Below are 226,127 nucleotides of genomic sequence, written 5' to 3'. Positions count from 1 at the left end.
ACGCCAGCAGTACGGTGATTAGGAATGTTAGGACGACCCCTGTTAATTCTGTATTCATTTTATTCAATCAGTTTGTAGGGTTAAAATTTTTCTGGTTTCAATAGCACGTATACGAGGTATACAAATACCAGGATGGATACGGCGAAGAGTAAATTCATCATAGCTGACTATTTAGGTATTAGCTTTTAGGCGTTGGCGATTAATCTGTGGCTACGGGTTTAGACTTTTTCAAAGAAGTCAACGCATTTGAAAAAGAGGACAAAACTGACAAGGCCTGCGATCAATAAGATAACTGTAAGCATAACTTCTATTTAATTAATAAGGGATGAAATCAAAAGGGCTACTAAAACAGCTACATAAATAGCAGGCACCAGGATGTGGAGTTTCAACCGCTCACCAAATGCCTTTTTATATATTCTCATGATTGTTTATTTGCCGGAAGAAAGGCAAAGGGCATACCGGAGGGGAGACCACTGGCAGGTGAAGCGGTCTGAAGGCTTGATAATAAAAAGGTTGCGTGAGTTTTGGGCAATAGCAGCAAAAGGGGTAAGGAAATAAAAACCCTTCCGTTTTGAAAGGGGGATATTTTCAAAATGAAAATAGAAGGGGCTGGGTACTGATAATTTGAAAGATTAACAGCAGGCAGGTGCAAGGTCAGTCTTAGACAGGATGAGTAAACTTACCCGGTCAAAAGGCAGACAGCAGGTTTAGTTGATATATGTATAGGGATCAATTATTTGCCCTATCTTGACGGCATGATCCCCAAACGAAGTAAAAAGTTTTATAAGAGTCTTTATTTTCAGGTAATTATAGCGATTGTAACCGGCATATTGCTGGGTCATTATTATCCTTCATTTGCGGTACAGCTAAAACCATTGGGGGATGGTTTTATCCGGTTGGTGAAAATGTTGATAGGCCCGGTTATCTTCTGTACGATCGTGAGTGGTATGGCGGGGATGGATGACATGAAGAAGGCCGGCAGGGTTGGCGTTAAGGCCTTGCTGTATTTTGAAGTATTAACGACGATTGCGCTGCTGATCGGACTGGCAGCTATCAACCTGCTCAAGCCGGGTGTAGGTATGAATAAAGATGTTGCCAACATTGACGCAACTGCCTTAAAGGACATTGCAGCAACTCCTAAACCTCAAACGACGGTTGAATTCTGATCAATATCATACCACAAACGATTGTAGATGCATTTGCGAAAGGTGATCTGTTGCAGATCCTGTTGTTTTCGGTCTTGTTTGGAACGGCTGCTTTAAAGTTGGGGCCAAAGGTTCAGCCGGTAATGGGCTTCATTAAAGGTTTTTCGGATATTCTATTTGGCATCATTCACCTCATCATGAAGGTAGCACCGCTGGGGCGTTGGGAGCCATGTCGTTTACGATTGGCAAATATGGAGCAGAGAGTCTGAAACAACTGGCTGCATTGATGGGTACTTTCTATCTTACCTGCCTGGTATTTATTATTGTGGTCCTTGGTAGCATTTTGTATTCGATACGGCTTAATATTTTCAAGTTATTGGCCTACCTGAAAGAGGAGTTGTTGATCGTACTGGGCACTTCGTCCAGCGAATCGGCCTTACCCAGCCTGATAGAGAAGCTGGAAAAAGCTGGTTGTTCCAAATCGGTGGTAGGGCTGGTAGTACCTACGGGGTATTCTTTCAACCTGGATGGGACCTCAATATATCTTACGATGGCTGCTATTTTTGTAGCGCAGGCAACGAATACACCCATGGACCTTTCGCAGCAGCTGACCTTACTGGTAGTACTGATGGTTACTTCCAAAGGAGCTGCGGGGGTAACGGGCAGTGGTTTTATTACGCTGGCGGCCACTTTACCGGCAGTGGGTCATATTCCGGCAGCCGGGCTGGCACTGATATTGGGTATTGACCGGTTTATGAGTGAAGCGAGGGCACTGACGAATATCATCGGTAATGCGGTAGCTACTCTATTTGTATCCAAGTGGGAGAAGGAGCTGGATATGGAAAAGGCGAAGGAAGTGTTGGGTTGAGTAGTCAGTTGTGCATGTGGATCAAGGTCAGCCGCCCGGAAAGGGCGACCCACCTTAAGGGTAATTTATACTTCGCGGGCGAGGCCGTATTCTTCGATCTTTCTGTACAGGGTGGTAAGTCCTATGTCGAGTAGCCGGGCGGTCTCTGTTTTATTTCCTTTGGTATGGTTCAATACGCGCTGGATATGTAATTTTTCCATGCTGGCCAGGGAAAAGGCAGAGAGGGTATTATTGGTAGTGCCAGCCGGATTGGACAGTTGTTGGAATTCTACAGGCAGGTTAGTGACGGTCAATTCGGGGCCATCGGCCAGGATCACGGTTCGTTCTATCACATTCTTTAATTCCCGGATATTACCTTTCCACTCATGGCGCTGTAGGTGTTCTAAAAATTCCGGGCTCATGGCATCAATGCGCTGGTTGGCTTTTGGCAAAGAGTTGGAGATAGTATTGGGCCAAAGCAGGAATATCTTTCTTCCTGTCGCGCAAAGCGGGCAAGGCTATTTCAAATACATTCAGCCGATAGTAGAGGTCTTCGCGGAACTTGCCTTCGGATACTTCCTGTTGCAATTGGCGGTTGGTAGCGGCAATGATCCTCACATTTACGCGGGTAGGTTTTGTATCGCCGATCTTTATGAACTCACTTGTTTCCAATACACGCAGCAATTTGCTTTGAAGATCGATGTGCATTTCACCAATTTCATCCAGGAAGAGGGTGCCGTTATTGGCTTCTTCTATCAATCCTTTTTGTCTTTAACGGCACTGGTAAAGGAACCTGCCTTGTAACCAAACAATTCGCTTTCCAATAACTCCTTGCTAAAAGCGCTGCAGTTGAGGGCTATAAATGTTTTACCGGCTCGTTTACTGCCGGCATGGATGGCTTGTGCAAAAACTTCTTTGCCCGTACCGGTTTCGCCCAGTAAGAGTACGGTAGCTTCGGAAGGAGCTACTTTTTTGCCAGGGCAATGGCTTCTTTGATGAGGGGGAACTGCCCAGGATATTTTCAAAGTTGTATTTTTGCCTACTTGTTGTTCCAGTTGCTCAATGCGCTTTTGAGATGCACTTTTTCAATGGCCCGCATGAGGAGAGGGATGATCTTATCGTTGTCGTCGCCCTTGGTGATATAGTCAAAGGCGCCATTTTTCATGGCCTGGATACCATCGGGTATATTGCCATAGGCGGTTAGGAGGATGATCTCGGTGGTGGGATATTTGGTTTTGACCTCCTTAACAAAATCAACGCCGCTTCCATCGGGTAGCTTTACATCACATAAGACTACATCAATGGGTTCTTTATCCAGCCATTTAGTGCCGGCTTTGAGATCGGGGGCTTCGTAAATGGTAAAACCTTCGAGGGTGATGATCCGTTTGAGTAAGCCACGTAATTTCTCTTCGTCATCAATAAGAAGTATGGTACCGGGCATAAGTTGACATTGTGGGGGCAAAACTAAAGAAAAGCTACGAGGTACGAGCTTTGAGCTGCGAGCAGGGGGCAGCAATCGTCAATCGTGAATCGGCAATCTTTTGTTTCGAGGGGAGTCAATAAGGTAAAGCCGTCGATCAAGAGCGGCTTTACCTGGAATATTATCGTGCAATAATGAACTTGCGTATTTCTTCGGATTTCTCTGTTTTAAAACGGCAATAGTACACGCCATTGGCCAATTGCTGTACGGGCAAGGGTACCACATGGGTTCCAGTTGTAAACGAACGACCTGCAATGGCAGTGGTTATAAGCTTGCCTTCGACGTTATAGATGGTTGCTTTCACTTTGGCGTTGCCCCGTATAGTAAAAGTGAGGGATGCGGCTGTTGAGGCCGGGTTGGGATAAATGTTAATTGCAAATTCAGTATTAGCTGGTGGAGGCTTGGGTTTATCATCAATGGGCAGTATATCGAAATGCTCTGACAAGAGGATGGGTGTACTGGTTAAAGGAATGCTGCTAGCGTTGACAATAGTAGTAGCGGCGCTGGAACTCCAATCCCAAGTTCTTCTTTCCAACTGGGGTGTTACATTGGCTGCAGCGGGAAATGAATAAGTGCCTGAAGCGCTTTCATCGCCATCGCGTGTGGTTTTGGCCCAAAGGAGGTAGATGTACCTGCCAATGGAATCTTTAAAAGCTGCTCCGTCCAGGGTAGATGGAATATTCATGGCGGTGGTGCGTGCAGCATCGTAGCGCGTATATAATAATAGATTGGAAAGGGTTTTATAAGCATAACCGGAATTTTTGAACCGGTGATGATAGCCGGGTCCTCCATTAACGGGTCCATTATCGGTAAGGCATTCATAAAGGCCCATCAATTCAAAGCCATCAACGGCTGAAGCCAGTGGTTTGCTATCGCCCAATACAAAGGGATAGGTTTGCAGGACACCGTATTTCTGGCTAAGGATAAGTGATTTTAAAATATAGTTTACCTGAGCCTGATCGGAACCGATCATGGTACCAAAGGCTTTGGAAGGAATATTGGTTTCTGTACAGACGTATAGTTTCTTTGGCTTTTGAATACCATCATATCCATAGATCTTCAATACGCTATCGAACTCATTTTTGAGGCCAATAAACTTCTGGGCGGCTTTATCGGAGTGGCGTTCATATACAAAACCATTGGCGGCATTGCTCCATTGGCCCAATGCATATTGAGGATAGCTGTGAAAGCTAAGAACATCAAAATAGGCAGAACCAGGCTTGGGGTAATCGGGTGTAACGCTACCATCGACAGGGTTATCGGTATAACGGCATAAAATATCAGCAAAAGCGATATAACCCAATCCGCCGGGCGCTACATAAGCTGAGGGGTCGAGTGTTTTAATGATATCATAAGCAATACGTAACCAGCGGATGTAATGAAACACGGGGGCGCGTATATTGGACAGGCTACAAGGGAAAGGAAGGTTTTCCCACCAATTGCCGGTTTGTCCGCGTGGTTTCCATGCCTGTTGGGAGCCATCAAAGTCGGGTTCATTCACTACTTCCCAGAATTTGGTGTAGGGCTTATATCTTGAGACCACTTCATATATATATCGTGCGCAGTAGTTGGTATCATTGTACGGCGTTCCATTCAAACCCCCATCCCAGATAGGGGTATACATGTTCCTGAACATGTAGGAATGTTGGTTGCAATCATTGGAAGTGCTGGGTGAGCCATCTCTTTGGTACCAGGTACTGTCAATTTCTTTATCGGCAGGCGAGTTCAAGATCACGGTAAGATCGCGCACACCCAGGGTACGGTAATAATTAAATTCAGCAATGCGGACGTTGTAGGAATAATAGTCTACAAACCATGCAGGGATGGGTGGTCTGAAGGTTTTACTATCCAGTCCTTTAATGTTTTTAGAACGATTGCCAGCGGCAATATCTGCAAGGCTTTTATCATCCCAGGTCCAATACCAACCTCCGTTGGTACCGTAATAGAAATAACCATTGTAGGGTGGAACAGTGTTATCGGCAGTGTAATTGACCTGGGCCAACAGGTGTGTCATATTGCATATATATGCAACGACACAAAGAATCAGGTTTCTCATAAGGACTTTCTTGAAAAGTGAATTACATAGGTTATTCGCGGAGAATAGTCTACAATTACTCTGCCAAAATGTACCTCACTTTTAAAAACAGGCAGAATTCGATTATTATCAAATTCACATGGAGCTTGCGTTTCATAAATACTGACCGGATACAGGCATGTCAGAAAGACGGTTATTGGCTGTTTATCAGAGGTGTTTGGAACTTATCTAAGTTAGTTGTTGCAATGCCGCGCGTATAAATACGGCTTTAGGCAGGACAGTGATGATTTTCATTTCTTGCAAGAGGGAAGTTTCGTTATCGAGGAACCGGAGTACATCGGTTATTTTATTGTGTTTAAATAATTCTTTGAAAATAAAATCGCCCGGCAGTTTGTTATTAGCAAGTATGTTGAGAAGTGTAGCATCATACCAATGAAAACGTTTTGCAAGGAAGGGCTGTTGTATTTTGGGCTGCTGGTTTTGGAGTAAGGCAGCAACCAACTTTGCTGTTTGTTTTTGAATAAACTGAAAGGTATATCCGCTGGAGGCTTTTGTTTGACCACCCGCTGTGCCCAGCCAGGTGATGGATCGTTGAGTGGTGGGATAACGATAATTGGTCATGGGTATCGCGCCTGTTTCTTCATGGAGGACCTGGTAGTTGGTATTATTGAGTAGGGTGTGAATATATTGCCGAAGGACAATATCATATTGCCCGCTTTGTAATAGCTGAGGAGTAAACAAGGTATACTCAACAAGGGCCTGGTGTTGTGTAAAGGGCATTACGTATACAAAGGCGGTTCCGTGTTGCTGGCTTACGCTGAAATCCATAAGGGTGGCTTCGGCCGGATTAAAAAGGGGTTGTGGTGTTTCAATGACCCATCCTTTGAAATGTTGGAGTAGATGATACTGGCGACTTTTTAAAATGGGTTGATCAAATAGGATGCTGCTAAAGATATGCTCGGCGGAGTAGATGGCTTGTTCAGTTTCAAGAATGGCGCCCTCATGGTGGTTTTGTATGTTTTTTATTACTGCATATTCGATGGTCACATTCGGGTATTTGCGGATAATCTGGAGGCAGTATTGATAAAAATCAATTGCCCTGATCATCTTGTAAGTGTAAGGTTCTATGTTGTAGGTAGCAGAATAACTGGGGTGGAAAAACCTCAATTGTTGCCAGCTTTTGTACACAATTGGATCAAAGAGACCGGGCTCTTGTTCCCAAAAGCACCAGGTGCGGTCGTTGGTAAGCTTAGGCGCTTTATCAATGAGGAGGATCTTTTTATCGTCGTATTGGCCCGATTGAAGGAGGCGAACCAGGAAGCTCAATCCTGCACATCCGGTGCCAGCGATGATATAGTGGAAACGGTTCACTTTTTATTTTCCAGGAGCTTTTATCGCGACGTATTTTATCCCAGTATTTTTATGGACGTATAACATACCAAATGATTCGCCTTCGTGCTTATCAAGGTGCCTGTGGTGCATTTTGTGGGCCCAGCGGATGGCGCGAATGTAGGTATTGTTGGACCTGGAAAACCATTTGAAACGTTGATGGATGATAACATCATGCACCAGGAAATAAGCAAAGCCATAGGCCATGACGCCAAAACCAATGGCTTGTAACCAAAATATATTCTGGAGGGTACCGAAAAGAATGGCGAAAAACTGGGGATGGCGAAAATAACAAAGAAGGCATCATTTTTTTCAAAGAAACCGGGTTGTTTCTGGTGATGATCTTCATGGAGATACCATAGGAAACCATGCATCACAAATTTATGGGTAAGCCAGGTAACGGCTTCCATCATAAAAAAGTACTTAATAAGATGCCAATATATAGTAACCAATGCATTTTTATTCATTTAAAGCATAGCGCAGGCTCATGCAGTTTTACGTACCCAGGCTTCAACACGGGGAATACGATCCGAAACCAAACGGTATATTGCAATGGAACGGCGGCCATGGACTTTTTATTTCATCCATGCTTAGGAAGCAGAAATCATTGACTTCATCGGGTGTAGGCAATACGGGTGCATCCCAGTAGCCGGCAAAAACATGGTCAAGCTCATATTCGGTAAGACCATTGTCGAACGCATGGCGGTAGGTAAAGTTGAACAATTCCTGGAGTCCGGTGGTGAAGCCCATTTCTTCCTGGAGTCTTCTTACGGCGGCATCGGCTGTTTGTTCGCCGGGTGAAGGGTGACCGCAGCAGGCATTGGTCCACAGGCCGCCGCTATGGTATTTGGAAAATGCGCGTTGCTGAAGGAGCATTTCACCTTCGGTATTAAAAATAAATACGCTGAAGGCGCGGTGCAAGACAGCTTTTCGATGGGCTTCTATTTTTCCATAGCGCCCACTTCTTCATCCTGCTCATTCACTAAAATTACCTGGTTCAATGTGGTCATGTAATTTACTTTTTACAAACTCTTTAAAGGCACCGGGGCATTGAGGCAACGAGACATCGAGCCGATAAAGTATTAAGGCATCAAGGCGATGAGAAAATAAAGCACCGACCCAAAAGCTATAATAAATTTAGTTGATTTTTTACACCTGCGCGCACTAGGATCAAAGCTTTCCAGTAATTGGGTATACGGATACGCTGTTGCATGATCTCGGCGGGGTGGGCTTTTTTTATTTTCCTAAACAAGGATAAATAGTATTTATAGGCCACATAAACGCCAAATCGGGCTTTCCAGGGTAATTGGCGTATGCCTGCCTGGGCATGCTGCAAATCTTTTGCAATATCCGCTTCGATGTCCTGTTTCATGGAAGCGGTAAAGTTACCAAAATCTGTTCCTGGAAAATACTGGCGGTTAAGTATTGTATAATCGGCTTTGATATCGCGCAGGAAGTTTATTTTTGAAAAGCGGCGCCCAGGGAACGGGCATGGGCCTGGAGTCTATTGTATACTTGTTGATCGCCCTCACAGAATACAGACAGGCACATGAGGCCTACTACTTCGGCGCTGCCATAGATGTACTGCTCATAGGTGTTCCGGTCGTGGGATTGCTGTACCAGGTCGGTTTGCATGCTTTGAAAGAATACTTCAATGAGGTGGTGTTGGATCTGGTATTGATGAACAGTAAGTTGGAAGCTGTGGAGGATGGGGTTTAAGCTGAAGGATCGCTGGATGGCTTTAAAAGTCTCTGCTTTGAACTGGGCCAGGAGGGCTGGCTGATCCTGATCATGGAAGGTATCTACGATCTCATCAGCCAAACGAACAAATCCATAGATGTTACAGATGGGGTTTCTCATATCGGCATGGAGGAGCCGTATGGCGGAATAGAAGGAGGTGCTATACTCCTGAGCAGTGATTTGGCTACATCGCTGGCTAACCTTATGAAATAAACGCATCATAAACGCAGATTTCGCTGATTGAAACGCTGATTATACTGATTTTAATGGATTTCACTGATTGAGACGGTGATTGGGATTGAAAATACGGTGGATTTTGTTGAGTTTAATGGATAGGAACAAAATCCTTTCATTCGTTTGGTTATTTTATTTGGTTAGGAAAAATGTTTCAACACTTCATTGGCTACGACTTCTCCGCTGATGAGGGAAGGCGGCACACCTGGGCCCGGCACAGTAAGCTGGCCGGTATAAAACAGGTTCCTAACCTTTTTGCTTCGACAGGAGGGCTTCAGGATAGCGGTTTGGCGTAGGGTATTGGCCAGGCCATAGGTATTCCCTTTGAAGGAATTATACTCCTGTACGAAATTGGTGTTGGCAAAAGATTGGCGGAATACAATGGATGATTCGACGGGTTGTCCAATCTGTTGTTCAAACCGGCGGAGGATCTGATCAAAATAGTGATTGCGTAGTGCTTCATCATCGCCAGTCAGGCCAGCTGCCACAGGCACCAGAAAAAAAAAGGTTTTCACCTCCTGGGGGCGCTACGGATGGATCGGTAACAGAGGAAGCGCAAACATAAAATAAGGGATTGGTGGGCCATTCTTTGGTGGTATAAATCTCCTGTGCATGTTGTTCAAAAGGAGTATCAAAGAACAGCATGTGATGGCGGATATTATTGAGGCGTTTATGGAGGCCCACGTAATATAATAAGGATGAAGGGGCCAGTAAGCGGCTTTCCCAATATTGTTGTGAGTAAGAACGGTAGTTGGGAGGGAGCAAGTTATTTTCGATAAAGTGATAATCTGCTCCACCAATGACCACATCGGCTTTCCATTGATGGTTTCCGGCAATTACTGTTCGGGCAGTGGCGGCATCTACTTCAATATGGGTTACGTTTTGATTGAACTGGAACTGAACGCCCAGGCTGGTTGCCAGTTTGTACATGGCTTGCACAATGGCGTGCATGCCACCCTGGGGATACCAGGTACCGCCTACAATGTCGGCATAGTTCATCAGGCTGTAGAGTGCGGGTGTATTTTCGGGAAGGGCGCCGAGAAACAGGATGGGAAATTCCAGCAATTGGCGGATATGGGGATGTTTAAAATATTTATGGATATGCTTTTTTACTGAGGTGAATATATCAAGGTGAAAAATACCTTTTATAATATCTATGTCAAGAAATTCGGTGATGGATAGGCCTGGCTTGTATACCAGTTTTTGCATCCCTGTTTTGTATTTATAAGCGGCTTCCTGGAGGAATCTGTCGAGCCTGCCGCCTGCGCCAGGCTCCCATTGGTCGAGCATTTTTTGAAGGAGTATAGTTCAGCAGGTATATCATTATAACCATGTTCGCGGTACACCCGGTAGGAAGGGTCGAGTCGTTGCAGGGTGTAATAGTCTTGTACTTTTTTCCGAAGGAAGAGAAATAGTGTTCAAACACATCGGGCATCCAGTACCAGCTGGGGCCCATATCGAAGGTAAACCCCTGTTGTTGTAATTGGCGTGCGCGGCCTCCGGGGTAGGGTGTTTTTCCAATACAATGACTTCCCATCCTGCTTTGGCCATAAAAGAGGCTGCCGACATACCGGCGAATCCGCTTCCAATAACGATTGCTTTTTTCCCACGCGGTTAATTTAAGCAAAAGGGTGGGTCATCCTGCAATGGATGCCCACCCTTTGAACAATTTCTGGTTGCTGTTAGAACCGATGCATTTGCGTTTTCAACAATTTACGCGCAAAGTGTATCCGGCTTTTAATGGTGCCGAGTGGTTCATCAAGCATTTCAGCAATTTCGTGGTACTTGAACCCGTCGAAGTATAACAGGAAAGGGTTCCTGAATATTTCGGGCAGGTTGTGTATAGCATGCTGAATGTCTTTTAACCTTAAAGTGCTTTCCGCTTCATTGGCAGTTACTGCCTGGTTGTGATTAAGCAGGAAATCATTGGGGTACTATCAAAGATAGTATTCTGCTTAGCCTTCCTGCGGTAATTATTGATAAAGATATTACGCATGATGGTATACAACCACGCTTTGATGTTGGTACCAACATTGTACTTATCCTTATTGGCTAAGGCCCTGAATAAAGTTTCCTGAAACAAATCTTTGGCAGCTTCTGTATCACGTGTAAGCGTAATAGCGAAGGGTTTTAAAAACTCTGCATTGTTCACCAGCATTTGGTTAAATTCTATCGTCGACATGGCTTCAATATTTACTTCCTAAAAATAAATCCACCCCAAATTTAAACATTTGTTTAATTCCGGAGGGTATCATTGTTGATTAAGATATGTTAAATATCCTAACATGTAATAAATCAATTAGTTAGGTGATGCCTAATTTTGCTCTACACTACAGATCAGGATGCCGAAACATACTCCAATACCTCGGTCAGGGACCTTTTCAGGTGCATTCCCGGGGGTATTTTTTTGAACCTGGTTTGGGCCATTTGCCCTGAAATCACGACGGGCATTTGTGGCATTTTGTGGTGTACCTGGTGAAAGAATTTCTCGAAATGGAAATTACCAGCCATGGAAGTGAGGTGGGTATAGAGGTAGTCGGGTTTCTTAAGATTGGTTATGAACTCAAGGTCACGTAAAGGCACATTTGCACCGAGGTAAATAACCTGTACGCCGCGATTCTTTAATAAATAGTACATGTAAAGCAGGCCCAGTTCATGGTGTTCGCCTTCGGGCAGGAAGAGGATCACCGTTTTATCCAATACCATGTGTGAGGTGGTACTTTCGATGCCAACGATGAGTTTTTGCCTGATCACATTTGATACGAGGTGTTCCTGGGCGGGGTTGATATGGTTGGTAAGCCACAGTATACCGATCTTATCCAGGAAGGGGAAAATGAGATAACTGATGGTTCGGTCAATGCCCCGGGCTTTAATATAATCGTTGAGGATGTCTTCAAATTTATCAATATTCAGGTCGACCATGCATTGGAGCATATCATTTACGAGTCGTTCCTGTTGTGCTTCGACATGGGAAAGGGAAACTATTTTCTGTCTCACCTCGTCGGCGTTCATTTTGTCGATATGGGAGATCTTGTATCCGTATTTATTCAGGAGGGCGATGTTTAGGATGGCTTTGAGCTCATCGTTGTTGTAGTAGCGGATATTGGTCTGGGTGCGTCGTGGTTTTAGAAAGGAGTATCGCTGTTCCCAAATTCGGATCGTGTGGGCTTTGATGCCAGACAGATTTTCTAAATCTTTAATGGTAAACGCATTCATAGTAATTCGGTAAAGTGTTTAAGCTTTGATACGCTAATCTTAAACCTGTAATCAAATATAATAAAAATTAAGTCAAAAACGACTATTAACCAATTGTTTACAAATACACCTTTTGTGCTAGTCTTTTGGGGATTGAGTAGCCTGGCGGCAAATGAACAGTTGGAAATCAACATTATGCGGCCTTATATGAATGTACGGGATAACTACCCCTGCTGGTTTTAGGGTATGCACGAAAATATAAAGTCGTACAAGTTTAGGTACAAAAGTGCTATTGAAGGATGACTGATTAATTGATTGCTGATTACTGATTATTGGGCTGAGGAGGGATTATTGATTACTGATTATTGGGGCAGGGAACCACTCTTTCAAATGGCTCACAGCCTGTTGGGGGTATATTGGTGGTTAGGCCGGTTTATTGGAAAAAAAGTTGAATCATTTCCTGGGATCGCCATTCGGAATCGGCTGTATCGAGCATGTCGTGTAATTCTTTTTAATTCACGTTGGCTGAGGAAAAGTTTCAGTCCATCGCAAGGGGTAGGAATGATGATGGATTTGATGCTGGGATCGGTAGCGCTATAATCGTCGATCCGGCAATCTTTGATCCATTGTACAAAATCGCAAAAATCGGGTGTATATAGGTTGATCAGCACGTTACCATATCCCACCTGGAAGTTTTCACAATGGAGGCACCGGATGACATAGCCTACTTTATCGTCATAAAACAAGGTCTGGTACTGGCACATATAATATGGATTTAATTGTTATGACTATTATAAGGTGTTAATAAAATGGGTCCATTCGGGTAATTCAGGGGATCCTGGTTTGCGCTTTCAAAGAACTGAACAATGAGTTCACCTGCGGCATCAAATACTTCAAGGGAATGTACAGGTCCATCGGTGGTGGGCTTTTTGACGGCCCAGGTTTCGGCTATGTGATCAAGGCGCAGGTGAAGGTTGAAGGCAGGGTCCATGACGTTGATCCAACCGGGTATTTCTACGATCTTATTGACGGGGCCGGTATGGATCTGAATATTTCCGTGATTGGCTACAAATACCATGATCTCCAGGCTGGTATTGGAAGCGTGTTCCAGTAATCGTTTTACGCTATCGTTGGTTACCTGCCGGGTAAACTCGCCAGCCACTTGCACGGCATAATGGCGGGAAATATTGTAATTGCGCAGGAGGGGAAAGAAATCGTGGGTATCCTTGAGTTCGCCCCAGGCTTTCACAAAGGCCGGGATATCGGCCTTTTCGTTGGCATATACAGGTGGCTCGGGGGCAGGTAATATATTTAAACTGGTTGGTTGAAGGGCTTGTTGGAAATCACGAACGAGGTGATCGAAAGCTGTTTCATCGCTATTGGGCTGGAGGTAAATTTTGATGATGGCTACGCCCTGGTGGTCGAATACCTGGAGGGATCTTTTGAAGCCTGCGGCTTCATTATCAAATACAGCAAAGGCGAAAGCCCAACAATGGAAAAGCATGCGGAGGTCGATGTCCTTCCCTACCACTACGCCTACGTGTTTGCTGTTGACGCTTACTTCTTCAAATATACCCTTGCGCTCATGGACGCAGGATTCGTTGCGGGTAAGCACCATCAAATAACCCAATTGGGGTAAGCGTTTCCAAAGTTCGGCAAATTGTGTATTGAGGTGGATGACGCTGCTACCGGCAAATGAAGCGAGTATTCCGGCTTCGGTTGTTTCGAGTTGCCTGGCTGCATCGCGGATACGCACGCGGGGATTTTCTTTGTGAAAATGTATCCATTTATCTCTTAAGGAAATATTGGTTGTAGTACTCATGTCTTTATTGGTTTACAGATCTTACTAAAACAGGTTTGATTTTATGTGTAGCGGGAACGAGGATAGGGAAATCATACTCGTCATATTCCAGCACATTTACTTCGATGTCGTAGGCTTCGGCAATAAAGGAGGGTTGTAATACCTGGCGAACGGAGCCTGTAGTTACCAACCTCCCCTGTTTCAGGAGGAGGATGGAATCGGCAAACTGGGCTGCCAGGTTAAGGTCATGGAGGATGACCAATATGGTAAGGCCTTTGCGGGCCAGTTCCTTTGCTTTGGCTAAACACAATTGCTGGTAGAGACAATCCATACTGGCGGTAGGCTCGTCGAGCAAGAGTGCCTTATTATTGTTGTGCGGACTTTTATCTGTCAACTGGGCCAGCACACGGGCCATTTGTACGCGTTGCTGTTCGCCCCCGGAAAGGGTTTGGTAGGCACGGATGGCCAGGGAGGCTACCTGCATTTCTTCCATGGATTGGTGAACAATTACTTTATCAAGGGCTGTGGGTTTATTGGTAAAATGGGGATAGCGGCCCATCATCACAATCTCTTCGCAAGAGAAAGGCAGGTTGGCAGGATATTGTTGTGACAGGACAGCACGCTTATGGGCCAGTTGTCGGAAGGATTGTTGGTGCAGATCATCCTGGTTGATCAGGATTTTTCCTGCAGATGGTTTTTGTTCGCCCGACAGTATTTTTAATAAGGTGGATTTGCCGGCGCCATTTTGTCCCAACACCACGGTAAGCTCACCGGGGCGAAGGGTAAAGGAGAGTTTGTGCAGGATATTTTTCTGCGCCACCTTGTATGATATGTTCTGTACGGTGATCATGATATGATGTGACGCAATTGTTTTTTTGTTTCAGGAGGAGGGCAATGAAAACGGGTGTTCCCAATATAGCGGTAACGATGCCGATGGGTAATTCGGCGGGCGCTATCAGGGTTCTGCTGACCACATCGGCCACGGTAAGTAAGGTAGCGCCCAGCAATGCGCAATTGGGCAATAGGGTGCGATGGTCGCTGCCAGCCACGCTGCGCAGCATGTGGGGCACGATGAGGCCCACAAAACCAATGATACCAGCCACGGCTACGGATGCGCCAACGGATAGGGTAACCAATATAATGATGCCATTTTTCAACTTCTTTACGTTGATACCCAGGTAAGCGGCTTCGCTTTCGCCCAGTGCATAGGCATTTAATGATTTGCCCAATACGGGCAATATGGCCAGGGGTAAGATGATAAAGGGTAATAAGGATAGTACGGTTGTCCAACTGGCGCCGCCGAGGCTTCCCATGGTCCAGAAGGTAGCGGTGCGGAGTTGTTCATCATTGGCTACATAAGTAACGAGATCGGTCAATGCACGGCAAAGAGCACCAATGGCTAAACCAGCGAGCAATAAAGTGATGATGGATGATTTGCCACCTACCCTGGACAAACGAAATACGAAGAAGGAAGTGAGGCAAGCGCCCACAAAGGTCATGGTATTGAGTAAATAATATCTTGGAATGAGGGCGTCTATGTGCAGCATAGGCTGTGCAGACAGCAATACGATGACGGCTACGGCGGTAAGGGAAGCGCCCCAGGAAATACCTATGAGGGCGGGATCGGCCATGGGATTGCGGAACAAGCCCTGTAAAGCGGCACCAGCAACAGCGAGGCCTGCTCCTATGAGTACGGCCATTACGACGCGGGGCAACCTGATTTGCCAGAGTACATTGGCCATGCCTTCATCATAAGGAACGGAGAGATGGATACCCACTTTGTCCAACAGGATGGCCACTACCTGCTGGGAAGTGATGGACATAGCGCCGATGCCGGCCGCTGTAATAACAGCCGCCAGGAGCAGTATGATCAATGACATGGTGAGCCACTTAGGGTTCATTGTATTTTTTATGGAGTTCGGCAATAGCTGCGGGCAGGCGTAAGCCAAAGCCGCTGAGGAACTGTCCATCCATGGAAATGATCTTTTATTTTTACCTGCGTTCGTAGCTGTTATGCCTTGTACGGTCTGTAAGCCATCGGGGCCGCCCACGCTTTGCAGACCGCTATCGAACAAGAGGATGACATCGGGATTGGCTGCCACGAGTGATTCAGCAGAAAGGGGTTTGAATTGGGCAAAGCCGGTAATGGCATTTTGTGCACCGGCCAGTTGTATCATGTGGTCGAGGGCGGTACCGGTACCAGATACGGTCATGGAGCCCGTGCCACGGGCATAGATGAACAGTACTTTTTTTCTTGAGGGGTGTAATTTTCAACGCAGCCAGTTGCTTATCAAAGGTAGCTCTTAGGACTGCGGCCTGAGTGGTAGTGCCGGTAGCTTGGGCAATATCTTGTAATAGCTGGCGGGTACCATCGGCGCTGTAGGCAGCTGTTAAGAGTTGCACTTTTATTTTGGCCGCGGTTAGTTGTTCGATCACTTCCTGCTTCATTTCGTTCTGGATACCCAATACGAGTGTAGGTCGCAATGCCAGGATGCCTTCGGCAGAGATGGTCCTGTTATGGCCTACTTTGGGCTTTTGTTGTAGGGAAGCGGGGTAATTGCTGGTTACATCCACACCTACAATTTGTGGTTCGAGTGACAGGGCGCAGAGCATTTCGCTAATAGCGCCGCTTAGAGAGACTATGCGTTGCTGGGCACAAAGAGACGATGAGCTAAGAGATGAAAAGAGGAAAAGGAGAAAAAGAGGAAGAAGGTATCGTTTTTTATTGGGCATTGGCTGTGCTTGATGAATGGTCAATAGTGGATCGTTTGCCTGGATGTGTTGTGAGGGGGCACAACTCACGGTTGACAACTGACAATTATGCTTTCTTTACGAGTTTGTATTCAATTTTAGGGTTACCTCTTACGCCGCCATCGGAAGGATGGAAGGAGATGAAGCGCAGTTTGTATACATTGCCAGCCGCATCTTTAATGGCATAGAAACGATCGGTTTTTACGCCAATGGGGGCTGTGTATTACGCCAGTTGCCACCAATAACCACTTTATTGCCGCTAAAGGAGGTAGCTGGTATATTAGCTTCGGCATAGGCATCGAAAGACACGGTACTGGTCAGCACTTCTGCCGCCTGTACACCTCCGAGATAATTGATGTATACATAATCAGAATAGGCATAAGGAATGGTGGGGCTTGCCTTGTAGGTAGTAACAGTCCAAACGATATCCCAATTGGCTTTTACGGGTTCCACATTTACCAGGGCATTGCTTTCGAGGGATGCGTATTTAAAGTTATAGTTGCCATCCTTGGTAATGTCGATGGTTTTGATGGTGGTCTCGGACAGTTTAGCATATTGGAGCTTGTAATTAGCCCCATTGCGGGTAATGCGGACCTTGTACCAATCGCGGGGGCAGCCACCATTCCATTAGAAGGCTTCAGGATGTATATTTTATTGTCGGCATCGGTAGCAGATACAGCGGGGATTACGGTTTTTGTCAAATCGCCATCCACGTCATCAATGATACTGAATGTACCGGCTCCCTGTCCCAGGGCAAGGGCATCGGCAAAACCGGTGGTATCGGCTACGGTAACCAGGGAAAGGTCGGTTTTATTAATGGCCTTCGCAGTGGCTGCGGTGGTATTGTTGATGATGACGCGAAAATCGGTACCGCTGTAGAAGCCAAGGTCCCAGGAGGTGCGTTTGGCGGAATCCTGTTTATCGGTACTCATATCAAGGTATACTGAATTAGCTGCATTGGCGCCACCAGCCCCACCGTTGAGGGTTTCGGTTTTACCATCGGATGGCGGCGGTATGGTGATCTTATCATCTTTACTACAGGAAGCCAGGGCAATGGAGAAGGCTGTGCAAAGTAACAGATGGGAAAGTTTCAATTTAGTAGACATTCATTATTGGTTTTAGTAGATATATCGTATTAATGTTTTGACCATTGGAAGTTGATGCCCGCAAAAAGGAAGTGCCATAACCGGTAAGTACGGGACCTCCTGTACTGTGGGCGCCCCTGAGGGCGCGGTATTTTGCAAACGCTTTACATCAAATAGGTTCTTAGCCCCTGCCTGTACGGTGATGTATTTCCAAACTTTTTGGGTAATGGTAATATCGGCCCAGTGGTAGGATTCCAGTTTGGATAAGAGGATATCGCCACTGACGTTCAGTACGTAGGAAGGAAGGGCCCCATTGAACTTATAGAACAGACCTACCTGTGTACCCAGGCGTGGAAGGCGGTAGGTAATATTGGAGTTGACTTCGGGCGCCCAGGAAAACTCTGTATGATCGCCCTTGCGCGATTGATCGCCTGCATAGGCATTGTAGTAACCAATATAAGAAAGACCGAGTGTAGCAGTCAGGTTTTCCCATTGCAGGGTATTTTCCAGGGTACCGCCCACAGTTTTGTAGCGGGTGTTGTTGAAGTAAGTGGTCACCTGGCGGGCTGGATCAAAGGCCATGTCGATGAAATCGTGGTAATCGTTGTAGAAGCCTGTTAATGCGGAGGTAATGTTTACGCTGGCCGTTTTCGACTGTTGCCAGGTGATGGACCCAATGAAGCTATTGGAGTATTCTGCTTTCAGGTTGGGATTGCCTTCAATGCTGTGGCTGGCATCATGAAAGTTGAAATAGAGTTCGCGCAGGATGGGTGCGCGGAAACCGCGAGCATAAGATAAGCGCAGGTCGAGGTTTTTATTCAGGATGAATTTGGTATTGAGTGATGGTATCAGTGGTGGTGCATCATAGATGGAATTGTTGCTGAAGCGCACGCCGGGCCTGATCAATAGACGGGCGGTTGGTTTCAATTCGGCAGAGGCAAACAGGGAGAAGTCGGTAATGGAAGGGGTACCGCTGATGCGTTGTCCACTTGTTTTATCGGTCTTTAGTTCAACACCCGGCTGAACGGAAATAGCCGGTGATAAACGCCATTGGGCAGTAGTGCGTGCAAAGAAGGTGTTGAATTTAGAAACATCCCAAAAGCCATCGCCCTGGGCAACGGTTTTGGTACCGGCGCGATAGTCGATGGAATAGGATTCGGTATTGCGTTTGTAATGCTGGTAAGAAACAGCGGTATTGATGTTGAGCTTTCCATTGACGGTCCAATCGGCCTGTGCCTGGTGGGTGTAGCGATTGGTAATATAATATTTATCGAGGCCGGAGTAGCTGGTGGTAAACATGGGGCCGGCAGCAAAGAGTTCTTCGTTGAGGTAATCGAGGCGGTACCAGGCATGGAGTTTTTTGAAACGGTAGCCAATGGTAGCACCGGTCATCCATTGTTTTTGGGTTTCCAGGTTTTGGCGGGATAAGGGGCGGTATCATTCCAGCCGCCAAAGTTATTGCGGGTACCCCAGGCCGATAATTGCCAGCCATTGTGTTGCCAGTTAAGGCTTAAGTTTTCATTGTGGATGCCTTCTATGGCAAAGGGGCTATAGCGGCTGCCGGTTGTTTCTTCCTGTAGGCGGACATTGATGGTAAAGTTATCGGTGCTTTTACCTTTTTGGTAATGATGTTGATCACGCCGGCCAGGGCATCGGTGCCATAGATGACGCTCATGGGGCCATCGACTATTTCAATGCGCTCAATGGTATTGATATCAATCTGTCCAAGGCTTTGTTTGGTAGCATCTCTATCGATGAGGGGAACGCCATCCAGGAGGACTTTTACACGCTGGCCACCCAAGCCCATGATCCTGGTATCGCTTTCGCCTAGGGTATAATCGGTTTCGATGCGTATGCCCAATTCGTTGTTCAATACGCCGGCAATATCGGTGGCCCCGCGCAGGGCTATGCGCTCGCGGTTGATGGTGCGGACCCTGTACACGGAATTCTTTACGGACTGAGGGCATACTGACCTGTTACCACCACGTCCTGTAAAGGTTTCCAGGAGAGGGTATCGGGCCGGGTTTGTTGGGCCGATGTGTAGATGCATAGGCATAGCATCACACACACCAATATAGGGTGCTGCCGTAATTTCTTACAGTCATAATAGGTTATTTATTCCCTTGCGTACCGCAAGGAGACATGGCTGTTACTAAGGTAGTACAGCAAATGTAGACCGGAGCCGGGCGGGATGTTTACTCAAACAGGAAAATGGAGTTGCGCGATGGGGAAAAGAATCGTGAATCGGCAATCGGCAATCTTTTGCGTTAATAGCTTCGAGGGATGACAATCGACTAATTATAGCCTAACAAGGCTACTTAATGCAACAGTAACTCACAAGGTTTGAGGCCGGTGTGTTTTTTGAATGCGGTGGAAAAATGGGAGATGGAGGAATAACCCAGCATCATAGATACCTCTGTTACGCTGAGTCCTTTTTCATACAGGAGGTAGCGGGCATGTTCCATACGCTGGCTTTGATAAAAATCAAACACGGTGGTACCGAACAATTCTTTGAAGCCTTTCTTGAGGTAGCATTCGTTGATGGCCACCTTGCGGCTCAATTCTTTAATGGTGATGGGCTCACCGATGTGTTGGAGTAATATTTCCCTGGCGCGTACAATCTTTTCGCGGTCGGCGTCATTGGCCAGGAACTTACACTGGAAGGTTTCAATGGCTTTTTCGCCTTTGTCTTCACCCAGCATGCACTCTAAACTGTACAGGAGGAGCATTTGTACCTGGGCGTTGATGTAGATATTTTCGAGGCTACCGGTATAGGAATGGTTGAGGAGTGCTTCCAATACCATACGGGTGCGGCCACAGAGAGGCAAAATCTTAGAGAAGGAAGAAGGATGGGTAAACTGTAGGATATTGTCATTGATGTTTGCCTCATCGTCCTGGCGCCGGGGCTTCTGGAACTGGGAGAGGTGAACAGGTGCAAAGCGGAAACTAAGTACATCAATGCTATCGACCCTGTCATTGCAATTGCGGGAAGCACCGAGCTTGCACTGATCGCATTCGGTTTCTTTCTCGTGGCAATACACATTACCCGATACGCAGAACCGGAGTTCTACATAATTCTTAGTGGGTTCATTCTTCTTATAATGGTAGACCATCATGCCGGCATCGTCTACCGCCCATTGGGAATGTTTGCGGTAACGGCTGATCACATACTGTACGGAACCAGGAATTTGTTGTTCCTTTTCATACAGGAGGTCTAGCTGTCCCTGCATCATGGGTTGCTTGTACGCAAATGATAATATGTCGGGCGGTTGTAACATGATGGTGTGCAAAATTACAGTTACAACGTTAAAGTTCCTAAAAGGTTTGCGCCTGTTCAAGTCATATTAATGTCATAGTGCATTGGGAGACAAAGAGTCATGGGGAGTGACAGAAATGGAATAGAAGTCTGAAAGACCGAAAGACGGGAAGTCCGGAAGTCCGGAAGTCCGGAAGAAAAACAGCAATACAACACTGTATTTGTATTACTTACTGACTTATGGACTTTACTGACTTTTCGGACTTAATCAAAGCTTTGGTTGCTGGAGGCCGCCAGTTTCAGGAGGCGGTCGTATTGTTCGGGGTCAGGTCGTTGTAGAAAAAGTAAACAGGATCGAGGTGGCGGCCGTTTTTGTTGACCTCGTAATGACAGTGGGGTCCGGTGGATTTACCAGTACTGCCTACCCATCCAATAATTTCGCCTCTTTTTACTCTTTGGCCGGCTTTTACTTTGATGCGGAACATATGGCCATAGAGGGTTTCATAGCCATAACCATGATTGATAACCACGTGGTTACCATAACCTGTACCGGTATTGGCGGCAGTGCGGACCACGCCATTGGCGGTAGCATAAATGGGCGTACCCTGGGGGCGGCAAAATCGAGCCCATTGTGGAGCTTCACGGTTTTGTAAACGGGATCGATGCGGTAGCCGAAACCAGAGGCCACGCGTTTGAGTTCGGAGTTGCTAACTGGTTGAATTGCAGGTGTTGAGGCCAGCAGTTCTTCCTTATTTTTATAAACTCGGCAATTTCATTGTAAGACCTTTCCTGGGCGTTGATGCGATTGGACAGGTTATTGATGGTTTCCACGATGGAATTCTCCAGCTGGAAGTTGGCCATACGCATAACCAATTGGTTTTCTTTCTGTTGGGCTATTTCCTTGGCGCGTACGCTATCGGGGATGGGATCGGCTTCAAAAATGGTGCGGTATACTTCGTTGTCGCGCTTTTCCAGTTCGGTGATCTGTTGTTGGATCTTTTTGGTGCGTTCTTCCAGTACTTCAAATTGTTGTTGGAGTTCCTGGTTATCGGCAATCAACCTTTTTCAGTAGCGGAAGGGAAATAGCGGTAAGCAATGGAAACAATGATGATGGCAGTAACGATGGCAGCTGATATAAAACCTAATACCCGCAGGAGTTTTACCCGCAATGGTGTCTCCAGCTTTTCGTAGCGGAGGGTGTTGGTGTTATAATAATATTTGATCTTTTTCATGCAGCGTGCCCGGGGCGAAAGGGTTTGTTTCCATCATTAAAACAGTCTTAATTCAATTACCTTTGCACCACGTTAATCAGGGCTAAGGCTACAAACCTACACGAAAATGTTGATTTTTGCCGATTACGTAGTGGAAGCTTTAACGTTTCGAGTTCGGGATTTAGTGTTCCAGGTACTGATTGATTAAAAGGGTAAAGTGTAGCGGTTAGTGACGATGCCACGTACCGGCCATTTACTGTCCGTCTTTAATAGTGATTCACGACTTAACAAAGATTGTTCCGAATATATGACAACGATGACGAGTGCCGAAATCAGGCAGCATTTCCTGGATTTTTCCGTTCCAAAGGCCATACTATTGTTCCCTCTGCGCCTATTGTGGTGAAGAATGACCCTACGCTTTTGTTTACGAATGCGGGGATGAACCAATTCAAGGATTATTTTTGGGTAATAAGGAAGCGCCGCATAACCGGGTAGCGGATACGCAAAAATGTTTGCGGGTAAGTGGTAAGCACAATGACCTGGAAGAAGTAGGGGTAGATACGTATCACCATACGATGTTTGAAATGCTGGGCAACTGGAGTTTTGGCGATCCTGCCAATCCCGGGGCCGGTTATTTCAAGAAAGAAGCGATTGCCTGGAGCTGGGAATTGCTGACGGAGGTATTTAAGTTGCCTAAAGACCGCTTGTATGTAACGGTATTTGAGGGGGATAGCAAGGAGCAATTGCCCAAAGATGAGGAAGCGATCAATGAATGGAAGCAATGGATCGCTGAAGACCGGATACTGCTGGGGAATAAGAAGGATAATTTTTGGGAGATGGGCGATACGGGTCCTTGCGGCCCCTGTACGGAAATCCATGTGGATTGCCGGACGAATGAAGAACGTCAACAGCAGGCCGGGAAGGAACTGGTGAATAATGATCACCCTCAGGTGATCGAGATCTGGAATAATGTGTTTATACAGTTTAACCGCCTGAAAGATGGTAAACTGGAAGCGCTGCCCGCTAAACATGTGGATACAGGAATGGGCTTTGAGCGCCTGGTACGGGTATTGCATGGCAAGCAATCGAATTACGATACGGATATTTTCAGTGGCACCATTGAAGCTACGGGGAAGATCGTTCATAAAAAATATGATGCCACAGACAGTAAGGAAGCGATTGCCTTTAGGGTGATCGCAGATCATATCCGGGCAATCAGTTTTACGATTGCTGATGGGCAACTGCCTTCCAATACGGGGGCGGGGTATGTGATCCGCCGGATCTTGCGCCGGGCCGTACGTTATTATTATACTTACCTGGATTATAAGCAGCCTTTGTTGTTCCTACTGGTGCCGGTACTGGCGGAGCAGTTCAAAGGGGTATTTTCCGAACTACAACAACAGGTTGACTTTGTGGGTAAGGTAGTGAAGGAAGAGGAAGAAGCCTTTTTGCGTACGCTTGATAAAGGACTAAAGAAGATAGATGAACTGGTAGCACAGGCGCAAAATAAAACGATCAATGGGGCGGCGGCTTTTGAGTTGTATGATACTTATGGCTTCCCAGTTGACCTGACGCGACTTATAGCCAGTGAGCAACAGCTTTCGGTAGATGAAGCCGGCTTTGAAAAAGAAATGCAGCAGCAAAAAGAAAGAAGCCGGGCTGCTACGACTTTAGATACGGAGGATTGGGTAAATATTTATGAAAGCAAGGGGCAAAAATTTGTGGGTTATGGACAGTTGAAGGTGCAGACGAAGGTGGTGAAGTACCGGAAGATCAAGGCCAAGGGAAAGAATCGTTTCAACTGGTGCTGGAGACCACGCCTTTTTATGCAGAAAGCGGGGGACAGGTAGGTGATACAGGGCAGCTTTATTTTGATGGAGAGATTGTAGGGATCACGGATACGAAGAAAGAAAATGACCTGATCGTTCATTTTACAGATAGATTACCGGTAAACATTACAGCGGTGGTGGATGCACAGGTAGATGCAGAACGGCGCCGTAAGATCATGGTGCACCATTCGGCCACGCATTTGTTGCATGCTGCGCTGCGCAAAGTACTGGGTACGCATGTGGCGCAAAAGGGATCGCTGGTGAATGATGAGTACCTGCGTTTTGACGTTTCGCATTTTGCCAAGATCACAGAAGAGGAATTGAACCAAGTGGAAGGGTTGGTGAATGAGAAAATACGGGAAAACATCCCGGTGGTGATCAAAGAAATGGGTAAGGAAGAAGCGATGCAATCGGGCGCGATGGCGCTGTTTGGTGAAAAATATGGTGATGTGGTAAGGGTAGTGACGATTGATCCCAACTATTCGGTGGAGTTGTGTGGTGGCACGCATGTGGGTGCTACTGGTGAACTGGGTATTTTGAAAATAAAGCTGGAAACAGCGGTAGCTGCCGGGGTGCGCCGGATTGAAGCTGTGTGTGGTGCAGCAGCTGAAGGGTTTATCAATGAGCAGTTTGGATTGCTGCGGGGTGTGCGGGAATCGCTGAAAAACCCCAAGGATATTATTAAAGGGGTGGAAGGGTTGTCGGCTGAGAATGCTGAGTTGAAGAAGAAGCTGGACCACCTGGAAAACAGGATGCTGGTGGGTATCCGGAATGAATTGCTCACGAAAGACGCCATCATCAATGGGGTAACTTATATCGGTGAAATTATAGAGGTGAGCAACCCGGATGCTTTGAAGAAAATATGCTTTGATCTGAAAAATAACCTGCACGATTATGTAGTGGTGTTGGGCGCCAATATTGGTGGTAAACCGTTTGTTGCCATTGGTATTGCCGATACGGTGGTGGCAGCCCGTAACCTGGATGCCGGCAAGATCATTAAAGAGCTGGTGGCTCCCTGATCAAAGGCGGTGGCGGGGGTCAGAAGAACCTGGCTACTGCCGGTGGTCAAGATGCCGGGGGTTGAAGGCGGTGATGGAGAAGGTGAAGTCATTGTTATAGTCGGGAAGACCGAAAGACGGAAAGTCCGGAAGATCAGCAGGTAGGAAAACAGCTGCGAGCTACGAGCTTTGAGCCAATAGCGTGGCCAACAAGATAATTTAAAAGGGTGAGCCGCCTTGGCCAAGGCGACCCGCCCTTTTTCATTGTTGCACCATGCAAATACGCTTGTATCCCGCCTGATTCCTAACAATCTGTTAAAGCCGGTACCACACTTCCGAAATTTTTCGTATTTCAATTATTTCCCTATATTTGAAGTACGAAGGTCAACGTAGTTCTAATCATTAAATAAACAAAACGATGCGCAGATATTTCTTACCCCTCACCGGCCTGGCAGCTTTGCTGCTGATACTGAACCAGCCGGTAGCTGCACAAGATGACAAGAGCGGCGAAAAAGCAAAAACAAGATCAAGCAATATGATGAGATCATCATCCGCAAAAAGAGTGATAAGGATGGCAAGGTAGTGGTTGAGATCAAGGATGGCGAAGTTACTATTAACGGAAAGCCGCTTAGTGATTTTGAGGATGAAAATGTGTCGGTACGCAGAGGCCGATCGGGCTCTGCGCCGGGCAGTTATTCGCCTTTCCGGAGTAATGGCGGCACTTATAGTTTCAATAGTGACAACCTGAATTTTGATTCGTTCATGAAGGATGGCAACAGGGCCTTCCTGGGTGTATCGACGGATGATAGTAAGGAAGGAGCGAAGATCGATGAGGTGACGAAGGGAAGTCCGGCTGAAAAAGCAGGTTTGAAAAAGGGGATGTGATCACCAAGATCGGCGACCAGGGTGTGTTCAGTCAGGATGATGTATCGAAAGAGGTAAAAAAGCATAAAGCGGCTGACAAAGTGGTTATTACTTATAAACGTGAAGGCAAGGAACAGAAAACCACGGCTACGCTGGGTAAAAGATCAGCAGCGGCTGGGCTGGCTTTGGGCAATATGGAAGGTATGGCAGCCCCCAATATAGAGATGCCCAACTTCAATTTTAACTGGGACCAGGAGGGCTCGGGTCCGCGGGTATTGATGAGCCGGGGTCCACGCCTGGGTATCAAAGCACAGGATACAGAGGAAGGCAAGGGGGTGAAAGTATTGGATGTGGATGATGAATCGGCTGCGGCCAAAGCGGGTATCAAAGAAGATGATATCATCACCGAGTTTAATGGTAAAGTGGTTAACAGTGCGGATGAGCTGGCAGAAGCTGCGCGTGAATCGCGGGAAAAGGCTTCTGTAACGGTGAAACTGACGCGTGATGGAAAATCTCAAACGGTGGAGATCAAAACGCCCAGGAAGCTGAGAACGGCCAACCTGTAATCATTCTGCATGACAGCACTATAGGGCCTTCCGGGAAACCGGGAGGCTTTTTTATGAATACAGCATTGAGAATGGCTGGCGCCGCCCGATGGGAGGGACTAAGTTTTTGGGGTCTGTGCATTAGCATCTTAGGGGTGGGGAAAGGGCCATCAGGCAAGAGGGGATTACCTGATTATGAAAGGATGGGAAATCCGCCTTTTATGAGGTATTTTTGTGGGCTTAGCAGACGTTAAAAGACTATGGCTGAATTGCAAGATACCATGTACGAAATAGTAGTAGGGCTGGAGGTGCATGCGCAGTTGCTGACAGAAAGTAAGTTATTCTGTGGTGACAGTGCGGCTTTTGGGGTGCACCCAATACGCATATCAGTGCTATTACGTTGGCGCATCCGGGCACGCTGCCCAAGCTGAACAAAAAAGCGGTTGAATATGCCATCCGGATGGGGCTGGCTTGCCACAGTGAGATCAGCCGGAATAATTATTTCGCGCGTAAGAACTATTTCTACCCTGACCTGCCGAAGGGATACCAATTGTCGCAACACACTACGCCGGTATGCATTGGGGGCCGGGTAACGATCCGTACGGGTGAAGGGGAAAAAGGGATCCGGCTGAACCGTATCCATATGGAGGAAGATGCGGGTAAGAGTATCCATGATGCTGATCCCGAAAGTACTTGTGTAGATTATAACCGGGCGGGGGTACCGCTAGTTGAAATTGTAACAGAGCCAGATATCAGGAGTGGTGATGAGGCTTATGCTTACCTGACGGAGTTGAGGAAGCTGCTGCGCTACCTGGCCATTTGTGATGGCAATATGGAAGAAGGGAGTATGCGTTGTGATGCGAATGTTTCGGTACGAAAAAAGGGGATACAAAGCTGGGTACCAAGGTAGAAGTGAAGAACCTGAACTCAATCCGCAATGTGAAGAAAGCGATCGAGTTTGAAGCGCAAAGGCTGATCGGGTTGCTGGAAACGGGAGAACCTATTATTCAGCAAACGAGAAGTTTTGACGCAAGCAATGGAACTACTTTTGCTTTGCGTACGAAAGAGGATGCGAATGATTACCGGTATTTTGCGGATCCTGACCTTACGCCTTTCCGGGTAACGGAGGATATGCTGGCGGCGATCCGGCAGGATATTCCTGCACTGCCGGAAGAACGGATCGCGCGGTATGTATCTCAATTGCAATTACCGGATTACGATGCGCGGGTGATATGTGATGAAAAGGAAACAGCAGATTATTTTGAAGTGGTAATTGAACATACGAGCAATTATAAAGGGGCTGCGAACTGGATGCTGGGGCCTGTCAAATCGTGGCTGAATGACAACAATGCCTCGATCGATACCTTTCCCCTCCCCGCTCCCACACTGGCTGCTTTGATTGGATTGGTAGATAGTAATCAACTGAACTTCTCAATAGCTTCGACGCGGGTATTACCAGCCTTATTAAAATCGCCAGGTAAAGCACCGCTGGAAGTAGCCAAAGAGCTGAACCTGTTGCAGGATTCGGATGAAGGGAATGTAGCGGCCTGGATAGAAGAGGTATTGAATAAGATGCCAGATAAAGTGGCTGAATACCAGAAAGGCAAAAAGGATTGATGGGGCTTTTTGTGGGGAAGTAAAAAAAAATATCGAAAGGAAAAGCCGACCCCAAACTGACGAACGATATTCTGTTAAAAAAATTACAATCGTAACTAAATATGAAATACCCTTTGCGCTGGCTCGTACTGGCAATCATGGTGACGCTGACGGCCTGCTCGGAAAACGATAAAAATGTACTGGAAGTTAAAGGTTCGATGGAACATGTAGAACAAATAGCGGCCAACTACCCAGGTGTGGTGGATAATGGCAAGGTGAAGCTGTCGCTCTATGAGATTCCCTTTGGTGGCGATAAAGCACAACCAGTATTATTAGATACAATTACGATCCCTGTTACGCAAAAATCATTTCGTTTGAAGGGGGCGGCACTTATCAATGGGGGCTTTATAATATTGCCATTGGGGAAGGGCCTGTACTGCCACTGATCAATGACAGTAAGTCGATTACGGTGGATATTGATTTTGCAAATAAAGCGCGGTTTTATACGGTAAAGGGTTCTCCGGCGAGTGAGCAATTGAAAGATTTTATTTTCACATATAGTGACCAACGGAGTACGGTGGAAAAGCAGATGCAGGCGTTGGACAGCCTGAAGCAGTTTCAAGCCGGGGACAGTTTGATATTGGCTGCTACGAATAAGAAGAACCAGGCGATGAATGAACTGAATGGGTTCCTGAAAAACTTTCTGAACAATGCCAGTCAGTCAACGGTAGCCTCCTTTGCTTTGGGACGCGCGGCTCAGACTTTGCCGATCACAGACTTTGAAGCCTCGCTCAGTCAATTAACGCAGAAGTTTCCGCAGGACAGTAACCTGACTGACCTGAAAAAGAAATATGAATCGTTCAAAGCGCAGCAGGAAGCAAGATCCAGTGCAGGTTCGTGGGTGGGTAAGGCTGCGCCCGAGTTGGTATTGCCTGATGCCAGTGGAAAAACATTGCGTTGTCTTCCTTCAAAGGAAAGTATGTGTTGGTTGATTTCTGGGCCAGCTGGTGTGGCCCTTGCCGGGATGAAAACCCCAATGTGGTGTTTGCGTACAATCAATTCAAGAACAAGAACTTTACGATACTGGGTGTATCGCTCGACAAAACAAAGGACAAGTGGTTGGAGGCGATCAAAAAAGATCAGTTGGACTGGACGCATGTGAGTGACCTGGCTTATTGGGATAGTAAGGCGGTGCATACCTTCGGGTTTCAAGGAATTCCCTTTAATGTGTTGGTAGCTCCTGATGGTAAGGTGATTGCGCAGGGATTGCGGGGTGAAGCGCTGGAGAGTAAACTGCGAGAAGTACTGCAATAGGAATCGCAGATTACGCAGATCAATGGTAGATTTCGCTGATTGAAATGCAGATTGAATCGCGGATTACACTGATTAATCGCTGAATATGCAGATTAGTTGTAGCAGGTAACAGGTTGAAAAGGTAATAAGATTATAGAATAATAGAAACGACTCACTGGAAGGTGGGTCGTTTTTTTGTTCCTGTACCTAAAGCATTGGGAGGGTGAGGAAGGGGTAGATGATGGGGGAGTATGCCCGGAACCTGACCAGAGTACCCTTACAAACAGCCCGGGGACCAAGTCTCTATAAGGTCTCTAAAAACTCTCTGAAAGGTCTCTAAAATGTCTCTGTAAGATCTATCCTCTATTTTATTTCGTAGATAGGTTTAAGTGGAGGGTGGCCCCACAGAAATCCAATTATTGAAACCAAAAGCTTAGGATATGGCAAAGAATATATCTGCTGTTTTTAAGTTCAAGGGAACGCTGGGGAATGTAACTTATGTGGACAGTCCAACATATGGTCCTCATACACGTATGGAGCGTGGTACTTATACGCCTATTTCGCTTAACAAGACGATGAAGTTTTGCAAGGACAAGCTAATGACCTGCAATAAGCAAGCCAAAGGGATCTTTGATGCTTTAAAGGATGAGCAACGGGATGGCAGTTTGTGGTGGCGGTTGTTGTCTGTTTTTTCAAGCAGGCCAAAGCAGGTTTAAAGCCGCATGTGGGCATGCTATCGGGACTGGAATGTGATGCGAAACAACCCTTGGATAGGTTACTGGGAGTTTGTTACCAGGTAGGGGTTGAACGTGGGAGTAAAACACTGGAGATTACGATTGTACTTGATAAAGCCCCAAAGAAAAATGATGTGAAGAAAATGACGCATTACCAGTTGCAGGTGGTTGTGTTGTATCCTTCTTTTGCCAAGGGGGTGTGCGCAAGGAAATCGCTGCTGGTTCGATGACGCCCTTTTCAGAGGAGCCTGGAGCACTGAAGCTGGAAGTACCTGCGCCTTCGGCTACAGCCCCCTATGTAGTGTTGCTGGGGGTTACGGGAGGTACTTATGTAAAGCGGTTTTATGAGGTGGCTAGTTACCGGGGGCTGAAGGTGGTGGGGACTAGCTGAAACGCGGATTATAGGGATTTGAGAGGGATTTCACAGATAGAAACAGGATGGAGTGCAGTTTATTCAGGTAACAAGTACACTTAGTACATTTCCTTTCCCGTGACAAGCAGGTCTTTCGCAATACAGCGCGCTTGCATCAATTAGGTGCTTCTTTCTTGCGCCTGTTATGGGATTTTGCAAGATCAACTGCCTTGAAAATAATAAAGCCATCCGTAAAGGTGGCTTCAGTATTTTTAATACAGGCACAAGATGCCATCACACAAACCCGCCCCTCAATCTTGCGCCAATTTTTTTTTTTGGGGGGCTAAAATGATGTATTCTTCTCGGATAATAGGCTGTCGATAGCTGTGAATGTTATTACTGAAATTAGGTAGGTTAAAAACGTATATTTTGGCTAATAACGTCATAACGAATGATCAAACCTATGAGTGCCATTAAACAAAAGGACTGTACTATAGCATTGGGTCTCCTAAATTTTATAAAAACCGTTCCATTCCTTTTGTAAACTAAATATGATATAACGGGAAAAATGGAACAAAGTGCATTGGCTATGATTATATAAATCAGATAATCATGCGACAATTCTTTTCCTTCAAAAATTATGTTTCCCTGTTTGTTCAAATAAAGTAGCATCATGGATAACCAGAAACCAAGGTTGGCAACAATGAAGCTTATTTCTATTTTTTTCAACCACTTATAATTTTGTATTTATCGAATTCTGGCTGTCTTACTCCAACCTTTATGACTGTCTTTATTTCGGGAACGTTCCCCAAGATATATACCTGCCCCAATACCACCTGTCCTTTGTACACCTATAAGTGGAGCAGTGCTACCTGTTCCTAAAAAGAAACCCGCATCAAGCGACCAGAATGGGACATTCAAGGATTGGCTCTTATTCCTAACCCTCCGTTATAATCTCTAACCCATGTTTTGAGCCCTTTAAAAGCCTGGCTAACTTCAGTAGATGGTTTTTGCATAGGACGTTCTCCTACAGAAAATACGCTATCAGGTTTAGTTTTTCCCATGAGATTTTTGTGCCGTATTCTCCGTACCCCATTTTAGTTTCTGTTTCTACTTTTTTATACATTTCAATTACAGAAGTTGCTGAGATTGTAGATTTATCAATTGTCCAGTTTTGGCCTCCATCTTCCTTCGCCGTCACAGAAATCTGTAACGTTTCTGTTGTGGTTGTAGTGTTTACAGTCTTAATTTCATTACCTTGTTCATCCATTGAGAAATTCGTAATAGTTGTATTGGTTACTAATTGAAATTGATGTGAGTATTTGGAGTGTCCCTCTTTATCATCGCTCACTACTGTATATGTCAGGTATGCAGAGGACTTCACTAGTGACTGCGTACTATCAGGTTCCATGCCTGAAGGATCGTTGAAGTTTATTGGATTGTCAAAGGCATATACATAGGGGCTCCACGAATGAAATTTATCCGCCAACGGATCCACCACATGCCACCTGCCAATCTGCGCATCATACATCCTGGCCCCATAATCATACCATTCCAAACCACTACCATCACTAAACTCCTTTTCTTGCCATTGTATTCGTACTTGTTATCCAGTTTACCAATGGCTTTGGAGGATATCCCTGCCATAGTCAATCCAAACGGATAGTAATGCGTTTCCTCGATGATAGGACCGGTAATATGCTGTATACTCAGGTTATCAAAGAACATCCCGACAGTTACTGTCGGGACAAACTATCCCAATTCTGGGTTTCATTACTGACGTAAATATACAGAAATCCATTTTTAGTCATGGGGATGGCTGACTGGGCCAGGGGAGTACGGCATTGGGATCGCCAACCGGAAGGTAGCCACTGCTGGCCGCTACATAATTCAATTGTTCATCAATTAATATCGCCTTGGGTTTGTTGTTGCCGGCCTGGGAAGGCTGGTGAGTAGTCTGGAAACTGGTTTCGGCACTTGCCAGGGGACCAGGATTGGCGCTGAGCTGGGCCTGGGTGCCCTTGGCCCGACCTGCCGCACCCACGGGAAACTACAGGCCTATTCTCTTAATTGCCGGACTTGCGTAAGAAGATCAATGAGGCTACGTTTTCGCGGTTCTGAACAGCAGGCTACTGCCCACGTCCTAACTATTCAGGCACCACATTCAGACAAAAATAGCCCCGCTCTCACGAACGGGGCCATTGCATAGTAACACCAGGTCAATACAGGTGATGGCATGCATTGCTGTATATACTTACCAAACATTGACATGTTGAAAAACAGGCTATATAACCGTTAGCTCCTAACAGTTCAAGCCAAGGCCCTTGTCCCGGCCAAAACCTGCCTTCCATTCTGCTGTTCCTGGCGCAAGTTTGCAGCCCGGTAACTGTGCCAGGCGTAATTGTGCCGTCGAGCCCTGGTGGCTGGCTCACCAAAGCCTTTCATAGATCACAGCAGCAAAATGAAAACCAGTGGCAATAGCCCTCAGCCGGTAGCCATCAACAAACTGCTAATAGCGAAACCTTAAGGCCAACTGCTAAAACCCAACCGCTAATAGCCCAACCTGGCCGCTAAAAGCCAAGGCTGATAGCTGAAACCTAAAACCTGACTGCTGACTCCTAAGGCTCACAGCTCGTAGCTCGTCGCTCCAAGCTGGTATTCCCAAGTGTTGCACAACACTCCTCGTACATCAACCGTGCTTAGGGGCCCCGTCCACACAGTCGATCAGCTTCTTTATTGATACTCCGCCAAACCACTCAAAAGAGATCCAACGAAGCAAAAGTTCATAATCCGTGTAATCCATTTAATCCTTGCATCTGCGATTCAATCCGCGAAATCCGTTTAATCCCTTAATCAGCGATTAAATCTGCGATTCTATCTGCGATTACAAACATACAACATCCACCTACCCGTTTCCAACACCCCATTGCCGGTTTATGTCGTTTCGGCTATAAATCGACGTCAATTACGTCGATTTATAGCGCTTTCGACATAAAATAGCCGAAACGACAAAAATACATTTGGAAATGGCCTATCCAGTGTCGTACGTTTGCCCTGCAGTGTTACTGAAAAAGAAAAGAAAGGATAAGCATAAGGACCAGAAGCAAAGCACAGAAGACAACAGTAAAGAATTTACAAAGATCAGAGCAATCAATAATCAGTAATCAATAACCCTTCAGAATAGCTTCTCTATAGCTTCAGTATACCTTCCCTATAGATAGAGTATGCTAATAGCACTAAACACAAAAACAGCCCATTTTTGCACAAAGTGGCAGGGAAGCTGGCGCCTCCCACCCAAAGCAACAATGGATGTAGATAGGTTGCACCGCGGGCAACCGTTTATAAAGTTCTTTGATCGGGTGGTCTTTTTGCGCGCAACTGATAACTCACCAGGCTTTGCCGAAGGCGCCTTCCGTAAAGCCTCAAACGTTCAGCAGTGCACAGTGACAGGAAGACTGCCCGACCAAAGAACTTCATTAAAAGAGGGGATTTTTATGGATGTATACCAGGTCGGCAGGAGAGCGCGCCATTAATTCCTGGTTGGTGCAAGTATACAGCGTTGATTATGCGCATGGCGTACTTGTGCCCTTATGTATTGTATTATTTTTATAGCTGCGTCGCTTTATTGAGTAGTTCCATTGCTGTCTGCCCAATTTTTCGGCACGTGTATTATACACGAAAATCAGCTCCCGGAGACTCTCAAAGGAGTATTCCTCCATTTCGCCAAGGGCTTTGAGGACCACAGCATCATCTTCCACCAGTGCGCTCATCCCTTCCGTCCGTAAAAACTTGTACCCTCAACATACCGCCGTCTTTAGATGTGTTTTTCTTGCCTGCTCAGTTTATGGACCTCCCAAAAGACAGTTACTAATCCAGACATAATTATCTTATCCACAAGGCTCAACATTCTTGCATTAATTAAAATAGATGAAAGAGGGGTTCAATTTGCTAATGGGACCATCTCAATAACTTCCGGATCCTGCCATAGTTCTTCCTTGTCATAAATACTAACAATAAACTTTCTGTCATTCTGGTCTCTAAAAAGCAAAATATCGACATACTCTGTTGCATTTTTTTGCTTTCCCATGTTTTTATTTTAGCGATTTCTCCAGTTTTAATTAACTGTGATATGCTTGAATATTCTTCTTGATTAAAATAGGAAGCCACAATAATTTCAAGATCTAATACCTTTAAAATTTCATATTGGTTATTGGCAATGATTGTCGCCTTAATATTTATTAAGTAATTCCCTTCTGTACTTCCCATCTCAGGTGATTTAATAGAAAATATTATCTTTTATCACTACTCCTACCATAATTAAGCAAATTGCAGCAGTAAGCAACGGCATACTTGTTGGATTAACTTTTCCATGTTATTTATATCGGGACAAGCTATCCCAGTTCTGGGTTTTATTGTTGACCTAAATATACAGAAATCCATTTTTAGTCATGGGGATGGCTTACAACAGCACGCCGATAAAATAGGAGTTTCCAAATCCCAGTACATACGCTATGAGACCAAAGATGTGCAGCCGCCGGCCAATATTATGAACAAACTGGCCGATATGCTGGGCACTGCTGTTGATTACCTGATCAGCGGGGATAAAACAGAGAAGGCTAAAGCATCACTGAAAAACTCCGAACTGATACAACGCTTTAAAGAAGTGGATGCCCTGCCCGAAGAAGAACAGGGGGTATTGATAAAAATTATCTCCGCTTACGTCAGAGACTACAAAACCAAACAGGCCTATGCTTCCTGAATATGATAAAGCCACCAGTAATGGTGGCTTCAGTATTTTTATACAGGCACAAGATGCTAACGCTCATGACCTACCCCTCAATCTTGCGCCAGTTAGGGACAGGCACCAGGCGCTATTATGGAAGTCCAGCGTCTTATTCTTGCCGCAGTTATGGAATCAGTTATATCAACTGCCTTAATAATAAAAGCCATCCGTGGTGGATGGCTTTTATTATTAAGGTTGAACGCTATTGTAGATTGACGCTAATACAGGCACAAGTACTCCTCACACGAGGCTCTACTGCATACTCATATCATACCTTTACCATAAAATGACAAGTAGTCGGAGCACCTTTTACTGCATACAAAAACGTCAAAAACGATTTAGGGCGCAAGGGATATCTCCGACTTCTATCTTCTTTCGAGCTTGAACAGTTCCCAAAAGGACAGGTTAAACTTGTCACTTAGCATCTATGAGTAAAAGCCAGGAAGACCGTCATTTCCATAGTTAATATCTAAAACAATGTTCTATGGCTAAGCTACTTAAGTATGCAATTGGCCTGGACATCGCCAAGGACAAGTTTGACGCATGTCTGGCCGTAATTGATGAGACGCAAAAGGTGACTATCAGGTCCAGCAAAGCAGGGATTTCCAACAGCCCCAAAGGTTTTGACGAGTTACTGCATTGGGTAAAAAGCATATTTCTACTCAGGCGCCCATCCTTTTTTGCATGGAAGCGACAGGGATTTATTATGAACAGCTTGTCTGGTTTCTATATCAAAAGAGCATCCCGTAAGTGTTCTGGTCCCTAATAAAGCCAGGCATTATATGCGTTCCCTCGGTATCAAATCAAAAGACGATAAAATAGATGCAAAAGGCCTGGCAATGATGGCAGCTCAACAAACACTGAAATTATGGGTGCCCTTCAGCAATCAGATTTATGAATTAAGACAACTTACCCGGTTCCATCAACAGCTTCAGGATACCAGAACCATGCTTCGCAATCAGTTGCAGACAATGACTTACGCCAGGACGGAAAACGACACCGTCACTTTGGGCTTCAGGACGCTCCTTGCAGAAGTCGAAGTACAAATTAAACAGGTAGCAGCTGCTATCGAAAAACACTTCGTCAGGATGCTGCCTTATGGGAAAAAGTGGAAGCTATTAACTCCATTAAAGGTGTAGGCCTGATCAGTATAGCTACTATTATTGCCGAGACCGATGGCTTTACTTTATTTCAAAACCAGGCGCAACTGGTAAGTTATTGTGGATACGATGTAGTCAAAAATCAATCAGGAAAAAGACAGGGGAACACAAAAATATCAAAAATTGGCAACAGCCGTATAAGACGAATCCTATTCATGCCGGCATTTAGCGTGGTGAGGTACAATATCAAACCATTTACTGATTTATATGTCAGGGTATATATGAGAACACTGGTAAAAATGAAAGCATATGTAGCAGTCCAGCGAAAGCTACTTATTCTCATTTATACAATATGGAAAAAGGGAGAATCATTTAATCAGGACATGCATCCGGAGATGGGGACTCGGTCGCTCTCTTTCCATAAGACATAAAAAAGTAGCTCTGGATAGACCAGAGCTACACTAGATGAACGCATCCGTCGAAATTCGACTTCGGCGCTCTCTTTCCATATCCTAAAGTTCCTATTTTTTTAGAAACAAATAAAATTTGGATGACAGTTCCTTGCGCCAGTTGGGGGTACAATCTAAATGTCAATTTTTCATTTACAAAAATGAGATATCTTTATGGAATAAAATAAAAGGAGAAATAATAAAAAATAATGGGGTAGTGATTATTACCGACTAAGCATTGTTTTAAAAGCCTTTATCAAGAAGCTGTGTTTATGACAATAACCAGCAATAGATCCGTGTATATGTAGTAAATACGAATTACCTAACTGGTAAAACGCAAATCCTTAACCGTGCAGTTTTGGCCTAAAACTATGGTGATGTAAGGCAGCACCGCGTAAGCGAATCCCCAAAAAACAACAAAAGCCCTGTTCTGTTAATGCTGGAACAGGGCTCGAGATATCACGGGGAGTCTTCTCTATTTAGCTCATAATTAATACCCAGATAATGTTCGTTTTTTTGTGAGGGGCATTAACCCGGAAGTCCTTCATTGCATCCTCGTGCTAATTATCTGACTTTAATTGCTAACCCAAGCACAGGTACGCATTGCACTAATGCCAAGTGGCATACCTTTACCTTGTGCCAGTGAAGGTGTATTAATCATGATAGAATGTTAAATACCACTTATGGTTCAACAGTTTAAACGTTCTCTTAATGTGTACCTCCGAGTAGCTAAAAATTAAGATATTATAAAAAGTTTACTTTTGGGCTTATCAAAAATGTAAACGTATGGAACAAAAGCAATCAAGTGGCTTATCGAAGGAGCAAAAATGTTCGCGTTGATAGCTGAACATGAAGCCAGTTCGATGACAGTAAAAGATTTTTGTGAGTTGTATGATCTTTCACCTGGTACATATCACTACTGGCAGAAGAAATATCACGCCCGGTTGGAAGATAAGCCGATGGAGAATCAAAGTAGTTTCACTTTGCTAACAGTGACAGGGCAGCAAGAGGTTTCCATTTCCCAGGATCTCTTTGCGGAATACCGGGGCATCCGTTTTTACCGGGAGCCATCTGTGAGTTTTTTAAAAGCTTTAATCAGTTAACTTATGTTACAGATCAACAACGGCACCCATTACTGGTTGTATCATAAGTGGGCGGATGTAAGGAAGAGTTTTGACGGTTTGAGCGGGCTTGTTACCAACGAACTGGGAATGGAAATTCAGACGGGTGATGTATTTATCTTTTGAACAAACGGCAAACGCACCTGAAGGCGTTAGAATGGGAAGGGGATGGTTTTAGCTTATACTATAAGCGATTAGAGGAAGGTACCTTTGAGTTACCGGCAGGTATTATGGAAGGCACTCACAGTAGTATTACGGCTAAACAATTAAGTATGATCTTACAGGGCGTTTCTTTGAAGAAAGCGTTTTTCGAAAGCGGTACATCGGTACGATGTAATCCTTATGGATCATGGGTTGAATATATTTGACGTTGCCATCGAAAAATGGCAACGTTTTTTATTTTAAGAAAAACAGGCCGGGTTATCCACATTTTTGGTGCTGTTTTTAAAATCATTTTTGAATGCGGGTTTATCCACGCATCGGCTGTATAACTTTCGGTTATACGATATAGCTTAAATGCATAGCCGGGCTATCTTTGTATAATGTCAGCAGCAGCAGAAAATATAGATTACAAAGCGCTCTATGAGCAACTGCTTCCAATGCTGCAACTACAGCAACAAAATAATGGACAATTACTACAAAACAACCAGGAGCTATTACAAAGCAATAAAGAATTACGCGATCAGGTAACGCAGCTTCAATATCAATTGTATCAACTAACGAAGTTACTGGGTGGTTTTAAGACTGAGAAGTTTGTTCCTTCCCCTTTACAGCAACAGCAGGAATTAGGCCTTTCCTTTGAGCAGGGGTATAAAGCAACCAACCTTGCTGATGTTCAAAAGATAAGTTACGTAAAGCAAAAACAGGTTCAACGGGAAAACGGGTTAGCCAATGCCTTTCCGGATCATCTACGGGTGGAAGAGACCGTGATAGAGCCTCCGGAAGATGTGAGCGGATGCGAGAAGGTGGGAGAAGAAGTAAAGGAACAGCTTGGCTGGAAGCCGGGAGAAATATTTCTCCAACGTACTATTATCCCTCAGTATAAATGCTCTGTAGCAGAACGGCCTGATCAGCATCGTATAGTGCAGGCGCATCTTCCAGAGCAAGCCTTGTCTAAGAGCATTGCCACGCCGGAGTTGTTAGCACAGATCATTATAGATAAGTTTATAGATCATAAACCGCTGAATCGTCAGTTGGACTGCTTCAAGAGAAGTAATGTCACCATTGCTTATTCAACCATTACCGATTGGGTACGGCAGGTTGCGAACGTGGTAGCGCCACTGGGCCATCTGCACCTGCATGAGATGTACCAATATGATTATTGGCATGGTGATGAAACAACCATACAGGTTCTGGACAGGAATAAGAAGAAAGATACCCACCAGGGGTATTACTGGACGTACTTAACGCATAACGGGCAACTGATCTACTTTGATTATCATCGGGGAGGGATACATTGGCAGCCAAGCATATCTTACAACATTTTAAGGGTCACTTGCAGGTAGATGGTTATGATGTCTATGAAGAGTTGGACATCAAAGGAATACATGTGTTCTTTTGTATGGCCCATGCCCGCCGTCATTTTTATGAGGCGAAAGGCAATGATAAAGTTCGGGCAGAATATGCTTTGACCGAGATAGCGAAGCTTTATAAGATCGAGGAGCAATGTAGAGAAGAGCAGCTCAACCCGGACCAGATCAAAGTGCGGCGGACAGAACAATCTGTGCCTATTTTAAAAGAACTGGGAGAGTGGATGAAGCAGGTGTATGTAAAGCTAAAACCGAAAAGCCCTATAGCACAGGCTATAGCTTACAGCATCAAACGCTGGGACGGCTTAAGTCTCTATGCCTCTACTAATCATTTGCATATTGACAATAATCCCATAGAGCGCTGTATGAAAAACCTGGCTGTCGGACGCAAAAACTACCTGTTCTGTGGCTCGCATGAAGCGGCCAAAAGAGCAGGCCTCTTATACTCGCTGCTGGTTACCTGCAAACTTAATACCGTAAACCCTTATGAGTGGCTCCGCGAAGTGCTTAGTCATAACATCAACGAGATGACTACCGCGCAACTCAGGAAACTCTTACCCCACCAGTGGAAAAAAACACAAGCCATCACTACGGCTTAAAGCAAAATTAGGCAACTAAACAATACGATTTTTTTAGGCTACTCGGAGACACACCTCTTAATCATGATGTCCGAATCAGGTATGAAAATCATTTCTTCCACAGTCGAATCTGTAGCAACCCTTTTCATCTTAAAGGTAGAAGTGTCTTGTAGTAAGTGGTGAGTTTTCCAATTTTTTTTTCTCCCATTTGATATTAACCTTATTTTCTGCAATCAACGTGGTATCGTTCGATCCAATTGAGGCTTCGTGTAATTCACTACTAAATCCATCAAGAGGAAATTGAACCCTCGCTATTTGGAATATACTATCATTATGAAAGTGATTATAAAAATCATCAAATTCCTCATCTTGTACCCTACTTTGTCTAGCCTCGTTAGTTCCGCAAGAATAGAGTAGGCAAAACAGTAACCAACTCTGAAATGATCTCATATTTTTTTAATTATTAGTGTTGGGTTTAGGAGGGTCATTAAAAGGATTGGTGCATCCAATACACTGCATGCTGTCAAATAATTTCCTTACTTCTTCACTCAATTCTAAGCGCCCACTCTGGTAATTCTTATTTAATTTATCAGAAGCTATTTCGAACCACTGTTTCGGAGAAAAGTATTCAGTTTTTTCCTTCTTTCGTTTATTTTTATCATTCTTGTTCTGACCATCGTTATTCTGATCCTCAGGCGACTTTTCAGTTTGTGCTGAATTGTCGCTCGATCCATTGTCGAGAAAATTTTCCAGGTCTCCAACCTCTTGAGGATCCATTTTATTTTTTTATCAAAAACTCCAGCAAAGGAGTTAGCTTTTACCAATTCCAGATGCAGGTGAGGGCCTGTACTTCCTCCTGTGTTTCCAGAAGACGCTATGTTTTCTCCATCTGCTACTTTATCCCCAACTTTCACTTTAACGCCATTTTTCTCTAAATGTCCGTATATAGTATAGTAACCATTTCTGTGTTGTATAACAACATATCTTCCAAATCCATTTCCATCCCATGCAACTCTTACAACTTTACCACTGGCCATAGCATGAACATCTGTTCCTGTAGGTGCTGCTAAATCAGTCCTCCATGATATTTTCTTGTTCCATGAATAGGATGAATTCTCCATCCCTGCTGACTTGAAACTCTTGTGTAGTTTACGACTTTAGGCCATGGAATCATGCCATCCAAATCGATAAACCTTATCGGATTGTTAAAAGCATAGCTAAAAGGGGAATGCCTGCGCAGTTGGTCTGCCAATGGATCCACCACATGCCACCTCCCGATTTGCGCATCATACATCCTTGCGCCATAATCATACCATTCCAAACCACTGCCATCACTAAACTCCTTTTCCTGCTTTTCCTTGCCGTTGTATTCATATTTATTATCCAATTTGCCGATGGCTTTGGAGCTAATCCCCGCCATGGTAAGCCCAAAAGGGTAGTAGTGGGTTTCCTCGGTAATGGGGCCGGTAGTATGCTGTACCACCAGGTTATCAAAGAACATCCCGACAGTTACTGTCGGGACAAGCTATCCCAGTTCTGGGTCTCATTACTCACGTAAATATACAAATATCCGTTCTTAGTCATATTGACTGTTCCGGGGAGAGTGTTCTTATATCATCCGCACCCTGCAGGGCTCAGCTCCGCTGCTGGCTGCCACATAGTTGAACTGTTCATCCAGTAATATCCAATTGAGGTAGGCTTTAGGTTTGGTAGTCTGGCTGGGATTGTTTACAGAACGGAAACTGCCCAATGCACCCAATAAGGGGCTGTTGGCGCCATTGCTCAGAGATGCCAGTGTTCCCTTGCTTTCTCCCGCTACGCCGATGATGCCGGTGGCCAGGGAGAATATCCGTCCGGCGATGTCTTTTGAATGAATGGCTCTCATCATGTAAGTGCAACTTATCACGGTACCCGATAGATATGATCTAGTCAGTAAGTTTATAGTGATCTATTAGTTTATGAAAGATATCATCAACGATCTCCACCTTTGATATACTGAAGGAATTATAGAAGATATCAATCCTGACGGAGAGTTTAGTTTGAGGATTTAAAATTGATATAGCCGTTTTTATCTATCATCACACTAACGCCAATGCCAACATCTGTAAGCGGTATAGATATACTGTAATTTACTTTGACAGAACTATCCGTTATTGCAAATTCGGGGTATAGGAGAACTCCATAATTACGCAAATTAACGTCCAGGTAATTTTCAAAATCCGATTTTGTAATGTTTCTTTCGGTAACCTTTACTCCATTTTTTTAATAGTAAGTCTAGTGTTAAAATTGTGGGTAGTGAAGCCGTTAAGATTGTAAATTTCAACATACTTTTTAGGGACTGTTATTGCGCTGTCTCTTAAACAATAATGCTCCAATGTCATCCTGAAGGTGTCTTTTGAAAACATATAGGAGGAGTCGATATGTGTAGGTTTGTCATACATTAGTGTATACCCATGAATAATATCATTGATTTCATGGTCCTCGTGTGATGTGTCAATTACATTTTTACAGGCAAAGTACTATCATTGTTTTTATGGAATCAAGGAGCCACCCGAAGCTTGGTTTGGTTCATTTCCACATCCAATAAAAAGTAGAGCAAATACTAAAAGATTAAAATACTTCATTACAATTAATGATTTAATATTTAGACATATTCGTTTACTTATTTTTTACCTTCTCTGCTTCTTTTCTTAGATAAGCAGCAGCATTTTTTAATCCTTTTCCCTCAGCATAATTTGCCATTCGAAGCAAGCGTGCAGATTCCTCATTTTGCTTTCCACTTGGTTTGGCATCTGCTTTTGAATCCCACTTATAAAAACCATTTACTCCTTCCCCTAATTTCCCTTCCCCATGGTGACTTTTTCTTGTTTGGTCCGACTCCGCCAGACGAATGTATCATTGTAAAACTAGTGACATTCCCATCCTTGTCTTTAGAAACATCAGTTACCATTCCTGTATGATACGGATACCCTGTACTAAAATGAAATGTTACGATATTGCCGGCAGTTACATCTTTTTCCTCAACTTTTGTGGCATTGCTTTCAATATTTAACACGCCTGAAGTTTTGTCTCCACTGTTTGGGTTTGACTCACCGCCTGCTAAAACGCATCCAGATACCAGACCTGAGCAATCAACTTTTTCTCCAGGTTTTCCCTTGGCGCCCATGACATATTGATTACCATCTTCTTTTTATCAACGTATTCTTGTGCTTTTCTTGTGGCGTTATTGCGCTGTGCGGTGTCTTTCCCATCCGGGTCATTAAACCTTACAGGATCATTATATACATAAGCGTATGGCGTATAATTATGATGTCCGTTTTCAATCGCAGGATCAATCACATGCCACCTCCCGATCTGTGCATCATACATCCTGGCACCGTAATCATACCATTCCAGGCCACTACCATCACTAAACTCTTTCTCCTGTTTTTCTTTGCCATTGTATTCATACTTATTATCCAGTTTGCCAACGGCTTTGGAACTAATCCCTGCCATCGTAAGTCCAAAAGGGTAGTAGTGGGTTTCTTCCATGATGGGGCCGGTAATATGCTGTACGCTCAGGTTATCAAAGAACACGTCCCAGTTCTGGGTTTCATTGCTGACGTAAATATACAGAAACCCATTTTTAGTCACGGGGATAGATGACTGGGCAAGGGGAAGAACGGCATTGGCGCCGCCTACGGGCAGGGCGCCACTGCTGGTTGCCACATATTTCAATTGTTCATCAAGTAATATCCAGTTGAGGTAGGCCTTGGGTTTGCTGTTGCCAGCCTGGGAAGGCTGGTGAGCAGTCTGGAAACTGGTCACGGCGCTTGCCAGGGGGCCGGGATTGGCGCTGAGCTGGGCCAGGGTGCCCTTGGCCTGTCCTGCTGCGCCTACAATACCACCGGCCAGGGAAGACAGGATGGTGGGCACCATGCTGGCGCCATCGTTGTAGGTGCCGCCACTGCGGTAAAAATGGCTTACCCCAATATCGACCTTATCGCCACTCATGACCTTCAGTACAATGGCCGGGCCGATTTTATTACCACTGGCATTTACTGCCGCCACTATATCATTAGGGCTTGTAACGGGATTGGGATTGGTTGGATAACCGCCCGGTACGCTGGTTTTGGCAATAGCGGTCTGAGCAATATTGGAAAAGAGTTGCTCCTCCTTTGTACGGTAAGCCGTTTCCATGGAAGCCAGGTACTGGGCGGTATCGGCTTGTTCGGTAAGTACCATGCGCACATTGCCCAGGTGGTCTTTGAGGAAATAATCGTACACGAGGTTCCAGGTGCTATCGCCATTGACGAACTTTCTTTTCACATAACGCAGGCGCCCTTCTTCATGACCGATGAGTTGGAGTGTGTCGTCCTGGAAAACGGCTCCACCCAGGTACAAGGTATTGGTGACCTTACCCGGGGATTGGGTCAAATCGATTACCTGTTTTTTTAGCTTGCCCCCAAAGGCGTCATACACATATTCTATACTTCCTTTACCACTAACTTGCATTATTTGTGGCAGATTGAGGTGATTATAGGTTATGGAACTGATGTTCTTGTTAGCATCGGATACGAGATTGCCATTGGGATCGTATGTATAATCTACCGTTGAATCGGTTTTAGTACCAGTATAATGAAAATCGCCCAGTTTGGTATCGGGAACATTCCATTCATCCAATACCTGTTCAAGCTGATTGCTGCTGTAGTTTTCCTTGTATTTATAACGTAAGGCATCCAGGTAGAAATCAGCACTGCCCGGTTTAATGCCATGTTGTATCATGGAGAGGATATTGCCATTGGCATCGTACTTCATCATATACCCATTGTCGGCATCAAAACCACCGACACTGAAATTGGCTTCACTGTAGTTCCAGTTCCCCCGGTGCCGGGTGTGGAATTCTGGTAGAAACCTGCTTTGCCCAACCTGTTGGCAGCATCGTACTGGAAATTGAACTTACGGCGTACCTGGTCGCCTTTGCTTTTCCAAACGCTGGTGGAAATATTACCATTGTATTGATACACGCCATCGGCACAGGAGCCGGGACTCTGGGTACAATTGTCGTAACCCAGCTCAAACCCAAAATATTTATCGGTATAACTGGCAGTTCCTTGATTTAGGAGGTAACCACGGTTGGCGCCCAGCAGCCAGCCTCGGATATTGTAGTCGTAGGTGAGCGTTTCCAGCGGCCCGCCGCCTGGACCTCCGGCTGGTGATATTTTTTGTTTTTAACTGACCGAGCGGGTCATATTCGTTGCTTGCAATGACTTGCTCGGGTTTGCTAAGAACTTGCCCATTAATATTGCTAATGACAGTTTTTGTAGTAGTGAGCAGGCGTCCCAGGTCATCATAATTCAGTTTGGTAATGATGGTATGTGTTTGCGGATTGGTGCCTTTTTATCCAGGTGGTTTACAATGACCAGGGGTTGACCACTAAAACTATACTGGGTAGTGGTAATATCGCGGCCTTCGGTAATATTAAAGTTTTTCGTTTGTATTACCCTTTCTTTGTTATCATATACATAGCTAACCAATAAACCCGGAGCAGAATTGGGTTGCCAAACACCCGTTACAAGACCCCTGGTATTGACAGATTGGATAACCGGTTCGGCATAAGGGAAAAGAGTGGTACTGGCCGTGAGTAAATAGTTGTCGAAGCTATTGTCTTTATTGTTCCAATCTGGTCCATGCCAGCCACTCCAGCTATAATCATCATAGAAGTTCATCGACAGGACATTGGCCAGGGTATTTACCGGAAAAGAATTTGTAAAAGTGTACCGTTCTACCGTACCGGGTGTATAGGTTTCAAAGCGGGCCAGGTTTTGGGTATTGAGGTAACCCTGCATGGCAGTTAAAGAAGTTTGAGTAGAATTGGTATAAAAACCGGTCATGATGGGCCGGTTAAGTTGGTCATACTTGGTAAATAGCCACTTTTGGTTTGGCCGTTGATTGGCATCTTGTGTGAGCACGAGCCGATCCCATTTATCATAGACCATCCATACCTCCCCTGCGCCGGGTACTTTTTCATTGTCATGCGGCGGCGGGCATCGTATTCATAACGAAAGGACTGTTCTTTGAGGATGACGCTGTTGTTCCAGGTGGTGTTCCAGCTATTCTGGATCAGTAATTCCACACCCCTGGGTTGTACAACAAGGCGGAGATTGGTTGAAATCATCATAGATATAGTAGGTGCAAAGCCAGCCATCATAATTGCTTCCGCTGCCATTATCGGCGGTGGCAGCAAATTGTATTTTTTGAGGATCATCTGGCCTTGATCGTCTTTGAACTCAATGACCTGTTTACCCTGTTCATCAAGGAATATGGTTTTATTGAGTTGGTTGGCGGTATATACACCGGTAACTGCATAGGTCCCCATCCATTGGCCACATCGGTAATGGACCAGATCTTCACGTCATCGGTGGCAGTATTGAAATAATGCTTGATTTTAGTAGAGCGACGGTTGGCTTCATTGACCTGTGCATTAGTACCCACCCAATTGGCGCCTGGTGCAAAGCTTTCCTGTACGCGGTTAAGGGAGAGGCTTCAAAGATGGTCTGACCATAAGCCCAGTTGAGGCTGTTGGACCCCACGCTGGTCTCGCCAGGCTGTCCTGTGAGCTGGTTATTGTAAAACTGTGCCTGCTGTTGAAAGGGATTGGCTTTAAAGAGGCCATCGTTGACAGAAGGATTGCTGCCTGCATTGTTGGCGCTGAAAGGCAGGTACTTGTATTGTTCACGGCCAAATTCATCATAGACTACGGCGTTCACCATATCCACCGGGCTGCTGCCGGTGGTGAGGGAACCTTGTTTGACCACGGTTTGCAGGGGCGCCCGAGGCCATCAAAATAAGCGGTGGTTTGTTGTACATCGCGCAGAGGCCGGGTGATGAGGGTAGCCGGGTTTTGCTCCGGCGCTTTGGCATCCCAGGTGCGGATGAAGTTGACTTTGGTATTGCTGCTATAGGGGTCTTTTAATGGAACAGGGGTTTGTGCCTGGACCAGGGTTTGCAGGACCAGGAAAACCAGTAGCAGGCAGGGGCCCAACTCATATTGACGGTTAGTGGTATGCTGATTCATGATTGCAGGGATAAGGTGGGTTATTGGTTTTGGTTTTTCTGGTACTGGTAGTCGATGGTTTTGAGCACATTTTTGTTCTCATCGCGGATGGTCTTTAAGCGACCGAAGGCATCGTACTCATAGTAGGTAATGCGGTTATTGACATCGCATTGACTGGTCATACCTACCAAGGGTTCGTAAGTATAGGTGGCCATTTGGGCGTTGGAAGGATAAAGGCGAGCTTCATCCACCAGACCCCCGCCGAAAATATTGATGGTGGTTACACCGGTGAATTTCTTTTCGCGGTAAGTCCAGCCGTTAATGGTAGGTCCGGCGGTCCAGGCATTATTATCGGCAATCACCTGGGTAGTACCATTAAAGCCATTGTAGTTGGGAATACCATTTTTTGTCCAGATGGAGACTGTGTAGGTTTGAGCAGGATCGAGGCCATAACGAGCCAGGGCACCATTGATGGCATAGGACCTGGTGCCGGTAAGGCCATCGGAGCTGGTGATCATGCCAGGCTGATCCAAGTACCAGTTACCGGTACCATCGGCTTCGAAGGAAGAATAAGCGATAACACCGCCCTTTCCAGAAAGAACTTTGGCGATTGGAAGTGAAAGATTGTAATCCCAAATTACCTGGGTAACCATATCGCTCTCCTTATAAAACTTATTTAGATTTCCAGCAATATCATACTCCTCAAATATTAGTTTTTCTGTTGCTCCTGACAGTTCGTTTTTGTTGATAATTGTGTCGGGGAGTATAAAGTTACCGTTGGTCAAGAATTTGAACTTTTTGGTAGTAGACAAAAGAGGTATTCCGTTCTTTTCTTTTCTGCTTGAGACAACTTCCTGGGTCATGTTCCGATCAACCATCAATTGGTAGATATTCCCCGGAGCAGTTAATTCGTTAGAATACCCGAATACATTGCTAATCAAGTCTTTTTACTGTTTCTTATATTGACTTTGGTGGGCGAAAGGCTAACCAGGTTATTATACTCATAGGAAGTTTTATTGATCATAGAATCATTTCCTTCATATGATACAACAACGCTGCTATCAATATGGGTCCAAAAATGATTAATAAAATATCTATTTACGTCATAATCGGCATTGTACCTCCATCTCAAATCATAACTGTTGCGGGTGATCATTTTTCTAACAGCATACGCTGTATCCTGAGTAAACAACCGGTTGTCTTTGCTGAAATAATTGTATGCCTTTTGTGAGAATTTCCTAACACCGTTATTCATGGTGAAGGTTCCGGTATAAACTTCAGAACCGTTATTAAAGTCGTCGTTATCGCTAGGTGTTCCAGGAATCAAAACCGGCGAATTATCCCAAACATTTGTCATCCAAGTATTACCCAACGGGTGTGCCTGGCTTTTTGGCATACTCAAATATTGATGTTCAATGCCTCCAACCACTGCCTCGTTTTCGAACACTTCAATAACATCGGTATAAGAAACAGTATTATAGTCGTTCAAATATAGGTTGGAAGTACCACTAGAACTTATTGAATAAAAAGCACACATATAGTCGCCAACATTGGGCATTTGAGTAAAATGTCTGCCCACTCCAACAAAATTGGTTTCCGGTATCCCAGGGTAGAATAATTGTCCGCTGCTGTGATTGGGCGTATTCCACTTATGGTATAGGTACTTCTTCTTTTTGATTACATTAGTAACGCCATCCTGGTCGAATATTGATTTAACGCGAACCCCGGCTAAAGGTTGGTCTATGTTGTTAATCAACAAAGCATCTTTCCGGATAATGCTTACGTAAGCTGTAATGCCAGGAAAAGTAGCTGTAATTCTAGTATAGAATTTGCTGTTTTCATAAATATTGTTTAATACTTTTAATTCAATAATGGTGTCTGCCTTAATTGGAATATTATTGATTATAGCGACATTTGTAGCTGAATCAAAAACCGATAAAGTAATTCCCTCATCTCCTCTAATAGCTTCAGGTGGGGGTGGTGTACCTGCCCACATTACTTCGGCTTTTATGTAGAACATCCTTGGTCTTGTCCACATGGGCGAGTTTACCACTTGGCCACGTGCTATACTATTTATGAGACTCATATACATCGTATCCCTGGTAATTATTCTTTTATTATACCCAAATATTAGATGCGGTTCATAAGTAATGGAAGTTGAACCGCCGGTTGGGTAGGTAATCTTTTTAAAGTGCCCTTCACTGCAGCATTGAAATCGTATGAGCGGTCACCTCCTACTTCTTCGAAGTATATATCATCTACATATGTATTATTTGGAATAAATCGTTCGTTCCTCTTTTCGTTAGAAAACCAAATAAATCCTGGGAATAACTTAGCCTTGGAGGCAATTGATTCATTTCATTGTACTCGAAATTATGCTTTTGTCCAACAGTTCCTTTATTCCCCCTTCTTCAATAGTAGTGAGAAATAATCTTTTTCTTAACGCGGGGTATAATGCCTGAATAGTTGTATTGGTATATTTAGTATCATATGCTGTTGATGGGTTAGCTGCGTATATATAGGAAAACCTAAAAATATTGCTCAGTTCACCGGCCTTGTTGCTGATCCTGATGCTATCCAATCTACCTATCCCTTCGTCTTCCCTTGGTGAATAATAGAATTTCAGCTTTCCATTCTTAAAAGGATTTCATTCAATAACCAGCCGACCCCACTAGACATATGGAATGAATTTTGGAACTCTGATCCTGACACACAGTTCATAAGAGTTGGCACTTCTATATTTCCAGTATAAAAATTATAATAGTTAATATTGCCAATCCCCGAACCAAGAATGGGAGTATAATATTCAGAAACCCCAGTAAAGAAGGATCCACTACCTGAAATACTTGAATAATTAAAACCCAAAGTATCATTGGTTGTGCTAATAATTCTAGTAAGCAACCAAGCAGTTTTTGATTTGTTGAAAATTGTGGGACGTTCTAATTCATTGTATTTTTAGACTCTGATTCTTCGTAAGCCATGTTCTCTCCAAAGTAATACTGAAATCCATTGGGAGTCGTAATACGGAATACATCAGCAGTTGGACGTTCAATTTTTATTGCAGCATGCTTTTCCTGCTTAATTTGACCGTCAACAATTATAAACTTTCCATTATATCCGTCGAATGAAAAATTATACACATCGGGTTGTGGATCTGCCGGCTCGACATTATTGACTAGGAAATGATACATTTCCAAGCTATTATTTTCATGTGAAGCTGGTTTATTTCTGAATACGCTTCCAACATCATCGGGTAATCCCAAAGTCGTTTTGGTGATAACTCCGCCAGCCTTAAGGGACCAACTGGAACCAACGCTGCCAGGTATTTCATCAATCTTGATACCATTTGTAGAATAATCAACTGAAACAGCATGACTGATCTTTCCCGAGGTAATATTATATAATGGGATGTTGAATTGTGCCGTTCCGGTAAATAAGCCAATAGGAAGGTCTCCATATTTAGTCATCGAAAATGCCTGCGGTGACGGCGCTATTATTTCCGGAAATTTTGATGTCTCATAGCCTAGCTGTGCATTTATGGTAGTTTGAAAAAAAAAGCATGGCAGTTAATACGTAAATAGATTGGGAGAGTTTCATAAGCGTTATATACAAGTGTAGGCAATTCATATTTTTTTATCTACAGCCATATGCCTAAGCATCTTAGCGATAGGGTGTCTTCACAAAAGTCTATTCGTGATTCCAGGAATTTTTGAAGATGCTGAACGTAAGGAGTAACTATAGTAAATATTTTAAGAAAACATCACCTCTGAAGAAGGTTGTTAAAGTATGATGTCTGAATTCGAATAATATTCGATGAGTTTGGTCCCAGAGGCCAATAAGCAGTTCTATTTCTCATGGACATTCAGGTTTTAGGTTGTTAATAAAATAATAGACGGTAGTACTGATTAGTCAGCTGAAGGTAGGTACTATCTATTGAACCGGCAAGTACAAACCCATAATCGTGCAGTTTAGGGGTATAATCGTGCAGATTCGATGCATAAGTGTGAAACAAAGGAGAGTCACAATGTCTCAAATTAGAAGAGGCAGTCTTCTATGTTGAATTCCAAGCCTCGAGTGTTAAAATTTCAATATTGCACCAGCTTTCGGGTTGGTGCAATTCTTTTCAAGTCCTATAAAAACAACCTTCTCTTGGCAGACATTGATAGTTCAAGCTGCAATTTCCAGTATTATTTTTTACAGGTTGCCAAATGCAAACTCAAAAGAGTGGTCTTGCGAGCAAGCCACAGACGGCCTCCTGCATTTATTGGCGCACCTGAGTTTTTATAAGACTATATTATATCCTGACCCTATAAAACTGAAAAAAATAAATCCTCGCTAACTAATTACGCCTGTAACATATTTCTTTTGGCTTAAAAGCACATATCTTATTCTGTTAAGTAATTTTCTGCTAACTTTTACAATTGCCTTATTTGCATTCATTCTAGGCAACAATTGTTTATAATAAAGTAGCAATGCTGGATCTTTTCGAATAGCCATCCAGGCACATTCTATCAAAATAACTTTAATAAAGGGATTGCCTCTTCGGCTGAGTCCACCAATTCGTTCTGTTTCTCAGCTGCTATGGCTATTGGGAGTCAGGCCACAATAGCTACAAAGATGATCCAGCTTCCTAAATCGCGTTATGTCTCCTATCTCTGTCAGTATCGTCATTGCTGATACCAAGCCTATGGATGGTATGCTAAGAAGCAGTTTTATATTGGATGCATATCTTTCGCTTACAGATAAATCTCCGATAGCTACTCGTAACTGCTTTTCACGATCAATTAAAAAAATTGCTTCCCTATATATACGTCAAATGATGCTTTCCATGCGACTTCTGCAAATTTTAATGACTGCAACCATGTAATGAATGACTTGGTCCAATTGCCATTTTTGTGACTGTCTGGTACAGAGATGCCCTTTATTTTCAAAAAGGCCTTTATTCTATTTTTGACCATGGTAACATCACGAACTATGTTTGCGCGCGCCCTTAATAACAACCTGTCGGCCTCCTGACGTTCATTAGGGATATAGATGGCATTAAGCTGCCTATTCTTTAGGCCTTTAGCTATCTTTCTACTATCAACTTTATCAGTTTTACGTTTGTTTTCCTTATCGCTGGTTGGCACATCGGCAGGATGAATTACATCACATCGAATGCCCTTCTTTGCGAATGAACGTTGAATCCAGAACCCACTAAACCCAGCTTCCTATGCCAGGTAATAATTGGCACCTGGATAATTCTTTTTCAAATATCTTTCCAGCTGATCTACATCTGGTTGTTGGCTAAATGTCTTTAATTCAAATTCATCACTATAAAGACTAACCATCCAGCTTTTGTGGTGAGTATCTATACCTGCATAGATATTCTGACCGGTAAAATCTTTACCTTTAATTGAGTTTAAAATCATGACTTTGAGTTTTGTAATTAAACTTACACTTCCTCGAAGTCATGATTTTTTTCAAACATAGGAACTAAAAAGTAATTGAGGCAGCTTCTTTGTTTTAGGGTTTTGGCTTATCTATATATTTGTATAAAACGACGTGATTGTAGATATTGTTTAGGATTGTTTTTGTGGAGTTATTGGGCATGGCCAGAGGTAAAACACTACAAGTAGTCTTTAAGCAAAACTTCCGGAATCAAGGAATGTTATTGCCACCAGACCTAAATGATATGATTGCTCAAAACCATCCGATGCGGGTTGTGCATGCAGTGCTTGAAAAGGTGGATATCAGCCAGCTAGTGCAACAGTATAAGCATGGCGGCACCAGTAGCTATCATCCGCAGATGCTCCTTAAAGTGCTGGTGTACGCTTATATCAACAACCTCTACAGTAGTCGTAAAATCGAAGAAGCCGTTTCCCAGAATATTAACTTCATGTAGTTGGCAGGTATGAGCAGACCTGACCACAATACCATCAACCGTTTCCGTGGCCAGCGTTTGCAAAAGAGCCTTCAACCGATCTTTACCCAGGTAGTTATGCTGCTGTGTGAACAAGGATTGTTAAGTATCAAGGACCTCTATACAGATGGAACTATAATAGAAGCGAATGCCAACAGCTACAGCTTTGTCTGGGGCAACTCATCAAAACCAACAGGGAGAAGATGAAGCAGCAACTGGGTGAGCTATGGCAATATGCTCAATCGGTAGCAGCGTCAGAGTTGGACGATACTGACCCAACCACCTTTGAGAAGATAGACAGTGAGAAGCTGACGGAGTCCATCAACACTATTAATGCAGCACTGAAGGATAAAAAGGTAGATAAAGGCATTAAACAAAAACTCAATTACGCAAGGAAGAACTGGCCTGCGGCACTTGACAAATACGAACAACAGGAAAAGGTATTAAGCGAAAACAGAAGCAGTTACAGCAAGACAGATACTGATGCCACTTTTATGCGAATGAAGAAAGACCACGACTTGTCTCGATTCTGTCGGGATGAAGAACGGGCAATTAAAACCTGCTTCTAATGTACAGATCACCACCAATAACCAATATATAGTCTCTTACAGCCTCCACCAGAACACGACCGATACCAATACCCTGACAGGTCACATCAGTCGTCATATTGAACAGTTTAAACAAAAGCCCAACAATATAGCTGCCGATGCCGGTTATGGCAGTGAACAGAACTACCAGTGGCTGGAGAAAAAAAGGATCACTGCTTATATTAAGTATAACCAGTTCGACCGGATGCAGAATGAGAACATCCGCAATAAGAAACCTTTTGCCGTTGACCGGCTTGAGTATGATGCCCAAAAGAACCAGTACCTGTGTCCGATAGGTGAGCCAATGAAGCACAAGGGTTGTAAAATTGAAGAAACCAAAGGCGGCTATCCGCAGATCATTGATAAGTTCCAAGCCAAAGACTGTAAAAGCTGCCTGTTAAATGGAATTTGCAATACACAGAAGGGCGACCGGGTAATAGAAGTTTTTCTGAATAACGTCCGGCTGAAAGAGGCGGCAGAAAGGAGGTTAAAGAACAGCCGGGGCATACAGAAGAGAAAACAGCGTTGCTTTGATACCGAACCGGTATTTGGCAATATCAAACACAACCACCACTTCAAAAGATTTATGCCGCGTGGTATTGAAAAAGTAACAGTAGAAACCGGTTTACTGGCACTGGCACACAAACTAAGAAAGAAAGCAGCCTGAAAAACAAGCAAAAGCCTGCTTCAAAATCTTCATCGGTTAATTTAACCCATCTTTTTACTTATCCCACAAGACGCTATTCTATTACACGCCATATAGCGCTATAAAATGAAAAAGGCCGTCCCTTTCTTTTGAAGACAGCCTTTTTTTTATGTCTATAAAGCGATTAAATTAAGGCTTTATGGTATAGGTTACAATCCGTGTGGATGTTGTAAGGCTGATACCAGTTACAGCTGTCACATCCAGTACAAGGGTTTTCTGTGCTGCTACGGGATTGATGTCCAGGATCACCAATGCATCTGCTGATCTGGCTGGAACGGTAGCAACGCCTTTTACGCTTACAAATGCATAGTCAGTGCCTTCAACTGCTGTGGAAGCTGCTCTAACTGTATAGTTCAAAGTCATTGGCTGGCTGAACCTAGCTGCCGTTGCATTTAAACGAACCCTTACGGTATCACGTATAGTAGCTGTGCTACCAGCAAAAGTAATTGCTTTAGTATTTGGCGTAAAAATAACAGGCGTTGGTGCAATCGTTAAAGTATGCGTCTTATAGTTTTCGCTCACTTTTACATTGTCACCACCCGATAAAGTAAAGATCAGCTTTTTGCTTGCTGTTGCAGGTGATAAATTATACTTGATGAAAGCAAAGCTGGTGTTAGCAGGAACTGCTGTTTCACCCGTAGTACCAGTGATTTGATAATCAGTAGCAGCTACTGCTGTGCTATTGGTTGCATCAATGCCATAAGTTACCTTGGCATCATTGACGCGCTGTGGAGCAACAAATTGAATTTTTGCACTATCGGGATACACAAACGTAGGTGTATAAACCGTTCTTGCTACTGGATAAAACTCAATGGCATCTGGCCCATCATATGTAATGATTCTCTCTTTTTCGCAAGAGATAATGGTAATCAGGGTGCCAAAGGCTATAGCTGATATTAATAGTTTCTTCATCTTCTTTCAGTTTAAATAGATTAATACCCGGGGTTGTTTGGCTTTAAGTTAGGATTGGTATCCAATTCTGTTGTTGGAATAGGAGCTATCAACTTATAATCATCCCAGTTGATAGTAGTAGTTCCCTTCACCAGATTTTTCCCAGTTCTTAACAAATCATATAAACGATGTCCTTCAAAAGCAAACTCCAGTCTTCTTTCTCTCCAGATGGCGTCTACCAGGCTTTGGCCTGTTAATACGGCAAGTGGAGCCAGTCCAGCCCTTACGTGAATTTTGTTCAAATCGTCCATGGCCCCAACTTCATCAGCAGCTGCTTTACGCGCTCTTGCTTCGGCCCTGTTGAGGTACAATTCGGAAATACGGAGCAACATGATATCATCGGTTCCAAAAACCTTTTTCTCATTGGGGTACTTTAAGGTGTAGTTTACTGTCTGGGTACCTTTAGTCTGGATAGCAATCAGGTTTTTCCTACGACGATCATTAGTATAATAGTCATTCAGCAATTCTGCACGGGCAGTGATATCGCCATAACCAGTAATACCGTTGTAGCGGAAGAAGATACCTTGAATACAGTCTGTACCCAATGATTCATAACTTTCATAACCCAGACCGAGGATCATTTCGGGATATCCATTACCCCATTTAGTTAAATAAGAAGAGCTATCAGCAGCGAATGTTGCCACTTTGGTAGCTAAAGCATCTGTAGCATATTTCTCAGCATCGTCCCAATTGCCATTATAAAGGCTCACCCTTGACAGTAAAGCCTGTGAAGATGTTTTAGACGCTCTTTTGGGCGCCTCAGCATCATCCAACAGAGTGATAGCCTGTTTTAGATCATTAATAATTTGCGTGTATACGGCTCCTACTTTTGCCCTGGAAGGGTATTCAATTTTATAAACATCCAGGATGGCATCTGTTACAATTGGAACACCCAGGTCGAAACCATTTACTATGAATGCGGGGTTGCGAGCATAGTTTTTAACGAGGTCGAAATAACACAGGCCACGGAGGAAATAGGCATTCCCTTTAAGTCTTGCTCTATCGGCATCGCTAGCTTCGGTTCCATCTACATATTTCAGTACAAAGTTGGCTCGGAAGATGTTGGAATAAGCGGCGTTAAAAATACCTACGTGGCTACCGGGCGTATTACGTCCCTGGGCAACAAAACGGTTTGAGTTGCTGGTAGTGATCTCACCATTATCGGTAAGCACTTCTGTTGCAGCAATGTAATCGCGTCCATAATAACCAGTAGCCTGCAAGCCATTGTAAATGGCTGTGATAGTGGCTTTCATAGCCTCTACGCTTTTAAGAGCGGGGTCGAGTTCGATAGATTCTTTAGGTTGTGTATCCAGAATTTTGTTGCAACTGGATGTTATCACAAACACAGATAATACACTATATATTAAATGCTTTTTCATGATCAGTCTTTTTTAGAGTGTTACTTGAATACCTACAGTCATTTGTCTTCCCTGGGGATATACACCGAAATCACCAGCACTGTTATCCACAAACTCGGGATCGTAACCCGTATAGGCTGTTTTGGTCCATAAGTTAACCCCAGACACATAGAAACGGCCACCTTGTATACCCACTCGTTGAGCAATACGCTTAGTAAAGTTGTAAGCAATTACTACTTCTTTCAAACGGATATAGTCGGCTCTTTCAAAGAAACGGTCACTGCCGAATGCATTCGCGTTAGCATCAGGTTGGGTACCGCCGTTATAGGGTCTTGGTACATCTGTAATGTCACCAGGTTTTTGCCACCTTCTTAACTGATCGCGGTATTGGTTACGATCGTAGGTGCTGCCTGAACGGGAAGCAAAAATCCTGTCCTGGTTGTAGGCAAAGTTGCCGCCAGAGAACTGGAAGAATGCGCGCAGTTCCCAATCGCCATAGTTAAAGGTATTGGTAATACCCCCGTAGAAATTGGCATCAAATGTTTTATCCAAGTAATAGCGATCACGCAATACAGGAATATAAGTAATATTCCCTAATGTATCATAATACATGGGGCGTCCGTCAGCGGGATTCACACCTGCATACTTATAAGTAAAGATAGAGTTCAATGGTCTGCCAACGAGTGTTGCAGTAGTAAGCCTGTCCTGACCATTCAACAGTTTAATTACCTTATTCTTAATAAATGAAATATTAAAGCTGGTAGTCCATTTGAATTCACCTACCAGGTTACGGGTAGTTATTTCGAGCTCAATACCTCTGTTCCTCAGGGTTCCCACATTTTCATTGATGCTGGTGAATCCACTGGTGCTGGGTATTGGTCTGTTGAGCAACAATTTTTTGCGGTCGTTCTGGAATACTTCAACAGCACCCGCGATACGTCCGTTCAAGAAGCTATAATCCAATCCGATATTGGCACTTACGTTTTCTTCCCAGCTAAGGTTAGGAGAAGCCAATTGAGAAGGAGTGGCACCTGGTAAACCACCATATTCACCTGAAAGGCCCAACAGGGCTCTGTTACCGTAATTAGATAATGCGCTGTTACCGGTAACACCATAAGAAACTCTCAGTTTCAATTCATCTACAAAATCGACATTGTTCATGAAGTTTTCCTTGTTAATTCTCCAGGCAACGGCACCGCCGGGGAACCAACCATAACGGTTGTTGCTACCAAAGCGGGAGCTGCCATCACGACGGATGGTACCGGTTACGATGTACTTTTCATCAAAAGTATAAGATGCTTTGGCAAATGTTCCAAACAGTTTCCAGTTGGAGAAACCAGCACCTACAGCAGCGGGGATACCAGTTGCACTTAAAGTAGTGAAGCGATAAGTTGGAACACCAGTGCCTGTAGCATTGAAGCCATTGAATACATTGGAGCGGTATTGAATACCTACCAGACCAGATACGCTGTGCAGGCCACCAAAAACTTTGGTATAGTTCAGGGTTTGGTCAGTTTGCCAGTCAACAAATTCAGAGTTGAATTTACTTACACGTCCATTTACAGAGTTGCCATCAGGGGTTCTGGGATCCTGGTATTGATTTTCCTTAATATCAGTAAATTCCATGTTGAATGCACTGCGGAAACTTAATTCAGGCAAAATCTTATAGGTCAAAGACACATTACCAATGGCCTTGAGTGTGCGGGAGTTGTAGATATTGTAGTCTCCGTTTTGCAGTGGGTTGATGTAATAGCTACCAAAGAAATTGGTATTATAGGTACCATCTGCATTATAGGGATTATTCCCAGGCCACATGAGGATACCTGAGCGCATGGGATTGGCGAAAGCACCGGCGCTACTTACTCCATTTTGCTTGTAAGAACTTACATTCAATGAGGTAGCAAAGCTCAGTTTCTCGTTCAGCTTATGGTCCAGGTTAAGTTTCATGGTACCTCTTTCGAAGTCGGAGAAAACTACATGGCCTTTGAACTTATTATAGGAACCGGAGAGGTAAAAAGTAGTTTTTTCATTACCGCCATTCGCGCCCAATTCATAATTCTGGATGAATCCTGTCCGGAAAACCAGGTCCTGCCAATCATAGGTAGGCAGGGAATCAAACTTGGATGTACCGAAATTATCCTGTACAAATTTATCAGCAGCAGCTTTACCACTGGCATTGGTTACTGCCTCATAGGCCAGTTGGACCAACTCGGGGTAGTTAATACAGGTGTTTTATTAGTGACTTCGGAGAAACCAGTATAGGTATTGAAGTTTACTTTGGTTCTTCCTGCTTTACCTCTTTTGGTAGTAACAATCACAACTCCATTAGCAGCCTGGGCACCATAGATAGCGGCGGTTGCAGGATCCTTCAATACTTCGATAGATTCAATATCATCAGGATTGAGTGCGCTCAATGCGTTGGAGGAAGGGAAGTTACGTGTTTGGTCGCCGGAAGAAACCTGTACACCATCTATAATATATAATGGTGCAGTACCAGCGCTAATTGAACCAATACCCCGTATACGAACCTGAACGGCACCACCGGGGATACCATTTACACCAGTAACCTGCACACCTGCCATTTTGCCCTGGATGGCTCGATCGAAGCTTTGTACAGGCAATTGTTCAATATCTTTTGCCTTAACAGAAGACACCGAACCGGCTATTTCTCTTTTCTTTTTTCTTTCAAAACCCACAACCACGACCTCTTCGAGGTCATTTTCTTTTGTTTAAGGCCTATTATACCCAGATCGTTATTGGCACCAATAGCCACATCCTTTCTGTCGAAGCCAAGGGAAGAAATTTGAAGAATCCTTGCATTAGCAGGAGTAGTGAGGGAGAAAGTTCCATCTGATTTGGTAGTAGTTCCTACAGAGGAACCGCGAACGATAACAGATGCATTGGCAACGGGATTTCCTTTATCATCTGTAACCTTACCGGAAATAGTTTTGTTTTGAGCCAGCAATTGTCCGGTAAACAATAGCATGACCATGGCCATAACCAAGATTTTTCTCATGACAGTTTAGTTGGTTTAAAAATAATATTAAACACGTTCAAAAAAAAGAGACCGCAAAAGTATGGGATTGGCTGATTAAAAAACACTTTTTTGAAAACATTGGTTTTCGATTAAAAATGTATTTCTTCTGAAATGCAGTACCAGCACGGTTTAGCAACACCTCTTATAAAATGTGATCGCTCATTTTTTAATACGCCTCGATGAATTATGATGTGCTGTTAATAAAAATATTCCTCTAACTCTTAATCAAGATAATTATAGAAATAGGCTGGAGATTTAAACTTTTCAAGTTCATACGCGAAAAATTCTTTTCATGATCGCATTCCTGACTCTTTTATTTCCATGAGTAACATGAAATGACATTTTGTACAGCCGAACCAACCAAATTGCTGACTGAACAATAGGTTGTGGTAGGCACATAAAAAAACATTGCAGGAAAATCCTGCAATGTTTTTTTGTTTGCCGAAAATCGGACGAATCCCTTTATTTGGTCAATATGGTATACATTTTTCCGAAGGTACCAGCCGAAACAGTTACTTCATAATCAAACCTAAACTTATTATCGCAACTGGAGAAAGTACCTTTTCCGTTAGATTTAATAGTAGTTTGACCATAAGTAGAATGCACAAACCAGGGTTGTGAAGGAACCTCGGTAGTAAAAGCTGCCGGGTTGTCCCAGTTAAGATTAACTGTAAATGGAACAGCATACCCTCTCATCCCCATAACGGTTATTTTACCTGAATTGCCGGTAGTAGTACCCGGTGTGATCGTTAAGGTATAGGCACTTCCACCGACACCTGCCTCGTTAAAATCCTGGGCATTGTATGTACCTGTAAAATCATTGATATTAACAGGGCAATATTTCTGCAGGATCACTTTGAATTCATTAAAACCAGGCATCGCCACCACATCACCACCGGTAATTGTGAAAACAAGGGTATCCTTTCTTCCCGTAGGATAACCACTGAATTTTCCTTTCAGGTAAATGGTATCCACTGCTTTACCTGCAGGAATCGTTACTGTTTTCTTATCCAGGGTGTACTGCTGTCCTTCGGCTGCGCCGGTAGGAGAAGCAATGGTGAATTGGATGGTCCTGTCCTGATCGGACGTGGTGGTCATCCCTACAGGTATTTTATATACTGTACCAGCATCCTGGGTAACAAAATAGGATCCTGAAGTTTTATAGTTGAAATGCGCTTCAGCGGGAGGGATGGTTGTTTTTCTTTTTTACAACCCGCCAACCCGTACCCCAGGCCTGCTATGAGTAGTAAAGCAACTATTTTTTTGTGTCATAAAGTAAAATTGACTGGGTGAATGAATGGAATATATTATGTACTACCTGTACGTAGGATTCTGGACCATGTTTTCATTGGCCTGAATCTCGGTACCAGGTATTGGGTAATAATATTCCTTGTCTGTTGGGTTGAGCGTTGTTTTATTAGCAGCATTCACAGCATCCTGTGGAAGTCTGACAACGGGTAATAATTTCCTGCGCAGGTCATGCATACGCTGAGCTTCAAAAGCCAACTCTTTAAAGCGCTCTTGTATGATAGCGTTAATCAGGGATTCTTTGGTAGCAAAGGTTTCGTCGACATAACCTGTAATCCTTTGTTTGCGTAAAGCATTCAGATCGGCAGCACCCAGTGCTACCTGGTTTTTCGGCATAAGCTTCGGCCCTGATGAGGTACATTTCGGCTGTGCGGAACACTTTAATGTCGGCACGGCCTGCCTCTGAAGGAGTACCGCCAATGTATTTCCCTACGGAATAGCGGCCGCCGCCCCGGTCGAATACTGTACTGGCTTTGCGAATATCATTAGCTGCAAAAGTATTGTACAGTTTGTAGGACACCGCATACATAATTTTTGAAGAGGTACGATCGTAATAAGAATCACCTAACCTAGCCTGACCGGACATTCTTTTGTGTTTCCAGATCACCTCAGCTTCAACCTGATCAGTCCAAATACCGGGATACTGGGCAGGTGTTGCCAATGGCACAGCATTGATGGCTGCAGTAGCTGCCGTAATAGCTGCGTCCCAATCTTTCTGGTAGAGGGCTACCCTGGCCTGAATGGCACGGATGACATTTGCTGTAATACGCGTATTATCAGTAAAAGAAGCAGGCATCAATCCTGCAGCTGCAGTGAGGTCAGCATTCACTTTGAGAGTACTTCACCTACGGTAAGGCGTGCCGGTTTTTGAATTTTTGATTCGGCACTATAGGGAACACCCAGGGAGCCTGATTGGAGGTTCTCTGCAAAGTTGATGAGCACCTGAAATTCACAAAAGGCTCTTATCGCAATGGCTTCGGCTTTGATCCTATCCCTGGTGGCAGCATCAACGGCAGAGAGGCCCGTGAGCTTATCAGCGGCGGCAATTACCCGATTGGCACGATCAACACCAAAAGCATAGCGGCCCCAGGCGGCAGTCACCTCACCATTGCCTGGGTCGGTTTGCCAACGATGGGCAATTACGCCCCGGCCGGTATTGTTCTCAGTAGGCAGGTTGGCCTCATCTGAATACAGGCTGGTTGCATAAATCTCCGCATCATATGATCCATTAATATTAATGTAAACACCTACCATACCTTTTTCAAGGAATGGAACGGTGGTCATGGCGGTTTCTTCTATAATTTGATCCGAAGGCAGTAGCTCCAGTTGTTTTTTGCAGGAAACACCTATTAAGGCCAAACCTGCTATCCATAAAATTCTATTCATCTTCATATACTGAATTTTTCTTAGAAGGTTAAGTTGATACCGAAGGTAAATGTGCGGGCATTGGGGTACTCGAACGTACTGATGTTGTTGTTGTCTTCAGGATCGAAGCCTCTCCAGTTGGTCCATGTATAGAGGTTTTGAGCCTGTGCGAAGACAGTAGCAGCAGAGAATATGTTGAGCTGCTGTAGGTACTTGCGAGGGATATTGTATCCCACATTAAGGTTCCTGAAACGTACATAAGAGGCGTCCTGCACATCTTTGGAAGAGAAGGATCTTGGGCTACCAAATCGTTGTACTTTGGCAACATCGCCGGGCTTTCTCCAACGTTTGAACCATTCGGTAGACTGGTTGCTGGTAGCAAAGGTGTAATTTTCATTGAAGAAATCTTCGTTGTTGAACCGTTTGTTACCGGCTGCAAAAGAGAAGAAGGCTTCTACATAAACCCCTTTGTAGTTGAGGCTACCGTTGAAACCTCCGGTTACCTTGGGCAACCAACTGCCAAATTCAGCTACACTTTGAGTAGAGCTATTGTAGGCGGTAGTGAGGGTACCATCTTTATTATAATAAAGGGGATTACCGGTAGCAGCATCAACTCCGCCCCATTTAGGTGTAAAATGGGAACCATAGGGCAATCCTACCCGTATGATGGAAGTTCCGAGGGGGAACTCATTTACCTGGCCTAGGCTGGTGATCTCGTTTTTATTAATACCCATATTTCCACCAATTGTTACGCGGAAATCGTTTTTAGCAATTACATCACCCGACAATGCCAGTTCCACACCACGGTTGCGCATTTCGCCAGCATTTACATTCAATGAAGTGGCTCCTGACCAGGCAGACAGACGCTGAGAAATGAACAGGTTGTGGGAGGCTTTATTATACCATTCTATGGTACCACGGATGCGGGAATTCAATAAACTGAAATCTACTCCGATATTGGTGGTATTGGTGTATTCCCAATCATAATCGTCATTACGTAACTGAGTTACTACATAGCCAGGCTGGCCATTGTAGGGAGCAGTAGAGTTGCCATACAATGACAAGTATCCAAAGGCATTGTTGAAGGGGCTAGCTGAAGTACCATAGCTGGCGCGCAACTGCAGGTCGGAAACAAAATCAACCTTAGACATGAAGTCTTCCTTCAAGATATTCCATGAACCACCCACACCAAAATAAGAAATGGAGCGATTTTTTTTTGGGTACTGCCGAAGAAGCATCCAAGCGGTAGCTACCATTGAAGGAGTATTTTCCGTCATAAGTATAGCGCAGGATACCAATCAGGGACTGGGTGACGCCAACGAGGTTAGTAGCACTGCCATCACGGCCCCCGCCTATTGTTGGAATGAAGCCTCCTGGCGAACCCGGAGTAATAGCAGCGGGGGTATTGAGCAAAATGGGGTTTATGCCATAGCCAACATACGAGAATGCACGGTTGGTAGCTTTTATATTTTCTACCAAGGCAGAGGCATCTACCTGGTGCTTGCCAACAAAGGTTTTATTATAATTCAACCCGGCGTTACCAAATAGTTGCATGTAGCGGTTTGTTCCTTCAGAGAAAGAGCCCTGTGCGCCAATGGTTACCTGGCTTCCGGCAAAGGTTCTGGGATCAATGAAACGTTCGGTCATCAGCTCGCGAAAATCCATGCCGAAAGTACCTATGGCAGAAAGGCCATCATATATTTTGTACCTGATGGTGCCTCCCAATACTGCTTTAATTTCATTGCGCTTGCTGGTGGTAGCGTTCTGGCGCTCGAGAGCTGCGGATCCTTCGCGCTGATCATAAACGAGCGCACCATCCGGATCAGCAGGCACTAGCGGATCGTAAGTAGCGTCACTTAAATCGGGGCCAGAGGTGTTTCCACCATGCAGCAATACACCATTTCTATAGGGCAGCTCATAAGGCAATGCATAATATGCCGCAGAAAATGGGTTTACGATGGAAGTACCGTTTTCGCCTTCAATGAAGCTGCTGGATGCATAGTTCAACGTAGTACTAAGCCCAATGGTTAATCTATCGGTTTTAAAGTCCACATTGGTTCTGAAGGAGATGCGCTCCAGTTGTGAACGATTGGCTATACCTTCTTGCTTAAAGTAGTTGAGCGAAGAATAAAATCCTGTACGGTCACCACCACCGGATGCATTGACCTCATATTCCTGGGTTTTACCACGACGGAAAAAGACATCACTCCAGTCGGTTGTATTTTTGCGCAAGCTGTCCAGGATCTGATCATATCTGGCGAGCCTCGTTTCGGGTAATCCTATGTTTTTGGGATTTTTCTTGACAAATACCAGCCTGGTCCGATGTTGTATCCACCTTCCACTCCTACTTCCTCTTCAAATTGAAGGTGTTCGGCTGAATTCATCATATCAAATTTGGGCCTGGTGCGGTCGGAGAAACCGTATTGAGATTTTACGCCGAAAGTGACCTTTCCGCTCTTTCCTCTTTTGGTGGTGATAACGATCACGCCATTGGAACCACGGGAGCCATAAAGTGCTGTAGCAACGGCATCTTTCAATACATCCACCGAGGCTATATCGCCCGGTGTTAAAGCAGCAAAGGCGGCCGCCTGCACGGGAATACCATCCATCACATATAAGGGAGCACTGGTACCATTAATGGTACCTACACCACGGATGATGACATTGGCAGCAGAACCGGGCTGACCAGAACCGGCTGTTACATATAAGCCTGGTGCACGGCCTTGCAAAATCTGATCAAGGCTACCGTTGGGCACCTGGTTGATGGCTTTGGCCTCTACTTTGGAAGCAGCGCCAACATATGTAGATCGTTTTTGGTTACCATAACCAGTTACGATGACCTCTTCAAGGCCCTTGCCTTCTACGGCCAATGATACGGAGAAGGCGCTTTTACTGCCGATGGAAAGGTCCTGGGCAGCATACCCAACAGCAGTAATGGTGATTGCTTTTGCAGCGGCAGGAATATTTAAAGTAAAAGTTCCGTCTGCACGGGTAGTAGTACCCAATGAAGTTCCTTTAACTGTAACAGAAGCACCTGTAACAGGGGCGCCAGCGGCATCTCGTACGGTTCCGGAAATCGTTCTTTCCTGTGCCTGTACTCCCAACTGACTAAGCGTCAGCAGGGCGCAAAGAAACGCGCATAAAATTTTCCTCATGAACGTTGATTTTGAATTTATATAAGTAAAAGCGATAAATGCCTATTAAAAGGGACAAGGTATGGGTATTGAAAGCTGCATAACTCCTAATGAATTCAGCGATGCGTTGTATCAACGGTTCATTCAGGTATATCAACGGAGTAACTGTGGCCAATATTTACACTGACTGAACAACGCTGTTTAATTACTATTAAATGGCAAACTGCAGGAACATGATAAGAAAGAAATCTCCGTTGTGGGTATGCTGAAGAAGGGGTGGGTTAGTATGGATTTCTTCATAACTATATGGTTTAAAATTGGGCAACTGTCTTTAAACAGCCGGGATGTCATTCGTAAAGATATTGTTAAGCCTTGTTCTAATTGGTATTTTCCACATTAAAAATCAAGATTTACGACAAAATACCCGGAAATGGGTATTATCTATATCAGTACTTGCTTTCTATTGACCTTTGTTCAACACATTCATGACAAGTATACGGCTCCTTATTTCTTTCGCTCTTTCTTCACAAAGCTCATCAGCAGGGTAGGCAGAAAAATGAGGTTGGTAAGTGTGGCTAATACCAGGGTAAGTGAAGTAAGCCAACCCAGGGCCTGGGTACCGCCAAAGCCACTGAAACAAAAAATAATAAATCCTGCAATCAATACAAGTGAGGTATAAATAATGCTGATCCCCGTTTTATGTATGGTATCAATTACTGTTTCTTGTGCAGACTTATTATTACGTTGTAATTCCTGCTTATAATTGACCAAAAACGAATGGTAATGTCAACAGCAATACCCAGTGCCACAGAAAACACCAATACGGTGGAAGGCTTAATGGCTACGCCTGTCCATCCCATCACGCCGGCGGTAATGATAAGGGGGATAATATTGGGCACCAGGGAGCACAAAAGAATTTTAAAGGACCTAAACAGGTAAAGCATACAAAGTGCAATGAGCAGGAAGGCCCACGCTATACTTTCTTTAAGACCATTGATGATAAACGCGCTGCCTTCCAGGAAGGTAACGGTAGTGCCGGTAAATTCAATTTTATAACGGGCTGTATCAAAAGCTGGTCGCTTTTCATTTCAATGGACTGGATCAATTCGGGCAGTTTTTTACTGCCTACATCGGCCATGTTAACGCTGATGCGGGTACGCTGGCGGGTACTATCCATGAAAGAACGCACTACCCTGGTGAAGTTATTCTGCTTGCCCGTACTGTCGTCGCCTTTACTACTTAAGTATTGAGCCAGGAAACCAATGTCGAAGCTGGTGGGCAGGCCATATTGCACGCTATCGCCTTCATAGTAGGCCTGCCTGGCAAACTTTAAACCCTCAACAATAGAAAGCGGCCTTGCCATTTCGGGCTGTGCTGCAATATAACCGGATAAGGAGTCGATCTTAGCAAAGGTTTGGAGCATATTGGCGCGCAGTCCATTCTTTCTTTTGGTATCCACTACTATTTCCAAAGGCATGATGCCTTTGAAGTTTTTTTCAAAGAATTTGAGGTCGGTATAGATCTTATCAGTCTTGGGCAGGTCATCGACCATGAATCCTTCAGAACGGAGGCGAAAAATGCCGACTACTGATAATATGAGGATAATACCGGTAAGGGCATAGATCATTTTCCGATGGCTTACAGACCATATTTCCAGCCTGTCCAATATAGAAAGGAGCCATTTGTTATCCAGGTAACGGGTGTGGCGGGGTTTGGGCGCTGGCAGAAAACTCAACACTACGGGGATAATGATGATGGAAATGAAGAACAGGGCCATGATATTGATACCTGCAACAAAACCAAATTCTTTCAACACGGCGCTTTTTGTTAACGCAAACACACCAAAGCCAATAGCAGCTGCAATATTACAGAACAAGGTTACCACGCCCATCCGGCTAATCATTTCAGTCAGGGCGGTACGCTTTCTCAATACGGGATCGGGAATGGTGGCTGTATCGTTCCAGGCCGTATGGAATTTATTTAAGAAATAGATACAGTTGGGTATTCCTATTACTACCACCAATGGGGGATGAGGGCGTTGAGGATGGTGATCTTATAGCCCATTAATACCATGGTGCCCAGGCTCCACAATACGCCAATGATCACAACGGCCAGTGATAGTCCCATGGCGCTAAAGCTGCGAAAAGAGATCAGCAGGAGGATAGCCGATAATACAATTGATCCCAACAGGAACCATTGCATTTCGCGGGCAACTTTGGTTGCTATATTGGTACGAATAAGTGGCAAGCCGCTGTAATGCATATCGAGCCCCTGCTTTTTCCGAAGTCATCGCCGATCTCTACAATTTTGGCCACCACATCATTCCTTTTCTTTGAATTGAGCACATCCTTGTTAATACGGATGGCCATCAACCAGGTATTGGTAGCGGGGTTGTACAATAATCCCTGGTAAAAAGGTAAACTGCGAAATACGGCGGCACAGGAGTCGATTGTGGTCTGCGACAAATTGCCGGCAGGAAATATGGGGAAGCATTGAGCTTTTCGGCTGCTGCATCTCTCAACAGATTGGTGGCAGCGGGAACGCTTAGTACATCTTCAACAGCCTCCACCTTTTTCATATCGGCAGCTAACTGAATATAGGCATTGAATAGTTTTTCGGTAAAAAGCTGATCGGTTTGCACACCAATGACGAGGAGGTTACCATCTTCTCCAAATTGCTGCCGGAATGCCTGGTAAGCCTGGTATTTGGGATTATCGGTAGGAATGGCCCTGGTAAATTCATAACTCAGCTGGACTTTGATGGCATGCCAGGTCATAAACCCGGTCACGGCGAGGAGGAGACAAAGTAATAACCAGCGGAATTGTAGAATAAAGCGTGCAAGGGGTCCCCACATGAGTAATCAACAATTTAATGAAGAATAATAACGAGAAAAGCCGCCTGGAAGTATGCTTCAGGGTGCACGCTTCTACGCCAAAGGCTTCGGCAGGCGAGGCAAAGAAACTTAATTTGAAGGGATTAATGAAGTTTTCGTGGTTTTAATTGGTTGGTTTCATTCAATTAACTTTGATTAATATGCCAATACGCGTTTTTTTCTGTATTATCTCGTCTTTGCTCTACCAGTAGGCCTACGATCGCAAACACCGCCACTGGGACAATGGCGGGACCATCTGTCTTATCACCAGGCGCTGCAAGTAGCCGGCTCTGTGGATCAAATATGGTGCGCCACACGCTGGAGCATTTTCTCGATAGATATGGCAGATCATAATATTGACCGTTACAGTAAGGTAAACGGGCTCAGTGAAGCAGGCATCAGTGCCATGGGCCTCAATGAAACAGGGGACCAATTGGTGATTGGCTACAACAATAGTTTGATCGATGTATTGGAGAATAAAATGGTGCATCGAATCGATGCCATCAAGAACTCCCCAATTACTGGCGATAAAAGGATCAACCATATTCTTAGCTATGGACAACAGGCTTATTTGAGTACAGGCCTGGGGATTATGGTTATTAACCTGGCGAAATATGAAGTAAAAGACACGTATATTATTGGGAATACGGGCAATAAAGTAAGGGTGAATGGAATGGCAGTTGGAGGGGCTTTCTTTTATGCCGCAACGGATGAAGGCTTGAAAAAGGCTGGAGTGAATGGTAATAACCTGGCGGATTTCCGTAGCTGGCAAAATATCTCGGGCATCAATGGGTTAACGGCTGGCGCTGTAACGGCCACAGTAGCCTGGCGGGATCAGCTGGTGGTATTAAAAATGATTCTTTATTCCTCGCTGTTAACAACCAATGGCAATTCCTGTATGGCAATGAGTGGACGATTAGTGGTATCAATATTTCCGCGGATAAATTAATGGTTAGTGAGGGGCTGGCTGACGCCGGCAGGGTAACGGTACTATCAGCAGGCGGAATTGTGGATGAACTTATTCAAAACGCTTTGCTTACGCGGCGCCCGCGGCAAGCTATTTTTGCAGGTGGTCGCTATTGGATTGCAGACAGTTTATCGGGTTTATCCAGCTATGCCGCTGGCCAATTTGAAAGCTTTATTCCCAATTCACCCTACTCGCTTGCTACGGGTCGGTTACAGGTGATCAATAGCAAGCTTTGGGCGGCTGCGGGGTCGGTAACTGCCACCTGGGCTCCCGCCGGAAATAAGGATGGATTGTATTCATTTAGTGAGGACAGCTGGCGTAATTTTAATAGGGGCAACCTTCCTTTCATGGATAGTTTTCCGGATATTGTATCACTGGCTGTAGACGCTGTTGATGAATCGGTATGGGCCGGGTCATTTGGTGGCGGGTTATTGCAACTGAACCAAAACGGTTCGACGCAGCTCTATAAACAAAACTCCCCTTGCAGCCTGCCTACTTTGCACCCGGCAGTTACCGGGTAAGTGGATTGGCGTTTGATGCGGAAAATAATCTATGGATAGCCAACTATGGAGGGCTACAAAATGTGTTGGTGAGAAAACAAGATGGCAGCTGGCGCACTTTCTTTATTCCCTATTCGATCCCGGAAAACGGGGTAGCACAAATAGTAATTGATGATGTAAATCAGAAATGGATCATTGCTCCCAATGGCAATGGGCTGTTTTGTTTTAATCATGGTCAAACGATTGACAATCCCGCCGATGACCGATGGAAATGGTACCGGGCCGGCAGGGGTAATGGTAATTTGCCCGATAACCAGGTGTTGAGTGTGGCCAGGGATAAAAGTGGATTTATCTGGATCGGTACCCGGCAGGGTATTGGCATCATCCAATGTCCGCAGGAAGTGTTTACTTCCAGTGGGTGTGAGGCATTATTACCGGTGGTACAGCAGGACAATTTTGCCGGTTATCTTTTTAGTGATGAGCAGGTACAATGTATTGCGGTAGATGGGGCCGACCGGAAATGGATCGGCACGAAAATGGGGTGTGGCTGATCAACGCCGACGGATCCAAAACGATCGCGCGTTTCACAACAGCCAATAGCCCGCTGTTGAGTGATGATGTGCAACAAATTGCAGTAGATGGGAATAGTGGAGAGGTTTATTTTTCTACGAATAAGGGCATTTGTTCGTACCGGGGTGAAAGTACTGATGGCAGCACTGCTAATAATAATGTGTTGGTGTTTCCGAATCCGGTTCCACCTGGGTATAATGGCAGGATCGCTATCCGGGGTTTGGCAAACAATGGGCTTGTAAAAATTGCAGAAATGGATGGCCGGCTGGTGTACCAGACAAGGGCCTTGGGGGGCAAGCGGTGTGGAACGGCAAGGATTACCGGGGAAGAACGATCTCAACAGGCATTTACCTGGTATTGGTAAGTGATGATAATAAACAGGAAAAACAGTTACTAAAATCGTTTTTGTAGGCAAATGATCCATTCAACCAAAGGAGTTGTATTAAAAACAGTGAAGTATGGCGAAACCAGCGTCATCGTCACCATCTATACGGAACTGTTTGGCATACAATCCTACCTGGTAAATGGAGTTAGGACTTCTACCAAAAAGGGCCGGGCAAGGCCAATTTATTCCAGCCATCGGCCATCCTGGACCTGGTTGTTTATCACAATGACCTGAAGAATCTGCAACGGCTCAAGGAATTCAAATGGGGACATATATACCAACACCTGTTTTTCAATGTGGTTAAAAACTCCGTAGCGCTGTTCATGGTTGAGCTGCTACAGAAAACATTGAAGCAACCAGAGGCTAATGCAGACCTCTTTCATTTTATTGAAGACGCCTTTATTCACCTGGATGAAGCAGACGAAGGGGTGACAGCCAATTTTTCACTTTTCTTCGCCTTGCACCTGACCAGCTTTTATGGGTTCCGGTTTAGTGACGATTATTCGGCGGAACATCCATTCCTTGATCTGCAGGAAGGTGAATTTGTAACTGAACATCCTATTCACCCTTATTTCCTGCAGGGGCAGTATAGTTTTATCACTTCGCAGTTGCTGAAAGTAATGCAGCCACATGAATTGAAACAGGTTCAACTGAACCAGGACATGAGGAGGGTATTACTGAAAGCCTATGAAACCTTCTATGCGCTGCATGTAGCCGATTTTGGCGCCTTGAAAACCTTGCCCATCCTTCAGGAAGTATTGAGCTAGCAGTTGGTTGCCTGGTTACCGATGAATGTATTTTAGTTTATATACAGGGTCATAAAACAGCAAGTAGCGTCACCTACGGCGCCACATTGAGCACGCAGTTGGTTTTTACAAAGCTGTGCACCTAACGGCGCAAAACGACCGTTAAAGGGGATCCTCCCTAACTAAATGACATTGAGTTGCCGATTGTCGTGACGGGTAATCAAAAGAACCGCTGTATTCCTGATAAATCAGGATGCAAGAGCACCACGCCCGGTGTTTTCCCTTTTTCAAAACTGCCAAAAACATGCTGGATGCCCAATGCTTTGGCGCCATTGAGGGTAGCCCATTGTAACAGCTCTTCCAGGGGCACGCCGGGATAGTGAGACTGGAGGGTCTTTATTTCGGCCAAAACGGATAATTGTTCGTTGGATGCCAGGCTGTCGGTACCAATTACAATGGACACTCCATGGCTGCGTAACATATCAAGATCGGGTAATCCATTGCCAATATACAGGTTGGCATTGGGGCATAGGCAGAAATGGCAATCCGGCAGGGCAACGCTTTTGTTGATAAATCGCAAGTCATCCTCACTGGTTAGTACGTTGTGAACCAAAATAAGGGATTGGCCATTATGGAACCGGGGAAGGCAGGTTTGCAAGCTGCTTTTTCCCTCTGGCTTGTAAAATGATATGTCCAGGCCCAGCGCTTCATACAAGCGGTTAAAATCGCCTTTGCCGGTTCTGAAGAAAGCTTCCTCGTCCTTACTTTCCTGGTTGTGCAGGGTGAGCAGGGTATTGGCTTCCCAACTGGTTATGAGCTCAAACAAAGCAGGAGAAACGGAATAGGGGGCATGGGGAACGATGGTATTATTTTTTGCCGCCGGGCCTCCGGCCTGCTGGAACCGCTCCCACAGTTCGCGGCTTGTTTGAAACCGGGCAGGTGCGGTGGCTGGTACAAAACCGGTTGTTTCTATGAAATTGTGGTAGTACAACCGTCGCAGTGCTTTTTGAGGGAGGGTATGAGGGGTATTGCAAATGTCGCCTACGGCCACAATACCGTTTTGCCACATGGCTGTTTCGGCATCGGCAATGGCCTGCAATATATTTTCTTCCGGCACAAAGCGCTGGCTCATGACCCCCAGCAGGAAGTCGATCATGCCTTTACGGGGCTCCAGGACGCCTTTCAGGTGGCTGAGTTCCAGGTGGCAATGGGCATTGACAAATCCGGGCACCAGTATGCCTGCCAGGGTTTGTACCTCGCTGCCGGCTTCGGAAGTGGGAATGACAGCTTCTATGAACCCTTTCTCATCAGTAACCAGCACCTGATTCTCCAATAATCGGCTACCGGTAAATAAATGGTCGGCGGTGAATTTTCTATACTCCATGTAAACGTTGAAACGATTAACTTTGCAAGCCTTTTGAAAAGACCGGAAGACCGGAAAGATTGACCCCTTAACAGGTTCACTTTCGGACTTACCGACTTTTCCGACTTTCTGACTACATAAAAATACAGCAAACATGTTAGACAAATTGGAAGCGATCAGGGCTCGATTTGAGGACCTGGGGGTAGCATTGACCAATCCTGCTATTGTTAGTGATAACAAGAAATTCACGGAGTTAAGTAAGGAATACCGTAGTCTGGAAAAGATCGTGACGGCCCATACTCAATATAAGGAAGTGTTGAATGACCTGGAAAGTTACCGGGATGCCATGAAGGGGGATGATGAGGAGCTGCGTGAATTGGCCAAGGAGGAGTTGCCTTTGCTGGAAGAGAAAAAGGAAAAACTGGAAGCGGAGATCCGGCAATTGCTAATACCCAAAGATCCACAGGACCAGAAAAACGTTATATTGGAGATCAGGGGCGGTACAGGTGGTGATGAAGCCAGTTTATTTGCCGGCAACCTGCTGCGTATGTACCTTCGTTATTGTGAACGGAAAGGCTGGAAAACGGCCATTCTTAGTGAAACGGAAGGAACGGTAGGCGGCTACAAAGAAGTTCAATTGGAAGTAACGGGTGATGATGTATATGGCACGCTGAAATTTGAGAGTGGTGTTCACCGTGTACAGCGGGTACCGGATACAGAAGCTTCTGGCCGGGTACATACTTCGGCTGCAACGGTAGCTGTGATGCCGGAAGCAGAAGAGGTGGATTTTGAACTGAACCCGGCGGATGTGAAAATGGAGACGGCCCGAAGTGGCGGTGCCGGGGGACAAAACGTAAACAAGGTAGAAACAAAAGTATTGCTTACGCATATACCCACCGGCACGGTGGTAGTTTGCCAAACAGAACGGTCGCAGTTGGGTAACCGGGAGAAGGCCATGCAGATGCTTCGTACCAAGTTATATGAAGAACAGGTACGCAAACAGGAAGATGAGATAGCCCGGCACCGGAAAAGTCTGGTGAGTACGGGCGACCGTAGCGCCAAGATCCGTACTTACAACTACCCGCAAGGTCGGGTAACTGATCACCGTATTGGTTTAACTGTTTATAACCTGGATGATGTTATGAACGGAAATATTCAGGAATTTTTAGATGCCTTACAGTTTGCAGAAAATGCAGAGAAAATAGCGAAGCAAAACTAAGAAGGCCCCTTTATAGCATGTTGTAATCCCTGGCTCTACGTAACGTTTTACTTCATCACTTTAAATACAACGTTTATGCTAGACAATTTAATCAACCTGGTACGCGAACAGGCAGGGGATGCTATTATTAATAATCCCACAGTACCGAATGAGCGCAATGAAGAGGTCATTGCAGAAACCGGTCAATCGATTGCAGGCGGGTTGCAAAATGTCCTGTCTTCAGGCGGCCTTAAAGATGTATTGAAATTGTTTGGCGGACAAGATGCGCCTACCAATGCCAATCCTGTCGTACAAAACCTTTCGGGGAATGTTATTCAGCAGCTCATGAACAAGTTTGGTTTTGACCAACAGTCGGCTAATGGAATCGCCGGCAACCTGGTGCCCAATGTGTTGCAGCAACTGGTCAGCAAAACCAATGATCCGGGTGATAATAGTTTTGATATACAAGGGATATTCAATCAGCTTTCGGGAGGCAAATCACAAAACATAAACATTCAGGGTATCCTAAGTAAGGTTACGCAAGGGGGTTGGATATAGATGGTGATGGTGATACGGACCTGCAAGATGTAATGGCTATGTTCTCAGGCGGACAAGGAGGAGGCAATATATTGGATTCGGTAAAGGCCTTTTGGCCGATAATACAGGCCAATACATATAAGTTTAATATTCTTTTAATAGAAACCTATTTTTTTACTTGTTGAAATAACCTATTGAACCCTGTTTTTGCTGCTTGGGAATGTTAACATTTTGAAAAAATCCATTAAGAGAATGGAAAATATGTGCAGGGGTCGTTCCTTTGTGATGTCAAACAATTGAGCTCTTTCTTTCGATCTTTTTCAGCAAATCCCAGGACTGGTTTTAAACCTTCTTTAACGGCGGGGATCATACTAATGGCACTGGATTTGCGTTACTATATTTTAGAAGTTCTTTTTAAAGACTCACATAAAGCAGTCAATTTTCTCATAAGCAGTTAGTTTTGGTTACGGCCCTTGTTTCCACAAGGGCCATTTTTTTGCAATAAACTGTATATCAGTCCTTAACCCATCTTCCAGGATAGCGAAAAAGCAAGTAAAGCATAGCTGCGAGGGCGCCTGAAGCATCCGCCACAATATCAAACCTGTCAAAACTGCGTTGGGGAATAAAGTAAAATTGTACATATTCAAGGACAATTCCGAGTCCGGTACTCAAAACAGCCAATAAAATAACCAGGTTTTGCCAACGCTGGCCCAGGCGGGGCCTGAGGGTATAATAAAGGCCCCAAAAAGCACGATCCCACCAAATAATACTACATGCACTATTTTATCAAGATGGGGAATTTCCTGCGTTAAACCATCGCCTGGAATGGAGTAGCCGGGAAGGCATAGGAGCCCAATTGTAATAAGGGTCCAAATAATGGGAAACAACTTCTTTGCGCAAAGTTTTTGAAATAGGGATCTCATACTGGGGGAAAGATAAATCAAAATAGCAGGCTACAAGAGAAAAGGTCTTGCCATGCTACCTGGGGTAGTATGTTGCAAGACCTTTGAGCAGGGATTAAACTGCTATAAATGTTTTACAGTGGCGCTTTTGTCCGGCCAGAGGATTGCATTTTTTCAAGGGTAGGAGATGGATTACCTCCTTTCTTTTCGATGGTAATGGCAAAGGCATCAGCTTTCTTGGTGTTGTCCATTTTCAGCACCACATTGTTTTGCAGGGAGTCGAATACGCCGAGGCTTTTGGGTTTGCCTTCAATGAGGGCCCATAGCTGGTATTGCTGATCGGAAGGCAGGCGGGGCATGTTCTTCACCATCAGGAATACAGAAGCGGAAGCGGTGTCCCAGAAAACATTGGCAGAAGATTGGGGAGCAGTGGTAGATCCCACCATGTTAACAACGGTTACATTGGGATCTTTGATGAGTTTTTGTTCATCAGAGATCTTTTGCAGGGTGTTTTCAGCGGTATCAACCCTGGCCTGAGATCTTTGTTGATTCTCGCAGTGTAGTTGCCTGGTTATAAAAATCATAGGCAAACCAGGCGCTGACCAGCAGTAATACCACAGAAGCAGCGGCCATGAAACGTAATCCGCCATTCTTTCGAGCAGGTGTGTTTGAGTGTTGTTCCATTGTGATGACTTTAGATTGATTTATAGAAGGGTTCTGAATAGCTTCTAAAAATCCGTCCTTAACCTGTCGCGGTGGTACAACCGCATTTTGCAAAAGCAAATTTTCGAGGGCTTCCTCGAATGCTTTGCGTTCGGCAACAAGCTCTGGGTATTGGGCGCAGTGTTTTTCAAACTCTGCGCGCTCGGCTGCATCTGCCTGATCCAATACATAGCTTTGAACTATGCCACTTGATATGTAATCTTTTATATTCACTTTAAAAATCCCCTTAATTGAGTCAATGCACTTCTGATGCGCGTTTTTACAGTGCCCAATGGAATATTTTCCATTTCTGCAATTTCCTCATGTGTATATCCTTTGAAATAAGCCAGGTCAATTAATAAACGTTGCTCTTCCCGCAATTGTGTTAATACTTTCCTAAAGCCTATATTGTCTACATTCACTTGGGTAACAAGTGCCACCAGGTGTCCTACACCCTGGTCATCCATAGATTGGTTTTTCCGGTCGTTTTGGTAGGTTTTGGAACGTAGCGTATCAATAGAAGCATTACGGGCTATATTCAACATCCATGTAAATAGCCTTCCTTTTGTGGAGTCATAGCTTTCTATCTTTCGCCAGATATTGACAAAAACATCTTGTAATACGTCATTGGCAAGCTCCGTATCACCCAATATCTGCAATATAATACTGTATAAAGCGCCTGAATAATGATCGTAGAGATAACCAAAAGCCTTATTATCCCTGTTTTTAAGCAGGGAGACCAGTTCCTGTTCCGTATATGTAGGAATGGCGCTCAAAAATGTGTTTTACCCAAAGCGAAGCTCAATATAACCAAAAAAAGAGTGGAATTACCCACTCTTTATAAACGTAATTTAAATATTGTTGGATTTCTAAGCCCCTACTAATTTTCCATAAGCCGCTGCATCCAGCAACCCATCTACATCTGCGGGGTTATTAACAGTAACTTTTACCATCCAACCCTCTCCATAAGGATCTGAATTGACCAGTTCGGGCTGGCCATCTAATTCGGGGTTAACAGTAGTAACGGTACCTGCTAAGGGCAAAAACAGGTCGGAAACGGTTTTTACGGCCTCTACGGTTCCAAACACTTCTTCCGCAGCCAGTGGTTTACCCAAGCCACTAATATCCACGTATACAATATCTCCCAATTCGCCTTGTGCAAAATCTGTAATGCCTATTGTTGCTGTATTGCCTTCCAATAACACCCACTCGTGGTCTTTGGTATAACGTAGATTAGCTGGAATATTCATGCTGTTGAATTTTGTGCTGCAATATTACAGGAAAAGTCGGAAAGACAAGAAGTCGGAAAGACATTTAGACTGAAAGTCCGGCGTTATAAATCCGACCTACCCGGGATCTCATTGCCCGGATTGCCAGTCGCCCCCACCTTTCAGCTATCTTCTCTTAACCAGCCTGGCTTTAATGATATGTACATCCTGCAAGGGCCTGTCGCCCCCTCCCGGCCACTGGTTGGCACTGCCGCGATACTGTCTATTACTGCCAGCCCTTTGATCACCTCCCCAAAAATGGTGTAATTCTGGTCGAGGTGCGGTACACCTCCAATGGTCTTATATACTTCGCGGTGGGCAATAGGCAATTTGCGGCCTTTGAGCCTGAATTGCTCCACTGAATCCAAGGCTTTATCATTGAATATTTTGCCCTGTACCAGGTAAAATTGAGCACCGCTGCTGGCCCGCTGGGGGTTGATATTGTCGCCGGTACGGGCTGCTGCTACCATCCCTTTCTTATGGAACATGGTGGTCCTGAATTCGGCCGGTATGGTATATTCCGGCCCCCATCACCCAATGACTCGCCCGGCTTTGCCTTTTTGCTATTGGGATCACCTGCCTGCACCATAAAATTCCTGATCACTCTATGAAACAAGATGCTGTCATAAAAGCCCTGTCTTACCAGCTTGAGAAAATTATCGCGGTGCAGGGGGGTACTATCCGACAAACGGATCACGAGGGTGCCTTTATCGGTAACCATTTCCACATCCCTGCGCCGGTCGTTTTTACGTAAGCCGTTTCCCAACCAGGGGTTGCAGGAGGCAGCAATGAACAACATTCCTGTGAGGAGAAGTATAAAAGAGTAACCCGTTCCTTTTTCATGATTAATATACTGGGCTAGGGGTAAAAAGCGAGTGGTCTGTTTTCCTATTGGAATCCGTTCTGTTGAAAATATAATAAAATATGGTCTTTCAGAAAGTTTTCCTGGTCAATCATATTGAATTCTGGCAAGACTTTTAATTGTTTAAAATGGGGCCATCCATCCTCATCTACTGCTGTCAGTTCATAATACCCGCTTTGTGAAAGCAGTGAACATACAGCAACATGTATGAGGTCCTGTTTTTGTTCCTTGGTAAATTTTGGACGTATTTCTCCAAACTCCTGGACCCCAATCAGAAATAGTATGGTTTCCATATCCGGTTTTTTTCCAAACCGCTCTACTAAGCTGGCTTCCAGATTCCACCAGCGACTCTGCAGATCATCCTGTATTTGCATGGCGCAAAGATAAGGAAACAGCGGCGAGCTTCGAGCTGCCAGCCATTGCCTTTGAGCAGTGAGGGTAAAGCCCGCACTCTATTCACTGAAACTCGTGGCACATAGCTCACAGCCAATTTTCAATACTTATTTTTGCTGAAACGGTTCCAGCCATGACAGTTACAAAAGATGGTTATACGATTTCGACAGACAAACATATATTAAACATTCCCTACATTCATGCCTTCCTCACCACCTCTTACTGGGCCGAAGGGATCCCTGTTAATACGGTTCAGCGCTCGGTAGATGGCGCTCTTTGTTTTGGGGTTTATAAGGATGGAGTGCAGGTGGGGTTTGCCCGGATGATATCGGACCTGGCTACTTATGCTTACCTGGCCGATGTATTTATTGATGAATCGCAACGGGGCAAAGGGCTGGGTAAATGGCTGGTGGAAGTTATTTTACAACATCCCGAACTGCAGGGGTTAAGACGTATCGAATTGGCAACCCGGGATGCACATAGTTTGTATGCTCAATTGGGATTTACACCACTACCCCAGCCCGATCGTTTTATGCAGATCCGCAACCCGGATGTCTATAAAAACCTCCCTTGATACGCAGTAATGTTCTGAATCAACTTATTAAGCGGTAAAATATCGGCGTAATCCCCAAAATCCATCAATCCCCAATTATCTTTGCCACAAATTTGAATTGCGATGTTACAGGTACCATTTATTCGCCAGCATACAGCGCTGGTAAAGGAACGACTGACGATCAAGAATTTTAAGGATCTACAACTGGTGGATGAAATTATTTCGCTGGATGATGAACGTAAAAAAACTGCAGCTTGAATCGGAAAATGCGCAATCCAAACTAAACAGCTCGGCCAAAGAGATTGGGCAGTTAATGGCAAAAGGACAAAAAGCGGAAGCCGATGTCAAAAAGCAGGAAGTAGCTTCTTTAAAGGCCTCTCAGCAGCCGATTGCCGACCGCCTGGCGTTGGTAGAAAAACAATTGCAGGATAGCATCGTAAGGTTGCCCAACATGCCATCGGCCAAAGTGCCCCAGGTAAAACACCCGAAGAGAATGTGATCGTACGGGAAGGCGGTCAAAAACCCACGCTGCATAACAATGCGGTACCGCACTGGGACCTGGCTAAAAATACAACCTCATTGACTTTGAACTGGGCAATAAAATTACGGGCAGTGGCTTCCCGGTCTATATAGGCAAAGGGGCCAAGTTGCAGCGTGCGCTGATCCAGTATTTCCTGGATTATAATACAGCGGCAGGGTATACGGAATTTATGCCCCCGCTCATGGTGAATGAAGCATCTGCCTTTGGCACCGGCCAGTTGCCCGATAAGGAAGGTCAGATGTATCATGTAACGGAGGATAATTTTTACCTGATCCCAACAGCCGAAGTGCCGGTAACGAATATTTACCGCGATGAATTGTTGAAAGAATCGGACCTGCCGGTTAAAATGACTGCCTATACGCCCTGCTTTCGCCGGGAAGCTGGCAGTTATGGTAAAGATGTACGTGGATTGAACCGGCTGCACCAGTTTGACAAAGTAGAGGTGGTGCAATTGGTACATCCCGATAAAAGTTATGATGTGTTGGAAGAAATGGTGAGCCATGTAGAAAAGCTGTTGCAGAACCTGGGTCTTCAGTACCGCATATTAAACCTCTGTGGTGGTGATATGGGTTTTACGTCGGCTCAGACGTATGACTTTGAAGTGTACAGTGCTGCGCAGGAAAAATGGCTGGAAGTTAGTTCTGTTTCTAATTTCGAAGCTTACCAAACCAATCGCCTGAAAGTACGCTTTAAGGATAGCAATGGTAAAAACCAATTGGTACATTCCTTGAATGGGAGTTCGCTGGCGCTTCCCCGTATCCTGGCTTGCCTGCTGGAAAACAACCAGGCCGAAACAGGCATACAATTGCCGCCTGTACTTCATAGTTATATGGGCTATGGATCCATCAGTTAAGGGCTGTTAACATTCTAATTTGCTTAACATAAATCTGTGTGAAAGGAAGTAAGGACTATTCTTTACTTCCTTTTTACTTTTCATATTTGTGGCACACTAAAACACTTTTATGAAAAGACAAATTTTACTATTGCTTGTTATTACAATTTCTTTTACTACAACACTAACTGCCCAGGTACAAAAGGGTGATTGGTTATTGGGCGCTACCATGGGTGTTTATTATGGTAGCAGCAGCAACCTCAATGGGTCTTCAACCAATAGCAATCTTTCTCCCCGTATAAGCTATGCCATCGGTAATAACTCGGTATTGGGTCTTAAGGTCGGCTTTGGATACCAAACTTCTAAATCTGAAACCAACTCTGACAAAAGTAACAACACCAGTATCGGCACGACTATATATTGGAGGCATTACATGACCATCAAAAAGCAACTTGGCTGGTACCTGGAACCCAGTGCTGGTTTTTCGACTGGCAGAAACGTGCAAACATACCCTAGTGGAAAGGTTAAGAACACCTATACAGGGTACACTGTCAATGTAACCCCTGGCTTATATTATCAGGCATTACCCAAATTGCTGGTCAATGTAGATTTCGGTGGACTGGGTTATGTGCACAACCGGAACAAAAGCGGGGAACTCCCATCAGCAAATCATCCAATGTAAATTTCCACTTGCTAAGCTCATTTACGTTTGGCGTGGATTTCATATTGGGGAAGGGTTAGTGAGGGGGAGAGCTGTCAAGTATCTCACACGGGAAAACATTTCGTGCGCCCCCTTTAGATCGGCTAAGCCGGTTGCGACGGGCTCAACCTGACAGCGGGGTTCGACAGGCAATGTGAAACTTTAATTCAGCTTAAACTTTTTTAATATTATCTAGTCTGACTTACGAATTTGCCTTTCTACTTATGTGCTTACCTCTCTTACCACTTTACCGGACTAGCATAAATGTACCTTTTTGCTCATGCAGTTGGCCGGTAAAGTCTTTTCCTTTTACCATCCATACATAAGTTCCGGTAGCCTGCGGCTGCCCCTTGATGGTGCCGTCCCATCCTTCTTTTGAGTTGTTGGAGTTATAGACCAGTTGGCCATAACGGTTAAAAATGCGGAAGAAATAAATATCAGAGATGCCTACTGCTGTCATGCGGAAACGATCATTGCGTTGATCGCCATTGGGCGAAAACACATTGGGTACATAAATGGCCGGCCCTTTGAATACTTTGATCCGGATGGTATCCTTCGTTTCACATCCCATGGGTGTGTATGCTGTCAGTACATAACTCATACTGCTTTTGATGAAGGCGATGGGATTGGCAATGTCAGGATCACTTAAGCCATCAGGTGGCGACCAGTTGTATAATTCGCCGCCTGATCCATGAAGTGGCAGGGGATGATTATCGGTAACCACGGTATCATTGCCGGCAAATGCATGGGTTTCATAGATGCGGATTGGCTTTTCAACGGTATCGGCATAACAACCATTTTCAGCTACGGCATAGAGTTTAACGGTGTACTGTCCGCCCTTAGTATATACATGTTCAATACTTATTGAACTATCCCGGGAGCCATCGCCCGGCAACCAATACCATTGTTTGACAGGAATGGTTGGAGTAAGGTTACTACTGGTAAACAAAACAGGCGTGCGGAAACAGGTATCAGAAAAACGCATATCTACTACAGGTGCGGGCGACATGGTTAATGTACGTGTTATTGGATCCGATACACAGCCTTCCTTTGTTTTTACCAGCAGGCTCATGGTATGTGGTCCATAAGTAAATGCCTGCTCATAACCCGGGCTGGTTTTAACCACTGGCTGGCCATCAATTTGCCATTCCCAGGTATTAATGGAGCCAAATTGTACTTTGGAGGAATCGGTAAAAGGCACTACTGCTTCATTACAATAGGGAGGGAGTGGAGGTCCGAAATTGGCGACAGGTTTGGAGCCTACCACCACGGTGGTTTTAAAGGTATCGGACAGGCACCCATCATTCCCAAATATATTCAGCTTTACCTGGTAAATACCTGGTGAAGGATATACATGTGGAGGTGGTGTTTGTACATCGGCCTTAGTGCCATCTCCAAAATCCCAATACCAATTTAAGATGGTGCCGAAGGAAAGGGAATTATCATGAAACTGAATAGAAGCGGGGAAACAGGTAAGTTGATTGGGGGCCAATGAAAATCCCGGATTGAGCGAGGTACAAAAACGCTGGCGATTATAAGATCCGCCGGTTCCAGCTGTAAACCCCCAATAAACGATGGGGTTATTATTAAATACCTGCGCTACGAGATCAATGGTTGCCTGCACACGTTCTACTCCATCAATTTGGGCGGATATTGATTTGGTAACGGCATTCCAGCTAATGCGAAGGGTATGCCATTGGCCATCTTCAATATTGTCTTTACCAGCAAGAGCGGTTACGGGCCCAGCCAGGTTATTGGAAGAAGTGTGGTTCACATCGCCATCGCGGTTGATGGAAATATGATCAAAGGCCGGATCATTCTGATTTCCATTTTGCCAGGTATCAATGGGAATACCAATTGAAGGGGTTACGCCACCAAATCCCATTCCTTCGCCGGTGGAGCCAATGCTAAGGCTAATATTTTGCAGCACAAATACCATCCCATCGGCCCCATCGGCATCGCGATTACCGAGGTTGATGTTGAATTTATAATCAAAAGATTGGGTAAGATCGATCTTGATCTTATTCCAAACAGAGCCTGATTGGGTACTCTGTTCGTTGGTGAGGGTATAGCAATTGCAATTTTCGCGGAAGGCAGAGCCGTTGGGGAAATAATTATCGTTGGTTTGTGCAGGCAGGGAAACGCTGGCCAACAGCAATAGCAGCATGTATAGCAGGCAAGGTCTCATGTGCAGTAGTTTCCCGAAAACAGATTAGTGTTAAATTATATTTATTACCCCCTATAAAGAAAACACGGCCGGACCAGTAACGATCAGACCGTGTTTCAATCACCGGCCGTTAATAAACGGCCTTTTGACAATAGTACAGTAAAGCTTTTATGCTATAGATGGATAATTCAGCCTGGTGCTGATGTTACCGCTCCTGGTTATTCCCAGCCTTGTTTTGCCACGCCAGCTTTAATAGCTGCCAGGGCTTTTTCTTCGCCCAACAGGGTAGTGAGCTTATTCCCCTTACCATCATGCCCTTGTGCCATATAAGCTCCTTTGGCGGTTTTAGTAATCACTGCATCCTGCATAGGTACTCCTTTCTCCTTGGTCTTTACATTGTATGCAGTCAATTGTACATCTGCCATAATAAATTCTTTTAAGGTTAGTAAAATAAAGCATCTCCTTCAAAAATGTTACCGGAAAGCTTTAAATGATAAATAAATATACAGCTTTTTGTAATACAGGCCCATTGGCACTGGTTTTCAATGAAATGTACCAATTAATAAATTTAATGATATGCAAATGCCGCTTTCATATTTAAAATATGAATAGCGGCATTTGCATAATTTTTTATCCTCTTCGCCAATAAGCACATTTCCAAATTGCTACATTACCAAATTATCTCAAGGCACTGGTGTCAACGCGTGAAGGGGTATCCTTCCCTGCTACAATGGAAGTAGAGCTCAGGGCAATCGCTTTGATGATCTCTGTCATATTCTTCATATCCAGTGTTTCAATTTCATCGTCCAGTGTATGGTAATACTTTTCGCTGTCCATTTTGGAAGTAGAAATGGTATGGGCCGGCACACCGAGCTTGGCCAGGGTAGCATTATCGGAACGATAAAACAACTGTTGCTGGGGATAAGGATCAGGATAGAATTTGAAGTCGGTTCCTTCCAGGTTTTTCTCCAGGATCTTTCCCATATCGGTTTTTTCATAGCCTGTTATATAAGCCGAATTAGTGCCCCACTTACTTTCGGTGCCAATCATTTCAATATTGAACATGGCCATTACTTTTTCAGGTTCAAACTGACGTGAAAAATGGCCCGAACCAAAACCTCCCGATTCCTCGGCGGTAAAGGCCGCAAATACAATGGTACGTTCATTATTTTTTTGCTGGGCAAAGTAATGCGCCAGCATAATAACAGCGGTAGTACCCGCGGCATCATCATTGGCGCCATTATAAATAGAATCGCCCGCTGCATTGGGTTTACCAATACCCAGGTGATCATAGTGACCAGAAAAGATCACATATTCTTTCTTCTTGCTTTTGCCGGGCAATATACCCACCACATTGGCCAATGGCATGGTAGTTACTTCCTGGTTAAACTCTATGCTGTAGGTAGCAGGGTCTTCGGTAGTAAGCACGGCAATGATATTGGAGGCGGGAGGAAAAGAAGTACCACGACGCTTTATTCCATTAAACAGGTTACGGGCGCCAGTATCTACCGCCAGCAGGTAATTACCGGGCGTTTTGGTTAGGCGTGCATACACCGGGTACAGGCTGTCCTTTGCTACGTTTAGCTTTTTATATTTGGACGATTCGGTAATCGTGAGGGCTGTTTTTGCCGTTACCCCCAGGATATCTTTCTCCTCTAATGGTTTCCCATTCAAGGTGCCTTTTGCTGAGACAAATTTGGTACGGATCATATCAAAAGACTGCAGGTATGATCCTTTGTTTACGGGCTTCAGGCCGGCCTTTTGAAACTCAGCCGCAATAAAGGCAGCTGCTTTTTCTATGCCTGGCGTAAATGGTTTACGGCCTTGCATATCATCGGCCGAAAGTATGCGCTCTACGCGCTCCACTTCGGTAACATTAATGATCTGGTCAATTGACTGTGAAAAGCCAAGGTTACTGATGACAACCAGGGCTACAGGGAAAATTACTTTTTCATCATGGGATAAATATAGCAGTTAAGGGTTAATAACACAGGGAATTTAGAAAAATACAGCCGCCGATAACGGTTAGCTATACTATATCGGGAATACAGCATCCGAAATAGTTACAGGCTCATCATTTCTTTGAACTTCACGGTTTGACGACGGCTGACCTCAATTTTTTCACCACCCTTTAACTCCAACAGTAAGCCACCATTGAAATAAGGCTCAATTTTATCGATCAGTCGGAGGTTGACAATATGCTTGCGGTTGGCCCGGAAAAAAAGTCTTCTCATCCAACCTTTCTTCCAGGGCGTTGAGTGATTTTAAGATGAGTGGCTTATTGGGACCAAAATACACTTTGGCATAATTACCCACGCTTTCAAACAAACGGATATCGGATAGTTTCACAAACCAGCATCGCTCACCATCTTTTACAAACACCTGGTCATTTTCACTAAGTATGGAGCGGTTCACATTCAGGGGCAAGGGATTGGTTTCTCCCCGCTCATCCTGCATGTGCAGTTTTTGATTGCATCTGCCAGCCGCTTGGGTTCTACTGGCTTCAACAGGTAATCCAGGGCATTTACTTCAAATGCTTTCAGTGCATATTCATCATACGCTGTAGTGAATATTACGTTGGGGGTTCTGTCCAGTTCGGACAACATATCAAAACCTGTTTTACCTGGCATTTGTATATCCAGGAATACCAGGTCGGGATTTATATGCTCTATTTTCTCAATTCCTTCGCCTGCATTGGCAGCCTCGGCCACCACTTCAATTTCAGGAAATTCCATCAGCAGTTTCTTCAGTTCATTCCTGGCAAGTCTTTCATCATCAATAATAATCGCTTTGATCATAGATCCTTTATTTTATTTCAACAGGAATTAAGATCCTTGCTTCTACCAATCCTGCGTCTACCTGTTTGATTTCAAAGTTAGCTTTTTCACCAAACAATAATTGCAGCCGGTTTTTGGTGCTGGAAAGCCCAAACCCATCCCCATTATAGTGGCCATTGAGGGAGCCTGAATTTAATACGACCAGTTCGTGGAAATCATTCTTAAAATCGGAGATCACTTTCACAATGCCCCCGCTGACCTGTTTGCCAATGCCATGTTTAATGGCATTTTCTACCAGGGTTTGCAGCATCATGGGCGGCACAGGCTGGTCCAGGGTATCCTCATCTATCTGGTATTCAATACTGAGGCGGTCTTCAAAACGAATGTATTCCAGTGCCAGGTAGTCTTTTACAATATTCAGCTCTTTTTCAAATGGCACTGTTTCCAATTTCTCGGCCTGCATACTACTACGCAGAATATTACTCAATTCGGTGATCGCATTGCGTGCACGATTGGGATTTTCATCGATCAATGCCCGGATGCTATTCAGTGCATTAAAGATAAAATGGGGGTTGATATGCGATTTGATGGTCTTTAGCTCCAATTCTTTCACCAAGGATTCCAACTTTAAGGTATCTACCTGTTGGCGACGGCTTTTCTCAATGTAATGATAGAAGTAATACAATAAGATCCAGGGGATCATGAAAATACCAATGTTGAGTACATTGGCAAACAGGCGGGTGGAAAAATCCAGTTTGTTCTTGTTCTCAAATTTGAACACTTCATAAGCGCCCAATACCAACAACCCATAAAGGATACTGGTAATGATTACGGCTGCCCCCAACCTGGTCACCATCTTTTCGATGGGCAATAAAAGCCAATTGGTTCGTTTAAGAAACTCCCGTAGAATATGGGTACTTACAATTCCTGAAACAACATAGATAAGTATCCTGTACAGGTAGGCATTTGATATTTCCTCTTTGAAGGTAAAAGCATAGAACAGCATGGAAAGGCCAACCAGGCCCCAGCCACCTATCTGGCAAAGCCAGTAATATGAATTTCTTTTCGCCATTTCAGAATTTGGGTCTTAGCAAAACTATACATTTGGATAGCCCTCCTACTGTATTTTGGATATATGGCTTAAAAGCCGGGCTATCGGCAGGTGTATAGCACCTTTTTACTGTCGATTGGACATCATTCTATTAAAAATCAATCGAATATATCAAATTGGGACTTATTATCCAACCTTGTTTTTAACTGCTTCGCCTTGCCAATCGTCCATTGGGCCTCTAAATGCCCCAATCCCTGAATTTCAACCGATAAAATAGTATTTTTGACCCATAAATTTTCTCCTAATGGAAATTGCTCCTGGCCCTTTACTCAAAATGATTGAATCACCGGCAGATGTTAAGCAGCTTAGCCGGGAACAGCTGCATCAGTTGTGTGATGAATTACGTCAGTACATCATTGACGTAGTGAGTGTTCATGGCGGTCACTTTGGTGCCAGCCTTGGCGTTGTAGAGCTTTCTGTTGCACTTCATTATGCTTACAATACACCCTTTGACCAATTGGTATGGGATGTAGGGCATCAGGCTTATGGACACAAAATATTGACGGGCCGCAGGGACAATTTCAGTAGTAACCGCAAGTACAATGGCCTTAGCGGCTTTCCCAAACGCAGTGAAAGTGAATTCGACACTTTTGGTGTAGGACATTCTTCTACTTCCATTTCTGCCGCCCTCGGTATGGCCATCGCTGCCAAACACAAGGGAGAGAACCGCAAGTCGGTAGCCATCATAGGTGATGGCGCTATGACAGCCGGACTGGCCTTTGAAGGGATGAACCATGCAGGGGTAACGGATGCGGACATGCTCATCATTCTCAATGACAACAATATGAGCATTGACCCCAATGTGGGTGCGCTCAAAGAATACCTTACTGATATCTCCACCTCGCATACTTACAACCGCCTGAAAGATGATATCTGGAAGGCGCTGGGCAAATTGCCGGTAGGTAAAAAATTTACCCGTGAAATGGCCAGTAAGCTGGAGCACAGTGTAAAAGGATTTGTAAACAAAAGCAGTAACCTGTTTGAGGCTTTGAAGCTCCGTTATTTTGGACCTATTGACGGCCACAATATTACTAAACTGGTAGATACGCTGCAAGACCTGAAAAAGATCCCTGGTCCTAAGCTGCTGCACATTATTACGGTGAAGGGCAAAGGTTATTCACTGGCCGAAAAAGACCAAACCAAATGGCATGCACCCGGTCTCTTTGATAAGATCACGGGCGAAATCTATAAAAGACCTTTGAAACCAAACAACCTCCTAAATACCAGGATGTGTTTGGACATAGCATTATAGAATTGGCGGAAAAGAACAAGAACATTTTTGGTATTACGCCTGCCATGCCATCGGGTTCCTCCCTCAAATTCATGATGGAGCAAATGCCCGATCGTGCCATTGATGTGGGTATCTGTGAGCAACATGCTGTAACACTTAGTGCCGGTATGGCTACGCAGGGCCTTAGGGTATTTTGTAATATCTATTCCTCTTTTATGCAGCGTGCTTATGACCAGGTGGTGCATGATGTAGCCATACAAAAGCTGCCTGTGATCTTTTGCCTCGACCGTGCCGGATTGGTTGGAGAAGATGGCCCTACGCACCATGGCGCCTATGACATTCCTTATTTCCGTTGTATTCCTCATATGGTGATCAGTGCGCCCATGAATGAAAGCGAACTTCGCAACCTCATGTATACGGCCCAGCTGGAAAGCAATCAACTTCCCTTTGTGATCCGCTATCCCCGTGGCGAAGGAATGATGCCCGATTGGAAAACACCTTTTGAGGAAATCGCTATCGGCAAGGGTCGTAAACTGAAGGATGGGGATGATATTGCCATCCTGACCTTAGGGCATCCCGGCAATTTTGCCACGGCGGCTATCCGCGAACTGAAAACTGAAGGCCTTAACCCGGCCCATTATGATATGCGCTTTGCCAAACCGCTGGATGAGGCACTCTTACACGAAGTGTTCAGCAAATTTGACCGGGTAATTACGGTTGAAGATGGTACTGTTATTGGAGGATTTGGCAGTGCTGTATTGGAGTTTATGGCGCAACACAATTACCGTGCTACTGTGAAAATGCTGGGTATTCCTGATCGTTTGGTAGAACATGGCACGCCCAAAGAATTACACCGCGAGTGTGGTTATGATGCGGCGGGCATTGCACAAACGGTGCGGGAGATGATGAAAGATAAAGTGACAGTGGGAACGTTATTGCAATAATAACAGCGAGCTATGAGCTACAAGCGGCGAGCTTAAAACCGAATTATATTATAAGAGGTGACACCTTTTGCTTTCGCGGCAAAGAAAAGGTATCACCTCTTTTTATTAAGGTGAGTCACCCTGCCGCGCTGCTATGCCGGGCAGCAGGGTGGCCCACCTTTGTCTATCCTGCAAAGAAAAGGTGTCACCTCTCTTTTTCTTCAAGATTTCTATCCCAATAGCTATCATGATCTTCTTTTCAGGAATCTTTAACAGCAGTTTGTAAATACTATTTTATGGAGAGGCGTTCTTATGGCATCTGATCTCTACGCCATAACCCCCATTTATGAAACGCATATTGCTAGTGGCCCTGGCCACCCTTCTGTTGTTTGTGTTAGGCAGCGCCGCCTGGTATTATTCCAAAATGAGGCCATCGGCTGCATCTCCTCATCGCATGATAATGGCCGACATAAACAAAAAGATACTGCTCAAATTAGAAAACCGGGCTGCCACTGCCAGGAATATACCAGCAAGAATAAATACAATACAGAAATTTGCATCCTGGTAGATATGAGTATTGAATCGGGTAAGAATAGGCTCTTCCTATACAACCTGAAAAATGACTCAATTACTGATGCCGGTCTGGTTACTCATGGCCGGTGTAATGAGGATTGGCTCAAAGGCCGTCGTTATGGCAATGAAGTGGGTTGTGGCTGTACCTCATTGGGAAAATACAAAGTAGGCGCTGCTTACCAGGGAAAGTTTGGATTGGCTTATAAGCTACACGGACAGGATACCACCAACAGTAATGCCTTCAAAAGGTTTGTGGTATTACATTCCCACGAATGTGTACCAGCCGCCGAAGTAGACCCCTATCCCATTTGCCAAAGCGATGGCTGCCCCACGGTATCACCCTCCTTTCTAAAGAAGATGGCCGCAACGATCGATGGATCGTCACGGCCAATATTGTTATGGATCTTTGAGTAATTTGGAAATGTGCTAATTTGAAAATTTGATAATGGAATACACCAATGCCTCTATTGCTAAAAAGCTAATTGAATATTATTGATCTGATCAATGCTTAATGCCTTTGCATTCTCAAATTTTCAAATTGCCATATTATCAAATTAGTAATCCAATACACCCATTTTGCCAATCTCATATTTCCTGATCGCCTCTTGTATCTCTTCAAAACTATTCATTACAAAAGGGCCATAACTTACTACTTTCTCTTTGATGGGCTGTCCGCCAAAAACAATGAAATCAACATCACTGGTTGCTGTAAATACCAATTGATCACCATCGATGTGGAAGTCGGCCAACTGTCCGCCTTTCACTTCTTCTCCCAGTAATTTTATCTTCCCATCCAATACATACAAAGCCGAAGAGTATGAAGGATCAATGGGCAGGGCAAATAAAGATCCGGCTTTCAATCGCACATGGTGCAGGAACATGGGCGTATGCGTAGCAATGGGTGATTCTTGCCCATTGTAACTGCCTATCAGTGTTTTTACCCATACCCCCTCCCGATTTTGTTCGGGCAGGGTAGCCGAAGTATAATGCCTGAATGAGGCATCCAGTGTTTTTTTATCGGCCGGCAAGTTGATCCACAGTTGTAATAATTGTACTGTTCCGCCTTGCCCTAAAAAAGGATCTGTAGGACCTTCTGAGTGCACAACACCATTGCCTGCTGTCATCCAGTTAATATCACCACTTCTTGCCACCTGGTCGTGCCCCTTGCTATCGCGATGAAAAAATTCACCATCCAATAAATAAGAGACCACTTCAAAACCAGCATGGGGATGCGGCGGAATCCTAACCTCCGAACCCGGTTGCAGTACATTGGGTTTCATGTGGTGGATCAGCAGGAAGGGGTCTACTTGCTTCAAAGTACGCGTAGGCAATACGTTCTTAATTTTGAATGGCCCTACGCTTTCATTGGTAGCATCGATTATTTGTGACACAGTCCTGGTAGTCATAAATACTCCTTTTTGATAACAGGTAATAAATAATAGATTCGGCGTTTAAACACCAACTATTATACCCATTGCATCCTGGCAGTATTAAGGGAGTTATTTACGCCGTTTCGTCAGCGGGTGGCTCATCAGCCGACGGTTCGTCAGCAGGAGAAGCCTCACCAAATAATCCGCCGATAGGCGCTTCATTATCAGGAGGTTCTAAGCCCAGCGTCCGGGCGTCTAATATGGGGTCTTCTTCGCGGTTTTCGTTGAATTCGAGAATGAAATTATTGCGGCCTTCCCCTACCATGAGGGTCATGTATTTCATTTGTACCAGTTCCAGCATAGAGAGGAAAAGGAAGATAGCATGGATACGATCTTCGCAGACCTCAAAGATCTTTTCAAAAGACATTACCTTTTCGCGCTTTACCGAGTTCAGCATGTGTTCCCGGCTTCCATCCATGGTGTAGTTGTACCGTACTACCGTATGCACCGGCTTGATGTTGCGCTGTTCCAGCCTTTTCATTACCTTTTCAAAGGTCTTCATCAGCTTGAATAGCGTAATGGTCTGTATTTCAGTTCCTTCACCAGTTTCTTCGCCGATGGTGGAGAGCTCTTTTGCAGGTTACCGCGTCTTACCATCAACATACGGATGGCCTCCATTTCGGCCATTTTCACAGCAGCTTCCTTATAGCGCTTGTACTCCAGGATCTTATCAATCAATTCCTGCCGGGGTCAATTTCATTACCCTGTGCATCTATTTCTTTGCGGGGTAAAAGCATTTTCGCCTTAATGCGCATCAAGGTCGAAACAAATAGAATAAACTCACTCGACAACTCAATATTCAAACCATCGCCACCATGGATATAATCCATGAAATCCTTGATGATCTTGGTAATAGGTATATTATAAATATCCAGTTCATCCCGCTCAATAAAGAATAACAGGAGGTCAAAAGGCCCTTCAAACTGCGGTAACTTGATCTGGTAACTGGATTGATTCACTGGGTATATTTTAGTAATACAAGTCAGGAAGACGGATAGACCGAAAGTCCGTAAGAAGTACACCCTTGTAGCTTCTTACGGACTTTCCGACTCGCGGTCTTTCGGACCCTTTGTGAACGACAAATGTAAGGAAATCCCTGATTAGAATTTAGCAGAAAAACCCACACCCAATAATGACCTTAACTGCACACCGGCAGCATTTTCATTGGGACCAAATTGGCGCACATCATCGTCATATATCAGATCAAAGTTATAAGTAACATTCAGGAACTTATTCACTTTCATCACAATGGCGTTTGTCCAGAACACATCCACATTTTGTGGCTTTGCGCTCACTTCGGTGATTTGTAATTGGTCGGGCCCTGTGGGGTAAAACGGTATGTTTTCAGGTAATTGGAATACAGGTCGAGACGGCTTTTAAAGGTTACATTTTTCAGTATTTCCTTATTAAAGTTGACGGATGCGTAGGCGCCTGCTTCTACCTTCACTTCACGGGCGGGATCTACGCCATAAAAGGTAGAAAGGGGTGCTTCAAAGCCACCACCATCAGGTCCCGGGTCACCGGCAGGGTAATAGTAACTCTTGGGCTGATTGGTTACAAATACCCAACGGGCGGAAATGGGAGAAAAGAAAATGCTGAAATAATCAGTAGGATGCCAGTCCAAACCGGGCGCTACCACCAGGTAGGCCGGAGCAAAAAAACCAGAGATCCTGCGTTTGTAACCTTTACCACGATAATCATAATCAAACCCGTCAGTGAATTGACTCCTGAAGTTAACTACACCGGCAACACTGACTGTTTTGGAAAGATCATAACCTGCCTTGCTGTACAGATCGATCTTATCATCGGTTTTGCGTACGCCTTGCGAGGTGGTATTGACCATGGCATAACCAAGGTCCAATGTATTATTCCAAGTGAACCGCCCGGCTCTTTTGTTCGCATACACACTTAGGTAAGCGGCTGTTGTAAAAGAGAATTTTTCGGCACCTGCTGCCCAGTTCTTACTTCCGCCCTGACCTACGTTGAGGGAAAAGACGCCGCCCTTCTTCCAGCCGGATTTATGCGAAGTGTCGGCTGCTACCTTTTCTCGGACTGGGCTTTCATATCTTTTATACTCCCATCCTGTGCCAGGGTGAACAAACAGGACACACTGAATACCGTGAGTAAAAGCGATTTTCTCATATAATTTAGTAGTTTGGTTTGCTATAAGACGCTTCTGAAGTTACTCAAAATGCCCGAGATATATAGGCATTTAAGCCTTTTTCTTTAACTCGTCGCGTATCTCGGCCAGCAATTGTTCGGTTGCGGTAGGGGTGTGGGAGCGGCGGGTGCTGCTTCCTGTTTGCGCTTCATACCATTAATAGCTTTTACCATCAGAAATATCACAAGCGCCAATAGCAGAAAATTGATGGCTACCGTAATAAAGCTTCCATAAGCAAATACAGGCCCTAACTTCTGCGCCTCGGCCAATGCCAGCCCTTTGGGAATGTCGGCCTTTAACGGCAGGTAGGCATTAGTGAAATCCGGTGCACCAATGATAGAGGCAACAATGGGCATCACAAGATCTTTAATAACCGAATCAATGATCTTTCCGAAAGCGCCGCCGATGATCACACCCACAGCCAGATCAATTACATTTCCTTTTATTGCAAACTCTTTAAACTCTTTAATGAATCCCATGGTTAGCTGTTTTAACGGTTAGAAAATTCAAAAACTATAGTAAATTAAATAATATATAATAAATAGCAATGGCAATTACTTATCTATGACAAAATTAATTTGTCGGCTTGTTGCACACTGCTCATTGAATACCTGATAAAACAGGTACACTTCTACGTATGGGGTTGTATGGTTTTAAAATCCCTGGTTGCTTTTCTTCAGCCCGGGAAATTGCATGTCCAGTTTCTTCATAGTGGCTAAGAGCATAGCAGCAATAAGGTATTCCTTGTACCAGTTCTGATCGGCAGGTACAATGGTCCAGGGAATATCATTACAGTATTCAAAGCAGTCTTCGTAAGCACTCCTGTACTCTTTCAGCAACTTTGCTTCGGCAAAGTCGTTTTCATTGTATTTCCATTGCTTGGTACGATCCTGAATACGTTCCTGCAACCGCTCCTGCTGCTCCTCTGGCGACACATGCAGGTAAAATTTAAGTATCTGGGTATTGTTGTGTTCCTGTAATAGCTTTTCAAAGTCATTGATGGCTTTCATCCGTTTACGTGCCAGTTCATCATCGATCCATTTATGTACCCGGGTGATCAGGATATCCTCATATTGGGAGCGGTTAAATACCTGCACCATGCCTTTGGCAGGAGTGGCTTCATGCACCCGCCACAGGAAATCATGGCTTAGTTCGGCTGCCGTAGGTGTTTTGAATGATTTGACAGTTGTACCCTGTGGGTTCATAGAGGTGAATACATTCCGGATAACCCCATCTTTTCCACTGGCGTCGGGTCCCTGTAAAATAACCAGTATCGCATGTTTTGATTCGGCATACAGCAGGTTTTGCAGCTCTTCCAACTCGTGTAGTATCTCCTGTGTTTTTGCCTTTGTGGTCTCTTTATCAAATTCTTTAGGTGCCCTTGTGGAAATATCTGCCAGTCTGATCCTGCCCATAGGTGGTTATTTGAGACAATTAAGGTATTATATTTTATGCTTATAAAAAAAGCTGGTATTCACACAAAAAAGCCACCCCGATACCGGGATGGCCAATATGATTTTTACATAGAAGAAAACTATACGGTCATGATCTCCTTTTCTTTTGCGGCAAGGTGTTTATCTACCAGCACAATGTATTTGTCCGTCATTTCCTGGATATTCTTCTCAGAGTCCTTGGCAAGATCCTCACTCAGGCCATTTTTTTGCAGCTTCCTCACTTGTTCAATGGCATCACGGCGGATGTTGCGAATAGACACTTTAGAATGCTCTCCCTCACCTTGTGCCGTTTTTACCAGTTGCCTGCGGCGCTCTTCCGTTAAAGGCGGCATGAACAGGCGAATAATGTTGCCATCGTTCTGGGGGTAATACCAATATTGGAGTTGATGATAGCGCGCTCAATGGGCTGCAGCATATTCTTTTCCCAGGGCTGTATATTCAGTGTACGCGCATCGGCTACCGTTACGTTACCGATCTGGTTGATGGGAGTGGGCGTTCCGTAATAATCTACTACGATCCCATCAACAATATTGGGGTTGGCCTTTCCGGCCCTTACCTTGATCAATTCAGTTTCCAGGTGGTTGATGGCCTTATCCATGCCTTCCAGCACCTGTTCTTCAATTATATTTAACTCGTCTGACATAATGTATGAATGTTGATGCGCTGCAAATGTAGGAAGAATACGGAAAAACAGGATACAGAAGACAGAATAAGAAGGTATTAGCCGTTAGCCTCTGCTTCCCATTCACCACCTGTCCCGCCTCGGGGATTGACAATGCACGATTCTGGTCCTAATTCTTCTGTTCCAGAATAGTATCCTTGGTGAGCGGCACGATCCGGGAATTCTTGTTCTCGGTCTCTACCGTCCGGGCTACAAACAGACGTGGTCTTGGGCGGGTATAGTACAAGGCAGCAATACCTGTAAAAATATGAGCACAATGGCCAATATGATCCAGGTACATCCTGAATTACGCAGGGCATAAGATGCCACAATGGCCAATAGATTGATGGTAACCAGCATTAAGGTAATGCTGCGGTGGGAAAGGCCTTTATCCAGTAATAGGTGATGTACGTGATTGCGATCCGGGCTAAAGGGAGAACGGCGGTTTACGATACGAATAGCGAATACCCTTAATGTATCCAATAAAGGGATCATCAGGATGGCGAAGCCGATAGCTGGTGAAGCAACGATGGGGTAGGGCACATTCACTGCATTGGCCACCTCAATGAACTTAACTACCAGTATGGAGTTAATAAGTCCAATTAGTAAGGAGCCCGTATCACCCATAAAGATCTTGGCAGGGTGAAAATTAAAGATCAGGAAGGCGGCCAGGCTGCCGGCCAGCGCAAAAGCCAGGATGCTATAAGCAGGCATATTTACTTGCAAAAAGTAAAAGCCAAATACAATAGAAGCCATTAAGCCAAGACTACCCGCCAAACCATCAATACCATCAATCAGGTTAAACGAGTTGATGATCACGATAACGGTAAAGTAAGTGAGCAGTAAGCTGAAAGATTCTGGCAGTTCATGAATGCCCATAAAGCCATGCATGCTTCTGATCTGGACATTGCCCTTATAAATGATCAGGAAGGCGGCCAATACCTGGCCAATAAACTTTTTATGGGCGATATAACGAGTATATCATCTTTTAGACCGAGGAAAAAGATCACAAAGCTAGCGGCCAGGAAATACTGGAATTCGGGAGAAGCGTGAAACTGGATGGCAATAAGACATGCCATCACGAAACCAGCAAAGATACCCAGACCACCGAGCGAAGGGATAGGATTCTGGTGAATCTTTCGCTCATTGGGCAAGTCGAAAAGTTTTTCTTTCCGCCACAGTAATAATTACCGGGATTGCCAAAATGTGATCGTAAAAGAAATAGCTATTGATAGTAATACATCAAACATTAGCCTGGTTTTGGTGACCAAATTTATCTACGTGCTGCTAATCAGGGCCGTTGGGGCAAATTTGGTGCCGGGAGCAAAACTACGGCCTATTTCTGAAATAACAACTTCTGTTATAGCTACTTTATTGTAAATAAGAAGGTTTGAGACATAAAAAACAATAAAAAAATGCGTCCCTCCCATGGGTCAAATGCAAATTCCTGTAGTTTTGCTTCCACATTTAAAGTTAGCTTATGCCCCCATTAAAAGACATAGCCACACAGATAAGACGCGATATAGTTAGGATGGTACATGGCGCTGCCAGCGGTCACCCAGGCGGTTCCCTGGGATGTACGGATTACTTTACTGCCCTCTACTTTAAGGTAATGCAGCACAACCCACAATTCAATATGGACGCCACCAACGAAGATGTTTTCTTCTTATCCAATGGCCATATTTCGCCCGTTTTTTATTCCACCTTAGCCAGATCTGGCTACTTTGATATCAAGGAACTGGCTACCTTCCGGAAGCTCAATTCCCGGTTACAAGGCCACCCCGCTACGCATGAGCACCTGCCCGGCATCCGCATAGCCAGTGGCTCCCTGGGGCAGGGTATGAGCGTTGCCATCGGCGCCGCCCTTACCAAAAAGTTGAATGGAGAGAAAAACGTTGTGTATTCCTTACACGGTGACGGAGAACTGGACGAAGGCCAGAACTGGGAAGCCATGATGTTTGCAGCCCACCACATGGTAGATAACCTGATATCCACTGTGGACTGGAATGGTCAACAAATTGATGGCCCTACCAAAAAAGTAATGAACCTGCTCGACCTGGGCGCCAAGTTCGACGCTTTTGGCTGGGAAGTGGTCCGCCTCGAAAAAGGCAATGATGTAGAGGCAGTAGTAGCGGCCCTGGAAAAAGCCAAAACCTTTGTAGGCAAGGGTAAACCCATTGTAATACTCATGACTACCGCCATGGGAGCAGGTGTTGATTTCATGGAAGGTTCGCATGAGTGGCATGGCATCGCCCCCAACGATGAACAACTGGCAAAAGCATTGGCCCAACTGCCTGAAACTTTGGGTGATTATTAGGGGTAGGCATCGTGAATCGGCAATCGTAAGTGTTGCGGCAAATCATAGGTGCCAGGCAAGCTGGTAAAATAAATAGCTCAAAGCTTTTAATAATAAATCCGGAATACAAACATGGTTCGTATTCCGGATTTTACATTATATACGCGTCCTGTATTTCTTCTATATTCAGTCTTCTCTCCCCTACCTGAACTTCGGATTAAACCAGGCCATGGGAATATCGGCTTCAAATCCCCCGTATCGCTAACGATCCTCCTTTCAAAGCGCCCTTCTTTCACAAAACCCAATTGCTCATAAAAATGAAGGGCCCGCTCATTGCTTTCTTTGGCCACCAGCTCAATACGCAGAATATCCGGATGACGATCCTCCACTTCTTTCAATAAGGCCTGGAAAATATTGCGGCCAATGCCATACTGCTGAAATGCCGGATGTACCACCACCGTCAAATCGCTCAGTACGTGACTAAACACCTGGGGCTCCATGCGGGAGGTATGCACTTCTGCCACCAGTTCTCCACTGATGGATTGCTGGGCTACCAGGATAATTCCGTGCGCAAGGCTTTTCTTGATAAAAGAACGAATGTAGTCGTCCGTAACCTCATGTGTTTTACGGGCTATCCCACTGCCCTGCAGGGTAACTGCATGGTACAAAGCGCGAATAGCTTCCAGGTCGTCAATGGTAGCATAGCGGATCTCAACAGGCTGCATAGATCGAATTGTTTAGGATGGATAAAAACTATAAGTCAACTTTTCAGTTCAATAGGCTGCAGCGCTGCCTTACGGGAAGGAAACCAGGAAGCTGTAAAAGCTACAATCAGTACTGTAATGACGATTAGCAGAAAATCGCCGGCCACTATTTTTACGGGGTAATAATTAATGAGGAAAGTGCCTCCTTCCAGGGGAATGAGTTCAAATTTAACCTGTGCCCAACAAAAGATAAGCGCCAGGATAATGCCGGTAAAGGCTCCAATACCCGCCAGTAGCAATCCCTCACTCAGGAATATCTTTTGGATCAACTGGTTATTAGCCCCCATAGCTTTCAATACCTGAATGTCTTTTTTGTTTTTCCAATACCAGCATGGTAAGACCCCCGATCATGGTAAAGGCCGCTACGATCAACATGAGGGTGAGAATACCATAAATAGCCCATTTCTCCAGTGTCATCACACTGTACAAACTCTTATTTTGTTCATAACGGGTTTCTACTACATATCCTTTGCCAAATATTTGCTGAATGCTTTTACCCGCAGCTGCTGCTTTGTTCTCGTCGGTTAGTTTTATTTCAATACGACTGTATTCATTGTCTTTGAACGCCAGCATTCGCCGCATGAAATTGATATTGGTAATAGCATACTTATTATCAATATCGGCCTGGATGAGAAAGGTGCCGCCAGTAATCATATTTTCAGATGCCACTGATTGATACAGGTCGGCCACATTGGCCGATTCCCCCCTGAAAATATAGGCGGTAAGCGGAAACAAGTTCTTGTCCGATTCTATATCCAGGGCGCCTTCTACTCCATTGCCCAGCACAATTACCGGTCTGTCGGCCGTACCCGTATTGTATTCACCACGAATAATATTCCCGGCTACTCCTGTGACCTCCTTATACGCATCATCCACCCCTTTCAGTTCTACCGGCACCTGAATATCGCCATTCAACAACAAGGTTTTTCTTCTATGATACCTGAATAATGCACTACATCCTTTACACCTGTCAACTGCTTTAATTGCTCCGGCGAAACGAAGAGGGTTTTATTGCCTGCCTGGGGAGTGATCAGTACATGCGGGTAAAAAGACGAATAGAGGGATTTCACCAGCCCTTCAAAGCCATTGAATACACTTAGCACCACAATGAATGCAAAGGTGATGCTCATGATAGCTACCATACTGATCCATGCAATGACATTGATGGCATTGGTAGATTTCTTTGCTTTAAAATAACGCCAGGCAAAAAGGAAGTTCATCAGGACTATTTTGAGTTTCGGATTGGCAGTTAGCACAGGCCCCTGCCCCTGCATTTCAAGCTGGCTCCACTTTAACAAGCCATTCACAATAAACCTCCGATCGCTCACAAAGCTGCCGGTTTACAGCTTATCCCATTGTGGGAGTGGTCATTCCCGATTAGTATATCACTGGCTGTCCTGCTCCGGCGGGAGGTTTCCTTCCCCTTTCTTCTCTTCATTGATCTTATTGAACAGATCTTCCATTTTGAACACATGATCCAGGGTATCATCGATATAAAATCTCAATTCGGGCATACGACGTAGTTGCTTGGCTACGCGTGCGGTAAGCTCTTTTTTGATCTCCCAGGCCCTGTCCTCGATCTTCTTCAGGGCAGCCTGCGGATCGCCTACCTGGAACAAACTAAGGTAGATACGGGCTTCCAGCAGGTCGGGCGTAACCTTTACCGTCACAATCGATACCATACCACCATTGATCATGGTGAGGCCCAGCCGTTGAAAAATGGCATTCAATTCCTCATTCAGTAACCCGGCTATTTGCTTTTGGCGTTTCCCTTCTTGCATATCATTAACGATTTTATCGTGGTAAAATTAGTTACTTTGCGCTGTTTATAGCCATTCCCGGCGCAGATTAGCACCAATAACCGATGAATTAAGTGGTGGAAAGGCAGGCAAAGGCTGATATTATTTGATCTATTTTAAAATTCATGAAGCGATTTTCAACAATTCTCTATTATCTCCGGGATCAGAAAGGGCAAATGGCGCTATACCTCTTTACAACCTGATGTCCATCGTTTTTCACTTGTTTCCCTCACCATGCTGGCTCCCTTTCTCCAGATACTCTTCGGATTGGATAAAGATGCTCCTACAACTGCTCCTGATGTTTCTATCACATCCTTCGATGTGTTGGATTACCTGAAATACTTACTGAGAAATCTCATCGATACCTATGGACACTCAAGAGCCCTGGCAGCAGTTTGTATTACCGTAGTACTGGCCATCTTATTCAAGAACCTGTTCTTATACCTCTCCTACCGGGTAATTATCCCCTCCGCAACCGGATTATGACACGTTTCCGGGCAGACCTGTATGATAAGATACTGCGCTTACCCATCGGCTACTTTACCGAGCAGCGCAAAGGCGATATCATGTCACGGATGAGTAATGACATGAACGAAATTGAATGGAGCGTTATTGGCACCATGGAAGGCCTGATCCGTGAGCCATTGACCATCCTCATTTTCCTGGGTGTATTGTTCTATTTAAGTCCATTACTGTCTTTGTTCTTACTGATATTGCTGCCGCTTACCGGCTTTATCATAGGCCGTATCAGTCGAAGCCTCAAAAAACAATCCTCGGTTTCCCAGGAACAGCAGGGGCATCTTCTTTCCATACTCGACGAAACACTGGGCGGCTTACGGGTTATTAAGGCCTTCAATGCCGAAAAGTTATTACGTTCCCGTTTCTTTAGCACCAACACTTTCCTCAATAATATACGGGTGAAAATGTCTTTCCGCCGTGACCTCGCTTCGCCTATGTCGGAATTTATGGGCGTGCTGGTGCTTAGTTGTATATTATGGGTAGGTGGTCAACTGGTATTGGGGGCAAAGGAGGATTGAATCCCGAAGGATTTATCATTTACATCGTATTCTTTACCCAATTGATCAATCCTTCCAAGGCCTTATCTACTGCTTTTTACAACGCCCAGCGTGGTACAGCCGCCATTCAGCGCATTGAGGAGATACTGAAGGCTCCCCTGGCTGTAGAAGAAGCCACTGATCCCAAAACACTCACTACCTTCCACAAGAACATTGAGTTCCGCAATGTAACCTTCAAATACGAAGACGTTACCATCCTCGATAATATCAACCTAACCATAGAAAAAGGCAAGACCATTGCCCTGGTAGGGTCATCCGGCGCCGGTAAATCTACCCTGGCCGACCTGGTTCCCCGATTTCATGACGTAACCAGTGGCGAACTGCTGATTGATGGTATCAATATCAAAGAATATTCCCTGCTTTCCCTGCGGGATCAGATGGGGATCGTAACCCAGGAACCTATTTTGTTCAATGATACCATTGCCAGTAATATTGCCCTGGGCAATCCGGTGGCTACCATTGATGAAATTGAACAGGCAGCCCGCATTGCCAATGCCCATGATTTCATTATGCACAAGGACGAAAATTACCAAACCAATATTGGAGATCGCGGCGGCAAGTTAAGTGGCGGCGAACGTCAGCGTGTTACCATTGCCAGGGCGGTATTGAAAAACCCGCCTATCCTGATCCTGGATGAAGCTACTTCCTCCCTTGATACGGAAAGTGAACGCCTGGTGCAGGATGCTATTAATAAAATGATGGAAAACCGCACCAGTATCGTCATTGCCCACCGCCTGAGTACCATCCGCCATGCCGATGAGATCATTGTACTCCAAAAAGGCAAGATCGTAGAACGCGGTACGCATGACCAATTACTCGAATGTGACGGCTTTTACAGGAAACTGGTGGAGATGCAGGAAGTGAAGTAGGGGGAAATCAGGTAAGAAGTGAATGTGAAACGCGAGACTTATACTTCAAAAAAATTATCCGAAATAGCTTAAAAGAAAAAGCAACACTTCAGGGTATTGCTTTTCTTTAATTAGAAGTCTTTACATTATTTGTGTTCTGCGAAGCAAAAATTGCCGATCCATCCCGTCGCTTGGCAGAACCGATTCACGGTCTCACATTTCATTTCTCACTTCTTAGGCAATGCATACACATTAAAATGCCCCCAATTGGTCATATCCGTACGCTGAATGGGCTTTACTTCTGCCTTGGCGTCAAAATCGGCGAAGTAAAATAGATCGTATCCTTTATCGGCAATCACATCATACAATTCATTCCGCTCTTCTTTGGTAAGTTGAGTAAACACCTCCGAAATAATGATCGGTTTGTATTTGATGATCAATCCGGCAATGGACTTAATGATTTCCTTATCGTACCCTTCGGTATCAATTTTAATGAAAGAAAGCTTATCCAGCCAGCTACTGTAATTTTTCTCCAGGTACTGCTGCAGGTTAACTCCTTTTATTTTTTGCGGCAAGGTAAAATTGCCGTGCTGCCCGGTCGCTTCCGCACTGATCCCTCCATTGCTATAGGATGCTTCTGAAGAACCATAATAAAATTCGCCATCTTCATTAGAAATGGCATAGGGCAGGGCTACTATATTCGTTTTATCCTTGTTCAGGCCGGCATTATTTTCCAGCACTTTAAAAACGTGGGGGTTGGGGTCAAAACCCAATACAAGGCCTTCTTTACCGGCTGCAAGTCCCATGGGCACGGTAGTATCGCCCGTATTGCCACCAATATCTATGGCCAGGCTGCCTTTGGGAATAAAGCGCTTAAAAAAATCAACTTCCGATTGGGTAATTACTTTCTCGCCAAGCAGGGGATTCATCCAGTTGCCAAATTCGATAGTACCTTCATCAGCAAGGTGGTAGGAAGAAACCTGAATAGGATATTCACTAAAAACTCTCCTGGCCTTCTTCCGGGCAAAGGATTTCTTCAGATAACTGAGTATCATGGTTGGGTTGTTGGGGTTTGGAACGAAAATAATGTAAAAACAGGATAAAAGGTAGAAAGGCTCCCAAATAACCACCCCTTTAAGCATCCTCAACCACTTATCAAAACCAATACCCCGGCCCTCCCTAATTCCCCCGTTTTCGTACATTCACCGCTTCAATATTTCATTACATGAGAAAGCTAATTCTATTAGGCACAACCCCTTTGCTGTTATTGACGATTGCATTATCAGCAACAGCCCAAAAAAGAACTTTACGTACGACCAGTTATTTAAAAATGCGGCTTCCAATATTAGCAAGCCCCTCCCTGTTATCCGTGGATGGATAGATGATGAACACTACATTGAATTTCAAAAGGACGCAGATGGCAAGACCAACTTTCTTTCTGTAGAGGTGAAAACCGGCAAATCAAAACCGTATACCGGTGCTGTACCTGCCGAAGCGCGTCAACAGGCCAGTCCTGCCATCGGCATTACTGATGCGCGTAACGTCACTACCTCACCCGATGGCAAATGGGTGGCGTATACCCGTAAGGACAATAACCTCTATGCCATGGAACTGGCTACTAAAAATGTAACGCAGATCTCCAAGGACGGGTCTGAAAACATCAAGAATGGTTATGCTTCCTGGGTGTATTTTGAAGAGATACTGGGCCGCGCCAGCCGCTACAAAGCGTTCTGGTGGAGCCGGATAGCAAGCATGTATGCTATATGCGCTTCGACGATAGCCAGGTACCTGTATTCCCTATCTATGTATTAGATGGGCAGGATGGTTACCTGGAGAATGAGCACTATCCTAAAGCCGGTGAAAAACCCCGAAGTGAAAGTAGGTATTGCCACTATCGAAAATGGCACTACTGTATGGGCCGACTTCAACCCCAAGGATGATCAATATTTTGGCGCCCCCTATTGGACACCTGAAGGGCAGCTTTGGGTACAATGGATGAACCGCGGACAGGATAACCTGGCCATTTACAATATCGACTTTACTACCGGCGTCAAAAAAGAAGTATATACCGAGCAGCAAAAAACATGGATTGACCTGGATGAAGCGAGCCGCATAGAATTTCTTTCAGCCGGCAAAGGTTTTATCCTGAAAAGTGATAAGGATGGTTGGGAAAACCTGTATTACCATGATGCCTCTGGCAAGCTGATCAACCAAGTGACTACAGGCAGTCTTTGGGGCACTTCCATTACCCGGATTGATGAGAAAGCCAAACTGGTGTACTTCAAGGCACGCAAAGAGAATTCGGCCCGCTTCGATTTTTACAAAGTAGGCCTGGACGGAAAAGGATTAACACGCCTAAGCTTTGGCGATTATTCGCATGATCAGATCAACCTGTCGCCCAATGGTAAATATTTTATCACTACTTATTCCAATCTCTCCACTCCTAGCACAATGGCCCTGGCCGATGCCAAAGGCAAACTGATCCGTATATTGGGAGATAGCAAGGGCAATGATTTTGATGCCTATGCCATACCCAAAACAGAAATGGTAAGGGTAAAATCGGGCGATGGCGTATTTGAACTGCCTGTAACGATTACTTACCCCATCAACTTTGATCCCAATAAAAATACCCTGTACTCATCAGCATTTACGGTGGCCCCAATGCCGGTACGGTATACGACCGCTGGCGGCCTGCCGGTGGCGCTACACAATGGTGGGCACAGGAAGGCATGATACAGGTGGCTTTCGATAACCGCAGCAGTGGTCACTTTGGAAAAGTGGGATTAAACTATATCCACCGTCAATTGGGTAAATGGGAAATAGAAGATTATATGACCTGCGGTAAATGGTTGCGCCAACAAACCTGGGTAGATACCAACAAAGTAGCCATGACCGGCGGCAGCTTTGGCGGTTATATGACCTGCATGGCACTTACCTATGGTGCAGACGTATTTACTTATGGTATTGCCAACGCCTCGGTTACCGACTGGCAGTTCTATGATACACACTATACCGAGCGATTTATGGATACACCCAAGGAAAACCCTGAAGGATATAAGAACACCGCGGTGGCTACTTATGCCGATCAATACAAGGGCTTATTGCGCATTGTACATGGTACATCCGACGATAATGTGCACATGCAAAACAGCTTTACCCTTATTGATAAGCTGCAGAACCTGGGTAAACATTTTGAGTTGATGGTATATCCCAGCGAAAGGCATGGTATTGGTGGCAACAATATGAAGAAAGGGCAGCATAACCGCAATGAAGCCTATGCTTTCTGGTACAAAAACCTGCTGGGCAAACCCATGCCCGCCGTATTTACTATCAGCAGCCCCGATACCGGCAGAAGAGGATTCTAAGCCTGTAAATATACTTTGAGCTAAAAAAGGGATTGTCTATTGACAGTCCCTTTTTTATTATGCCCCGATACAAAGGATTCAGAATTGGATGTTGTTTAGTTAAATCTGCCCAGTAAGCTGGGCCGCTCTGCAGTGCTGCATACACCGGGCGGCAGAGCTCCTCACCTTTTCGCCCGGCAAAAACTTACTTAACTACACGGTATTGATTGATGATTGCGCCCGCAATTGAGCGGAACCGATTCACGATTCAACCCCTTAATCCAACAGCTCAATGGAAAAACCATCGCCGCTTGCTGCGCATACATCACTTTTGTAACAGTGACCAACCATAAAAATTATGATGTCTCCAACACCCTATACAATGATCACAGGCGCCAGCGCCGGACTGGGAAAGGAATTTGCTATCCAGTGCGCAAAAGCCGGTATGAACCTCATCCTGATAGCCCTGCCCGGAACCAATACCAGGGACCTGGCAGCCAACCTCATAAGTAATTTTGCCATCCATGTACAGGTCTTTGAATTTGACCTTACCGATGGCCTTAAACTTAAAAAGCAGCTGGAGCATATTGCGGCCCATTACCGGGTCAATTTCCTGATCAATAATGCCGGTATTGGAGGCACTGCCGGCATCATGGAAACATCTGCAGAAAGAATAGACCAGATCATACAATTGAATGTACGTAGTACGGTGATGATCACCCACCTGCTGATCCCCCATTTATTGAACAATGAGCGCAGTTATATCATGAATATTTCCAGTATGGCAGCTTTTACCCCCATAGCCTATAAAACGGTTTATCCCGCTTCCAAAGCATTCATATCCTCTTTTTCGCATGGGTTGCGGGAAGAATTATCAGGCACTGGTCTCTCTATCAGCGTGGTGTACCCTGGCCCCATTATGACCAATTCCAATACCACCCGCCGCGTAATCAGTCAGGGCCTAAAAGGTAAAATGGGCTTACTGCCCACATCGGCCATTGCCCGTATAGCCCTTCGTAAAACCCTGGCCGGCTATCCTACCATCATACCTGGCCTCATGAATAAACTCAACCATGTACTAATGACCCTCCTTCCCCTGGAACTAAAACTAAAGATCGTTTCGCGCGAGGTTAGAAAAGAAATGCAATACCAGGCTCTCTAAATGATCCCTATGAAAAAGGTTCTAATTACAGGCGCCAATGGATTCCTGGGCATTAACCTTGCCCGGGAATTTTTCAAGCTCGGCTATTTTATTAAAATATTCGTGCGGCCCGGCGCCGACCTGCGCGGCCCGGCCCGGCAACCCGTTGAAATAAGCTATGGCCGCATTGACCATCCCGAACAGGTAAGCCAGGCGGTGCAAGGATGCAATATCGTTATTCATGCCGCTTCCATTACCGATCAATGGGGCATTGGTTTTGAAGAATATGAAAGGATCAATTTTAAAGGTACCCGGAATATTGTAGAAGCCTGCCTGCTGCACCGGGTTGAAAAGTTGATCCACGTAAGTACGGCCAATACCATTGAACCAGGTACTAAAAAACAACCAGCTACTGAGCTGAATGGGTTTTCCCTTTTCAAGGCCAATTCGGGCTACATCAATACCAAGTACCTGGCCCAGCAATATGTACTGGAACAGGTACAGGCCCGGCATTTACCTGCCATTGTAGTAAATCCTACCTTTATCATTGGTCCCCATGACCTCAAACCCAGCTCGGGCAAACTATTGTTATATGGATTGAATAAAAAGCTGCTCTTGTACCCGCCGGGTGGTAAGAACTTTGTGTATGTGCAGGATGTTTGTCAGGGTATTATCAATGCCCTGGCCATTGGAAAAACCGGCAGCTGCTATTTGTTAGCAGGGCACAATTTAACCTATGGCGAGTTTTTCAGGCTACTCAACACCATTTCAAAAGCAAGGCCGGTGATGATTCAAATACCCGCCCTGCTGCTGAAATTGGCAGGTATGATGGGTTCACTGAAAGGCATGGTCACCGGCAAAGCAGGTAAGCTCACTTATTCCGGTGCCTGGCTATTATGCCTGGACAATTATTATTCGGGCAAAAATCGGAAACAGAATTGCTGGTTCAATATACCCCTATGAAAACCGCCCTTGCGCAGGCATGGGCCTGGTTTAAAGAAAATAAGTATTGTTGAGTAATGTCTGGTTGAGTTTATCGAAACCGCCTAGGACGTGGCTCAGGTTGATAATCATTAAAAACAGGACATCAACAATGGATTTTAAACACCGCGAACAAGTATTCAATAGCCGGCCGCTCCGCTACCTGTTCCGCATACTGGTACTCTACCTGTTCAGTGTTATCTTCAAATCATTCGACCTCACCTTCATTCGAGACCTGGGCACTTTCAATATCCGCTCACAGGTTTTTAGCTTTTTTTACATCCTCCTTGGCCTCCTGGTATGGGAGGGTGCGGTAGTACTTACAAAATACATTGAAAAACGTACGGTAACCATCCAACTCACCGGCAGGTTATTGATCCTTTGCGGCAGCCTTATCCTGTATGGCTTATTGGCGGCTTTTGCCTTTGGCTTTGTGTATGGCCTTACTGATATACTGTTCTTTAACCGCCACGAAGCCTGGCAAAGCTTTACCAGCATCAGCTACAATATGCTTGCCGGCACTTTCCTGTTCTATATGATGATACTGGCCTTCAACGGCATTGTATTTTATTACAAAGGCCGGAAAGAATACCAGGTACAAACCGAACGGTTGATGCGCGAAAATATCCAGGCCAAATACGATGCCCTTCGCAACCAGATCGACCCCCATTTCTTTTTCAACTCCCTAAGTGTTTTAACCAACCTGGTATATAAAAGTGCCGACCTGTCGGCCGATTATATTACCCAACTGGCCAAGATCTACCGGTATATCCTTGACAAGAAATTTGAGAACCTGGTATCCATACAAACCGAATTGGATTTCCTGGAGTCTTATCTTTTTCTAATCGGCATTCGCCACCAAAACAGCATACAATTCAGTGCCGAGGTAGACGAGCGGGCACGAACCAAAGGCATGATACCTCCTGCCACCCTGCAGATGCTTATCGAAAACGCTATTAAACACAATCGCTTCTCTGTAAATGAACCGCTGGTGATCAGTGTAAAAAGTGAAGCTGGTTTTTTATTGATCAGGAATGCCATGAGGAAGAAATTACATCCTGAAAACTCTTCCGGCATCGGACTGGAGAATATCCGCAAGCGCTATGAACTGTCCAGCGGTCAGGCCATCACCGTTACCCAATCGGAAGAGGTGTTTACGGTTAAAATCCCTATAATTGAGCAACTATGAAAGTAGCCATATTTGAAGATGAAGTGCACAACTCGGAAAGGCTCATACAGCTTTTAAAACAATGTGACCCCACCATTGAAGTGGTGGCGGTTATTGACTCTGTAGAAGGCGGTATAAAATGGATGGAACAACACAATACGGCCGATCTGATGATGATGGACATCCAGCTTTCTGATGGCAATTGCTTTGAAATATTCAAACAGGCCAATGTAAAAACGCCCATCATATTTACCACTGCATACGACAATTTTGCGCTGCAGGCCTTCAAGGTCAATAGCATCGACTATTTAATGAAACCGATAGATGCAAAGGAGTTAAAGAATGCATTGGCCAAATACCAGCAGTTTAAACCTGTGGAGCAGCAAACGATCAATATTGCCTCCATTGCCGAAGAGTTCATGAAGAGAGAGTACCCGCTTTATCGGCCGGCTGAACAATCAGCTTATCTATGTGAAGGCCAGGGATATTGCTTACCTGCAATTTATTAAGGGGTTACCTATGCTACTACCAATAATAACCAGAAGCTGCCTTTGGATTATTCATTAGACCAGGTAGAAAAGTTATTGGACAGGCATTTGTTCTTTCGCATCAACCGCCAGTACATCGTTCATATTGATGCCATCCGCAAGATACTTACGTATTACAACAGCCGGCTTATTTTACAACTGCATCCCGATGCAGGCGCCGATGTGATCATCAGTCGCGAACGCGTAGCCGATTTCAGGGGTTGGCTCGAAGGCCGCCCTGCCAGTTGATATAATCCGAAAAGTCAGCAAAGTCCGAAAGTCGGTAAGTAATACAATAATAGTATTCCTGTTTTTGTTCTGGTCTTTCCGACTTCCGGTCTTCCGGACTCCCGGTCCCGCCTCCCAATCTCATCATCACCTACGGTATATAAACGAAAAAGGTCGCTTTTCAGCAACCTGTTTTGTAGGCTATTTAAGTTAAGAAACTATTATTTATTCATCATCTGCTTGGCCTCGATGCTCAAGGTAGCATGCGGTACTGCCCTCAACCGGGCCTTATCGATCAGCTTACCTGTCACACGGCAAATACCGTATGTCTTATTCTCAATACGCATCATCGCCTTTTCCAAGTGATCAATGTAATTGATCTGGCGACTGGCCATTTGTGCTAACTGCTCCCGTTCCATACTCATGCTACCATCTTCCATGGTCATGTAACGGTTTTCAGTTTCATCTCCACCCATTTCATCTTTGCGGGTGATCAAGCCCTGCAGATAAGAAAGTTCTTTCTTAGCCTGGTCCAGTTTTTTTGAATCAGTTCTCTGAATTCTCCTAATTCGGCATCGCTGTAACGCATGGTTGGTCCTGTTTGAATGTTTTCTGGTTGATCCAATACGGATTTCGTGAAATCAGGTTCGTATTTACGAACTGTTTTTGTTTTGATCTCAGGTATTACCACCTTGACTGGTTTGGCTGGCACAGCCGGCTTTTTAGGCGGCGGTGGAGGCGGAACCGGTTCGGGTTTCTTTACTTCTTCCTTCGGTGGGGCTTCGGGTTTTTCTCCACTTTCACGGGTTCAGGGACAGGTTTTTCACCAATGGCTTGGGTTCGGGTTTCACAACCGCTTTTACAGCAGGTTTAGCGGCCACAACAGCTTTAGAAGCCGGTTTTTCTCCGGAACAGCTTTACCACTCGATTTTGTAGGTTTCGGCGCCGGCTTTGCAGGCTTTACTGCGGCCTTGGGAGCGGGCTTACTAACTTTACCAGCAGGCTTGGCAACAGGCTTTTTAGCCGGCGCTGCCTTCTTAGGTGCAATCGTTTTTTTGCTGGCTTAGCTGCTTTCTTCTTCGTTGCCATACTGTTAGGCTTTTTTGTAACGAACACTTTTAGTGAAATATCGTTGACCTCAATTTCAGTGCCATTGGGCAATTCAGATACCAATTCCAGCGTATCTGCCAAAATTTCGGCGCAAATATAATTATTAAACTGGGCTATAGATTGTTTCAGATCCTGGTTATCGGTTACCTGCACTGCTATTCTGTCAGTCAATTCATAGCCGTTGTCTTTACGAATCTTTTGAATGCGATTAACCAATTCGCGGGCATTGCCTTCGTTGATCAACTCAGGGGTTACGGTTACATCGAGTGCTACGGTCAGAGAGTCTTTATTGGCTACCATCCAGCCGGGTATGTCCTCGCTGGCGATCTCCACTTCATTAACCTGTAATATTAAGGGTTCGTTATCAATAAACAATGAAATAGACCCTTCTTTTTCTAACAGGGCTATATCTTCCTGTGTAAAACCGGCCAAAGCGGCAGCTACCGCCTTCATTTTACCTCCCAGCTTCTTACCCAGGGCTGTATAGTTGGGCTTGATCTTCTTTTTAATGAATCCCGTATCCTCGGTGAGATACTGAATCTCTTTCACATTTACTTCGCTCTTGATCAGGTCTTCAACCCGGCCAATCTGTTCTTTCACGGCTGGATTAAATACCGGTATCATCACTTTTGCAGCGGCTGTCTCACTTTGAACCTGGATGTCTTCCGAAGCGATAAAACGAGTGACGAAATGTCCTGCGCCAGCTGCATCCGCTCCTCCAAACCACTGTCTACAGCCCCTTCATTGGCCTTTGGGAACGATACATGGTGCACCGATTGCTCCTGGTATCGGCCGGTTACCGCATTGAGGTTCCTGAACAACATATCGCTAAAGAAAGGTGAAATAGGCGCCACCAACCGGGCCACGGTTTCCAGGCACTCATACAGCGTTTGGTAAGCGCAGATCTTGTCCTGCTCATACTCCCCTTTCCAGAACCGCCTGCGGCAAAGACGCACGTACCAATTGCTAAGATGCTCATCCACAAACTCTTCAATCAACCTTCCAGCCTGGGTAGGCTCATAATCATCCATGTATTCCCCTACCTTCTTGATCAGCGTATTCAACGAAGAAAGGATCCAGCGATCAATTTCCGGACGTTGCTCCAGCGGTACATAGGCCTCCTTAAAGGCAAAACCGTCCACATTGGAGTATAAGGCAAAGAACTGATATGTATTGTACAGGGTACCAAAGAACTTACGTTGCACCTCCTTGATCCCTTCCAGGTCAAATTTCAGGTTATCCCAGGGCGAAGCATTTGTGATCAGGTACCAACGGGTAGCATCGGCCCCAAACTGCTCGATCGTCTTGAATGGATCGATCACATTACCCAGGCGCTTGCTCATCTTATTGCCATTCTTATCCAATACCAGTCCATTCGATACACAGGTCTTATATGCTACATTTTCGTACAATAAAGACGATATGGCATGTAGGGTATAGAACCAACCGCGGGTTTGGTCAACCCCTCGGCAATGAAATCGGCCGGATAACTTTGGTCAAAAGGCGCCTTGAAAGGGCGTGGATCGCCTGCCGCCAGTTTATCATAATCCAGGCCCCATTGTGCATAAGGCATCGCACCGCTGTCAAACCATACGTCGATCAGATCGGGCACCCGCTTCATCGGCTTACCCGATGCACTTACCAACACAATCTCATCCACATAAGGTTTGTGCAGGTCAAGGATGCCCTCATGCAGGTAGTGCTTATTAACATCTCCACCCAGCACTTCATTGGCCTTCTTGATAGCTGCATTCAGTTCACTGATCGAACCAATACAAACAACCTCCTGACCATCTTCTGTATGCCATATCGGCAAGGTGTACCCCAGAAGCGGCTACGGCTCAGGTTCCAATCCACCATATTCTCCAACCAGTTGCCAAAGCGGCCTTCGCCGGTTGATTTCGGTTTCCAGTTAATCGTTTTATTCAATTCCACCATCCGGTCTTTGAGCGCTGTGGTCTTGATAAACCAGGCATCCAGCGGATAATACAATACCGGCTTATCCGTACGCCAGCAATGCGGATAATTGTGCTCGTATTTTTCTATTTTAAAAGCACGATTCTCTTTCTTCAGCTTTACACAGATGTCTACATTCACATCCACATAAGCCGGATCGTCTTTATAATTCTTCACATACCGGTTGCTGAACTCACCCAGGCCATCCACAAACTTGCCCTGCTTATCAACCAGCACCAACTTATCCCGCTTGCCGTATTCATTAATCCCTGTAAAATAGCCAATGCGATACTTGGTACCTACCCGGTAGTCGTCCGCACCAAAATCGGGCGCCGTATGCACGATACCTGTACCATCTTCCGTAGTCACAAAGTCCCCCACCAATACTTGGAAAGGGTTGACATTGGGCATGCTGAAATTGATAGACTCCAATGAATTCGCTTCAAAAGGCAGCAACTGCTCATAATGAGCCCCTTCTAATTGCGCCCCTTGAACTCTGCCAGTATTTGCCAGGGTAATAATTTATCACCTTCCTTATAAGCGCTGAAATCCGCATTCTCCCCTTCGGGTTTGAAATACTTGCCCACCAGGTCCTTGGCCAGTACCACATTGATGGGCAGGTGCGTATACGGATTGAAAGTTTTTACCAGCACATAATTGATATTGCCACCCACCGTCAACCCCAGGTTGGAAGGCAGCGTCCAGGGAGTGGTCGTCCATGCCATGAAGAACACCTCGGGCTGTTCACCCACAGCTTTAAACAAAAATTCCGCCTTCGCATCCCTTACCGCTTTGAACATAGCCACTGCCGAAGTATCCTTCACCACCTTATAAGTGCCGGGCATATTCAGCTCATGCGAACTTAAACCCGTACCGGCGGCAGGAGAGTAGGGCTGAATGCTGACGCTCTCGTACAACAATCCTTTTTTATACAGGGTGCTCAATATCCACCACAGCGTTTCAACATACTTGTTGTCAAAAGTGATATACGGATCATTGAGGTCAACCCAATAGCCCATCATACGGGTAATATCATCCCATTTATCCTTGTACCGCAATACCGCTTCCCGGCATTTCTGGTTGTATTCCTCTACAGAGATCTTTTTACCAATATCTTCTTTTGTAATGCCAAGTTCCTTTTCCACGCCCAATTCAATAGGAAGACCATGTGTATCCCAGCCACCCTTGCGCTTAACCTGGAAACCCTGCATCGTTTTATAACGGCATACCAGGTCCTTCAGCGTACGGCTAATTACGTGGTGAATGCCAGGCATTCCATTGGCGCTCGGCGGCCCTTCATAAAACACAAAAGGGGTAGCTCCCTCCCTTACTGATACACTCTTTTCAAAAGCCTGCTGCTCATTCCACAAAGCCAGTATTTCCTGCTCCATGGCAGGTAAATTCAAATGCGAAAACTCTCGGTATTTGGACGACATAATAATTATAGCCTAAGCCAGGTAAAAATTGTAGTTAAAAAGTGTGCAAAGTTACAGAAATATACCTATATAGGGTCTCCCTCCCGACGGCAACCTGCCTCCTGACAACAAAACTCTTCAATCCATTTTAAAATAAACACATACAATATCGCTTGAGAGAAGTGCCGCGCTATTTTAGGTCAAGGCAGCATATGAATTCCATAACAGGAAGCTTCTATTTTGTTCTGCCCAAAATCAGGCTAAACAGGGACCAAAGACGGACCAAACAGGGACCAAACTCGGACAAAAGACGGACTAAAGGCAGGTAAGACAGGGACGAAAGAGGGACTGAAAGTCTGTTTAATCCCTCTATGGAGATACTTTATTGATAATTTATTTCGCCTGTTTTTCGGTCAAAACCTGCCCCAGTACCATTTCCGCCAGGAACCGAAACAATTTCCTACTTAATTCGCCCGCATTAACCGCCTTCCGGATTTCCTGCTCACCTTGTAAACCTATCCACCAGTCAACCCACTTCCCATGAGCATCATTTAGCGATGCAATCAGTGTTCTAAAATCTGCGAAATCTGCCTTCGTAACCTGTTTCATCTGCGATGCTAAATCTGCCGCCTCAGCGATTAATCCGGCACTCTTTTGGTATCTTTAAATTGACCAGACTAACATGAAAAAACTGCACCCGTTATACCTGTTGGCAGTCCTAACCTTATCCTGCTTCCACGCCGCCCGGGCTGATACTTTTGTAGTAACCAGCGCCCTGGCTACGGGTGCCGGCAGTTTAAGAGAGGCTATTGAAAAAGGCCAATGCCAACGGCACTGCCGTTACTGACTATATCACCTTCGACCTTCCTACCCGACGGGGCCAGCAACTATCTTACTCAATCCCAACACGCCGCTGCCCACCCTCACTTCCAACATTATCATTAATGGCAGTTCGCAACCCGGCAATAAACTCGGTGTTACCGATGCCAAGGTAGCCGTAGCCATACAAGGCTTTTTTACGGACGATACCAGGTATTACTATATTTTCCAAGCTATTAATGCCACCAACATACAGATCTATGGACTGTTTTTATGGGGACAAGTAGGTAATCGTAGTACGGGCGCCACGCCGCAGCATTTCGATGCCATCCACCTGCGCAACAGCAGTGAAGTGATCATTGGCGCTCCCGGCAAAGGCAACCTCATCAGTGGATGGAAAAAGGCGTCAATGCGGAATATTTCAGGGGAGCGGCTTGTCACCACATCACGGTGCAGTCCAATATCATGGGCTTAAATGTGGACGGTATTTCCACCATCCTATTTCCCGGCCAGCGCCCGGGTGATCCGGATGTACCCGCAACTAATGATCATTGCCTGTATTTTGACAAGGCGACCGACCTATTTATTGGAGGAGAAGATCCTGCCCGGGGTAATATCTTAAATGCCGATAATGAAATATTTTGTGAAGGTCATCCCGACCCTGCCGTCAACGACAGCCTGCTGATCATTAATAATAAATTAGGAATAGATATCAATGATGATATGCTGCCTACGGCCTCCATTACCGGTATTTACATTCAACTTTACAATAAGCAAAATAGCACTACAAGGGCCGATGCAGGCATCATTATCCGGAAGAATTACATTGCCGGCAGATCACGCAATATTGGTATTGGACTCTCGGGTATTGAAAGCTTTTTGCTATTGAACAAAATCTCATTGGCGGAGAAAAGAGGGGTACCATTCCGGAATGCCTCTATTGATTACGGTATCAGTTTAGCAGACTGTGCCATGGGCATTTTAGGCGACAGCGGGCCAGGTAATGAAAACCAAATCCGCTACTGCCGCATAATGGCCGTTTTACTCAACAGCACCTCCGATATTACAGTGCGCCACAACAGCACTTATTGCAATACAAGAGGTCTCTTTATTTATAACTGGCTGGCCGCCAATGGAGCCAGGCCAAGGCCTTTATTACAGTTAACGGACTTAACCAGGCCACGGGTACTATACGGGGTACGGCTCTGCCCAACTCTACCATTGACTTTATGCCGATGATGATTGCCCCAACTGTGAGGGTAAGACCCATCTGGGCCTTGTAACTACTGCGGATGCTACAGGCCAATGGACTTATACCCACGCCGCGCTTACGGGTAAAAGCATTGTAGTTACTGCCACCGATCCAATGGGCGCTACTTCCGAATACTCGACTCCTTTAGCTTATCAAACCAACCTGATCATCAAGCCCGTTACTTGTAATGCGCTGGGCTCCATTTGTGGACTGAAGATCGTTAGTGGCGTCGATTGGGAATGGAGAGATGCAACTGGTGCAGTGGTAGGCCGCGATACTTGTCTTACCAATGTTCCCGCCGGCACCTATACCTTGTGGCTTCCCATTGGATTAGGTACCTGCCAGGAAGAATTCACCTTTACCGTACCACCCAATACCCTCGAAATTGACTCCAGTGCCGGCATTACGATCACTCCGGCACGCTGTAATAAAAACAATGGTGGTATTTGCGGTATCAAAGCCACCGGCGCCCTTAGCTGGTCATGGGAAGATGCAGCCGGTAATACCATCAGTACAGCTGCCTGCCTTTCTAATGTACCACCGGGCACCTATCGTTTTAAAGTGAGTGATGGTTCCTGTGGTAAATACACCCGGTTCTATACCATTGGCAATGTATCGCCGCAAATAGATATTACCGGCCTTCAAACTCAGGCCACTACCTGCAATCAGGCCAATGGTGCTATAACAGGCATTGCACTTAATGATATAAACTTCGCGACTACCCAATGGATCAACGAAAACAGGGATGTGGTAGCTACTACCGCCAACCTGCTGAATGCACCTGCAGGCCGTTATAAATTGATTGTATTAGACAATACAGCGGGTTGCGGCGATTCCACCGCCTGGATTACCGTTGCAGCCACCCCCGCAACGGCCTTAGTTACCACTACCGCCCAGGTAAATCCTGCCTCCTGTGGTCAAGCCAATGGCAGCATATTGAACATTACCACGTCGAATACCACCGGACTGGTAGTAACCTTATGGGTAGATGAAAATGATGTGGTAGTAAGTAATACGCTGAACCTTCAATCAGTAAATGCAGGCAAGTACCGCCTAAAAATAAAAGACAGGAGCAGTTGCGATACAGTAGTATCTGCCGTGTTTGAAATATTTGACAATGGTTCGGTATCACTTGATAGTAGTGCCCTCACCGTTCGTTCCACCGGTTGTACACGGATCAACGGCAGCATCACCGGCATGAAGGTTACCGGCGCCACCAGCTGGCAATGGCATAATGTGAATACCAATCAGGTGGTAGGCAATAGTGAAGAACTAACCAATATGCCGGCAGGCAGCTACCAACTATGGGCTGTTAACAGTACTTTCAATTGCCATGCACAAAGCCATATCTATACAATTGGTATTGCTCTCCCATTGCCCCTGGCAGTAACACAAGCCAATACCAGGGATGCAACCTGCAATCAATCCAATGGCAGTATCCAGATCAACCAGCTAAACAATGACGCGGCTTTATTCAATTTCCGCTGGCTGAAAGATAATATTTCGCCTATTGGTACCAGCCTTTCAATATCCAACCTAAACCCGGCAACTTATTATCTTGTTGCTACCGACACCAACGGATGTGAACAGTCGATCTACAAAAAGCCCTGTTGATGCAACCTTTACCCGCAATGGATGAGCAGGGGGTGGTGACGCAACCCGACAAATGTGGTTTTGGAACCGGTAGTATTTCGGGTATCACAGCTACCAGCGCCGCAGGTTCCCTCCAATTCCAATGGTATAATAATACTGGAGAACAGACGGGCAACCAGGCGGGCCTCACCGGGCAAAAGGCCGGAACCTACCACCTGATTATTACCGACATTAATGGTTGCACATTAAAAAGCAATGATTATGCTATAACACAAGTAGTTAGCCCCCTCCCGCTCCGCGATATGATAATATAACCATCCCCGGCATACAGATGGCACCCTGAAAGTAAAGGATCCCGTGGCTGGTGCTATCTATTCATTGTACCAGGCTACAACCAATACCCTGGTTGAAAAAAAATCAAACAGGCATTTTTACCCTTCCCAAAGTGCCTGAAGATGTGCGTTATTATATTACCTATGAAGCGGGCCCCTGTACCAGCAATCCGGGGCAGGTGAGCATCAAGGTCATAGATATGACCAAATTAGATATCCCTAACACCTTTACACCCAATAATGATGGGATTAATGACGAGTTTCGGATCGGGGTAACCGGGTATTTTAAATTAAATGGCCTGAGGATCTTCAACCGATGGGGACAGTTAGTATTTGAAAGTAAAGACCTCAATTATGTGTGGAATGGGAAAAAAATGGACAATTATTACCAGTGGGTACCTACTATTGGGTAATTGAAGGAATTGATCTGCACGGTAAATTCTTGAGGCAATCGGGCTCTGTTACATTGATTCGTTAAAAATGCATTAAAAGCCTTAACAAACCAGGTGGTATAGAAATAGTTTTTCCCAAAAATTCACGTTTGGCATAATTTATGGAAATATATTCCTCGTTACGATGACGCAGTAATTGCAAATTGATAAGAAGAAATAGGATGGTGATTTTACGGTTCAAAATTTGCAACATATCCTAAGAAATTTTACTGCGACTAATTAAGATATTTGATTTATTTTTATAATGCATTACATGAAAAACCTTTTCTACGGTTTAGGGTTTAGGGGTTAAAAAGGGGAGTATTCCTGCTCCCCTTTCCTTTAAAAACTCTAATGGCGTTGGAAAGGTTTTTCTCATTTATATACCTCCCGGATTTATTTTCCTTACAACTTATTGCTTTTCATTTATTTAATACCCCTTTCATTGGGTATTTTTAATTACTGATACCTTTTATCGACCTGCACAGTAACCTACAACAGGGATCTTATCCCTATTGCGGCCCACCATTTCGCAACTTCCCGACAATGGTGTTGACTTATTTAAACAATACAAGGATCAAATTGAAAGTTGGGTGCGCTAAAATAACATAACTACTTCATTCAGTTTTAGTTACGACCTAATCCCCTGTAGCAAATTCCGGTAACTGTATCGTTATTTTAGTCTGAGAAGTCAGTGGTCAGCGAGGTAAGGTGATAACCTGGCTGATAAAGACATAGGAATGCTCCGTTTGGCTCAAGACCTCTTATCCCGTATGATCTTGTAAATTTTAATGGCACTCATGAGCAGGATCACAAAGAGGATCAATCCTGAAATGCCCCAAACAAAGCTGAGATTTTGTTTTACTACTACCAGCATCACAATGGCTACCAGGAAGATGGTAGCCACCTCATTCCAGATGCGCAGTTGTTGTGAGCTGTATTTAAAAATTCCCTGTTGTTGTTGTTTAAATATTACATGGAGTGAGAAATGATAAGCGTACAACCCAACAACAAAGGCCAGTTTGATCACCAGCCAGGAAGGTGTTACTCCCAATAAATACCAGGTTGTTGAGCCCAGTAATAAGGTCAATATGGCCGATGGCCAGGTAATGCCATACCATAACCGCTTCGTCATCACCCCAAATTGCTCCCGCAAGGCATCCCGCACAGGCTCCGGTTTGGCAGCCGCTTCCGTATTATAAATAAATAACCTTGGTATATAGAACATACCCGCAAACCAGGTAACAATAAAGACAATATGAAGGGCTTTGATGTAGAGATACATATTGTGAGTTGTGCGTAATGCGTTATCAATAGCTATTCACCAAAGAAGAACTGTCCACTTTCTCTATCAACCTTTTGACTGCCTTTATCCATAAAGGATGTGTATTTAAGCATGGCAATAAGGTAAATTCCTCACCGCCGGCATGCAGGAATATTTCCCGGCCTTCTTCGCCCATTTCTTCCAGTGTTTCCAGGCAATCACTTACAAAGGCCGGACAAAGGATCAGCAGCTTTTGATCCCTTCTTTGGGCAATTCGGCCAAACGTACGGCTGTATAGGGTTTCAGCCATTCATCCCTCCCCAAACGGGATTGAAAAGAGAAACTGTATTTGGAAGCCGGGATGTTCAGGGCTTGCGCCACCCGGTTGGTAGTTACAATACACTGATGCCGATAACAGGTTTTATGAGCTTCGGAATCAACAGAACAACAATCTGCCGACTTAAGGCAATGCTGCCCTGTTGCATCACTTTTCTGAACATGCCGCTCAGGAATACCATGATAGCTGAATACTATTTGATCGTATTCTTTATCCAGGTAAGGTTTTATACTTTCGATCAATGCCTCCAGGTAATCGGCATCATCATAAAATGGAGGTACAAATGACAATTTAAATTTGTATTTGCCTTTACGATGGATCTTTTGGCATATTCTACAGCTGTTTCGTAACTCGACATAGCGTAATGGGGATACAGGGGCACCACTACCACCTCTTCCAGGTCGGGCTGCTTTTCCAACAATTCGTCAAAGGCTGTCCAGGGGGCAGGAGTACCATACCGCATGGCCAGTGCCACCGGTTCATCGACCTGTTCCTGCAATGCCTGCTGCAATTGTTTGCTGATCACAATGAGGGGAGAACCTTCCTTGGTCCAGATAGACCGGTAGGCTTTGGCCGATTGAGGAGCCCTGAAAGGAACAATGATCCCCTTTACCAATAAGGCCCTCCATAATAATGGCGTGTCTATCACCCGCCCATCCATCAGGAACTCATCCAGGTATTTACGTAGATCTTTTACTTCGGTAGAATCCGGCGAACCGAGATTCATTAAAACGATACCTCTTTTAGTTGCACTCATACGCATAAAATAGGTTGCAAAAGTAATTCAGTAAGCTGCCCCAACAATTATTTTTTACACTACACAATAACAGCGATATCACATAACATGTTACAAACAATTGTTCACATAAGCTTTATTTTTCACACCCGGAAACGTTTGCACACGGTATTCCCATATGTGAAAACACTGTCCCATGGCCAATTCCGTCAAAAACATCCCAATATGGGTTGATTTAGCTCACCACTTTATGTGATGGGGATCGGGGGTAAAATGACAGTGAAATGACAGATATATTAGGTGATTGACGCTTGCGAAAGTATTTTTGCGGTGTCAATTCTCTGAACCATTTACCTCATGCACGGACATAGTAGTAAAGACATATCGAAGTTTTTTATAGCAGGGATTAACTATAAGAAAACCGATGCAGCGATCAGGGGCCAGTTTGCGATCAGCAATGAACAATATGCCTCCCTCCTTTCCCTCGCACCGACTTATGGTTTACATGAATTATTTGTACTTTCTACCTGTAACCGTACTGAGATCTATGGCTTTGCCGAACAAGCAGGACAACTCATCAGCCTGCTTTGTACCCAAACAGCAGGCGATCAGGATACTTTTTCCCAATTAGCTTATATCAAAAAAGGATCAGCAGCCATTGAGCACCTGTTTTCAGTAGGCGCCGGCCTTGATTCACAGATACTGGGTGATTATGAAATTGTAGGCCAGTTGAAAGTAGCTGTAAAGTTTGCCCGTGAGCTGGGTTTTGTAGGCACCCACCTCGACAGGCTGGTCAATGCCGTACTTCAATCTTCCAAAGCCGTAAAAATCAAACTGCCATTAGCGATGGAACCGTATCAGTTTCCTTTGCAGCAGTACAATACATCAAGCAACAGATCAATAACCTTTCCGGTAAAAAGATCTTGTTGCTGGGCATCGGTAAAATAGGACGCAGTACCTGTAAAAACCTGGTTGATTACCTTGGCACAAAGGATATCACCCTGATCAACCGCACGGCAGATAAAGCAGCTGAGCTAGCCAATGAACTGGGCCTGTATCATGCCTCCATTGATCAATTGCCCCAATACATCGACCAATCTGATATTATACTGGTGGCCACCAATGCGGCACACCCTACCATATTAAAATCGCACCTCGAAGGCAAGACAGACAAACTGATCATCGATCTGTCAATACCCTATAATGTAGAGATAGCTGCTCAGATTTACCCAATGTACATTTGGTAAATGTAGATGAACTGTCAAAACTGAAGGACGAGACACTGCAGAAGCGTGAAGCGGAAGTTCCCAAAGCCAGGCTTATCATTGATGAGCATATGGTTGAGTTCATGGACTGGTTCGAAATGCGTAAGCATGTACCAGTATTGAAGGCCGTAAAAACCAAATTACAGGAAATCCAGGCATTCCCTCCCTACTTACAGGGCCTTTCTCCCGTTTCAACAACCTTCACTATCGACGCTGATGCAAAAATCCAGCGCGTGATCAATGGCATGGCTTCCAAGATGCGCCAGGTAAACCAACGCGGCTGCTATTATATTGAAGCCATCAACGAGTTTATTGCCACGGGTTCTAACTAATTTTGTTGCATGAAACAAGCGATACGCATCGGCACCAGGGAAAGTCAACTGGCCGTGTGGCAGGCTATGCAGGTAAAAGAACTACTGGCCGGTCAAAACATAGCAGCCGAACTGGTTTATATTAAAAGTGAAGGTGATATTGACCTTAAAACACCCCTCTATGAGATGGGGGTACAAGGCATCTTTACCCGCAGCCTGGACATTGCCCTGCTCAATAACCGAATCGATATTGCCGTACATTCCATGAAGGATGTGCCTACCCAATTACCCAAGGGTATTATACCCGCCGCCGCCCTGAAAAGAGCTTCCTGGAAAGACCTCCTGGTATACAAAGGCGAGTGGCAAGCGGTAAGTGCCAAGCTAGGGTATGCTAATGGACAATGGACGGTCTCCGGCTCACCACTCACAATAGCCACTTCCAGTATTCGCCGCAAAGCACAATGGCTTAACCGCTATCCTGGACATACTATTGAAAACCTGCGCGGTAATGTAAATACCCGCCTGGCCAAAGTAGCCAATAGCAACTGGCAGGGAGCCATCTTCGCAGCGGCAGGCCTGGAAAGAATTAACCTCCGCCCCGAACAATCCATTGAATTGATTGGATGTTACCGGCACCCGCCCAAGGCGCCATTATGGTAGTATGCCGGGAAGAAGATCAGGATATGGCAGCCAGTTGCCAGGCCTTTAATGATGAGGATACAGCCATCTGTACCCGGATAGAACGCGATTTCCTGCGTACCCTGCTGGGTGGATGTTCTACCCCAATCAGTGCCCTGGCCGAAATAAAACATGAGCAAATTTACTTCCAGGGGAATATCCTTTCCATAGATGGCCAACAAAAAGTAAGCATAGAAAAACAATAACCCGTGATGCAGCTACGGGTGCAGGAAACACATTTGCCAAAGAATTATTGGCTAATGGCGGGCAGGCTATTGCAAACAGTATTCAGAAAACAGGTACCACGCACTAATATATGACCCGGCACACCATACTCAGCACTAAAATAATTGAACCAGCTCTTAAGATAGAGATGGAACAAAAAGGCGTTGTAGTATTGGAAGAAGCTTTTATTACCATCAAGCCGGTGATTTCCATGAGCAAGTACGAAGAGATATGGCCCTGGCTGATCAAAGCCGGCGATACTGCTGTGGTATTTACCAGCCAGTATGCCGTGAATACCGTAGATAAATACCTGCATGGTGGCGACGCATTTTATAGCCCGGAACAATGGATGGCATTTTGCCTGAACGGCACTACAAAAGAGCAGGTTGTTCAACTGTTGTCTGAAGAACAAATAATTGACACTGCCCCCAACGCAACAGAACTGGCGGCAAAGATCATTGCCAATGGTCAATTCAAACAAGTGGTATTCTTTTGTGGCAACCAACGCATGGGCACCATACCCAACCTGTTAAAAGAAGCTGACATTGAAGTGGTAGAAATAGTAGTATATGAAAACATCGCTACGCCCATTAGGATCAACGATGCTTTCGACGCCGCCTTATTCTTTAGTCCGAGTTCAGTAAAGAGCTTCTTTTCGATCAACACCTTACCTGATAATGCAGCCTGTTTTGCCATTGGTTCCACCACAGCAACAGCCATTAGCAACTATACCGGCAATAAGGTAATAACCAGCGAAGAACCCACGCAGGAAGCTATATTGAATACCGCATGGCGTTACCTTCAACAAATTGATTAATATAAATAGATAGAACAAATAAAATGACATCATCCACACAGAACACAGCCGCCCATACCAGTAGCACAACGCTGCAAAATGACCTCATCTTACGCACGTTGCGTGGAGAACAAACCGAACGTACCCCTGTATGGATGATGCGCCAGGCAGGCCGCTATTTGCCCGACTATATCAAACTGCGTGAAAAGTATTCTTTCTTTGAACGCTGTGAAACACCTGAATTAGCAACAGAGATCACCCTTCAGCCAATTGACCAGGTAGGTGTAGATGCAGCCATTATCTTCTCCGACATCCTGGTAATTCCCAAGGCCATGGGCCTGGAAGTACAGCTGCTGGAAGGCAAAGGCCCTTTTTTACCTGATCCTATCAGGCAGGTCAGTGACCTCAACAGGATACATATCCCCGACGTGCAGAAGTCACTCGGGTATGTTTTTGACGCCCTTCGCCTCACTAAAAAGAACTGAATGGCCGCGTACCTCTTATTGGCTTTGCCGGCGCTCCCTGACCCTTCTCTGCTATATGGTACAAGGCAAAGGCTCCAAAACTTTTGATGATGCCAAGGCATTCTGTTACACCCAGCCTAAAGCCGCCCATCGCCTTTACAAATGATCACCGACACAACAATTGCTTATTTAAAAGAACAAGTAAAAGCCGGTGCCGATGTGATTCAAATATTTGATAGCTGGGGAGGGTTATTGGGCCCTGTTGATTTTGAAAACATCTCTCTTCGTTATATTCGCCAGATCGTAGCAGCGCTTAAGGATGAAGTGCTCACCATCGTATTTGCCAAAGGCGCCTGGCATTCCCTGGAAGGCATGGCGGCCACCGGCGCTCATGGCTTAGGTATCGACTGGTGCATCACGCCTGCAATGGCCAGGCAGCTGGCTGGGAAGAAGGTAGTATTGCAAGGTAATTTTGATCCCGCCAAACTCTTATCCCCCATCCCTGTTATTGAACAGGAGGTTACCCAAATGCTGCAAGCCTTTGGCCCCCATGGGCATATTGCCAACCTGGGACATGGCATTTTACCCAACGTTCCGGTAGAGCATGCAAAAGCGTTTGTGAACACGGTAAAGAATTACCGTCACCAGTCCTGACCAAAAACATCGTCCTATAAAAGTATTGTAATGCGACTGACTGACTTATTCTGGCCCTCTTACAATTTCATTTATCATGAGCACAGAACAGATATCAAGTCCCCTATTAAAGAAAACTGGATCAATTATATCCATGATCTGCAAAACCGCATTTGCAAAGCTGTTGAGCAGGCTGATGGACAAGCCGCCTTTAAAGAAGATAAATGGGATCGTCCGGAAGGTGGGGGTGGAAAACCAGGGTTATTGCAGGTGGTAACGTTTTTGAAAAAGGCGGCGTTAATACCTCCATTGTATATGGACCGGTAACTGATCTCATGCGTACGCAATTAAAAATAGATGGTGATAACTGGTTTGCGTGTGGATTGTCATTGGTACTGCATCCCGGCAATCCCTTTGTCCCCACTGTACATTGTAATTACCGCATGTTTGAATTGTATGATGCCAACCATAAAGTAATTGACCGTTGGTTTGGTGGAGGCACAGATCTAACCCCTTATTATTTATTTGAAGAAGACGCCATAGATTTTCACCGCACGTATAAGGAAGTCTGTGACCAATTTGACGCTGCCCTGTACGGGAAGTTCAAGAAAGAATGCGATGAATATTTTGTAAATAAACACCGCAACAACGAACGCAGGGGCATTGGCGGCATATTCTATGACTATCAGCGTCCGGCAGTAAACCAGGAAACCGATTATTGGATGACCTTTGGTAAGGCCTGTGGTGATGCTTTTATACCCGCCTATGTACCGATTGTGGAAAAGAGAAAACTACCCCCTACACAGCTGACCATAAATACTGGCAGGAGATACGCCGGGGCAGGTATACAGAATTTAACCTGGTACATGACAGAGGCACTATCTTTGGGCTCAAGACCAACGGCCGTATTGAAAGCATCCTGATGAGCCTGCCCCCTACCGTTCGGTTTGATTACAATTACCAACCGGAGCCGGGAACAGAAGAATATAAGTTGCAGCAGGTATGCCTACAACCGGTAAACTGGATATAATAATGGTTGCCTGCGGGAAGCAGCGAGCCTTAAAATTAATCGTATGTATCTACAAAGAAGAAACAGGATATTACGGCAATCACCAGCCATCCGATCACTGGTAGCTGAAACCATATTGACCCCTAATGATTTTATTGTTCCCTTATTCATTGATGAAGGGACCAATGTGAAGCTAGAGATCCCCTCCATGCCGGGCTATTACCGCCAGAGCCTGGATAACACTGTGAAAGAGGTAAAGGAATTGTGGAATATGGGATTGAAAAGTGTATTGCTCTTTATTAAATGCAAGGATGAACTGAAAGACAATAAAGGAACAGAAGCGCTCAACCCCCAGGGATTAATGCAAAGAAGCATCAGGGCTATTAAAGACGCTTGCCCGGAGATGTTGGTGATGACAGATGTAGCCCTGATCCTTTTTTCTTCTTATGGCCATGATGGTATTGTGGAAGGTACAGAGATCGTTAATGACGCCACTGTAGAAGTATTGGCCGCCATGAGTGTAAGCCATGCCCAGGCAGGAGCCGACTTTGTGGCGCCCAGTGATATGATGGATGGTCGTATCAGCGCCATCCGTAGTGCGCTGGAAGAAAACGGCTTTACCCAAACAGGCATTATGAGCTATAGTGCTAAATATGCCTCTTGCTTTTATGGCCCTTTCCGTGATGCATTGATTCAGCCCCAGGATTTGGCGATAAAAAGACCTATCAAATGGATTATGCCAATCGCCTGGAGGCCATTAAAGAAACCCTGATGGACGTTCAAGAAGGCGCTGATATTGTGATGGTAAAGCCTGCACTGGCCTATCTGGATATTATCCGGGAAGTGAAGAACAGCGTTGATGTACCGGTGAGTGCTTATAATATTAGTGGCGAGTATGCCATGATCAAGGCTGCCGCCAAAATGGGTTGGTTGAATGAAGAGAAAGCCATCCTGGAAACACTTACAGCCATTAAACGCGCCGGCGCCGACCTGATAGCTACCTACTTTGCGAAGGACGCGGTGAAGCTCATTTCATAAATAATAAAAGAAAAGGTTGCTGTCCACCAGCGATGTGGCAGTATTAACCATTCACTATTTACAAACAAGGTATGTACGAAACAAGCCAATCTTTATTCCAGCGTGCGCAGCAATCTATTCCCGGCGGTGTTAACTCGCCCGTAAGGGCTTTTAAGAGTGTAGGCGGCACTCCATTATTTATATCAAAAGCAAAAGGCGCTTATCTGTATGATGCAGATGGCAATCAGTATATTGATTATATCGCTTCCTGGGGTCCTATGATCCTGGGGCATGCTTATGAACCAGTTATAAAGGCTATCCAGAAGCAAGCTGTTTATTCTACCTCCTATGGAGCTCCTACTGAACTGGAAATCAAGATGGCTGAACTGATCAAAAGCATGGTACCCAATGTAGACCTGATCCGTATGGTAAGCAGTGGTACGGAAGCCTGCATGAGTGCTATCCGAGTTGCCCGTGGCTATACCGGGCGAAATAAGATCATTAAGTTTGAAGGCTGCTACCATGGCCATGCCGATTCATTCCTGGTAAAAGCAGGCAGTGGAGTAGCCACTTTCAATATTCAAACTGTACCGGGTGTTACGGCTGGCGTAGCAGCAGACACCCTTACCTGCGCTTATAATGACCTGGCAGCCGTTGAAAAACTGGTAGAGGAAAACAAACAACAAGTTGCCGCTATCATTATTGAACCCGTAGCAGGCAATATGGGCTGTATTTTACCAGCGCCTGACTTTCTGAAAGGGCTTAGAAAAATTTGCGATGCCGAAGGTATCCTCTTCATCTTCGACGAAGTGATGACCGGTTTCCGGCTTGCTAAAGGGGGTGCACAGGAAAGATTGGGCATTGATGCCGACCTCGTTACTTATGGAAAGGTAATTGGTGCGGGTATGCCGGTAGGAGCATTTGGCGGGAAGAAACAATTCATGGAAGTCGTTTCTCCCTTAGGCAATGTATACCAGGCAGGAACTTTAAGTGGTAATCCCATAGCAATGATTGCCGGTTACACTTTACTTAGTGTTCTAAATGAACAACCGCAATTATTACAAGAAATTGAAGACAAAACGCTTTATCTCAAAAACGGACTTGATAAAACACTGGCGGATTCCGGCACTCCGTATGTCATCAATCAACTGGGGTCAATGATCAGTATACATTTCAGTGATCATCCGGTAACTGATTTCGCTACTGCAGCAGCTGCCAACAATCAACTATTTAATAAATTCTTTCATGCCATGCTGAAAAGAGGGGTATACCTGCCTCCTTCGGCATATGAAAGTTGGTTCTTAAATAATGCCCTTACCCAGGAAGACCTTGATGCTACAATAAAAGCTACCAAAGAAAGCCTGGACGAGATCTTATAACAATAATTGCTACAGGGAAGCATTTAATATTTTGCCTGAATCAAGAAGGGATTTAACGCCATCCATCAGGGAGGGAGAGGTGCGTAATGCATCCAGATGACGTTCATGGTGCAGATCGGTTCCCAGCAAGTCGATGTATTTCTTTTTAACCAGGTATTGTGCCAGCTCATTAGGTATTTTACCATAATAGCCAGTGAACGATAACAGGTTAAGTTGAAAATAGCAGCCTGCTTCTTTCAATTCATCATACCAACCTTTCTGGGAAACGAGGTAACTGTATCGCTCGGGGTGAGCCAAAATAGGCTTATAGCCTTTTATCTGAAGTTCAAATAACAGTTCTTTAAGGTTCCTGGGTGGGGCTACGAATGAAAATTCCACCAGAACCCAGTTATCTTTCACAGTAAGCAGGGGAATATTTTTGTTTAATAGCCCTTCAAAATGATCATCCAGGAAGTACTCCGCAGCTGCCTTTAAGGGTACATTCAATCCTTCCTGTTGTATTGCCCCTTGTAAAACTCCATGAGCGTTGGAAATGCTGTTTACATCATTCTGATGTACGTCCCACATGATATGGGGAGTAGTAATAAATTGCCGGTAGCCCAATTGCTGCAACCCCTTTATCAACATAAGAGAAGTTGCCTCATCGGGGCTACCGTCATCAATTCCTGGTAACAGGTGCGAATGCATATCTGTTCCCAGGTCACTTAGGTCAACGTTAACAGAACTCTTTTTTTTTTGAAAATAGAGAACATGCTGTGGCAGTGTCTATTTTTATGCCAAACTTATTGCACTACAAGCTCTGCCTTCACAAAATCTTTATATACCTCTTCGATTCCTTCCCGTAATTCTATACTTGCCTTCCAACCCATCTTATTCAGCTTCGTTACATCCATCAATTTGCGAGGTGTGCCATCAGGCTTACTGAGGTCATGTATTATTTCCCCGGAATAGCCAACAATATCTTTAACCATTAGGGCCAGGTCTTTGATTGTTATATCTTCTCCAACGCCAACATTTATCGGCCCTTCCTCATTAAACTGCTGCATCAGAAAATAGCAAGCACTTGCCATGTCATCTGCATGCATAAATTCCCTTCGCGGACTGCCTGTTCCCCACATCACTACTGATGGCTCATTTTTCAACTTCGCCTCATGGAATTTCCGGATCAGGGCTGGCAGAACATGTGAGTTATTCAGGTCGTAATTGTCATTGGGGCCGTATAAATTCGTAGGCATCACCGAAATGAAATTACAGCCGTACTGCGCTCTATAAGCATCACACATTTTAATACCCGCAATTTTTGCAATGGCATAGGGCTCATTGGTCGCTTCCAGTAAACCCGTTAACAGGTACTCTTCTTTTAAAGGCTGAGGAGCCAGCTTAGGATAGATACAGGATGATCCAAGGAACATGAGTTTTTAACCCCCTGCACATAAGATGCATGGATTACATTGTTCTGGACCATTAGGTTACTATAAATAAACTCCGCCCGGTAACTATTATTAGCTTGTATGCCGCCTACCTTAGCTGCTGCAAGAAAAACATAGTCTGGCTTTTCCTGTGCAAAAAAATCGTCGACCGCTTGTTGGTTCCGCAAATCCAATTCTGCTGACGTACGCGATACCAGATTGTTAAACCCCTCTGCCTTCAGTTTTCTTGTAATAGCAGACCCAACCATGCCCCGGTGACCGGCTACATATATCTTATCTGATTTATTCATGAGGTGCAAAAACTTATAATAATTTGTAAAATTAGTTAATTATTATTCAAATTGATTGCGCACATAATAGCCTGAATCCTTCAGCAATACTTCTTTCCGGAATAACTCGACATCATTGGCTACCATTTCCTTAACTAGCCCTGCCAGGTCATATTTAGGCTTCCATCCCAATTGTGTTTGCGATTTGGTAGGATCACCTATCAACAGATCTACTTCCGTAGGACGATAATAGCGGGCATCAACTGCCACCACTTCTTTTCCTATCGCAACCTTAAAATCAGGGTTTTTACAGGCAGTAACGATACCCACTTCCTTTTCATCCTTTCCTTTAAACTCTACTTCAATTCCTACCTCATTAAAGGCCATCCGTACAAATTCACGAACGGGAGTGGTAACACCAGTAGCAATCACATAATCTTCCGGATTAGGCTGCTGCAAGATCAGATACATTGCTTCTACATAATCCTTTGCATGCCCCCAGTCACGTTTTGCATCCAGGTTACCCAGGTAAATCTTGTCTTGCAGTCCCAACGCAATCTTTGATACGCCACGCGTGATCTTACGGGTTACAAAAGTTTCACCGCGCAGTGGCGATTCGTGATTAAACAGGATGCCATTTACCGCATACATTCCGTAAGCTTCGCGATAGTTAACCGTGATCCAGTAAGCATACATCTTAGCTACTGCATAAGGAGAACGGGGGTAAAAAGGCGTTCTTTCAGACTGGGGTATTTCTTGCACTTTCCCATATAATTCAGAAGTAGATGCCTGATAGATCTTGGTCTTCTTGGTCATACCCAGCAAGCGTACAGCCTCCAGGATGCGCAGGGTACCAATACCATCAGCATTGGCAGTATATTCAGGCGTTTCAAAGCTCACAGCCACATGGCTCATGGCCGCCAGGTTATAAATTTCATCCGGTTGTGTTTCCTGGATGATCCGTATTAAATTGGTAGAATCAGTTAGATCACCATAATGCAATTTCAGTTGCACATTCTTCTCGTGCGGATCCTGGTACAGGTGATCAATACGTTCGGTATTGAACAGCGAGCTTCTACGCTTAATACCATGAACGATGTATCCCTTCTTCAATAGCAAATCAGTTAAGTAAGCTCCATCCTGTCCGGTTACGCCGGTAATTAATGCAACTTTTGGCATAGTGTTTATCTGGTTATAAATTGAATAATTTTACGCATGGGTTTGAGCCAGGTCGTAAAAAAATGGTTTGAGATCATTCATGGCCCAGGCCTTTCTATCTTCCCGGTTGGCCCTAAGCCTGTTCTTCAATGATGCATTGCTCATTCCTCCTGAACGCATTTTTACCAGAACATTGGGAATATAGCTTGCACTGGCATTGTTTCGCACCAGAATGCGCAGCATCATTTCATAATCGGCTGCAGATCGTAAATCAGTGTTGAAAAGTCCTACCTCATCATAAATCTTCCGGCGTACGAAGAAAGCAGGATGCGGGGGCATCCAACCATAATAAAAATATCTCCTCTTGTACTGCCCACTCTTCCAATTACGGGTGACAACATAAACGTCATTTTTCTTAACATATTGCAGATCACCGTATACAACATCAACTAAAGGGTCATTAAATGCCGTCATAACCTGGGATATGACCCCTTGATTATCATAAAAGTCGTCCGAGTTCAGGATACCCACTACCTCACCGGTGGCCAACCTTACCCCCTTATTCATCGCATCATAGATACCCATATCCTTTTCTGAAACTACCTGGGCTACATGGGGAAATTCTTTCACAATGTCCAGGGTATTGTCTATTGACAAACCATCCACTATAATATGCTCGATAGGGTGGTAGCCTTGACAGGCAACACTTTCAAGCGTGTCACGTACCGTGGAGGCGCTATTATAAGTGGCCGTAATAATGGTAATTTTCATATTAACCATTCCGGGTAATCACACAATTTTCCAACACCAGCATATCCATATTGGTACGCAGGAAGCATTCAAGGCATTTTCAGGCGAGTTTACAATAGGTTCATTTTCATTGAATGAAGTATTTAGCAAAATGGGCACACCCGTTTTTTGCGGAAAGCCTCAATCAATTCATAATAGCGGGGCGTTACCGCCCGGTCCACAGTTTGTAGCCGCCCTGTGCCATCCACATGGGTAACGGCAGGTATAGCAGCATGCTTTTCTGGCTTGATGGGAAACACTTTCTCCATAAAGGTACATCATCCGATACCTCAAAGTATTCCGAGACATACTCCTTTAATATGGAAGGGGCAAATGGCCTGAAACTTTCCCGGCGTTTGATCTTTGAATTCAAGAGTTCTTTGGCATCCACCCTGCGGGGATCAGCCAGGATTGAACGGGCACCCAATGCCCTCGGCCCAAATTCTGCCCGCCCATTAAACCAGCCCACTACACCGGCATCAATCAGCCGACTGGCTACCTTTTCATACAACTCTTCATCAGTATATCGTGTGTACTGAATATTCCTGGATTGCAGGTAAGCTTCAATACTTTCGTTCGAAAACCTGCTTCCTGTATAAGCCGACCAGATGGGATTTGCCCTTGGCTGGTGCAATAAATGATTATGAACATACAGGGCAGCTCCCATAGATATACCAGCATCATGGCCCGCCGAAGGGATATAGACCTGCTTAAAACTTGTCTTTCGGGTAATCTTGCCATTAGCTACTGAATTTTGAGCTACCCCGCCAGCGATACATACAGCCGGAAGGCCAGTTCGCTTTTTCAAATGTTCTAATAGGTGAAAAATTAACTCTTCAGTAATCCGCTGTATGGAGGCAGCAAGATCCTTATGATATTGAGAGAGTGGTTCCTCTTTTTTACGAACAGCCCCAAACTTTTCCTCCATATAAGGAGAAAACAGTGGCGCCACTACGGGAATATGATCATCACCATAAGACACGATACCCTGTTTAGCCGACCTGAAATATTTCAGGTTCAGCGTAAATAGTCCATTATTATTAAAAAGCAAGACATCTCTTAGCTTGTCTACATACTTAGGTTCACCATAAGGCGCTAATCCCATTACTTTGTATTCATCTCCATAGTGCGGGAAACCAAGTAGTTGGGTAAAAGCTGTATAAAAAGGCCAACAGAATGCGGAAAGTCAATAGAGTCGATAACTTCTATTTTATTGCCTCTACCAACACCAATCATGGTAGTGGTAAAATCGCCTGATCCATCAATCGACAATAAGGCAGCTTCTTCAAAGGGGGAGGCAAAAAGGCTGAAGCCAGGTGACTACGATGGTGTTCTACCTGATGTATTTTGCCTTTTATCACAGATCTATCCAGGCTATTGTCCAGTGTGAGGAATTCATCTTCCAGCGTAGATACCTTACGGGCATTTTTAAGCCTGTCTACAACAGCATTCCAACCACCTCCTGGGTTCTTAAGTAAGAACATTATTTTATTTCGCAGTTTGGCGTAAGGGTCCCGGCCGATAGCTATATGATCTACCTCTGCCAAGGTGATGCCAGCTTCCTGAAGACAAAATTGAACTGCCATGGAAGGAAACCCTGCCCAGTGTTTAATCCGCCGGAAACGTTCTTCTTCTGTAGCTGCAATCATGATCCCATCCTTAAAAATTGCTGCGGAAGAATCCGCATGATAGGCATTAATTCCAAGTATATACATCGCTCAGTTAAATAGCTTTTGATAAATTATTTTTAGTTCCTCATTATTGATCGTCTGCTGAACATGCTGCCAGGCGCCCAACGACCATTGATCATATTCTACCTGCCCAAAATCAGCCGCCACCTGCATGGCCTTAATAAACTGTTGTGGCTCTTGCAATGAAAGATCCCATCCTGCATGACCAGCCTGTAAGTTCCTCCAGGGTGTTTGATCACTAATCAAAGCAGGCTTCCCACTCGCAAGGGCTTCAAAAATAGCATGCCCAAAGTTTTCACCCCGGGTAGGGAGGCCAAAAATATGATGTTCAGCAATAATAGGGGCCAATTTATTATTGGGGATCTCACCTCTGAAATCCACCCGGAGATTTCGGGACAATGCAGCTGCCATTGCCCGGCATCGTGCAGCAAAATCTTTGTCCTCTTCATTCCCTACTACTGTGAGAATAATATTTCCTGTTACTTGCCGGAGACATTCCAATAAGAAATCAAGGTTTTTGATGGGATGCAAGCGACCTATAAAAATGATCCTCAACTCACCAGGCATTTTCGAAAGGCTTCCGGGATAAGGCGGGATATAGCCTGGCCAATTTGGTGCCAATACGTTTTTAGTGGCGCGGCCAAATATGTTACTGATATCTGTAAATTCAGTTAAGTCCGTTGCTTGGAAGTCAATATGTCTTTGGAATCCGAAGAGTTTGAAAGCAATCAGGTATACCTTCTTTTTCAATGATTTAAACTGGAGGGCGCTTTTACGCAACATACCGCGAGGTGCCAGTACCACCTTTGTTTTCCATTTTTTTCGCCTGCTGATCAATAGCGGGTATATCGTAAAATACCTCGAAAACATACTGTTGAGATAAATTACGGCAGGGTTCAGATCACTCAAGACGTTGGAAATGGTTTGTATATTGAGATGGTCGGGTGAGCAGTAAAAGACTTTTACCTTTTCATCATAGGTCAACCATTCATTTACCTGAATACCCTGGTATGCGGAATCAGACCCCAAATCCCTATCGCCAGTAAAAACATATACATCATAATCATGCTGCATATGCCTTACAAAATTCACGGCAGAACGGATTGGCCCGCCCGCCTTATAACCCGGGTCGAACCAGTCTATACATACTACTATGGTTTTTCGCACGATCTTTACTTAAATAACATTATTAGAAGTCATTCTTCTCCATCCAATAGGCCAATACTACAAATAACCACAGTTCCATCCACCGTACTTCCGGATCCCCTTCTTAAAGCGTGCCCAATAATCCATCAGCGCCTTTCCTTGTATAAAATCACGTTCTGCTATCCGCCTCAGACGCTGATCGCAAAAATCATGCAACTCGCCCTTCATCCATACTGCCCAAGGGAATAAAAACCCTTGCTTACGGCGATGTACAATTTCAGGAGGTAAAATCCCTTGCAGCGAATCCACCAACAGGCTCTTAGGAGTGTGCGGGAACTTCAAACCATCAGAAACGCCCAATACATAAGTTACCAGGTCATGGTCGAAGAAAGGCTCCCTTACTTCCAAGGATACCGCCATACTCATTTGGTCGGTATCTTTCAATAATGTATGTTGTGTATACCCGAGGTATTCGGCTATCGAGACCTGACTTAAAGCCGGGAATTTTTCAAAACCTCCATTCAGCGCCAACAGATTACTTTCAAGTGCTGTGGTTCCCTCACCCAGATGAGTTAATTTTGATAATAAGGAAGGAGCAAAAATTCTCCTGAACTCTGGATAGAAAGCGTTTATAGAGCAAGTCGAAGCTCTCAACAATTGCTGAACCCTACCGACCTTGTTGGAACCTTTAAGTGATAAAGCCCCAGCAGCCAACTTCCTTGCCCAGCCCATAGTTCCCCATACTCCGTTATATTTCTTCAACTGTAGGTATTGCCGGAAAAATGGATACCCGGCAAACAATTCATCCCCACCCACTCCCGATAATGCTACCGTAAGCCCGCTTTGCCGGATGGCCTTCGATACTACATACGTATTTACACCATCTCCACTAGGCGTATCCATCGCATCCAAAGCATTGGTAAGTTCATCCAGGAATACCGATGGCTTTAACAAAACCTGGTTATGGTGTGTATTGAATTTTCTGGCTACTTGTGCCGCATACTCCGATTCATCGAATTCTTTTTCACTGAAACCTATGGTAAAAGTATTGGGCCGTGATTTACTTACTTCGGCCATCAATCCTACAACTGCGCTGGAATCTATTCCTCCAGACAAAAAAGCACCTATAGGCACATCACTCACCAGACGTCGCTCCACAGAATTTCTGAGTAATTCCCGAATACGTTTCAATACCTGCTCCCGATCTCCATAGTTTTCTTCGGAGACTACAGCAGTAATGTCCCAATACTTCTTTGTAACAGCTTGTGTATCACGGATGGTAATACAAGAACCGGCATCCAGTTGCTGAATACCATCAATAACAGATAAAGGAAAGCCGACGGACTGATAACTAAGAAATTCCCTTACTGCAGCTGTATTGATCTTTTTAGGAACCAGGCGGCTGGCAAGTAGCCCCCTGATCTCAGATGCAAAAAGAAAAATTCATCGTTGATATAATAGTAAACCGGTTTTACCCCCATGCGGTCTCGAGCTATAAATAACTCCTGCGTTAAAGTATCCCAGATAGCAAAGGCAAACATGCCTTTTAGGTAAGTAAGGCTATCGATACCCCATTTTATATAGGCAGCCAGCAATACTTCGGTATCCCCATTGGTAGTAAATGGATAATCGGTCAGGCGATCTTTGATTTCCTGATAATTATATATCTCTCCATTAAAAACAATCCGATAACGACCAGTATGGTCTGCAAATGGTTGATTAGCTGCGTCTGATAAATCGATAATGGAGAGTCTACGATGCCCCAATGCTAACCGGTCATGGACGTAATCATTATGTGCATCAGGTCCCCTGTGGGCCATAGCATCTGTCATCTTTTTAATCAGGGTCTGATCCGCAACAGGATGCTTAAAATAAAGAATACCGGCAATGCCGCACATACAATAAAAAGAAGTTTAAGAGTAAAAGCTAAAGAAATAAAGAGAAACTATAACTACTCCATGTGACCAATAGCTTAATAATCGATTAATCCAACAATTGGCACGAGTAGTCGGAACGGCAAAAATAAAATGATAGTATTGAGTGGTCAGCTCATTGATTGAACCTGAATGGCAGCCTGATCGACCTGGGAATTCGTTTCCCTTATAGGAATTAGGGCCTTGCGCCTGCCCTTAATAAGCATGTTTATTGAGAACAAAATCACCAGGAAATAAGCACCAAGGGTAATATTGAATAAAACCTTGTATTTGTTTAGGCCCAGACTCCGAAGAGAATAATTATCTGTTTTTCTTTGCCCATTGTCCAATACATAATGTTTTTTATCAAAGGCATCACAACGGGAATCTTATCCCAATTGGTATAACGTGCCCCTTCGTACCTGTAAGCCATGTTATAATTAGCAGGTAGTTGCTGCTGGTAATAACTCCAGTTATTTTTAACGTCATTAAAACCAGCCAGTTGGCCATTGAGCCTTCTAAAATAAACATTACTTAAGGGATCCAGCACAACCCAACCATAGGAAGCTTTTGCTTCAACAATAATGTGCCCCGCACTTTGACCCTTTACCGTCATTTGGGGAATACGCACATCTACATTCATTTCACGTAATAGCCGCGCAAGTACATAAGCATGGCTACCACAGGCTCCTTGAGCAGTCATTAGATCAACACTAACCGGCTGAATATAACTAGCCTTAACTCCATCAACATGATTTTTTCAAATACAGCCAGGCGTCTTTCCCCAGATCATGCACCAGGTGCAAACTTCTTACAAGGATGCTATCTTCGGAATTTACTGATGATGAATTGGCAGAAGTCGTAGGATTATGAATATAGGTAGCTATTGAGGAAAAAGGTTCTTTTCGTATTGCTTTTCTGTATAGAAATAGATCAGCAATGCCAATAAAAACCCATTTAGGAAAACAAGTAAATATTTTACTCTTTGAGTAAAGAATGACTGTGGCCGGATTGTGCGTCGAATTAGATTCATAAGATAGCGACATTGAGCATAAGGGATTCCATGTCGGTATCGGATTCAGAGGGAGCATACCTGCATTCTTGAATATTATCTTATATACTGATTTCCACAATATTATAGATAGAAATATTACAAAAGTAGGTAGCCGTTGCATATTACTAAAAATCAGGAGTATTGGATCAACTTGGAAATTAAAATGCTATTAAATAAGGATTTTACACTTTAAATAAAAGGTTAATTCTTCGCTAGTTTATTATACTGCCCCAAATATTTTTCTGCGATAACTGCTGCTTCATATTGTTTTACATTTTTAAAACCATTTTGAACAAGGTCTTCCCGGTAAGCCCTATCGCTTATCACTTGCTTTATGCCCTTTCTAATCGACCCTACGTCGAAGGGGTCCACTAAACAGGCACCTTGACCGGCCACTTCTTTCATGGGACTTATGTTACTAGTGACTACTACACGTCCTGATTTTTGGGCTTCAATGATCGGCAACCCAAATCCTTCATAAGTAGAGGGGAATAAGACCATATCGGCATTCGCGTAAACATCAGCCAGCACTTGTTCAGATAATCCACTTAATTGTTGAAAAGAAATACCCGCATTAACCAATGAAAGTCTTTTTCATTTCGTCCAATTGACCAATTATAACTAGCTGGCAAGGAATGCCTTGCAGAGCAGCTATAACCTTTTCAAGGTTTTTATTGGGAGTAGATCCAATGAACAGGAGAACTGGTCGAGAAGTATTAAAGTCTCTTTTTAAATAATAAAACTGATCTCCGACAGGATTAGGTACGACTACTACCTTATCAGGAATACATCCGGTGAATTTTATTATCTCGTCCCGTGACTTATCAGAAATGGTAGTAATCAATCGGCAATGCCGCACTGGTAATTTAAGAAAAACCAAGTCAATAACCAGCGTTTGAAGCCGCTAGTATTGTAAAGAAAAACACAATCATGAATGGTGAGGATCGTTTTCTTACCAGGTGTGCACAAAGCAAGATAGTGAACGTCACCTGTTATATGATATACTTCTGAAGTTACTTTTCGGATAACATTGAAGTTCTGCACTATATTCCAAAGAGTTAATCGTGAATGCTTAGCATACACATGATTTATGCTTACTTGCTTATTTAGTATAGAAGCTATTTGCCGGAAAATTTTCTCAATGCTAAAATAGCCTTCTCGCGGTTTTCTGTAAATAAAACTAATTCTCATACTCTCCATTAAATCACCTTACCGATGCAATATGGTTGGGGTACATGGGGTCAAATGCCTTATTGTATTGCAGGTTTAATGAATGATTTTTTGCTATTTTTTTGCTTTTCAATCCCAAACCACCCAGGCAGTAACTTGTACAATAACCATATAAAGAAAGCAGACTTAACCAGCGAATTAAGTATTTGCAATGTATCCGTTTCACCAGAATAAGTAATTTGGTAAAACAGAACAGGGATCCAACAAATCAATAATGGAATTCTTTTACTGATTGTAAATACCAACTTGTAAGACCACCGGATAAAAATTCCTAATAGAAACATAAATAGTATTCCTCCAACAACTCCAAAACTACCATACGCTTCTCCTAAAGGCCCAATATTGGTAGACCATCCTTTGATGGAATAACCAGCATAATATTTCATGTTAAACTTTCCTCCAGCCTCCGGTTTATCTGGCCATAAAAAACGAGGGACAATTGAAGCTGCCATTACCTTAAATAGATTATTTCCATTATCGTAGGGTTGGTAGGACGGTATCCTCCGCATAACAAGCGCAACGTTAAACCCCTGATTAGTTCTAATATAGGTGTTGAATACAGCGCGTTCTTCAAACAGTAAATCACCATTTTTGATCGTCTCCATAAAAATGTCAGTAAAAAGTGCAACCCGATTACCTGTATACACCGATTTCCAAACATACTTCCGATATGATCCTTTAACAGCTTGTAACACTAGCATTAGTCCAACAGCAACTACTAAAATTATTACATTCTTTAGGAAGGACCTTTTTCAGAAACAATAAAAAAAGAATAGAGGGTTATGCTCATGTAAGCCACAATAGTAAACATACCAGAGCCCAGAGCAACACTAATGATATAAAATATAAATCCTATGATAATTATCTTTTTATACCTGAATGATGGGGCAAAATAAACATACAGCAATCCGGCAAAGGATGCAAAAAGAATAAAGTGACAAAGAATTGCAATCCACCAGGCAAAAAAACAGCAACCGTATTCATGACCATTCCAACAGCCATTAAATAGATGCCTAGAGTTTTTTTATTCCCAAGAACCTGCCTGATCTTTTAAACGACTCCTGAAGTATTTTTGCCTTCATCAATCGATTCTTTTATCCCTAGTGGCCATGTTAGTGTCAGACAGAAAAGGGAAATAGCAGGTAGTGTATAACCAAAATAAACTTCTTGTTTAACGGGCATATATTTTGACCATATGCGTGCCAGGTTATTGTCAGAAGTAAAATAAATGTACCCAACCAGGGGCATTACCAAACAAGTAAATACGTATAAAATTGATGTAGACTCTCTGAACACAATTCCCTTGCCAGTTTTATCGATGATCATTATCAATAAAACTACAAAAAGAGCAAGTATCAGATTGCGATACCAATCAGTTACTAGTGAAAGTACACTGATAAGCAGTATAAGAATACTGTAAATATACCGGCTATTGATCTTCATTTTAGGAGAAGTAATAGGTGATTTAGTTACAAGTTACATATTGAATTGTGCTTGATTTTGGGGCAAAAACTAGTCGACAATCTGGTTTACAGGAACATAGCCAATCTTTGCAAACCTTCGATTAAATATAGTCCATCCCCTCAAGTGTACTATGTAATATCCAAGAACTTAGATACCAAGGGCAAAACATGACTCTCAAAATAATAATCATTTTGCTTTGGCAGGTATTGAGGTTTTCGGGCCCCGGGTACAACTTCTGAAAAATTCAATTTTTGAAAATCTACCTTCAGAACCTCTGGATAAGTTTTACAGGTCATATAACTTTCACACCCTTTCATTTCCTTCGGGAACCATACATCCAGCCCTAATGCCAGATATTCAAATACTTTATTGGGAGCATTGTAAACATAATTAAGTATATGCCCTTTATACAAAACAATGCCGATATCGTATTTCGGCAACAATTCTGGTAAAGCATCGTATTCAACACTTCCATGAAAATAAATATTGGGCGCTTTGAAGCTGTCAAAAAAGGTCAATACTTCAGGGGTAAAATTGTCGGAATAAATATCCCAATAATAATCATTGGGCTTCTCTGCAATAAACCTTGCAAATGCTTCTACATACATTGTATCAAGGCTCATCGCTCCAACATATACAAATCTTAATTTATCTTGACTTTGCTTGGCGCTCTTTTCGGATCGCTGACTCCAACTTTGAGGAGGATAATTAGGTATTGCCTGAATTTTTTGAGGTGCAGCTTTACCTATGTCATTCCTAAATAATTCTGCCCGGTAGGTATTTGTATGGGAAACCCAAGTTGCTTTCTTGTATATTGTTTTTCCAGGTAATGTAGCCAACGTCCGACAATCATACCTTGCTTATACTCAATTGGGGAGGTATATTCATGATAATGGATAAATAGCTCACATTTTTTATCATACCAGTTCTTATAGAAACATGGCGCGCCAGCAGACAATGACTCATAATACAATATTTTTTGAGGTTTATGAGCACGCAGTAATGAGAAAGCTTTTGTCTGAAATCTGGTATAAAAAAAAGGCGATCAATCCGATTAAGGCCTTCTTTCATCTTCCCCACTCGATGAATAGTAACGCCCTCAACCTCTAGAAGTTTTTTTCCATTATCAGCTTCTGTAGAAATGACCTGCAATTGCAGGCCATCAATCTGTAACCCAGCAATATAACGAAGCATATTGATCACAGGCGGATACTTTTCTAATGGCTGGAAATGAACAATAGCTAGTTTAATCATGTATTACTTCTTTCAACGCTTCTAACGCCTGCAACGCCCTATCGTGATAACTATACCCTGATTGAACACAGCGAGCTTGCGCATTACTTCTTATTTCCCGCGCTTGTTCCGCTGTTAAAGACAAAAGCTTTTCGATAGTAGTAATACATTCTGAAATTCCTTTATACAGGAATATTTCTTTCCAGGAGCAAAAAAGTCGATGTTCTGGTGTATCAGGTGCCAATTGAATACCTCCAATACCCGGCACTTCAAAACTTCGCATGTTATGGGATTCAAGGTTATGCACCCGCATTATATTTAGTTGAATCCGATAGCGATACAAGACTTTCCAAAAATCATTACTATATACGGGAGGGAAGATAGAAATACCATTGTGCGACACAAACCTCTCCCAATGATTTCCAAATAAATCTATCTCCACACCTCTTTCGGCCAACTCTTGAATCTGAATTGCTCTTTCTTTGTCAGGATTGCCCAATAGACAGCATTTAATTACTTCCTTTTGTTCCTGGCATTGCTCTTTGAATACCAGATGGCAACTCGTATCCGAAGGGTAAATAAGCAACCTTGCTTTGAAAACGTTCTTCTAGCTCTTTCTTTATGGCAAAATTATATGTAAAATGAAGATCATACAGGCCTATAGAATTAGTAACATTGCTATTCCCGCTGCCCTTCCCGGTAAATATGAAAGGATTGTCGGGGTTATAGTTAATCAATTTAATTGATTGCTTCCTGGCCCATTCCAAAGAAGAAGGGAGGATTTCCATTCCCTTAAAAACCCATATTATATCAGGCTTAAACGCTTTTACCTTTTGCTTAAACTGTTGATTAATTTTTTGGGTTATCATAGACAACCCAGACTTAAATAAGACCTTATTAATTATGGAAGATTGGTAATAGGCATAAAAACACTTTGAGCTGGAAATTTCTCTACATGAATATGAGCATTTAGTAAATGTGTTTCATAAAACCTTTCAATGGAATATACCTCATCAGACCCTACAATTAAAACTTTCATACTTTCATTTGTTTTTTACAAAAACAACATCGGCCCAAGCAATATTTCCTTTCCCGTAAATAGGGCTATATATATCCTGCAAAGTATACCCATACTGAAAAAGCAGTTTTGAAACATCATGAAACAAAGGTTGCTTTTCGTATTGCTCAATAAAATATACTTCAGAATAGATCAGTGATATTTTACCTTCTTTTAATAAATTACGCGCTCCATGTAATGCATTAAACTCTCCGCCCTGAATGTCCATTTTAAGGATATCGACTTTATCAATCTTCTTCGACTCACAAAACTCGTCTAATGTCAAAGACTCAACTTCAATTTGATTGAGGTTTTCTACTTGCTTATCGGAAGATAACCCTGTATTCTGTGGCTTTAACAAGGAATTCGTATCCACGTTTTTATTTACATAAAATGTTTTTGTCTTATTATTTTCGGCCACAGCCTTTTGATAACAAGAAATCTTAGAATTTTCACTAAACCTCTGTTGCAATATTAAATAGGAATCTGGGAATGGTTCAAATGCATAAATAGACGCTTCCGGAAATGCCTTACTATATGTTTGTGTAACATCACCCCGGTTGGCACCAACATCAAGAATAACGTTCACATTTGCTCCTAACAATTCCTTTTTGACTGAAAATACATCCTTTTGAATTCATTTTTAGCCAATGCCTGTAAATATCCAGTGCCGTGAATCTCAACACCAAATTTGTGCAAGAATTTATTTAACGTCCGCTTCATATCAAAGTTGTGAATAGTACCCAAAATCGTCAGCGCAGCTAATAATCAACCTTTCGATCTAATTAAGAGGGCAGGTCCTTAATATATTTCACAAGGGATTCATTGCTTTCTTCCAGGGGGCCTTCATAAAAACCATCAGGTCTAAGTTTTAAATTCCTTAGACTTGGATGCACAATCACTGGCACATCAGATAGAAAGCCTGCCCAATAACTAAATGTACTACTAGCTGAAGTTATTATGATTTTACTTCTACTCAAAACCAGCATATCCACTATATCTGGATTGCCTTCCATTATCTTTATATTCTGTAGAGCAAGAAGTCCTTCAAGCTCATGACGGTAACCATCAGTTACAATAGTTACAGGCAATTGAGCACCATTTATCTTCCTGATAAGATTAATCATATCAATAAAATATGATTCAGGTGTTCGTACAGCGCCAACTTTATTAAAATCCTCACCAGCTTTCAATTCCCTAAAATCGCCCATCCGAATGTGGAGACCAATTGCCGGCGAACCCAAATCGTTTAACTTTGAAATAACATGTGGGCTTAACATTAATGATAATTCTCTTTTATTAATGTACGCGCGTCCCGTATATGTTCAAAAAAATCGGACCAATGTGGAATCTCCTTAAACCTAATTACTTTATATCCTTCCAAGGCCGACTTCTCACTTTCAAATGAGGGCTCATCTAAAATTCCCGTACCCGAACCCAGCTTTTCCCTTATACGATACCAGAAATGATCATTACTATTTCGGAAGTACCCAAAATATAATCGTTTTACTCTTTCCCTTCGTATCCAGGGGCCAATAGAGAATTTATCCCACCCTCTAACTACTAAAGGAAAATCATTTTTTTGGGCAAAAGCGCAAGCTCTTGCCCAAACCAGTAACCTGTTTCCTAAACCAGCTCTAGGTAATTCCGCAAGCACATAGTGCTTATACATTTTCAGAGGCCTTTAATAGGTCAGTTAATACTCCAGAGTGAGATTGTTTTTGAAATTGCATAGCTATTTTGTGTGAATACTCACTCATTACTTTCACCATATCAGGGGTCAAACACATTTTTTTAATTGTATCAGCCAATAACCTAATATCTCCAAAAGGATATACAAATCCATTTTTACCATGTTGCACATCATCGGTTTCTCCATAACTTCCGCACCTATTGCTAATAACAACCGGGGACCCCATATAAATAGCCTCACTAATGGCTATTGAATGTGGTTCGATTTCGGCTGGGTGTGTGTAAAAATCAGCCGCTGCGTAATAAGCCGGAAGCTCTTCGATGGTCACAAAGCCTGTAAAATGCACCTTACTATCCTTCAATAAAGCAGCTTTGCTTCGTAACTCATTCTCACAATCTCCCGATCCAATGATAAACAAGTGGAGGCAAATACCCTCTTCCTCCAACATTTGCATAGCTTCAATAATATGAACTTGGTTTTTCCAGGAGACCAGTTTACCTACAACAGCTGTAACAATTTCATTAGTGCCAATATTGTAGCGATGTCTGATTCGCTGCCTCAAAGTCGCCCGTTGACGAAAGCTTGTTTCATAATTATATACGTCAATAGGAAAATGCATTCGTATAATTTTCTTATCGGGTACGCCATAGGAACGGTAAAATCCTTCATTTGCATCGCCTACCGACAAAAAAATGGATCGGAGAAAAATAGAGTCGTATAAAAGGATACTTTAGTAACTCTTTCAGCCAGGTACGCTGTTGCCGCTTTTCGCTATCAGAAATATAAGCCATTTTCACCTTGTTCTTCCTTGCCCAGGAATGAGCTCTCTGTTGCAATTTTTGAAAATACCCATATGTAATGATAATTGCAGGTTGATATGCCTCAAGAGCAGAATCCAATGATGGTGCATCTAGGTTCTTGTCTGGCTGTAACGCCACATCACCATTTAAAAAAATATGATCAAATTCTTCAAGTTGAAGATTTCCCCAGGATATTTCTTTTTTAAAATTCGGATCTACATATTTTTTAAGGCCTAAAGCTGAAGCAAAAAAACTTTACAATGCAAATCTGGATGCCTTGAAAAGCTTACATATTGCGGACAGAAATGCTGAATAGGATGAGATACAACTACTGCTATTCTTATCTTACTTTGCATTAAGGATTGTTTCAATTCTTTCAATTTGCCTTTTATAGGTATTATCCCGTGCGAATGATACTCGTTGTGCTTGCTTAGTGCTGCTATTATATTGTTGTAATCTTTCTATTACTTGCTTGAACAAACCTGGCAAGGTTTGATTATTGTCTCGTTCTGGTATCATCTCTATCAAGCCAGGATACTGCTGGTAAGTTGTAACGTTATTGGAAATAATAACTTTACCAGTACTTAAATATTCAATTATTTTATGATAATTAGTCCCTTTACTCTGATCTTTTTGTACATCATAACAAATCAGAAATGCATCCATGTTGTTAATAGCTTTCGCTAAGAACGCAGGCGGTACAGGTCCGTGTAAAATAATATTCTTCAATTGCTTCAGCGTAGAGATAAATATCTGTGTAGCTTCATTCTCTCCTCCGCCGATATTGGATTGCGCGCTGGTATAACTCCCCAAAATTCAAAGACGACAGACGGATTATCCTGAACGATTTGTATCAATACATCTCTGTCAATATCCCCTCTAAGTAAGTTGCCAGCAAAGCCAACATGGATAGGACAACCCATCTTATCACTTTGATTCACATAATTTATAAAGTCTCCAGATAAACCATGATTAATAAAATGCTTTGGGGCAGGAAATGTTTTATACTTTTCAAGTATTTCATGGGTCACCGAAAAATAACATCAGCCTTTTGTGCGGAATTAATAGCTGTGTTGTTTAAAGGTTCATCTACAGGGTGAAAAATTTTATAAACCTTATTTCCCCAGAGTTGGAATGGATACAAATTACCCAAATCAAATGACCAGATAATATCTATTGCACCAGTCTTTTTAGCAATTTCCGAATATGAAATTTCATAAGCCAATGAAACAATGGCAATGCATGAAATTTAATGCGGTAGGGAAAGCCTAATGTGTGCTGTACAAGTATTAAATTATCAGACAATTTTGAAAATTCTACAATTGTACGACCAAAACTGCCCGCTTTTTCTTCCGGTGGGTTTAGAAAAAAATCTTATTCCCTCGTTTGGCGAGTTCGACAGCGTAATGATGCTTGAAACAAACATTTTTCCCCAAGATTGTGGGGAAATAATAAGAATGGTTTTACCAGTCAATCCTGCTCTACTCTCATTTTGCATTTTTCTTCAAGATAATAGCTGGTTAGTTAGCATAAAAAGACCTAATCATTTCACCTACATAACAGACTGCCTCTTCCGTTAACTCTGGATATATGGGAAGGGAAAGAATTTCCTGCTGTAATTGCGTTGCTACAGGAAAATCGGCAGCTGTATGTCCTAAATATGCATAGGCAGGAAGGAATGGTAAAGGAGTAGGATAATGTAAGGTTGTTTCAATGCCTTTTTCTTTTAGAAACTCCATTAATTCATTCCTCTTTTAGCACGGACCACATACAAATGATATGTATGTTTTGACTCCGGTCTCACAGCAGGCAGTACAATATCTGGAATATCTCTTAAATATTGATTGTATAATGCAGCAACACCAATACGTTGCTCTGTCCAATTAAGGATATAGGGCAACTTTGCGGTAAGAATAGAAGCTTGTAATCCGTCAAGCCTGCTGTTAATGCCTTCCATCTGGTGAAAATGCTTTTTAAGAGCTCCATGACTTGCATACATGCGACATTTTTGGGCCAACGCTGCGTCATTTGTTATCATGCATCCCGCATCACCATAAGCCCCTAGGTTTTTACCTGGATAAAAACTGAAAGAAGCAGCAATTCCCGTGATACCTGCTCTCTTTCCTCGGTATTCCGAGAAATGAGATTGAGCGCAATCTTCAATCAGTGCTATATTATATTGATCACAAATTTGTTTTAAAGCCTCTATATCGCACATTTGCCCGTGGAGATGCACAACAATCAACGCTTTTGTATTTTTCGTTATGGCAACTTCAAATTTTGTTTCATCCAGGCTATAATAACTTGGGTGTACGTCAATAAACACTGGCCGTGCGCCTGTTTGTGAAATTGTTTCAGAGCTCGATATCCAGCTATTGGCCACGGTGATCACTTCATCACCAACACCAATTCCCAACATTTTCATTATTATATACAATGAATCTGTTCCATTTGCGCATGGAATAACATGATCTACACCGTACAGCTCAGCAAATCTTTTTCAAACTCTGCAACGTATTTCCCTCCAATGAATGCAGTTTCGTTGATCACATCAGCGATGGCTTTGTCGATGGCTGGCTGTATGCTTTTATATTGAGCCTTTAGGTCTACAAAAGGAACATGCATAATATTAAAAAGTAGTAAGGTTAAATTGAGCGTAGCTTTTTAGCTGGGTTCCCTGCATAAATACCGGGTTCAGTAATATTTTTTGTCACAACGGCTCCTGCACCAATGACTACTTCATCACAAATAGTAACTGGTAATATTGTAGCATTAGACCCAATAGAAACCTTATTCCCGATAATGGTTGACTTCCACTTTGTCTTATCGCCACCAGCGGGGGCTCCGTTGGCAAATAGATCGTTAACAAACATTACTCCATGGCCTACGAAGCAATCATCACCAATAAAAACCAGCTCACAAATAAAACTATGTGATTGTATTTTTACCCGATTCCCGATTGTCACAAGTTTCTGTATTTCTACAAAAGGACCTATAAAACATGAATCTCCTATAGTACAGCCGTAGAGATTTACAGGTTCAACTACCTTTACCTGTTCCCCAAAAACGACATCCTTTATTTGAGCAGACAACATTATAGGATTATTCATAATCTTATAGCCTCCCGATAGATTTTTTCAATGATCTCAACAGTTTTCAATCCTTCAAATGAACTGGTCGAAATCGCAGCATTATTTTGAAGTACTTCAACAAGGTTATCATACACTTTATCATGGTTGCTCATAGAACCTTGGTAGGTGCCATAATTATTTGCTTTATTTCCTTCCGGCAAGTTTGCAATCGTAAACCCTTCTATTTGTTGGTATTCCAATTCATTCAAATATTGCCCCCAATCTTTACTGTCCCTTTTTCACCAAATATTGTGAGCGACCCTTCCATGTTCTTCTGATAGCTATTGACCGTATAATTAATAGTCCCGATGACGCCATTATAAAACTCCAACATCACAGCCCCTGTATCCTCAAACTCAATTATACCTTGGTGTGCATAATTAGCCATCAAAGCTTTTACTTGCCTTACATCTCCTATCATCCAATAAAGTAAGTCTATAAAATGACTAAACTGAGTATATAAAGTACCGCCATCAAGACTGAGGGTACCTTTCCAGGAATTCTTATAATAGTCAGCATTCCGGTTCCAAAAACAACTAAGTTGTATACTATAGATTTTTCCCAACCTGCCTTCATCAATCGCTCTTTTAACTGCTTCTACCGGGGGTTAAAGCGATTTTGTTTAATTGCAAACAACCTTTTGTTTGACCGCTCAGCCGCTTTGATCATTTCGCCACAATCGACTACACTTAAAGCCATTGGCTTTTCACAAAGCACGTGAAAACCAGCATTTAAAGCGTTAACTGCATGTTGTGCATGTAACCCATTGGGAGAACAAACAGACAAGACGTCAATTGCATCACCGCCTTTCAATAATTCATCTATAGAATAATATGCCTTAGCTCCATATTCAGTTGCAAGTTTATCAGCTTTTTCGGGCACGGTATCACATACAGCTACCAAGGCACCTTTTTTGTTGATATGCTCGGCATGCCGTTGAGCAATTCGCCCACATCCTATAATCCCAAATCTTACTCTTTTTTTCCATACTGGTTACTTTCTTTTTATGATCCTCCTCAGCTTTTCTGTTTTCCTTAAGAGGTTCATATATCCCTCTTTTAGATGAGTATCAGTTTTAAAATCCTCATGCTTTTTTACAGGGGTTTGCAAAATTGCAGTAAATGAAGTTTCATCCAGTCCAAGCTTTTTCAGTACATATTCCTTATCCTGCATAAGATCAAACTCTGTATATAGCGGTTGTTCCATTTCCTTCAAAGCCTGGTCCCTCGTAATCTGTCCAGAACATATCAAGGTTGATAAATGAGCCTTACGCTTATCAATCCTAAATTTTTCAGGCAGAATATAGGCTTGGTAAAACTTTGTAAATATTGATTCATAATGTTTCCCCCATAATCGCGCCATCCAAGTTTGCTTTTTATCAACTCTTTAACCTTCTGCTTATTATAATGCACATAATTCAATATAGTGATAGGTGTCAACTTCAGGACAGCAGAATAGTACACATACTTTTTAAAATCAAAAGTAGGATAGGTCTTTATTTTGCGCCTTCAAACTGTTTATGAATGTCTCTTAGATTTTTAAAATCCATTTTCTTGTACAGCCAGCTCGGAGGCATGATATATTCCGTGACTACATTTGTCCCACTAATTATATAACTGATATTCTTTTCTTTCGCCAGTTTATACATTGTTGCAAATATGGCATGATCCGAAACTACTTCAATATCTACAACAGAAGCTTTCAGATAAGACAATTGAATATCCTTAAATTCTTCCCAATTTACCACCAGGGTATACAGGTCAATATTCAAGCGAGTGATGATATTCTCAATATTCTTGACCGCCAATTCTGAATTCCAGCCGTTATCAAGATGTACAGCTAATGGCCTCAACCCCAACTCCTTTATTAAATAAGCAACATATGTACTATCGACTCCACCACTTAAACCTATCAGGCAATCATAAGGAGAATTTTTTCCAGCTTCCTTTATTTTTCGTACCAAAGCATCTAGCTTTTCTTTGCCTGATTCTCCAGTAAAAACATTCCGGGCTTGTTCCTTTTGGTAGTCATAATAATAGTTACAAACCCCATTTTCATCAAAACTGATGTCAGGATCAGCAATATTATCCATAATTGTTATTGAACATTGTCTGTAGCCAGGATCTTCTTTACTGAGTACCATATCTACTGAAATAATTATGCAATCTTTGAAAATAATTTGTCTTTAAGCTCTTGCCGTGAAGGGTAACTAATAAGTACAGCACGATGAGCTCTTTGAAATACAAACAAACTGCCAGCCGCAACAGCAGAAGCGCCATGCTGTACAGCCTGTCGAAAATCATCAACGGATCCTGCCCCACCGCAAGCAATTAATGGAATGTTTAAAGCTTCACTTACCTGTTTTACCAGTCCATAATCATACCCTTCATAGGTCCCATCCTTATCTACAGAATTAAGAAATATTTCTCCAGCGCCAGCATTCTCCATCCTTTTGCAAATACAATTGGATCTTCATTCAAAGTTTCTGTCGCGTTTCTACCTGTTACTTTGTATTTTCCGAACAAATTCTTTTTACGTCCATAGAAACAACCACGCTTTGACTTCCTACTAGCTTTGCAGCTTCACTAATGAGTTGAGGTTTTTAATAGCGCTATTATTTAAAACAATCTTTTCTACGCCGGTATAAAAAAGCTCCTTAATTTCTTCTATAGTAGAAATCCCTCCACCATAAGCCAATGGAATAAATGCTTCACCCGTTATTTCTTTTATCTTTTGCATATTGGGGCCCCTTCTTTCCTTGCTGGCATCAATATCCAGAATCACAATTTCATCGATTTCCTTTTCGTTGAAAATTTTCACAGCATTAATTGGATCTCCAACATAAGTAAACTTCTTGAACTTGACGGATTTAACCAATCCCCCTTGCAATAGTAAAACAGGTATGACTCTTATTCCATGCATTAGTAATTTTCTGCAAAATTTTTTAATAACTGCATTCCGAAGCGGTGGCTCTTTTCTGGATGAAATTGAACCCCTAGGATGTTATTATATTCCACACCAGCTGTAAATGAATATCCATACTCAGCCTCCACAAGGCTGTCTTCAATACGCTCCAGTTGAATATGAAAAGAATGGGCAAAATAAAAGCGGGCGTCTTGCAATCCTTCCATTAAAGGAGAACTTTTCCTCCACTTTATATCTAACCAACCCATATTGGGGATTTTATGGATTTTCTTCATTAGCTCTGGGTTAAACCGAATCGTTTTTCCAGGAATCCAACCCAAGCCCACTTCACTACCTTCTTCACTTGAACGCATAAACATCTGAAGTCCTACACAAATCCCCAATACGGGAATTTTGTCTATAAAGACCTTTTCTTCAACCAAAGACCTTAAGCCGCTGGCATTGAATTTCTGCATACAATTGTCGAAATGCCCCATACCAGGAAGCAATAATTTGGAAGCAGTAGCAATAACATCCGCGTCCCCGCTAATAATGGCAGATTTACCCCCCTTTTTCAACATATTCTGGATAGAGGTCAAGTTCCCTACACCATAATCAACAATAACAATTGTCATATTTTGAGATACTTCTTGCGATAATCCTCAAATTTGTCTCCCCGAATAAATCCATAGTAATCAATTTTATTTCGGAAAGGAATGCATTTCTCTTTATCTAAGAACTTGATCACTTTACCAGGAACGCCGCCAATAACACAGTACCCTTCAGAAAATGATTTAGTTACTACACACCCTGCTCCCACAATAGTCCAATCACCTAATTCTACCCCAGGCATAATTTTGGCCCCTGCTCCAATCCAACAATATTTGCCAATTTTTACTTTAGCCTCCAGATGTTGCCTGCTATCATAAACATTATGATTTGCGCTTACTATAACCACATTTGGAGCAATTTGGGTATAATCACCAATCTCAATTCCTCCCTTTCCTTGAATATAACATCCGTTCATGATACCTGGATAAGCATCAATTCCAACTAAAATATTCTCCGCATCATAAACCTTGCTTGTATAATGTACTGGCCAGTATGCTTTCTTATTTCCTCCTTTATTCAACACTTTCTGATTGAACCAATTTTCAAATGTAATCCGATTCTGATAATCCTGTGTTTCGTGAATAAAACGAAAAAAAGGAATCTTTGTTATTAAAACGATTGGCAACTGCAGGGGCGTTGAAGAAAATATTTCACCCTTTTAATCATTTGTACAACTGGAGTTTTTTGATAATGGAAATAGCTCCTTGTACCTTCATCGTCAAAATACTTTTTAGAAGAGACTTCCTTAGGGCCAATTTATGTTCCTTTAGTAAAGACCTTGCTACAGAAGATTCTAAAGGGCAATGTCTGTCTTTAAGGTATTTTATCTTTATTGATTCATATACATGTTGGTACGCGTAATAAGAATTCATTTCCTGTTCACTATGTTCTCTATACCACACCAACCCTTGCGGCATCAATACTACACTATATTTTTGCGCCAATCTATGCCACATTTCGTAGTCGCCTGCCATTCTAATTGAAAAAAACCTCCAGCGGCATTGAATACTTCGCGTTTAATAATGGAAGATAATGGTGCTTTATGAAATAAACCAGCCCCTTTATAATGATATACGTAGGCTTCCTTAGGAGTAAGCAGAATTGGAAATGGGGCTTTAATATATTGGTCTAAAGAACATAATCCCCAGCCAGCTTCGGGAAACCGTTCCATCATTAATACCAGCAACTCTATCCCCCCAGGGATAAAGGGTATCATCTGCATCAACATATTTTAAATATTTTCCTGATGCATAACTGGCTGCTTTATTTCGATTTGGGTAATCACCCAAATTTTGTTCGTTTACATATACTTTCACCCTGGCATCATGAGCTTCATAATGTTTGGCTAATTCGACCGTTTTATCTTTTGAGCAGTCGTCTACAACTATTAGTTCGAAATTTTTATACGTTGACTCTAATACACTCTTAATCGCCTCTCCTATATATTGCTGCCGATTGTAGGATGTCATTAAAATGCTTACTAATGGTTGCTCACTCATACAATTCAATAGTTAACCAACTCTAGGCTTTTAATATCTGCAGAATCCTTTTCATTGTATATAATTTCATTCCTCTTATGATTCAAAGTATACTTTGAGTTTGTTTAAAGGCCTTTCAAAATAATACCATGACAGCGAGGATATACCAATTAGCAACAAAAATTGGAGGCTTAAGGTTGCTAAGGTATTTGAGCCAAAGTCTTTTAACAAGGGTGGAATAGGTATTGGATATGCAGATTCAATACCCCTAAAGCAACGCACCAGCCATGGCATAAAATTGTGGTAAACATACAGGCCGTAACTAATCTTACCTAAATATACTGTAATAGGGTTTCTTAATATTGTTGCTACTATTCCACTGAATCCATTAACCGTTTTATGGATCACCAAAATGGTTATAAATGGAAAAATCAATATCCAGGTTGTAAATCCAAAGACATATAGAAGGAGGGTTCCTACAAAAGAGGGAGCGCCCATAGCAAATTCCGAGTATCCAATATGCGAAATGTTCGCTTATAAACATATTTGTAAGCCAATATTGCACCCAATCCAAAAGAGTCAAATGCCCCAATAGGAAGTAGGTCAGGGTAAAATAGAGTTGGACAAAAGGCAGCCATTATCAGCTTATAGGTGATGCTACTTGCAATGGTAATAATAAAGAGACGTAGCATATAGCGAATAGGAACAAACAGTATTACGATTGGCCAAACCAAATAAAATTGCTCCTCGACTGCCAAAGACCAAAAATGTGACAACATTCCTTGCCATGATTGCTTGATAAAGAATAAGATGTTACTACTATAAGTTACAAACCAAATAGTGTTTCCATCAAAAATATTCTTATTAGCTACATAAAGTAAAATAATTACAAGGTAGTAAAGAGGGAAAATCCTCAATGTCCTACGCAGGTAAAAATTAATTAAAGCCTTGCGGGGTGTTGATTTATGTTCCTCATCAATTTGCTTGCGGACCACTAACAAATTATGACTGATAAGGAATCCGCTCAATCCGAAGAAAAATGTAACGCCCATAAACCCATTGGGTAGCTTGTTCATCACGCTATCGGGAACCCAATGTGAAACAATTACTAAAACGACTGCAATAAACCTAAACGTATCCAGCTCTTTAATGAACCCCAACTTTCCAATTGCCATTCCTGTCTTAATTGAAGTTTCTATTGAACACATCCGCCAAATTACGCCCTATCACATTCCAATCATAACGAGCCTTAACTAATTGATAGCCATTTAATGCAATAGTCCTGATTCTTTCTTTATCTTGTATCAGTTCAATTATTTTTTTTTCCGAAAAGCTCTGCTTCATCAGCAATAAGAATGTCACTTTCAGCAGTATAATCTATACCTTCTGCGCCTTTAGTAGTGGATATCACTGGCACTTGTCTGCTCATAGCTTCGAGCACCTTTAAGCGGGTACCACTTCCTGTAAATAAGGGCACTACCGCCACATTAGCCTGTTGATAATATTGATCTACATCCTTTACCTTTCCGTGATAGTTAATATATGATGCGTCGAGAGCGTTTCGTAATTCAACTCCAGGCTCACCTTTCCCAATCACAATGAGCCTAATCAAAGAATTAATTTTCACAAGATTAGGCAGAACTTTTGTACAAAACCATAAAAGCCCTTCCCGATTCGGTCCATAATCAATGATCCACAAAAATTAATTGATGCTGTTGATCATTGGAATGAGCAGGAAGCATAGGCCGAAGCTCGATTCCATTGGGAACAACTACTCCTTTTAAGCGACCGCCATTCAATTTAGCAAACACCTGCAAGTCAATATCACTACAAGCCATTAAGGCATCTATCTGCTTATGAAGAGAAGATTCGACTTTCTCAATATGGTCGTTGGAAGCGATACTGTGACCGTTAAGAGGTATTTCTACTAATCGACTATCGACGTTATGTGCATCATAAATAATTAGTGCAGTTTTGCTTAGCTTACGAATCACAGGTATGGCATTTAGTGTGCTCAAGTTTTCAAGCACTACAAAATCATATTTTTTTCGCTTTAAAGCAAAAGTCAAAACAGGATAATACAATAAGAAACTACTATCCGCAGGACCCTTCAAAGACCTTTTCCAATATCGATAACGGAAACTATTTTTCATGTTATCTGGCAGCAAAGAGAACACATCTTTGGGTTCAGGAAAATTCTTAGTAGAAATGATTTCGCATTCCTTCAATTCAGGGAACTGGCTAAATGCAGTCGTCAGTTCTGGTTTTCCTTGATGCACAATGGCTGTTACTTTAAAATACCTGGAAAGCTGACAAAGTAAATGAAAACATCGTAGCATCCCCCGTTCATTGGAGGATACAATTCGAAATAAGGTATAACAATCAATATATTCTTCATGATCTTACGGCTTCACAGCAACCAGCAATCCGAAAGTATAAGATATCTCAGAAGTAAAAATAACCTCAAATCCCATTTCTTCAATAGCTTTGATCAATAGACCTAGAGTCATACCAGGTTTTGCCCACAAATGATACTCCATAGTAATACTTCTTACCATTTTGAAGAGCTCTTTTTCTTCCAGTAAATCCCATTCAGCGCCTTCGCAGTCCATTTTCAAGACATCAATTTGCCCTCCACTTCGCTTAATTACCTCTGTAAAAGCAGTACCTCTAACATTTCCTTCCTCCGATACCTTAGTCACTGTCTCTAAATCATTCTCAGTGAAGTTTAGAGTAACCATGCAGTTCTTTCTTGTCACAGCCTCATAATAACAGACAGCATTTAAAGCTTCAGTATTATTATCCAAATACTTTCTTAAATTATAGTTAGGCTCATAGCAGCATATCTTCCCTTCTGGAAACGTTTGCCTGGCCGATAACAAGAAGAGCCCCTGGTTACCTCCTATATCTACTATGCTTTTTACGTGGTGGATTCTCTTTTTATCATGCCCAGCTTATAACAATCATCAATACAAATCTGAGAGAACTCGTAAATAAAGGGGGTTGAGAGTGTATTATCGAAAAAAGCCGTTTTCTTGCACCATTAACCTTTATTAGGTCGGGTATTCTAAAACCAGAAGATTTTAAGTAGGTTATTCCATACTGGTAATTTCTCCACCTCTTTTAAATCCATTAATTTTTTGGGCAATAAATTGCATCATGCAGTCTTTAGTTTAGACAAGCTGCCATAAAGAAAGTAACTCAATGCTGCTTGGGGGTCAGTAAACAAGCGATCAATACTGAAATATTTTTGTTTGTCTATAGAACAATAGCTGCAATGACAGGCAATAATAATAAACCATTGAGGCGACCAACCCTATTGCAGCAATAGGATTGTACCTAAACGTATGCTTCACAGATCCTACTTTTAAGAAGGCATACAGTCGATATTTATAACAAATGATAGCCGCTCGAATATCCTTTTCAAATCTCTTATCCTTTTTAATTTTCTCTTCCCATATCATCAGAACCTTGTCACCAGCCTTTTGATTTAATTCTGTGGAATTAGTTATTTGCCCACCATGCTTTCGATAAAAATATAAAGGGGTATCTATATAGATAACATCCCATGTAAGTGCAATCTCTGAAAATAACAAAACCCCATCACCTATATTCCCCTTACCCTTTCCAAATCGCTGATCCCATCCTGAACTTGAGTCATAAGCCTTTCGTCTGATTAGCGTCATTGGCTCGATCATTCTTGTAGCCCAGCAAAAAATAGAAATAAAAGGAGTAAACGGAATATCTTCTCTTAAGGACTTCATCCAAAAGCGTGGGAACCACCCTGGTTCCATAGTTTGGGTTTCCCAACAACTCATTATTGCTATCAATTAACTTATGGTTACAATAGATAGCACCAACACGATCGTTGACAATAATACGGCCATACATTGTCTGCAACATATCTGGGTGTAAGACATCATCAGCATCGTAAAAGAGGAAAAATTGACTAGTCGGTGAAATAAATCCTAATCCATGTAACCTGGCGCTCACATAGCCTCCATTTTCCTTAGCCACAACGCGAATACGTTTTCGGATTGTCCATAGCGTAAAGCAATTTCCCTACTATTGTCAGTACTTCCATCATCCACAATCACCAACTCCCAATCCAGGAAGCTTTGCTGAACAACCGATTCTATTGACTTACCAATGAACTGCCCTGCATTATAGCAAGGCATTACTATACTAATAATTGCCATATCTCAAAAGGCTATCCTGATCACATATAAGATTTGTTGATAGCAATGGTCGTATCACTTATGTCGAAATAGAAAAAATTACTTTGTCTAAAAGCCTCATAAATATTTTCCCTGCAATTAAATTCATCATGAATCTCAATTGCAACACACTTTACCTTAAGCAGGAATTTTTCGCATATTCAATATCAGCAAACAGCTCCTTCTCCGATCCCTCTATATCAATTTTTAATATATCAATATCTCCTTTTGATTAATAATGTCCAGAATAGAAAATGCCTGAATTTCTCCCCCAGAACCGTTGGGCGCTCCAACACTAATTGACCACTCTTTTCCATCTCTGAAATCTCTATTAAGGAATAGTTTTTCATTCCTGTTCCAAACACCACCTTCAATGATCGCTGTCTTACTTATATTATTCACTTCAAAGTTCAATTTCATCATTGAGACATTATCAGCAAACGGCTCAATGGCTAAAAATCGGCTTCAGGGTACTTTTCTTTGAAGTATACCGTAGTAAGTCCAATATTACTGCCACAATCAATAATATTAACAGGTTTGTCTTTGAATATTTGTTCGTAGATACTGATAACGCTTTTGTAGTCTTCATTAACAAAAACCTGGAGATAAACGTCCTTATCGCTTGTATATGGTCTTAAGTATATTAAGCTACTTGTATTGGGCTTCACCTTTATATATTCCCTCTGGGCGATTTTTGTCGACTCATTGGCGGAATAGAATAATGCCCCGTCAATTTTATTTAACCAAGTCTCTTTGAGTTTTTCCAGGATTTCACAATACCAGCGTTAATCCATTTCAAATGAGCCTTGTGCATCAAGTAAAAAATGGCATAGAAAAACCACAACTTCTAGATAAAAAGAGAAATTCTTTAACCGACTTCATTTACGGTATTTTATCACTTTAGCCGGAACACCTGCAATAACCGAGTAAGGTTCCGTTGATTGATTAACTACACTTCCAGCCGCAATAACAGTTCCTTCGCGAATAACCACGCCATCCAGGATGGTACAGCCATGTCCAATCAAACGTCGTTTTCAATAACAATTCCTTTAGCGGTACATCCTTGATCAATGATTGTTTTGTTTTTCTCGCTAAAGTTGTGGTTGTTAGGAATTATCATTACGCCGCCAGCTATTAGTACATTGTTACCAATTTTTAATCCCCCATGTCCATAAATAACAGCATAAGGATTAATACTACAATTGTTGCCAATTTGAATATGCCCACCGTAGCTCAATATAAGAGCACCATCAAATATCTCACACCCCTCTCCAATTTTAATAGACCCACCATTCCTATCCTCAACAACTGCTGAACTGTAAATTCTTGTAGTAGCACCTATCGAAATATTAGGGTTTTGCCTTCCCCAAATAACGACTTTAGTTTTTAATAAAAAACAACCCTTATTTTTAATGCGTTAAGGTGGTCCAGGTGCAATTACAAAGAACATTACCATAGTCTGCATTTTCAAATGCAGCCAATTCAGTTCCATTATCTATCACCCTGAAGGGTAAAATATCGCTTATATACTCATAAGTTGTGACTTTTGAATTGAAGAGCGCCACATCTATGCTATAGGTTCCGGGAGCCAAAAAGGAATCCGGGATTTCACATTCCACGCCAAAAGTATTGACGCCAGGGTTAACTTGAATATTCTTGATTGTAGTAAATATTTTACTCTTAAACTTATCCAAAACAGCGATTCCAACATCAATGCTTCGTTGGCTTACCCCTTGTAGCCGAAGGCTAATCCTTATTGGCTCATTATGTGCAAATTCATTTTTATATCCGCCATCAATCGAATTGAAAAACACTTTATTAAAGCTGGTTGACTGGTTATTATCATTTTGATATCCTTGAGTTTTATCAGCACTATCAAGGTACAAATTGATAGCTTCAGATGCTTTTCCTGTAAAAACAAGGTTCCCGTTTTGCAGCAAATAACCTTTATTGCATAGATTGGCAATTACGCCCATATTATGACTGACGAACAGCACAGTCCTACCTTGGTTTTTACTAACATCTTCCATTTTGCCCAGGCATTTTTTCTGAAACTGAGCATCTCCAACCGCCAATACTTCATCAACAACCAATATCTCTGGCTCCAGGTGTGCCGCCACTGCGAATGCCAAGCGTACATACATACCACTGCTATAACGCTTAACAGGCGTATCCAAGAATTTTTCAATCTCTGCAAAAGATACAATCTCATCAAATTTGCTTCGGATTTCAGTCCTATTCATTCCTAAAATAGCGCCATTGAGGAATATATTCTCTCTGCCCGTTAGTTCCGGATGAAAGCCTGTTCCAACTTCTAACAAGCTGGCTACCCGACCACGAATAGTAATACGTCCGGAAGAAGGTTCCGTAATACGGCTAAGAATTTTAAGCAAAGTACTTTTACCAGCTCCATTCCTGCCAATTATCCCAACCCTATCGCCTTGTTGAATATTAAAATTTATATCATTAAGAGCCAAAAACTCTTCTTTGATGATATTGGTTTTAGTCCTGGAAATTACTTTTTAGCTTTTCTGCTAATAACATCCCTTAACGCAGTATATCTTTCCTGCGTTTCATGAGAAATAATAAACTTTTTGGAGAGGCGTTCAACTTCAATTACAGGTACCGCCATAGAAAGATTTAAATAGTATCAGCAAATGATTTTTCAGTTTTCCGGAAATACCAAATACCAAGGAAACCCAAGATTACAATCATACAAAGAGATAAAAAGAAACCGGGTAAATAAAGAGGTTCACCAACTATGCACCAACGAAAGCCATCAACGACACCAACCATCGGGTTCAGCGAAAACCAAAACCTTACCGATTCTGAATATTTCTCTGCAATCACTGCACTGGTGTAACCAACCGGTGTAATGTAAATACCGAATTGCACAATAAAAGGAATTACATATCTGAAATCACGGTATTTTACATTCAAAGCAGTAACATATAAACCAGCACCCATTGAAATCAGAAAGGCCATTAGAATAAATACAGGCAATAATAATATTTGCAAGGGTGGCAAATATTGATAAAAAACCATAATGATTAAGAGTAACCCAAAAGATATACCAAAATCTACAAGGCTCGTAATTACAGAGGAAGCCGGAATAATCATGCGAGGGAAATATACTTTTGATATCAAGTTGGAATTTCCAATCAAACTATTGCTGGCGTCAGAAAGCGCTGTTGCAAAAAACTGCCAAGGTAGTAGCCCTGCAAATACGATGATAGGATAGGGTATGGTGACATTCTTATCTTCCAGGTTTGCAATCTTTCCAAACACGAATGTAAAAACTATCATCGTCAGAAGAGGTCTGATCACCCCCATGCAGCCCCAATTACCGTTTGTTTATATCTAACCTTAATATCTCGCCAACTCAGTATATAAAAAAGCTCTCTGTAACGCCAGAGGTCTTTCCAATAGTTCTTTTCCGACCTACCAGGTTCAATAATTAATTCTTCAGTTGATGCAGCCATTTTTAAAGGTTGTTATTTCTTTCCTGAAAGGCCAAATATTCTTTTCCATATTGACTTTTTACCATCTCCGCCCTCAAAATAATTGACGCCCTCTTTCCCATACCCATATCCGTATCCATATCCATACCCACCATAACCATATCCACCATAGCCGCCTTTAACATTAATGTCATTAATCACAATGGACAAATGCGGCAACTTCTTTGTTGGTAAATATCGTCAATGAGTTGAATTTGTTTCTTCAATGTATAGTTATGTCTCACAATGTAGGTAGTAGCATCTGCAAAACGACCCAACGTGATGGCATCGCTTACCAGCCCCACTGGCGCAGTATCAATAATTATAGCATCAAATTCATCGCGTAATTCACGGAACAATATTTCTATGCGCTCATTAAGTAACATTTCTGCGGGGTTGGGAGGCACCGGACCACAAGGAATTACAAAAGGTTTTCCACTTCCGGTACAGGATGGATCAGCTCTTTCAATGAAATATTACTTACCAGGTAATTGGTAATACCTTTTCGTTCGCTCAACCCTAGTCCCTTTAATATTTTAGGCTTTCGAATATCAAACTCAAGGATTACTGTGCGTTTACCAGACAAAGCAAGTACTGAGCCCAGATTGGTACTTATAAAAGACTTACCTTCTCCGCTAAAGGAAGATGTTACCAAGATCACAGGTTTTTCAACCTTAGGAAGGATGTATTGGAGATTTGAACGAATAATCCTGAATTGTTCTGCCAAAAACTTCCGGTTATTACGGGTCACTACCAGGGTTCCTGCTTTTCCTGCATGACCTACCTCACCCAAAATTGGGGCAGAAGTCATTTGCTCAACTTCGTTTTTACTGCTAACCTTATCATTTAAATATTCCAGCAGGAATACAATTCCGACAGGTAGAGCAATACCAATAAAAAGCGCTATGATGTACAGCCCCTTTCTATTGGGACTGATAGGCGCGCCCGAGGACATGGCGCTTTCAACTACCTTAATGTTAGAGATAGTTGAAGCGGATGCAATTGCTGTTTCAAGTTTTTTCTGCAATAAATAGGAATATAACTCCTGTAGTATATTTTGTTGACGGGTTACCTCTACCAGCTGCTTTTCTCGGGATGGCATAGAGCCTATCTGCGCAATTACTTCCTTGTTCTTATTTTTTAATTCATTCAAAGCAAGCTCGTGGGCATGTCGAATGTTACCAAGATTCTCTATCATGTCGCTACGCAACCGTGCAATATTAGCATCTATGCTTATTGCCACCGGGTTACCTGAAGGAATATTTTTAGAAGTTTCCCTTTGCAACTGCAATTTGTTAAATTCAGTTACCTGTTGCAGCAACGTAGGTTCTTCGACACCTAACATTGAGGCGCTAATGATATTACGCTCATTGCGGCCATCGGATAAGTAATTAATGAGATAGTCAATCACATACATTTGTACTTCCTGTGATGACAATTCCTTATTATTATCCTTTAATTGATTGAGAATTAGATCGGTCTGTGTCTCAGGGTTAAAAATCCTTTTATTTTCCTTGAATTGTTGCAGGTTTGTTTCCACCCTTGAGAGTCGACGGAAAACGGTATCCAATTGTTCATCTATAAACGACAAGGTTTTTGCAGCAATCTCCCGTTTATCTTCAAGGCTTCCCAATTGATACTCTCGCATATACTGATTCACAATATCTATTCCGAGCCTTGTATTTTCAGTTTGATAAGATATTCCCAATACGTTTGTACCTTCATTTACCCTATTCACTCCAATACTGCCACTCAATCCTGCCGCCATATTCTCTAACGGGACCCATGAAATCACAAAATCATTACTTGAAAAAGCAGCCCTGTTACCATTGTTACCTGTAATGCGAAATCTAACACCCTGGGCATCTACTACCTGATTAAAAAAATAACGTTTCGGTTGCTCATTTAAAATAAACCCATTATCGCCTTCTAGTGTCACCAGTAAACTAAACCCCACCAGGGAATCTGCTATTGATAGTACTTCAAAGTTAAATGGCACATCCCGAACATATACTATTGAAGAGCGGATTTTGCCTTTATTAAAAACCTGCCGTTGCAAACCCAAAGACTTGATTACCCGAGCAGCCATTGAACGTGCCCTAATTATCTCAATCTCGTCATTAATCTTATCGGGTCGCTGCATCATAAAGATGTCGTCAAATTTCTCACCACCATTATTATAGTTCTGTTGACTCACCAGCAGTTTACCGGATACGTTATATAAAGATGGAGAATAACGTAATTTAATATAAGCCGCTGCCATCATGACCCCTACTGATATAATCAGCCAGGGAACATACCAGATATACTTGAAAATAACTTCCCGGGGAGTTATCCTGAATTTGTTACGCTGTTTTTCTATGATTTCTTCTGGCATAAAGAATTTTCTATCGTCTGAAGACGTTTATAAAAATCGCGATAGTAGATAGTATACTGGCTGCTACTGTAATGTTTCGTACAGTTGCTTGATCATTAACAGTGCTCTTATTTTTTTGCCACATCTACAATTACCATATCATTTTGTTGCAGATAAAAATATGATGAGGTAAAGACTTCAGGCTTGCTCAAGTCTAACTGGCCAAATTCAAGGACACCATTTTTTTCCCGCACCACCAGTACATTATTACGCTTTCCAAATACCGTTATATCTCCTGCTAAGCCAAGAGCTTCGAAAATGCTAATCTTATCAGTTGGTATGATGTAAGTACCTGGTTTCGTAACCTCGCCAATCAAGGTAACCCTATAATTCAAAAACTGAATTTCCACATGGGGATTTAGTAAGAGGTTTTTTTGTACATATAAGGCCGCCATTGAATCTGCCAATTGCCTTTTGGTTTTCCCTTCTGCATGAATAGTTCCTAATTTATACAAGCGGATATTACCTTGTTGGTCAACCAGAAAGCCTGCGCTTGTAGAAGATGCTGGCGCATTTGTTGAAGTAGAGCTATTGCCCGAAGAGTTAGTAGTGTTTGCCACGCCCACATTTACATTTAACGGCTGGGCCATTACCGCTGCTGTTGCAGCAGCATCATCACTAAAGAGTGTGATGCCTAATAAATCACCACGTTGGATAACTGGTTCTGCAAATTGAATTTTACTTAGCCGAGCGGTATCAAAAGCCCCTTGTACATATTGGAGGTTTTTACATTCCCGCAAGAGCTTCCCAATATAATAACGAAGATCACGAGCAAAATGCCCGACAAACGTTGCATGAAGATCATATTAAGGTATTTATCAAATCTACTATTTTTCAATAACCCCAATTTTTGACTTATCTATATAAGCAGTTAGGCTAAATCCAATACTTTCAATAAGCACTTCTACCTTTTTTCGCATTACACGCTTTACCGTGCCTTTTTCCCCATCAACAACCCTTGTTTTACTTCTACTATTGCATCAGTAGCAATATCCAATTGTTTCACCTCTACGTCTTCATAATCATTCATGAATTTACGGATAGCTAGTATTTCCTTATCCTTAATTACAGCAGGTTTCCCCTGCCAGTATACGAAATTCACGACTCCACTTACCATGCGAACTGGTGTCTTTTCCTCTTCATTTACCCGCACAAATACGTAAGATTTGAACAAGGGCTCTTCCACAATTTTGATCCTATCGCTCCATTTACGATGCACCTTATTCAATGGACAATAACATTCAACACCTATCTCCACCAGGAGTGTATGCACCTTTTTTTCCCATCGGGGCTTTGTATATACTGCATACCATTTTTTTATTATACCATTACTCATAGGAAAAACGGATCAACTATTACCTTTTTAACCTTGGTCTTGCAGTCTCATTTTGATGAATTCTTGTCCTATTATCAGGCAGAGCTTCGCCACTTCAGTCACATATATTTTACATAAATAACTGATTATCAATATAAACAAGTCCCTTTTTGCCTCTTTAATGCGAAAAGGGCACAAGTGAGTCTTCAACGAAGTACTCCTTACACCCTTCCATTATTTTGTAAAAAATGCGTGTTATTAATATTTTCACAGGTATTCGTTCCAGGTCAACAAAAATCAATTGGACTGCCAACTTTTCCTTTGACGATTGCAAATATAGGAGATTTTCAATGTGCAAAATCATACCATTAAAATACTTAAACCATTATTTTTCAATAAAAAATGGCAATTCCTCAGTCACAAATTGAGGTTGGTCCCATATTGGCAGATATGGCTATTTGAACTAATCTATCCAGAGATAGGTAGCTCACCCAACCCAAGGTTTGATTGATCTCCATCATTTGTCAGGCAATCCTTTTCAATACGGTTTAGGAAACTATAAAGATTAAACGCTCCTCGTATCAGTCATCCATTAGCGGTAATACATAACCAATAATTGGTATTGAGCAGCTCACCCATTACAAACCATAGACCAAAAACCAAGGAAACATTTCATTTCGTATTAAATTATGCAATTCCCTATGGGTCCGTTAGTTCTTGTACCTTCAGCCAGGTTCCTTATCTTTCGTTTCAAAATCCACCACTTTGACCCAACGCTTCTATTCCCTCGACGTATTCAGGGGCGCTACCGTAGCCCTGATGATCCTGGTAAACAACCCCGGTAGCTGGGGACATATCTATGCACCCCTTGAACATGCTCCCTGGCATGGTTGTACTCCTACCGATCTGGTTTTCCCCTTCTTTCTCTTTGCGGTAGGTAATGCCATGTCATTTGTGATGCCACGACTTGAAGCTGCCGGCACGGCTGTATTTCTAAAAAAGTGTTTACGCGGACCCTCTTAATATTCGCCATCGGCTTATTTCTTAACTGGGCACCCTTTGTAAGATGGGTAGACGGAGTTCTGGCATTCAGGCCGTGGGCTGACCCTTTTGTGGAAGGAAAAACACCCTCTGGCGTACGCATACTCGGCGTACTGCAGCGGATAGCGCTCAGCTATTGCTTTGCCTCTCTGATCGTTTATTTTTTCAAGATAAGAGGAGCTTTTTTGCATCGGTTTTACTGCTCTTTGGCTATTGGGTACTGTGCCTGGTAGGCAACCCTGCTGATCCGTTCAGTTTGCAAGGATATTTTGGAACAGAGGTCGATAAAAATGTTCTCGGAATAGCCCATATGTACAAAGGTGAAGGCGTTCCATTCGATCCGGAAGGGCTGACCAGTACGCTTACTTCCATTGTCCAGGTTATATTTGGGTATTTTGTTGGACATTATATTCAGCAAAAGGGCAAGACTTACGAAATGCTTACGAATCTCTTTGTTGCGGGTAGTTTGCTCATTTTTGCAGGCTTTGCCTGGGACATGGTGTTCCCTATTAATAAAAAGATATGGACCAGTTCATTTGTGCTGTATACTACCGGCCTGGCAATCTTTGTCCTTTCTTTCCTGATCTTTCTGATCGAATTTAAACATGTACATGAGCAAAAAGGATTGACCAGAAGCTTTAGCAAATTCTTTGATGTATTTGGCAAGAACCCCTCTTTATTTTTGTTTTAAGTGGCTTCCTTCCCCGTTTTCTCGGTCTGTTCCGTTGGGTGGATCATGTTTCCGAGAATGGTAAGCCTATTTATACCAGTGCCTTCCCTTGGTTTTACGAACATGTATGTAAACCCATTTCCTATAACCTGAAGAACGGATCGTTGCTATATGCGTTATGTATGATTGCGTTTTATTGGTCGATCGTCTATTTCCTTGATAAGAAAAAAATATACATCAAAGTATAAGGAAAAATACCATTTCTATTGGCTGCAGGTTTTGCAGGATAACTTTCATCTAAAAGACATATTGTTTCTAATAAAATGTGGACATACTGTCCTTACTAAAGAACTTATTACCCAACCAGAATATCAGGCAAACCAGGATAAAAAGCAGGCACAGAATGAGAACAGAAAACCGGGCGGCTGCCATATCGTAGGCAAGTGTTACACTCCAATGGGTAATGGCCTGGTGCAAGCTTCGCATCATGGCAATATTTGCAATGATATCGCATACGGCCGCGCCTGCCAATAACCAGAAGGCAGTCTTACTTGCTCGGATTAATATTTCATGGCCAGTTAACCTTGCTAAATACACACAGGCTACTGTCAGACCTGCGGTATATAAACCAATAAAAAGGTAATTAATATAAATGCCTTGTATTACCTTATCCAATTTTCCCAACTGCTTCCATGTATTCAGGATGGCCTCTGCCACATTGGTTTCTTTTGCCACTTCAAAACGCACTAATTCGCCATAGGTAAGTGGTCGGAGATAGATATCTGCACAAACAATAAATAATATATTCATCAGGAGCAACCACCAAAACCAACGTCGCAGGGAAGTAGTGGGAGCTGCATAGGTTATTTTCATGGTAAGATGAATTATTAGCAGAAATTCAAAATGAAGGGGGAGTCTTGTTTAAAAGTAGTCAATTTTCCAATATGGAGCTATCAGATAGCTTTTACTCTTGGTATAATGGTAGCAGTACTCATATAATTTCAATAACTTATGTTATGAAAAAGCTCCTTCAATGGCTATTTAGGAGGCCAGTAGCCTGGCTGGCAGAAAAGGTATCATCCTCCCCGATAAAGGGGCTGTATTCTCTTCGTTAACCAAATTGCAAGAAGACATTGTAAAAGGGAAGGGAAACAATGGCATGGTACTGCCATTCGATATTGATACTGCTAAGTTTATAATACTCTCCGACCAGCATAAAGGGTGTAAAGATCCAGCTGATGATTTCGCTCCGGCCGAAGCCAACTACCGGAAGGCCCTTCAACATTATTATGATCATGGTTTTACATTCATCAATATTGAGATTGTGAAGAACTGTGGGAGAACACTCCCAAGGCCGTAATAGAAAAGAACCGCCTCACTTTGCTTGAAGAGGCAAGATTTCTGCAGGAAGGCCGGTACTACCGTATATTTGGCAATCATGATCTTGAATGGAACTACCTCATACAACAGAATCAATACCTGAAGCCGATCTTCGGTGATCGACTTAAAGTATATGAGGGTATCTTGTTAAACACGAAATACAATCAACAGGAATATGCTGTATTCCTTACACATGGACACCAGGGGGGATAAAAAAGCGACGGTAATCCGTTGAGCAAATGGGTAGTTGCCGCAATCTGGACACCCATCCAGCGATTGCTGGAGATTAGTATCAATACTACTGCAGACTCATTTGAGCTGGTGGATCGACACAATATTATGATGTATGAATGGAGTGCAACGCAAAAGAATCTCTTATTTGTTTCGGGACATACGCATAAGCCTGTTTTTGCCTCCCTGGATCATATAGACAGGCTTAGCAAGCAGTTGGAAAAGGCGATTGGGACAGGGGATGAAATGCTGGCCAAATCAATTGCGGAGGATTTGGAAAAAGAAAACTGGAATACGCCGGTAAGAAACTTGTCAAAACCATGGCGCATCCCAGTTATTTTAACACCGGATGTTGTTGTTTCAGTGATGGGGATATTACAGGCATTGAAATAGCGGATGGCTTCATCCGGCTTATCAAATGGGAATCTACTGATGAAGGGACTCTTCGAAAAGTATTGGAGGAATCACCCTTATATTATATTTTCGATTCACTGGTATAGCCGCCGGCAATCAGCTACTCTCCCATGACTTCATTGCCTTTTTCATCCAAGGCTTCGGTGCCGTACCATCCATCTTCACGATCTTAGGATAGAATGTCCCCACAGTATCTACCAGGTTCTGCTGTGCGTTCATCACAGTAAAAATATCCTTATAGGCATGTGGTGCTTCATCCAGCCCACCACCGATCAGCTTCACACCATGCTTTGTCAGCATTTCCTGTAAAGCATGTTTGGTTATTGCATTTAAAGCAGCATTTCTACTCATTTTTCGACCTGCACCATGCGATGCTGAATTGATAGCTGCCAATTCACCTTTCCCTTTCACGATAAAGCCGGGCGCCGTCATGGACCCTGGAATGATCCCCAACACATCTTTTCCTGCCGGGGTAGCTCCTTTCCGGTGAACAATCACTTCCCGGCCTTCATACAGCTCCCGCCAGGCGAAGTTGTGATGGTTCTCCACCATTTTCAATGGCTGTCTTCCCAGCTGTTTAGCAATTTTGGCATGGATCACATGATGACAAGCGCTTGCGTAATCGCCCGCCAGGTTCATGGCCATCCAGTATTCAACCCCTTCCTGTTCGTCCATTGTTAGCCAGGCCAGGTTATTGGCCTCACCCGGCAGACGCCTTTTTTGTTTGGCCACTTTGGTATAGTGGTTGGCAATATTGGCACCCAACGCCCTGGAACCCGAGTGTGTCAACAATCCCAGGTAAGTTCCTGCTTGGACACCCAATTGAGCATCCTTTTCTTTGATCTCCACGATCCCGAATTCTGCGAAGTGGTTGCCTGAACCGGAAGAACCCAATTGTTTGGCTGCTTTTCCCTGTAAAGCTTTCAGCAAAGGCAGTTCACCAAATTCCAGACGGTCAATGACCGGATGCTCTGTGGAATATTCAAACTGGCGACCACCACCAAACAAGGTGGCTTCATTCAATTCACGGGTGAAATAGTGTTCACGCTGTGTCAGTTCTTTCGGATCAATATCGAATATGGATAAACACATCCGGCACCCTATATCGACACCTACTCCGTAAGGGATCACAGCATTTTCTGTAGCCAGTACACCCCTATTGGCAAACCATAGCCAGCATGGGCATCGGGCATTAAAGCGCCTGCTACCGATACGGGCAGTTTTGCCGCCTGGTACATCTGGTTCATGGCCCCGGGTTCGATAAACTCTCCTCCGAACACATTGAACTGTATACCGGTTGTATTCAGTGATATCTCTGTCCCTTCCGGAACCGGCTTCGGCAATAATTGTTGCGCCACGGGCGCCAGTATAGCATCCTCCGCATATTCAGCCGGAGTAGCCAATACCTCTTTTAATATGTCTATTGCCTGTTCGGTTGAATGGTGCTTATAATTACGTTCCATCACATTCATAGCAATGCTGATCACCGGTCCTTCCGGATATCCAATTGCTCTCAGATCCTTTCCTTTCAATTTTAACTTTGCCATACTTTGTTAGTTTTCAATAACAGCCCTCCTGAAACCGATAACCTGCATTTGTTGTGGTTGATTGACCTCCTCATGTAGGTTGGTGATCTCGGCAATTGTCATAGGCTGTTTTATTAATGTATCAAATCCCAGGTGATCGCTTAATTGCTGTGCTTTGGCGATACTCAATTTACCAAATTCATAGCGTGCGATCAAACGCCCTTTTCTCATCAAGGCATTATCTATCATTGTTACTGAATTATTAAATGTACAGATCAATTGCACATTCAGGAAATCAGCCAGCAACCCATCTGAAATGTTCAGCAAATTAGACACTGACGACTGCGGATTGGTTCTTCTGTCCATGATCACATTCTCTGCGTCCTCAATGATTACCACCCTATTGGGGTTATCAATGAGCAGATCAATAAAATCAGGGTCTGTTAAACAGCCTGCAATATCATCTACCATGTCTACGCACGGCACCCCTGAAAAGCAATACATATATAATGCCTTGCTGTTGATATAATAATTATCAAATATGCTATTGGCATTGATAATTCTCTGTTCAATTGTATTGTCCATATTTAAGTTGAAATAGTTTAACCAGTAATTATCCTGCCTGTACATTTATACGGGCTGGCGCAAAAAACTGTTCGCTATTTCATTACAAGAGTGCGCATAACATTTAAATTTTAGCACGGGGTGCAGGATTCGAACTTACATGGCCAGATTTGGAGTCTGGATTGTTGCCAGTTACAATAAACCCGTATTGGTGGACGAAACAAGATTCGAACTTGTACACACCCGGCTTCAACGGGCAGCTCTACCATTGGAGCTATTCGTCCTTTTATGAATGCGGGAACAGGATGGATCGAACATCCGTTCTTCCGTTAACAACGGAGCGTTCTGCCATTGAACTATATTCCCAAACAGGGTAACCAATCGGAAAGAGGCTTTGTACATTGCTCTACCACTGAGCTAATCCCGGAACTCCGGGATACAAGATTCGAACTTGTGTCAGATGTATCCCATCGAAGTATCTCTTTCCTACGACACCTGTTGACGGCTTAAGAAGATTCGAACTTCTATTTGTACGTTCGTAGCGTACCGTTCTTCCATTGAACTATAAGCCGATGGGTTGTCCTCGGGTCTCGAACCCTGTTCTCCTCATTCACAGTGAGGGGTTTTTCCCGATATGCATCGGGATAAACTAAAGACAACATTTGTTACCAGGCTCAGATTCGAACTGAGAACATCACAGTCAAAGTGTGATATGTTAGCCTATTACACTACCTGGTATGGCTTAGCAGTCTATACGGGATTCGAACCCGTTTCTCCGGATCGACAATCCGGGGTGTTGTCCCATACACCAATAGACTGGTTCATAATAGCGGCAATAAGTAAGCAGTGTTTTTGTATCGGTTTCAAATCGAAGTAACATTGCTCTACGGCACGCCAGGTAGTCTGTAAGGGAATCGAACCCTCATTACAGGAGTGAAAGTCCTGCGTCCTGGCCATTGAACGAACAGACCCAAAAAGGGCAACAATTAGAAGGGTTATTTTTCCATACGGGCATCGAACCCGCACCAGTACTATGCGTACCTGTTCTAGCCAGGTTGAACTAATGGAGCCGAAGTAACCCTTCTTTACGGCACCTTTGTATAACAGGCAGGACTCGAACCTGCACCCTCTTCGTTCCAGGCGAAGTATCCAACCATTGGAATGCTGCTATGGTTATTATTGTCTTTAGCATTTACGGCAGCTTTTCCTTTTAAGCTACAGAGCCTTCTTATTCTTGTTCCAGTTGCTGCATTTGTACAATATGCCTTTTTGCGTGTTGCACAAGGAAACAGATATAATGGTACACATCAATTTTGCCAAGTCCATTTACTGTCATCATCGTTTTATGCAGTATGCCCTCCCCCTGGTTCATTTGATCCATCAGGTCCATACACTCCTTCACCTGCAATTGCAGATCTGCTTTTACTAATCCCATTGGTTTTACACCGCCAGGTTCCATGTGTTCCGGCCTATGCCATTTGAATGCCGCAGGTTGCCCAATCAATTCGAGCTTGCTCCAATCCAATTCATAATCCTTCAATAAGTCCCGGTAATTTACATTCCTTGACTTTTCAAGCGCTTTTATTGTACCCTTCCGTATCAGTATTAATAAATAATGATTGGTTAGGGCTATATGTTCCAATATCTGAGCAATGCTCCATCCACCATTTTGAGGTATATAATACAATCTCTCATCGGGTACATCGAACCAACCATATACTTCATCAAAGGTGTTGGTAAGTTCTACCTTTATCCTACTCATAAAATCCTCCTTCATTTTAATTTCTTTTTTGGAAAAGTAGCCTCCCACAGCATCGTGGAAGGGCTACTGTATCCTCCCTTTCTGCAACTAATTATGTTATAGTTCTATTGAACCTATCAATTTCAAAGCATCACTTCCCTGATCAATGGCATTCAATACATCAAAGATCTTTTCACTCCATCCGGCGATCAGATATACATCGTTATGCTGTACTTTCAATGGCGTATTACCATATCCAGCCAGGTCGAACAGGTAGAGTTTTGCATGGGGCGACACCCGCTTGTATTGCAACCATAAGTTGGCAATATTATCTGTGCTGTTATCCGGGTTCCACAACTGACAATCGGTGAAGATCATCAGCTTATCCACCATTTTTTTCCGTTGGAGCAGGTCTTTTACTACCAGGAAACCATTGGTACTGTATCCCACTTCTCCTTCACGTCGATGAAATTCATCCACGTTGGCCAATATCTGTTTACGTGGTAGATTGATCACTTTCCAGGTATCCCCAAACATACCGGTGATCACATTTGCACAACGGTATTGGAGCAACATAGCCAGCATCAGGCCGATATCAAAGTTCTGCACCTTGCTATGAGAGCTGATGGTTTTCTGCATACTACCACTCACATCAGCGGCAATCAATACGTTTGTAGCTTCGTCATAACCCGCAATATTTGCAGTACTAAATTGAACTGCCTTTTCCAACGCCTCCAGTACTTTACCCGCTTGTCCATGAGGAACGGCTTTCAGCTCCCTGTAAGCACTTAAAAACCTGAATGGCAGCTGCCTGCTTTTGGCTATTGCACCAGGATCAGTAAGGTATTCACAAACTTGATCAATCGCCTCCACGCTTACATTGGCTTCCAGTATATTGCGCAGGTTGCGCAGGGTAGCCATATAGCCCAGCCGCTTACTGAAGATCAATTCCTCCCATTTTTCACAGAAAGCAGCCTTTCTGACTGCATCATTCACATACCGCAACTGCCCCAGTGCACTCAATTCTACTTCCCATGTATAAGGGCTATTCAGCCCGTCTTCTGCAATCTTATTGAATATTGCCTGCTGATCTTCATCTTTTGCTTTTGGGTGCACCAGAAATAAAGCATCTTTCAGGGTAACCTGTGCAGAACGGTTGTATTTAGCAAACTGGTACTCATCAAACTTATTGAAGGCTGTTGCGAGCCCTCCTTGTACTTGCTTGCTCAACCTGTTTAATTGCTTCCTGCCGCTGCGTTTGTTAGCCTGCCCATACAGGGCCAGCATTTCAGTGATCTCATCCGCTCTTTGTACTACCCGGTTGGTTAAGCGGCTAACAAGCCTGTCGCCCTGGTGCAATCTGGCCAATTCTACTGCCAGCACCAATGGAATGCTGCGCAGGTTCAATACTTCCCGGGCATATATGGCCAACCTGGCTACAAAAGCCGGATCGCAGATAGAGATCAGGACACGGATACGTTCTAACCGTTCAAGGCTTCCTTCATAGAACTTGTTGCTGAGAGAAGTGGTTACTACAGCTGTGTACAACTCCATCTCGGGCGTCAATGCAAAAGCCTTTTCTCCTTCATAATTTAGGACAGGGGCTTTTCTGCGCAGGTTGATGTTAAATTTCATGGCTATACCTCCTTCTGATTAATGGTGCATTTACAGGTTTACTGTAATGGATCTTATTTAGCGCAATTCAAATTCTGCCGGGTGTTGTATTTTTCCAACATCACCCTTGTACATGGTTTTGTTTTTGTCTGTTCTTTTCTTTGTCAATAAATCCACGATCAAGCGGATTGATAAGACAGCTAAATTAGTTTCATGGTTACCTCCTTTCGTTGTTGCTTATACGGGGCAACAAAAAACCCGGTCATTGAATTGACCGGGTTTCCTATTCTTAATAACACAGTTTATACCTGTGCAGGAATATCTTCCGGTCGTTTAAACAGTTCTCGTTGGTCAATACAATTGAGGTTCATGCCCAGTAAGTTGAGGACATAGCATGGCCTGTTGAACATGCTGTGATCAACTGCCAATACCATCATTCGTATGGTTTGAGTTTTTAGTTTCATAGTGTAAAAACAAAAAACCCCGCGTCAGGCGGGGCTTTCGTTATATTTCGGTTTCGTAGTTCTACAAATTACCTGGTAACATAACATGCCCCGCAAACCTGGAATAATCCTGACCGGGATTAAACCATTTCGCTGTTTCAATATGCATTTGTATGCGTGACATGATCTTGTGTTTTTAAATTTTTATCTATGCAAAGGTGTAATTATTTTTTTATTCCCACCAACTTTTTGTGAAAAATATTTTTCAGGTTGATAATCCACCCATATCAATACACGATCCCAGGGTTATACCCGGCCCGGTTTGTACAGGTGATGGCGGATGGCATAAATGATAATGCCAGCAGTATTTTTCACATCCATTTTCTCCATGATCTTCATACGCAGTCCTTCTACAGTACGTACGCTTAGGAATATCTTTTCGGCAATCTCTTTGCTGGTGAGGCCATTACAGATATAAGTAATAATATCCAGTTCACGTTCACTAAACTCTGGCTTGTTGTGAAGTTTATGGGGATTGAATTTACTTTTGGCCACCATCTGAGCCAGCTTATTGGAAGTATGGCGACAATAGTAGGGCTGCTGGTTGTAGACTGACTTAATAGCTTCTACAATTTCGTATTTATCAGCATTTTTAAGCAGGTAACCTTTGGCTCCCGCTTCGAGCATGTCGATGATCAGATCTTCTTCATCAAACATCGTAAGGGCAATGATGCCTACTTCGGGGTGGTGCTCGGCCAGGTGGCGGGTGGCGGTGGCCCCATCCATATTGGGCATTTTCACGTCGCTGATCACGATATCGGGCTGCATGGCCTTTACCTGGTCAATTAGTTCTTTGCCATCGGCAGCCTCAGCTATTAATTCAATATCGGGCTGTTTTACCAATACCATGCGTAAGCCGTCACGGTAGATCTCATGGTCATCAGCAATAATCACTTTTATATTGCCGTGTATTTTCATACAAATAGGTTAGATTCAGATAGGGATGTCAAATGTATACATGGTACCTTTTCCGGACTCAGACTGACAACTCAATTCTCCTCCCATCACTTCTGCCCGGCTTTGCAAGTTACGAAGTCCAAGGCCTGGATTGTCTTTTACTTTCGCAAAATAATTGAATCCTTTGCCATTATCGGCAGTCATCAGCAAAAGCCGGTCGGCCTCAATCACAATTTTAATGATGAGGTAGGTAGCTTCTGCGTGTTTTACGGTATTGTGCAGGACTTCCTGTATTATGCGGTAGATATTGATCTCTTTATGCTGGTCGAGGCGTAGTTCTTGTTCACAGATGAATTTAATCTGAAGACCATAGGTTTGCTGGTTGTTGTTAACAAATTCCTCTATGGCTTTTTGTAGCCCTTTCCTGACCAAGGTATTGGGCATCAGATCGTTGGAAATCTCCCGTAGCTTTCCAATGATGGTGTCGATATGGCCGCTTGATTTGCCAATGACTTCCTGGTCACCGGGGTCGTCGGTATCAAGGCTATTGATCTGTAATTTGACGGCTGATAGTAAGGGACCTAGTTCATCGTGAAGGTCGGAAGCAATCCGCTTGCGCTCTTTCTCCAGGGTATCAATTTCTGCCTGGATCTTCTCCTTATTCATCTGAAGACTTCTTCTTTGATAGCGGATAATAGTAATGATGTAGTAAAAAGGATGATACCTATTACCGCTACTACGATGAGAAGGGAGTCGTAAAGTTTTGCTTCCGAGGTATCCATAACGTCGCTACTGCATATAATAAATTTACCAATAAGTTAGTATAAACATTTATCTGCTGCAAGTTTGCTCTGAAGCTTTTGCTAACATTTTGTTTAAATACAGATAGCGATGTGACATTAACGAGGATAAAGAAAGTATAAAATATAATAATCCCAAGGCAGATCAGGAATTTTGGATTGCGGAAAATATTCCCCCGTTCATGCACCACCACCTTGTTAAAGGTACTGACACTGAAGAAAATAAGTGCAAAAGAATAGCCGGTTAGGAAATAATAATTCAATTCCTTGAACCCATGAATAAAAAAGGAGCTAATTACCCAAAAAATGAGGAAGGCAATGAGGATTGATATGAATACTGTTTTCTGGCGGTTGAATAAGCCCCAGTTATGGAAAAGCCAGGTGAAAAGGCAAAACTCCACATAAGAGTAAATATGTAGGGCCGGCAGGTGAAGATCCGGGCGATTGTATAAGGTAAACACATGAGCCAGTAACTCCATCAAAACGGCTGCAAACGTATAATAGAGGAAGGGATAGTAAGCCGGATCGATCTTCCGGTACCTTACTATCCCTATGATAAAGGCAATCAGGATGCTTTGGCTTAGAACAAAGTGAACCGTGTTGTCCATTAGCAAAATATCATGGGGTAATAAATTAATAGGTAACTGACATGACGAGCTAGATTAATGCTTTGATGAGTCGCCGTAGCAAGGGGGAGCACACTGACCATATTCAAAACCACCTTCGCCATCATCGCCCGCCTGTGCTGCAATGGCAGACCCTCTTTTCACAAACAGGTCATTGCCCAGTTTATCCACACCTACCAGGATTAGCCGCAGATCCTGTTTACCATTACTTCCAAAGGCTGTAGCACCATAATAAACCCTGATACCGATACAACGGGGGTCTTTCATCAGTTCTATTATGCTTCTTTTGTTGTAAGCTTCGGAAAAGGGAATAAACAGGGAGGGCATTACCACTTGCAAAGTGTCTCTTACCACTTCATAACGTTTTCTGTAAGCGGCAATCGAATCTTTAGGGATAAAATGGTCCCGCAAGCCCAGCGCGGAAGAGTCTTTGGGATTAGGGATCCAAACGCCGTCTTCCTTGGGGCCTCCGCAAGAAACGACTAAAGGGCTACAAAAACTGCTCCTGCCATGAACAGGGCCATTGGAAAAAATGATTTTCTGAGGTTAGTTGTCATAAAACTGATTTTTGAGGTTTAAACAGTCAAACAGTGGCTAAAGATATTCGTAAACATTCAGCCGCCCCTCACGTAGAACTACTCATTTTACCTACATACTTTACTATATACATCCAGTATTTCATCGCTTGCCAATGACAATTTATTGTGACAACTTTGGGTTGCCTGAAGATTCTGACCCCACTAACCTTTTAGCAGCCTCCTTCCCTAAACCGTATTTCTCTTGTGTGATTGCATAAAACCACTTAAAACTGTGCACCATGAAACAACAGGACCTGGCCAATACCAAAGTAGCAGCCATTTCTATTGATAGCCCAAAATCACCGGTATTATTAAGCATCGGCAATTCCTTGGAGACAATGCGGGGTATTATCTTGAAAAGATACAGGAACTGGGGCTTCGCCTGCAGGGTTTAAACTTATTGGAAAATGCCCGGGAGATCTCGGTCATATGCAACGAGATTATCCGGGCAAAGAAGGTATTAAATAAACTCAATAGGAGAACAGGTTACCTGGCTTAGGATGACCTGTGAGGTTAAAACAGCTTTCCTTGTTCCCCAGGCCTTCTGAATAGGGAACAGTCCAGCTCTAGTCGTTCATGGTTTAAGCCGTATTTATTGGTGTATTTCTTGTATTGCATAGCCACCATATCAGCAATATTTCCTTCACCACGCATTCGAACGCCAAATCGGCTGTCATTTACTTTTCCATCGTGACTATCTTCAATCATATGCCATACTTTATCAGCCCGGTCGGGGAAGTTCTTATAAAGCCAATCGTGAAACAATAGTTTAATGGCTCCATTCAGTCTTATAAAAGTATAGGCCGAAAAGGTGGCTCCGTTCTCACTGGCCTTTTAATGATATTATGCATATCATGTTCATTGAGACCAGGATCATAGGTCCCAGCATTACTCCCATCCGAACGCCGGCTTCACTCAATTCTTTAATTACCCTAAATCGCTGGTTTGCAGTGGTTGTACGAGGCTCCATTACCTGGCGGAGCTCTTCATCGAGAGAGGTAATAGAGACCAATGCGCTCACCAGGTTCTTTTTGGCCATTTCCTGCAATATATCCAGGTCACGTAAGATCATGGCATTTTTGGTGATAATGCCCACGGGCTGATTGAATTCAGGCAAACTTTGAGGCATTGGCGTGTAAGTTCAAAGTTCTTTTCGGCCGGTTGATAGCAATCTGTATTTCCACTTAGGCTTAGGGGTACACATTGCCATTTAGGGTTCATCAGGAATTTACGAAGTAGTTGGGGAGCATTTTTCTTTACAATGATCTTGCGCTCAAAGTCGAGCCCGGCGCTATATCCCCAGTATTCAAAGGAATTTCGTGCATAGCAATAGATGCAGCCATGTTCACAACCCTGGTAAGGGTTCATACTATAGAACATACCCACATCTGGACTATCAACTTTATTGACAAAGCTTTTTGAATGCTCTTCGAGGTATTGGGTAGGGACATTGGGATCAGACCAGTCGTCAATAGATTCAATATGTTCTCGTACTCTTTCGTTCTTCAGGAATTTATTTTTGGTATTGATCTGGGCACCTCTTCCTTTGAAGTAGGTATCGGGCCGTTCTTCCATTGGTGTTTCCATGGTATTTATCATTTAGTGGGGATCACAAGAAAACACACCCTCCTGCCCCGGCAGACACCTGTGGAAACAGGCAAGCCAGCGGGAACAGGAATCAGGTGGGTGTGAATGCTGCTGAAAAAGCTCAGACAAACAACTCCCCTTGTTTGGTACTTACAGGCAGGTTCATAAACTCAAATCGTTGTGCGATTTGATAGGATCTATCACCTGCCCTTCGTTTCAGCAATAACATGCTGTCCGCAATAAACCGGCCTGTAAAGTGACGGTGTGAGTATTCCAACCATCCTTTTTCATACTGCCAGGGCAGTAGTTTACGAGCGATGGTGAGGTGCGGCTCATCAATAAAATAAGGTTTATGTTCATTATCCAGTTTCATGAGGCGTTGTGCGTCTCTGATCTCTCGTACGAGGTTTTGGATGGGTAATTTGGTCACTACATTAATAAATAAACTGTGGCTGGGAAGCTACCATAATCTTTCAGCTCTACCTTAAAGGGATGATATCCCATGGCTACTGTTTTGAGTCGGTTAACGATCCGTTCTTCCATCATTTCCAGTTGGGTAAAAGTGGCCAATGCCAGGTGCACTTTGGCTCCCAATGCGGAAGGAGCCTGGTATGTTTCAAAAAATCTTTTCTTATCTGCAAGATCCGGTTACGCAATTCTTCATGTGGCAATAATACCAGCATGTATTCATTTACCCGTAGTTGACTGGTATAGTCATTATAGAAGGCGCCGGGCGTTCCATGTATTTTTTGGTGGGTGAAAATTGCATATACTTTTTCATTTTTATTCATTTAAAGGTTTAAATCACGCCACCTCAGACCAGGGCTGGGCTCCGGGGGCAAAAGGAAATATGTTGATGGTTTTACAATTGTCGAATTGGTGGGCTCTTCGCAAAAAGTCGCAGATCGCTAACCATAAAGGACTCATGAAATGTTTTTGTGAATAGCTGAACATGGCCTTTGTGTATACAGGTTCGGGCAGGCGACGTGCAATGCTAAGGTGTGGCTTGGCGATAAGCCTTACCGGTGGGCAGGAGGAGGATCGTACCAGGTCGTCTACAGCTTTCAGTTTTTGAGCCAGGTGCAAAAAGGAATGGGGTCCTGTACCCTTAAAAAAATAGTATGCGGCGGAAAGCCGCTATAGTTGTTCAGGGTTACCTTAAAGGGTTGTTGTTGATCACAAATACGTTGTATCCAACGTATCAAGGTACCTTCCATGGCTTCACGGGCCAGAAAGCTGGCCACCATAATATGTGTTCCAGTTTTAATGGCCGCCTTTTCGCGGTACTCATCATAGAATTCCTGCTTCTGAGTCAACACTTTATCCTGTACAGCGGCATCAGGATTTACTACCAGCAGGTACTCATACAGCCCATATTCGGCCCAGCTTTGATGAACATTATTTTTCGCAGGTTCCATAAACAAAAATTTTACCTGATCATTATTTTAGCATAAATTTACTAAATTATTTAGTAGATCAAAATTATTTTTATGGAGGAGGATCTTTATTATAACCCTGCTTATAAGGGCTCCAGGCAATACAACCAATGGGAAGTGAAAACGGCTGATGCAACCGGATTTGGAGCAGCCGCTGATGATTATATGGAAAGAGGCATTGACCTTAATGAGCAATTGATCCATAACAAAGCGGCCACTTTTTTTATGCGTGTACGGGGCAATGCGATGGTGGATGCTGGTATTCATGATGGAGACATCGTAATAGTAGATCGCAGTGCAAAAGCAGTAAGTGGCAAGGTGATCATTGCTGTATTGAATGGAGAGATGTTGATACGCCGTATGGAAAAAACATTCAATAAGCTTCGCCTGATACCGGAAACATCCAAACTGGCCACCATAGAAATAGATGGCTCTTGTGATTCATTCGAAGTATGGGGTGTAGTAACCTGGGTGATCCATGCACCATAAAAATAACTGTCCATACCATTAAACCTATCCTAAGGACAGGGGCTAACCAGGAAGGGAATGAAAACTTACAGATACGTGTAGCTGAAAAGCATCTTTTATTACCCGGTGTTAAACTGTTTGTTAAATCCCTTTTGGTTGGCCCATTTTTGTATTGTGAAGTATTTAAACATACACGGATGAAGGCAATTGTTGACTGTAACAGTTTTTATTGCTCCTGTGAGCGGCTTTTCAGGCCCGACCTCAGGAATAAGCCCGTGGTAGTACTTAGCAACAATGATGGGTGTATTGTATCGCGCAGCGATGAAGCTAAAAACCTGGGCGTACAAATGGCAGGCCCTTATTTTCAGGCCCGCCCCATTATTCAACAACACAATATTGCCGTTTTTTCCTCCAATTATAATCTCTATGGTGATATGAGCTGGCGGGTGATGGAAACCCTGCGCAGTCTTTCGCCCATGGTAGAAATTTATTCTGTAGATGAAGCATTCCTGGATCTTAGCCATGTTCCAGCCGATGAGTTAGAAGCAGCTGCCCTTCAAATCCGCCACCGGATAGAGGAGTGGACGGGCATATCTGTTTCGGTAGGAGTAGCACCAACAAAAACGCTGGCTAAACTGGCCAATTACCTCGCCAAGAAAAACAAAGTAGTCAGCAATTGCATCAAGGTACTGGCCACGGGAGAGCAATTGGCATCCGCCATGCAAAGCACCCGGGTAGGCAATGTTTGGGGGTGGGTCGATCTTTTGCTAATAAGTTAATTAACCAGGGTATTACCAGTGCCTGGGAGTTAAGTACCATGCCGGAAGAATGGGCCCACCGCCATATGGGAGGCATTACGGGAGTAAGATTAATAAGGGAGTTGAAAGGCATTCCCGCTATTGACCTGGAAGAACCATTGAAAGTAAAAAGATGATTGCCACCACCCGTATGTTTGGCGAGCCAGTGGGAGATATCGGCGCCATCAAGGAAGCAGTGGCCACCTATACCACCCGCGCAGCAGAAAAGCTTCGCCGGCAACACAGTGCGGCTAAAGTTGTGAGCGTATTCATCGTAAGCAAAGAACAGGACCACCTGATCGATTTCCACCATGGTCCCTCCATCAGTACACACACCACGCTGGCCATCCCGACCTCTATTACGCAGGAACTGATCAAACCGGCGGTGGAACTGGTTGATCAATTATACACGAAGGGCAAGGAATACAAGAAAGCAGGGGTTATGCTTAGCGGACTGGTGCCAGATGCATCAATCCAAGGCAATTTGTTTGTAGCGCCAGAAAAGAATAATAACCGGTTCTTAATGGATGTAGTAGACAATGTAAACTTCAGCATGCGGGATGATATATTAAAGTTTGCTACTGTGGGCACCACACGCAACTGGAAAATGCGACAAGAGCTGCACAGCTCCCGCTACACCACCAGGTGGGATGAATTATTTGAAGTAAAATAAGGCTCCCCCAACTTTTGCTGTACATGAATCGGCCTCCTGCTGCCGTACTATTGACTAGAACTTACGCAATCGTTTCCATCCGGCCGGCAAGGCATAATGCTGTATATTGATGAAAAATACCACATGCGGTTTGGATCTCTCCTCCTCCTTTTGGTTTCGCTGAAAACCTCTGCCCAGCAAGTCCCCAATATACTATACATCATGAGTGATGATCATGATGCTGATGCCATCAGTGCTTATAATAAAGAGCTGATTGCTACCCCGAATATTGACCGGTTGGCTAAAGAGGGGATGCAATTTAAGCGGGCCTTTGTGGGCAATTCAATATGTGGCCCCTCCCGCGCCACCCTGCTTACAGGGCAACATTCGCACAAGAATGGCTTCCGCGATAACCGCGACCGCTTTGATGGTACACGAAATAATATGGCCAAAGTGCTCCAGCAGGCTGGCTATCAAACAGCCGTCATTGGCAAATGGCATTTACAATCTTATCCCACTGGTTTTGATTACTGGAAAATCCTTCCCGGCCAGGGGCAGTACATTAATCCACGCATCATTGAAATGAATGGGGACACTTCAACGTATAAGGGTTACGCAACAGTTTTCATCACCAATGAAGCGCTGGCATGGCTAAAGAACCGGGACCGCAATAAGCCTTTTATGCTGTTACTGCATCACAAGGCCCCACATCGCTATTTCCTGCCACCACTTAAATACATTGAAGCCTACCAGGATAAAAAATTCCCCGAGCCCACCACTTTATATACAGATACAGTTGGCCACGGCAAAGCCTGGCAATTACAAACGATGAGCATCCTGCCCGACCTTAAGTTATCCAGCGACCTCAAGGTGGATCCAAAGTATTTGATGGATATCCCTGCATTGAAACCCGATTCAGCAGAGGTAGCCTATTACAACAGTATCATGAACCGGATCCCGGAACCTGATCGAAGCCGCATAAAAGCGATCTATGCCAAACGGGGTGAGTTAATCCAGCGCGAACATCCCAGTGGTAAAAATTGCTGGGCTATAAATTTCAATGGTACTTGCAAGACTACCTGGCTTGTGTAGCAAGTATTGATGAAAATGTGGGAAGGGTGTTGAATTACCTTGACAGTGCAGGTTTGACCAAGCAAACAATGACAATATATACCAGTGACCAGGGGTTTTATCTGGGTGAAAACGGATGGTTCGACAAAAGGTGGATGTACGATGTAAGTATGCAAACGCCGTTACTGGTAAGATGGCCAGGGCATATAAAAGCTGCGTCGGCTAGCAATGCCATGGTACAGAACATTGATTTTGCACCTACGATGTTGAGCGCTGCCGGGGTGGCAGTACCGGGCTGGATGCAAGGATTGAGCCTCGTACCGCTCCTTACAGGCAGGCAAAAAGAATTGAAACGCCCCTACCTCTATTATCATTTCTACGAATACAAAGCAGATCATACGGTATTACAACACCTGGGTATCCGTGGAAACAGGTATAAGCTGATCTATTTCTATACAGTAGATGAGTGGGAATTTTATGACCTTCAAAAGATCCCCAGGAACAACATAACCTCATTGGCGCTGCCGAGCATCAAATGCTCATCACGAAAATGAAGAAAGACCTGGTTCAGGTGAGAAAGGAATATGGGGATACTGAACCGGCGGGGAGCTTGCAGTAAGATTATTGATTGCTAATTATTGATTATTGGGTTTACAAAACGGCTGCCCTTTTTCTAGTTACATCAATCAAAGAAACTGATCTGTGTACCTGCTGTTGGTTTACCAGGTTGAATAAATACAGGCTTCTGCAGGTGAAGATCACAGGCTGGATTGATCTTATCAATGATGTAGGCGATCAATTCCGGGCAATACATTTCCTCGGGCATGTGTATGAAAAAGTATAACTCTTCCAGGCCACTGTTGATCCAATGAATGATGCGCTCTGCCCAGGCATCCGACCGGGTATAATCGGTTGGATGGAGGAGGTTGGTGACAAAACGTACAAATGTTTTGGGTACGGGCAAGTGCATGTGAGCGCAGTCTCTTCGGCCCGCGGTATCGGTAATAACGGCTCCCACATTCAAAGAACGCAAAGTATCAAACAACTCCTTTTTGATAACGGGATCGGAAAACCATTGGGGGTGCCTGACTTCCAGGAAGAAAGAAAGGTCGGTAGGCAAAGAAGCAAGGTATTTGAATAAAGGTTCCCGGCGATTGGGGGCATAGCTTTCACTGACCTGTAGAAAGACAGGGCCCAGGTTTTCACCAAATGCCAGTACTCCTTCGAGGAAAGCAGAGGTTTGATCGAAGACGTTATTGAAGTTGCTGTAATGACTAATCAGTTGCGGTACTTTGGGACAGAACTTGAAATCCTTACCGGCAGCTTTTGCCGCCCATTTACCAATCTCTTCGGGCGTGTAGATCTTATAATGGGTGGCGTTGAGTTCGGCACTGTTAAACTGTTTGATGTATTGCTCCATGTACGCAGTTTCCTTGGTGCCTTTTGGATAGATCCTACCTATCCAGGATTTGTGCCCCCAACGGGGTATTCCAAAATATACCTGGGGGCGGGCGGCTTTTGTGCCCGGTAGGACGGGCTTATTATCGGCAGGCTCGGCCGGAAGGGTAAAATCGATGCTATTTAACTGATCCTGGGGAACCTTTCCAAAATCCATACAACTATTTTATTGGCCTCAAATCTACTTATAATGTTTTAGGATACAAGCGTTTAGCCACAGTATCCAAGAGCAGGATAATGTTCAAACAATCAATTGATTAGCTTTTTTTTCGCATCTTTAAAATATACAGGGTCTTTGTGCGTCTACCTATTTATACAATGGAGAAGACCCTGACGATAACACCGGGCATGGCTGGAGAAACGAAACGCAATATCACCCAGGTCATTAATGACTACAGCAAAAGGCTGATGGGTTTTATTCGTAAGCGGGTAACCAATGAGGCCGATGCCGAGGATGTACTGCAGGATGTGTTTTACCAGTTTGTGGGCAATACCCAGCCCATTGAGCAAATGAGCGCCTGGTTATTCACGGTAGCGCGCAATAAGATCACCGACCGACAACGCAAGCACAAACCGGAGGCGCTGGAAGATGTATTCAGCAACGAAGATGGGGAAGACGGAATCAACTGGAGTGAGTTGTTGTTTGATGCTTCCAATAATCCTGAACGGGAATACCTGCGAACTTTATTTTGGGAAGAACTAAATGCTGCATTGGAAGAATTACCCGCAGAGCAAAGAGATGTATTTATTAAACATGAACTGGAAGGAATTGCATTTAAAGAATTGGCCGAGCAAACGGGTGAAACCGTAAATACGTTGATCAGCCGGAAACGGTATGCCGTATTGCATTTGCGTGAACGTTTGAGTGTTTTAAAGGATGAATTATTAAATTATTAACCCTATAAATGAGTGTTATGAGACCAAGAATGAGACATAGAAGATCGAGGGGCGGAAAAGCATTCATGATACTGATATGTGTAGTTGGATTTATATCACTGTTCAGTTTTATCGTGATGAAGTTGTGGAATGCTATTCTACCAGATGTGTTGCATGTAACGACTATCACCTTCTGGCAAGCGATGGGTATACTCGTATTATCTAAAATACTGTTTGGCGGTTTTGGCGGCTGGGGACATAAAAACATGAATGGAAGAGGAAGCTAAACGAGAAGTGGCAGGATATGACCCCTGAGGAGCGCAACAGGTTTAAAGAGTCATGGGAAAACCGTTTTGGCCGCCGCTGGTGCCCTCCGAAAAATGCCTGGAATGATGCAAGCAAGGACGAAGCTGCCAAAGAGCAACCAGGTACAGGCACTGAGTAATATACATTCCTTATTCAACTGCTCTATATGGACATCCTTGTTTTCAAAACTAACCTCCGGTACCGGAAGAACATTCACCACATTGGCTCACACCTCAATAACCTGCAAGGCATTATCCGGTGGAATGTTGACATGCACGATAAAGACAGGGTATTGCGTATTGAAGCGCAAGACCTGTGCCCACGGTTGGTCGAACATACCTTAAGCCATGCAGGGTATTCCTGTGAGGAACTGGAGTAACAGATTATTACTGGCTGAAAAGAACGAGCCCTCCGTTAGTTACTTCCGGTTCAAAATCCCGACAGTTTGTCACTTTTTCATACCCCTCTGTAATTAAATTACCCCTGTTTTTACCCCCCGCTGCATAGAGGAATTACAAAATCGTATTTACTACACCAGCAGATTTTAGCCAGCTTTCTGATCGGGACGTCCATTCAGTTCCGGCTTAGCCTTGGTAAACCCGGGATGCTCATGCTTCATACCAGGGTAAAATACACGTTAAAGCACTGATTTAAGAGAAGTCGCATCCCTTTTTCAACGATAGAATGAATAGATTTTAGCGAACTTAAACAGGGACTAAACAGGGACCAAACTCGGACCAAACTCGGACAAAAGACAAGCAAGCGGCCTGTTTACTCCGTGTTTAAAGATTGTTTGTTTCAACAACAACCTGTTTATAAACACTACAATATGTACCCAATACACGAATTAATTGTACAGGACAACTTTTCAATAGTACTCAAAGGCACTATAATGCGAAGCCAATAGTAGTAATTTTCAAAATCGCCAAAAGGCAGATAGATGTGTTGGGCTCCAAAGCCCAGCCATACTGGCAGCTTTACCTGATTGTTGGAAAAGTGATACCGGTGACTTTTCGGAAGATATCAACTGCATAGAGATCGGTCATACCGGCAATAAAGTCTACTATGGATTGAGTGTCCTCATAAAGCTTATCCGGGTGGCCGGTAACAGCAAACTGTTTGGAAATGAGTTGCAATAATTTGAAGGATTTGGCCGATTTAGGCGTAATCACTGCAGCAAAAATTCTTTGAGTAACTCGCCAATTACGTTGTAACCAGCTATTTCGATTTCCACTACCGACCGGTGGTTATAAATATGGGCTACAGAGAAGGTATCTATAGACTTTATCAGGTTCAACTCCCGCTCGGGCAGGTAATCGATCAGGGCCTTTTCTACTGTGCCATTGAGCAATGCTGCTTCTTTTTCCATAAACACCGCTTTTACCCGGTTGATGAGCAGGTTAATTAACCTCGCCCGCAGGAATTCTACTTTTTATTGTCATCGTTGATCTTGTTGAAGATCTCTTCCACATGCTCACGGGCATCATAGCCTTCTCCCTCATCGAAGAAAGCCAGGAAGAGGTCTTTCAGGGTGTGAATGGATATGATGTTAAGTCGGTGCGCATCTTCAAAATCTATGACACGGTAGCATATATCATCGGCTGCTTCTACCAGGTATACAAAGGGATGGCGGGCGTAAATATTTTTTGTGCATCAAGTTTCGGAATACCCAGTTCCTGAGCAATGTGTTGATAGGTATTTATTTCTGAATCGAAGAACCCAGACTTTTTGGTAACGAGTCGCTGTTTGTTGAAACCGCTTAATGAATCGGAAGGGTATTTAATTATAGAGGCCAGGGTAGCATAGGTAAGGCGGAAGCCACCGGTTGTATTTTCGCCAAAGCTTTTGGTCAATGTACGGAAAGCATTGGCATTGCCTTCAAAATACAGGAAGTCGCGTTGCTGATTAGGCGTGAGCTGGCTTTCAAATCGTAGTTTGGCTTCCCGGTCAGCTCGCGGAAAAAGTGCGGATAGCATCTTCTCCCGAATGACCAAAGGGGGATTGCCTATATCGTGGGCGAGGCAGCCGGCGGCAATAACAGAAGGCAGTTCATATTTATAAAACTCCCTGAAATCCTCTTCAGCTTCCGGGTATTTGGCAGCCAGGGCATCGCCCACGGCTTTACCGAGGGAGCGGCCTACAGAAGCCACTTCGAGGCTATGGGTGAGGCGATTGTGTACAAAGACAGCGCCTGGTAAAGGAAAGACCTGTGTTTTGTTTTGGAGCCGGCGGAAAGGGGAAGAAAAGATGATGCGGTCATAATCACGCAGGAAGGAGGTGCGGATAGCATCGGAAAAAGTAGTCGATTTATTTTCGGAGCCCGTACGGCGCGCGCTGTAGAGTTGCTGCCAGTTCATGCGTAAAGATAATGTAGTGAGTGGTCAGTTGTGAGTTGATCGTGCCTCTTACTGGTATTTCTTCATCAACTGGTAAAGGATTTTGTCATCGGGGCTGGTAAGTACGCGCCCCAGGGTATCCTGCAGGAAATGCCTTCTAAAAGCACGAATGGCTGCAGTAGTATCGGCCAGGTCATAACCCACGATGCGCAAGGCTGTGAGGCGATCATAAGAAGGCGGCAGCACAATATTGGTGGTATCATCATACCACTGTCCAAACCCACGTCGGGCCAGGCGTTGCCAGGGAAAAGATACGTTGGGGTCAACTTTACGTTTTGGTGCTATATCACTGTGACCTATGAAGTTTGGAGCAGGGATAGCATATTTTCTTTTGAGGGTATCCAGTAGTTTAAGCAGGCTCACTATTTGGGGTTCCGCAAAAGTTTCATAGCCATTGTTGTCCAACTCAATACCAATGGAAGAGGAGTTGATATCCGTATTATTGCCCCATTTAGAAATGCCGGCTTGCCAGGCACGCAGGTAATCATTGAGCATATGATGGATGGTTCCATCCTCACAAATCACATAATGAGCGCTTACCTTGGTGCGGTCGAGGGTAAATGTCTTGAGGGTTTGCTCACAGGAATTTTGAGCAGTATGATGGATGATCACAAAATTGGGCTTGCGGAGATCAAAGTTGACGGTACCCACGGCATATTTTGGCGACAGGACAGAATCGAGTGCCAGTGGGGGCGGCAATGGCTGCAGGCTTTTGGACAGGGTTTTGGATTGCTTCTTATATACTTTGTTAGTCGTAGCGTATGGATTAGGCGAACAGCTGTTGATAGCTGCTCCCATGATCAAGCCAATACAAACAATGGGCAATAGCCGGGCAATAGCTTGCATAGAGGGATAATTTGTTCAGTAAAACAGCCTGGACGGCATCATTATCTCCTGCGTTGTGGAGGACCGTATCTTCTTTTGTTATTACTCTTGGCGCGGGATGCATGATGAGCACGATAATCGGGAACGGGACCTAGTTCCTGGGGAACTATGGCCTTTTAACGGGCTTACCGAGGAGGGCTTCAATATCGGCAAAACGCCTTTGTTCTTTTCACTTATAAAAGTAATGGCCATCCCATCGGATTCAGCTCTTGCTGTACGGCCAATACGGTGAATATAATCTTCTCCATCGTGGGGTACATCATAGTTAATAACCAGGTCAATATTGTCGATATCAATACCCCTCGAAAGGATGTCGGTTGCTACAAGGATGGGAGTGCGTCCACTTTTGAAATCGAGCAATACATTTTCACGGTCAGCCTGTTCCAGATCTGAATGCATTTCCGCGATCTTGAAGCGGGCCCTTTGTAGTTCCCTGTTCAGTTGTTTTACATTCTGTTTGCGTGAGCAAAAGATGAGTACCATTTTAAAATGGGTATTACGTAGAATGTATTGAACCAGGGGCAATTTTTGAGGCTCATAAACGACAAACGCTTCCTGAATGATCTTTTCCGGTGGTTTGGAAATAGCGATATTGACCTCTACGGGTTGGTGAAGGATCTTGCGGGCCAGTGACCGGATCTTCTCGGCCATCGTAGCAGAAAAAAGCAGGTTCTGGCGTTTGGCGGGAAGGTGGGAAATGATCTTCATGATGTCATCATGAAAGCCCATATCCAGCATACGATCGGCCTCATCCAATACCAGGTATTGGAGTCCGGTAAGTTTAACATAACCCATGTTGAGGTGGGCAATCAGGCGGCCAGGGGTGCATATGACGAAGTCAACTCCTTTGGAAAGAGCATTCTTTTCGGTAGCAAAGTTCATCCCGTCATTTCCTCCATATACAGCTATAGAGCTGATAGAGGTAAAGTAGGATAACCCTTCCAGGTTTTGAGCTATCTGAATAGCCAACTCCCGTGTAGGTACCAGTACGATGCAATTTACCTGTCCGTCGTTGCTGTGCTGGAGGAGGCGGTTGATAATGGGCAGGAGGAAAGCTGCAGTTTTGCCGGTTCCAGTCTGGGCGCAGGCTATAATATCCTTGCCCTGTAAAATGATAGGAATAACCTGCTCTTGGATGGGTGTAGCCACCTCATAACCAGTTGATTCTATGCTTTCCATCAAGGCAGGATCAAGTCCAAATTCTGTAAAATTCATTAAACGAATTGAATATAAATACGATATTATCTAAAAACCAATTCCTGTAAAGATAACATAAAGGGGCTGACCTAAAAGGTCAATACCCGCCAAAAAAAGAAAATTATATGGCCCGCCCTGTCGGGCTATATAATTTTTATGGCAGTAAGTTTTTCGGGTATTTATGAGCTTGTGTAGAAGATCAGGGAGTAAAGCTACCCTTGAGAGCCTGTTTTTGCAGTCAGGAAGCCCTTTTGTCACCATTGAGATATACCTTTCGAAGGTTATGGGCCATGGCTACCAGCGCAATCTCTGTTTTTACTTTGCGCAGGCCACGCAGGTGGAAGCGACGGAAGCCCATATTGTGCTTAATGTCGCCAAAGCAACTTTCGATCTCTGTACCGCGTCGCTTTTTTAATGCCTGTCCCAGTTCTGTGTGAAGATTCTCCCGGGCCTGTTGCTTATAGGCTTCAAGCTTTTCATTCACCTCTATCTTCCGGTTGTACCCTTTGGTGGATTTGCAGCATTGTTGGTATAAGGGACAGCCAGCACAATTGTTACACTCATATAGTCTCACTTCAGACTTGTAACCGGTTCTTTTATGCGTCTTCTGATGTTTGCCTTTAAAAACAAGCAGCTCATTATTGGGACATCCGTAACTGTCGGTTACAGGGTCATAGGAGAAGTTCTCCTTTAGAAAAAGGTTTTCTGGTACCCCTTTGTTTGTTCCTTATGATAAAGTGGGAACTTCATATAATTCTCTATCTCATTTTTCTGCAACAATTCGTAATTCTGTTCTGTACCAAAGATGCTGTCAGCGATGATCCTGTCCGGTTTGCAGGGCTGTTGTTGCTCTATCTGCTGCAGGTGACCTTCAAAGCAAACACCATCATTGGTTGTCTGGTGAACACTGATACCGGTAATGAACTGCTCTTCACTGCCAGCCATTATATTGTAGGCAGGGAGAACCTCCACTTTGTTTTTCATCATCATGGCGCTGGCATCAGGGTCTGTTTTGTTGTAGCCACTGCGCTTGCCTGCTTTGGTGATCTGGTTGTTATACTTGTCTATTTTATGTTCAGCCTCCTTTAGCTTCTTTTTCAGTGTCATTGCCTTGCGACGCTTTCTTTTGGCTGTAGTTGTACGGATCGTATCATTCAATTCAGCTACTTTCTCTGCAATGGCTTCCCGTGTAATAAAGGACGCCTTTCCATGCTCTTCCAGGTCTGCTGTACCGTAAGTTGTTTCTTCCTGCCTGTTCAACTCATCGATCTGCTTAAACAACGACCGGCAGTTTTCTATATTCTTTGCGCCATAGCGTTCTGCATTCTTCTTCCATACCATTTTGTGTTGATTGGCATCGGCCCGTAAGGTCGTGCCATCACAGAAATAGTTCTCCAGTTTTATGTATTGGTGGGCTACCAGGAATTCCAGCATTTCCTTAAACAGGATCTCTATGACTTCTTTGGCCTTGCTGCTACGGAAATTATTGATTGTCCGGAAGTCAGGCCGGCTCATACCACTGAGCCACATAAAATGTATATCCTGGCCGAGTGCTTTGGCTATTTTACGGCCAGTGTAGATCTTGACGCTGTAGGCATATAATAACACTTTCAGCAGCATCCGGGGATGGTAGGAACTAGTGCCGCCGCCTTTGTACAGATTAATTAAGTCACTGATATCCATAGACTCTACAACTTCGTTGACTACCCGGACAAGGTGCTTTTCGCCAATTAATTCTTCCAGAGAAGGGGGTAGCAATAAAGATTGTTGCTGATTGTATTGCTTAAATATTACGGAAGTCTTTATTTTAGCCATTGTAATTTTTGAGTGTGGTAACTTAAAATTACAAAACAGCCCTTACTCTAAAAAGTAAGGGCTGACCTTTTTGGGGTCAACCCTTACTTCTTTAAACAAACTGACCTTTTGGGTCAGCCCCGGGACTTTATGGGAGAAAAATTCAATCGTCGTTTAGAACAGGGCGGGTTGGCAGGAATAAAACGCCTTGGGGATGTTTTTACACTGCCGGGAGTTGATTAGTTACCTCCCAAACCACCACCACCACTGTTGGCACGTTTGTTCTCATCTTCCAAACCGGTATTGCGCTGACGGGCGGCTTTTACCTGGTTATTACCAAATCGGTAAGTGAAATTGATCTTGAACTGGCGGCTTTCCCAGTTACCATTGGCCCTTGTGTACTGGTTGGCATATTCACTCGTTCCTTTCCATTTCATGGTCTTGAACATGTCACTTACTGCGATCTTCACAGTTCCTTTGTTCTTCAGCACGTTTTTAGACAAACCTCCATCGAGACCGCCCATACCAATGCTTTTAAAGGTACCCTGCCAGATAGAAGGTGCCGTATAGAATCCACTCAACTCACCCGTCCAGCCTTTGCCGAAGCGGAAAGTTTGTTGGGCATAAAGATTGAACGAGAATACATCCAGGTCAATTTTCCTGTTGGGACCATTATCAGCTTTGAATTTAGAATAATAGGTATTCAGGTTGGCAAATACACTGTACCACTTGTATTGGAAGGGGTAACTAATATTAAGGCTGATCACGTCCTGGGTAGCCAGGTTTTTATTGGTGATATAACTTTTTGACTTTTCCGTTACATCAACGATCTGAGAGAACATGTCTTTTACATGACTATAGTTCAGGGTAGTAGTCAATGTATATTTAAACACGTGGGTAATGGCAAAGCTATTGGTGTACTGAGGCATCAGGTTGGTATTACCTTTCTGATATGTATACTCATCCAGCCTGAATTCAAAGGGATTCAGGTTCTGATAAGCCGGGCGATCAATACGGCGGCTATAAGAGAGCGTCCACTGGCTCATCGGCTTTTTGTTGAAAGTGATGGCTGCACTGGGGAAGAAGTCGGTATAATTCCGCTTGAAAGTGGAATCATAAACTACATACTGCCCACTGTTATCATCCTTTTTAAAGCCATTGGAATGACCTTTGGCAATGGTATTCTCTACGCGAACACCAAACTGAACCATAAATCCTTTAAATGGCCTGTTATAGTTAACATAACCTGCATTGATGTTTTCTTTATAGTCAAAATCATTGCTACGGTCTTTGTCCAACTCTTTTCCGGTATTCAGCACATTGAAAGTAGAGAAATCGTTGGTGGTATTTACATACGAAGTTTTACCACCGATGCCCAAACGGCCTTTTTTGAAATTCTGCTCGTAGTCAGCTTTGAACGTGTACATATCAATATCCGTAGGAGCTACCATATTATATGCCCGATGGGTAATGATGGTAGTCTCTGTTGGATCATAATAAGTATTGGGCTGCATCTGATCGCTTTCATTACGGAACATACCATAATCGGCATCCATGCTCAGCTCACGACCCGATGTATCGGCATAGCGATAATTGAGGTTGAAGTTCGTATTGTCCCTTTTACCACTGCTGGTATTGTTGGCTACAAGGATCCTGTCTACTTTACCGGTAGGTATATAGCTGATGGGGGTACGGCTGTAGTTGTTAAACCCATTGTCATTATAGTTTCCATTGACCATTACACCCAGGGTGCTTCTTTTGTTAAGTGACATATCAGCACCTACTTTGAAGGCATGGGTTTCATTGTCCATGTTCATTTTGGTGGCACCATCGAACAAGGTATCCAATACTTTACGGTACAACCACATATTCATCCTGTTCTCGCTCTTGTTGTAATTATAGTTACCGTATACGTTGATAAATTTATTGCGGTTGTTCAAAGAGATACCTCCATTGTATTTGGGGAAGGTACCAATTGCATACCCCGCATTTACAGAACCATTGGTTCCATAAGACTTGTTCTTCTTGAGCTTGATATTGATAATACCGGCATTACCTGCAGCATCGTATTTGGCAGAAGGATTGGTAATGATCTCAATGGCTTCAATAGAAGAGGACTGAACAGTTTTCAGGTAATCAGACAAATCCTTACCAGATAATGGAGTTGGGCGGCCATCAATATATACCTGTACACCATTTTTACCACTGAGGCTCAGGTTATCGTCTTTATCGACCAATACACCCGGTGATTTGCGCAACAGTTCCAGGGCATCCTGTCCAACTGCATTTACACTGCCTTCTACATTGAGGATGGTTTTATCGGCTTTTACCTCGATCATTGGTTTGCGATAGGCAACAGTTACTTCTTTCAGGTTGCCGGAAGATTTGGCTAAAGAAAAATCTGGGCCTTTTGCATCACCACTTCCACTGTATTCAAACGAGGGGAGTTTTTAACTTCATGGCCAACGAAGGATACATTGACAAAATACTGGCCAGAATTGATGCTTGTAAAACTGTACTGACCGGAGCTGTTGGTCACACCTAATTTTACAGTGGCGGAGTCTTTTACCTTTTAAGTGCTACAGAAGCACCGGATAGGTTCTTTCCTTGTTCGTCTTTGACATTACCCGTAATATTTTGCGCCTGGGTCAGGGCAGCACATAACATTAGCAGCAAAGTCAATAAGGTCAACTTTCTCATGGCTATTTTTATTTTCAAATTTGGTCGGCAAAGCTATCCGGATGTTACAGTTTTGTGACAATCTATACATCAGCGGCAAATATTCCCCACGAATGGCAAGGGTGTTTCGACATTGTTTTTATGTTGAGCGATTTATATATGAAAAATAAACACGCTGGAAACGATTCTCAATTCACTAGTTTCTAAATCAGGCGGATGAGGCAGAAAATTGAACTCACAACGGGCCTGGTCTGGCGGGTCTGGAGACCCTTAAAAGGCCCTTATTCCAACCTAATACCATCATAAAACGGTTTAATGCGTGTGTTCACATACCCACCTGAGGAGCCTCCTAACCGAATAAGGGTTTTGTAATCCTCCCACACTTCAGGCTTCACATGGAGATAATGATACACCTTACCACCGGTAAATTCGACTTCAGGACTTCCGAAACCGGGGAATAATTGAGAGAAACCGTGGTTTCGGAAGCGCTCGTATATATCTTATTTTTATTGGTTAGTCTTTTACGTCTCATTAGTAACATGGTTGGAATTGCGTGTTGATCAGGTATCATAAATTTTTGTGCCGGGGAGGTATATGATGAGGGTTTGGCTGGCGCTATCAATGCATTGGAAACAATAACCAATGAAAGCTTGCAAAGGGGTTTTGAGAATCAAACTGCAGCCTTCCTGCACATTTGTTGAATGACGAAAAACATCAAGGTGGTATCACAAATTGTGATCCCACCCACTATATCAAAGCCGCATAGGCGGCTTTTTTGTTTTCAAATTAAAAATATTTACTATTTTACATGCCCCTTTACGTGAGCCCTACCTGCTACAGCTCCTACTTATTCTGGCAACAGCATCCAACCAAAAGTCATATTCAGAGATCAAACTTTTTACCATTAAAGTAAATTGGATATCACAGATTGTGATATCCAAATCGTTAATCAAATCATTATACTATGGCTAAAACCAAAGCGAAACTGTTACTCCCGAATGAAGCAATTATTAGTAAAATTTACTTAATCAGGGGAAAGAAAATAATGTTTGACGAGGATTTAGCAGAATTGTACCAGGTTGAGACAAGGCGTTTAAATGAACAGGTAAAAAGAAATGCAGAACGGTTCCCTTCTGACTTTATGTTTAGGCTAACTCAGAAGGAATTTAAAAACTTGAAGTCGCAATTTGCGACATCAAGTTGGGGTGGTCGAAGAAAACTCCCCTGGCTTTTACAGAACAAGGAGTAGCAATGCTTTCCAGTATATTAAATAGCAAAACAGCCATCAATGTCAATATCCAGATAATACGCGTATTTACCAAGATCCGGGAAATGATGTTAACCCATAAGGATATATTACTACAATTAAGAAAGATGGAAAAACATTTGAATAACCATGATGAACAAATTGTGGTAATATTTGATCACCTCAGGCAATTACTAATTCCTCCGGTGCCACCACGAAGAAAAATAGGATTTAGAAGAAAGGATGAACAGGATTAGTTATATAAAATGCAATGGGAATACTTCATTCTGGGTACACTCCCTTTAAAACTTGATGTCGCAAATTGCGACATCAAATTTTAATTACATATTCCTTCTGTATTGCCCTCCTACCTGATAAAGGGCATTGGTAATCTGTCCCAGTGAGCAGTATTTCACGGTTTCCATTAATTCGGTGAAGAGGTTGCCATTGTTAATTGCTACGGTTTTAAGTTTATCCAGCATTTCAGCACATTTGCTTTCATTACGCTTTTGAAATGCCTGCAGGTTTTGTATTTGTTGTTCCTTTTCTTCCGTGGTACTTCTTATTACTTCAGAGGGTATTATGGTAGGGCTGCCTTTCTTATTAAGGAAGGTATTGACGCCTACAATAGGCAATTCGCCACTGTGCTTAAGGCTTTCATAATACAGGCTCTCTTCCTGTATTTTATTACGCTGGTACATGCGTTCCATCGCACCCAGTACGCCACCACGATCCGTAAGACGATCAAATTCGGTCAATACGGCCTCCTCTACCAGGTCGGTCAGTTCTTCAATGAGGAAGGACCCCTGCGTAACGTTTTCGGTTTTAGCCGTACCCAATTCCCGGTTGATGATCAACTGGATGGCCATTGCGCGGCGTACACTTTCTTCGGTGGGCGTTGTAATTGCTTCATCGTAAGCATTGGTGTGAAGGCTGTTACAATTGTCGTATATAGCATACAATGCCTGCAGGGTAGTACGGATATCGTTGAAATCAATTTCCTGGGCATGCAGGCTCCGGCCTGAGGTTTGAATATGGTATTTCAATTTCTGCGAGCGGTCATTACCCTTGTATTTATCTTTCATGGCCTTGGCCCAAATGCGCCTGGCCACCCTTCCTATGACACTGTATTCGGCATCCATGCCATTGCTAAAGAAGAAGGACAGGTTGGGGGCAAAATCATCAATATGCATCCCCGGCTAAGGTAGTATTCTACATAGGTAAATCCATTGGCCAGGGTAAAAGCCAGCTGGGTAATGGGATTGGCTCCGGCTTCAGCAATATGATAACCGCTGATGCTCACGCTGTAGAAATTACGCACTTTCTGTTCAATGAAATACTGCTGTACGTCGCCCATCAGTTTCAGGGCAAATTCAGTACTGAAAATACAGGTATTCTGCGCCTGGTCTTCCTTTAAGATATCGGCCTGCACCGTACCCCGCACCTGCGTCAAAGCTTCTGCTTTCAGTTTTGCATATACATCTGCCGGCAATACTTCATCGCCGCTTAAACCAAGTAGTGTAAGGCCCAGGCCGCTATTGCCTTCGGGCAACCGTTCGGGCGAAGCCGGATTATAATAAACCGGTTTGGGCAACTGCTTAAATTTGGCAGCTATCTTTTTATTTACTGCTTCCCATTGTCCATTGGCCTCGATCCATTTTTCACATTGCTGATCAATAGCGGCATTCATAAAGAAAGCCAGCAGGATGGGAGCAGGGCCGTTGATGGTCATGCTGACCGATGTTTTGGGATCACACAGATCAAAGCCGCTATAGAGCTTTTTGGCATCATCTACCGTGGCAATGCTCACCCCACTATTACCTACCTTGCCATAGATATCCGGACGATGAGCAGGGTCTTCCCCATACAGGGTCACACTATCGAAAGCGGTAGAGAGGCGCTTGGCCGGTTGATCTACTGATACGTAGTGAAAACGTTTATTGGTGCGTTCGGGACCGCCTTCCCCGGCAAACATGCGGGTAGGGTCTTCGCCCTGGCGTTTTAGTTCAAATACCCCAGCCGTATAAGGAAATTCGCCCGGCAGGTTTTCAGTTAACTGCCAGCGCAGGATATCGCCCCAGTCTCTGTATTTGGGCAGTACCACTTTAGGAAGGCGGGTACCACTGAGGGTTTTTGTAGTAAGGGGTTGTTTGATCACTTTATCCCTTACCTGGTATTCAAATAAGTCGGCCTGGTATTTCTTCACCACAGCAGGCCATTGATCAATTAATTGTTTGCAGCCAGGATTGAGTCGAGCTTCAAAATCCTTTTGAGTTGTTCCAGGTCTTTGGAATAAGACGCATTGGCACCGCTTGCTTCAGGACGCCATTAATTTGATACAGCCGGGTGGCTATTACGCATTGGTCTTTTACCCAGCCATCGTAGCTGCGGCTGCCCTCTGCAATTTCAGATAAATAGCGTACCCGTTTAGGTAGTATGATCTGGCTTTTGGTGCTGGTATCACTGGTATGCTGGTGTAGCTCGATAGCGCCAAACTCAATACCTGTTTTCTTTTTCACCGTTATCATTAGCTTCTCAAACAATTCATTAACGCCGGCATCGTTGAACTGAGCAGCGATGGTACCTATCACCGGTATCTCTTCATCCTTCGCCATAAACAGGTTGTGGTTGCGCTTGTATTGCTTACGCACATCATGCAAGGCATCGAGCGCACCTGCTTTGTCGAACTTGTTAATACAGATCACATCGGCATAATCAAGCATATTGATCTTTTCCAATTGAGAGGCAGCTCCATATTCAGGTGTCATGACGTATAAGCTCAGATCGCAATAATCGAGGATACTTACGTCGCTTTGTCCTACGCCGGCACTTTCGAGGATAATAAAATCAAAGCCGGCGGCTTTACAAATATTTACGGCATCTTCTACATATTTACTAAGGGCCACATCGCTTTCGCGGGTAGCCAGGGAACGCATATAGGCGCGGGGCGAATGGATGCTGTTCATCCGGATACGGTCGCCCAGTAAGGCGCCGCCCGTCTTTTGCGGGAAGGATCAACAGAAACGACGGCAATGGTTTTATCGGCAAACGCATTCAGGTAGCGGCGTACAATTTCGTCCGTCACCGATGATTTGCCTGCGCCTCCGGTGCCTGTAATACCCAATACCGGGGATGGGGCAAGGCGGGTACGGTAGTTACTTCATCATTATTCCTGTTGTTCTCGGCATTGGAAATGCTCCTGGCAATCTGCCGGATGTCTTTCCATTCGCCCAATTTCATGGCAGTAGAAAAGTTGGCCGGATTGCCATTGACGGGAAAGTCGCAAAGGCGAATCACTTCTTCAATCATCCCTTCCAGTCCGAGTTTACGGCCATCATCGGGACTATATATCTTCGTAATACCATAATGGTGCAGCTCTTCAATTTCCTGGGGAAGGATGGTTCCACCGCCACCGCCAAAGATCTTAATATGTCCACAGCCATTCTCCTCCAATAAGTCTTTCATGTATTTAAAAACTCCACGTGGCCTCCCTGGTAACTGGTAATGGCAATGCCCTGTGCATCTTCTTCAATGGCACACTCTACAATTTCTGCTACAGAGCGGTTATGACCCAGGTGAATGATCTCGGCGCCTTTGGCTTGCATAATGCGGCGCATAATATTGATAGCAGCATCATGCCCATCGAACAGGGACGCTGCTGTTACAATGCGAACAGTATTGTTGGTGGAACTCATATCATGTAGGAATTACGATCCAGCCGCGAAGTTAATTCAAAAACTAATGAGTGTTAGCATTTAGGGATTTGATTTCCTAATCCATTAAAAAGGAGTAGCTTAGGCGTATAAATGCTATATAATCATGGTTATAGACGCACATGTGCATTTTTGGAAATTTGACAAGCAGCGGGATGCGTGGATCACAGATAATATGAAGCTCCTGCAGGAGGATTATTTGCCCGAACACCTGGCCACTACACTTAAAAGAAATGGAGTAGATGGGGTGGTGGCCGTGCAGGCCAGCCAGGAAGAAGTGGAAACAAGGTTCCTGTCGGAGTTGGCGCGAACACACCCAATCGTTAAGGGAGTAGTTGGCTGGATCGATCTGCAGGCCGATAATGTGGCCGGGCGATTGGAGCATTTTTCGCAATACGAAGCTGTAAGGGGCTATAGGCATGTTGTACAAGCCGAGCCTGACGACTTTTTATTGCGTCCCAATTTCCAACGTGGTGTACAAGCGCTGAAAGCCTATGATTATACTTATGATGTGCTGATCTACCCCAACCAGTTGAAACCAGCCATTGAATTTGTATCGAAGTTTCCCGATCAAAAATTGATTATTGATCATTGTGCCAAACCGGATATCCGGCACAAGAAGATAGACGAATGGAAGGTGTTGATGAAAGAGATCGCAAATAATCCACAGGTATGCTGCAAGCTATCGGGGCTGTTTACGGAAGCTGCCTGGAAAACCTGGAGTGCGGCCGAGTTCTACCCTTACCTGGATGTGGTATTTGAGGCCTTTGGCACCAATCGCCTGTTATTTGGCAGCGACTGGCCGGTCATGTTGTTAAGTGGCATGTATGTGCAATGGAAAAGCCTGTTGGAGAAGTACATGGAAAATTATACGGTGGAAGAAAGGAAAAGGTGTTTGGGCTCAATGCAGTGGAATTCTATTCATTGTGAGGGGTTGTAGTTGCTGGCGGTCATTACCAGGTAAGATTTTTACTGGTCTTATTTTTAATTCTTTATATTGTGTATGGTACACACTAACGACTGCTTTGAGGAAACTCGCCGCCATACTACTATTGGGAATACTATTCTTCAACTGGTTCGGTTACCGGATACTGGCCGATATATTACAACAACAAGCTGATATTGAACTGGAAGCACGTCTTGATCAAAATGATTATGACGAATCTCAGCTGCTGGAAATGCGTGTAGCGCTGAACCTGCCTTATCAAACCAACTGGAACGATTTTGAACGGGTAGATGGAGATATCGAAATTGAGGGCATCCACTATAAGTACGTAAAGCGCAAAGTTCAGGACGGGCAACTGGTACTGCTTTGCCTGCCCAATGAAACTAAAATGCGACTGCAAACGGCCCGCGAAGAATTCTTCAAGCTGGTCAATGACCTGCAACACCCTTCACAGAATAAGAAATCGGATAACAATCATTCTTTTTCCTATAATAACTTCTCTGCAGAGTACTGGTCACAAAAATGACTGGCATTTCACTGCACTCCTGGATCAACCACTACTTTACCGAAACGCGAATGCCGTAGTTAAAAAGGGTGTTATACTTCTACACCTGAACGGCCTCCGGAATGTTAAGGACTTCGCCCTTTTGCTTATTGATGGATCACCTGTAAACCGGGGCATCCATCCCATAATCATTTATCAGGTTGGTTTTCTTTTGTAGCTGTCTTATTTCACGTTTGGCACCTATAGCCTCACGTTGAATATTCGGCTAATCACTTTTATCTTCTTCTTTCATGGGAAAGATCTTCCAAGCCATAATTGTGCTGGCAATAGCCTCATCCTGCCACCGTGCCAATAATTATCAACAGGTATTGCATGATCCGGTTCTATATTGCAAGCTTACCGGACAATTGACGGAGATAATGACCTTCAACATTTTTACGCCGCCGGTAGCCAGCCGGGTATATGCCTATTCACACCTGGCAGCTTATGAAGTAATGGCACAGGGAGATAGTAATTACATATCATTGACCGGACAGTTGAAGGGTTTTAGTGAAATACCCAAACCAACAGCCGGAAAACTGATCGACTATCCCTATGCTTCTATGATCGCATTTATGGAAGTGGGTAAAACGCTTACTTTTTCCAATGCCACCATGGACAGTATAGTAAACTCGCTTCAGTCCCTGGCGCAGAAACATGGCATGCCCGATTCGATGGAAGCGCATTCAAAAGCGTATGGGCTTAGTGTAGCCAGGACAGTACTGGCTTGGAGTAAAAGGACAATTATGCACAAACACGCTCGGCACCTAAATACACAGTACCCGAGGAAGAAGGTAAATGGATCCCCACTCCGCCAGCCTATATACAGGCTGTGGAACCACATTGGCGCACCATCCGTTCCATCGTCATGGATAGCGCCAGCCAGTTTGCTCCACCGCCTCCAGCGCCTTTTAATAAAGACTCTACGAGTGAATTTTACGGCTGGGCAAAACAGGTGTATGATACAGTAAACAATCTTACGGACGAACAAAAAGCAATAGCCAGTTTCTGGGATTGTAATGGGTTTAAAGTAAATATTGTAGGCCATGCCATGTTTGCTACCAAGGCAATGACGCCAGGTGGCCATTGGATGGGGATCATTGGCATTGTCTGTAAAGACAAAAATGTTGACCTCTCAAAAACGATCCATACCTATACCCTGGCATCTTTTGCATTGATGGATGCCTTCATTTCCTGCTGGGATGCCAAGTATACCTGGGCATTGATACGCCCGGAATCGGTTATTAACCAGTACATAGACGCCATCTGGAAGCCTTTTTTGCAAACGCCCCTTTCCCGGAATATACGAGCGGGCATTCGGAAATTTCGAGTGCTACAGCTACGGTATTGGAACACCTGTATGGTACAGAGGTGTCCTTCCGTGATTCAACCGAACGGGCCTGGGGTTGGCCCGACCGCGATTTTCAATCGTTGCGTCAGGCGGCCGACGAAGCGGGCATTAGCCGGTTCTATGGAGGCATTCATTACAAACGTTCTATTGCTGTGGCTAAGGACCAGGGCATCCGCCTGGGTAATTATATTATGACCAAACTAACAACCAACAAGCAGCAAGCAAAAACTTGCTGCTCAATAACTAATTACTTTCAACATCGCTGTTTATGAAAAAAGCACTTCTCCTTTCTACCATCCTCCTGCTGTTATTGAACAACCTTGCATTATCCCAGGGGTGTGTAGCAATACGCAGTACAGGGGCCGTTTGCACCAAACCGCATGCTACCAAGGATGCACAAAAAAGGCTGGCAGCTCAATACAACCTATCGTTATTTCAGGTCATTCCGTCATTTTGTTGGACGGGAGGAACAGAAAGAGCGGCTGGAAAAAAATACAGAAGTAATCAACTGGCAGCATAGTCTTGACCTGGCGCTGGTACGTCATTTCAACAACCGTTGGTCACTGGCTATGAACCTGCCTATTTTATCTAATGCCCGCTCATCGTTGTATGAGCATGGAGGCAACAGTGCAAAAAATGCCCGTCATAAAACACATTCTTTTGGCATTGGGGATATCCGGTTCACAGGCTACTATTGGATTCTTGATCCTGCTATTTCTCCCAATGGTAATATACAAATTGGCCTGGGTATCAAACTCCTACGGGAGATTACAAATACCAGGATTTCTTTGTTAAGAATGATACTACAAAAATACTTGGGCCTGTAGATCAGTCCATCCAACTGGGGATGGGGGCACCGGGTTTACTACAGAGATCAACGGGTATTATAATTTCACCAAGCTGATTAGCATCTATGGCAGCTTTTATTATCTCTTCAACCCGAGGGAACAAAATGGAGTATCTACAGGACGGGGAAGCGCGGTAGCGGCTACTGCTATTACTTATGGCAGTAGTGTGATGAGTGTACCCGACCAGTATATGGCCAGGGAGGTGTGAATATTTCGATGCAGCAATTCACCTTTTCTGCTGGTATGCGTATGGAATGTGTGCCTGCAAAAGACCTGATCGGTGGCAGCAGTGGTTTTAGAAGGCCGGGTTATGTGGTCTCTGCAGAACCAGCCGTTTCTTACCAGTTTGGTAAAATGAGCGCCTTTGCTACAGTTCCTATAGCACTTAGACGCGACCGCACGCAAAGTTATGCCGACAAAGAAAGAACAAGGATTACAGGCATCTATGCCCAGGGAGATGCTGCTTTTGCCGATTACTCTATTAATATCGGATGTTCCTTCAGGCTGTAACAACTACAATTTATTACTAACTGCTTAAACCATCGCATGAACTGCCTTAACTACTGTAAACACCTTTTTATTGCGGCAAGCTGCCTCACCCTGGCTTGTGCTTCCGCCATAGGTCAAACGGATATTGATGGAATTATGATGACGAAAAACAATTTCTGCAGTGGCCTCCTTTACAACTATAGTAGCTGGACCAATTACTGGGAGGGAACGCTGAAGCGAGAAAACGAAAACCTGGGACGGGTATCGACGCAAATGATTGGAGTAATGGGCAACTATGGGATTTCAGATAAACTGAATGTACTGTTTAGTTTGCCCTATGTAGCTACCAAAGCATCGGCCGGTACGCTACATGGGCTGGAAGGGGTACAAGACTTAAGCCTATATATAAAATGGATGCCAATAGAAGCGAAGATCGGCAAGGGCGATTTTTCGGCTTATGCTATTGGGGGCTACTCCTTTCCCATGTCAAATTATGCTGCCGATTTCCTACCCTTATCCATTGGCCTGCACAGCAGGAATATCTACCTGCGAGCCATGGCCGATTATCAATTGGGCCGGCTCTTTGTAACCGGTTCCGGCACCTGGGTGCAGCGCAGCAATATCACCATTGACCGTTCGGCCTACTACACTACCGAAATGCACCTTACCAATAAAGTGGATATGCCCGATGCGGCTTCATTTAATGTCAGGGGCGGTTACCGGCATAGGGGCATTATAGCCGAAGCAGTGCTGGACAACTGGACCACCCTGGGAGGATTTGATATTACGCGCAACAATATGCCCTTCCCCAGCAATAAGATGAATGCCACCAGGCTGGGCATAAATTTCAAATGGGAGTTACAAGCCATTAAGGGCCTTTCTCTCATCGGGGGCGGCAATTATACAATTGCCGGCAGGAATATGGGACAAGCCACCAGCGTCAATGGCGGCCTATTCTATGTCCTGAATGTAAAAGGTAAAAAATCATCTTCCCAACCTTCATCTTCCAAAACCAACTGATATGAAAAAGCTATTGTTTTTGCTTACTGCCATAGTAGCCATTGCTGTGGCTATTCCACTCTCCTGTTCCAAGGATGTAAAAGGAAGAACAGATGATTTAGCACCCTTGCAACCAGCTAAAACAGATATTGAAAATGGCGGCACCTGGAAGCCTGTATTGCTCACCGGGCCGGCAGAGTTTGCCGTACCTGCTCCTGCCGCTACCAATACACCAGATTATATTGCACAGATCAATGAGATCAAGACCTGGCAGGCTTCGCTTACCACACAAGAAAAAAGCATAGTAAAATATTGGAGTGCCGGGGCGATACTGCGCTGGAATGAAATATTGCGTGAACTGGTGGCCAAACACAACCTGCCACCCTATCAAAATGCGGATGGCACCTATCCAATTCCCAATGCCAATAATCCATTGGCCTATCCACAATTTCCTTTTTCCAATCCACCCTATGCCGCCCGTGCTTATGCCTATATAAGTGCTGCTCAATATGATGCGCTGGTAGCCGCCTGGCATTATAAAAACTATACAACCGGCCTGCGCCTTATAAAACAGATGCCACCTTGCAAGTGCTGGTGCCTCAAACCGATCTGCCGTCCTATCCTTCAGAAGACGCAGTAGTAGCAGGCGCTGCAGTGGAATTACTGAAGCTATTATTTCCCGGCGACCAGGATCTTATACAGCAAAAAGCTGAAGAGCATAAACGTGCCCGCCTTATAGCTGGCGCCAATGTACGCAGCGATATTGAGGCTGGCGAAGCATTGGGGAAAGCAGTAGCTCAAAAATTTGTTACCCGCGCCCGTGGCGACCGGGCAGGTGCCGCAGTAGGCAACCAGGCGCAATGGACGCAAATGGAAACTGACGCAATAGCCCGGGGCGAAAAACCCTGGTATAGCCTGGAAGTACCCAAGCGCCCTCCTATGTTGCCCATCTTTGGGAAAGTAAAACCCTTTCTGTTCGATTCACTCACCGCTGTGTCACTTTGTCCCGGCCCACCACCGTTAACCGGCAGCGATAAAATGAAACAAGAAACCAATGAGATCTACGACTATGTCAACAACCCTACGCGTGAACGGCTGCGTATCGTTCATTTTTGGGCCGATGGGGTAGGTACTTATACCCCTCCCGGACATTGGGATGCCATTGCCGCCGAAGATTTCATACAAAAGAATTATAGTGAATTACGCTGGGCCCGCAATATGGCCTTGCTGAATATATCACTTATGGATGCGGCCATCGTATGCTGGGATACCAAGTATTTCTATTTCAATCCACGGCCTACACAGCTGGACCCACGGATCAAAACGCTTACGGGTATTCCCAATTTTCCGGCTTATATATCCGGCCACTCTACTTTCAGTGGAGCCGCCGCCGCTATTCTGGCGCATATTGTTCCTGAAAAAGCCACGACTTACAACGATATGGCGGCAGAGGCTTCTTTATCACGTATGTATGGCGGAATCCATTACCGGGCCGATTGTGAAGTGGGCCTCAGGTGGGCAAGAATATTGGAGGATACGCCGTAGAACGCGCCAAAACAGATGGCGCAGGAAATTAATTGATGGGCTCATTCAATTCACCCCTTTATTTTGAAACACATTCATACTTATAGCACCTTAAAGCACCTGCTCCCCTGGCAGGCTGCTTTTATTGCCTTACCCTATCAGCTCAGCAATCACCTACACCTGATACACTGAAAGCAAAAACATTGGATAGCATTACCATCGTTGCCTCCCTGAAGCAGGTAGTAATGCAATCACTGCCTGCTATAAAGGGCACTTATCTTTTTGCAGCAAAGAAATCGGAGGTTGTCAGCCTTATCAAATCCGATGCTAATCTTACCGACAACAATCCCCGGCAGATCTTTGCAAAAGTACCCGGTGTATTTGTCTATGAAAATGATGGCACCGGCAACCAGATCAATATCGCCACGCGGGGCCTCACCGCCCACCGATCCTGGGAAATGAACGTGCGACTCAATGATGTTATGACCAATTCTGATCTCTATGGTTATCCGGCCAGTCATTTTAATGCCTCTACTGAGTCCATTGAACGCATTGAGATCGTACGTGGCAGCGGCGCTCTTCAATATGGGGCGCAGTTTGGCGGCATGGTCAATTATATTACCAGGGAAGCCGATAGTACCAGAAAATTTACATTTGAAACACAAAATGCCACTGGCACTTATGGTCTGTTAAGCACCTACAATGCAATAGGTGGCAAAACAAAAAACTCCAGTATTATGCCTACATGAATTACCGGAAATCCAATGGCTATCGTGAAAACAGCGACTATCATTATTTTGCCACCCATGCCCACCTAAGCTACCAGCTTACCGCTCAATTAAAGCTGCGGGTGGAATACAATTACATGGATTATACCAACCATGTCAATGGGGGCTGATCGATGCCCAGTTCTATGAAAACCCCAGGCAATCAACCCGTAAACGTAATTATTACAGTCCCACCATTCATGTACCATCTGTGCGGCTGGATTACGATATCAATAAAAACACCGCCCTCCATTTTATTAGCTCGGCCATCCTGGGTTCGCGCAACAGTGTACAGTTCATTGCACTTAGTACAGTAAAAGACACCTTCAACACCGCACTCGGTAGTTTTAATCCGCGACAGGTGGATATTGACCAATACCATAGCTATTCCAATGAGCTGCGATTGCGTCATCACTATGCATTATTCTTCCGGCCAGCTACCCTGGTGGCAGGTATCCGCTACATCAACAATGATCTGCACCGGATGCAATTGGGCAAGGGTACCACAGGTGATGATTATGACCTAACACTTACCGATCCGCAATGGGGCCGTGATCTGTACTTTAAGACACAGAATGTCTCACTATTTGCAGAGCAGATGTTGCAATTGTCCTCCAAACTACTGTTTACAGCCGGTATACGCTATAAAAATGGTGAAACCAACATGAATGGCACCATCAAGAATTATACGGCTGGTGAGGTACCACTTAATATCCCGCACCGTTTTGCTTTATTGGGGGCCGGACTGCAATACAACTGGAAGGAAAATATTTCGCTGTTTGCCAATTGGGCACAGGCTTACCGGCCGGTGATCTTTGCTGATATTATTCCTACTACCAACCTCAATAAAATTGATCACAATATCGAGGATGCAGCGGGTAGCAATACCGAACTGGGCATCCGGGGAAAGATCAATAATTACCTGCATTTTGACATGACCTTGTTCAACATGATTTACCGTAACCGTACCGGCAATATCGCCCTGGCGGAAAACAGTCAGACCTATCTCTACAAAACCAATATTGGCAATGCCCTAACCCGGGGAGTTGAACTCTACCTGGAATTTCAGCCCATGCAATGGCTTACAGGTTACCGTTCTCCCTTCCGCCTTTCCCTCTTTACCTCCACCGCTTATATCCATGCACGCTATACCAGCGGGCGAGTGGCTGTGAACGGGAATAATATTGATGTAAAAGGTAACCGGATCGAAACAACCCCTCAATGGATCAGCCGCAATGGCCTGCAGGTAGGTTATAAAGGCCTTTCCTCCACCCTCCAGTACAGCATTACAGGGAAATCTTATGCCGATGCACTGAATACAGTAACACCCAATAGTAGTGGCACCATTGGACTGGTACCGGGTTATCAATTGGTAGACTGGAATTTTACCTGGCGTTTTGCCGGACATTACAATGTAAAACTGGCCCTGAATAACCTGTTCAACAAACAATATTTCACGGAGCGACCGCCCTTTTTCCCCGGCCCCGGAGGATTGTATCCTTCCGATGGCAGGTCGGTGATTTTAGTGTAGGCGCTACGCTTTGACAATTCTTACTTATTTAGTCTATAGTAGTTATAAATGGCACCGCCCCCGTTTCCACGGGGGCGCATTTTTATGTGGGAGATATTATGCTTAATTTAGAAGTATCCAAACCGGTCGGCGTATGAAAAAAACGATACTGTTCATTTCGTTTGTAGGGTATTTATTGTCTGCTGTGGCTCAATTGCCTGCCACACCCGATAAGATCTATGGCGAATTGTTTCACCAGGTGCAGATGAACAAAATATTTCCGGATGGCAAAACCTTTGTAGACTGTATTCCCAAACGCAGTCCCAAAGACATTATGTATGATTATGGATTACGAAAAGGAGCCAACCTAGACCTGAAGAAATTTGTAGAAGAGAACTTTGACCTGCCCCATACACCCCAGCTCAATTATATTACACGCGAGAAAGATGTAGTCATGCACATCAAAACCTATGGGGCGTACTACGCAGGGAACCAGACATTACGCCTGGCGCTCCTCCCATGGGTGGCGTAGCCTACGAAGGCAGTTCTTTATTGCCTTTACCTTATCCTTATATCGTTCCGGGTGGCAGGTTTCGTGAAATCTATTATTGGGATTCATATTTCACCATGTTGGGTTTGAAAGAAAGTGGAGAAACAGGGATGATCGAAAATATGGTGAAGAATTTTGCCTACCTCATCAATACCTACGGGCATATTCCCAATGGCAACAGAACTTATTACCTCAGCCGCTCACAAGCTCCTTTCTTTGCCTTGATGGTGGAGCTGCTGGCTGAAATAAAAGGTGATTCCATTTATTCCACTTACCTGCCCGAACTGGAAAAAGAATACCAATATTGGATGGAAGGGGCTTCCAAACTACAGCCCGGACAATCAGCAAAGCGGGTGGTAAAATTAAAAGATGGTACTGTCATGAACCGGTATTGGGACGACAATGCGGCGCCCCGTCAGGAAAGTTACCGGGAAGATTTGGAAACAGTCGAAAGATCAAAACGCAATAAAGCAGAAATGTACCAGCACCTGCGGGCAGGAGCGGAGAGTGGGATAGATTTTAGCAGCCGATGGTTTGCCGATGAAAAGAAATTAACGACGATTCAAACCACCCATTATATCCCGGTTGACTTGAATGCACTCATCTATAAGCTGGAAATGGTCATTGCCAAAGGTTATATGGTACAACACAAAGACAGTATTGCCATCCGGTTTCGTAAAAGTGCCGATAAGCGTATCCTGGCCATTGACAAATACTGCTGGAGTAAGAAACTCAATTATTATACTGATTACAATTACAAAACAGGTAAACAATCGGCCATTGTATCACCGGCAGGTATGTACCCCTTCTGTTTCTTTACCCGCAAACTGGATTATATGAGCCTGCTGGCCCGCAGAGCAGGAGAAGTGATCAAAGAAAAACTACTGAAAGATGGGGGTATTCAAACCACCGCCAATGCCACAGGCGAACAATGGGATGCCCCTAATGGATGGGCGCCACTGCAATGGATGACCATTTGGGGCCTCGATCGTTGCGGACAGCGTGAATTGGCCCGGGATATTGCCGAGCGGTGGATCAAGCTGAATGTGGATGTATTTAATCGTACCGGTAAACTGATGGAAAAATACAATGTAGCAGATACCAGGCTGGAAGCCGGGGGTGGTGAATATGCGGGGCAGGATGGCTTTGGCTGGACCAATGGGGTATTGCTGAAACTGATCACGAAATACGGCTTGCCCAAAGAAACAAACTAAATAAAGCGCCAGCCGTTCAACCGATTCACCTTGCACCGCTTGCTTTTTAGTATTATGTTGCTCATTAAAGGGCAACATGAAACAAACGGTATGGATCATCAGTCTCCTGCTCACGGGTATACTAACAAAAGCCCAGGATCAAACTTCCTTTCCCGCAGGATTTATTGGTCACTGGTATGGAACCCTCAACTGGTATGCCGATGGCAGTACCAGCGCCAAGCCCGTAAACATGGAATTGCATATCCAACCCTCCAAAGACAGCGCCGGCCAGTATTTCTGGCATATCATTTATGGCAAGGCTACAGAAGATAATCGCCCCTACCTGCTGAAACCAGTAGATACCGCTAAGGGGCACTGGGTGATTGATGAAGTAAATGGGATTGTGTTGGATCAATACTGGAAAGGGGGCAAATTTTCCGGAGCCTTCTCAGTAGGCAATACCACGATTGTAAACAGTTACTGGCTCGAAAACGGGCAGCTTAACCTGGAATTCTTTTCTTATCCCACCAAACCAATAGCCACTACCGGCTATGGTACGGATGATTCGCCCAAAGTAGACAGTTATCAAATCCGTTCCTATCAGAAGGCCGTACTGCACAAGAAATAGGGCAAATTCAAATACCTTCGCACAAATTTTTACCATGAGCCGTTGGATAATCTGCTGCCTCCTGCCAATCGTTTTTCTCCTGTTCGCCCAACAATGTTGAGGTAGACAATGACCTGAAAAAATATTTTGATGAAAACAAAGTAACTGGCACGTTCGGCTTGTTTGACAACGGCCTGGGGCAATTCACGGTATATAACCTGCCCCGGTTTACCGACAGTGCTTACCTGCCCGCATCGACCTTTAAGATCGTAAACTCACTGATCGGTCTGGAAACAGGTGCGGTACTGGATAGCACAACTATTATTGCCTGGGATGGGGGTGATCGTGGTCGCCCGGAATGTAACAAGGACATGAGTATGCGCGATGCCTTCCGCATTTCCTGTGCTCCCTGGTATATGGAAATGGCACGCCGCATCGGCAAACCCGCCATGCAAAAATGGCTGGATACCCTGGGTTATGGCCGCCGCTATGGCAAGTTCACCATTGGCAATAACCTGGATACCTTCTGGCTCGACAATTCGGTCAAAGTAACAGCCGATGAGCAACTGGGTATTGTTAAAAAACTCTACTTTGACCAACTGCCCTTTCAAAAACGTTCACAGCGTATTGTAAGGGATATGATGTTGTGGGAAAAAGATGCCAACTATACCCTTTACTATAAAACAGGCTGGGGTTTTACTGAAAAGAACCATGCCCTTGGCTGGATCGTAGGCTGGATAGAAGAAAATAATCATCCCTACTTCTTTGCTTTGCAACTAGAATCGCCCGACCGCAACTACGATATGAGACCCGCACGCATTAAAATGCTGAAGGATATATTGAACCATTACGGATTTATGGAGGGGAAGAAGTAATTGCTAATTTGAGAATGTGCTAATTGCATTGTCGTTAATTACCTGATAAATAGCTGTTTTACTTTAGTTTATGTGCGAAAACAATGGTATTTTTCTAATCTGGTTTGATTATTGAGTTTAGAAGGCAAACGGGATTTATCCTTTTCTCCATTTTCAAATTAGCTAATTAACAAATTTGGATTATCGTTTTCAACATATCGAATACCTTATTGGACTGGCAGCCATTCCGCTGGTCATTGGCCTGTATTGGTGGGTATTGCATTGGAAAAGAAAACAACCAACAAGATTGGCGATGCCAGGCTGGTACAGCAATTGGTTAGTAACTATTCCCCTAAAAACTTCCTGTTTAAGTTCCTGTTGCTGGCTGTGGGGCTGGCTGCTATCATTACCGGTGCAGCCAACCTGCAAAAGCCTGGGGCGATGGAACAGGTACAACGCAAGGGCGTTGATATTGTTATTGCCATGGATGTAAGTAAAAGCATGCTGGCAGATGATATTAAACCCAACCGGCTGGAGAGGGCCCGCCAAATGGTGTATAAGCTGATGGACCAATTACCCGACGACCGGATAGCATTGGTATTATTCGCCGGCAGGGCCTATATGCAAATGCCCCTGACTACCGATCACAGCGCCGCCCGCATGTTTGTACAGCAAGCTAGTCCCGATGTGGTGCCCGCTCAGGGAACAGTAATTACAGAAGCCCTGCGCATGAGCAATACCGCTTTTAACAGCAAAGAAAGAAAGTATAAATCCATTATACTCATTACCGATGGGGAGGACCATGATCCCGGCGCTGTACCATTGGCACAACAACTGGCCCATGATGGCGTAATGATCAATGCAGTGGGCGTAGGATCACCTGAAGGTTCTCCTATTCTCGACCCAGCGACGAATGATTACAAAAAGGACCAGGCCGGCAATACCGTGATCTCGAAATTGAATGAAACAGAATTACAGCAACTGGCCGCCGCTACCAAGGGAGTATACATCAGACTGGCCGATACACAAGAAGCAGTAAGCGCCATGAAAAAGCAGTTGAGTACCATTGAACAAACTTCGATGGATGATAGCGCCTTCAAAAACTTTAAGAATTATTTCCCCTGGTTCCTGGGAGCAACGCTATTACTATTGGTATTGGAATTCTTTTATCCCGAACGTAAATGGAAAACGGCATGAGGAGGCAATTAGTCATAGCAACCTGTATCGGTGTACTGGCCTTTTCAGCTCAGGCACAAACAGAGAATAAGACCATCCGTGCGGGAAATAAGTATTATAAAGAAGGCAAATATGATAAGGCTGTGCCCGAATATGAAAAGGCCATTGCACAAAATCCCGACAATCCGGTAAGTCATTATAACCTGGGCAATGTTCAGTTCCGCAAGGACGATTTTACAGGCTCTGAGAAGAATTTTGAGGCCGCCGCCACAGTGGCCACCACCAATGAATTAAAACAAAGATCCCTGTACAACAAGGGCGTTTCTTTATCCAAACAAAAGAAGCTGCAGGAAAGTATTGATGTTTATAAAAATCACTACGCTTAAATCCGCAGGATCAGGATACCCGCTTCAACCTGGAAAAAGCCCTGGCCGAACAAAAGAAGCAAAACGAATCGAAGGAGCAGAAACAGCAACAGCAAAAAGACCAAAAGAAACAACAGCAAAAGCAGGAACCTAAGCCTCAGCCCAAGCAAAACCTCGACAAGAAAAAGATAGAGCAATTCCTCAAATCACTGGAACAAAAAGAACAGGAAGTACAGCGTAAAATGCAGCAGAACCGCACCCGCGCCGCCAGCCAGCCAGAAAAGGACTGGTAAGAAGGCCGGCTGCAAGCTTTGAGCCACGAGCTTCGAGCCCTTAAATACAGCCAGGTACTTCAAAAGTCCGTTACGAGCAGATATCTTTCTGCAGGACGCCTCAATATTGAGGCAAGTCGTTGTTAATCACCCCCTATCATTAATTTGTATTGCTAGCAGCTCAAAGCTAGCAGCTCGAAGCTTATTCCTACCTTTGCAACTCAATTACACATTAACATGCAGCTTTACTGCGAATCACTGACCAATTATAAGCGCCTCCCCACCCGTGAAGTAAAGATCGGCCATTTGCTCTTAGGCAATTTCCATCCCATTCGTGTGCAAACCATGACCACCACGGATACCATGAATACCCTTGCCACGGTAGAACAATCCATCCGTTGTATAGAGGCGGGGGCGGAACTGGTGCGTATTACCGCCCCCAGTAAAAAGAAGCAGAGAACCTCCTCGTCATAAAAATGAACTCCATAAAAGGGGGTATCATACGCCCCTGGTGGCCGACATCCACTTTACCCCCAATGCAGCAGAAATTGCCGCCCGCATTGTGGAAAAAGTGCGCGTCAATCCAGGCAACTATGTAGACAAGAAAAGATTTGAGCAGATCGATTATACAGATGCCGAATATGCCGAAGAAATTGACCGTATACGGGAAAGATTTACCCCCTGGTAAAGATCTGTAAAGAATATGGAACAGCCATGCGCATTGGCACCAATCACGGCTCACTGAGCGATCGCATCATGAGCCGTTATGGCGATACCGCCATCGGTATGGTAGAAAGCGCCATGGAGTTTTTGCGCATCGCCCGGGATGAACAATACCACCAGGTAATTTTGAGCATGAAATCCAGCAACCCCCAGGTAATGGTACAGGCCTACCGCCTGCTGGTGCAAAACATGACCACCGAATTCAATGAATGCTACCCCCTGCACCTGGGTGTTACAGAAGCTGGAGACGGAGAAGATGGACGCATCAAATCGGCCATCGGTATTGGCACCCTGCTGGAAGATGGCATTGGCGACACCATCCGCGTATCACTTACCGAAGATCCTGAATTTGAAATACCAGTATGTAAAGACCTGGTGAAGCGATATAGCAGTGATCCACAGGCTGCGAGCCACGAGCCACGAGTGCCCCCGATAGAGAAGATCACCTATAGTCCTTTCGAGTACCAGCGAAGAGAAACTTTCACCGTAGACAATATCGGCGGTAAACAAGTGCCAGTAGTCATTGCCGACCTGAGCAAGGTGGAAACCATCATACCCGAAACCCTGCAGAGCACAGGCTATACCTATGATGAGGCTACCGACAAATGGAATATCAGCGATGCAGCTGCAGATTATATTTTTACCGGCAATAAGCTCATTGATTTTGCCTTACCAGGTACATTGAAAGTCATTAGCTATCCGCTACCTGGCTGCAGGCAGCCGATAAAACCAAACACTTCCCCATCTTTGGCGATAGTGGCTATGCCGCGGCGCCCGCTAAAAGCGATCACCTCAACTTTGTAATGGTAGATTGCTTCAGCGATGAAACACCCATCAATAATTACACTTTCCTCGATGCCCTGGCCAACGATCCTACCGTAGTCATTTGCCTTAGCAGCACCAACCAGAATGCGATGCAGTCCGTTCGCCGCATGATGGTGGAATTGCAAAGCCGGAAGATCAAAAACCCGGTTATACTGATCACCGATAGCCATTGGCAAACACCCGATGAACACCTCATCCACTTTGCTACAGAAACAGGCGCTTTATTGCTAGAAGGATTTGGCGATGGTATTTGCCTCGGCTATAGCAGCAAGGCGCAAATGGAGAACATACAGGTTACCGGCCGTACCTACCTTGCCATCAAAGACATTTACCAGTTTACCAATAACACCGCCTTTTCTATATTGCAGGCCACCCGTACCAGGATATCTAAAACAGAATATATTTCCTGCCCATCCTGCGGCCGCACTTTATTCGACCTGCAGGAAACAACCGCAAAGATCCGGTCGGTCACCAATCACCTCAAGGGTGTAAAGATTGCCATCATGGGTTGCATTGTAAATGGCCCCGGTGAAATGGCAGATGCCGACTTTGGTTATGTAGGCAGCGGTCCCGGTAAAATAACACTCTATAAAGGGAAAGAAGTAGTAAAAGGAATGTAGACAGCCTTATAGCTGTAGAAGAACTGGTGAACCTGTTGAAAGAAAATGAGGCTTGGATAGAACCGTCCCAGATAGATATTAACGGTTAGTTTTTAGGTATTAGCAAGGCAAAAGCGCTAACCGCCAGATTCTAGCAGCTCACAGCTTTAAACTGTAGCCAACGATAAACAATAACTATAAACTTCTGCATTGAATCGGATAGACCGGCTGCATGCCATCCTTACACACCTGCAAAGCAAGAAACGCGTTACGGCCCAGGAAATTGCCGACCGCTTCAACATGAGCTTGCGTACCGTATACCGGGATATCAAAGCATTGGATGAAAGCGGTGTGCCCGTAATTGGCGAAGCGGGCAGTGGTTATACCATTATGGAAGGCTACCGCCTACCGCCTGTTATGTTTACACGGGAAGAAGCAGCGGCACTTTTATTGGGAGGTAAACTGGCAGCCCACATGACAGACGCCTCCGTGAAAAACACTTTGAGACCGCCCTTTTCAAGATCAAAGCAGTTTTACGCACCACCGATAAAGAGCAGATGGATATCCTGGCCGATTCAATTGAGATCCTTCGCTCCAGGGTACCCGATGAGGAGGCCCCAGTCAACACCTCATCGCACTCCAAAAAGCCATCGCCGACAAACGCTCCATCTTTATCTTATACCACTCCAATTATAGCGAAGAGGTAAGTGAACGGGTAATTGAGCCCATAGGTTTGTGCCATTACAGCGCCAACTGGCACCTGATTGGCTGGTGCCGTTTGCGAAACGGTTACCGCGATTTCAGGGTTAGCCGCATTAAAAGACTCCAACTAAAAGACGAGCAATTTGACCTATCAGTCCATCCTTCCTTACAAGAGTACATCAAATCGATGACCCACAGTCACGATCTGCATGAAGTGGTATTGCGCTTCGACAAAGACGTGGTGAAATACCTTCATAACCAGAAATACTGGCACGGATTTGTACGGGAGGAAGTAGAGCAGGACTTTGTGCGCATGTATTTTGTAACCTCCTCCCTTCAGGGCCTTGGCCGCTGGCTCCTCATGTTTACCAATAGTGTACGCGTAGAATCACCCGACTCTCTCCAAACCATGATGCAGGGTTTTTGGGCCGAAATGAAGGACCATTACCAATAATTATCCCTCCAATAGCATTACCTGACGGTTTCGACTGAAACCGCCTGCTGCCCCCTTTGCGGCTTTATTCTATTAAAAATTATACCCCTACTGACATAGGGTTGTCACTACCCCGTGGTTGCTTTGTAACAAATAAACCTACAGCGATATGCATGTTAAAACACATCCCCGGTAACGGTGCTCTACAGCAGCTATCAGACAACCATTCCCCAACTCAACCAGTACATTGGTGCGGTGGTCAAAGACCTTTGCGCCGAAGCCGTACAAAACAATGCCCTGATCAGTGGCGCCCCCTTTGGATATACCACGGTATGGATGGAAAGCCCGATAATGTTTTCACCCTTACCATTGCCATCCCAATACAGGGAGAATTTAAACCTTCCCGCTTCTCTATCAAGCAGTTACCAGCTTTCAAGGCCGTAACCCACATGCATGAAGGAGCCTGGACCGGCATGACCCAAACCTATGGCGACATCCTGCAACATATTGACGCCAATAAGATACCGATGACGGAAGAATGCCGGGAAATTTACCTCAACATCGATTTTCAACAGGAAGAAAACAATGTAGTCCAGGTACAAATGGGCGTAATCTAAAACAACCTATATGAAAAGGCGTTTCTCCACCTGGGTTGCCCTGGCACTGGTATTTGCACTGGCAGGCACCCATTGTACGCAAAGTAATCAGCCCCCAACAACTCAATCTTCTAGCAATATAAAAAAGCAAGTATGAAACTGAATGCAGGCGTTATCACCGCCAAACTAGCCGAAAGCAAGGACTTTTATCAGCGGGTGCTAAACTTTGGCGTCAACTTTGAAAATGATTTCTATGTGTTGATGCATACGCCCGATCAACAAGCTCAATTTGCCCTCCTGTTGCCCAACCATCCCTCCCAACAGCCCATCTTCCAACCTGCCTTTGACGGGAAAGGCATGTTCCTAACAATTGAAGTTGATGATGTAGACAGTGAATACAAACGCATTAAAGACCTGGGGGTAAACATTACAGTACCCATCCGGGATGAACCCTGGGGCGATCGTCATTTCGCCGTTTATGATCCTAACGGGGTAGGTATTGATATCGTAAAATACGCTGCTCCACAATAAGCAAGTAAATAGCCACGAAAAACAAAAAGGTTATCATTATACCAGTGGTAACAAAGAAAAGGGGACCGTTTCCGCTCCCCTTTTCTTATATCTTTCTTCAGGCTTCTGTATTTAATATTCTGTCTCCTGTATTCCTCTATATCGCTTTGGCTCCGTCCTCAATCTGTGTTACATACACATGCGGCACTACTTTGAACAACTGGTTAAATGACTGCTGGATCTTATTAGTGAAATTTTCTACGGCTTCTTTCTTCACAATATTGATGGTACAGCCGCCAAAGCCGCCACCCATCATACGTGATCCGGCAACCCCTTCAATAAAACCCGCCCGCTCGGCCAGAAAATCAAGCTCGGTACAACTTACGCTGTATTGCTTGCTCAATCCCTGGTGCGTAGCATTCATCATATGACCAAAAGTGATCAGATCGCCTTTTTGCAAAGCCGCACAACCCTTTGTAAGCCGCACTTCTTCGCTCACCACATACCAGCAACGGTCATAAACAATGGCCGGCAACTCATGCTGGTGCAAACCCAATACTTCCAGGCTTACGTCGCGCAGGGAGTTAATAGCCGGGTAATGTTTTTTAAGAATAGCTACCCCTTCCTCACATTGCTGCCTGCGCACATTGTATTCAGAACCTGCCAGGGAATGGCTTACCATACTATTGACAAGTACAATATTGTAATCGGTAAAATCAAAAGGAATATACTCATACTCCAGGCTACGACAATCCAGCTTCATCACATGCCCCTTCTTGCCATGCAGGCTGGCAAATTGGTCCATAATACCGCACATTACTCCCACAAATGTGTGTTCTGTTTTCTGGCCAATAAAGGCCAGGTCCATGCGGCTAAAGCCCAGGTCAAATATTTCATTTAAAGCAAATCCGTAGGCAGAAGTTAATGCGGCCGAAGAACTCATACCCGCCCCTACCGGCACATCGCCATCAATAATCACATCCACACCACGCAGGGTTTTACCACGATCCTGGATATGAAACGTTACCCCAGCAGGTAATTCATCCAACCATCCACTGGCTGTATGCCCTGCAATTGAAAAGAGTAGGTTTCATTAAACTGGTTGGCATATACATTGACCGTATCGGAGTTGTTTTCGGCCATGGCCACATACATCTTTTTGTCTACTGCCCCGGGTAATACAAAACCTTCATTATAATCGGTATGCTCTCCTATCAGGTTCACTCGTCCGGGTGCGGCAATGATCAACGGATTATTATTGTACTTTTCCTGGAATTGCTGGCGTAATTGGTCTGCAATCATAACTACAAAAAAATTAATTTTAATCCCCTATTAACTGATGTATGCGTTTTACTATTGACAGGTACAAGACTAACGACTTATCGTTATTGCGGCTGCAAGATAATGCAACGGGAGCAATGGTAGCTATTTTACCTGCCTATGGCGCCCTATTGCATGCCTTTGAAATTCCCCTGGCCGGAAAAAGTTTCAATGTCATTGACAATTATTCCAGCAAGGAGGAGGCAGACCAAGGGATCACCACCTCCTACAAGAGTGCCCGGCTTTCACCTTTTGTATGCCGTATTGCCGGCGGAAAATACCAGTTTGAGGAACAGGAGTTTGAGTTCAGCCGCAAATTCATGGATGGTACCGCTATCCATGGCTTACTGGCCAATAAACCATTCAACCTGCTGAACCAATTTACCGATGACCAATCGGCCTCAGCCTCCTTCCGTTATCATTATAAACGCGAAGACCCCGGCTATCCTTTTGATTATATGTGCGAGGTGCGCTATACCCTACATCCCAACAGGGTATTACAGGTGCAAACCACCCTGCAGAACCTCGACGATTATACCATTCCCCTGGCCGATGGCTGGCATCCCTATTTTACCCTCGGCAGCACCATTAATGATTATGAGCTCCAATTCAGTTCTCATACCATGTTGGAGTTCAATGAGCAACTCATTCCTACCGGGCAGCCCCTGTATGATGCTACTTTCCTGGAACCCACTTTACTGCATGACCGGCAGCTCGACAATTGCTTTTTGCTCGAAGTACAGGAAGGCAGCCCCTGCTGCGTATTGCGCAATCCGCAAAATGGGCTTACCCTCTCCTTCTATACCAATGCCTATTATCCCTATCTCCAGGTCTATACACCGGATCATCGCACCAGCATTGCTATTGAGAACCTGAGCGGTGCGCCCAATTGCTTTAATAATGGTATGGGACTCATTTTATTAGCGTCCCGGCACACGGCTACTTTTAACGTATGGTACCAATTGAGTGTGGAATAAAACGCCTATTTTGTCCCCAAATACAGTGTGTATGAAGCTCATGAGATATGTCCTTGTCCTGGTTTTCCTTGGTTTCCTGGCCAGCTGCTATGAAGTGAATGAAGAGATCGTGATCAATGAAGATGGCAGCGGCACCTATGTTACTAAAATGGACATGAGCCAGCTGATTGAAATGATGCAATCGTTTGCGGGGGAAGAAGAGCTTTCCAAAGAAGGTTTGGACAGACCCATAGATACCACCATCCGCATGAAAGACATGCTGGATTCCGCCAAAGATGTTACCCCCGAACAAAAAGCATTGATGGCCGGCGGTATCATGAAAATGCAAATGAACATCAAGGAAAAACTGTTCAAGATGGACCTGAACTTCCCTTATTCGGGTTACGACAACCTCCAAAAGCTCATGGCAGGTCAAGGCAATAGCGGGGCCGGATTATCAGATGTATTCAAAGGATTTTTGGCGGCGGAAAAAAGCCAATGCCGATACCACCCTGATCATTGATGAAGCCAAAGAACCCGATATGCAGGACCTGGCCAGTATTTTCGATGTAGTCGTAAAGAATGGCTTCATCAGTAAAAAGACCAATTCATTAAAATACAAGGCCCTCCTGTCCCGCCCGGAAATGGAACAGGCTAAAAGATGAGCAGCAGTGGCATGGAGATCCTCTACACTACTACCATTAAATTGCCCAGGCCGGTAAAGAAATCCGACAATTCCTGCTCAAATTATCAGATGACAAGAAAACAGTTACCCTGCGGTACAACCTCCTGGATCTGTTGGAAACCCCTGATAAATTTGCTTATACATTAGAATATTAAAATCCGGGGTCTGAGATCTGATGCCCGCCATCGAGCCTTAGATCTCCGACCTCATACTTTCCTCCCGATAGCTATCGGGACGATCTTTCGGACTTCCCGACTTCAGTTTTTCCATAATTTTGGCGATTCTAACCGCACGATATGCAAACAGACTTTTTAGTTATAGGCTCCGGTATTGCAGGCCTCACTTTTGCCCTGAAGGCAGCCCAGCAATTCCCCGATAAAAAGTATTGGTAGTGACCAAAACCCAGGCCGATGAAACCAATACCAAATATGCCCAGGGAGGTATTGCCGGGGTAACAGATTTTGAGAAAGACAGTTTCGATAAACATATTGAAGATACCCTCATTGCAGGCGATGGCCTTTGCAATAAAGCCGTAGTAGAAATTGTGGTGAAAGAAGGCGTCGACCGCATCCGCGAGATCATCGACTGGGGCGCCCGTTTTGATAAAGAAGCCGATGGCGATTATAAACTGGGCAGGGAAGGCGGCCACAGCGAATTCCGCATCCTGCACCACAAAGACGTAACCGGCCGTGAAATGGAAAGGGCCTTACTCGATGCCCTGGCTACCTACAAAAACATAGAGGTCATCAAACACTGCTTTGTGGTAGACCTCATTACCCAGCACCATTTGGGCTACCTGGTTACCAAATCAACCCCGATATTGAGTGTTACGGTGTATATGTACTGAACCGAGAAACCAATAAGATTGAAAAGATACTGGCCAATATTACTTTATTGGCTACAGGTGGCAATGGCCAGGTATATCGCTCTACCACCAATCCTTACATTGCTACGGGCGATGGCGTGGCCATGGTTTACCGCGCCAAAGGCCGCATTGAGAACATGGAATTCATCCAGTTCCATCCCACCGCCTTGTATGAACCCGGTGTACGTGGTCAGTCATTCCTCATTACCGAAGCCGTACGCGGCGATGGCGGTATCCTGCGCAATAAGCATGGTGAAGCCTTTATGGAAAGATATGATGAGCGCAAAGACCTGGCGCCCGTGATATTGTAGCCCGCGCCATCGATAGTGAAATGAAGATCACCGGTACCGAACATGTTTTCCTGGATGTACGGCACATGCCCCTGGATAAGTTCATAGAGCATTTTCCCAATATCTATGAGAAATGTAAATCCATCGGTGTTGATATTTCCAAGCATTTAATACCCGTGGCTCCCGCTGCCCACTATAGCTGTGGTGGCATCAAAACCGATGAATGGGGCCGCACTTCCATCATCAATTTGTATGCTGCAGGCGAATGCGCCAGTACCGGCCTGCATGGTGCCAATCGCCTTGCCAGCAATTCCTTACTGGAGGCCATGGTATTTTCCCATCGCTGCTTCATGGATGCCACCCAAAAGATACAAACCAAAACACTTTCCACACTCTCCGATGGCGTGCGGGAAGGCGCCATACCCGACTGGAATGCTACCGGCACCACCGATCCCAAAGAAATGATCCTTATTACCCAAAGCCTCAAAGAGGTACAGCAGATCATGAGCGATTATGTAGGGATCGTACGGACCAATACACGTTTGGAACGGGCTATGAAAAGGCTGGACCTGCTGTGGACAGAAACGGAATCGCTGTACCAAGCCACTACCTTATCACCTCAGCTTTGCGAATTGCGCAACATGATCACCGTGAGCTACCTGATCGTTAAATGCGCCAACTTCCGCAAAGAAAGCCGCGGCCTTCATTTCAACACTGATTATCCTTACAAACAATCACTGGTACAAAATATTGTGCTGTAAATACGTTATACAGGTATGAGCACTATCAAACAGGCTATGATCTTCGCCGCAGGGCTGGGCACCAGGTTCAAACCATGGACCGACCAACATCCCAAGGCCCTCGCCCTGATCAATGGCAAAACCCTTTTACAAAGGAATATTGAGTATTTACAGCAATATGGCATTGAACAGGTAGTGGTCAATGTGCATCATTTTGCCGATCAGATCATCCAGGCCATTGAGCAAAACAAAGGCTGGGAAGCCAGGTAACCATCAGCGATGAAACAGCCGCTGTACTGGAAACTGGTGGAGGTCTTAAAAAAGCAATTCCCCTGTTGGGTGATACACCTGTAGTCATCATCAATGCCGATATACTGACCGATCTTGACCTGGGCGCCATGATCCGTTTTCATGAACGCGAGGCGCCACTGGCTACACTGGCCATTACCAACCGCGTTACCTCCCGGTACTTTTTGTTTGATGAAAACAATACCCTCTGCGGCTGGCAGAACACCAAGACCGGTGAAGAAAAGATCAGCCGCCAGGTTACCCCCATATTCCCAAAGCCTTTAGCGGCATTCACCTGGTATCACCTGCCCTTTTTCCGCTGATCAGCCAGGAAGGAAAATTCTCCATAGTGGATGTATACTTGCAACTGGCCCGGCAACACACCATCAAAGGATTTGACCACAGCTATTCAAAATTCATTGATGTAGGTAAACCCGAAGCAGTAACCATTGCAGAAGAATTGTTTCCTTAGGCAACATATTTTGTGATCGGCCCTGCATACATTATTTTTACTCTATATACCACAACCACCACATGCAATTCACGATAGAATCCATCAAAGACCTATATACCTCCTGGAGCGGCCAACCCTGCGACCAGGTGGAAGTACTGCCACAGTCGGGGTCCGACAGGCGCTATTTCCGGATCTATGCTGCCGGCAAAACCTTCATTGCTACCTATGGGAACAATATTCCGGAAAATGAAACCTTTTTCTATTTCTCCCAGCACTTCGGTGAAAAAGCCCTTCCAGTTCCTGAAATTCTGGCCATTAGTGACGACAAAACCCTGTACCTGCAGGAAGACTTTGGTGATGTTTCTTTATTGAACCGGCTGGAAGGAGAAGGATTGTGCGATGACGTATATGCCCTATTCCGCAACAGTCTGCACCAACTGGCGCTCTTACAGGTAAAAGGACACGAAGGACTGGATTATACCCGCTGCCTTACCAATCAGGAATTTGGCAAGCAAGCCATCCTGGCCGACCTCCTGTATTTCAAATATTATTTCCTCGATGCTTTACGGAAACCTTACGACAAGCAAAAGCTGATCGATGATTTTGAAGCCTTGAGTACCTACCTCACCTTTACAGAGTACAAATATTTTATGTTCCGCGATTTCCAAAGCCGGAATATCCTGATAAAGCCCGATAATACCGTACACTTTATCGACTACCAGGGCGGTATGCGCGGAGCTCCTCAATACGATGCGGCCAGTATGATATGGCAGGCACGCGCCAATTTACCAGACGACTGGAAAGCCAACCTCCTCAATGACTATATGGATTCTTTTGAATCCATCATTGGCCAGCCCCTCGACAAAGGCATTTTCAAAAGCCAGTACAACGGTTATGTACTTATCCGTTTGTTACAAGTATTGGGGGCTTATGGCTTTCGTGGTTTGTTTGAACGCAAAGCCCAGTTCCTTACCAGCATACCACAAGCCCTACATAACCTCAAATGGTTTATCGACAACCAAAGCCTGGGTATCGCCGTACCTGAATTCAAGAGGGTACTTGAAATATGCGTAGGGGAGGATATCATCGAAAGATTCACTCCTTTAACCGCCACTGATGAAACCCCATTGACCGTTCATGTCAGTAGCTTCTCTTATAAAAAAGGAGGGATACCCGTTGACGACAGCGAAAATGGCGGAGGTTTTGTATTTGATTGCCGAGGTATCCTAAATCCCGGTCGCCTGGATGAATTCAAAAAACAAACCGGCCGTGATAAACCCGTGAAAGATTTTCTGGAACAGCAAACCCGTATGCCCGAATACCTCAACAGCGTATTCGACATTGTAGATATCTCCGTAGAAGATTATATGCGCAGGGGCTTTGAAAGCCTCATGATCAGTTTTGGCTGTACTGGCGGTCAGCACCGTAGTGTATATGCAGCCGATGCACTGGCCCGCCACCTGCGCAATAAGTTCAGGGTCAAGATCGAGCTCAGGCACCATGTACAGGATGAAAAGAATTGGGTCAACTAGGCTCAACCTTTTACCCCCTTGCCTGTTATAACCGGTATTACGTATCGTTAATATAAGTATGTATTACCTCG

288 protein-coding genes, 7 tRNA genes and 23 pseudogenes are annotated in these 226,127 nt (G+C 44.0%); 119 read left to right on the top strand and 199 right to left on the bottom strand.

The genetic code is table 11. The features are described 5' to 3' along the window. Positions 1-80: 80 nt before the first annotated feature. Complete coding sequence (kdpF, locus tag RS881_RS59010; protein WP_350340376.1) at positions 81-158, bottom strand: K(+)-transporting ATPase subunit F; 78 nt, start codon at positions 156-158, stop codon at positions 81-83. Positions 159-737: 579 nt separating this feature from the next. Between kdpF and RS881_RS04720 the strand changes: the two genes are divergently transcribed. Together RS881_RS04720 and RS881_RS04715 are read left to right on the top strand one after the other, a co-directional pair. Beyond that, positions 738-1,166, top strand: a complete 429-nt coding sequence (locus RS881_RS04720) for a cation:dicarboxylate symporter family transporter (RefSeq protein ID WP_315820018.1) — start codon at positions 738-740, stop codon at positions 1,164-1,166. Between the two features lie 50 nt (positions 1,167-1,216). Further along, a pseudogene (locus RS881_RS04715) lies at positions 1,217-2,013 on the top strand (dicarboxylate/amino acid:cation symporter). Between the two features lie 65 nt (positions 2,014-2,078). Here the strand turns inward: RS881_RS04715 and RS881_RS04710 are convergent. The 5 genes and pseudogenes from RS881_RS04710 to RS881_RS04690 all read right to left on the bottom strand — a co-directional run bounded on the left by RS881_RS04710 (position 2,079) and on the right by RS881_RS04690 (position 6,878). Then, positions 2,079-2,444, bottom strand: a complete 366-nt coding sequence (locus tag RS881_RS04710) for an AAA-type ATPase lid domain-containing protein (RefSeq protein ID WP_315820017.1) — start codon at positions 2,442-2,444, stop codon at positions 2,079-2,081. After that, positions 2,419-3,017, bottom strand: a pseudogene (locus RS881_RS04705) (sigma 54-interacting transcriptional regulator). Before RS881_RS04705 ends, RS881_RS04710 begins: the two are co-directional and overlap by 26 nt. A 14-nt stretch (positions 3,018-3,031) precedes the next feature. After that, positions 3,032-3,433 (bottom strand): response regulator, encoded by a 402-nt coding sequence (locus tag RS881_RS04700; protein ID WP_315820016.1) that lies wholly within the window; start codon positions 3,431-3,433, stop codon positions 3,032-3,034. Positions 3,434-3,593: 160 nt separating this feature from the next. Then, on the bottom strand, positions 3,594-5,486 hold the full coding sequence (locus RS881_RS04695; RefSeq protein ID WP_315820015.1) for a T9SS type A sorting domain-containing protein: 1,893 nt from the start codon (positions 5,484-5,486) through the stop codon (positions 3,594-3,596). Positions 5,487-5,735: 249 nt separating this feature from the next. Then, positions 5,736-6,878: a lycopene cyclase family protein gene (locus tag RS881_RS04690; protein WP_315820014.1), complete on the bottom strand. Its 1,143-nt coding sequence runs from the start codon at positions 6,876-6,878 to the stop codon at positions 5,736-5,738. Positions 6,879-6,962: 84 nt separating this feature from the next. Here RS881_RS04690 and RS881_RS04685 point away from each other — a divergent pair, with 84 nt between their 5' ends. Next, the gene (locus tag RS881_RS04685; protein ID WP_315820013.1) at positions 6,963-7,127 is read left to right on the top strand and encodes a hypothetical protein; all 165 of its coding nucleotides are present in this window, start codon (positions 6,963-6,965) and stop codon (positions 7,125-7,127) included. Between the two features lie 279 nt (positions 7,128-7,406). Here the strand turns inward: RS881_RS04685 and idi are convergent, their stop codons facing one another. The 23 genes from idi to RS881_RS04575 all read right to left on the bottom strand — a co-directional run bounded on the left by idi (position 7,407) and on the right by RS881_RS04575 (position 22,190). Beyond that, on the bottom strand, positions 7,407-7,817 hold the full coding sequence (idi, locus tag RS881_RS04680; RefSeq protein WP_315820012.1) for an isopentenyl-diphosphate Delta-isomerase: 411 nt from the start codon (positions 7,815-7,817) through the stop codon (positions 7,407-7,409). Positions 7,818-8,022: 205 nt separating this feature from the next. After that, the gene (locus RS881_RS04675) at positions 8,023-8,268 is read right to left on the bottom strand and encodes a hypothetical protein (protein WP_315820011.1); all 246 of its coding nucleotides are present in this window, start codon (positions 8,266-8,268) and stop codon (positions 8,023-8,025) included. Between the two features lie 86 nt (positions 8,269-8,354). Beyond that, the gene (locus RS881_RS04670; RefSeq protein WP_315820010.1) at positions 8,355-8,858 is read right to left on the bottom strand and encodes a phytoene/squalene synthase family protein; all 504 of its coding nucleotides are present in this window, start codon (positions 8,856-8,858) and stop codon (positions 8,355-8,357) included. Between the two features lie 152 nt (positions 8,859-9,010). Next, entirely contained in the window at positions 9,011-9,364 is a 354-nt protein-coding gene (locus RS881_RS04665; RefSeq protein WP_315820009.1) for a phytoene desaturase family protein, read from the bottom strand. Then, the gene (locus RS881_RS04660) at positions 9,333-10,160 is read right to left on the bottom strand and encodes a phytoene desaturase family protein (RefSeq protein ID WP_315820008.1); all 828 of its coding nucleotides are present in this window, start codon (positions 10,158-10,160) and stop codon (positions 9,333-9,335) included. The genes RS881_RS04665 and RS881_RS04660 overlap by 32 nt, the downstream gene beginning before the upstream one ends. Before the next feature lie 33 nt (positions 10,161-10,193). Further along, entirely contained in the window at positions 10,194-10,439 is a 246-nt protein-coding gene (locus RS881_RS04655; protein ID WP_315820007.1) for a hypothetical protein, read from the bottom strand. Positions 10,440-10,552: 113 nt separating this feature from the next. Beyond that, the gene (locus tag RS881_RS04650) at positions 10,553-10,714 is read right to left on the bottom strand and encodes a sigma factor-like helix-turn-helix DNA-binding protein (RefSeq protein WP_315825028.1); all 162 of its coding nucleotides are present in this window, start codon (positions 10,712-10,714) and stop codon (positions 10,553-10,555) included. A gap of 50 nt (positions 10,715-10,764) precedes the next feature. Continuing rightward, complete coding sequence (locus tag RS881_RS04645) at positions 10,765-11,052, bottom strand: sigma-70 family RNA polymerase sigma factor (protein ID WP_315820006.1); 288 nt, start codon at positions 11,050-11,052, stop codon at positions 10,765-10,767. 155 nt (positions 11,053-11,207) lie between these two features. After that, positions 11,208-12,086 carry a MerR family transcriptional regulator gene (locus tag RS881_RS04640; protein ID WP_315820005.1) on the bottom strand — a complete coding sequence of 293 codons (879 nt, stop codon included), beginning with the start codon at positions 12,084-12,086 and terminating at the stop codon, positions 11,208-11,210. A 374-nt stretch (positions 12,087-12,460) separates the two neighbouring features. Then, positions 12,461-12,829: a DUF6686 family protein gene (locus RS881_RS04635; RefSeq protein ID WP_315820004.1), complete on the bottom strand. Its 369-nt coding sequence runs from the start codon at positions 12,827-12,829 to the stop codon at positions 12,461-12,463. Between the two features lie 11 nt (positions 12,830-12,840). Beyond that, positions 12,841-13,887 carry a hemin-degrading factor gene (locus RS881_RS04630; RefSeq protein WP_315820003.1) on the bottom strand — a complete coding sequence of 349 codons (1,047 nt, stop codon included), beginning with the start codon at positions 13,885-13,887 and terminating at the stop codon, positions 12,841-12,843. 4 nt (positions 13,888-13,891) lie between these two features. Continuing rightward, positions 13,892-14,686, bottom strand: a complete 795-nt coding sequence (locus RS881_RS04625) for a heme ABC transporter ATP-binding protein (protein ID WP_315820002.1) — start codon at positions 14,684-14,686, stop codon at positions 13,892-13,894. Beyond that, complete coding sequence (locus RS881_RS04620; protein WP_315820001.1) at positions 14,634-16,079, bottom strand: iron chelate uptake ABC transporter family permease subunit; 1,446 nt, start codon at positions 16,077-16,079, stop codon at positions 14,634-14,636. Before RS881_RS04620 ends, RS881_RS04625 begins: the two co-directional genes overlap by 53 nt. Beyond that, entirely contained in the window at positions 15,976-16,623 is a 648-nt protein-coding gene (locus RS881_RS04615; RefSeq protein WP_315820000.1) for a heme/hemin ABC transporter substrate-binding protein, read from the bottom strand. The genes RS881_RS04620 and RS881_RS04615 overlap by 104 nt, the downstream gene beginning before the upstream one ends. Before the next feature lie 61 nt (positions 16,624-16,684). Then, complete coding sequence (locus tag RS881_RS59005) at positions 16,685-16,798, bottom strand: hypothetical protein (RefSeq protein ID WP_484557653.1); 114 nt, start codon at positions 16,796-16,798, stop codon at positions 16,685-16,687. 20 nt (positions 16,799-16,818) lie between these two features. Then, positions 16,819-17,070: a hypothetical protein gene (locus tag RS881_RS04610; protein WP_315819999.1), complete on the bottom strand. Its 252-nt coding sequence runs from the start codon at positions 17,068-17,070 to the stop codon at positions 16,819-16,821. A 2-nt stretch (positions 17,071-17,072) separates the two neighbouring features. Beyond that, entirely contained in the window at positions 17,073-17,723 is a 651-nt protein-coding gene (locus RS881_RS04605) for an HmuY family protein (protein WP_315819998.1), read from the bottom strand. A gap of 12 nt (positions 17,724-17,735) precedes the next feature. Continuing rightward, entirely contained in the window at positions 17,736-19,094 is a 1,359-nt protein-coding gene (locus tag RS881_RS04600; RefSeq protein WP_315819997.1) for a TonB-dependent receptor plug domain-containing protein, read from the bottom strand. Between the two features lie 142 nt (positions 19,095-19,236). Further along, the gene (locus RS881_RS04595; RefSeq protein ID WP_315819996.1) at positions 19,237-19,644 is read right to left on the bottom strand and encodes a TonB-dependent receptor plug domain-containing protein; all 408 of its coding nucleotides are present in this window, start codon (positions 19,642-19,644) and stop codon (positions 19,237-19,239) included. A 376-nt stretch (positions 19,645-20,020) separates the two neighbouring features. Then, positions 20,021-20,992: a helix-turn-helix domain-containing protein gene (locus RS881_RS04590; protein ID WP_315819995.1), complete on the bottom strand. Its 972-nt coding sequence runs from the start codon at positions 20,990-20,992 to the stop codon at positions 20,021-20,023. A gap of 265 nt (positions 20,993-21,257) precedes the next feature. Further along, positions 21,258-21,533: a M23 family metallopeptidase gene (locus tag RS881_RS04585; protein ID WP_315819994.1), complete on the bottom strand. Its 276-nt coding sequence runs from the start codon at positions 21,531-21,533 to the stop codon at positions 21,258-21,260. A gap of 64 nt (positions 21,534-21,597) precedes the next feature. After that, positions 21,598-22,017: a hypothetical protein gene (locus RS881_RS04580; protein WP_315819993.1), complete on the bottom strand. Its 420-nt coding sequence runs from the start codon at positions 22,015-22,017 to the stop codon at positions 21,598-21,600. Beyond that, positions 22,014-22,190, bottom strand: coding sequence for a hypothetical protein (locus RS881_RS04575; protein WP_315819992.1), 177 nt, complete (start codon positions 22,188-22,190; stop codon positions 22,014-22,016). The genes RS881_RS04580 and RS881_RS04575 overlap by 4 nt, the downstream gene beginning before the upstream one ends. Before the next feature lie 375 nt (positions 22,191-22,565). On the opposite strand from RS881_RS04575, the pseudogene alaS reads away from it, so the two are divergent. The 12 genes and pseudogenes from alaS (at position 22,566) to RS881_RS04505 (ending at position 30,419) form a co-directional block, all read left to right on the top strand. After that, positions 22,566-24,019, top strand: a pseudogene (gene alaS / locus RS881_RS04565) (alanine--tRNA ligase). After that, on the top strand, positions 23,974-25,017 hold the full coding sequence (locus RS881_RS04560; RefSeq protein WP_315819990.1) for an alanine--tRNA ligase-related protein: 1,044 nt from the start codon (positions 23,974-23,976) through the stop codon (positions 25,015-25,017). The pseudogene alaS and the gene RS881_RS04560 overlap by 46 nt, the downstream one beginning before the upstream one ends. A gap of 397 nt (positions 25,018-25,414) precedes the next feature. Continuing rightward, positions 25,415-25,579, top strand: a complete 165-nt coding sequence (locus tag RS881_RS04555) for a hypothetical protein (protein WP_315819989.1) — start codon at positions 25,415-25,417, stop codon at positions 25,577-25,579. Next, the gene (locus RS881_RS04550; protein ID WP_315819988.1) at positions 25,579-25,881 is read left to right on the top strand and encodes a hypothetical protein; all 303 of its coding nucleotides are present in this window, start codon (positions 25,579-25,581) and stop codon (positions 25,879-25,881) included. The genes RS881_RS04555 and RS881_RS04550 overlap by 1 nt, the downstream gene beginning before the upstream one ends. Further along, positions 25,878-26,426 (top strand): PDZ domain-containing protein, encoded by a 549-nt coding sequence (locus RS881_RS04545; protein WP_315819987.1) that lies wholly within the window; start codon positions 25,878-25,880, stop codon positions 26,424-26,426. The genes RS881_RS04550 and RS881_RS04545 overlap by 4 nt, the downstream gene beginning before the upstream one ends. Before the next feature lie 239 nt (positions 26,427-26,665). After that, a pseudogene (gene gatB, locus RS881_RS04535) lies at positions 26,666-27,482 on the top strand (Asp-tRNA(Asn)/Glu-tRNA(Gln) amidotransferase subunit GatB); the annotation flags it as partial. A gap of 54 nt (positions 27,483-27,536) precedes the next feature. Then, on the top strand, positions 27,537-28,022 hold the full coding sequence (locus RS881_RS04530) for an Asp-tRNA(Asn)/Glu-tRNA(Gln) amidotransferase subunit GatB (RefSeq protein WP_315825026.1): 486 nt from the start codon (positions 27,537-27,539) through the stop codon (positions 28,020-28,022). A 101-nt stretch (positions 28,023-28,123) separates the two neighbouring features. After that, entirely contained in the window at positions 28,124-28,447 is a 324-nt protein-coding gene (locus tag RS881_RS04525; RefSeq protein WP_315819985.1) for a hypothetical protein, read from the top strand. A 535-nt stretch (positions 28,448-28,982) separates the two neighbouring features. Continuing rightward, entirely contained in the window at positions 28,983-29,315 is a 333-nt protein-coding gene (locus RS881_RS04520) for a TlpA family protein disulfide reductase (protein WP_315825025.1), read from the top strand. A gap of 419 nt (positions 29,316-29,734) precedes the next feature. After that, positions 29,735-30,010 (top strand): hypothetical protein, encoded by a 276-nt coding sequence (locus tag RS881_RS04515; protein WP_315815930.1) that lies wholly within the window; start codon positions 29,735-29,737, stop codon positions 30,008-30,010. 8 nt (positions 30,011-30,018) lie between these two features. Further along, positions 30,019-30,258 carry a hypothetical protein gene (locus RS881_RS04510; protein ID WP_315815929.1) on the top strand — a complete coding sequence of 80 codons (240 nt, stop codon included), beginning with the start codon at positions 30,019-30,021 and terminating at the stop codon, positions 30,256-30,258. Then, positions 30,255-30,419, top strand: a complete 165-nt coding sequence (locus tag RS881_RS04505; RefSeq protein WP_315819984.1) for a hypothetical protein — start codon at positions 30,255-30,257, stop codon at positions 30,417-30,419. The genes RS881_RS04510 and RS881_RS04505 overlap by 4 nt, the downstream gene beginning before the upstream one ends. 988 nt (positions 30,420-31,407) lie before the next feature. On the opposite strand, the gene RS881_RS62525 is transcribed toward RS881_RS04505, so the two are convergent. From RS881_RS62525 to RS881_RS04485, 3 genes are all read right to left on the bottom strand, one after another. Then, the gene (locus RS881_RS62525; protein WP_527250384.1) at positions 31,408-31,938 is read right to left on the bottom strand and encodes an RHS repeat-associated core domain-containing protein; all 531 of its coding nucleotides are present in this window, start codon (positions 31,936-31,938) and stop codon (positions 31,408-31,410) included. A gap of 249 nt (positions 31,939-32,187) precedes the next feature. Further along, positions 32,188-32,424 (bottom strand): hypothetical protein, encoded by a 237-nt coding sequence (locus tag RS881_RS04490; protein ID WP_315819981.1) that lies wholly within the window; start codon positions 32,422-32,424, stop codon positions 32,188-32,190. A 1,904-nt stretch (positions 32,425-34,328) separates the two neighbouring features. Next, the gene (locus RS881_RS04485; RefSeq protein ID WP_315815924.1) at positions 34,329-34,646 is read right to left on the bottom strand and encodes a hypothetical protein; all 318 of its coding nucleotides are present in this window, start codon (positions 34,644-34,646) and stop codon (positions 34,329-34,331) included. A gap of 103 nt (positions 34,647-34,749) precedes the next feature. On the opposite strand from RS881_RS04485, the gene RS881_RS04480 reads away from it, so the two are divergent. From RS881_RS04480 to RS881_RS58995, 7 genes and pseudogenes are all read left to right on the top strand, one after another. Next, positions 34,750-35,139, top strand: coding sequence for a helix-turn-helix domain-containing protein (locus RS881_RS04480; RefSeq protein ID WP_315819980.1), 390 nt, complete (start codon positions 34,750-34,752; stop codon positions 35,137-35,139). A gap of 806 nt (positions 35,140-35,945) precedes the next feature. Next, positions 35,946-36,302: an IS110 family transposase gene (locus RS881_RS04475; protein ID WP_315814531.1), complete on the top strand. Its 357-nt coding sequence runs from the start codon at positions 35,946-35,948 to the stop codon at positions 36,300-36,302. After that, positions 36,272-36,694 (top strand): transposase, encoded by a 423-nt coding sequence (locus RS881_RS04470; protein WP_315814532.1) that lies wholly within the window; start codon positions 36,272-36,274, stop codon positions 36,692-36,694. The genes RS881_RS04475 and RS881_RS04470 overlap by 31 nt, the downstream gene beginning before the upstream one ends. Positions 36,695-37,548: 854 nt before the next feature. Continuing rightward, complete coding sequence (gene tnpA / locus RS881_RS04465) at positions 37,549-37,815, top strand: IS66 family insertion sequence element accessory protein TnpA (RefSeq protein WP_315818468.1); 267 nt, start codon at positions 37,549-37,551, stop codon at positions 37,813-37,815. A 3-nt stretch (positions 37,816-37,818) separates the two neighbouring features. Next, positions 37,819-38,201: pseudogene (gene tnpB, locus RS881_RS04460) on the top strand (IS66 family insertion sequence element accessory protein TnpB). A 174-nt stretch (positions 38,202-38,375) separates the two neighbouring features. Beyond that, positions 38,376-39,814: pseudogene (gene tnpC, locus RS881_RS04455) on the top strand (IS66 family transposase); the annotation flags it as partial. Continuing rightward, positions 39,812-39,961: a transposase domain-containing protein gene (locus RS881_RS58995; protein WP_350340209.1), complete on the top strand. Its 150-nt coding sequence runs from the start codon at positions 39,812-39,814 to the stop codon at positions 39,959-39,961. The pseudogene tnpC and the gene RS881_RS58995, both read left to right, overlap by 3 nt. A gap of 575 nt (positions 39,962-40,536) precedes the next feature. Here RS881_RS58995 and RS881_RS04445 read toward each other — a convergent pair. The 17 genes and pseudogenes from RS881_RS04445 to RS881_RS04375 all read right to left on the bottom strand — a co-directional run bounded on the left by RS881_RS04445 (position 40,537) and on the right by RS881_RS04375 (position 52,387). Next, positions 40,537-41,061: a M23 family metallopeptidase gene (locus RS881_RS04445; RefSeq protein ID WP_315819977.1), complete on the bottom strand. Its 525-nt coding sequence runs from the start codon at positions 41,059-41,061 to the stop codon at positions 40,537-40,539. Further along, positions 41,007-41,441, bottom strand: coding sequence for an RHS repeat domain-containing protein (locus RS881_RS04440; RefSeq protein WP_315819976.1), 435 nt, complete (start codon positions 41,439-41,441; stop codon positions 41,007-41,009). Before RS881_RS04440 ends, RS881_RS04445 begins: the two co-directional genes overlap by 55 nt. 108 nt (positions 41,442-41,549) lie before the next feature. After that, complete coding sequence (locus tag RS881_RS04435; RefSeq protein ID WP_315819975.1) at positions 41,550-41,828, bottom strand: hypothetical protein; 279 nt, start codon at positions 41,826-41,828, stop codon at positions 41,550-41,552. 146 nt (positions 41,829-41,974) lie between these two features. Beyond that, positions 41,975-42,184: pseudogene (locus RS881_RS58990) on the bottom strand (DUF4738 domain-containing protein); the annotation flags it as partial. Between the two features lie 565 nt (positions 42,185-42,749). Next, a complete protein-coding gene (locus RS881_RS04430; RefSeq protein WP_350340087.1) occupies positions 42,750-43,106 on the bottom strand; it encodes an NlpC/P60 family protein in 357 nt (118 codons plus the stop codon). Next, entirely contained in the window at positions 43,040-44,740 is a 1,701-nt protein-coding gene (locus tag RS881_RS04425; protein ID WP_315819973.1) for an RHS repeat-associated core domain-containing protein, read from the bottom strand. The genes RS881_RS04430 and RS881_RS04425 overlap by 67 nt, the downstream gene beginning before the upstream one ends. Continuing rightward, entirely contained in the window at positions 44,737-44,946 is a 210-nt protein-coding gene (locus tag RS881_RS04420) for a hypothetical protein (RefSeq protein ID WP_315817066.1), read from the bottom strand. The genes RS881_RS04425 and RS881_RS04420 overlap by 4 nt, the downstream gene beginning before the upstream one ends. Before the next feature lie 330 nt (positions 44,947-45,276). Beyond that, entirely contained in the window at positions 45,277-45,813 is a 537-nt protein-coding gene (locus RS881_RS04415) for a hypothetical protein (RefSeq protein WP_315819972.1), read from the bottom strand. Further along, on the bottom strand, positions 45,810-46,298 hold the full coding sequence (locus RS881_RS04410) for a hypothetical protein (protein ID WP_315819971.1): 489 nt from the start codon (positions 46,296-46,298) through the stop codon (positions 45,810-45,812). The genes RS881_RS04415 and RS881_RS04410 overlap by 4 nt, the downstream gene beginning before the upstream one ends. A 31-nt stretch (positions 46,299-46,329) precedes the next feature. Continuing rightward, positions 46,330-46,737, bottom strand: coding sequence for a DUF6443 domain-containing protein (locus RS881_RS04405; protein ID WP_315817069.1), 408 nt, complete (start codon positions 46,735-46,737; stop codon positions 46,330-46,332). Continuing rightward, positions 46,686-46,997: a hypothetical protein gene (locus RS881_RS04400; protein WP_315817070.1), complete on the bottom strand. Its 312-nt coding sequence runs from the start codon at positions 46,995-46,997 to the stop codon at positions 46,686-46,688. The genes RS881_RS04405 and RS881_RS04400 overlap by 52 nt, the downstream gene beginning before the upstream one ends. 20 nt (positions 46,998-47,017) lie before the next feature. Then, the gene (locus RS881_RS04395) at positions 47,018-47,788 is read right to left on the bottom strand and encodes a carbohydrate binding domain-containing protein (RefSeq protein WP_315819970.1); all 771 of its coding nucleotides are present in this window, start codon (positions 47,786-47,788) and stop codon (positions 47,018-47,020) included. Between the two features lie 125 nt (positions 47,789-47,913). Continuing rightward, positions 47,914-48,972: a hypothetical protein gene (locus RS881_RS04390; protein ID WP_315819969.1), complete on the bottom strand. Its 1,059-nt coding sequence runs from the start codon at positions 48,970-48,972 to the stop codon at positions 47,914-47,916. Between the two features lie 943 nt (positions 48,973-49,915). Then, positions 49,916-50,443, bottom strand: coding sequence for a hypothetical protein (locus RS881_RS04385; protein ID WP_315819968.1), 528 nt, complete (start codon positions 50,441-50,443; stop codon positions 49,916-49,918). An 868-nt stretch (positions 50,444-51,311) separates the two neighbouring features. Continuing rightward, positions 51,312-51,647: pseudogene (locus tag RS881_RS58985) on the bottom strand (transposase). Positions 51,648-51,760: 113 nt separating this feature from the next. Further along, positions 51,761-52,162, bottom strand: coding sequence for an IS110 family transposase (locus tag RS881_RS04380; RefSeq protein ID WP_315825024.1), 402 nt, complete (start codon positions 52,160-52,162; stop codon positions 51,761-51,763). A 24-nt stretch (positions 52,163-52,186) separates the two neighbouring features. Beyond that, positions 52,187-52,387 carry a hypothetical protein gene (locus RS881_RS04375; RefSeq protein WP_315819967.1) on the bottom strand — a complete coding sequence of 67 codons (201 nt, stop codon included), beginning with the start codon at positions 52,385-52,387 and terminating at the stop codon, positions 52,187-52,189. Between the two features lie 179 nt (positions 52,388-52,566). On the opposite strand from RS881_RS04375, the pseudogene RS881_RS04370 reads away from it, so the two are divergent. After that, positions 52,567-54,132, top strand: a pseudogene (locus RS881_RS04370) (IS1182 family transposase). Between the two features lie 168 nt (positions 54,133-54,300). Here RS881_RS04370 and RS881_RS04365 read toward each other — a convergent pair. From RS881_RS04365 to RS881_RS04285, 17 genes are all read right to left on the bottom strand, one after another. Further along, a complete protein-coding gene (locus RS881_RS04365; RefSeq protein WP_315819966.1) occupies positions 54,301-55,083 on the bottom strand; it encodes a hypothetical protein in 783 nt (260 codons plus the stop codon). A gap of 20 nt (positions 55,084-55,103) precedes the next feature. Then, positions 55,104-56,375 carry a RagB/SusD family nutrient uptake outer membrane protein gene (locus tag RS881_RS04360; RefSeq protein WP_315819965.1) on the bottom strand — a complete coding sequence of 424 codons (1,272 nt, stop codon included), beginning with the start codon at positions 56,373-56,375 and terminating at the stop codon, positions 55,104-55,106. A gap of 138 nt (positions 56,376-56,513) precedes the next feature. Continuing rightward, positions 56,514-58,688, bottom strand: coding sequence for a SusC/RagA family TonB-linked outer membrane protein (locus tag RS881_RS04355; RefSeq protein WP_315819964.1), 2,175 nt, complete (start codon positions 58,686-58,688; stop codon positions 56,514-56,516). Then, complete coding sequence (locus RS881_RS04350; protein ID WP_315819963.1) at positions 58,661-59,182, bottom strand: TonB-dependent receptor plug domain-containing protein; 522 nt, start codon at positions 59,180-59,182, stop codon at positions 58,661-58,663. The genes RS881_RS04355 and RS881_RS04350 overlap by 28 nt, the downstream gene beginning before the upstream one ends. Beyond that, on the bottom strand, positions 59,143-59,496 hold the full coding sequence (locus RS881_RS04345; protein WP_315819962.1) for a carboxypeptidase-like regulatory domain-containing protein: 354 nt from the start codon (positions 59,494-59,496) through the stop codon (positions 59,143-59,145). The genes RS881_RS04350 and RS881_RS04345 overlap by 40 nt, the downstream gene beginning before the upstream one ends. Before the next feature lie 483 nt (positions 59,497-59,979). Then, the gene (locus RS881_RS04340) at positions 59,980-60,615 is read right to left on the bottom strand and encodes a hypothetical protein (protein ID WP_315819961.1); all 636 of its coding nucleotides are present in this window, start codon (positions 60,613-60,615) and stop codon (positions 59,980-59,982) included. A 216-nt stretch (positions 60,616-60,831) separates the two neighbouring features. Beyond that, positions 60,832-61,161: a RagB/SusD family nutrient uptake outer membrane protein gene (locus RS881_RS04335; RefSeq protein ID WP_315819960.1), complete on the bottom strand. Its 330-nt coding sequence runs from the start codon at positions 61,159-61,161 to the stop codon at positions 60,832-60,834. Next, positions 61,052-61,654 (bottom strand): RagB/SusD family nutrient uptake outer membrane protein, encoded by a 603-nt coding sequence (locus RS881_RS04330; protein WP_315825053.1) that lies wholly within the window; start codon positions 61,652-61,654, stop codon positions 61,052-61,054. Before RS881_RS04330 ends, RS881_RS04335 begins: the two co-directional genes overlap by 110 nt. Next, entirely contained in the window at positions 61,651-62,217 is a 567-nt protein-coding gene (locus RS881_RS04325; RefSeq protein WP_315819959.1) for a RagB/SusD family nutrient uptake outer membrane protein, read from the bottom strand. The genes RS881_RS04330 and RS881_RS04325 overlap by 4 nt, the downstream gene beginning before the upstream one ends. Positions 62,218-62,231: 14 nt before the next feature. Continuing rightward, positions 62,232-63,341, bottom strand: a complete 1,110-nt coding sequence (locus RS881_RS04320; RefSeq protein ID WP_315819958.1) for a TonB-dependent receptor domain-containing protein — start codon at positions 63,339-63,341, stop codon at positions 62,232-62,234. After that, the gene (locus tag RS881_RS04315) at positions 63,334-64,422 is read right to left on the bottom strand and encodes a hypothetical protein (RefSeq protein WP_315819957.1); all 1,089 of its coding nucleotides are present in this window, start codon (positions 64,420-64,422) and stop codon (positions 63,334-63,336) included. Before RS881_RS04315 ends, RS881_RS04320 begins: the two co-directional genes overlap by 8 nt. Positions 64,423-64,469: 47 nt before the next feature. Beyond that, the gene (locus tag RS881_RS04310) at positions 64,470-65,345 is read right to left on the bottom strand and encodes a TonB-dependent receptor plug domain-containing protein (protein WP_315819956.1); all 876 of its coding nucleotides are present in this window, start codon (positions 65,343-65,345) and stop codon (positions 64,470-64,472) included. A gap of 483 nt (positions 65,346-65,828) precedes the next feature. After that, positions 65,829-66,095 (bottom strand): MMPL family transporter, encoded by a 267-nt coding sequence (locus RS881_RS04305; protein WP_315819955.1) that lies wholly within the window; start codon positions 66,093-66,095, stop codon positions 65,829-65,831. Further along, entirely contained in the window at positions 66,038-66,223 is a 186-nt protein-coding gene (locus tag RS881_RS04300) for a hypothetical protein (protein WP_315819954.1), read from the bottom strand. The genes RS881_RS04305 and RS881_RS04300 overlap by 58 nt, the downstream gene beginning before the upstream one ends. A gap of 74 nt (positions 66,224-66,297) precedes the next feature. Continuing rightward, the gene (locus tag RS881_RS04295; protein ID WP_315819953.1) at positions 66,298-67,347 is read right to left on the bottom strand and encodes an efflux RND transporter permease subunit; all 1,050 of its coding nucleotides are present in this window, start codon (positions 67,345-67,347) and stop codon (positions 66,298-66,300) included. Then, positions 67,338-67,586 carry an MMPL family transporter gene (locus tag RS881_RS04290; protein WP_315819952.1) on the bottom strand — a complete coding sequence of 83 codons (249 nt, stop codon included), beginning with the start codon at positions 67,584-67,586 and terminating at the stop codon, positions 67,338-67,340. The genes RS881_RS04295 and RS881_RS04290 overlap by 10 nt, the downstream gene beginning before the upstream one ends. Before the next feature lie 106 nt (positions 67,587-67,692). Further along, a complete protein-coding gene (locus RS881_RS04285; RefSeq protein WP_315819951.1) occupies positions 67,693-68,178 on the bottom strand; it encodes a hypothetical protein in 486 nt (161 codons plus the stop codon). Between the two features lie 310 nt (positions 68,179-68,488). On the opposite strand from RS881_RS04285, the gene RS881_RS04280 reads away from it, so the two are divergent. From RS881_RS04280 to recO (RS881_RS04255), 6 genes are all read left to right on the top strand, one after another. Further along, positions 68,489-69,145 carry a PorZ beta-propeller-like domain-containing protein gene (locus RS881_RS04280; protein WP_315819950.1) on the top strand — a complete coding sequence of 219 codons (657 nt, stop codon included), beginning with the start codon at positions 68,489-68,491 and terminating at the stop codon, positions 69,143-69,145. Further along, entirely contained in the window at positions 69,145-69,684 is a 540-nt protein-coding gene (locus RS881_RS04275; RefSeq protein ID WP_315819949.1) for a hypothetical protein, read from the top strand. Before RS881_RS04280 ends, RS881_RS04275 begins: the two co-directional genes overlap by 1 nt. Further along, on the top strand, positions 69,645-70,214 hold the full coding sequence (locus RS881_RS04270) for a two-component regulator propeller domain-containing protein (RefSeq protein ID WP_315819948.1): 570 nt from the start codon (positions 69,645-69,647) through the stop codon (positions 70,212-70,214). The genes RS881_RS04275 and RS881_RS04270 overlap by 40 nt, the downstream gene beginning before the upstream one ends. Further along, on the top strand, positions 70,205-70,597 hold the full coding sequence (locus RS881_RS04265; protein ID WP_315819947.1) for a hypothetical protein: 393 nt from the start codon (positions 70,205-70,207) through the stop codon (positions 70,595-70,597). Before RS881_RS04270 ends, RS881_RS04265 begins: the two co-directional genes overlap by 10 nt. Before the next feature lie 51 nt (positions 70,598-70,648). Next, positions 70,649-70,852, top strand: coding sequence for a DNA repair protein RecO (gene recO, locus RS881_RS04260; RefSeq protein WP_315819946.1), 204 nt, complete (start codon positions 70,649-70,651; stop codon positions 70,850-70,852). Between the two features lie 89 nt (positions 70,853-70,941). After that, on the top strand, positions 70,942-71,385 hold the full coding sequence (gene recO / locus RS881_RS04255) for a DNA repair protein RecO (RefSeq protein WP_315819945.1): 444 nt from the start codon (positions 70,942-70,944) through the stop codon (positions 71,383-71,385). A gap of 199 nt (positions 71,386-71,584) precedes the next feature. Here the strand turns inward: recO (RS881_RS04255) and RS881_RS04250 are convergent, their stop codons facing one another. Next, the gene (locus RS881_RS04250; RefSeq protein ID WP_315819944.1) at positions 71,585-72,748 is read right to left on the bottom strand and encodes an amidohydrolase family protein; all 1,164 of its coding nucleotides are present in this window, start codon (positions 72,746-72,748) and stop codon (positions 71,585-71,587) included. A 133-nt stretch (positions 72,749-72,881) separates the two neighbouring features. On the opposite strand from RS881_RS04250, the gene prfA reads away from it, so the two are divergent. Continuing rightward, entirely contained in the window at positions 72,882-73,946 is a 1,065-nt protein-coding gene (prfA, locus tag RS881_RS04245; RefSeq protein ID WP_315819943.1) for a peptide chain release factor 1, read from the top strand. 75 nt (positions 73,947-74,021) lie between these two features. After that, on the top strand, positions 74,022-74,483 hold the full coding sequence (locus RS881_RS04240) for a hypothetical protein (RefSeq protein ID WP_315819942.1): 462 nt from the start codon (positions 74,022-74,024) through the stop codon (positions 74,481-74,483). Between the two features lie 492 nt (positions 74,484-74,975). Here the strand turns inward: RS881_RS04240 and RS881_RS58980 are convergent, their stop codons facing one another. The 8 genes from RS881_RS58980 to RS881_RS04205 form a co-directional block, all read right to left on the bottom strand. Further along, the gene (locus RS881_RS58980) at positions 74,976-75,134 is read right to left on the bottom strand and encodes a VanZ family protein (RefSeq protein WP_350340086.1); all 159 of its coding nucleotides are present in this window, start codon (positions 75,132-75,134) and stop codon (positions 74,976-74,978) included. Between the two features lie 364 nt (positions 75,135-75,498). Beyond that, a complete protein-coding gene (locus tag RS881_RS04235) occupies positions 75,499-75,810 on the bottom strand; it encodes an anti-sigma factor domain-containing protein (RefSeq protein WP_350340085.1) in 312 nt (103 codons plus the stop codon). Positions 75,811-75,886: 76 nt separating this feature from the next. After that, positions 75,887-76,252, bottom strand: coding sequence for a hypothetical protein (locus RS881_RS04230; protein WP_315819940.1), 366 nt, complete (start codon positions 76,250-76,252; stop codon positions 75,887-75,889). A gap of 44 nt (positions 76,253-76,296) precedes the next feature. Next, positions 76,297-76,842, bottom strand: coding sequence for an RNA polymerase sigma factor (locus RS881_RS04225; protein WP_315819939.1), 546 nt, complete (start codon positions 76,840-76,842; stop codon positions 76,297-76,299). Positions 76,843-76,935: 93 nt separating this feature from the next. Then, positions 76,936-77,316: a glycine cleavage system protein GcvH gene (gene gcvH / locus RS881_RS04220; RefSeq protein WP_315819938.1), complete on the bottom strand. Its 381-nt coding sequence runs from the start codon at positions 77,314-77,316 to the stop codon at positions 76,936-76,938. 140 nt (positions 77,317-77,456) lie between these two features. Further along, positions 77,457-77,804, bottom strand: coding sequence for a peptidylprolyl isomerase (locus tag RS881_RS04215; RefSeq protein ID WP_315819937.1), 348 nt, complete (start codon positions 77,802-77,804; stop codon positions 77,457-77,459). Then, positions 77,798-78,133 (bottom strand): peptidylprolyl isomerase, encoded by a 336-nt coding sequence (locus RS881_RS04210; RefSeq protein ID WP_315819936.1) that lies wholly within the window; start codon positions 78,131-78,133, stop codon positions 77,798-77,800. Before RS881_RS04210 ends, RS881_RS04215 begins: the two co-directional genes overlap by 7 nt. Positions 78,134-78,222: 89 nt before the next feature. Further along, positions 78,223-78,489: a hypothetical protein gene (locus tag RS881_RS04205; RefSeq protein WP_315819935.1), complete on the bottom strand. Its 267-nt coding sequence runs from the start codon at positions 78,487-78,489 to the stop codon at positions 78,223-78,225. Between the two features lie 233 nt (positions 78,490-78,722). Between RS881_RS04205 and RS881_RS04200 the strand changes: the two genes are divergently transcribed. The 5 genes from RS881_RS04200 to RS881_RS04180 all read left to right on the top strand — a co-directional run bounded on the left by RS881_RS04200 (position 78,723) and on the right by RS881_RS04180 (position 81,197). After that, entirely contained in the window at positions 78,723-79,163 is a 441-nt protein-coding gene (locus RS881_RS04200; protein ID WP_315819934.1) for a GNAT family N-acetyltransferase, read from the top strand. Positions 79,164-79,265: 102 nt separating this feature from the next. Next, positions 79,266-79,400 carry a hypothetical protein gene (locus RS881_RS04195; protein ID WP_315819933.1) on the top strand — a complete coding sequence of 45 codons (135 nt, stop codon included), beginning with the start codon at positions 79,266-79,268 and terminating at the stop codon, positions 79,398-79,400. After that, complete coding sequence (locus tag RS881_RS04190) at positions 79,372-79,641, top strand: hypothetical protein (protein WP_315819932.1); 270 nt, start codon at positions 79,372-79,374, stop codon at positions 79,639-79,641. The genes RS881_RS04195 and RS881_RS04190 overlap by 29 nt, the downstream gene beginning before the upstream one ends. 79 nt (positions 79,642-79,720) lie before the next feature. Next, the gene (gene serS, locus RS881_RS04185) at positions 79,721-80,536 is read left to right on the top strand and encodes a serine--tRNA ligase (protein ID WP_315825023.1); all 816 of its coding nucleotides are present in this window, start codon (positions 79,721-79,723) and stop codon (positions 80,534-80,536) included. A 109-nt stretch (positions 80,537-80,645) separates the two neighbouring features. After that, positions 80,646-81,197, top strand: a complete 552-nt coding sequence (locus RS881_RS04180; protein ID WP_315819931.1) for an outer membrane beta-barrel protein — start codon at positions 80,646-80,648, stop codon at positions 81,195-81,197. 265 nt (positions 81,198-81,462) lie between these two features. Here the strand turns inward: RS881_RS04180 and RS881_RS04175 are convergent, their stop codons facing one another. The 7 genes from RS881_RS04175 to RS881_RS04145 form a co-directional block, all read right to left on the bottom strand. Next, positions 81,463-83,403, bottom strand: coding sequence for a lectin-like domain-containing protein (locus RS881_RS04175; RefSeq protein WP_315819930.1), 1,941 nt, complete (start codon positions 83,401-83,403; stop codon positions 81,463-81,465). Between the two features lie 197 nt (positions 83,404-83,600). Then, positions 83,601-83,807, bottom strand: coding sequence for a hypothetical protein (locus RS881_RS04170; protein ID WP_315819929.1), 207 nt, complete (start codon positions 83,805-83,807; stop codon positions 83,601-83,603). Between the two features lie 253 nt (positions 83,808-84,060). Continuing rightward, positions 84,061-85,248: a M20/M25/M40 family metallo-hydrolase gene (locus tag RS881_RS04165; RefSeq protein WP_315819928.1), complete on the bottom strand. Its 1,188-nt coding sequence runs from the start codon at positions 85,246-85,248 to the stop codon at positions 84,061-84,063. A 197-nt stretch (positions 85,249-85,445) separates the two neighbouring features. Beyond that, a complete protein-coding gene (locus RS881_RS04160) occupies positions 85,446-85,616 on the bottom strand; it encodes a LytTR family transcriptional regulator DNA-binding domain-containing protein (RefSeq protein WP_315819927.1) in 171 nt (56 codons plus the stop codon). Continuing rightward, entirely contained in the window at positions 85,555-85,839 is a 285-nt protein-coding gene (locus RS881_RS04155) for a LytTR family transcriptional regulator DNA-binding domain-containing protein (RefSeq protein ID WP_315819926.1), read from the bottom strand. Before RS881_RS04155 ends, RS881_RS04160 begins: the two co-directional genes overlap by 62 nt. Then, the gene (locus RS881_RS04150; protein WP_315819925.1) at positions 85,800-86,180 is read right to left on the bottom strand and encodes a LytR/AlgR family response regulator transcription factor; all 381 of its coding nucleotides are present in this window, start codon (positions 86,178-86,180) and stop codon (positions 85,800-85,802) included. Before RS881_RS04150 ends, RS881_RS04155 begins: the two co-directional genes overlap by 40 nt. Before the next feature lie 7 nt (positions 86,181-86,187). Next, entirely contained in the window at positions 86,188-87,231 is a 1,044-nt protein-coding gene (locus RS881_RS04145; protein ID WP_315819924.1) for a sensor histidine kinase, read from the bottom strand. Between the two features lie 283 nt (positions 87,232-87,514). Here RS881_RS04145 and RS881_RS04140 point away from each other — a divergent pair, with 283 nt between their 5' ends. From RS881_RS04140 to RS881_RS04130, 3 genes are all read left to right on the top strand, one after another. After that, on the top strand, positions 87,515-88,522 hold the full coding sequence (locus RS881_RS04140) for a 1-deoxy-D-xylulose-5-phosphate synthase N-terminal domain-containing protein (RefSeq protein WP_315819923.1): 1,008 nt from the start codon (positions 87,515-87,517) through the stop codon (positions 88,520-88,522). Further along, positions 88,501-89,445, top strand: coding sequence for a transketolase C-terminal domain-containing protein (locus RS881_RS04135; RefSeq protein ID WP_315819922.1), 945 nt, complete (start codon positions 88,501-88,503; stop codon positions 89,443-89,445). Before RS881_RS04140 ends, RS881_RS04135 begins: the two co-directional genes overlap by 22 nt. A gap of 291 nt (positions 89,446-89,736) precedes the next feature. Further along, positions 89,737-90,411, top strand: coding sequence for a murein L,D-transpeptidase catalytic domain-containing protein (locus RS881_RS04130; protein ID WP_315819921.1), 675 nt, complete (start codon positions 89,737-89,739; stop codon positions 90,409-90,411). Positions 90,412-90,551: 140 nt separating this feature from the next. Here the strand turns inward: RS881_RS04130 and RS881_RS04125 are convergent, their stop codons facing one another. The 11 genes and pseudogenes from RS881_RS04125 to RS881_RS04075 form a co-directional block, all read right to left on the bottom strand. Further along, positions 90,552-91,403 carry a pirin family protein gene (locus RS881_RS04125; protein ID WP_315819920.1) on the bottom strand — a complete coding sequence of 284 codons (852 nt, stop codon included), beginning with the start codon at positions 91,401-91,403 and terminating at the stop codon, positions 90,552-90,554. 97 nt (positions 91,404-91,500) lie between these two features. Further along, on the bottom strand, positions 91,501-91,908 hold the full coding sequence (locus tag RS881_RS04120; RefSeq protein ID WP_315819919.1) for a hypothetical protein: 408 nt from the start codon (positions 91,906-91,908) through the stop codon (positions 91,501-91,503). 20 nt (positions 91,909-91,928) lie between these two features. After that, entirely contained in the window at positions 91,929-92,105 is a 177-nt protein-coding gene (locus RS881_RS04115; RefSeq protein ID WP_315819918.1) for a hypothetical protein, read from the bottom strand. Then, positions 92,102-92,386: a segregation and condensation protein A gene (locus RS881_RS04110; protein ID WP_315819917.1), complete on the bottom strand. Its 285-nt coding sequence runs from the start codon at positions 92,384-92,386 to the stop codon at positions 92,102-92,104. The genes RS881_RS04115 and RS881_RS04110 overlap by 4 nt, the downstream gene beginning before the upstream one ends. Before the next feature lie 141 nt (positions 92,387-92,527). Continuing rightward, the gene (locus RS881_RS04105; RefSeq protein ID WP_315819916.1) at positions 92,528-92,722 is read right to left on the bottom strand and encodes a hypothetical protein; all 195 of its coding nucleotides are present in this window, start codon (positions 92,720-92,722) and stop codon (positions 92,528-92,530) included. After that, positions 92,719-93,531, bottom strand: a complete 813-nt coding sequence (locus RS881_RS04100; protein ID WP_315825022.1) for a DUF3078 domain-containing protein — start codon at positions 93,529-93,531, stop codon at positions 92,719-92,721. Before RS881_RS04100 ends, RS881_RS04105 begins: the two co-directional genes overlap by 4 nt. A gap of 122 nt (positions 93,532-93,653) precedes the next feature. Further along, the gene (mscL, locus tag RS881_RS04095) at positions 93,654-94,067 is read right to left on the bottom strand and encodes a large conductance mechanosensitive channel protein MscL (RefSeq protein WP_315819915.1); all 414 of its coding nucleotides are present in this window, start codon (positions 94,065-94,067) and stop codon (positions 93,654-93,656) included. 174 nt (positions 94,068-94,241) lie between these two features. Next, positions 94,242-95,003 (bottom strand): PPK2 family polyphosphate kinase, encoded by a 762-nt coding sequence (locus RS881_RS04090; RefSeq protein WP_315819914.1) that lies wholly within the window; start codon positions 95,001-95,003, stop codon positions 94,242-94,244. Between the two features lie 119 nt (positions 95,004-95,122). Then, positions 95,123-95,640: pseudogene (gene frr / locus RS881_RS04085) on the bottom strand (ribosome recycling factor). A 273-nt stretch (positions 95,641-95,913) separates the two neighbouring features. Then, positions 95,914-96,642 (bottom strand): MraY family glycosyltransferase, encoded by a 729-nt coding sequence (locus RS881_RS04080; RefSeq protein ID WP_315819913.1) that lies wholly within the window; start codon positions 96,640-96,642, stop codon positions 95,914-95,916. Continuing rightward, complete coding sequence (locus RS881_RS04075) at positions 96,627-96,857, bottom strand: MraY family glycosyltransferase (protein WP_315819912.1); 231 nt, start codon at positions 96,855-96,857, stop codon at positions 96,627-96,629. Before RS881_RS04075 ends, RS881_RS04080 begins: the two co-directional genes overlap by 16 nt. A gap of 326 nt (positions 96,858-97,183) precedes the next feature. On the opposite strand from RS881_RS04075, the gene RS881_RS04070 reads away from it, so the two are divergent. Continuing rightward, a complete protein-coding gene (locus tag RS881_RS04070; protein ID WP_315819911.1) occupies positions 97,184-98,020 on the top strand; it encodes a transketolase in 837 nt (278 codons plus the stop codon). A gap of 86 nt (positions 98,021-98,106) precedes the next feature. Here the strand turns inward: RS881_RS04070 and RS881_RS04065 are convergent, their stop codons facing one another. From RS881_RS04065 to rbfA, 5 genes are read right to left on the bottom strand one after another with little or no spacing between them, the layout of a single operon-like run. Next, a complete protein-coding gene (locus RS881_RS04065) occupies positions 98,107-98,724 on the bottom strand; it encodes a GNAT family N-acetyltransferase (RefSeq protein WP_315819910.1) in 618 nt (205 codons plus the stop codon). Between the two features lie 35 nt (positions 98,725-98,759). Beyond that, complete coding sequence (locus tag RS881_RS04060) at positions 98,760-99,050, bottom strand: FtsX-like permease family protein (protein ID WP_315825021.1); 291 nt, start codon at positions 99,048-99,050, stop codon at positions 98,760-98,762. Then, positions 99,040-99,678, bottom strand: a complete 639-nt coding sequence (locus RS881_RS04055) for an ABC transporter permease (protein ID WP_315819909.1) — start codon at positions 99,676-99,678, stop codon at positions 99,040-99,042. The genes RS881_RS04060 and RS881_RS04055 overlap by 11 nt, the downstream gene beginning before the upstream one ends. Continuing rightward, positions 99,675-100,091 carry an ABC transporter permease family protein gene (locus RS881_RS04050; RefSeq protein ID WP_315819908.1) on the bottom strand — a complete coding sequence of 139 codons (417 nt, stop codon included), beginning with the start codon at positions 100,089-100,091 and terminating at the stop codon, positions 99,675-99,677. Before RS881_RS04050 ends, RS881_RS04055 begins: the two co-directional genes overlap by 4 nt. A 57-nt stretch (positions 100,092-100,148) precedes the next feature. Further along, the gene (rbfA, locus tag RS881_RS04045) at positions 100,149-100,544 is read right to left on the bottom strand and encodes a 30S ribosome-binding factor RbfA (RefSeq protein ID WP_315819907.1); all 396 of its coding nucleotides are present in this window, start codon (positions 100,542-100,544) and stop codon (positions 100,149-100,151) included. 252 nt (positions 100,545-100,796) lie between these two features. Here rbfA and RS881_RS04040 point away from each other — a divergent pair, with 252 nt between their 5' ends. The 3 genes from RS881_RS04040 to RS881_RS04030 are packed head-to-tail and all read left to right on the top strand — an operon-like array spanning position 100,797 to position 102,507. After that, positions 100,797-101,048, top strand: a complete 252-nt coding sequence (locus RS881_RS04040; protein WP_315819906.1) for a hypothetical protein — start codon at positions 100,797-100,799, stop codon at positions 101,046-101,048. Then, complete coding sequence (locus RS881_RS04035) at positions 101,045-101,599, top strand: ABC transporter transmembrane domain-containing protein (protein ID WP_315819905.1); 555 nt, start codon at positions 101,045-101,047, stop codon at positions 101,597-101,599. Before RS881_RS04040 ends, RS881_RS04035 begins: the two co-directional genes overlap by 4 nt. After that, positions 101,557-102,507, top strand: a complete 951-nt coding sequence (locus RS881_RS04030) for an ABC transporter ATP-binding protein (RefSeq protein ID WP_315819904.1) — start codon at positions 101,557-101,559, stop codon at positions 102,505-102,507. Before RS881_RS04035 ends, RS881_RS04030 begins: the two co-directional genes overlap by 43 nt. Positions 102,508-102,713: 206 nt before the next feature. On the opposite strand, the gene RS881_RS04025 is transcribed toward RS881_RS04030, so the two are convergent. Continuing rightward, positions 102,714-103,541, bottom strand: a complete 828-nt coding sequence (locus tag RS881_RS04025) for an FkbM family methyltransferase (protein ID WP_315819903.1) — start codon at positions 103,539-103,541, stop codon at positions 102,714-102,716. A 391-nt stretch (positions 103,542-103,932) separates the two neighbouring features. Here RS881_RS04025 and RS881_RS04020 point away from each other — a divergent pair. From RS881_RS04020 to RS881_RS03990, 7 genes and pseudogenes are all read left to right on the top strand, one after another. Further along, a pseudogene (locus RS881_RS04020) lies at positions 103,933-105,219 on the top strand (DPP IV N-terminal domain-containing protein). Continuing rightward, the gene (locus RS881_RS04015) at positions 105,216-105,851 is read left to right on the top strand and encodes a S9 family peptidase (RefSeq protein WP_315819902.1); all 636 of its coding nucleotides are present in this window, start codon (positions 105,216-105,218) and stop codon (positions 105,849-105,851) included. Before RS881_RS04020 ends, RS881_RS04015 begins: the two are co-directional and overlap by 4 nt. Before the next feature lie 337 nt (positions 105,852-106,188). After that, positions 106,189-106,992 (top strand): SDR family NAD(P)-dependent oxidoreductase, encoded by an 804-nt coding sequence (locus tag RS881_RS04010; protein ID WP_315819901.1) that lies wholly within the window; start codon positions 106,189-106,191, stop codon positions 106,990-106,992. A gap of 9 nt (positions 106,993-107,001) precedes the next feature. Then, entirely contained in the window at positions 107,002-107,934 is a 933-nt protein-coding gene (locus tag RS881_RS04005; protein WP_315819900.1) for an NAD-dependent epimerase/dehydratase family protein, read from the top strand. Between the two features lie 130 nt (positions 107,935-108,064). After that, positions 108,065-109,141 carry a sensor histidine kinase gene (locus tag RS881_RS04000; RefSeq protein ID WP_315819899.1) on the top strand — a complete coding sequence of 359 codons (1,077 nt, stop codon included), beginning with the start codon at positions 108,065-108,067 and terminating at the stop codon, positions 109,139-109,141. Beyond that, positions 109,138-109,629, top strand: coding sequence for a LytR/AlgR family response regulator transcription factor (locus RS881_RS03995; RefSeq protein ID WP_315819898.1), 492 nt, complete (start codon positions 109,138-109,140; stop codon positions 109,627-109,629). Before RS881_RS04000 ends, RS881_RS03995 begins: the two co-directional genes overlap by 4 nt. Before the next feature lie 42 nt (positions 109,630-109,671). After that, positions 109,672-109,896, top strand: coding sequence for a LytTR family transcriptional regulator DNA-binding domain-containing protein (locus RS881_RS03990; RefSeq protein WP_315819897.1), 225 nt, complete (start codon positions 109,672-109,674; stop codon positions 109,894-109,896). A 200-nt stretch (positions 109,897-110,096) separates the two neighbouring features. On the opposite strand, the gene RS881_RS03985 is transcribed toward RS881_RS03990, so the two are convergent. From RS881_RS03985 to RS881_RS03955, 7 genes and pseudogenes are all read right to left on the bottom strand, one after another. After that, entirely contained in the window at positions 110,097-110,372 is a 276-nt protein-coding gene (locus tag RS881_RS03985; protein WP_315819896.1) for a TraR/DksA family transcriptional regulator, read from the bottom strand. Next, on the bottom strand, positions 110,369-110,587 hold the full coding sequence (locus RS881_RS03980; protein WP_315819895.1) for a hypothetical protein: 219 nt from the start codon (positions 110,585-110,587) through the stop codon (positions 110,369-110,371). Before RS881_RS03980 ends, RS881_RS03985 begins: the two co-directional genes overlap by 4 nt. Before the next feature lie 248 nt (positions 110,588-110,835). Then, on the bottom strand, positions 110,836-111,585 hold the full coding sequence (locus RS881_RS03975) for a DUF5915 domain-containing protein (RefSeq protein WP_315819894.1): 750 nt from the start codon (positions 111,583-111,585) through the stop codon (positions 110,836-110,838). Between the two features lie 23 nt (positions 111,586-111,608). Beyond that, positions 111,609-112,127 carry a class I tRNA ligase family protein gene (locus tag RS881_RS03970; RefSeq protein ID WP_350340374.1) on the bottom strand — a complete coding sequence of 173 codons (519 nt, stop codon included), beginning with the start codon at positions 112,125-112,127 and terminating at the stop codon, positions 111,609-111,611. A gap of 123 nt (positions 112,128-112,250) precedes the next feature. Next, positions 112,251-113,352: pseudogene (locus tag RS881_RS03965) on the bottom strand (class I tRNA ligase family protein); the annotation flags it as partial. Positions 113,353-113,417: 65 nt separating this feature from the next. Then, complete coding sequence (locus RS881_RS03960; RefSeq protein WP_315819893.1) at positions 113,418-114,347, bottom strand: class I tRNA ligase family protein; 930 nt, start codon at positions 114,345-114,347, stop codon at positions 113,418-113,420. Between the two features lie 402 nt (positions 114,348-114,749). Further along, complete coding sequence (locus RS881_RS03955) at positions 114,750-114,965, bottom strand: hypothetical protein (protein WP_315819892.1); 216 nt, start codon at positions 114,963-114,965, stop codon at positions 114,750-114,752. A gap of 73 nt (positions 114,966-115,038) precedes the next feature. Between RS881_RS03955 and RS881_RS03950 the strand changes: the two genes are divergently transcribed. From RS881_RS03950 to RS881_RS03930, 5 genes are all read left to right on the top strand, one after another. Beyond that, entirely contained in the window at positions 115,039-115,203 is a 165-nt protein-coding gene (locus tag RS881_RS03950) for a hypothetical protein (protein WP_315819891.1), read from the top strand. A 365-nt stretch (positions 115,204-115,568) separates the two neighbouring features. Continuing rightward, positions 115,569-116,414, top strand: coding sequence for a hypothetical protein (locus RS881_RS03945; protein WP_315819890.1), 846 nt, complete (start codon positions 115,569-115,571; stop codon positions 116,412-116,414). Positions 116,415-116,541: 127 nt separating this feature from the next. Next, positions 116,542-118,041 (top strand): hypothetical protein, encoded by a 1,500-nt coding sequence (locus tag RS881_RS03940; protein ID WP_315819889.1) that lies wholly within the window; start codon positions 116,542-116,544, stop codon positions 118,039-118,041. Next, positions 118,041-118,334, top strand: a complete 294-nt coding sequence (locus RS881_RS03935; RefSeq protein ID WP_315819888.1) for a hypothetical protein — start codon at positions 118,041-118,043, stop codon at positions 118,332-118,334. Before RS881_RS03940 ends, RS881_RS03935 begins: the two co-directional genes overlap by 1 nt. 92 nt (positions 118,335-118,426) lie before the next feature. Beyond that, the gene (locus tag RS881_RS03930) at positions 118,427-118,765 is read left to right on the top strand and encodes a T9SS type B sorting domain-containing protein (RefSeq protein ID WP_315819887.1); all 339 of its coding nucleotides are present in this window, start codon (positions 118,427-118,429) and stop codon (positions 118,763-118,765) included. A 772-nt stretch (positions 118,766-119,537) separates the two neighbouring features. On the opposite strand, the gene RS881_RS03925 is transcribed toward RS881_RS03930, so the two are convergent. Continuing rightward, positions 119,538-120,068: a CopD family protein gene (locus tag RS881_RS03925; RefSeq protein WP_315819886.1), complete on the bottom strand. Its 531-nt coding sequence runs from the start codon at positions 120,066-120,068 to the stop codon at positions 119,538-119,540. 25 nt (positions 120,069-120,093) lie between these two features. Next, positions 120,094-121,111 (bottom strand): annotated as a pseudogene (gene hemH, locus RS881_RS03920) (ferrochelatase). A 366-nt stretch (positions 121,112-121,477) separates the two neighbouring features. Between hemH and RS881_RS03915 the strand changes: the two are divergent. The 11 genes and pseudogenes from RS881_RS03915 (at position 121,478) to hemL (ending at position 128,897) form a co-directional block, all read left to right on the top strand. Continuing rightward, a complete protein-coding gene (locus RS881_RS03915; protein WP_315819885.1) occupies positions 121,478-122,068 on the top strand; it encodes a glutamyl-tRNA reductase in 591 nt (196 codons plus the stop codon). Continuing rightward, positions 122,044-122,367 carry an NAD(P)-binding domain-containing protein gene (locus RS881_RS03910; RefSeq protein WP_315819884.1) on the top strand — a complete coding sequence of 108 codons (324 nt, stop codon included), beginning with the start codon at positions 122,044-122,046 and terminating at the stop codon, positions 122,365-122,367. Before RS881_RS03915 ends, RS881_RS03910 begins: the two co-directional genes overlap by 25 nt. Continuing rightward, positions 122,361-122,717 (top strand): glutamyl-tRNA reductase, encoded by a 357-nt coding sequence (locus RS881_RS03905; protein ID WP_315819883.1) that lies wholly within the window; start codon positions 122,361-122,363, stop codon positions 122,715-122,717. The genes RS881_RS03910 and RS881_RS03905 overlap by 7 nt, the downstream gene beginning before the upstream one ends. A 9-nt stretch (positions 122,718-122,726) precedes the next feature. Beyond that, positions 122,727-123,356, top strand: a complete 630-nt coding sequence (gene hemC / locus RS881_RS03900; protein ID WP_315819882.1) for a hydroxymethylbilane synthase — start codon at positions 122,727-122,729, stop codon at positions 123,354-123,356. Next, positions 123,350-123,580 (top strand): hypothetical protein, encoded by a 231-nt coding sequence (locus RS881_RS03895; RefSeq protein WP_315819881.1) that lies wholly within the window; start codon positions 123,350-123,352, stop codon positions 123,578-123,580. Before hemC ends, RS881_RS03895 begins: the two co-directional genes overlap by 7 nt. Before the next feature lie 167 nt (positions 123,581-123,747). Next, a complete protein-coding gene (locus RS881_RS03890) occupies positions 123,748-124,416 on the top strand; it encodes a uroporphyrinogen-III synthase (protein ID WP_315819880.1) in 669 nt (222 codons plus the stop codon). A gap of 23 nt (positions 124,417-124,439) precedes the next feature. After that, positions 124,440-124,880, top strand: coding sequence for a uroporphyrinogen decarboxylase family protein (locus tag RS881_RS03885; RefSeq protein WP_315819879.1), 441 nt, complete (start codon positions 124,440-124,442; stop codon positions 124,878-124,880). Next, positions 124,843-125,513 (top strand): annotated as a pseudogene (locus RS881_RS03880) (uroporphyrinogen decarboxylase family protein). The gene RS881_RS03885 and the pseudogene RS881_RS03880 overlap by 38 nt, the downstream one beginning before the upstream one ends. Positions 125,514-125,543: 30 nt before the next feature. Further along, positions 125,544-126,522, top strand: a pseudogene (hemF, locus tag RS881_RS03870) (oxygen-dependent coproporphyrinogen oxidase). Between the two features lie 43 nt (positions 126,523-126,565). After that, positions 126,566-127,539 (top strand): annotated as a pseudogene (hemB, locus tag RS881_RS03860) (porphobilinogen synthase). 71 nt (positions 127,540-127,610) lie between these two features. Beyond that, positions 127,611-128,897 carry a glutamate-1-semialdehyde 2,1-aminomutase gene (hemL, locus tag RS881_RS03850; protein ID WP_315819874.1) on the top strand — a complete coding sequence of 429 codons (1,287 nt, stop codon included), beginning with the start codon at positions 127,611-127,613 and terminating at the stop codon, positions 128,895-128,897. 9 nt (positions 128,898-128,906) lie between these two features. Here the strand turns inward: hemL and RS881_RS03845 are convergent, their stop codons facing one another. From RS881_RS03845 to RS881_RS03610, 51 genes and pseudogenes are all read right to left on the bottom strand, one after another. Next, entirely contained in the window at positions 128,907-129,584 is a 678-nt protein-coding gene (locus tag RS881_RS03845) for a tyrosine-protein phosphatase (protein WP_315819873.1), read from the bottom strand. 95 nt (positions 129,585-129,679) lie between these two features. Beyond that, positions 129,680-130,597: pseudogene (gene fcl / locus RS881_RS03840) on the bottom strand (GDP-L-fucose synthase); the annotation flags it as partial. A gap of 62 nt (positions 130,598-130,659) precedes the next feature. Continuing rightward, a complete protein-coding gene (gene gmd / locus RS881_RS03835) occupies positions 130,660-131,775 on the bottom strand; it encodes a GDP-mannose 4,6-dehydratase (protein ID WP_315819872.1) in 1,116 nt (371 codons plus the stop codon). A gap of 30 nt (positions 131,776-131,805) precedes the next feature. Then, the gene (locus tag RS881_RS03830; RefSeq protein WP_315819871.1) at positions 131,806-132,534 is read right to left on the bottom strand and encodes a glycosyltransferase family 2 protein; all 729 of its coding nucleotides are present in this window, start codon (positions 132,532-132,534) and stop codon (positions 131,806-131,808) included. Between the two features lie 9 nt (positions 132,535-132,543). Next, positions 132,544-133,648 (bottom strand): annotated as a pseudogene (locus RS881_RS03820) (carbamoyltransferase family protein). Positions 133,649-133,775: 127 nt separating this feature from the next. Next, the gene (locus RS881_RS03815) at positions 133,776-134,258 is read right to left on the bottom strand and encodes a carbamoyltransferase N-terminal domain-containing protein (protein WP_315819869.1); all 483 of its coding nucleotides are present in this window, start codon (positions 134,256-134,258) and stop codon (positions 133,776-133,778) included. A 3-nt stretch (positions 134,259-134,261) separates the two neighbouring features. Continuing rightward, positions 134,262-135,401: a glycosyltransferase gene (locus RS881_RS03810; protein ID WP_315819868.1), complete on the bottom strand. Its 1,140-nt coding sequence runs from the start codon at positions 135,399-135,401 to the stop codon at positions 134,262-134,264. A gap of 57 nt (positions 135,402-135,458) precedes the next feature. Continuing rightward, the gene (locus RS881_RS03805; RefSeq protein ID WP_315819867.1) at positions 135,459-136,538 is read right to left on the bottom strand and encodes an asparagine synthetase B family protein; all 1,080 of its coding nucleotides are present in this window, start codon (positions 136,536-136,538) and stop codon (positions 135,459-135,461) included. A 144-nt stretch (positions 136,539-136,682) separates the two neighbouring features. Next, positions 136,683-136,763 (bottom strand): annotated as a pseudogene (locus tag RS881_RS62520) (hypothetical protein); the annotation flags it as partial. Beyond that, entirely contained in the window at positions 136,745-137,278 is a 534-nt protein-coding gene (locus RS881_RS03800) for an asparagine synthetase B family protein (RefSeq protein WP_315819866.1), read from the bottom strand. The gene RS881_RS03800 and the pseudogene RS881_RS62520, both read right to left, overlap by 19 nt. A gap of 310 nt (positions 137,279-137,588) precedes the next feature. Continuing rightward, positions 137,589-137,996, bottom strand: a complete 408-nt coding sequence (locus RS881_RS03795; RefSeq protein WP_315819865.1) for a transglutaminase-like domain-containing protein — start codon at positions 137,994-137,996, stop codon at positions 137,589-137,591. A 552-nt stretch (positions 137,997-138,548) separates the two neighbouring features. Continuing rightward, positions 138,549-138,929: a glycosyltransferase gene (locus tag RS881_RS03790; RefSeq protein WP_315819864.1), complete on the bottom strand. Its 381-nt coding sequence runs from the start codon at positions 138,927-138,929 to the stop codon at positions 138,549-138,551. A gap of 668 nt (positions 138,930-139,597) precedes the next feature. Further along, entirely contained in the window at positions 139,598-140,278 is a 681-nt protein-coding gene (locus RS881_RS03785) for a hypothetical protein (protein ID WP_527250382.1), read from the bottom strand. 891 nt (positions 140,279-141,169) lie between these two features. After that, complete coding sequence (locus RS881_RS03780) at positions 141,170-141,880, bottom strand: glycosyltransferase family protein (protein WP_315819862.1); 711 nt, start codon at positions 141,878-141,880, stop codon at positions 141,170-141,172. Between the two features lie 10 nt (positions 141,881-141,890). Then, positions 141,891-142,295: a hypothetical protein gene (locus tag RS881_RS03775; protein WP_315819861.1), complete on the bottom strand. Its 405-nt coding sequence runs from the start codon at positions 142,293-142,295 to the stop codon at positions 141,891-141,893. After that, positions 142,288-142,773 (bottom strand): glycosyltransferase family protein, encoded by a 486-nt coding sequence (locus RS881_RS03770; RefSeq protein WP_315819860.1) that lies wholly within the window; start codon positions 142,771-142,773, stop codon positions 142,288-142,290. Before RS881_RS03770 ends, RS881_RS03775 begins: the two co-directional genes overlap by 8 nt. Before the next feature lie 10 nt (positions 142,774-142,783). Next, entirely contained in the window at positions 142,784-143,143 is a 360-nt protein-coding gene (locus RS881_RS03765; RefSeq protein WP_315819859.1) for a CgeB family protein, read from the bottom strand. Between the two features lie 174 nt (positions 143,144-143,317). After that, the gene (locus tag RS881_RS03760; protein ID WP_315819858.1) at positions 143,318-143,935 is read right to left on the bottom strand and encodes an FkbM family methyltransferase; all 618 of its coding nucleotides are present in this window, start codon (positions 143,933-143,935) and stop codon (positions 143,318-143,320) included. Positions 143,936-144,116: 181 nt separating this feature from the next. After that, a complete protein-coding gene (locus RS881_RS03755; protein ID WP_315819857.1) occupies positions 144,117-144,611 on the bottom strand; it encodes an O-fucosyltransferase family protein in 495 nt (164 codons plus the stop codon). Between the two features lie 384 nt (positions 144,612-144,995). After that, positions 144,996-145,712 carry a glycosyltransferase family 4 protein gene (locus tag RS881_RS03750; protein WP_315819856.1) on the bottom strand — a complete coding sequence of 239 codons (717 nt, stop codon included), beginning with the start codon at positions 145,710-145,712 and terminating at the stop codon, positions 144,996-144,998. A gap of 457 nt (positions 145,713-146,169) precedes the next feature. Then, complete coding sequence (locus tag RS881_RS03745) at positions 146,170-146,637, bottom strand: glycosyltransferase family protein (protein ID WP_315819855.1); 468 nt, start codon at positions 146,635-146,637, stop codon at positions 146,170-146,172. A 214-nt stretch (positions 146,638-146,851) separates the two neighbouring features. Then, positions 146,852-147,049, bottom strand: coding sequence for a hypothetical protein (locus tag RS881_RS03740; RefSeq protein WP_315819854.1), 198 nt, complete (start codon positions 147,047-147,049; stop codon positions 146,852-146,854). A gap of 295 nt (positions 147,050-147,344) precedes the next feature. Continuing rightward, positions 147,345-148,288, bottom strand: a pseudogene (locus RS881_RS03735) (DegT/DnrJ/EryC1/StrS family aminotransferase). Positions 148,289-148,296: 8 nt separating this feature from the next. Then, positions 148,297-148,449, bottom strand: coding sequence for a hypothetical protein (locus RS881_RS03730; RefSeq protein ID WP_315819853.1), 153 nt, complete (start codon positions 148,447-148,449; stop codon positions 148,297-148,299). Between the two features lie 20 nt (positions 148,450-148,469). Next, positions 148,470-148,934: an acyltransferase gene (locus RS881_RS03725; RefSeq protein WP_315819852.1), complete on the bottom strand. Its 465-nt coding sequence runs from the start codon at positions 148,932-148,934 to the stop codon at positions 148,470-148,472. Beyond that, positions 148,931-149,164: a hypothetical protein gene (locus RS881_RS03720; RefSeq protein WP_315819851.1), complete on the bottom strand. Its 234-nt coding sequence runs from the start codon at positions 149,162-149,164 to the stop codon at positions 148,931-148,933. The genes RS881_RS03725 and RS881_RS03720 overlap by 4 nt, the downstream gene beginning before the upstream one ends. Continuing rightward, positions 149,161-149,520: a Gfo/Idh/MocA family protein gene (locus RS881_RS03715; protein ID WP_315819850.1), complete on the bottom strand. Its 360-nt coding sequence runs from the start codon at positions 149,518-149,520 to the stop codon at positions 149,161-149,163. The genes RS881_RS03720 and RS881_RS03715 overlap by 4 nt, the downstream gene beginning before the upstream one ends. Positions 149,521-149,552: 32 nt before the next feature. After that, positions 149,553-149,876 (bottom strand): Gfo/Idh/MocA family protein, encoded by a 324-nt coding sequence (locus tag RS881_RS03710; RefSeq protein WP_315825018.1) that lies wholly within the window; start codon positions 149,874-149,876, stop codon positions 149,553-149,555. Positions 149,877-149,948: 72 nt separating this feature from the next. Continuing rightward, entirely contained in the window at positions 149,949-150,317 is a 369-nt protein-coding gene (locus RS881_RS03705; RefSeq protein ID WP_315819849.1) for a hypothetical protein, read from the bottom strand. Positions 150,318-150,450: 133 nt separating this feature from the next. Then, on the bottom strand, positions 150,451-151,047 hold the full coding sequence (locus RS881_RS03700) for a 7-cyano-7-deazaguanine synthase (RefSeq protein ID WP_315819848.1): 597 nt from the start codon (positions 151,045-151,047) through the stop codon (positions 150,451-150,453). Positions 151,048-151,112: 65 nt separating this feature from the next. After that, positions 151,113-151,877, bottom strand: a pseudogene (locus tag RS881_RS03695) (HisA/HisF-related TIM barrel protein). Continuing rightward, entirely contained in the window at positions 151,877-152,494 is a 618-nt protein-coding gene (hisH, locus tag RS881_RS03690; protein ID WP_315819847.1) for an imidazole glycerol phosphate synthase subunit HisH, read from the bottom strand. The pseudogene RS881_RS03695 and the gene hisH overlap by 1 nt, the downstream one beginning before the upstream one ends. Next, complete coding sequence (locus tag RS881_RS03685) at positions 152,491-153,096, bottom strand: acyltransferase (RefSeq protein WP_315819846.1); 606 nt, start codon at positions 153,094-153,096, stop codon at positions 152,491-152,493. The genes hisH and RS881_RS03685 overlap by 4 nt, the downstream gene beginning before the upstream one ends. Before the next feature lie 490 nt (positions 153,097-153,586). Next, positions 153,587-153,970: a glycosyltransferase family 2 protein gene (locus tag RS881_RS03680; protein WP_315819845.1), complete on the bottom strand. Its 384-nt coding sequence runs from the start codon at positions 153,968-153,970 to the stop codon at positions 153,587-153,589. Positions 153,971-154,425: 455 nt separating this feature from the next. Next, positions 154,426-155,124, bottom strand: a complete 699-nt coding sequence (locus RS881_RS03675) for an acyltransferase family protein (RefSeq protein WP_315819844.1) — start codon at positions 155,122-155,124, stop codon at positions 154,426-154,428. A 134-nt stretch (positions 155,125-155,258) separates the two neighbouring features. Then, positions 155,259-155,648 carry a glycosyltransferase family 4 protein gene (locus tag RS881_RS03670; RefSeq protein WP_315819843.1) on the bottom strand — a complete coding sequence of 130 codons (390 nt, stop codon included), beginning with the start codon at positions 155,646-155,648 and terminating at the stop codon, positions 155,259-155,261. Next, positions 155,635-156,228, bottom strand: a complete 594-nt coding sequence (locus RS881_RS03665; RefSeq protein ID WP_315819842.1) for a hypothetical protein — start codon at positions 156,226-156,228, stop codon at positions 155,635-155,637. The genes RS881_RS03670 and RS881_RS03665 overlap by 14 nt, the downstream gene beginning before the upstream one ends. Positions 156,229-156,351: 123 nt before the next feature. Next, a complete protein-coding gene (locus RS881_RS03660; protein WP_315819841.1) occupies positions 156,352-156,831 on the bottom strand; it encodes an FkbM family methyltransferase in 480 nt (159 codons plus the stop codon). Positions 156,832-157,182: 351 nt separating this feature from the next. After that, positions 157,183-157,743: a hypothetical protein gene (locus RS881_RS03655; RefSeq protein WP_315819840.1), complete on the bottom strand. Its 561-nt coding sequence runs from the start codon at positions 157,741-157,743 to the stop codon at positions 157,183-157,185. Between the two features lie 73 nt (positions 157,744-157,816). Beyond that, a pseudogene (locus tag RS881_RS58975) lies at positions 157,817-157,942 on the bottom strand (glycosyltransferase family A protein); the annotation flags it as partial. Next, the gene (locus tag RS881_RS03650) at positions 157,939-158,127 is read right to left on the bottom strand and encodes a glycosyltransferase family 2 protein (protein WP_315819839.1); all 189 of its coding nucleotides are present in this window, start codon (positions 158,125-158,127) and stop codon (positions 157,939-157,941) included. The gene RS881_RS03650 and the pseudogene RS881_RS58975, both read right to left, overlap by 4 nt. A 172-nt stretch (positions 158,128-158,299) precedes the next feature. Continuing rightward, the gene (locus RS881_RS58970) at positions 158,300-158,371 is read right to left on the bottom strand and encodes a hypothetical protein (protein ID WP_350340373.1); all 72 of its coding nucleotides are present in this window, start codon (positions 158,369-158,371) and stop codon (positions 158,300-158,302) included. A gap of 2 nt (positions 158,372-158,373) precedes the next feature. After that, on the bottom strand, positions 158,374-158,589 hold the full coding sequence (locus tag RS881_RS03645; protein WP_315819838.1) for a hypothetical protein: 216 nt from the start codon (positions 158,587-158,589) through the stop codon (positions 158,374-158,376). Between the two features lie 455 nt (positions 158,590-159,044). Further along, the gene (locus RS881_RS58965) at positions 159,045-159,158 is read right to left on the bottom strand and encodes an LbetaH domain-containing protein (RefSeq protein WP_350340372.1); all 114 of its coding nucleotides are present in this window, start codon (positions 159,156-159,158) and stop codon (positions 159,045-159,047) included. Between the two features lie 417 nt (positions 159,159-159,575). Further along, entirely contained in the window at positions 159,576-160,643 is a 1,068-nt protein-coding gene (locus tag RS881_RS03640; protein ID WP_315819837.1) for an ABC transporter ATP-binding protein, read from the bottom strand. Positions 160,644-160,806: 163 nt separating this feature from the next. Then, the gene (locus RS881_RS03635) at positions 160,807-161,499 is read right to left on the bottom strand and encodes an ABC transporter permease (protein ID WP_315819836.1); all 693 of its coding nucleotides are present in this window, start codon (positions 161,497-161,499) and stop codon (positions 160,807-160,809) included. 161 nt (positions 161,500-161,660) lie between these two features. After that, positions 161,661-161,837: a hypothetical protein gene (locus tag RS881_RS03630; RefSeq protein ID WP_315819835.1), complete on the bottom strand. Its 177-nt coding sequence runs from the start codon at positions 161,835-161,837 to the stop codon at positions 161,661-161,663. Next, entirely contained in the window at positions 161,825-162,052 is a 228-nt protein-coding gene (locus RS881_RS03625) for a hypothetical protein (protein WP_315819834.1), read from the bottom strand. Before RS881_RS03625 ends, RS881_RS03630 begins: the two co-directional genes overlap by 13 nt. A gap of 35 nt (positions 162,053-162,087) precedes the next feature. Beyond that, positions 162,088-164,043: a GumC family protein gene (locus RS881_RS03620; RefSeq protein WP_315819833.1), complete on the bottom strand. Its 1,956-nt coding sequence runs from the start codon at positions 164,041-164,043 to the stop codon at positions 162,088-162,090. Between the two features lie 107 nt (positions 164,044-164,150). Next, the gene (locus tag RS881_RS03615) at positions 164,151-164,822 is read right to left on the bottom strand and encodes a polysaccharide biosynthesis/export family protein (protein ID WP_315819832.1); all 672 of its coding nucleotides are present in this window, start codon (positions 164,820-164,822) and stop codon (positions 164,151-164,153) included. A 188-nt stretch (positions 164,823-165,010) separates the two neighbouring features. Further along, the gene (locus RS881_RS03610) at positions 165,011-165,355 is read right to left on the bottom strand and encodes a transcription termination/antitermination NusG family protein (protein WP_315819831.1); all 345 of its coding nucleotides are present in this window, start codon (positions 165,353-165,355) and stop codon (positions 165,011-165,013) included. An 807-nt stretch (positions 165,356-166,162) separates the two neighbouring features. On the opposite strand from RS881_RS03610, the gene RS881_RS03605 reads away from it, so the two are divergent. Together RS881_RS03605 and RS881_RS03600 are read left to right on the top strand one after the other, a co-directional pair. Next, positions 166,163-166,420 (top strand): DUF5009 domain-containing protein, encoded by a 258-nt coding sequence (locus tag RS881_RS03605; protein ID WP_315819830.1) that lies wholly within the window; start codon positions 166,163-166,165, stop codon positions 166,418-166,420. A 328-nt stretch (positions 166,421-166,748) separates the two neighbouring features. Beyond that, a complete protein-coding gene (locus RS881_RS03600; protein ID WP_315819829.1) occupies positions 166,749-167,129 on the top strand; it encodes a hypothetical protein in 381 nt (126 codons plus the stop codon). A gap of 294 nt (positions 167,130-167,423) precedes the next feature. Here the strand turns inward: RS881_RS03600 and RS881_RS03595 are convergent, their stop codons facing one another. After that, positions 167,424-167,981 (bottom strand): hypothetical protein, encoded by a 558-nt coding sequence (locus RS881_RS03595; protein ID WP_315819828.1) that lies wholly within the window; start codon positions 167,979-167,981, stop codon positions 167,424-167,426. A gap of 247 nt (positions 167,982-168,228) precedes the next feature. Between RS881_RS03595 and RS881_RS03590 the strand changes: the two genes are divergently transcribed. Both RS881_RS03590 and RS881_RS03585 read left to right on the top strand, forming a co-directional pair. After that, positions 168,229-168,468 (top strand): hypothetical protein, encoded by a 240-nt coding sequence (locus RS881_RS03590; RefSeq protein WP_315819827.1) that lies wholly within the window; start codon positions 168,229-168,231, stop codon positions 168,466-168,468. A gap of 251 nt (positions 168,469-168,719) precedes the next feature. Further along, entirely contained in the window at positions 168,720-169,112 is a 393-nt protein-coding gene (locus tag RS881_RS03585) for a hypothetical protein (protein ID WP_315819826.1), read from the top strand. 117 nt (positions 169,113-169,229) lie between these two features. On the opposite strand, the gene RS881_RS03580 is transcribed toward RS881_RS03585, so the two are convergent. The 16 genes from RS881_RS03580 to RS881_RS03505 all read right to left on the bottom strand — a co-directional run bounded on the left by RS881_RS03580 (position 169,230) and on the right by RS881_RS03505 (position 177,758). Further along, positions 169,230-170,264, bottom strand: a complete 1,035-nt coding sequence (locus tag RS881_RS03580) for an RtcB family protein (RefSeq protein ID WP_315819825.1) — start codon at positions 170,262-170,264, stop codon at positions 169,230-169,232. Continuing rightward, entirely contained in the window at positions 170,261-170,680 is a 420-nt protein-coding gene (locus RS881_RS03575) for a hypothetical protein (RefSeq protein WP_315819824.1), read from the bottom strand. Before RS881_RS03575 ends, RS881_RS03580 begins: the two co-directional genes overlap by 4 nt. 6 nt (positions 170,681-170,686) lie before the next feature. Further along, the gene (locus tag RS881_RS03570; protein WP_315819823.1) at positions 170,687-171,244 is read right to left on the bottom strand and encodes a hypothetical protein; all 558 of its coding nucleotides are present in this window, start codon (positions 171,242-171,244) and stop codon (positions 170,687-170,689) included. Between the two features lie 114 nt (positions 171,245-171,358). Next, positions 171,359-171,430 (bottom strand) — tRNA-Trp (locus tag RS881_RS03565). A 2-nt stretch (positions 171,431-171,432) separates the two neighbouring features. Beyond that, positions 171,433-171,507 (bottom strand) — tRNA-Phe (locus RS881_RS03560). Between the two features lie 11 nt (positions 171,508-171,518). Further along, positions 171,519-171,589 (bottom strand) — tRNA-Asn (locus RS881_RS03555). Between the two features lie 135 nt (positions 171,590-171,724). After that, positions 171,725-171,795: transfer RNA gene (locus RS881_RS03550), tRNA-Arg, on the bottom strand. Between the two features lie 174 nt (positions 171,796-171,969). Further along, positions 171,970-172,041, bottom strand: a tRNA-Asp gene (locus RS881_RS03545). An 81-nt stretch (positions 172,042-172,122) separates the two neighbouring features. Beyond that, positions 172,123-172,194 (bottom strand) — tRNA-Glu (locus RS881_RS03540). Positions 172,195-172,322: 128 nt separating this feature from the next. After that, positions 172,323-172,394: transfer RNA gene (locus tag RS881_RS03535), tRNA-Pro, on the bottom strand. A 57-nt stretch (positions 172,395-172,451) separates the two neighbouring features. Continuing rightward, on the bottom strand, positions 172,452-173,000 hold the full coding sequence (locus tag RS881_RS03530; RefSeq protein WP_315819822.1) for a DinB family protein: 549 nt from the start codon (positions 172,998-173,000) through the stop codon (positions 172,452-172,454). A gap of 81 nt (positions 173,001-173,081) precedes the next feature. After that, positions 173,082-174,599, bottom strand: a complete 1,518-nt coding sequence (locus tag RS881_RS03525; protein WP_315819821.1) for a TROVE domain-containing protein — start codon at positions 174,597-174,599, stop codon at positions 173,082-173,084. Between the two features lie 281 nt (positions 174,600-174,880). Then, positions 174,881-175,042 carry a hypothetical protein gene (locus RS881_RS03520; RefSeq protein ID WP_315819820.1) on the bottom strand — a complete coding sequence of 54 codons (162 nt, stop codon included), beginning with the start codon at positions 175,040-175,042 and terminating at the stop codon, positions 174,881-174,883. A 285-nt stretch (positions 175,043-175,327) separates the two neighbouring features. Then, a complete protein-coding gene (locus RS881_RS03515; protein ID WP_315819819.1) occupies positions 175,328-175,999 on the bottom strand; it encodes a response regulator in 672 nt (223 codons plus the stop codon). A 15-nt stretch (positions 176,000-176,014) separates the two neighbouring features. After that, entirely contained in the window at positions 176,015-176,644 is a 630-nt protein-coding gene (locus tag RS881_RS03510) for a sensor histidine kinase (RefSeq protein ID WP_315819818.1), read from the bottom strand. Between the two features lie 796 nt (positions 176,645-177,440). Further along, positions 177,441-177,758 (bottom strand): hypothetical protein, encoded by a 318-nt coding sequence (locus tag RS881_RS03505; protein WP_315819817.1) that lies wholly within the window; start codon positions 177,756-177,758, stop codon positions 177,441-177,443. A gap of 463 nt (positions 177,759-178,221) precedes the next feature. Between RS881_RS03505 and RS881_RS03500 the strand changes: the two genes are divergently transcribed. Further along, the gene (locus RS881_RS03500; protein ID WP_315819816.1) at positions 178,222-178,377 is read left to right on the top strand and encodes a hypothetical protein; all 156 of its coding nucleotides are present in this window, start codon (positions 178,222-178,224) and stop codon (positions 178,375-178,377) included. A 118-nt stretch (positions 178,378-178,495) separates the two neighbouring features. Here the strand turns inward: RS881_RS03500 and RS881_RS03495 are convergent, their stop codons facing one another. The 7 genes from RS881_RS03495 to RS881_RS03465 form a co-directional block, all read right to left on the bottom strand. Beyond that, complete coding sequence (locus RS881_RS03495) at positions 178,496-178,747, bottom strand: hypothetical protein (protein WP_315819815.1); 252 nt, start codon at positions 178,745-178,747, stop codon at positions 178,496-178,498. Positions 178,748-178,805: 58 nt separating this feature from the next. Beyond that, a complete protein-coding gene (locus RS881_RS03490; protein WP_315819814.1) occupies positions 178,806-179,054 on the bottom strand; it encodes a radical SAM protein in 249 nt (82 codons plus the stop codon). Next, a complete protein-coding gene (locus tag RS881_RS03485; RefSeq protein WP_315819813.1) occupies positions 179,051-179,569 on the bottom strand; it encodes a radical SAM family protein in 519 nt (172 codons plus the stop codon). Before RS881_RS03485 ends, RS881_RS03490 begins: the two co-directional genes overlap by 4 nt. A 121-nt stretch (positions 179,570-179,690) precedes the next feature. After that, positions 179,691-179,999, bottom strand: a complete 309-nt coding sequence (locus RS881_RS03480) for a 2'-5' RNA ligase family protein (protein WP_315819812.1) — start codon at positions 179,997-179,999, stop codon at positions 179,691-179,693. Then, positions 179,999-180,163: a hypothetical protein gene (locus RS881_RS03475; protein WP_315819811.1), complete on the bottom strand. Its 165-nt coding sequence runs from the start codon at positions 180,161-180,163 to the stop codon at positions 179,999-180,001. The genes RS881_RS03480 and RS881_RS03475 overlap by 1 nt, the downstream gene beginning before the upstream one ends. Positions 180,164-180,373: 210 nt before the next feature. Then, a complete protein-coding gene (locus RS881_RS03470; protein WP_315819810.1) occupies positions 180,374-180,655 on the bottom strand; it encodes a hypothetical protein in 282 nt (93 codons plus the stop codon). Further along, a complete protein-coding gene (locus tag RS881_RS03465; RefSeq protein WP_315819809.1) occupies positions 180,634-180,987 on the bottom strand; it encodes a 2'-5' RNA ligase family protein in 354 nt (117 codons plus the stop codon). The genes RS881_RS03470 and RS881_RS03465 overlap by 22 nt, the downstream gene beginning before the upstream one ends. A gap of 72 nt (positions 180,988-181,059) precedes the next feature. On the opposite strand from RS881_RS03465, the gene RS881_RS03460 reads away from it, so the two are divergent. The 6 genes from RS881_RS03460 to RS881_RS03435 all read left to right on the top strand — a co-directional run bounded on the left by RS881_RS03460 (position 181,060) and on the right by RS881_RS03435 (position 184,547). After that, a complete protein-coding gene (locus RS881_RS03460; RefSeq protein WP_315819808.1) occupies positions 181,060-181,494 on the top strand; it encodes a LexA family protein in 435 nt (144 codons plus the stop codon). A gap of 176 nt (positions 181,495-181,670) precedes the next feature. Then, positions 181,671-182,252, top strand: a complete 582-nt coding sequence (locus RS881_RS03455) for a Y-family DNA polymerase (protein WP_315819807.1) — start codon at positions 181,671-181,673, stop codon at positions 182,250-182,252. Continuing rightward, a complete protein-coding gene (locus RS881_RS03450; protein ID WP_315819806.1) occupies positions 182,225-182,407 on the top strand; it encodes a hypothetical protein in 183 nt (60 codons plus the stop codon). Before RS881_RS03455 ends, RS881_RS03450 begins: the two co-directional genes overlap by 28 nt. Next, positions 182,404-182,943, top strand: a complete 540-nt coding sequence (locus tag RS881_RS03445; RefSeq protein WP_315819805.1) for a DinB/UmuC family translesion DNA polymerase — start codon at positions 182,404-182,406, stop codon at positions 182,941-182,943. The genes RS881_RS03450 and RS881_RS03445 overlap by 4 nt, the downstream gene beginning before the upstream one ends. Positions 182,944-183,039: 96 nt before the next feature. Further along, entirely contained in the window at positions 183,040-184,014 is a 975-nt protein-coding gene (locus RS881_RS03440) for a sulfatase-like hydrolase/transferase (RefSeq protein WP_315819804.1), read from the top strand. A 26-nt stretch (positions 184,015-184,040) separates the two neighbouring features. Continuing rightward, positions 184,041-184,547 (top strand): sulfatase/phosphatase domain-containing protein, encoded by a 507-nt coding sequence (locus RS881_RS03435; RefSeq protein WP_315819803.1) that lies wholly within the window; start codon positions 184,041-184,043, stop codon positions 184,545-184,547. Positions 184,548-184,675: 128 nt separating this feature from the next. Here RS881_RS03435 and RS881_RS03430 read toward each other — a convergent pair whose 3' ends face one another. Next, positions 184,676-185,608, bottom strand: a complete 933-nt coding sequence (locus tag RS881_RS03430) for a DUF72 domain-containing protein (protein ID WP_315819802.1) — start codon at positions 185,606-185,608, stop codon at positions 184,676-184,678. Between the two features lie 161 nt (positions 185,609-185,769). Here RS881_RS03430 and RS881_RS03425 point away from each other — a divergent pair, with 161 nt between their 5' ends. From RS881_RS03425 to RS881_RS03410, 4 genes are all read left to right on the top strand, one after another. Continuing rightward, positions 185,770-186,348, top strand: coding sequence for an RNA polymerase sigma factor (locus tag RS881_RS03425; protein WP_315819801.1), 579 nt, complete (start codon positions 185,770-185,772; stop codon positions 186,346-186,348). A gap of 65 nt (positions 186,349-186,413) precedes the next feature. Then, positions 186,414-186,614 carry a hypothetical protein gene (locus RS881_RS03420; protein ID WP_315819800.1) on the top strand — a complete coding sequence of 67 codons (201 nt, stop codon included), beginning with the start codon at positions 186,414-186,416 and terminating at the stop codon, positions 186,612-186,614. A gap of 17 nt (positions 186,615-186,631) precedes the next feature. Continuing rightward, positions 186,632-186,772: a hypothetical protein gene (locus tag RS881_RS03415; protein ID WP_315819799.1), complete on the top strand. Its 141-nt coding sequence runs from the start codon at positions 186,632-186,634 to the stop codon at positions 186,770-186,772. A gap of 27 nt (positions 186,773-186,799) precedes the next feature. Continuing rightward, positions 186,800-187,012 carry a hypothetical protein gene (locus RS881_RS03410; protein WP_315819798.1) on the top strand — a complete coding sequence of 71 codons (213 nt, stop codon included), beginning with the start codon at positions 186,800-186,802 and terminating at the stop codon, positions 187,010-187,012. 598 nt (positions 187,013-187,610) lie between these two features. Here RS881_RS03410 and RS881_RS03405 read toward each other — a convergent pair. From RS881_RS03405 to RS881_RS58960, 10 genes are all read right to left on the bottom strand, one after another. Continuing rightward, positions 187,611-187,805, bottom strand: a complete 195-nt coding sequence (locus RS881_RS03405; RefSeq protein WP_315819797.1) for a hypothetical protein — start codon at positions 187,803-187,805, stop codon at positions 187,611-187,613. Then, positions 187,802-188,002, bottom strand: coding sequence for a hypothetical protein (locus RS881_RS03400; protein ID WP_315819796.1), 201 nt, complete (start codon positions 188,000-188,002; stop codon positions 187,802-187,804). The genes RS881_RS03405 and RS881_RS03400 overlap by 4 nt, the downstream gene beginning before the upstream one ends. Positions 188,003-188,240: 238 nt before the next feature. Further along, the gene (dgt, locus tag RS881_RS03395; RefSeq protein WP_315819795.1) at positions 188,241-188,990 is read right to left on the bottom strand and encodes a dGTP triphosphohydrolase; all 750 of its coding nucleotides are present in this window, start codon (positions 188,988-188,990) and stop codon (positions 188,241-188,243) included. A 48-nt stretch (positions 188,991-189,038) separates the two neighbouring features. Continuing rightward, positions 189,039-189,875, bottom strand: a complete 837-nt coding sequence (locus RS881_RS03390; protein ID WP_315819794.1) for an N-acetylmuramoyl-L-alanine amidase — start codon at positions 189,873-189,875, stop codon at positions 189,039-189,041. Between the two features lie 81 nt (positions 189,876-189,956). Beyond that, positions 189,957-191,129 carry a DEAD/DEAH box helicase gene (locus RS881_RS03385; protein ID WP_315819793.1) on the bottom strand — a complete coding sequence of 391 codons (1,173 nt, stop codon included), beginning with the start codon at positions 191,127-191,129 and terminating at the stop codon, positions 189,957-189,959. Between the two features lie 220 nt (positions 191,130-191,349). Further along, the gene (locus RS881_RS03380) at positions 191,350-191,745 is read right to left on the bottom strand and encodes a transposase (RefSeq protein ID WP_315825017.1); all 396 of its coding nucleotides are present in this window, start codon (positions 191,743-191,745) and stop codon (positions 191,350-191,352) included. Positions 191,746-191,801: 56 nt separating this feature from the next. Continuing rightward, entirely contained in the window at positions 191,802-192,926 is a 1,125-nt protein-coding gene (locus RS881_RS03375; protein ID WP_315819792.1) for a transposase, read from the bottom strand. A gap of 218 nt (positions 192,927-193,144) precedes the next feature. Beyond that, positions 193,145-195,244 carry an outer membrane beta-barrel protein gene (locus tag RS881_RS03370; protein WP_315819791.1) on the bottom strand — a complete coding sequence of 700 codons (2,100 nt, stop codon included), beginning with the start codon at positions 195,242-195,244 and terminating at the stop codon, positions 193,145-193,147. 226 nt (positions 195,245-195,470) lie between these two features. After that, positions 195,471-195,605 carry a hypothetical protein gene (locus tag RS881_RS03365; protein ID WP_315819790.1) on the bottom strand — a complete coding sequence of 45 codons (135 nt, stop codon included), beginning with the start codon at positions 195,603-195,605 and terminating at the stop codon, positions 195,471-195,473. A gap of 260 nt (positions 195,606-195,865) precedes the next feature. Beyond that, the gene (locus RS881_RS58960) at positions 195,866-196,081 is read right to left on the bottom strand and encodes a KTSC domain-containing protein (protein WP_350340371.1); all 216 of its coding nucleotides are present in this window, start codon (positions 196,079-196,081) and stop codon (positions 195,866-195,868) included. A gap of 467 nt (positions 196,082-196,548) precedes the next feature. On the opposite strand from RS881_RS58960, the gene RS881_RS03360 reads away from it, so the two are divergent. Beyond that, positions 196,549-196,833 (top strand): ORF6N domain-containing protein, encoded by a 285-nt coding sequence (locus tag RS881_RS03360; RefSeq protein ID WP_315819789.1) that lies wholly within the window; start codon positions 196,549-196,551, stop codon positions 196,831-196,833. Positions 196,834-196,835: 2 nt separating this feature from the next. Continuing rightward, positions 196,836-197,087 carry a hypothetical protein gene (locus RS881_RS03355; protein ID WP_315819788.1) on the top strand — a complete coding sequence of 84 codons (252 nt, stop codon included), beginning with the start codon at positions 196,836-196,838 and terminating at the stop codon, positions 197,085-197,087. An 84-nt stretch (positions 197,088-197,171) separates the two neighbouring features. Here the strand turns inward: RS881_RS03355 and RS881_RS61500 are convergent. From RS881_RS61500 to RS881_RS03335, 3 genes and pseudogenes are all read right to left on the bottom strand, one after another. Beyond that, positions 197,172-199,957: pseudogene (locus RS881_RS61500) on the bottom strand (methylmalonyl-CoA mutase family protein); the annotation flags it as partial. Continuing rightward, entirely contained in the window at positions 199,912-200,295 is a 384-nt protein-coding gene (locus RS881_RS03340) for a cobalamin B12-binding domain-containing protein (RefSeq protein ID WP_315819787.1), read from the bottom strand. The pseudogene RS881_RS61500 and the gene RS881_RS03340, both read right to left, overlap by 46 nt. Next, a complete protein-coding gene (locus tag RS881_RS03335) occupies positions 200,292-200,525 on the bottom strand; it encodes a cobalamin-dependent protein (protein ID WP_315819786.1) in 234 nt (77 codons plus the stop codon). Before RS881_RS03335 ends, RS881_RS03340 begins: the two co-directional genes overlap by 4 nt. Positions 200,526-200,649: 124 nt before the next feature. On the opposite strand from RS881_RS03335, the gene RS881_RS03330 reads away from it, so the two are divergent. From RS881_RS03330 to RS881_RS03205, 26 genes are all read left to right on the top strand, one after another. Continuing rightward, positions 200,650-201,483 carry an amidohydrolase family protein gene (locus tag RS881_RS03330; protein ID WP_315819785.1) on the top strand — a complete coding sequence of 278 codons (834 nt, stop codon included), beginning with the start codon at positions 200,650-200,652 and terminating at the stop codon, positions 201,481-201,483. Positions 201,484-201,568: 85 nt separating this feature from the next. Beyond that, positions 201,569-202,015: a hypothetical protein gene (locus RS881_RS03325; protein WP_315819784.1), complete on the top strand. Its 447-nt coding sequence runs from the start codon at positions 201,569-201,571 to the stop codon at positions 202,013-202,015. A gap of 269 nt (positions 202,016-202,284) precedes the next feature. Next, the gene (locus RS881_RS03320; RefSeq protein WP_315819783.1) at positions 202,285-203,004 is read left to right on the top strand and encodes a hypothetical protein; all 720 of its coding nucleotides are present in this window, start codon (positions 202,285-202,287) and stop codon (positions 203,002-203,004) included. A gap of 295 nt (positions 203,005-203,299) precedes the next feature. Next, positions 203,300-203,656 carry a phosphatase PAP2 family protein gene (locus RS881_RS03315; RefSeq protein ID WP_527250455.1) on the top strand — a complete coding sequence of 119 codons (357 nt, stop codon included), beginning with the start codon at positions 203,300-203,302 and terminating at the stop codon, positions 203,654-203,656. Between the two features lie 120 nt (positions 203,657-203,776). Continuing rightward, positions 203,777-204,211: a hypothetical protein gene (locus RS881_RS03310; RefSeq protein WP_315819781.1), complete on the top strand. Its 435-nt coding sequence runs from the start codon at positions 203,777-203,779 to the stop codon at positions 204,209-204,211. 225 nt (positions 204,212-204,436) lie between these two features. Then, positions 204,437-204,742, top strand: coding sequence for a hypothetical protein (locus RS881_RS03305; protein ID WP_315819780.1), 306 nt, complete (start codon positions 204,437-204,439; stop codon positions 204,740-204,742). Positions 204,743-204,877: 135 nt separating this feature from the next. Continuing rightward, positions 204,878-205,741, top strand: coding sequence for a hypothetical protein (locus RS881_RS03300; protein WP_315819779.1), 864 nt, complete (start codon positions 204,878-204,880; stop codon positions 205,739-205,741). 1 nt (position 205,742) lies between these two features. Continuing rightward, entirely contained in the window at positions 205,743-206,360 is a 618-nt protein-coding gene (locus RS881_RS03295; protein WP_315819778.1) for a phosphatase PAP2 family protein, read from the top strand. After that, positions 206,309-207,265, top strand: coding sequence for a vanadium-dependent haloperoxidase (locus RS881_RS03290; protein ID WP_315819777.1), 957 nt, complete (start codon positions 206,309-206,311; stop codon positions 207,263-207,265). Before RS881_RS03295 ends, RS881_RS03290 begins: the two co-directional genes overlap by 52 nt. Before the next feature lie 182 nt (positions 207,266-207,447). Next, positions 207,448-207,993, top strand: coding sequence for a TonB-dependent receptor plug domain-containing protein (locus tag RS881_RS03285; RefSeq protein WP_315819776.1), 546 nt, complete (start codon positions 207,448-207,450; stop codon positions 207,991-207,993). Continuing rightward, positions 207,990-208,142, top strand: a complete 153-nt coding sequence (locus RS881_RS03280) for a hypothetical protein (protein WP_315819775.1) — start codon at positions 207,990-207,992, stop codon at positions 208,140-208,142. The genes RS881_RS03285 and RS881_RS03280 overlap by 4 nt, the downstream gene beginning before the upstream one ends. Before the next feature lie 80 nt (positions 208,143-208,222). Then, entirely contained in the window at positions 208,223-209,542 is a 1,320-nt protein-coding gene (locus RS881_RS03275; RefSeq protein WP_315819774.1) for a TonB-dependent receptor domain-containing protein, read from the top strand. A gap of 133 nt (positions 209,543-209,675) precedes the next feature. Continuing rightward, positions 209,676-210,053 (top strand): hypothetical protein, encoded by a 378-nt coding sequence (locus RS881_RS03270; protein WP_315819773.1) that lies wholly within the window; start codon positions 209,676-209,678, stop codon positions 210,051-210,053. Then, positions 210,041-211,285, top strand: a complete 1,245-nt coding sequence (locus RS881_RS03265) for a trehalase family glycosidase (RefSeq protein ID WP_315819772.1) — start codon at positions 210,041-210,043, stop codon at positions 211,283-211,285. Before RS881_RS03270 ends, RS881_RS03265 begins: the two co-directional genes overlap by 13 nt. A 76-nt stretch (positions 211,286-211,361) precedes the next feature. Continuing rightward, the gene (locus RS881_RS03260; protein ID WP_315819771.1) at positions 211,362-211,892 is read left to right on the top strand and encodes a hypothetical protein; all 531 of its coding nucleotides are present in this window, start codon (positions 211,362-211,364) and stop codon (positions 211,890-211,892) included. A 158-nt stretch (positions 211,893-212,050) separates the two neighbouring features. Beyond that, the gene (locus RS881_RS03255) at positions 212,051-212,746 is read left to right on the top strand and encodes a penicillin-binding transpeptidase domain-containing protein (RefSeq protein ID WP_315819770.1); all 696 of its coding nucleotides are present in this window, start codon (positions 212,051-212,053) and stop codon (positions 212,744-212,746) included. 249 nt (positions 212,747-212,995) lie between these two features. Then, a complete protein-coding gene (locus RS881_RS03250) occupies positions 212,996-213,922 on the top strand; it encodes a VWA domain-containing protein (protein ID WP_315825016.1) in 927 nt (308 codons plus the stop codon). After that, positions 213,919-214,287, top strand: coding sequence for a tetratricopeptide repeat protein (locus tag RS881_RS03245; protein WP_315819769.1), 369 nt, complete (start codon positions 213,919-213,921; stop codon positions 214,285-214,287). The genes RS881_RS03250 and RS881_RS03245 overlap by 4 nt, the downstream gene beginning before the upstream one ends. Positions 214,288-214,775: 488 nt before the next feature. Next, positions 214,776-215,012, top strand: a complete 237-nt coding sequence (locus tag RS881_RS03240; RefSeq protein WP_315819768.1) for a flavodoxin-dependent (E)-4-hydroxy-3-methylbut-2-enyl-diphosphate synthase — start codon at positions 214,776-214,778, stop codon at positions 215,010-215,012. A gap of 37 nt (positions 215,013-215,049) precedes the next feature. Then, positions 215,050-215,226 carry a flavodoxin-dependent (E)-4-hydroxy-3-methylbut-2-enyl-diphosphate synthase gene (locus tag RS881_RS03235; protein ID WP_315819767.1) on the top strand — a complete coding sequence of 59 codons (177 nt, stop codon included), beginning with the start codon at positions 215,050-215,052 and terminating at the stop codon, positions 215,224-215,226. Between the two features lie 26 nt (positions 215,227-215,252). Beyond that, positions 215,253-216,065, top strand: coding sequence for a flavodoxin-dependent (E)-4-hydroxy-3-methylbut-2-enyl-diphosphate synthase (locus RS881_RS03230; protein ID WP_315819766.1), 813 nt, complete (start codon positions 215,253-215,255; stop codon positions 216,063-216,065). Continuing rightward, positions 216,065-216,706 (top strand): flavodoxin-dependent (E)-4-hydroxy-3-methylbut-2-enyl-diphosphate synthase, encoded by a 642-nt coding sequence (locus RS881_RS03225; protein ID WP_315819765.1) that lies wholly within the window; start codon positions 216,065-216,067, stop codon positions 216,704-216,706. The genes RS881_RS03230 and RS881_RS03225 overlap by 1 nt, the downstream gene beginning before the upstream one ends. 189 nt (positions 216,707-216,895) lie before the next feature. Beyond that, positions 216,896-217,381: a helix-turn-helix transcriptional regulator gene (locus RS881_RS03220; RefSeq protein WP_315819764.1), complete on the top strand. Its 486-nt coding sequence runs from the start codon at positions 216,896-216,898 to the stop codon at positions 217,379-217,381. Then, positions 217,317-217,841, top strand: a complete 525-nt coding sequence (locus RS881_RS03215; protein ID WP_315825015.1) for a helix-turn-helix transcriptional regulator — start codon at positions 217,317-217,319, stop codon at positions 217,839-217,841. Before RS881_RS03220 ends, RS881_RS03215 begins: the two co-directional genes overlap by 65 nt. A gap of 311 nt (positions 217,842-218,152) precedes the next feature. Next, positions 218,153-218,437, top strand: coding sequence for a GyrI-like domain-containing protein (locus tag RS881_RS03210; protein ID WP_315819763.1), 285 nt, complete (start codon positions 218,153-218,155; stop codon positions 218,435-218,437). A 132-nt stretch (positions 218,438-218,569) separates the two neighbouring features. Further along, the gene (locus tag RS881_RS03205; RefSeq protein WP_315819762.1) at positions 218,570-218,947 is read left to right on the top strand and encodes a VOC family protein; all 378 of its coding nucleotides are present in this window, start codon (positions 218,570-218,572) and stop codon (positions 218,945-218,947) included. Positions 218,948-219,083: 136 nt separating this feature from the next. Here the strand turns inward: RS881_RS03205 and galK are convergent, their stop codons facing one another. Then, complete coding sequence (galK, locus tag RS881_RS03200) at positions 219,084-219,974, bottom strand: galactokinase (RefSeq protein ID WP_315819761.1); 891 nt, start codon at positions 219,972-219,974, stop codon at positions 219,084-219,086. After that, positions 219,950-220,228, bottom strand: coding sequence for a galactokinase family protein (locus tag RS881_RS03195; RefSeq protein ID WP_315819760.1), 279 nt, complete (start codon positions 220,226-220,228; stop codon positions 219,950-219,952). Before RS881_RS03195 ends, galK begins: the two co-directional genes overlap by 25 nt. A gap of 41 nt (positions 220,229-220,269) precedes the next feature. Between RS881_RS03195 and RS881_RS03190 the strand changes: the two genes are divergently transcribed. The 10 genes from RS881_RS03190 (at position 220,270) to RS881_RS03145 (ending at position 226,056) form a co-directional block, all read left to right on the top strand. After that, positions 220,270-221,223 carry an aldose 1-epimerase gene (locus RS881_RS03190; protein WP_315819759.1) on the top strand — a complete coding sequence of 318 codons (954 nt, stop codon included), beginning with the start codon at positions 220,270-220,272 and terminating at the stop codon, positions 221,221-221,223. A gap of 40 nt (positions 221,224-221,263) precedes the next feature. Further along, on the top strand, positions 221,264-221,725 hold the full coding sequence (locus RS881_RS03185; protein WP_315819758.1) for a hypothetical protein: 462 nt from the start codon (positions 221,264-221,266) through the stop codon (positions 221,723-221,725). Next, positions 221,664-221,867: a hypothetical protein gene (locus RS881_RS03180; RefSeq protein WP_315819757.1), complete on the top strand. Its 204-nt coding sequence runs from the start codon at positions 221,664-221,666 to the stop codon at positions 221,865-221,867. Before RS881_RS03185 ends, RS881_RS03180 begins: the two co-directional genes overlap by 62 nt. A gap of 411 nt (positions 221,868-222,278) precedes the next feature. Beyond that, a complete protein-coding gene (locus tag RS881_RS03175; RefSeq protein WP_315819756.1) occupies positions 222,279-222,734 on the top strand; it encodes an FAD-binding protein in 456 nt (151 codons plus the stop codon). Continuing rightward, entirely contained in the window at positions 222,641-223,063 is a 423-nt protein-coding gene (locus RS881_RS03170; protein WP_315825014.1) for an FAD-binding protein, read from the top strand. Before RS881_RS03175 ends, RS881_RS03170 begins: the two co-directional genes overlap by 94 nt. Positions 223,064-223,083: 20 nt before the next feature. Next, complete coding sequence (locus RS881_RS03165) at positions 223,084-223,803, top strand: FAD-binding protein (RefSeq protein ID WP_315819755.1); 720 nt, start codon at positions 223,084-223,086, stop codon at positions 223,801-223,803. Between the two features lie 15 nt (positions 223,804-223,818). Beyond that, on the top strand, positions 223,819-224,052 hold the full coding sequence (locus RS881_RS03160; RefSeq protein ID WP_315819754.1) for an NTP transferase domain-containing protein: 234 nt from the start codon (positions 223,819-223,821) through the stop codon (positions 224,050-224,052). Positions 224,053-224,117: 65 nt separating this feature from the next. Then, positions 224,118-224,393 (top strand): nucleotidyltransferase family protein, encoded by a 276-nt coding sequence (locus RS881_RS03155; RefSeq protein ID WP_315819753.1) that lies wholly within the window; start codon positions 224,118-224,120, stop codon positions 224,391-224,393. Positions 224,394-224,419: 26 nt separating this feature from the next. Further along, positions 224,420-224,542, top strand: a complete 123-nt coding sequence (locus RS881_RS03150; RefSeq protein ID WP_315819752.1) for a hypothetical protein — start codon at positions 224,420-224,422, stop codon at positions 224,540-224,542. Between the two features lie 62 nt (positions 224,543-224,604). Beyond that, the gene (locus RS881_RS03145) at positions 224,605-226,056 is read left to right on the top strand and encodes a RapZ C-terminal domain-containing protein (RefSeq protein WP_315819751.1); all 1,452 of its coding nucleotides are present in this window, start codon (positions 224,605-224,607) and stop codon (positions 226,054-226,056) included. Positions 226,057-226,127: the final 71 nt, after the last annotated feature.

The sequence above is a fragment of the Paraflavitalea speifideaquila genome, assembly GCF_032395985.1.
GTDB classification, from domain to species: Bacteria; Bacteroidota; Bacteroidia; order Chitinophagales; family Chitinophagaceae; genus Paraflavitalea; species Paraflavitalea speifideaquila.
Note: the sequence above shows the minus strand (reverse complement) of the source record. Positions and strands in the feature narration are given on the sequence as shown.

Bases quoted from the DNA above. Each gene is read 5' to 3' on its own strand.
- RS881_RS03940 (WP_315819889.1), top strand. From the start codon at position 116,542: ATGGGCGCTACTTCCGAATACTCGACTCCTTTAGCTTATCAAACCAAC.
- RS881_RS03205 (WP_315819762.1), top strand. From the start codon at position 218,570: ATGAAACTGAATGCAGGCGTTATCACCGCCAAACTAGCCGAAAGCAAG.
- RS881_RS04675 (WP_315820011.1), bottom strand. From the start codon at position 8,268: ATGAAACAGGACATCGAAGCGGATATTGCAAAAGATTTGCAGCATGCC.
- RS881_RS04345 (WP_315819962.1), bottom strand. From the start codon at position 59,496: ATGAGAAAAATCTTGGTTATGGCCATGGTCATGCTATTGTTTACCGGA.
- RS881_RS04695 (WP_315820015.1), bottom strand. From the start codon at position 5,486: ATGACACACCTGTTGGCCCAGGTCAATTACACTGCCGATAACACTGTT.
- RS881_RS03310 (WP_315819781.1), top strand. From the start codon at position 203,777: ATGCACAAAAAAGGCTGGCAGCTCAATACAACCTATCGTTATTTCAGG.
- RS881_RS04400 (WP_315817070.1), bottom strand. From the start codon at position 46,997: ATGAATCAGCATACCACTAACCGTCAATATGAGTTGGGCCCCTGCCTG.
- RS881_RS04065 (WP_315819910.1), bottom strand. From the start codon at position 98,724: ATGCAGCCTGTTGAGATCCGCTATGCTACCATTGACGACCTGGAAGCT.
- RS881_RS04480 (WP_315819980.1), top strand. From the start codon at position 34,750: ATGTTATTTATATCGGGACAAGCTATCCCAGTTCTGGGTTTTATTGTT.
- RS881_RS04320 (WP_315819958.1), bottom strand. From the start codon at position 63,341: ATGTCTAAGGTTGATTTTGTTTCCGACCTGCAGTTGCGCGCCAGCTAT.
- RS881_RS04485 (WP_315815924.1), bottom strand. From the start codon at position 34,646: ATGGGAAGTACAGAAGGGAATTACTTAATAAATATTAAGGCGACAATC.
- RS881_RS03935 (WP_315819888.1), top strand. From the start codon at position 118,041: ATGCAACCTTTACCCGCAATGGATGAGCAGGGGGTGGTGACGCAACCC.
- RS881_RS04645 (WP_315820006.1), bottom strand. From the start codon at position 11,052: ATGTCGACGATAGAATTTAACCAAATGCTGGTGAACAATGCAGAGTTT.
- RS881_RS04555 (WP_315819989.1), top strand. From the start codon at position 25,415: ATGCGCAGATATTTCTTACCCCTCACCGGCCTGGCAGCTTTGCTGCTG.
- RS881_RS03300 (WP_315819779.1), top strand. From the start codon at position 204,878: ATGATGACGAAAAACAATTTCTGCAGTGGCCTCCTTTACAACTATAGT.
- RS881_RS04515 (WP_315815930.1), top strand. From the start codon at position 29,735: ATGGCAAAGAATATATCTGCTGTTTTTAAGTTCAAGGGAACGCTGGGG.
- RS881_RS04060 (WP_315825021.1), bottom strand. From the start codon at position 99,050: ATGGGGGCTAATAACCAGTTGATCCAAAAGATATTCCTGAGTGAGGGA.
- RS881_RS03430 (WP_315819802.1), bottom strand. From the start codon at position 185,608: ATGGATTTTGGAAAGGTTCCCCAGGATCAGTTAAATAGCATCGATTTT.
- RS881_RS03400 (WP_315819796.1), bottom strand. From the start codon at position 188,002: ATGGAAAAAGAAGCAGCATTGCTCAATGGCACAGTAGAAAAGGCCCTG.
- RS881_RS04040 (WP_315819906.1), top strand. From the start codon at position 100,797: ATGCTGGCTCCCTTTCTCCAGATACTCTTCGGATTGGATAAAGATGCT.
- RS881_RS03800 (WP_315819866.1), bottom strand. From the start codon at position 137,278: ATGTGCGGCATTGCCGGTATTCTTTATTTTAAGCATCCTGTTGCGGAT.
- RS881_RS04430 (WP_350340087.1), bottom strand. From the start codon at position 43,106: ATGGGCGCCAAGGGAAAACCTGGAGAAAAAGTTGATTGCTCAGGTCTG.
- RS881_RS03730 (WP_315819853.1), bottom strand. From the start codon at position 148,449: ATGCATGTTCCTTTTGTAGACCTAAAGGCTCAATATAAAAGCATACAG.
- RS881_RS04005 (WP_315819900.1), top strand. From the start codon at position 107,002: ATGAAAAAGGTTCTAATTACAGGCGCCAATGGATTCCTGGGCATTAAC.
- RS881_RS03885 (WP_315819879.1), top strand. From the start codon at position 124,440: ATGACATCATCCACACAGAACACAGCCGCCCATACCAGTAGCACAACG.
- RS881_RS04210 (WP_315819936.1), bottom strand. From the start codon at position 78,133: ATGTTGTTCATTGCTGCCTCCTGCAACCCCTGGTTGGGAAACGGCTTA.
- RS881_RS03815 (WP_315819869.1), bottom strand. From the start codon at position 134,258: ATGTATATACTTGGAATTAATGCCTATCATGCGGATTCTTCCGCAGCA.
- RS881_RS03675 (WP_315819844.1), bottom strand. From the start codon at position 155,124: ATGGCAATTGGAAAGTTGGGGTTCATTAAAGAGCTGGATACGTTTAGG.
- RS881_RS04505 (WP_315819984.1), top strand. From the start codon at position 30,255: ATGACGCCCTTTTCAGAGGAGCCTGGAGCACTGAAGCTGGAAGTACCT.
- RS881_RS04090 (WP_315819914.1), bottom strand. From the start codon at position 95,003: ATGGGCAGGATCAGACTGGCAGATATTTCCACAAGGGCACCTAAAGAA.
- RS881_RS03945 (WP_315819890.1), top strand. From the start codon at position 115,569: ATGGAAAAAGGCGTCAATGCGGAATATTTCAGGGGAGCGGCTTGTCAC.
- RS881_RS03595 (WP_315819828.1), bottom strand. From the start codon at position 167,981: ATGAAAATAACCTATGCAGCTCCCACTACTTCCCTGCGACGTTGGTTT.
- RS881_RS03520 (WP_315819820.1), bottom strand. From the start codon at position 175,042: ATGAAACTAAAAACTCAAACCATACGAATGATGGTATTGGCAGTTGAT.
- RS881_RS04670 (WP_315820010.1), bottom strand. From the start codon at position 8,858: ATGATGCGTTTATTTCATAAGGTTAGCCAGCGATGTAGCCAAATCACT.
- RS881_RS04130 (WP_315819921.1), top strand. From the start codon at position 89,737: ATGGCATCTGATCTCTACGCCATAACCCCCATTTATGAAACGCATATT.
- RS881_RS03420 (WP_315819800.1), top strand. From the start codon at position 186,414: ATGATACTGATATGTGTAGTTGGATTTATATCACTGTTCAGTTTTATC.
- RS881_RS03330 (WP_315819785.1), top strand. From the start codon at position 200,650: ATGGTTATAGACGCACATGTGCATTTTTGGAAATTTGACAAGCAGCGG.
- recO (WP_315819945.1), top strand. From the start codon at position 70,942: ATGGTTGAGCTGCTACAGAAAACATTGAAGCAACCAGAGGCTAATGCA.
- RS881_RS04275 (WP_315819949.1), top strand. From the start codon at position 69,145: ATGGTTAGTGAGGGGCTGGCTGACGCCGGCAGGGTAACGGTACTATCA.
- RS881_RS04635 (WP_315820004.1), bottom strand. From the start codon at position 12,829: ATGTGCCAGTACCAGACCTTGTTTTATGACGATAAAGTAGGCTATGTC.
- RS881_RS04530 (WP_315825026.1), top strand. From the start codon at position 27,537: ATGCTGGCGGCGATCCGGCAGGATATTCCTGCACTGCCGGAAGAACGG.
- prfA (WP_315819943.1), top strand. From the start codon at position 72,882: ATGTTAGACAAATTGGAAGCGATCAGGGCTCGATTTGAGGACCTGGGG.
- RS881_RS04390 (WP_315819969.1), bottom strand. From the start codon at position 48,972: ATGTGGGCAGGTACACCACCCCCACCTGAAGCTATTAGAGGAGATGAG.
- RS881_RS04655 (WP_315820007.1), bottom strand. From the start codon at position 10,439: ATGTCGGCAGCCTCTTTTATGGCCAAAGCAGGATGGGAAGTCATTGTA.
- RS881_RS04150 (WP_315819925.1), bottom strand. From the start codon at position 86,180: ATGATCAAAGCGATTATTATTGATGATGAAAGACTTGCCAGGAATGAA.
- RS881_RS04190 (WP_315819932.1), top strand. From the start codon at position 79,372: ATGATGAACGTAAAAAAACTGCAGCTTGAATCGGAAAATGCGCAATCC.
- RS881_RS03795 (WP_315819865.1), bottom strand. From the start codon at position 137,996: ATGACTGCTCAAGGAGCCTGTGGTAGCCATGCTTATGTACTTGCGCGG.
- RS881_RS03830 (WP_315819871.1), bottom strand. From the start codon at position 132,534: ATGGTTAATATGAAAATTACCATTATTACGGCCACTTATAATAGCGCC.
- kdpF (WP_350340376.1), bottom strand. From the start codon at position 158: ATGAATTTACTCTTCGCCGTATCCATCCTGGTATTTGTATACCTCGTA.
- RS881_RS04285 (WP_315819951.1), bottom strand. From the start codon at position 68,178: ATGTGGGGACCCCTTGCACGCTTTATTCTACAATTCCGCTGGTTATTA.
- RS881_RS03360 (WP_315819789.1), top strand. From the start codon at position 196,549: ATGGCTAAAACCAAAGCGAAACTGTTACTCCCGAATGAAGCAATTATT.
- RS881_RS03185 (WP_315819758.1), top strand. From the start codon at position 221,264: ATGAGATATGTCCTTGTCCTGGTTTTCCTTGGTTTCCTGGCCAGCTGC.
- RS881_RS03180 (WP_315819757.1), top strand. From the start codon at position 221,664: ATGTATTCAAAGGATTTTTGGCGGCGGAAAAAAGCCAATGCCGATACC.
- RS881_RS03680 (WP_315819845.1), bottom strand. From the start codon at position 153,970: ATGAGTGAGCAACCATTAGTAAGCATTTTAATGACATCCTACAATCGG.
- RS881_RS03210 (WP_315819763.1), top strand. From the start codon at position 218,153: ATGGATGGAAAGCCCGATAATGTTTTCACCCTTACCATTGCCATCCCA.
- RS881_RS03265 (WP_315819772.1), top strand. From the start codon at position 210,041: ATGGGTGGCGTAGCCTACGAAGGCAGTTCTTTATTGCCTTTACCTTAT.
- RS881_RS04010 (WP_315819901.1), top strand. From the start codon at position 106,189: ATGATGTCTCCAACACCCTATACAATGATCACAGGCGCCAGCGCCGGA.
- RS881_RS04630 (WP_315820003.1), bottom strand. From the start codon at position 13,887: ATGAGTACTACAACCAATATTTCCTTAAGAGATAAATGGATACATTTT.
- RS881_RS03410 (WP_315819798.1), top strand. From the start codon at position 186,800: ATGGACATCCTTGTTTTCAAAACTAACCTCCGGTACCGGAAGAACATT.
- RS881_RS04215 (WP_315819937.1), bottom strand. From the start codon at position 77,804: ATGGTAGCAGCAGCCCGTACCGGCGACAATATCAACCCCCAGCGGGCC.
- RS881_RS04175 (WP_315819930.1), bottom strand. From the start codon at position 83,403: ATGAGACCTTGCCTGCTATACATGCTGCTATTGCTGTTGGCCAGCGTT.
- RS881_RS03390 (WP_315819794.1), bottom strand. From the start codon at position 189,875: ATGCAAGCTATTGCCCGGCTATTGCCCATTGTTTGTATTGGCTTGATC.
- RS881_RS04235 (WP_350340085.1), bottom strand. From the start codon at position 75,810: ATGGTGGGATCTACCACTGCTCCCCAATCTTCTGCCAATGTTTTCTGG.
- RS881_RS03260 (WP_315819771.1), top strand. From the start codon at position 211,362: ATGAAACAAACGGTATGGATCATCAGTCTCCTGCTCACGGGTATACTA.
- hemL (WP_315819874.1), top strand. From the start codon at position 127,611: ATGTACGAAACAAGCCAATCTTTATTCCAGCGTGCGCAGCAATCTATT.
- RS881_RS03950 (WP_315819891.1), top strand. From the start codon at position 115,039: ATGAAAAAACTGCACCCGTTATACCTGTTGGCAGTCCTAACCTTATCC.
- RS881_RS04125 (WP_315819920.1), bottom strand. From the start codon at position 91,403: ATGACTACCAGGACTGTGTCACAAATAATCGATGCTACCAATGAAAGC.
- RS881_RS03955 (WP_315819892.1), bottom strand. From the start codon at position 114,965: ATGAAACAGGTTACGAAGGCAGATTTCGCAGATTTTAGAACACTGATT.
- RS881_RS03280 (WP_315819775.1), top strand. From the start codon at position 207,990: ATGAATTACCGGAAATCCAATGGCTATCGTGAAAACAGCGACTATCAT.
- hisH (WP_315819847.1), bottom strand. From the start codon at position 152,494: ATGACAATTGTTATTGTTGATTATGGTGTAGGGAACTTGACCTCTATC.
- RS881_RS04440 (WP_315819976.1), bottom strand. From the start codon at position 41,441: ATGTTCTTTGATAACCTGGTGGTACAGCATACTACCGGCCCCATTACC.
- RS881_RS03575 (WP_315819824.1), bottom strand. From the start codon at position 170,680: ATGGCAAAGTTAAAATTGAAAGGAAAGGATCTGAGAGCAATTGGATAT.
- RS881_RS04030 (WP_315819904.1), top strand. From the start codon at position 101,557: ATGGGTAGGTGGTCAACTGGTATTGGGGGCAAAGGAGGATTGAATCCC.
- RS881_RS04525 (WP_315819985.1), top strand. From the start codon at position 28,124: ATGAAATACCCTTTGCGCTGGCTCGTACTGGCAATCATGGTGACGCTG.
- RS881_RS03335 (WP_315819786.1), bottom strand. From the start codon at position 200,525: ATGAGTTCCACCAACAATACTGTTCGCATTGTAACAGCAGCGTCCCTG.
- RS881_RS03700 (WP_315819848.1), bottom strand. From the start codon at position 151,047: ATGGATAATATTGCTGATCCTGACATCAGTTTTGATGAAAATGGGGTT.
- RS881_RS03270 (WP_315819773.1), top strand. From the start codon at position 209,676: ATGAAAAAAACGATACTGTTCATTTCGTTTGTAGGGTATTTATTGTCT.
- RS881_RS03655 (WP_315819840.1), bottom strand. From the start codon at position 157,743: ATGGAACCAGGGTGGTTCCCACGCTTTTGGATGAAGTCCTTAAGAGAA.
- rbfA (WP_315819907.1), bottom strand. From the start codon at position 100,544: ATGCAAGAAGGGAAACGCCAAAAGCAAATAGCCGGGTTACTGAATGAG.
- RS881_RS04180 (WP_315819931.1), top strand. From the start codon at position 80,646: ATGAAAAGACAAATTTTACTATTGCTTGTTATTACAATTTCTTTTACT.
- RS881_RS04360 (WP_315819965.1), bottom strand. From the start codon at position 56,375: ATGAAAGCCACTATCACAGCCATTTACAATGGCTTGCAGGCTACTGGT.
- RS881_RS03530 (WP_315819822.1), bottom strand. From the start codon at position 173,000: ATGAAGGAGGATTTTATGAGTAGGATAAAGGTAGAACTTACCAACACC.
- RS881_RS04385 (WP_315819968.1), bottom strand. From the start codon at position 50,443: ATGACTAAATATGGAGACCTTCCTATTGGCTTATTTACCGGAACGGCA.
- RS881_RS04335 (WP_315819960.1), bottom strand. From the start codon at position 61,161: ATGCCGAAAAACCAGGTAGCACTGGGTGCTGCCGATCTGAATGCTTTA.
- RS881_RS04025 (WP_315819903.1), bottom strand. From the start codon at position 103,541: ATGATACTCAGTTATCTGAAGAAATCCTTTGCCCGGAAGAAGGCCAGG.
- RS881_RS03385 (WP_315819793.1), bottom strand. From the start codon at position 191,129: ATGAATTTTACAGAATTTGGACTTGATCCTGCCTTGATGGAAAGCATA.
- RS881_RS03245 (WP_315819769.1), top strand. From the start codon at position 213,919: ATGAGGAGGCAATTAGTCATAGCAACCTGTATCGGTGTACTGGCCTTT.
- RS881_RS04155 (WP_315819926.1), bottom strand. From the start codon at position 85,839: ATGCAGGATGAGCGGGGAGAAACCAATCCCTTGCCCCTGAATGTGAAC.
- RS881_RS04605 (WP_315819998.1), bottom strand. From the start codon at position 17,723: ATGTCTACTAAATTGAAACTTTCCCATCTGTTACTTTGCACAGCCTTC.
- RS881_RS03725 (WP_315819852.1), bottom strand. From the start codon at position 148,934: ATGAATAATCCTATAATGTTGTCTGCTCAAATAAAGGATGTCGTTTTT.
- RS881_RS04425 (WP_315819973.1), bottom strand. From the start codon at position 44,740: ATGATGAAGTACGATGCCAATGGCAATATCCTCTCCATGATACAACAT.
- RS881_RS04310 (WP_315819956.1), bottom strand. From the start codon at position 65,345: ATGAGGAAAATTTTATGCGCGTTTCTTTGCGCCCTGCTGACGCTTAGT.
- gmd (WP_315819872.1), bottom strand. From the start codon at position 131,775: ATGCCAAAAGTTGCATTAATTACCGGCGTAACCGGACAGGATGGAGCT.
- RS881_RS04410 (WP_315819971.1), bottom strand. From the start codon at position 46,298: ATGGGGACCTATGCAGTTACCGGTGTATATACCGCCAACCAACTCAAT.
- RS881_RS03570 (WP_315819823.1), bottom strand. From the start codon at position 171,244: ATGGACAATACAATTGAACAGAGAATTATCAATGCCAATAGCATATTT.
- RS881_RS04620 (WP_315820001.1), bottom strand. From the start codon at position 16,079: ATGACCGTATCTGGTACCGGTACCGCCCTCGACCACATGATACAACTG.
- RS881_RS03425 (WP_315819801.1), top strand. From the start codon at position 185,770: ATGGAGAAGACCCTGACGATAACACCGGGCATGGCTGGAGAAACGAAA.
- RS881_RS03705 (WP_315819849.1), bottom strand. From the start codon at position 150,317: ATGGCGCGATTATGGGGGAAACATTATGAATCAATATTTACAAAGTTT.
- dgt (WP_315819795.1), bottom strand. From the start codon at position 188,990: ATGAACTGGCAGCAACTCTACAGCGCGCGCCGTACGGGCTCCGAAAAT.
- RS881_RS04250 (WP_315819944.1), bottom strand. From the start codon at position 72,748: ATGGAGTATAGAAAATTCACCGCCGACCATTTATTTACCGGTAGCCGA.
- mscL (WP_315819915.1), bottom strand. From the start codon at position 94,067: ATGGGATTCATTAAAGAGTTTAAAGAGTTTGCAATAAAAGGAAATGTA.
- RS881_RS04375 (WP_315819967.1), bottom strand. From the start codon at position 52,387: ATGATTTTAAACTCAATTAAAGGTAAAGATTTTACCGGTCAGAATATC.
- RS881_RS03225 (WP_315819765.1), top strand. From the start codon at position 216,065: ATGGTAGATTGCTTCAGCGATGAAACACCCATCAATAATTACACTTTC.
- RS881_RS03650 (WP_315819839.1), bottom strand. From the start codon at position 158,127: ATGCCTTGCTATAATGCAGGGCAGTTCATTGGTAAGTCAATAGAATCG.
- RS881_RS03340 (WP_315819787.1), bottom strand. From the start codon at position 200,295: ATGAAAGACTTATTGGAGGAGAATGGCTGTGGACATATTAAGATCTTT.
- RS881_RS03440 (WP_315819804.1), top strand. From the start codon at position 183,040: ATGCTGTATATTGATGAAAAATACCACATGCGGTTTGGATCTCTCCTC.
- RS881_RS03600 (WP_315819829.1), top strand. From the start codon at position 166,749: ATGTACAAAGGTGAAGGCGTTCCATTCGATCCGGAAGGGCTGACCAGT.
- RS881_RS04445 (WP_315819977.1), bottom strand. From the start codon at position 41,061: ATGGAGAATTCATCCTATTCATGGAACAAGAAAATATCATGGAGGACT.
- RS881_RS04640 (WP_315820005.1), bottom strand. From the start codon at position 12,086: ATGAATGCGTTTACCATTAAAGATTTAGAAAATCTGTCTGGCATCAAA.
- RS881_RS03355 (WP_315819788.1), top strand. From the start codon at position 196,836: ATGCTTTCCAGTATATTAAATAGCAAAACAGCCATCAATGTCAATATC.
- RS881_RS03490 (WP_315819814.1), bottom strand. From the start codon at position 179,054: ATGATCTTACGTGACCTGGATATATTGCAGGAAATGGCCAAAAAGAAC.
- RS881_RS03195 (WP_315819760.1), bottom strand. From the start codon at position 220,228: ATGATTGCAGACCAATTACGCCAGCAATTCCAGGAAAAGTACAATAAT.
- RS881_RS03465 (WP_315819809.1), bottom strand. From the start codon at position 180,987: ATGGAACCTGCGAAAAATAATGTTCATCAAAGCTGGGCCGAATATGGG.
- RS881_RS04575 (WP_315819992.1), bottom strand. From the start codon at position 22,190: ATGAAAAAGATCAAATATTATTATAACACCAACACCCTCCGCTACGAA.
- RS881_RS04170 (WP_315819929.1), bottom strand. From the start codon at position 83,807: ATGGCAGATGTACAATTGACTGCATACAATGTAAAGACCAAGGAGAAA.
- RS881_RS03415 (WP_315819799.1), top strand. From the start codon at position 186,632: ATGACCCCTGAGGAGCGCAACAGGTTTAAAGAGTCATGGGAAAACCGT.
- RS881_RS04435 (WP_315819975.1), bottom strand. From the start codon at position 41,828: ATGATGAGAGCCATTCATTCAAAAGACATCGCCGGACGGATATTCTCC.
- RS881_RS03320 (WP_315819783.1), top strand. From the start codon at position 202,285: ATGGGAAAGATCTTCCAAGCCATAATTGTGCTGGCAATAGCCTCATCC.
- RS881_RS03915 (WP_315819885.1), top strand. From the start codon at position 121,478: ATGCACGGACATAGTAGTAAAGACATATCGAAGTTTTTTATAGCAGGG.
- RS881_RS03455 (WP_315819807.1), top strand. From the start codon at position 181,671: ATGAAGGCAATTGTTGACTGTAACAGTTTTTATTGCTCCTGTGAGCGG.
- RS881_RS04290 (WP_315819952.1), bottom strand. From the start codon at position 67,586: ATGCATTACAGCGGCTTGCCACTTATTCGTACCAATATAGCAACCAAA.
- RS881_RS04660 (WP_315820008.1), bottom strand. From the start codon at position 10,160: ATGCTCGACCAATGGGAGCCTGGCGCAGGCGGCAGGCTCGACAGATTC.
- RS881_RS03365 (WP_315819790.1), bottom strand. From the start codon at position 195,605: ATGAGAAAGTTGACCTTATTGACTTTGCTGCTAATGTTATGTGCTGCC.
- RS881_RS03765 (WP_315819859.1), bottom strand. From the start codon at position 143,143: ATGATAACCCAAAAAATTAATCAACAGTTTAAGCAAAAGGTAAAAGCG.
- RS881_RS03160 (WP_315819754.1), top strand. From the start codon at position 223,819: ATGAGCACTATCAAACAGGCTATGATCTTCGCCGCAGGGCTGGGCACC.
- RS881_RS03635 (WP_315819836.1), bottom strand. From the start codon at position 161,499: ATGGGGGTGATCAGACCTCTTCTGACGATGATAGTTTTTACATTCGTG.
- RS881_RS03240 (WP_315819768.1), top strand. From the start codon at position 214,776: ATGCAGCTTTACTGCGAATCACTGACCAATTATAAGCGCCTCCCCACC.
- RS881_RS04195 (WP_315819933.1), top strand. From the start codon at position 79,266: ATGTTACAGGTACCATTTATTCGCCAGCATACAGCGCTGGTAAAGGAA.
- RS881_RS03775 (WP_315819861.1), bottom strand. From the start codon at position 142,295: ATGATTAAACTAGCTATTGTTCATTTCCAGCCATTAGAAAAGTATCCG.
- hemC (WP_315819882.1), top strand. From the start codon at position 122,727: ATGAAACAAGCGATACGCATCGGCACCAGGGAAAGTCAACTGGCCGTG.
- RS881_RS04120 (WP_315819919.1), bottom strand. From the start codon at position 91,908: ATGAAAAGGCTGGAACAGCGCAACATCAAGCCGGTGCATACGGTAGTA.
- RS881_RS03785 (WP_527250382.1), bottom strand. From the start codon at position 140,278: ATGCTAGTGTTACAAGCTGTTAAAGGATCATATCGGAAGTATGTTTGG.
- RS881_RS03295 (WP_315819778.1), top strand. From the start codon at position 205,743: ATGAAAAAGCTATTGTTTTTGCTTACTGCCATAGTAGCCATTGCTGTG.
- RS881_RS04700 (WP_315820016.1), bottom strand. From the start codon at position 3,433: ATGCCCGGTACCATACTTCTTATTGATGACGAAGAGAAATTACGTGGC.
- RS881_RS04000 (WP_315819899.1), top strand. From the start codon at position 108,065: ATGGATTTTAAACACCGCGAACAAGTATTCAATAGCCGGCCGCTCCGC.
- RS881_RS04200 (WP_315819934.1), top strand. From the start codon at position 78,723: ATGACAGTTACAAAAGATGGTTATACGATTTCGACAGACAAACATATA.
- RS881_RS04600 (WP_315819997.1), bottom strand. From the start codon at position 19,094: ATGACCGGTGCTACCATTGGCTACCGTTTCAAAAAACTCCATGCCTGG.
- RS881_RS04160 (WP_315819927.1), bottom strand. From the start codon at position 85,616: ATGAGAAGACTTTTTTTCCGGGCCAACCGCAAGCATATTGTCAACCTC.
- RS881_RS03510 (WP_315819818.1), bottom strand. From the start codon at position 176,644: ATGAATAAGGAGAAGATCCAGGCAGAAATTGATACCCTGGAGAAAGAG.
- RS881_RS03370 (WP_315819791.1), bottom strand. From the start codon at position 195,244: ATGATCGAGGTAAAAGCCGATAAAACCATCCTCAATGTAGAAGGCAGT.
- RS881_RS04325 (WP_315819959.1), bottom strand. From the start codon at position 62,217: ATGAAGATGAATAGAATTTTATGGATAGCAGGTTTGGCCTTAATAGGT.
- RS881_RS03995 (WP_315819898.1), top strand. From the start codon at position 109,138: ATGAAAGTAGCCATATTTGAAGATGAAGTGCACAACTCGGAAAGGCTC.
- RS881_RS03925 (WP_315819886.1), bottom strand. From the start codon at position 120,068: ATGTATCTCTACATCAAAGCCCTTCATATTGTCTTTATTGTTACCTGG.
- RS881_RS03230 (WP_315819766.1), top strand. From the start codon at position 215,253: ATGCGCATTGGCACCAATCACGGCTCACTGAGCGATCGCATCATGAGC.
- RS881_RS03620 (WP_315819833.1), bottom strand. From the start codon at position 164,043: ATGCCAGAAGAAATCATAGAAAAACAGCGTAACAAATTCAGGATAACT.
- RS881_RS04475 (WP_315814531.1), top strand. From the start codon at position 35,946: ATGCGTTCCCTCGGTATCAAATCAAAAGACGATAAAATAGATGCAAAA.
- RS881_RS03165 (WP_315819755.1), top strand. From the start codon at position 223,084: ATGAAGATCACCGGTACCGAACATGTTTTCCTGGATGTACGGCACATG.
- recO (WP_315819946.1), top strand. From the start codon at position 70,649: ATGATCCATTCAACCAAAGGAGTTGTATTAAAAACAGTGAAGTATGGC.
- RS881_RS03755 (WP_315819857.1), bottom strand. From the start codon at position 144,611: ATGTTAAGCCCACATGTTATTTCAAAGTTAAACGATTTGGGTTCGCCG.
- RS881_RS04205 (WP_315819935.1), bottom strand. From the start codon at position 78,489: ATGGAAACCATACTATTTCTGATTGGGGTCCAGGAGTTTGGAGAAATA.
- gcvH (WP_315819938.1), bottom strand. From the start codon at position 77,316: ATGAATATTCCAGCTAATCTACGTTATACCAAAGACCACGAGTGGGTG.
- RS881_RS04015 (WP_315819902.1), top strand. From the start codon at position 105,216: ATGATACAGGTGGCTTTCGATAACCGCAGCAGTGGTCACTTTGGAAAA.
- RS881_RS03625 (WP_315819834.1), bottom strand. From the start codon at position 162,052: ATGTTACTTAATGAGCGCATAGAAATATTGTTCCGTGAATTACGCGAT.
- RS881_RS04140 (WP_315819923.1), top strand. From the start codon at position 87,515: ATGGAAATTGCTCCTGGCCCTTTACTCAAAATGATTGAATCACCGGCA.
- RS881_RS03485 (WP_315819813.1), bottom strand. From the start codon at position 179,569: ATGGAAACACCAATGGAAGAACGGCCCGATACCTACTTCAAAGGAAGA.
- RS881_RS04035 (WP_315819905.1), top strand. From the start codon at position 101,045: ATGACACGTTTCCGGGCAGACCTGTATGATAAGATACTGCGCTTACCC.
- RS881_RS03190 (WP_315819759.1), top strand. From the start codon at position 220,270: ATGCGTTTTACTATTGACAGGTACAAGACTAACGACTTATCGTTATTG.
- RS881_RS03145 (WP_315819751.1), top strand. From the start codon at position 224,605: ATGCAATTCACGATAGAATCCATCAAAGACCTATATACCTCCTGGAGC.
- RS881_RS04340 (WP_315819961.1), bottom strand. From the start codon at position 60,615: ATGACCACCACGTCCGATCAGGACAGGACCATCCAATTCACCATTGCT.
- RS881_RS04240 (WP_315819942.1), top strand. From the start codon at position 74,022: ATGCTAGACAATTTAATCAACCTGGTACGCGAACAGGCAGGGGATGCT.
- RS881_RS03645 (WP_315819838.1), bottom strand. From the start codon at position 158,589: ATGATGAAATTGAACTTTGAAGTGAATAATATAAGTAAGACAGCGATC.
- RS881_RS03500 (WP_315819816.1), top strand. From the start codon at position 178,222: ATGAAACAACAGGACCTGGCCAATACCAAAGTAGCAGCCATTTCTATT.
- RS881_RS03895 (WP_315819881.1), top strand. From the start codon at position 123,350: ATGGTAGTATGCCGGGAAGAAGATCAGGATATGGCAGCCAGTTGCCAG.
- RS881_RS03515 (WP_315819819.1), bottom strand. From the start codon at position 175,999: ATGAAAATACACGGCAATATAAAAGTGATTATTGCTGATGACCATGAG.
- RS881_RS04415 (WP_315819972.1), bottom strand. From the start codon at position 45,813: ATGACCGGTTTTTATACCAATTCTACTCAAACTTCTTTAACTGCCATG.
- RS881_RS03845 (WP_315819873.1), bottom strand. From the start codon at position 129,584: ATGCATTCGCACCTGTTACCAGGAATTGATGACGGTAGCCCCGATGAG.
- RS881_RS03890 (WP_315819880.1), top strand. From the start codon at position 123,748: ATGGAACAAAAAGGCGTTGTAGTATTGGAAGAAGCTTTTATTACCATC.
- RS881_RS03460 (WP_315819808.1), top strand. From the start codon at position 181,060: ATGGAGGAGGATCTTTATTATAACCCTGCTTATAAGGGCTCCAGGCAA.
- RS881_RS04145 (WP_315819924.1), bottom strand. From the start codon at position 87,231: ATGGCGAAAAGAAATTCATATTACTGGCTTTGCCAGATAGGTGGCTGG.
- RS881_RS04070 (WP_315819911.1), top strand. From the start codon at position 97,184: ATGCCCCCATTAAAAGACATAGCCACACAGATAAGACGCGATATAGTT.
- RS881_RS03375 (WP_315819792.1), bottom strand. From the start codon at position 192,926: ATGGCTAAAATAAAGACTTCCGTAATATTTAAGCAATACAATCAGCAA.
- RS881_RS03445 (WP_315819805.1), top strand. From the start codon at position 182,404: ATGATTGCCACCACCCGTATGTTTGGCGAGCCAGTGGGAGATATCGGC.
- RS881_RS03525 (WP_315819821.1), bottom strand. From the start codon at position 174,599: ATGAAATTTAACATCAACCTGCGCAGAAAAGCCCCTGTCCTAAATTAT.
- RS881_RS04365 (WP_315819966.1), bottom strand. From the start codon at position 55,083: ATGAAGAAACTATTAATATCAGCTATAGCCTTTGGCACCCTGATTACC.